General features: G+C 65.0%; 208 protein-coding genes, 1 tRNA gene, 1 pseudogene and 1 riboswitch (1 of these 211 running past the window's edge). Of the genes and pseudogenes, 64 read left to right on the forward strand and 146 right to left on the reverse strand.

Features of this window, described 5'->3' with window-relative positions:
- The first annotated feature begins 346 nt into the window (after positions 1–346).
- From ASD15_RS29950 to ASD15_RS29960, 3 genes are all read left to right on the forward strand, one after another.
- On the forward strand, positions 347–1,699 hold the full coding sequence (locus ASD15_RS29950) for a sensor histidine kinase (protein WP_057158737.1): 1,353 nt from the start codon (positions 347–349) through the stop codon (positions 1,697–1,699).
- A gap of 63 nt (positions 1,700–1,762) precedes the next feature.
- The gene (locus tag ASD15_RS29955) at positions 1,763–2,539 is read left to right on the forward strand and encodes a LytTR family DNA-binding domain-containing protein (RefSeq protein WP_057158738.1); all 777 of its coding nucleotides are present in this window, start codon (positions 1,763–1,765) and stop codon (positions 2,537–2,539) included.
- A gap of 90 nt (positions 2,540–2,629) precedes the next feature.
- On the forward strand, positions 2,630–3,403 hold the full coding sequence (locus ASD15_RS29960; RefSeq protein WP_057158739.1) for a sensor histidine kinase: 774 nt from the start codon (positions 2,630–2,632) through the stop codon (positions 3,401–3,403).
- A gap of 60 nt (positions 3,404–3,463) precedes the next feature.
- Here ASD15_RS29960 and ASD15_RS29965 read toward each other — a convergent pair whose 3' ends face one another.
- The 3 genes from ASD15_RS29965 to ASD15_RS29975 all read right to left on the reverse strand — a co-directional run bounded on the left by ASD15_RS29965 (position 3,464) and on the right by ASD15_RS29975 (position 6,249).
- Positions 3,464–4,432 carry a porin gene (locus ASD15_RS29965; protein ID WP_057158994.1) on the reverse strand — a complete coding sequence of 323 codons (969 nt, stop codon included), beginning with the start codon at positions 4,430–4,432 and terminating at the stop codon, positions 3,464–3,466.
- 219 nt (positions 4,433–4,651) lie between these two features.
- Complete coding sequence (locus tag ASD15_RS29970) at positions 4,652–5,302, reverse strand: class I SAM-dependent methyltransferase (RefSeq protein ID WP_057158740.1); 651 nt, start codon at positions 5,300–5,302, stop codon at positions 4,652–4,654.
- Between the two features lie 5 nt (positions 5,303–5,307).
- The gene (locus ASD15_RS29975) at positions 5,308–6,249 is read right to left on the reverse strand and encodes a CysB family HTH-type transcriptional regulator (protein WP_057158741.1); all 942 of its coding nucleotides are present in this window, start codon (positions 6,247–6,249) and stop codon (positions 5,308–5,310) included.
- A gap of 178 nt (positions 6,250–6,427) precedes the next feature.
- On the opposite strand from ASD15_RS29975, the gene ASD15_RS29980 reads away from it, so the two are divergent.
- From ASD15_RS29980 to ASD15_RS30015, 8 genes are all read left to right on the forward strand, one after another.
- Complete coding sequence (locus tag ASD15_RS29980) at positions 6,428–8,119, forward strand: nitrite/sulfite reductase (RefSeq protein WP_057158742.1); 1,692 nt, start codon at positions 6,428–6,430, stop codon at positions 8,117–8,119.
- On the forward strand, positions 8,112–8,687 hold the full coding sequence (locus ASD15_RS29985; RefSeq protein ID WP_057158743.1) for a DUF934 domain-containing protein: 576 nt from the start codon (positions 8,112–8,114) through the stop codon (positions 8,685–8,687). Before ASD15_RS29980 ends, ASD15_RS29985 begins: the two co-directional genes overlap by 8 nt.
- A 15-nt stretch (positions 8,688–8,702) precedes the next feature.
- On the forward strand, positions 8,703–9,419 hold the full coding sequence (locus ASD15_RS29990) for a phosphoadenylyl-sulfate reductase (protein WP_057158744.1): 717 nt from the start codon (positions 8,703–8,705) through the stop codon (positions 9,417–9,419).
- A gap of 38 nt (positions 9,420–9,457) precedes the next feature.
- Complete coding sequence (cysD, locus tag ASD15_RS29995) at positions 9,458–10,405, forward strand: sulfate adenylyltransferase subunit CysD (RefSeq protein ID WP_057158745.1); 948 nt, start codon at positions 9,458–9,460, stop codon at positions 10,403–10,405.
- The gene (locus tag ASD15_RS30000) at positions 10,405–11,712 is read left to right on the forward strand and encodes a sulfate adenylyltransferase subunit 1 (RefSeq protein WP_057158746.1); all 1,308 of its coding nucleotides are present in this window, start codon (positions 10,405–10,407) and stop codon (positions 11,710–11,712) included. The genes cysD and ASD15_RS30000 overlap by 1 nt, the downstream gene beginning before the upstream one ends.
- Before the next feature lie 2 nt (positions 11,713–11,714).
- Complete coding sequence (gene cobA, locus ASD15_RS30005) at positions 11,715–12,443, forward strand: uroporphyrinogen-III C-methyltransferase (RefSeq protein WP_057158747.1); 729 nt, start codon at positions 11,715–11,717, stop codon at positions 12,441–12,443.
- Positions 12,444–12,520: 77 nt separating this feature from the next.
- A complete protein-coding gene (locus ASD15_RS30010; protein WP_057158748.1) occupies positions 12,521–14,587 on the forward strand; it encodes a M13 family metallopeptidase in 2,067 nt (688 codons plus the stop codon).
- A gap of 64 nt (positions 14,588–14,651) precedes the next feature.
- Positions 14,652–15,392 carry a hypothetical protein gene (locus tag ASD15_RS30015; protein ID WP_057158749.1) on the forward strand — a complete coding sequence of 247 codons (741 nt, stop codon included), beginning with the start codon at positions 14,652–14,654 and terminating at the stop codon, positions 15,390–15,392.
- Between the two features lie 15 nt (positions 15,393–15,407).
- On the opposite strand, the gene ASD15_RS30020 is transcribed toward ASD15_RS30015, so the two are convergent.
- From ASD15_RS30020 to lptF, 3 genes are read right to left on the reverse strand one after another with little or no spacing between them, the layout of a single operon-like run.
- Positions 15,408–15,821: a sirohydrochlorin chelatase gene (locus ASD15_RS30020; protein ID WP_229418389.1), complete on the reverse strand. Its 414-nt coding sequence runs from the start codon at positions 15,819–15,821 to the stop codon at positions 15,408–15,410.
- Entirely contained in the window at positions 15,821–16,990 is a 1,170-nt protein-coding gene (gene lptG, locus ASD15_RS30025; protein ID WP_057158750.1) for an LPS export ABC transporter permease LptG, read from the reverse strand. The genes ASD15_RS30020 and lptG overlap by 1 nt, the downstream gene beginning before the upstream one ends.
- Positions 16,990–18,132, reverse strand: a complete 1,143-nt coding sequence (gene lptF, locus ASD15_RS30030) for an LPS export ABC transporter permease LptF (protein ID WP_057158751.1) — start codon at positions 18,130–18,132, stop codon at positions 16,990–16,992. The genes lptG and lptF overlap by 1 nt, the downstream gene beginning before the upstream one ends.
- 60 nt (positions 18,133–18,192) lie before the next feature.
- Between lptF and ASD15_RS30035 the strand changes: the two genes are divergently transcribed.
- Positions 18,193–19,686 (forward strand): leucyl aminopeptidase, encoded by a 1,494-nt coding sequence (locus ASD15_RS30035; protein ID WP_057158752.1) that lies wholly within the window; start codon positions 18,193–18,195, stop codon positions 19,684–19,686.
- A 32-nt stretch (positions 19,687–19,718) separates the two neighbouring features.
- On the opposite strand, the gene ASD15_RS30040 is transcribed toward ASD15_RS30035, so the two are convergent.
- The 3 genes from ASD15_RS30040 to ASD15_RS33935 all read right to left on the reverse strand — a co-directional run bounded on the left by ASD15_RS30040 (position 19,719) and on the right by ASD15_RS33935 (position 21,345).
- Positions 19,719–20,183 (reverse strand): hypothetical protein, encoded by a 465-nt coding sequence (locus ASD15_RS30040; RefSeq protein ID WP_229418390.1) that lies wholly within the window; start codon positions 20,181–20,183, stop codon positions 19,719–19,721.
- A gap of 79 nt (positions 20,184–20,262) precedes the next feature.
- On the reverse strand, positions 20,263–20,676 hold the full coding sequence (locus tag ASD15_RS30045) for a hypothetical protein (protein ID WP_057158754.1): 414 nt from the start codon (positions 20,674–20,676) through the stop codon (positions 20,263–20,265).
- 414 nt (positions 20,677–21,090) lie between these two features.
- Complete coding sequence (locus tag ASD15_RS33935; RefSeq protein ID WP_057158996.1) at positions 21,091–21,345, reverse strand: putative quinol monooxygenase; 255 nt, start codon at positions 21,343–21,345, stop codon at positions 21,091–21,093.
- Between ASD15_RS33935 and ASD15_RS32055 the strand changes: the two are divergent.
- Positions 21,253–21,588 (forward strand): annotated as a pseudogene (locus ASD15_RS32055) (LysR substrate-binding domain-containing protein); the annotation flags it as partial. The gene ASD15_RS33935 and the pseudogene ASD15_RS32055 sit on opposite strands and share 93 nt — an antisense overlap.
- Before the next feature lie 36 nt (positions 21,589–21,624).
- Positions 21,625–22,392, forward strand: coding sequence for an exodeoxyribonuclease III (gene xth, locus ASD15_RS30060; RefSeq protein WP_057158755.1), 768 nt, complete (start codon positions 21,625–21,627; stop codon positions 22,390–22,392).
- 9 nt (positions 22,393–22,401) lie between these two features.
- On the opposite strand, the gene ASD15_RS30065 is transcribed toward xth, so the two are convergent.
- The 7 genes from ASD15_RS30065 to prpB form a co-directional block, all read right to left on the reverse strand.
- Positions 22,402–25,677, reverse strand: a complete 3,276-nt coding sequence (locus tag ASD15_RS30065; RefSeq protein WP_057158756.1) for a bifunctional diguanylate cyclase/phosphodiesterase — start codon at positions 25,675–25,677, stop codon at positions 22,402–22,404.
- Positions 25,678–25,854: 177 nt separating this feature from the next.
- A complete protein-coding gene (locus ASD15_RS30070) occupies positions 25,855–27,528 on the reverse strand; it encodes a cation acetate symporter (protein ID WP_057158757.1) in 1,674 nt (557 codons plus the stop codon).
- Positions 27,525–27,833 carry a DUF485 domain-containing protein gene (locus tag ASD15_RS30075; protein ID WP_057158758.1) on the reverse strand — a complete coding sequence of 103 codons (309 nt, stop codon included), beginning with the start codon at positions 27,831–27,833 and terminating at the stop codon, positions 27,525–27,527. Before ASD15_RS30075 ends, ASD15_RS30070 begins: the two co-directional genes overlap by 4 nt.
- Positions 27,834–27,938: 105 nt before the next feature.
- Positions 27,939–29,141: a 2-methylaconitate cis-trans isomerase PrpF gene (prpF, locus tag ASD15_RS30080; RefSeq protein ID WP_057158997.1), complete on the reverse strand. Its 1,203-nt coding sequence runs from the start codon at positions 29,139–29,141 to the stop codon at positions 27,939–27,941.
- Positions 29,142–29,143: 2 nt separating this feature from the next.
- Positions 29,144–31,738, reverse strand: a complete 2,595-nt coding sequence (acnD, locus tag ASD15_RS30085) for a Fe/S-dependent 2-methylisocitrate dehydratase AcnD (protein WP_057158759.1) — start codon at positions 31,736–31,738, stop codon at positions 29,144–29,146.
- Positions 31,738–32,889: a 2-methylcitrate synthase gene (prpC, locus tag ASD15_RS30090; RefSeq protein WP_057158760.1), complete on the reverse strand. Its 1,152-nt coding sequence runs from the start codon at positions 32,887–32,889 to the stop codon at positions 31,738–31,740. The genes acnD and prpC overlap by 1 nt, the downstream gene beginning before the upstream one ends.
- Positions 32,890–32,904: 15 nt before the next feature.
- Complete coding sequence (gene prpB, locus ASD15_RS30095; RefSeq protein WP_057158761.1) at positions 32,905–33,795, reverse strand: methylisocitrate lyase; 891 nt, start codon at positions 33,793–33,795, stop codon at positions 32,905–32,907.
- 160 nt (positions 33,796–33,955) lie between these two features.
- Between prpB and prpR the strand changes: the two genes are divergently transcribed.
- Positions 33,956–35,632: a propionate catabolism operon regulatory protein PrpR gene (gene prpR / locus ASD15_RS30100; RefSeq protein ID WP_057158762.1), complete on the forward strand. Its 1,677-nt coding sequence runs from the start codon at positions 33,956–33,958 to the stop codon at positions 35,630–35,632.
- An 82-nt stretch (positions 35,633–35,714) separates the two neighbouring features.
- Here the strand turns inward: prpR and ASD15_RS30105 are convergent, their stop codons facing one another.
- On the reverse strand, positions 35,715–39,071 hold the full coding sequence (locus ASD15_RS30105; RefSeq protein WP_200954127.1) for a S41 family peptidase: 3,357 nt from the start codon (positions 39,069–39,071) through the stop codon (positions 35,715–35,717).
- A 169-nt stretch (positions 39,072–39,240) separates the two neighbouring features.
- Between ASD15_RS30105 and ASD15_RS30110 the strand changes: the two genes are divergently transcribed.
- Genes ASD15_RS30110 through ASD15_RS30125 form a run of 4 tightly spaced genes read left to right on the forward strand, consistent with a single transcriptional unit; the run spans position 39,241 to position 42,582 of the window.
- Positions 39,241–40,116 carry an alpha/beta fold hydrolase gene (locus ASD15_RS30110; protein WP_057158764.1) on the forward strand — a complete coding sequence of 292 codons (876 nt, stop codon included), beginning with the start codon at positions 39,241–39,243 and terminating at the stop codon, positions 40,114–40,116.
- Positions 40,117–40,172: 56 nt separating this feature from the next.
- Positions 40,173–41,153 carry a sensor histidine kinase gene (locus ASD15_RS30115; RefSeq protein ID WP_229418393.1) on the forward strand — a complete coding sequence of 327 codons (981 nt, stop codon included), beginning with the start codon at positions 40,173–40,175 and terminating at the stop codon, positions 41,151–41,153.
- Positions 41,153–41,896, forward strand: coding sequence for a LytTR family DNA-binding domain-containing protein (locus ASD15_RS30120; protein WP_057158766.1), 744 nt, complete (start codon positions 41,153–41,155; stop codon positions 41,894–41,896). The genes ASD15_RS30115 and ASD15_RS30120 overlap by 1 nt, the downstream gene beginning before the upstream one ends.
- Complete coding sequence (locus ASD15_RS30125) at positions 41,893–42,582, forward strand: alpha/beta fold hydrolase (RefSeq protein ID WP_057158767.1); 690 nt, start codon at positions 41,893–41,895, stop codon at positions 42,580–42,582. Before ASD15_RS30120 ends, ASD15_RS30125 begins: the two co-directional genes overlap by 4 nt.
- 52 nt (positions 42,583–42,634) lie before the next feature.
- On the opposite strand, the gene clpA is transcribed toward ASD15_RS30125, so the two are convergent.
- Positions 42,635–44,938, reverse strand: coding sequence for an ATP-dependent Clp protease ATP-binding subunit ClpA (gene clpA / locus ASD15_RS30130; RefSeq protein WP_057158768.1), 2,304 nt, complete (start codon positions 44,936–44,938; stop codon positions 42,635–42,637).
- Complete coding sequence (gene clpS, locus ASD15_RS30135; RefSeq protein WP_056402670.1) at positions 44,935–45,237, reverse strand: ATP-dependent Clp protease adapter ClpS; 303 nt, start codon at positions 45,235–45,237, stop codon at positions 44,935–44,937. The genes clpA and clpS overlap by 4 nt, the downstream gene beginning before the upstream one ends.
- Before the next feature lie 333 nt (positions 45,238–45,570).
- Here clpS and ASD15_RS30140 point away from each other — a divergent pair, with 333 nt between their 5' ends.
- A complete protein-coding gene (locus ASD15_RS30140) occupies positions 45,571–45,774 on the forward strand; it encodes a cold-shock protein (protein ID WP_056403455.1) in 204 nt (67 codons plus the stop codon).
- Positions 45,775–45,840: 66 nt separating this feature from the next.
- On the opposite strand, the gene ASD15_RS30145 is transcribed toward ASD15_RS30140, so the two are convergent.
- Positions 45,841–46,056 (reverse strand): type II toxin-antitoxin system MqsA family antitoxin, encoded by a 216-nt coding sequence (locus tag ASD15_RS30145; protein WP_057158769.1) that lies wholly within the window; start codon positions 46,054–46,056, stop codon positions 45,841–45,843.
- Between the two features lie 103 nt (positions 46,057–46,159).
- Positions 46,160–47,413, reverse strand: a complete 1,254-nt coding sequence (gene icd, locus ASD15_RS30150) for an NADP-dependent isocitrate dehydrogenase (protein ID WP_057158770.1) — start codon at positions 47,411–47,413, stop codon at positions 46,160–46,162.
- 113 nt (positions 47,414–47,526) lie between these two features.
- Here icd and ASD15_RS30155 point away from each other — a divergent pair, with 113 nt between their 5' ends.
- Together ASD15_RS30155 and ASD15_RS30160 are read left to right on the forward strand one after the other, a co-directional pair.
- A complete protein-coding gene (locus tag ASD15_RS30155; RefSeq protein WP_057158771.1) occupies positions 47,527–48,090 on the forward strand; it encodes a pseudouridine synthase in 564 nt (187 codons plus the stop codon).
- 8 nt (positions 48,091–48,098) lie between these two features.
- Positions 48,099–48,551 (forward strand): DUF192 domain-containing protein, encoded by a 453-nt coding sequence (locus ASD15_RS30160; protein WP_057158772.1) that lies wholly within the window; start codon positions 48,099–48,101, stop codon positions 48,549–48,551.
- A gap of 98 nt (positions 48,552–48,649) precedes the next feature.
- Here the strand turns inward: ASD15_RS30160 and rpsT are convergent, their stop codons facing one another.
- Entirely contained in the window at positions 48,650–48,916 is a 267-nt protein-coding gene (gene rpsT, locus ASD15_RS30165) for a 30S ribosomal protein S20 (protein ID WP_056402684.1), read from the reverse strand.
- Positions 48,917–49,179: 263 nt separating this feature from the next.
- Between rpsT and murJ the strand changes: the two genes are divergently transcribed.
- Positions 49,180–50,730 (forward strand): murein biosynthesis integral membrane protein MurJ, encoded by a 1,551-nt coding sequence (gene murJ, locus ASD15_RS30170; RefSeq protein ID WP_057158773.1) that lies wholly within the window; start codon positions 49,180–49,182, stop codon positions 50,728–50,730.
- 72 nt (positions 50,731–50,802) lie between these two features.
- Here the strand turns inward: murJ and ASD15_RS30175 are convergent, their stop codons facing one another.
- The 27 genes from ASD15_RS30175 to ASD15_RS30305 all read right to left on the reverse strand — a co-directional run bounded on the left by ASD15_RS30175 (position 50,803) and on the right by ASD15_RS30305 (position 80,748).
- Complete coding sequence (locus ASD15_RS30175) at positions 50,803–51,291, reverse strand: FxDxF family PEP-CTERM protein (RefSeq protein WP_057158774.1); 489 nt, start codon at positions 51,289–51,291, stop codon at positions 50,803–50,805.
- Between the two features lie 220 nt (positions 51,292–51,511).
- Positions 51,512–52,261, reverse strand: coding sequence for a type II secretion system protein (locus ASD15_RS30180; protein ID WP_229418394.1), 750 nt, complete (start codon positions 52,259–52,261; stop codon positions 51,512–51,514).
- Positions 52,227–52,613, reverse strand: a complete 387-nt coding sequence (locus ASD15_RS30185; RefSeq protein WP_057158775.1) for a type II secretion system protein — start codon at positions 52,611–52,613, stop codon at positions 52,227–52,229. Before ASD15_RS30185 ends, ASD15_RS30180 begins: the two co-directional genes overlap by 35 nt.
- Entirely contained in the window at positions 52,607–53,083 is a 477-nt protein-coding gene (locus tag ASD15_RS30190; protein ID WP_057158776.1) for a type II secretion system protein, read from the reverse strand. Before ASD15_RS30190 ends, ASD15_RS30185 begins: the two co-directional genes overlap by 7 nt.
- The gene (locus ASD15_RS30195) at positions 53,080–55,167 is read right to left on the reverse strand and encodes a secretin N-terminal domain-containing protein (protein ID WP_057158777.1); all 2,088 of its coding nucleotides are present in this window, start codon (positions 55,165–55,167) and stop codon (positions 53,080–53,082) included. Before ASD15_RS30195 ends, ASD15_RS30190 begins: the two co-directional genes overlap by 4 nt.
- Positions 55,167–55,718 carry a hypothetical protein gene (locus tag ASD15_RS32825; RefSeq protein WP_057158778.1) on the reverse strand — a complete coding sequence of 184 codons (552 nt, stop codon included), beginning with the start codon at positions 55,716–55,718 and terminating at the stop codon, positions 55,167–55,169. The genes ASD15_RS30195 and ASD15_RS32825 overlap by 1 nt, the downstream gene beginning before the upstream one ends.
- On the reverse strand, positions 55,715–56,329 hold the full coding sequence (locus ASD15_RS30205) for a hypothetical protein (RefSeq protein WP_057158779.1): 615 nt from the start codon (positions 56,327–56,329) through the stop codon (positions 55,715–55,717). The genes ASD15_RS32825 and ASD15_RS30205 overlap by 4 nt, the downstream gene beginning before the upstream one ends.
- Positions 56,326–56,928 (reverse strand): PilN domain-containing protein, encoded by a 603-nt coding sequence (locus ASD15_RS30210; protein ID WP_057158780.1) that lies wholly within the window; start codon positions 56,926–56,928, stop codon positions 56,326–56,328. Before ASD15_RS30210 ends, ASD15_RS30205 begins: the two co-directional genes overlap by 4 nt.
- Complete coding sequence (locus ASD15_RS30215; protein WP_057158781.1) at positions 56,925–57,773, reverse strand: hypothetical protein; 849 nt, start codon at positions 57,771–57,773, stop codon at positions 56,925–56,927. The genes ASD15_RS30210 and ASD15_RS30215 overlap by 4 nt, the downstream gene beginning before the upstream one ends.
- The gene (locus ASD15_RS30220) at positions 57,766–59,481 is read right to left on the reverse strand and encodes a GspE/PulE family protein (RefSeq protein WP_057158999.1); all 1,716 of its coding nucleotides are present in this window, start codon (positions 59,479–59,481) and stop codon (positions 57,766–57,768) included. Before ASD15_RS30220 ends, ASD15_RS30215 begins: the two co-directional genes overlap by 8 nt.
- Positions 59,481–60,677: a type II secretion system F family protein gene (locus ASD15_RS30225; RefSeq protein ID WP_057158782.1), complete on the reverse strand. Its 1,197-nt coding sequence runs from the start codon at positions 60,675–60,677 to the stop codon at positions 59,481–59,483. Before ASD15_RS30225 ends, ASD15_RS30220 begins: the two co-directional genes overlap by 1 nt.
- A gap of 53 nt (positions 60,678–60,730) precedes the next feature.
- A complete protein-coding gene (gene gspG / locus ASD15_RS30230) occupies positions 60,731–61,174 on the reverse strand; it encodes a type II secretion system major pseudopilin GspG (protein WP_057158783.1) in 444 nt (147 codons plus the stop codon).
- A gap of 142 nt (positions 61,175–61,316) precedes the next feature.
- On the reverse strand, positions 61,317–64,490 hold the full coding sequence (locus ASD15_RS30235; protein ID WP_057158784.1) for a S8 family serine peptidase: 3,174 nt from the start codon (positions 64,488–64,490) through the stop codon (positions 61,317–61,319).
- 41 nt (positions 64,491–64,531) lie between these two features.
- Positions 64,532–65,233: an NF038120 family PEP-CTERM protein gene (locus tag ASD15_RS30240; RefSeq protein ID WP_057158785.1), complete on the reverse strand. Its 702-nt coding sequence runs from the start codon at positions 65,231–65,233 to the stop codon at positions 64,532–64,534.
- Positions 65,234–65,513: 280 nt separating this feature from the next.
- Complete coding sequence (locus ASD15_RS30245; RefSeq protein WP_057158786.1) at positions 65,514–65,942, reverse strand: hypothetical protein; 429 nt, start codon at positions 65,940–65,942, stop codon at positions 65,514–65,516.
- 76 nt (positions 65,943–66,018) lie between these two features.
- Positions 66,019–66,846, reverse strand: coding sequence for a LuxR C-terminal-related transcriptional regulator (locus tag ASD15_RS30250; protein WP_057159000.1), 828 nt, complete (start codon positions 66,844–66,846; stop codon positions 66,019–66,021).
- Positions 66,847–66,862: 16 nt separating this feature from the next.
- Positions 66,863–67,666 (reverse strand): winged helix-turn-helix domain-containing protein, encoded by an 804-nt coding sequence (locus ASD15_RS30255; protein ID WP_057158787.1) that lies wholly within the window; start codon positions 67,664–67,666, stop codon positions 66,863–66,865.
- A gap of 208 nt (positions 67,667–67,874) precedes the next feature.
- Positions 67,875–68,525 carry an NF038129 family PEP-CTERM protein gene (locus ASD15_RS30260; protein WP_057158788.1) on the reverse strand — a complete coding sequence of 217 codons (651 nt, stop codon included), beginning with the start codon at positions 68,523–68,525 and terminating at the stop codon, positions 67,875–67,877.
- 12 nt (positions 68,526–68,537) lie between these two features.
- The gene (locus ASD15_RS30265; protein WP_057158789.1) at positions 68,538–71,540 is read right to left on the reverse strand and encodes an ExeM/NucH family extracellular endonuclease; all 3,003 of its coding nucleotides are present in this window, start codon (positions 71,538–71,540) and stop codon (positions 68,538–68,540) included.
- Between the two features lie 160 nt (positions 71,541–71,700).
- A complete protein-coding gene (locus ASD15_RS30270) occupies positions 71,701–72,636 on the reverse strand; it encodes a TIGR03790 family protein (protein WP_082552248.1) in 936 nt (311 codons plus the stop codon).
- Positions 72,637–72,845: 209 nt separating this feature from the next.
- Positions 72,846–73,382, reverse strand: a complete 537-nt coding sequence (locus ASD15_RS30275; RefSeq protein WP_057158791.1) for an FxDxF family PEP-CTERM protein — start codon at positions 73,380–73,382, stop codon at positions 72,846–72,848.
- A 315-nt stretch (positions 73,383–73,697) separates the two neighbouring features.
- Positions 73,698–75,128, reverse strand: a complete 1,431-nt coding sequence (locus tag ASD15_RS30280; protein WP_057158792.1) for a mannose-1-phosphate guanylyltransferase/mannose-6-phosphate isomerase — start codon at positions 75,126–75,128, stop codon at positions 73,698–73,700.
- A gap of 24 nt (positions 75,129–75,152) precedes the next feature.
- Entirely contained in the window at positions 75,153–76,295 is a 1,143-nt protein-coding gene (locus tag ASD15_RS30285; RefSeq protein WP_057158793.1) for a sugar phosphate nucleotidyltransferase, read from the reverse strand.
- Between the two features lie 49 nt (positions 76,296–76,344).
- On the reverse strand, positions 76,345–77,625 hold the full coding sequence (locus ASD15_RS30290) for a nucleotide sugar dehydrogenase (protein WP_057158794.1): 1,281 nt from the start codon (positions 77,623–77,625) through the stop codon (positions 76,345–76,347).
- Positions 77,626–77,655: 30 nt separating this feature from the next.
- On the reverse strand, positions 77,656–78,402 hold the full coding sequence (locus ASD15_RS30295) for a WecB/TagA/CpsF family glycosyltransferase (RefSeq protein WP_057158795.1): 747 nt from the start codon (positions 78,400–78,402) through the stop codon (positions 77,656–77,658).
- Positions 78,399–79,526: a non-hydrolyzing UDP-N-acetylglucosamine 2-epimerase gene (wecB, locus tag ASD15_RS30300; RefSeq protein WP_057158796.1), complete on the reverse strand. Its 1,128-nt coding sequence runs from the start codon at positions 79,524–79,526 to the stop codon at positions 78,399–78,401. Before wecB ends, ASD15_RS30295 begins: the two co-directional genes overlap by 4 nt.
- A 76-nt stretch (positions 79,527–79,602) precedes the next feature.
- The gene (locus ASD15_RS30305) at positions 79,603–80,748 is read right to left on the reverse strand and encodes a glycosyltransferase family 4 protein (protein ID WP_200954128.1); all 1,146 of its coding nucleotides are present in this window, start codon (positions 80,746–80,748) and stop codon (positions 79,603–79,605) included.
- A 135-nt stretch (positions 80,749–80,883) separates the two neighbouring features.
- Between ASD15_RS30305 and ASD15_RS30310 the strand changes: the two genes are divergently transcribed.
- Positions 80,884–81,807 (forward strand): glycosyltransferase family 2 protein, encoded by a 924-nt coding sequence (locus tag ASD15_RS30310; RefSeq protein WP_057158797.1) that lies wholly within the window; start codon positions 80,884–80,886, stop codon positions 81,805–81,807.
- Positions 81,808–81,861: 54 nt separating this feature from the next.
- The gene (locus ASD15_RS30315) at positions 81,862–82,950 is read left to right on the forward strand and encodes a DUF4351 domain-containing protein (RefSeq protein ID WP_057158798.1); all 1,089 of its coding nucleotides are present in this window, start codon (positions 81,862–81,864) and stop codon (positions 82,948–82,950) included.
- A 15-nt stretch (positions 82,951–82,965) separates the two neighbouring features.
- Here ASD15_RS30315 and ASD15_RS30320 read toward each other — a convergent pair whose 3' ends face one another.
- The 14 genes from ASD15_RS30320 to ASD15_RS30385 form a co-directional block, all read right to left on the reverse strand.
- Positions 82,966–84,558: a hypothetical protein gene (locus ASD15_RS30320; RefSeq protein ID WP_057158799.1), complete on the reverse strand. Its 1,593-nt coding sequence runs from the start codon at positions 84,556–84,558 to the stop codon at positions 82,966–82,968.
- A gap of 125 nt (positions 84,559–84,683) precedes the next feature.
- On the reverse strand, positions 84,684–85,559 hold the full coding sequence (locus ASD15_RS30325) for a polysaccharide lyase (RefSeq protein ID WP_057158800.1): 876 nt from the start codon (positions 85,557–85,559) through the stop codon (positions 84,684–84,686).
- Between the two features lie 20 nt (positions 85,560–85,579).
- Entirely contained in the window at positions 85,580–86,377 is a 798-nt protein-coding gene (locus tag ASD15_RS30330; protein ID WP_057158801.1) for a heparin lyase I family protein, read from the reverse strand.
- Between the two features lie 232 nt (positions 86,378–86,609).
- Positions 86,610–88,166, reverse strand: coding sequence for an oligosaccharide flippase family protein (locus ASD15_RS33600; protein ID WP_082552252.1), 1,557 nt, complete (start codon positions 88,164–88,166; stop codon positions 86,610–86,612).
- A gap of 9 nt (positions 88,167–88,175) precedes the next feature.
- The gene (gene epsI / locus ASD15_RS30340) at positions 88,176–88,868 is read right to left on the reverse strand and encodes an exosortase-associated protein EpsI, B-type (protein WP_057158803.1); all 693 of its coding nucleotides are present in this window, start codon (positions 88,866–88,868) and stop codon (positions 88,176–88,178) included.
- Positions 88,865–89,791, reverse strand: a complete 927-nt coding sequence (gene xrtB, locus ASD15_RS30345; protein ID WP_057158804.1) for an exosortase B — start codon at positions 89,789–89,791, stop codon at positions 88,865–88,867. The genes epsI and xrtB overlap by 4 nt, the downstream gene beginning before the upstream one ends.
- A complete protein-coding gene (gene epsG, locus ASD15_RS30350; protein WP_057159001.1) occupies positions 89,792–90,661 on the reverse strand; it encodes a chain length determinant protein tyrosine kinase EpsG in 870 nt (289 codons plus the stop codon).
- Positions 90,662–90,674: 13 nt separating this feature from the next.
- Complete coding sequence (gene epsF / locus ASD15_RS30355; RefSeq protein ID WP_057158805.1) at positions 90,675–92,078, reverse strand: chain length determinant protein EpsF; 1,404 nt, start codon at positions 92,076–92,078, stop codon at positions 90,675–90,677.
- A gap of 9 nt (positions 92,079–92,087) precedes the next feature.
- On the reverse strand, positions 92,088–92,885 hold the full coding sequence (gene epsE, locus ASD15_RS30360; protein WP_057158806.1) for a polysaccharide export protein EpsE: 798 nt from the start codon (positions 92,883–92,885) through the stop codon (positions 92,088–92,090).
- 38 nt (positions 92,886–92,923) lie between these two features.
- Positions 92,924–93,934, reverse strand: coding sequence for an EpsD family peptidyl-prolyl cis-trans isomerase (locus ASD15_RS30365; protein ID WP_057158807.1), 1,011 nt, complete (start codon positions 93,932–93,934; stop codon positions 92,924–92,926).
- 113 nt (positions 93,935–94,047) lie between these two features.
- Entirely contained in the window at positions 94,048–95,430 is a 1,383-nt protein-coding gene (locus ASD15_RS30370) for an undecaprenyl-phosphate glucose phosphotransferase (protein WP_057159002.1), read from the reverse strand.
- Between the two features lie 8 nt (positions 95,431–95,438).
- Positions 95,439–96,647, reverse strand: a complete 1,209-nt coding sequence (gene epsL / locus ASD15_RS30375) for an XrtB/PEP-CTERM-associated polysaccharide biosynthesis outer membrane protein EpsL (RefSeq protein WP_157201201.1) — start codon at positions 96,645–96,647, stop codon at positions 95,439–95,441.
- Positions 96,648–96,653: 6 nt separating this feature from the next.
- Positions 96,654–97,349 (reverse strand): CAAX prenyl protease-related protein, encoded by a 696-nt coding sequence (locus ASD15_RS30380; RefSeq protein WP_057158808.1) that lies wholly within the window; start codon positions 97,347–97,349, stop codon positions 96,654–96,656.
- A 124-nt stretch (positions 97,350–97,473) separates the two neighbouring features.
- A complete protein-coding gene (locus ASD15_RS30385) occupies positions 97,474–99,387 on the reverse strand; it encodes an ATP-binding cassette domain-containing protein (RefSeq protein WP_057158809.1) in 1,914 nt (637 codons plus the stop codon).
- Positions 99,388–99,519: 132 nt separating this feature from the next.
- Here ASD15_RS30385 and ASD15_RS30390 point away from each other — a divergent pair.
- From ASD15_RS30390 to ASD15_RS32060, 3 genes are all read left to right on the forward strand, one after another.
- Positions 99,520–99,594: transfer RNA gene (locus ASD15_RS30390), tRNA-Arg, on the forward strand.
- Positions 99,595–99,747: 153 nt separating this feature from the next.
- Complete coding sequence (locus tag ASD15_RS30395; protein WP_057158810.1) at positions 99,748–100,746, forward strand: site-specific integrase; 999 nt, start codon at positions 99,748–99,750, stop codon at positions 100,744–100,746.
- 27 nt (positions 100,747–100,773) lie between these two features.
- Positions 100,774–101,454, forward strand: coding sequence for a serine protease (locus ASD15_RS32060; protein WP_082552253.1), 681 nt, complete (start codon positions 100,774–100,776; stop codon positions 101,452–101,454).
- Between the two features lie 41 nt (positions 101,455–101,495).
- Here the strand turns inward: ASD15_RS32060 and ASD15_RS30400 are convergent, their stop codons facing one another.
- The 27 genes from ASD15_RS30400 to ASD15_RS32715 all read right to left on the reverse strand — a co-directional run bounded on the left by ASD15_RS30400 (position 101,496) and on the right by ASD15_RS32715 (position 123,481).
- Positions 101,496–101,729 (reverse strand): hypothetical protein, encoded by a 234-nt coding sequence (locus ASD15_RS30400; RefSeq protein WP_057158811.1) that lies wholly within the window; start codon positions 101,727–101,729, stop codon positions 101,496–101,498.
- Between the two features lie 85 nt (positions 101,730–101,814).
- A complete protein-coding gene (locus tag ASD15_RS30405; RefSeq protein WP_057158812.1) occupies positions 101,815–102,600 on the reverse strand; it encodes a DNA adenine methylase in 786 nt (261 codons plus the stop codon).
- A gap of 570 nt (positions 102,601–103,170) precedes the next feature.
- Positions 103,171–103,695 carry a hypothetical protein gene (locus ASD15_RS30410; protein WP_057158813.1) on the reverse strand — a complete coding sequence of 175 codons (525 nt, stop codon included), beginning with the start codon at positions 103,693–103,695 and terminating at the stop codon, positions 103,171–103,173.
- 11 nt (positions 103,696–103,706) lie between these two features.
- A complete protein-coding gene (locus tag ASD15_RS30415) occupies positions 103,707–104,315 on the reverse strand; it encodes a glycoside hydrolase family 19 protein (RefSeq protein WP_157201202.1) in 609 nt (202 codons plus the stop codon).
- A gap of 17 nt (positions 104,316–104,332) precedes the next feature.
- Positions 104,333–104,767 (reverse strand): hypothetical protein, encoded by a 435-nt coding sequence (locus ASD15_RS30420; RefSeq protein ID WP_057158815.1) that lies wholly within the window; start codon positions 104,765–104,767, stop codon positions 104,333–104,335.
- 84 nt (positions 104,768–104,851) lie between these two features.
- Positions 104,852–105,025: a hypothetical protein gene (locus tag ASD15_RS32710; protein ID WP_157201204.1), complete on the reverse strand. Its 174-nt coding sequence runs from the start codon at positions 105,023–105,025 to the stop codon at positions 104,852–104,854.
- A gap of 9 nt (positions 105,026–105,034) precedes the next feature.
- Positions 105,035–105,955, reverse strand: coding sequence for a hypothetical protein (locus tag ASD15_RS30425; protein WP_057158816.1), 921 nt, complete (start codon positions 105,953–105,955; stop codon positions 105,035–105,037).
- Positions 105,956–105,963: 8 nt separating this feature from the next.
- The gene (locus tag ASD15_RS30430; RefSeq protein ID WP_057158817.1) at positions 105,964–106,926 is read right to left on the reverse strand and encodes a hypothetical protein; all 963 of its coding nucleotides are present in this window, start codon (positions 106,924–106,926) and stop codon (positions 105,964–105,966) included.
- Positions 106,926–107,849 carry a hypothetical protein gene (locus ASD15_RS30435; RefSeq protein WP_057158818.1) on the reverse strand — a complete coding sequence of 308 codons (924 nt, stop codon included), beginning with the start codon at positions 107,847–107,849 and terminating at the stop codon, positions 106,926–106,928. The genes ASD15_RS30430 and ASD15_RS30435 overlap by 1 nt, the downstream gene beginning before the upstream one ends.
- Positions 107,849–113,014 (reverse strand): hypothetical protein, encoded by a 5,166-nt coding sequence (locus tag ASD15_RS30440; protein WP_157201205.1) that lies wholly within the window; start codon positions 113,012–113,014, stop codon positions 107,849–107,851. Before ASD15_RS30440 ends, ASD15_RS30435 begins: the two co-directional genes overlap by 1 nt.
- 49 nt (positions 113,015–113,063) lie before the next feature.
- Complete coding sequence (locus ASD15_RS30445) at positions 113,064–113,399, reverse strand: DUF1799 domain-containing protein (protein WP_057158820.1); 336 nt, start codon at positions 113,397–113,399, stop codon at positions 113,064–113,066.
- 44 nt (positions 113,400–113,443) lie between these two features.
- Positions 113,444–113,770, reverse strand: coding sequence for a hypothetical protein (locus tag ASD15_RS30450; RefSeq protein ID WP_057158821.1), 327 nt, complete (start codon positions 113,768–113,770; stop codon positions 113,444–113,446).
- Positions 113,771–113,836: 66 nt separating this feature from the next.
- Positions 113,837–114,769, reverse strand: a complete 933-nt coding sequence (locus ASD15_RS30455) for a phage tail tube protein (RefSeq protein WP_057158822.1) — start codon at positions 114,767–114,769, stop codon at positions 113,837–113,839.
- Positions 114,762–114,944, reverse strand: a complete 183-nt coding sequence (locus ASD15_RS30460) for a hypothetical protein (RefSeq protein ID WP_057158823.1) — start codon at positions 114,942–114,944, stop codon at positions 114,762–114,764. The genes ASD15_RS30455 and ASD15_RS30460 overlap by 8 nt, the downstream gene beginning before the upstream one ends.
- Positions 114,945–115,000: 56 nt before the next feature.
- A complete protein-coding gene (locus ASD15_RS30465) occupies positions 115,001–115,345 on the reverse strand; it encodes a hypothetical protein (RefSeq protein WP_057158824.1) in 345 nt (114 codons plus the stop codon).
- A complete protein-coding gene (locus ASD15_RS30470; RefSeq protein WP_057158825.1) occupies positions 115,342–115,857 on the reverse strand; it encodes an HK97-gp10 family putative phage morphogenesis protein in 516 nt (171 codons plus the stop codon). The genes ASD15_RS30465 and ASD15_RS30470 overlap by 4 nt, the downstream gene beginning before the upstream one ends.
- Complete coding sequence (locus ASD15_RS30475) at positions 115,854–116,162, reverse strand: phage head closure protein (RefSeq protein WP_162249959.1); 309 nt, start codon at positions 116,160–116,162, stop codon at positions 115,854–115,856. Before ASD15_RS30475 ends, ASD15_RS30470 begins: the two co-directional genes overlap by 4 nt.
- 29 nt (positions 116,163–116,191) lie before the next feature.
- Positions 116,192–116,536, reverse strand: coding sequence for a head-tail connector protein (locus tag ASD15_RS30480; RefSeq protein ID WP_057158827.1), 345 nt, complete (start codon positions 116,534–116,536; stop codon positions 116,192–116,194).
- Positions 116,523–116,945: a hypothetical protein gene (locus ASD15_RS30485; RefSeq protein ID WP_057158828.1), complete on the reverse strand. Its 423-nt coding sequence runs from the start codon at positions 116,943–116,945 to the stop codon at positions 116,523–116,525. The genes ASD15_RS30480 and ASD15_RS30485 overlap by 14 nt, the downstream gene beginning before the upstream one ends.
- A gap of 42 nt (positions 116,946–116,987) precedes the next feature.
- Complete coding sequence (locus ASD15_RS30490) at positions 116,988–118,205, reverse strand: phage major capsid protein (protein WP_229418396.1); 1,218 nt, start codon at positions 118,203–118,205, stop codon at positions 116,988–116,990.
- Between the two features lie 10 nt (positions 118,206–118,215).
- Entirely contained in the window at positions 118,216–118,902 is a 687-nt protein-coding gene (locus ASD15_RS30495) for an HK97 family phage prohead protease (protein WP_057158830.1), read from the reverse strand.
- Complete coding sequence (locus ASD15_RS30500; RefSeq protein WP_157201206.1) at positions 118,892–119,086, reverse strand: HK97 family phage prohead protease; 195 nt, start codon at positions 119,084–119,086, stop codon at positions 118,892–118,894. Before ASD15_RS30500 ends, ASD15_RS30495 begins: the two co-directional genes overlap by 11 nt.
- Positions 119,076–120,347, reverse strand: coding sequence for a phage portal protein (locus ASD15_RS30505; protein WP_229418397.1), 1,272 nt, complete (start codon positions 120,345–120,347; stop codon positions 119,076–119,078). The genes ASD15_RS30500 and ASD15_RS30505 overlap by 11 nt, the downstream gene beginning before the upstream one ends.
- Before the next feature lie 14 nt (positions 120,348–120,361).
- Positions 120,362–122,029: a terminase large subunit gene (locus ASD15_RS30510; protein ID WP_057158832.1), complete on the reverse strand. Its 1,668-nt coding sequence runs from the start codon at positions 122,027–122,029 to the stop codon at positions 120,362–120,364.
- Positions 122,030–122,073: 44 nt separating this feature from the next.
- On the reverse strand, positions 122,074–122,547 hold the full coding sequence (locus tag ASD15_RS30515; RefSeq protein ID WP_057158833.1) for a hypothetical protein: 474 nt from the start codon (positions 122,545–122,547) through the stop codon (positions 122,074–122,076).
- 58 nt (positions 122,548–122,605) lie between these two features.
- Positions 122,606–123,025: an HNH endonuclease gene (locus tag ASD15_RS33720; RefSeq protein WP_082552255.1), complete on the reverse strand. Its 420-nt coding sequence runs from the start codon at positions 123,023–123,025 to the stop codon at positions 122,606–122,608.
- A 99-nt stretch (positions 123,026–123,124) separates the two neighbouring features.
- Positions 123,125–123,481 carry a hypothetical protein gene (locus tag ASD15_RS32715; RefSeq protein ID WP_157201207.1) on the reverse strand — a complete coding sequence of 119 codons (357 nt, stop codon included), beginning with the start codon at positions 123,479–123,481 and terminating at the stop codon, positions 123,125–123,127.
- 312 nt (positions 123,482–123,793) lie between these two features.
- On the opposite strand from ASD15_RS32715, the gene ASD15_RS30520 reads away from it, so the two are divergent.
- Complete coding sequence (locus ASD15_RS30520) at positions 123,794–124,318, forward strand: hypothetical protein (protein ID WP_057158834.1); 525 nt, start codon at positions 123,794–123,796, stop codon at positions 124,316–124,318.
- 50 nt (positions 124,319–124,368) lie between these two features.
- Here ASD15_RS30520 and ASD15_RS30525 read toward each other — a convergent pair whose 3' ends face one another.
- The 4 genes from ASD15_RS30525 to ASD15_RS30540 all read right to left on the reverse strand — a co-directional run bounded on the left by ASD15_RS30525 (position 124,369) and on the right by ASD15_RS30540 (position 128,653).
- A complete protein-coding gene (locus ASD15_RS30525; protein ID WP_157201208.1) occupies positions 124,369–124,833 on the reverse strand; it encodes a hypothetical protein in 465 nt (154 codons plus the stop codon).
- A gap of 313 nt (positions 124,834–125,146) precedes the next feature.
- Entirely contained in the window at positions 125,147–127,705 is a 2,559-nt protein-coding gene (locus tag ASD15_RS30530; RefSeq protein WP_057158836.1) for a DUF5906 domain-containing protein, read from the reverse strand.
- A complete protein-coding gene (locus ASD15_RS30535; RefSeq protein WP_057158837.1) occupies positions 127,705–128,172 on the reverse strand; it encodes a hypothetical protein in 468 nt (155 codons plus the stop codon). Before ASD15_RS30535 ends, ASD15_RS30530 begins: the two co-directional genes overlap by 1 nt.
- A complete protein-coding gene (locus tag ASD15_RS30540) occupies positions 128,165–128,653 on the reverse strand; it encodes a YmfL family putative regulatory protein (protein WP_057158838.1) in 489 nt (162 codons plus the stop codon). Before ASD15_RS30540 ends, ASD15_RS30535 begins: the two co-directional genes overlap by 8 nt.
- A gap of 324 nt (positions 128,654–128,977) precedes the next feature.
- On the opposite strand from ASD15_RS30540, the gene ASD15_RS30545 reads away from it, so the two are divergent.
- Entirely contained in the window at positions 128,978–129,349 is a 372-nt protein-coding gene (locus ASD15_RS30545) for a helix-turn-helix domain-containing protein (protein WP_057158839.1), read from the forward strand.
- 33 nt (positions 129,350–129,382) lie between these two features.
- Here ASD15_RS30545 and ASD15_RS30550 read toward each other — a convergent pair whose 3' ends face one another.
- The gene (locus ASD15_RS30550) at positions 129,383–129,712 is read right to left on the reverse strand and encodes an Arc family DNA-binding protein (protein WP_057158840.1); all 330 of its coding nucleotides are present in this window, start codon (positions 129,710–129,712) and stop codon (positions 129,383–129,385) included.
- Positions 129,713–130,063: 351 nt separating this feature from the next.
- Between ASD15_RS30550 and ASD15_RS30555 the strand changes: the two genes are divergently transcribed.
- From ASD15_RS30555 to ASD15_RS30580, 6 genes are all read left to right on the forward strand, one after another.
- Entirely contained in the window at positions 130,064–130,246 is a 183-nt protein-coding gene (locus tag ASD15_RS30555; protein ID WP_057158841.1) for a hypothetical protein, read from the forward strand.
- 362 nt (positions 130,247–130,608) lie between these two features.
- A complete protein-coding gene (locus ASD15_RS32720) occupies positions 130,609–131,178 on the forward strand; it encodes a hypothetical protein (protein WP_157201209.1) in 570 nt (189 codons plus the stop codon).
- 13 nt (positions 131,179–131,191) lie between these two features.
- Positions 131,192–133,270 carry a ParB/RepB/Spo0J family partition protein gene (locus tag ASD15_RS30565; protein ID WP_162249960.1) on the forward strand — a complete coding sequence of 693 codons (2,079 nt, stop codon included), beginning with the start codon at positions 131,192–131,194 and terminating at the stop codon, positions 133,268–133,270.
- 57 nt (positions 133,271–133,327) lie between these two features.
- Positions 133,328–133,609 (forward strand): hypothetical protein, encoded by a 282-nt coding sequence (locus ASD15_RS30570; protein ID WP_057158844.1) that lies wholly within the window; start codon positions 133,328–133,330, stop codon positions 133,607–133,609.
- Positions 133,606–134,040 carry an AlpA family transcriptional regulator gene (locus ASD15_RS32075; RefSeq protein ID WP_082552257.1) on the forward strand — a complete coding sequence of 145 codons (435 nt, stop codon included), beginning with the start codon at positions 133,606–133,608 and terminating at the stop codon, positions 134,038–134,040. The genes ASD15_RS30570 and ASD15_RS32075 overlap by 4 nt, the downstream gene beginning before the upstream one ends.
- Positions 134,037–134,306: a hypothetical protein gene (locus tag ASD15_RS30580; protein WP_057158845.1), complete on the forward strand. Its 270-nt coding sequence runs from the start codon at positions 134,037–134,039 to the stop codon at positions 134,304–134,306. The genes ASD15_RS32075 and ASD15_RS30580 overlap by 4 nt, the downstream gene beginning before the upstream one ends.
- A gap of 386 nt (positions 134,307–134,692) precedes the next feature.
- On the opposite strand, the gene ASD15_RS30585 is transcribed toward ASD15_RS30580, so the two are convergent.
- On the reverse strand, positions 134,693–135,790 hold the full coding sequence (locus ASD15_RS30585; RefSeq protein WP_057158846.1) for a DUF3800 domain-containing protein: 1,098 nt from the start codon (positions 135,788–135,790) through the stop codon (positions 134,693–134,695).
- Between the two features lie 546 nt (positions 135,791–136,336).
- Here ASD15_RS30585 and ASD15_RS30590 point away from each other — a divergent pair.
- Complete coding sequence (locus ASD15_RS30590) at positions 136,337–136,753, forward strand: hypothetical protein (RefSeq protein ID WP_057158847.1); 417 nt, start codon at positions 136,337–136,339, stop codon at positions 136,751–136,753.
- 99 nt (positions 136,754–136,852) lie between these two features.
- Positions 136,853–138,322 carry an aldehyde dehydrogenase family protein gene (locus ASD15_RS30595; RefSeq protein WP_057158848.1) on the forward strand — a complete coding sequence of 490 codons (1,470 nt, stop codon included), beginning with the start codon at positions 136,853–136,855 and terminating at the stop codon, positions 138,320–138,322.
- Positions 138,323–138,341: 19 nt separating this feature from the next.
- Here ASD15_RS30595 and ASD15_RS30600 read toward each other — a convergent pair whose 3' ends face one another.
- Positions 138,342–138,788 (reverse strand): hypothetical protein, encoded by a 447-nt coding sequence (locus ASD15_RS30600; RefSeq protein WP_057158849.1) that lies wholly within the window; start codon positions 138,786–138,788, stop codon positions 138,342–138,344.
- Positions 138,789–138,886: 98 nt separating this feature from the next.
- Positions 138,887–139,666 (reverse strand): PEP_CTERM-anchored TLD domain-containing protein, encoded by a 780-nt coding sequence (locus tag ASD15_RS30605; RefSeq protein ID WP_082552270.1) that lies wholly within the window; start codon positions 139,664–139,666, stop codon positions 138,887–138,889.
- Between the two features lie 29 nt (positions 139,667–139,695).
- On the opposite strand from ASD15_RS30605, the gene ASD15_RS30610 reads away from it, so the two are divergent.
- The gene (locus tag ASD15_RS30610; RefSeq protein WP_057158851.1) at positions 139,696–140,571 is read left to right on the forward strand and encodes a heparin lyase I family protein; all 876 of its coding nucleotides are present in this window, start codon (positions 139,696–139,698) and stop codon (positions 140,569–140,571) included.
- A gap of 34 nt (positions 140,572–140,605) precedes the next feature.
- On the opposite strand, the gene ASD15_RS30615 is transcribed toward ASD15_RS30610, so the two are convergent.
- The 16 genes from ASD15_RS30615 to ASD15_RS30685 form a co-directional block, all read right to left on the reverse strand.
- A complete protein-coding gene (locus tag ASD15_RS30615) occupies positions 140,606–141,097 on the reverse strand; it encodes a MarR family winged helix-turn-helix transcriptional regulator (protein ID WP_057158852.1) in 492 nt (163 codons plus the stop codon).
- Between the two features lie 16 nt (positions 141,098–141,113).
- A complete protein-coding gene (locus tag ASD15_RS30620; protein WP_057158853.1) occupies positions 141,114–142,769 on the reverse strand; it encodes an AMP-binding protein in 1,656 nt (551 codons plus the stop codon).
- A 90-nt stretch (positions 142,770–142,859) separates the two neighbouring features.
- The gene (locus tag ASD15_RS30625; RefSeq protein WP_057158854.1) at positions 142,860–143,582 is read right to left on the reverse strand and encodes a response regulator; all 723 of its coding nucleotides are present in this window, start codon (positions 143,580–143,582) and stop codon (positions 142,860–142,862) included.
- Positions 143,583–143,684: 102 nt separating this feature from the next.
- Positions 143,685–148,697 (reverse strand): two-component regulator propeller domain-containing protein, encoded by a 5,013-nt coding sequence (locus tag ASD15_RS30630; RefSeq protein ID WP_229418398.1) that lies wholly within the window; start codon positions 148,695–148,697, stop codon positions 143,685–143,687.
- A 39-nt stretch (positions 148,698–148,736) separates the two neighbouring features.
- Positions 148,737–149,906 (reverse strand): patatin-like phospholipase family protein, encoded by a 1,170-nt coding sequence (locus ASD15_RS30635; protein ID WP_057158855.1) that lies wholly within the window; start codon positions 149,904–149,906, stop codon positions 148,737–148,739.
- Positions 149,907–149,924: 18 nt separating this feature from the next.
- Positions 149,925–151,688 carry a gamma-glutamyltransferase gene (gene ggt, locus ASD15_RS30640; protein ID WP_057158856.1) on the reverse strand — a complete coding sequence of 588 codons (1,764 nt, stop codon included), beginning with the start codon at positions 151,686–151,688 and terminating at the stop codon, positions 149,925–149,927.
- A 72-nt stretch (positions 151,689–151,760) separates the two neighbouring features.
- The gene (locus ASD15_RS30645; RefSeq protein ID WP_057158857.1) at positions 151,761–152,519 is read right to left on the reverse strand and encodes a 3-hydroxyacyl-CoA dehydrogenase; all 759 of its coding nucleotides are present in this window, start codon (positions 152,517–152,519) and stop codon (positions 151,761–151,763) included.
- 93 nt (positions 152,520–152,612) lie between these two features.
- Positions 152,613–153,089, reverse strand: coding sequence for a hypothetical protein (locus tag ASD15_RS30650; protein ID WP_057158858.1), 477 nt, complete (start codon positions 153,087–153,089; stop codon positions 152,613–152,615).
- Between the two features lie 157 nt (positions 153,090–153,246).
- Positions 153,247–155,430, reverse strand: a complete 2,184-nt coding sequence (locus tag ASD15_RS30655) for a sodium-translocating pyrophosphatase (protein ID WP_057158859.1) — start codon at positions 155,428–155,430, stop codon at positions 153,247–153,249.
- A gap of 217 nt (positions 155,431–155,647) precedes the next feature.
- The gene (locus tag ASD15_RS30660) at positions 155,648–157,465 is read right to left on the reverse strand and encodes a methyl-accepting chemotaxis protein (RefSeq protein ID WP_082552258.1); all 1,818 of its coding nucleotides are present in this window, start codon (positions 157,463–157,465) and stop codon (positions 155,648–155,650) included.
- Between the two features lie 157 nt (positions 157,466–157,622).
- Positions 157,623–158,279, reverse strand: a complete 657-nt coding sequence (gene adk / locus ASD15_RS30665) for an adenylate kinase (RefSeq protein WP_057158860.1) — start codon at positions 158,277–158,279, stop codon at positions 157,623–157,625.
- Between the two features lie 146 nt (positions 158,280–158,425).
- The gene (kdsB, locus tag ASD15_RS30670; protein ID WP_057158861.1) at positions 158,426–159,187 is read right to left on the reverse strand and encodes a 3-deoxy-manno-octulosonate cytidylyltransferase; all 762 of its coding nucleotides are present in this window, start codon (positions 159,185–159,187) and stop codon (positions 158,426–158,428) included.
- A gap of 11 nt (positions 159,188–159,198) precedes the next feature.
- Complete coding sequence (locus ASD15_RS32080; RefSeq protein ID WP_082219489.1) at positions 159,199–159,375, reverse strand: Trm112 family protein; 177 nt, start codon at positions 159,373–159,375, stop codon at positions 159,199–159,201.
- The gene (gene lpxK / locus ASD15_RS30675; RefSeq protein WP_057158862.1) at positions 159,356–160,435 is read right to left on the reverse strand and encodes a tetraacyldisaccharide 4'-kinase; all 1,080 of its coding nucleotides are present in this window, start codon (positions 160,433–160,435) and stop codon (positions 159,356–159,358) included. The genes ASD15_RS32080 and lpxK overlap by 20 nt, the downstream gene beginning before the upstream one ends.
- 130 nt (positions 160,436–160,565) lie before the next feature.
- Positions 160,566–161,000 (reverse strand): biopolymer transporter ExbD, encoded by a 435-nt coding sequence (locus tag ASD15_RS30680; protein ID WP_057159006.1) that lies wholly within the window; start codon positions 160,998–161,000, stop codon positions 160,566–160,568.
- Positions 161,001–161,008: 8 nt separating this feature from the next.
- Positions 161,009–161,617 carry a MotA/TolQ/ExbB proton channel family protein gene (locus tag ASD15_RS30685; RefSeq protein ID WP_056402834.1) on the reverse strand — a complete coding sequence of 203 codons (609 nt, stop codon included), beginning with the start codon at positions 161,615–161,617 and terminating at the stop codon, positions 161,009–161,011.
- Positions 161,618–162,730: 1,113 nt separating this feature from the next.
- Here ASD15_RS30685 and xseA point away from each other — a divergent pair.
- Entirely contained in the window at positions 162,731–164,092 is a 1,362-nt protein-coding gene (gene xseA / locus ASD15_RS30690; RefSeq protein ID WP_057158863.1) for an exodeoxyribonuclease VII large subunit, read from the forward strand.
- A 20-nt stretch (positions 164,093–164,112) separates the two neighbouring features.
- On the opposite strand, the gene ASD15_RS30695 is transcribed toward xseA, so the two are convergent.
- From ASD15_RS30695 to ASD15_RS30705, 3 genes are all read right to left on the reverse strand, one after another.
- On the reverse strand, positions 164,113–165,159 hold the full coding sequence (locus tag ASD15_RS30695) for a glucokinase (protein WP_082552259.1): 1,047 nt from the start codon (positions 165,157–165,159) through the stop codon (positions 164,113–164,115).
- A 75-nt stretch (positions 165,160–165,234) separates the two neighbouring features.
- The gene (locus ASD15_RS30700; RefSeq protein ID WP_057158864.1) at positions 165,235–167,703 is read right to left on the reverse strand and encodes a TonB-dependent receptor; all 2,469 of its coding nucleotides are present in this window, start codon (positions 167,701–167,703) and stop codon (positions 165,235–165,237) included.
- A 91-nt stretch (positions 167,704–167,794) separates the two neighbouring features.
- The gene (locus tag ASD15_RS30705; protein ID WP_057158865.1) at positions 167,795–169,129 is read right to left on the reverse strand and encodes a GH1 family beta-glucosidase; all 1,335 of its coding nucleotides are present in this window, start codon (positions 169,127–169,129) and stop codon (positions 167,795–167,797) included.
- A gap of 210 nt (positions 169,130–169,339) precedes the next feature.
- On the opposite strand from ASD15_RS30705, the gene ASD15_RS30710 reads away from it, so the two are divergent.
- From ASD15_RS30710 to ASD15_RS30720, 3 genes are all read left to right on the forward strand, one after another.
- Positions 169,340–170,353, forward strand: a complete 1,014-nt coding sequence (locus tag ASD15_RS30710; RefSeq protein WP_057158866.1) for a LacI family DNA-binding transcriptional regulator — start codon at positions 169,340–169,342, stop codon at positions 170,351–170,353.
- Positions 170,354–170,479: 126 nt separating this feature from the next.
- Positions 170,480–171,058: a superoxide dismutase [Fe] gene (sodB, locus tag ASD15_RS30715; RefSeq protein ID WP_057158867.1), complete on the forward strand. Its 579-nt coding sequence runs from the start codon at positions 170,480–170,482 to the stop codon at positions 171,056–171,058.
- 122 nt (positions 171,059–171,180) lie between these two features.
- On the forward strand, positions 171,181–171,807 hold the full coding sequence (locus tag ASD15_RS30720) for a penicillin-insensitive murein endopeptidase (RefSeq protein WP_229418399.1): 627 nt from the start codon (positions 171,181–171,183) through the stop codon (positions 171,805–171,807).
- Here the strand turns inward: ASD15_RS30720 and ASD15_RS30725 are convergent.
- Genes ASD15_RS30725 through ASD15_RS30735 form a run of 3 tightly spaced genes read right to left on the reverse strand, consistent with a single transcriptional unit; the run spans position 171,774 to position 174,713 of the window.
- Positions 171,774–172,805 carry an NADP-dependent oxidoreductase gene (locus ASD15_RS30725; protein WP_057158869.1) on the reverse strand — a complete coding sequence of 344 codons (1,032 nt, stop codon included), beginning with the start codon at positions 172,803–172,805 and terminating at the stop codon, positions 171,774–171,776. The genes ASD15_RS30720 and ASD15_RS30725 overlap by 34 nt on opposite strands.
- A 13-nt stretch (positions 172,806–172,818) precedes the next feature.
- Positions 172,819–173,895, reverse strand: coding sequence for an alkene reductase (locus ASD15_RS30730; protein ID WP_057158870.1), 1,077 nt, complete (start codon positions 173,893–173,895; stop codon positions 172,819–172,821).
- Between the two features lie 29 nt (positions 173,896–173,924).
- Positions 173,925–174,713, reverse strand: coding sequence for an SDR family oxidoreductase (locus ASD15_RS30735; RefSeq protein WP_057158871.1), 789 nt, complete (start codon positions 174,711–174,713; stop codon positions 173,925–173,927).
- A gap of 331 nt (positions 174,714–175,044) precedes the next feature.
- Between ASD15_RS30735 and ASD15_RS30740 the strand changes: the two genes are divergently transcribed.
- From ASD15_RS30740 to ASD15_RS30750, 3 genes are all read left to right on the forward strand, one after another.
- Positions 175,045–176,181, forward strand: a complete 1,137-nt coding sequence (locus ASD15_RS30740; RefSeq protein ID WP_057158872.1) for a TRAP transporter substrate-binding protein — start codon at positions 175,045–175,047, stop codon at positions 176,179–176,181.
- Between the two features lie 100 nt (positions 176,182–176,281).
- On the forward strand, positions 176,282–176,869 hold the full coding sequence (locus ASD15_RS30745; RefSeq protein WP_057158873.1) for a TRAP transporter small permease subunit: 588 nt from the start codon (positions 176,282–176,284) through the stop codon (positions 176,867–176,869).
- Positions 176,866–178,881, forward strand: coding sequence for a TRAP transporter large permease subunit (locus ASD15_RS30750; protein WP_057158874.1), 2,016 nt, complete (start codon positions 176,866–176,868; stop codon positions 178,879–178,881). Before ASD15_RS30745 ends, ASD15_RS30750 begins: the two co-directional genes overlap by 4 nt.
- A 20-nt stretch (positions 178,882–178,901) precedes the next feature.
- Here the strand turns inward: ASD15_RS30750 and ASD15_RS30755 are convergent, their stop codons facing one another.
- The 7 genes from ASD15_RS30755 to ASD15_RS30785 form a co-directional block, all read right to left on the reverse strand.
- Positions 178,902–179,669: a hypothetical protein gene (locus ASD15_RS30755; RefSeq protein ID WP_229418400.1), complete on the reverse strand. Its 768-nt coding sequence runs from the start codon at positions 179,667–179,669 to the stop codon at positions 178,902–178,904.
- Complete coding sequence (locus ASD15_RS30760; protein WP_057158875.1) at positions 179,666–180,355, reverse strand: ABC transporter ATP-binding protein; 690 nt, start codon at positions 180,353–180,355, stop codon at positions 179,666–179,668. Before ASD15_RS30760 ends, ASD15_RS30755 begins: the two co-directional genes overlap by 4 nt.
- A gap of 10 nt (positions 180,356–180,365) precedes the next feature.
- Positions 180,366–182,849 carry an ABC transporter permease gene (locus ASD15_RS30765; RefSeq protein WP_057158876.1) on the reverse strand — a complete coding sequence of 828 codons (2,484 nt, stop codon included), beginning with the start codon at positions 182,847–182,849 and terminating at the stop codon, positions 180,366–180,368.
- A 155-nt stretch (positions 182,850–183,004) separates the two neighbouring features.
- Positions 183,005–185,644 (reverse strand): ATP-binding protein, encoded by a 2,640-nt coding sequence (locus ASD15_RS30770; RefSeq protein WP_157201210.1) that lies wholly within the window; start codon positions 185,642–185,644, stop codon positions 183,005–183,007.
- 82 nt (positions 185,645–185,726) lie between these two features.
- Positions 185,727–186,092, reverse strand: a complete 366-nt coding sequence (locus ASD15_RS30775; RefSeq protein WP_057158877.1) for a hypothetical protein — start codon at positions 186,090–186,092, stop codon at positions 185,727–185,729.
- A gap of 25 nt (positions 186,093–186,117) precedes the next feature.
- Entirely contained in the window at positions 186,118–186,435 is a 318-nt protein-coding gene (locus ASD15_RS30780; protein WP_057158878.1) for a hypothetical protein, read from the reverse strand.
- A 66-nt stretch (positions 186,436–186,501) separates the two neighbouring features.
- Positions 186,502–187,248, reverse strand: coding sequence for a glucose 1-dehydrogenase (locus tag ASD15_RS30785; RefSeq protein WP_200954130.1), 747 nt, complete (start codon positions 187,246–187,248; stop codon positions 186,502–186,504).
- Between the two features lie 111 nt (positions 187,249–187,359).
- Between ASD15_RS30785 and ASD15_RS30790 the strand changes: the two genes are divergently transcribed.
- Complete coding sequence (locus ASD15_RS30790) at positions 187,360–188,256, forward strand: LysR family transcriptional regulator (protein ID WP_057158879.1); 897 nt, start codon at positions 187,360–187,362, stop codon at positions 188,254–188,256.
- Positions 188,257–188,269: 13 nt separating this feature from the next.
- Here ASD15_RS30790 and ASD15_RS30795 read toward each other — a convergent pair whose 3' ends face one another.
- Positions 188,270–188,593, reverse strand: coding sequence for a hypothetical protein (locus tag ASD15_RS30795; protein WP_057159011.1), 324 nt, complete (start codon positions 188,591–188,593; stop codon positions 188,270–188,272).
- A gap of 199 nt (positions 188,594–188,792) precedes the next feature.
- Between ASD15_RS30795 and ASD15_RS30800 the strand changes: the two genes are divergently transcribed.
- Genes ASD15_RS30800 through ASD15_RS30825 form a run of 6 tightly spaced genes read left to right on the forward strand, consistent with a single transcriptional unit; the run spans position 188,793 to position 194,369 of the window.
- Positions 188,793–189,035: a DUF4148 domain-containing protein gene (locus ASD15_RS30800; protein ID WP_057158880.1), complete on the forward strand. Its 243-nt coding sequence runs from the start codon at positions 188,793–188,795 to the stop codon at positions 189,033–189,035.
- Positions 189,036–189,054: 19 nt separating this feature from the next.
- The gene (locus ASD15_RS30805; RefSeq protein WP_057158881.1) at positions 189,055–190,506 is read left to right on the forward strand and encodes an efflux transporter outer membrane subunit; all 1,452 of its coding nucleotides are present in this window, start codon (positions 189,055–189,057) and stop codon (positions 190,504–190,506) included.
- Positions 190,507–190,554: 48 nt separating this feature from the next.
- Positions 190,555–191,052, forward strand: coding sequence for a MarR family winged helix-turn-helix transcriptional regulator (locus ASD15_RS30810; protein WP_057158882.1), 498 nt, complete (start codon positions 190,555–190,557; stop codon positions 191,050–191,052).
- A gap of 14 nt (positions 191,053–191,066) precedes the next feature.
- Entirely contained in the window at positions 191,067–193,307 is a 2,241-nt protein-coding gene (locus ASD15_RS30815; protein ID WP_057158883.1) for an FUSC family protein, read from the forward strand.
- On the forward strand, positions 193,297–193,497 hold the full coding sequence (locus ASD15_RS30820) for a DUF1656 domain-containing protein (RefSeq protein ID WP_057158884.1): 201 nt from the start codon (positions 193,297–193,299) through the stop codon (positions 193,495–193,497). Before ASD15_RS30815 ends, ASD15_RS30820 begins: the two co-directional genes overlap by 11 nt.
- A gap of 14 nt (positions 193,498–193,511) precedes the next feature.
- Positions 193,512–194,369 (forward strand): efflux RND transporter periplasmic adaptor subunit, encoded by an 858-nt coding sequence (locus ASD15_RS30825; RefSeq protein ID WP_057158885.1) that lies wholly within the window; start codon positions 193,512–193,514, stop codon positions 194,367–194,369.
- 31 nt (positions 194,370–194,400) lie between these two features.
- On the opposite strand, the gene ASD15_RS30830 is transcribed toward ASD15_RS30825, so the two are convergent.
- The 3 genes from ASD15_RS30830 to ASD15_RS30840 form a co-directional block, all read right to left on the reverse strand.
- Positions 194,401–194,706: a hypothetical protein gene (locus ASD15_RS30830; RefSeq protein WP_057158886.1), complete on the reverse strand. Its 306-nt coding sequence runs from the start codon at positions 194,704–194,706 to the stop codon at positions 194,401–194,403.
- Between the two features lie 12 nt (positions 194,707–194,718).
- Positions 194,719–195,369: a thiol:disulfide interchange protein DsbA/DsbL gene (locus tag ASD15_RS30835; protein ID WP_057158887.1), complete on the reverse strand. Its 651-nt coding sequence runs from the start codon at positions 195,367–195,369 to the stop codon at positions 194,719–194,721.
- Positions 195,370–195,506: 137 nt separating this feature from the next.
- Positions 195,507–197,480 carry a TonB-dependent receptor gene (locus ASD15_RS30840; RefSeq protein WP_057158888.1) on the reverse strand — a complete coding sequence of 658 codons (1,974 nt, stop codon included), beginning with the start codon at positions 197,478–197,480 and terminating at the stop codon, positions 195,507–195,509.
- A 63-nt stretch (positions 197,481–197,543) separates the two neighbouring features.
- A riboswitch (cobalamin riboswitch) is annotated at positions 197,544–197,799 on the reverse strand.
- Positions 197,800–197,860: 61 nt separating this feature from the next.
- On the opposite strand from ASD15_RS30840, the gene ASD15_RS30845 reads away from it, so the two are divergent.
- The 3 genes from ASD15_RS30845 (at position 197,861) to ASD15_RS30855 (ending at position 201,808) form a co-directional block, all read left to right on the forward strand.
- On the forward strand, positions 197,861–200,068 hold the full coding sequence (locus ASD15_RS30845; RefSeq protein WP_057158889.1) for a M1 family metallopeptidase: 2,208 nt from the start codon (positions 197,861–197,863) through the stop codon (positions 200,066–200,068).
- Complete coding sequence (locus ASD15_RS30850; RefSeq protein ID WP_057158890.1) at positions 200,065–200,922, forward strand: hypothetical protein; 858 nt, start codon at positions 200,065–200,067, stop codon at positions 200,920–200,922. Before ASD15_RS30845 ends, ASD15_RS30850 begins: the two co-directional genes overlap by 4 nt.
- Positions 200,923–201,001: 79 nt before the next feature.
- Positions 201,002–201,808 carry a class III extradiol ring-cleavage dioxygenase gene (locus tag ASD15_RS30855; protein WP_057158891.1) on the forward strand — a complete coding sequence of 269 codons (807 nt, stop codon included), beginning with the start codon at positions 201,002–201,004 and terminating at the stop codon, positions 201,806–201,808.
- A 101-nt stretch (positions 201,809–201,909) separates the two neighbouring features.
- Here ASD15_RS30855 and ylqF read toward each other — a convergent pair whose 3' ends face one another.
- Complete coding sequence (ylqF, locus tag ASD15_RS30860; RefSeq protein WP_082552262.1) at positions 201,910–202,860, reverse strand: ribosome biogenesis GTPase YlqF; 951 nt, start codon at positions 202,858–202,860, stop codon at positions 201,910–201,912.
- A 156-nt stretch (positions 202,861–203,016) separates the two neighbouring features.
- Between ylqF and ASD15_RS30865 the strand changes: the two genes are divergently transcribed.
- Both ASD15_RS30865 and ASD15_RS30870 read left to right on the forward strand, forming a co-directional pair.
- Positions 203,017–204,999: an OPT family oligopeptide transporter gene (locus ASD15_RS30865; protein ID WP_057158893.1), complete on the forward strand. Its 1,983-nt coding sequence runs from the start codon at positions 203,017–203,019 to the stop codon at positions 204,997–204,999.
- 180 nt (positions 205,000–205,179) lie between these two features.
- Positions 205,180–208,224, forward strand: coding sequence for a response regulator (locus tag ASD15_RS30870; RefSeq protein ID WP_057158894.1), 3,045 nt, complete (start codon positions 205,180–205,182; stop codon positions 208,222–208,224).
- Here ASD15_RS30870 and ASD15_RS30875 read toward each other — a convergent pair.
- Together ASD15_RS30875 and ASD15_RS30880 are read right to left on the reverse strand one after the other, a co-directional pair.
- On the reverse strand, positions 208,221–208,616 hold the full coding sequence (locus tag ASD15_RS30875) for a glyoxalase/bleomycin resistance/extradiol dioxygenase family protein (RefSeq protein ID WP_057159012.1): 396 nt from the start codon (positions 208,614–208,616) through the stop codon (positions 208,221–208,223). The genes ASD15_RS30870 and ASD15_RS30875 overlap by 4 nt on opposite strands.
- A 33-nt stretch (positions 208,617–208,649) precedes the next feature.
- Complete coding sequence (locus tag ASD15_RS30880; RefSeq protein ID WP_057158895.1) at positions 208,650–209,576, reverse strand: histone deacetylase family protein; 927 nt, start codon at positions 209,574–209,576, stop codon at positions 208,650–208,652.
- A 59-nt stretch (positions 209,577–209,635) separates the two neighbouring features.
- Between ASD15_RS30880 and ASD15_RS30885 the strand changes: the two genes are divergently transcribed.
- From ASD15_RS30885 to ASD15_RS30905, 5 genes are all read left to right on the forward strand, one after another.
- The gene (locus ASD15_RS30885; RefSeq protein WP_057158896.1) at positions 209,636–210,556 is read left to right on the forward strand and encodes a MoxR family ATPase; all 921 of its coding nucleotides are present in this window, start codon (positions 209,636–209,638) and stop codon (positions 210,554–210,556) included.
- A 2-nt stretch (positions 210,557–210,558) separates the two neighbouring features.
- A complete protein-coding gene (locus tag ASD15_RS30890; protein WP_373888211.1) occupies positions 210,559–211,608 on the forward strand; it encodes a DUF58 domain-containing protein in 1,050 nt (349 codons plus the stop codon).
- Positions 211,605–213,635 carry a DUF3488 and transglutaminase-like domain-containing protein gene (locus ASD15_RS30895; protein ID WP_082552263.1) on the forward strand — a complete coding sequence of 677 codons (2,031 nt, stop codon included), beginning with the start codon at positions 211,605–211,607 and terminating at the stop codon, positions 213,633–213,635. Before ASD15_RS30890 ends, ASD15_RS30895 begins: the two co-directional genes overlap by 4 nt.
- On the forward strand, positions 213,632–214,792 hold the full coding sequence (mltB, locus tag ASD15_RS30900; RefSeq protein WP_057158897.1) for a lytic murein transglycosylase B: 1,161 nt from the start codon (positions 213,632–213,634) through the stop codon (positions 214,790–214,792). The genes ASD15_RS30895 and mltB overlap by 4 nt, the downstream gene beginning before the upstream one ends.
- A 411-nt stretch (positions 214,793–215,203) precedes the next feature.
- Complete coding sequence (locus ASD15_RS30905; RefSeq protein WP_082552264.1) at positions 215,204–215,539, forward strand: hypothetical protein; 336 nt, start codon at positions 215,204–215,206, stop codon at positions 215,537–215,539.
- A gap of 62 nt (positions 215,540–215,601) precedes the next feature.
- On the opposite strand, the gene cysM is transcribed toward ASD15_RS30905, so the two are convergent.
- Complete coding sequence (gene cysM / locus ASD15_RS30910) at positions 215,602–216,504, reverse strand: cysteine synthase CysM (protein WP_057158898.1); 903 nt, start codon at positions 216,502–216,504, stop codon at positions 215,602–215,604.
- 90 nt (positions 216,505–216,594) lie between these two features.
- The gene (locus ASD15_RS30915) at positions 216,595–217,134 is read right to left on the reverse strand and encodes a GNAT family N-acetyltransferase (RefSeq protein WP_057158899.1); all 540 of its coding nucleotides are present in this window, start codon (positions 217,132–217,134) and stop codon (positions 216,595–216,597) included.
- A gap of 130 nt (positions 217,135–217,264) precedes the next feature.
- Here ASD15_RS30915 and ASD15_RS30920 point away from each other — a divergent pair, with 130 nt between their 5' ends.
- On the forward strand, positions 217,265–219,028 hold the full coding sequence (locus tag ASD15_RS30920) for a cyclic nucleotide-binding domain-containing thioredoxin-disulfide reductase (protein WP_057158900.1): 1,764 nt from the start codon (positions 217,265–217,267) through the stop codon (positions 219,026–219,028).
- 96 nt (positions 219,029–219,124) lie between these two features.
- Here ASD15_RS30920 and ASD15_RS30925 read toward each other — a convergent pair whose 3' ends face one another.
- The 10 genes from ASD15_RS30925 to aroA all read right to left on the reverse strand — a co-directional run.
- On the reverse strand, positions 219,125–220,480 hold the full coding sequence (locus ASD15_RS30925; protein WP_057158901.1) for a M28 family peptidase: 1,356 nt from the start codon (positions 220,478–220,480) through the stop codon (positions 219,125–219,127).
- Positions 220,481–220,607: 127 nt separating this feature from the next.
- A complete protein-coding gene (locus ASD15_RS30930) occupies positions 220,608–220,940 on the reverse strand; it encodes a helix-hairpin-helix domain-containing protein (RefSeq protein ID WP_057158902.1) in 333 nt (110 codons plus the stop codon).
- 99 nt (positions 220,941–221,039) lie between these two features.
- Entirely contained in the window at positions 221,040–221,942 is a 903-nt protein-coding gene (locus ASD15_RS30935) for an FAD:protein FMN transferase (protein ID WP_057158903.1), read from the reverse strand.
- Between the two features lie 13 nt (positions 221,943–221,955).
- The gene (gene rfaE1, locus ASD15_RS30940; RefSeq protein WP_057158904.1) at positions 221,956–222,900 is read right to left on the reverse strand and encodes a D-glycero-beta-D-manno-heptose-7-phosphate kinase; all 945 of its coding nucleotides are present in this window, start codon (positions 222,898–222,900) and stop codon (positions 221,956–221,958) included.
- A gap of 62 nt (positions 222,901–222,962) precedes the next feature.
- A complete protein-coding gene (lapB, locus tag ASD15_RS30945) occupies positions 222,963–224,138 on the reverse strand; it encodes a lipopolysaccharide assembly protein LapB (RefSeq protein ID WP_057158905.1) in 1,176 nt (391 codons plus the stop codon).
- Between the two features lie 27 nt (positions 224,139–224,165).
- Entirely contained in the window at positions 224,166–224,471 is a 306-nt protein-coding gene (locus ASD15_RS30950; protein ID WP_057158906.1) for a lipopolysaccharide assembly LapA domain-containing protein, read from the reverse strand.
- Between the two features lie 104 nt (positions 224,472–224,575).
- Positions 224,576–224,881: an integration host factor subunit beta gene (locus ASD15_RS30955; RefSeq protein WP_050408958.1), complete on the reverse strand. Its 306-nt coding sequence runs from the start codon at positions 224,879–224,881 to the stop codon at positions 224,576–224,578.
- Positions 224,882–224,899: 18 nt separating this feature from the next.
- A complete protein-coding gene (gene rpsA, locus ASD15_RS30960) occupies positions 224,900–226,579 on the reverse strand; it encodes a 30S ribosomal protein S1 (protein ID WP_056402965.1) in 1,680 nt (559 codons plus the stop codon).
- 107 nt (positions 226,580–226,686) lie between these two features.
- On the reverse strand, positions 226,687–227,355 hold the full coding sequence (gene cmk / locus ASD15_RS30965; RefSeq protein WP_057158907.1) for a (d)CMP kinase: 669 nt from the start codon (positions 227,353–227,355) through the stop codon (positions 226,687–226,689).
- A 2-nt stretch (positions 227,356–227,357) separates the two neighbouring features.
- On the reverse strand, positions 227,358–228,242 hold the 3' portion of the coding sequence (gene aroA, locus ASD15_RS30970; protein ID WP_057158908.1) for a 3-phosphoshikimate 1-carboxyvinyltransferase. 450 nt of this gene lie beyond the right edge of the window; 885 of the gene's 1,335 nt are visible here — the last part of the coding sequence; its start codon lies off the right edge, out of view; its stop codon occupies positions 227,358–227,360.

The following is a 228,242-nucleotide window of genomic DNA, read 5'->3' on the forward strand; positions in this document are numbered from 1 at the left end:
TTGCGCCTCCGGCATCATCATCAAACGCCCACACTTATCGATTGTAAATTTTTAAAGAATTCTGCGTTGTTGCTGAAGCGTTTTGTTCAGCAGCAGAGAAGGAAGATTATGGGGCTTTTCGTTAAATCCGTCAACCCCTGTTTTCCTACCTCTCCCTACGCTACAAGCAGTGCTCAGCAGCGCGGGGACAGAACTATAACTGAACGGCCTTGCATCCGCAAGCCCCCGCCGTCCGGATACGGCCCGCGCCCTTCCAGGCCTCGATTTTTGCAGACTGTCGCAATGCCGTGGCGCATCATGGCCACATTGCGTACAGTTGCACCATCCGAGAAATTGAAGGCATTACATGTTTCCCCAACCCAAAGTCCATGACACACTGAAGACTATCATTGCCTGGCTGCACAAAGGCTTCGACGCGACGGCAACCTGGGTTACCCAATTGTCTTGGTGGAAATTCTTCCTGTTTGCAGCGCTGGCCCTGATCGCCGGTTCCATTCTGCAGGACGAACTATTCTCCTCGCGGCCGGATGAGGAATATGTCACCAAGGAGCGCAAGCGCTCCCGCCCGGGTGGCGACACCAATATCCTGATCGACGACAGCGGCATCCACTTCAACCCGCGCGGCAGCAAGATCCGTAAGGAAGCTCCGCCGGCCGGCGGCGAAGACGGCAGCGAGCCGGCCGCCCCCGCCCTGCCCGAGCCGCCCGCACCTGCCGAAGCACCGGCCCCGGCTGCGCCGCCGGAGCCACCAGCCACCCCATCCAGCAAAGCCGAGACCGGCAGCAGAGCCGGCCGTGCCGCCCGCGCGCCTGCCGCGCCCGCTGCTCCGGCCTTGCCAGGCGAAGAAGTCCACATCGAACTGCCGCCACAAATTGGCGAAGAACTGTCCAACGCCATCGAAGAGGCAGTGGATGATGCCGCCGAGCAGAAGGTGTCGCGCTACCACAAGCAGGCATCGACCTGGTTCAAGAGCTTCGTCTCCCTGCTGGTGCTGGCCCTGTTCGCCACCAAGGCGCTCATGGGCGGAAAGAAGCGCGCCGAGGCCCAAACGCTGTCGGCCAACGCCGCCGCCGAGCGCGAATCCATGCAACGGCAGCTGAGCGAGGCGAAAATGCAGATGATGCAGGCGCAAGTGGAGCCGCACTTCCTGTTCAATACGCTGGCCTCGGTCGAACACCTGATCGAGACCGATCCGCCGCGCGCCTCGGCCATGCAGCGCAGCCTGATTAAATACCTGCGCGCCGTGCTGCCGCAAATGCGCGACAGCAACCTGATCACTAACCTGGGCCGCGAAGCCGACATGGTGGCCGCCTACCTGGCTTTGCTGAAAATGCGCATGGAAGAGCGCCTGACGATCGATTTCGACGTACCGGACGGTCTGCGCACCGCAGCCTTCCCGCCCATGATGCTGCAATCGATGGTGGAAAACGCCATCAAGCACGGCCTGGAAGGCAAGCCCGAAGGCGGCACCTTGCGGGTGCGCGCCGAGGTGGCGCACAACAAGCTGCGCGTAATCGTGGCCGACGACGGCCTGGGCTTCGGCGCCAAGCCCAGCGACGGCACCGGCCTGGGCCTGAGCAATATCCGCGAACGCCTGAAGCTGCTGCACGGCAGCCAGGGCGCGCTGAATATCGAGCCCAACCAGCCCAGCGGCGTCATCGCCACCATTGAAGTGCCCTATGCGCTGGCGGCCAAGTAATCGATTGCGCCAGCCGCCGATTCGTTGAATAATTAGCACTCACTTTTTAACACGCCTTCGACTATGCCAACTGCAATTCTTGCCGACGATGAAAGACTGATGCGCGACCAGCTGCGCTTGCGCCTGGGCCAGGTGTGGCCGGAGCTGGACATCATCGGCGAAGCGAAAAACGGCGAAGAAGCGATCGACCTGGTCGACCAGCTCAAGCCCGACTTCGCCTTCCTCGATATCCGCATGCCAGGCAAGAGCGGCATGGAAGCGGCCGCCGCCATCGGCAACAAGAGCAATGTGGTGTTTGTCACCGCCTACGATGTGCACGCGGTGGAAGCGTTCGAGCGCGGCGCCGTGGACTATGTCCTCAAGCCGGCCGAGCCGGAACGCCTGCAAATCACGGTGGAGCGCCTGAAGCACCGCATGAGCGCGCCGGCCGGCAGTACGGGCGGCGCCGACGTGAATGCCAGCGTGACAGCCATGCTGTCCCAGCTGGCCGAAAAGATCGCCGCGCCGAAGAAGACCTATCTGCAATGGATCCAGGCCAGCATCGGCCAGGACCTGCGCATGATACCGGTCGAGGAAATCCTGTTCTTCCGCTCCGATGAAAAATACACCTGCGTGCAGACCGCCAAATATGAGGCGCTGATCCGCAAGCCGGTGCGCGACCTGGCCGATGAACTCGATCCGGACCTGTTCTGGCAGATCCACCGCGCCACGCTGGTCAATGTCAACGCCATCGAGGGTGTCACGCGCGACATCCGCGGCCGCCACCTGGTGCTGATCAAAGACCGCTCCGACAAACTGGAAGTCTCGCGCAGCTTCCTGCACCTGTTCAAGCAGATGTAATGCGTGCCGCCCTGCGCCAGATCAAAGTCCGGCGCGGCGGCTATCCTATTGTGTACCCTAAGGCCGACTCCCGGCCACAGGGACGTGCACATGGACAAGCTCGGTAAACTGGCGCGGCGGCGGCCGAAAACGGCAGGCGAGCGCTCACGGCGCAACGGCCAGGCGCCCGGCCGGCGCGCGACCGACCGCGCCATCTCCTATGAACAACTGCGCGACCTGTCCGCCGCCCTGCAAACCATACGCGAAGAAGAGCGCGCCCATATCGCGCGCGAACTGCACGACGACCTCGGCCAACTGCTGGCCACGCTGCGCGTCGACCTGAGCCTGCTGCAACAGCCCGCTGCCAGTCCGCAAGCCACGCGCCAGATGCGCTCAATGGACAAGCTGCTACAGCGCGCCATCACCTCGCTGCGCCGCATCGCCACCAATCTGCGCCCGCACGCGCTGGACGAAGGCGGCCTGTACTACGCGCTGCAAACGCTGCGCCAGGAATTCGCCCAGCGCCACGGCATCGCCTGCCAGCTCGACGCCCACGAACACGAACTGATACTCGACGACCGCTACAGCACCGCCGCCTTCCGCATCGTGCAGGAGTCGCTGACCAATATTGCGCGCCACGCGCACGCCAGCCGGGTCCACATTTCGGTGCGGCGCCGTGACGGCCGCCTGCACCTGCAGATAGAAGACAACGGGCGCGGCATCTCGCCGGACGACCTGAACAAGGCGCACTCCTTCGGCCTGCTCGGCATGCGCGAGCGCGTGTGGGCGCTGGATGGCGAGATCGATATCCAGGGCGGCGCGGCGGGCGGCGATGGCAACGGCGGCGGCACCCGCATCACGGTGGAACTGCCGCTGCCGCCCTGAACGCAGAAAGGCGCCCCGCAGGGCGCCTTCGCTCAAGCCAGGCTCAATCCGTACTAAAGCTTAGAACTTGTGCGAGATGCCAACCTGGTAGGAGGTCAGCGATTTCACTTTTTCGCGGCCGGCGTAAGCGTACAGGTCGGTGCGCTTGGACAGGTGGTAGTCATAGCCGATACCCATTTCCTTGACCGTCTCTTCGCCGCTGATGGCCTTGCCCGACTTCACGTAGTCGCGTTCCTGCTTGCCGTACACAGCCTTGAAGTCGCCGTTGCCGACGGTGTAGACGCCACCGATCAGGAAGCTGTCGTATTCGCCGTTGGCGGCGTTGGTGACGACCTGGTCGGTATCGCCCTTGGTGTAGCCGGCGGTCAGCTTGAAGGCGCCGAATTTGTAGGCGCCGCCGATGCTCCACAGGGTAGGTTTGACGGCCGAGACGGCGGTCTGCACCGCGCGCTGGTAGCCGGCGTGCAGGCTGATCGGGCCATTGTCATAGGTGACCAGGCCGCTGAAGCCGCTGTCGGCGTCCTTGATTTCGCTCAGCACGGCTTGCGCGCTGAACACCAGGCCGTTGTAGCTCGGGCTCTGGTAAGTGACAGCGTTCGACACGCGGGACGCGCCCACGCCGCCGCGCATCATCGGTTCGTTGACTTTACCGATCACGCCATCGGCGCCGAAGGGTTCGATGCGGCCGATGGCGCCGTCGATGATGTCCTTGGTACGTCCCATGTAGACGGTACCGAAGGCGCCCTTCAAGCCTACCCAGGCCTGGCGGTCGAACAGATTGCCCTTCTGGGCGCCGGTGTCGGCGAGGATCTCGTTTTCCAGGTTGAAGATGGCCGACAGGCCGCCGCCCAGATCTTCGGTGCCGCGGAAGCCGAGGCGCGACGCGTGGTTTTCACGTTCGATGACCGACTGGCCGGAAGTCTTTGCCAGGCCCAGATCGACAACACCGTAGACCGTGACATTCGATTGCGCTTGCGCTGCGGATACGAAGCCGCCGATGAGCAGTGCTGCCAGAGTAAGTTTTTTCACTTGTTGATCCATGTTGTTTGTTGAGGAAAGCGTCGCTTGCAAACTTGACGGGACGAATCTTGCCTAACAAATGCTTCAACAATATGACATCGACAAGCTGTTGCGTATCCGCAACAAACTTTGTTTTTCTCAAAAGAAAAATGGGGTCAGGGTTAATTACACGAACCGTATACGAACCGTGTAATTAACCCTGACCCCATTTGTCGGTACGGAAACGGGTTATTTCAGGCGGCAGGTGGCAAGCCAGTAGTGTTCCAGGCGCTCGACGCGCACTTCCTTGGCGGCGCCGGACAGGCGCTTGCGCAGCCAGCTGTCGGACGGGTAGCTCTGCGCGACTTCGTAGCGCTCGCCCTTGGTGTCGGTCAGGATGTGGAAGCTGTTGCCGTCCAGGTCGGTGCGCGCGATGGGCTCGCTGTACCCTTCGACATAGTTGTTGTCGAGCAGTACCAGCAGCACGTCCTTGCCCAGTTTCAGCCGCAGGTGGGCCAGGTATTTGTCCTGGCTCGAGCGCGGCACTTGCGACCACAGGCCGGCCGCAAAACAGGCCGTGTATTCGCCCGGGACGATGTCGGCCGGCAGGTTGAAGGCGTCGCCTTCGGTGAACTGGACGAAGTCCTCGTCCAGGCCGCGCTCGGCGGCGGCGGCCAGCATCTGCGGGCTGTTGTCGATGGCGCGCACCGACTCGGCCACGTCGGCGATGATTTCGGTCCAGTAGCCGCTGCCGCAGGCCAGTTCCAGCACCTTGTGGCCGTTCAGCAGTTCGGACAGCGCCTCGTGCAGCTCTGCCAGGTCCTGTTCCACTTCGGGACGCTCGTATTGCAGGTCGTAGGTGGCGGCAACGGCCGCGTAGTATTCTTTTTGGGTCTTCATATAATTTACAACTCGTAGGTGTCTTTTTCACCGCTCATGGCCTGCTCGATCAACTTGCGGTTGAGCGTTGGGGCCAACAGTTCGATGAAGGTGTAGATGTAGCTGCGCAGGTAGGCGCCCTGCTTGACCGCCACCCGCGACACGTTCATGCCGAACAGGTGGCCGGCCGGCAGCGCGCGCAAGCTGCGGTCGCGCTCGGGATCGAAGGCCATGCCGGCAATCACGCCGATGCCCATGCCCAGCTCAACATAGGTTTTGATGACGTCCGCGTCGATGGCTTCCAGCAGCACGTCCGGCTTCAGGCCGCGCAGCGAGAACGCGTGGTCGATCTTGCTGCGGCCGGCGAAGGCGCCATCATAGGTGATGAGCGGGAATGCAGCAATCTCCTCCAGCGTCAGCGTCTTCGATTTGAGCAGCGGGTGGTCGGGGGGCACCACCACCACGTGCTCCCATTGATAACAAGGCAAGGTGATCAAATTATCAACACCGGCGATGGATTCGGTGGCGATGGCCAGGTCGGCCTGGTCGCGCTGCACCATTTCGGCGATCTGGCGCGGATTGCCTTGCAATAAAGACAAGCGCACCTTGGGGAATTTCAGCATGAAGGCTTGCACCACCTTGGGCAGCGTGTAGCGCGCCTGGGTGTGGGTGGTGGCGATGGTGAAGCTGCCGCTGTCCTGCGCCGCGTACTCCTTGCCGATGCGCTTTAGGCTGTCGATCTCCTGCATGATCAGTTCCACCGAGGACAGCACCAGCCGTCCCGGCTCGGTCAGCCCGCGGATGCGCTTGCCGTGCCGCGTGAAAATATCCACGCCCAGTTCCTCTTCCAGCTCGATAATAGCCTTGGACACCCCCGGCTGGGACGTAAACAGGGCCTTGGCGGCGTCTGTCAGGTTGTAGTTCTGGCGTACTGCTTCACGGACAAAGCGCAGTTGATGAAGATTCATTGTTCTCTCGTTGGGGCTGCTCTAGCTCTATTTTACGCTCATGCTTATACCCAATACGTATATAAGCAAATAAAGACTAAGTCGTTTGGAATAAAGATGAAGTTTATTACCATTGTCGCCAGTTTGGGATACTTTGAAAGAGCCAGCCCCGCCGGCAAGCGATTTTTTTAGGAATGACATGTATCAATACGATCAATACGACCACCTCATCGTCCGCGAACGCATCGCGCAATACCGCGACCAGGTGCGCCGCCGCCTGGCCGATGAGCTGACGGAAGCCGAATTCCTGCCCCTGCGTTTGCAGAATGGACTGTACTATCAGCGCCATGCCTACATGCTGCGCATCGCGGTGCCGTACGGGCTGCTGGCCTCCAAGCAAATGCGCATGTTCGCCCACATCGCGCGCAAGTACGACCGCGGCTACGGCCACTTCACCACGCGCCAGAACATCCAGTTCAACTGGATCGAGCTGGAACAGACCCCGGACATCCTGACCGACCTGGCCTCGGTGGAGATGCACGCGATCCAGACTTCGGGCAACTGCATCCGCAACACCACCACCGACGAATTCGCCGGCGTGGCGGCCGACGAGATCATCGATCCGCGCCCGTACTGCGAGATCCTGCGCCAGTGGTCGACCTTCCACCCTGAATTCATCGCCCTGCCGCGCAAGTTCAAGGTCGCCGTCAACGGCGCCGTGCAGGACCGCGCGGCCATCGCCGTGCACGACATCGGCCTGACCGTGGTGTACAACGACGCCGGCGAAATCGGCTTCAAGGTAATGGTTGGCGGCGGCATGGGCCGCACCCCCATCCTGGGCACGGTGATCCGCGAGTTCCTGCCGCGCGAACACCTGCTGACCTACATCGAAGCGGTGATGCGCGTGTATAACCAGTACGGCCGCCGCGACAACAAGTACAAGGCCCGCATCAAGATCCTGCTGAAGGCCATCGGCGCGGAGGAATTCACGCGCCAGGTCGAAGCGGAATGGGCTGACCTGAAGGGCAATGCCGAAACGCTGACACAGGAAGAGATCGACCGCGTGGTGGCCTACTTCGAGCCGCATCCGTACAAGGCGCTGGAAGCGATCGACCCGCAGGCCGCGCACGCCGACAACAAAGCCTTCGCCAACTGGCTCAAGCGCAACGTCAAGGCGCACAAGCAGCCCGGCTACGCGGCCGTGGTGCTGTCGCTGAAGAAGACCGGCGTGCCGCCGGGCGACGCCACCGCCGAGCAGATGGACTTCATGGCCGACTTGTCGGACCGCTACAGCTTCGGCGAACTGCGCGTGACGCACGAGCAGAACATCGTGCTGGCGGACGTGGAGCAAAGCCAGCTGTTCACCCTGTGGCAGGAAGTGAAGGCGCATGGCCTGGCCACGCCGAACATCGGCCTGCTGACCGACATGATCTGCTGCCCGGGCGGCGACTTCTGCTCGCTGGCCAACGCCAAGTCGCTGCCGATCGCCGCCGCCATCGCGGAGCGCTTCGACAACCTGGACTTCCAGCACGACATCGGCGAGATCGAACTGAACATCTCGGGCTGCATCAACGCCTGCGGCCACCACCACGTGGGCAACATCGGCGTGCTGGGCGTGGACAAGGACGGCAGCGAGTGGTACCAGGTGTCGATCGGCGGCGCGCAGGGCAACGATTCGGCCATCGGCAAGATTATCGGCCCGTCGTTCTCGGCGCTGCAGATGCCGGAAGTGATCGGCCGCCTGCTGCAGGTGTACGTCCGCGAGCGCTACGAAGCGGAACGCTTTGTCGATACCGTGCAGCGCCTGGGCGTCGCGCCGTTCAAGGAATTTGTATACGCCACGCCGATTGCCGACGTGGGCCGCCTGGTTGGAGAAGATGAATATGTCTGAGCAAAAACTGATTATCAAGGGCCGTGAAATCGTCGGCGACGACTGGACCGTGCTGCGCGCCGCCGAAGGCGAAGACGCGGCCGCACTGGCCGTCCCGGCCGGCAAGGTCATCGTGCCGCTGGCGACCTGGCAGGCGCAGGCTGCAGCCCTGGCGCCGCGCCGCGCCGCCGCGGAAATCGGCGTGTGGTTCGGCCCGGACGAGCGTCCTGAAACGCTGAAGGGCGAGCTGGATGCCTTCGCCGTGGTGGCGGTAGACTTCCCGAAATTCACCGACGGGCGCGGCTACTCCATCGCCTACAACCTGCGCACCCGCCTGGCCTACGCCGGCGAACTGCGCGCCATCGGCGACGTGCTGCGCGACCAGCTGTTCTCGATGCAGCGCGTGGGCTTCAACGCCTATGACGTGCGCGCCGACCGCAGCATCGAGGACGCGCTGAAAGGCTTGTCCGACTTCTCGGAGACCTACCAGGCTTCCGTGGACCAGAAAGTGCCGCTGTTCCGCCGCCATGCCCGCGCCACGCCCGCCGCCAACGTTGCCAGCAGCGGCGACGCCGGCTACGGCATCTGAAGCGCGGAGCCAGCCATGAGCGAGCTGAATACCCTGACCCAGTCCACGCAGCAAACCCTGGAGCGCATCGTCCGTGATTTCACGCCGGCGGTGTTCGCCTCCAGCCTTGCCGCCGAAGACATGGTGCTGACCGATCTGATTTTGAAGGCCAAACTGCCGATCACCATCTTCTCGCTGGAGACCGGCCGCTTGCATGCTGAAACGCTGGCCATGCTGGACAAGGTGAAGGAGACCTACGGCTACCAGATCACGCTGTACCGCCCGCAGCCGGAAGCGGTGGAAGCCTATGTGGCGCAGAACGGGCTGAACGCCTTCTACGACAGCGTGGACATGCGCAAGGAATGCTGCCGCATCCGCAAGGTGGAGCCGCTGGGCCGCGCCCTGGCCGGCAACCAGGCCTGGATCACCGGCCAGCGCCGCGCGCAGTCGGCCACCCGCACCTCGCTTATGATAGAGGAAGACGATCCGGCGCACCTGATGACCAAGTTCAATCCGCTGGCCGACTGGTCGGAGGAAGACGTGTGGAACTACCTGCGCGAAAACAAGGTGCCTTACAATGCACTGCATGACAAGGGCTACCCGTCGATCGGCTGCGAACCCTGCACCCGGGCCATCGAGCCGGGCGAGGATGTGCGCGCCGGCCGCTGGTGGTGGGAAAACCCGGAGTCGAAGGAATGCGGCCTGCACGTGGTAGACGGCAAGCTGATACGCATCAAATCCGTGGCGGCGTAATGACGCGCCGGCCACCAACACAAGAATAGGCAAGCACCATGAACACTGTAGTTGACCGTTACGCCTCCACCATAGGCTTGAGCGACGTAAACGCCCGCCACCTGGACGCGCTGGAATCGGAAGCCATCCACATCCTGCGCGAAGTGGCCGCCGAATGCAGCAACCCCGCCCTGCTCTTCTCGGGCGGCAAGGACTCCGTGGTGCTGCTGCGCCTGGCCGAGAAGGCGTTCCGCCCCGGGAAGTTCCCCTTCCCGCTGGTGCACATCGACACCGGCCACAACTTCGAGGAAGTGATCACCTTCCGCGACCAGCGCGTGGCCGAACTGGGCGAGCGCCTGATCGTCGGCTCGGTGGAGGACTCGATCAAGAAAGGCACCGTGCGCCTGCGTAATCCGCAGACCGATTCGCGCAACGCCGCACAGGCGGTGACGCTGCTGGAAACCATCGCCGAACACAAGTTCGACGCCTGCATCGGCGGCGCCCGCCGCGACGAAGAGAAGGCCCGCGCGAAAGAGCGCATCTTCTCCTTCCGCGACGAATTCGGCCAGTGGGACCCGAAAGCCCAGCGCCCGGAACTGTGGGACCTGTATAACACCCGCGTGCACCCAGGCGAAAACATGCGCGTGTTCCCGATCTCTAACTGGACCGAGCTGGATGTGTGGCAGTACATCGCCCGCGAAAAACTGGCGCTGCCGCCGATCTACTTCGCGCACCAACGCCAGGTGATCCCGCGCAACGGCCTGCTGGTGCCGCTGACCGACCTGACCCCGGCGCGCGACGGCGAAGCGGTGGAAACGCAAGTGGTGCGCTTCCGCACCGTGGGCGACATCTCCTGCACCTGCCCGGTGTCGTCGGACGCGGAAACGGTGGAGGCGATCATCGCCGAAACCGCCGTCACCCAGATTACTGAACGGGGCGCGACCCGGATGGACGACCAGACCTCCGAAGCCTCCATGGAAAAACGCAAGAAAGCAGGTTACTTCTGATGAACGCTCGCATTGAAAATACTGAAAACCAGGCAGGCCTGCTGCGCTTCATCACCGCCGGTTCCGTCGATGACGGCAAGAGCACGCTGATCGGCCGCCTGCTGTTCGACAGCAAGGGCATTTTCGCCGACCAGCTGGCCGCCGTGTCGCGCGCCAAGAACAAGCGCACCGTGGGCGACACCATCGACCTGTCGCTGCTGACCGACGGCCTGGAAGCGGAACGCGAACAGGGCATCACCATCGACGTGGCCTACCGCTATTTCGCCACGCCCAAGCGCAAGTTCATCATCGCCGACACGCCGGGCCACGAGCAGTACACCCGCAACATGGTCACCGGCGCTTCCACCGCCGACGCCGTGATCATCCTGATCGACGTGTCGAAAGTGAAGCTGCGCGAAGACGGCGGCGTGGACTTGCTGATCCAGACCAAGCGCCACTCCACCATCGCCCACCTGCTGCAAATCGAGCACGTGGTGGTGGCCGTCAACAAGATGGACCTGGTGAACTACGACCAGGCGATCTACGACCGTATCGTCAAGGCATACCAGGAATTCGCGCAGTCGCTGGGCCTGAAGGACATCACGCCTATCCCGCTGTCGGCCCTGAGCGGCGACAACGTGGTGGACGCCGGCGAGAACATGCCGTGGTATAAGGGCCCGACCTTGATCGAGCTGCTGGAATCGCTGTCCGTGTACGACGAGTCGCACAATGCGCCTTTCCGCTTTCCGGTGCAGCTGGTGGCGCGCCACAACGGCCACGAGGCAAACGACTTCCGCGGCTACATGGGCCGCATCGAAGCCGGCAACGTGAAGGTGGGCGACAAGCTGGTGGTGCAGCCTTCGGGCCAGGCCGCCACCGTCAAGGACATCCTGACGCTGGAAGGCTCGCACCAGTCGGCATCGGCCGGCCAGTCGGTCACCCTGCTGCTCAACGAGTACCTGGACATCTCGCGCGGCGACCTGCTGGCCAGCAGCGAGCAGCCGGCCACCCTGCTGAAGAACCTGAACGCGGATGTGTGCTGGCTGTCGGAAGACGCGCTGGACCTGCGCCGCAAGTACTGGATCAAGCACGGCACCAAGCAAACCGCCGCCAAGATCACCAGTATCGCGTCGCTGCTCGACATCAACACCCAGGAACGCCGCATCGCCGACGCGCTGAAGCTGAACGACGTGGCGCGCATTGCGCTGACCGTGCAGCAGCCGCTGGCCGCCGACGACTATACCGACAGCCGCGCGACGGGCGCCTTCATCCTGATCGATGAAGTCACCCACCAGACCGTGGCCGCAGGCATGATCCGCCTGGCTTGACCATGTCCGTGCCTGTGTTCGGGAAGGTTTTCCTCATCGGCGCCGGTCCCGGTGCGCAGGATCTGATCACCATGCGCGGCGCGCGCCTGCTGGCGCAAGCCGACGTGGTGCTGCACGACGCGCTGGTGACCGAAGAGATGCTGGAGCTGTGCCCGCAGGCCGAGAAAATCTCGGTCGGCAAGCGCTCGGGCCAGCGCTCCACCGCGCAGCATGCCATCAACGCGCAACTGGTCGAGCAGGCCGGCCGGCACAAGCTGGTGGTGCGCCTGAAAGGCGGCGACCCGATGCTGTTCGGCCGCGCCGACGAGGAGTTGCGGGCGCTGGAGGAAGCCGGCATCGAGGTCGAAGTCGTCCCCGGCATCACCACCGCCGTGGCGGCGGCGGCGGCCGCCAGGCAGCCGCTCACCAAGCGCGGCGTGGCGCGCAGCGTGGCCTTCTTCACCTCCAGCACCGCGCCCGAGCACCCGGCCGACGTCGACATGCCGGACAGCGACACGCTGGTACAGTACATGGGCGGACGCGAAGCCATCATCACTGCGCAGCGCCTGCTGGACCAGGGCCGGCTGGGCGCGACGCCGGTGGTGGTGATCGAAAACGTCAGCCGTCCCGACCAGCGCATCCTGCGCCTGACGCTGGACACGCTGGCGCACGGCCTGGAGCCGTCGCACGGTCCGGTGCTGGTGATGCTCGGCCACGCCATGGCGCGCCGCCCGCACCAGGCCGCCGACTGACATTCCCGGCGCCGCCGGTTGCCATTTCAACAATCCCCGCCGTAGAATAGCTGCTTCGACTCACCGGAGCACTATTCATGCGCAATCTCGTCCCCGTCCTGCTGGCCTTTGCCGTCAGCGCCGCTTATGGCCAAGCGCCGGCCCGGACCGCCGCCGCCAACGAGGCGCCGCTGGCCGCGCTGCCCTACACGCCCGGCCTGGACGTTACCGCCATGGACAAGAGCGCCGATCCCTGCGAGGACTTCTACCAGTACAGCTGCGGCGGCTGGATCAAGAACAACCCGATCCCGGCCGACCAGAGCGCCTGGAGCGTCTACGGCAAGGCCGCGCAGGACAACCAGCGCTTCCTGTGGGGCATCCTGTCCGCCCTGGCCGCGCAGCAGAGCGGCCGCAACCCGGCCCAGCAGAAGATCGGCGACTACTTCGCCGCCTGCATGGACGAGCAGACCGTCAACCAGCGCGGCGCGGCGCCGCTGCAGGAATACCTGGCGCTGATCGGCGGCATGGCAGGCAAACAGGATTTGCCGGGCGTGCTGGCCCGGCTGCACACCGACGTGGCCAACAGCATGCTGTTCGCTTTCTCGTCCAACCAGGACCTGGGCGACTCGGCCCAGGTGATCGCCTTCGCCGGCAACGCCGACGCCGGGCTGCCCGACCGCGACTACTACCTCAAGACCGACGCCAAGTCGAAAACCATCCGTGTCCAATACGTGGACCACATTGCCCGCTCGCTGGAACTGGCGGGCGATACGCCGGCCGAGGCCAGGCGCGCCGCGAGAGCCATCCTGCGCTTTGAAACCGCGCTGGCGAAAGCCTCGCTGTCGCGCGTGGAGCAGCGCGACCCCTACAAGATGTTCCACAAGACCGACCTGAAAGGCCTGCAGGCGATGACGCCCGCCTTCAACTGGAAGGACTACCTGCAGGCCGCCGGCGTGGCAGGCGTGAAGCGCTTCAACGCCAACGAACCGGCCTATCTGCGCGCGCTGAACCAGGGCCTGCAGCAACTGAGCCTGGCCGACATCAAGACCTATCTGCGCTGGCACACCACGCGCGCCATGTCGCCGTTCCTGTCGCAGGCCTTCGTGGACGAGAACTTCGCCTTCTACCACAAGACCCTGCTCGGCACGCCGGAGCAGAAGCCGCGCTGGAAACGCTGCGTGCAGCTGGTCGACCTGCAACTGGGCGAAGCGCTGGGCCAGGAGTTCGTCAGCCGCGCCTTCAGCCCGGAACTGAAGGAAAAGACGCTGCACATGACGCGCCAGATCGAGGCCGCCATGGAGCAGGACATCAACTCGCTGACGTGGATGAGCGAGCCGACCAAGGCCAAGGCGCGCGAGAAGCTGCACGCGGTGGCCAACAAGGTGGGCTACCCGTACAGCTGGCGCGACTACAGCGCCTACGGCGTCAAGCGCGACGACTTCGCCGGCAACGTGGTGCGCGGCACCGCCTTCGAAGTGCGGCGCCAGCTGGACAAGATCGGCAGGCCGCTGGACCGTTCCGAGTGGGGCATGACGCCGCCCACCGTGAACGCCTACTACAACCCGCAGATGAACGACATCAACTTCCCTGCGGGCGTGCTGCAGCCGCCGCTCTTCGACGGCAACATGGACGACGCGCCGAACTACGGCAACACCGGCGGCACCATCGGCCATGAGCTGATCCACGGTTTCGACGACGAAGGCCGCCAGTTCGACGCCAAGGGCAACCTGAAGGACTGGTGGGCCAGGCAGGATGCCAAGGCATTCAAGCAGCGCGCGCAGTGCATCGTGGACCAGTACGCGCAGTACACCGTGGTGGACGACATCAAGATCAACAGCAAGCTGACGCTGGGCGAGGACGCGGCCGACCTGGGCGGCCTGATACTGGCCTGGATGGCGTGGAAGACCGAAATCGCCGACAAGGTGCTGGAGAATCGCGAGGGATTGACGCCGGAGCAGCGCTTCTTCGTCGGTACCGCGCAGTGGACCTGCCAGAGCGAGCGGCCGGAAAGCCTGCGCCTGCACGCCATGACCGACCCGCACTCGCCAGGCAAGTACCGCATCAACGGCGTGGTGGTGAATATGCCGGAATTCGCCAAGGCCTTCGCCTGCAAGCCCGGCCAGGCCATGGTCAAGCCGAAGCAGAAGATTTGCCGGGTGTGGTAGGGGCCTGCGTGGGCGCTGCGGCGGCGCCTGTTAAAATGTCGCCTTCGATTTTCAAGGAGGTGACATGCAGCAGCCGAATGAAGTATTTGAACGCGCCCGCGAAGCCCGTCTGGCCGGCCGCTACCAGGACGCGCTGAAGGACCACCTCTGGCTGCATGAGCATGCGCTGGAGGTGTCGCCCGAATGGCGCGGCGTGCGCCTGTCGTTCGCCCTGCGCGACTGGATCTATCTGGCCGACGCCTTCCCGCCCGCCCGCGCCGCGCTGCAGAGCATCCGCGACCGCGAATCGTCGCGCATGCTGCTGGGCGCGGCCACCGTGGAGCGGTTCCGCGAAGTGGCCGCCATCAATGAAGCGCTGCGCGAAGTGGGCGCCACCCACGCGCTGTTCCTGAAGCTCGACGAGATCGACTCCGCGCTGGCCGAGCAGTGCGCCGAGCTGGCCATGACGGCGCTGGTGAAATGCGAAGACTTCCAGCTGGCGCGCCGTTTCCTGCCCTCGCCTTCCGGCCGCATCCAGGCCCTGGCCGCGCGCCTGAACGACGGCGCCGACGCGCTGGCCAGCCAGCCCGCCTCGGCCGCGCCGACGCTGCTGGCCTATGTGCTCAACTATGCCAAGGAAGTGCGCCTGGTGCTGGCCGTGCTGAACGGCCTGGAGGAAAAGGGCGAAGCGGACAACATGCAGAAACTGGCGCTGGACGAGGTCCGTTCGGATGGCCTGCGCGCCATCATCCAGCGCGAACTGGAACAGCCCGGCTCCACGCTGGCCGCCATGGCGGCCCAGTCCGAAGCGGACGGCGAAGCGTAAGGCCCAGCGGCCCGCTCAGGCGCCAGCGCCGCCGGCCGCCCCCTGCAGCGTGCCGACGCAATAGTCCGCGATAGCACTCAGCACGGCCGGGTTTTCGCCCGCCGCTTCGGCCACGCTGAAGCGCATGGCCGGATAGGCTGCGCGCAACTCATCCAGCATCAGCGGCAAGTCGCGCAGCACGTGGCCGCCCTGCCCCAGGAAGATCGGCACCACCGCCACTTCCGCCACGCCGGCGGCCGCCAGTTCGGCAACCCGCTCCGGCAGGCGCGGCGACATCAACTCCAGGAACGCGAGCGACACGTCCACATCGGGCAGCCGCGCCTGCGTGATGGCGCTCAGGCGTTCGAAGGGCGCGGCCCAGCTGGCGGCGCGCGCCCCGTGCGCGAACAGGATCAGTGCTTTTTTGCTTGTCATGGCTTCAGTCGTCATCAGTGTCTCTCCACCCACCACAATGCGCCGATGGCCAACATCAGATAAATCACGCTGGGCGCCGCAGCGGTGAGGAATGGCGGCCAGGTACTGAGCATGCCCACGTGCGAGAACAGGGTGTTCACCAGCAGGAAGCTCACCCCTATCATGATGCCAACGAACACTTTCAGGCTAACGCCGCCGCTGCGCGCGTGCAGATAGGCGAACGGCAGCGCCAGCGCCATCAGCACGAAGATGGCCAGCGGATCGAACAGCTTCTTCCAGAACGCCACCTTGAATACCTTGGTCTCCTGCTTGTTCTCCTGCAGGTGGCGGGTGTAGACCGCCAGCTCGTTGGCCGACATGCGCTCCGGATCACGGCGCGATACCGACAGGATCTTGGGCGTGATCTCCGACACCAGGTCGCGCGAGGCCAGCTTCACCACCTCGACCAGGCTGGTTTCCTGCGCGAAGTGGTTCTGCGCGGTGGCGGTGGCGCCCGCCACCAGCAGCGCCGGATTGCTGAAGCGGCTCTCGGTCACTTCCTCCAGCCGCCACACGCTCTTGCCCTGGAAGGTGGCGCGCTTGGCCTGGATCAGCGCGCGCAGGCGGAAGCTGTTGTCGAACTCGTAGAGCTTGACGTCGAGCAGCTGGCCGTCCGGGCGCACTTCGCGCACATTGAAGAAGCGCGAACCGAGCACGGTGCCGGTCAGTCCTTCGCTCTTGATGATGTCCTTGGTCCACAGGCCGGAGCGGAACTCGGCCGAGATGGCGGCGCCCTGCGCCGTCAGGCGCACCTTTTCGGCCAGCGGCGAGGTGCGCGGCACGATCAGTTCGCCGAACACGAAGGCGATCGCCACGATCACCACGCCGATCTTGAACAGCATGCCGATCGCCATGCGGGTCGACATGCTGGCCGCGCGCATGATGGTGAACTCGGACGACGAGGCCAGCTGCGCCATGGTGTAGATGGTGCCGATCAGCGTGGCCACCGGCAGCACGCGGTAAATCTGCTCGGGCACCATCATGGCCACATACAGCACCGCGTGCTGCAGCGTGTAGCCGTGCTTGCCCACCGACGGCAATTCGCCGGTCAGGTCCATGAAGGCCATCAGGCCCAGCAGCGCCAGCAGCACGAAGGACACCGCCTGCGCAATCGAGGTGGCGAAATAGCGTTGCAGGATACTCATTACTTCACTTCCTTGGGCACTGGCGAGGACACCTGCTTGCCGCGCTTGAACGCAGCCCACAGCACGCGCGGATGATAGCGGTGATTCACATTCAGGCGCCACACGAACAGCAGCGCCACCACGGTAGCCAGTGCCAGGTGCAGCGGCCACCAGGACAAGGCAAAACTCACGCGGCCCTCGCGCACGCTGGCCTCCAACACTTTGACCAGGTTGTTATAGCTGAAGAAGATCAGCAAGGCCACGATCAGGTTGGACGAGCTGCCCGCGCGCGGGTTGACGAAACCGAGCGGGATGGCCAGCAGCGGCAGCAGCAAGCAGGTGATCGGCAGCGCAATGCGCCACAGGATTTCGCCCTGGATGGCGGGCCCGCTGCCCTTGAACAGCTCCGCGCTCGGCATCGCGTCCACGCCTTGCGCAGCACCCAGCTCCTGCGACTTGCTGGCCACGCGCATGCTGTAGCGCTCGAACTCCATGGTCTGCACGTCGGCGCTGCCGGGCGCGCCCAGATAGCGGCGGCCGTTCTTCAGCACCAGGTAGCGGTCGCCCTCGGGCGTGGTGGTGATCACGCCTTCTTTGGCCACCACGGTGGCGGTGCCTTTCGCGTCCACCGTATTGACGAACACGTTGTGCACCACGGCGCTCTGGCCGGACACGCCTTCGACAAAGAAAATCCGGTTGGCCGACGCCGACTCGCGGAACTGGCCCGGCGACACCTGCTGCAGGTCTTCGCGCTTCTGGAAGCGCTGCGTGTACTCGCTGCTCTTCTGCTTGGCCCACGGCGTGGCGTAGAAGCTGAGCACCCCGGTCACCAGCACGATGGGCAGGATGAAGGTCAGCACCGGGCGGATCCAGCGCGCCAGGCTCAGGCCGGAAGCGAACCACACCACCATCTCGGAATCGCGGTAACTGCGGGTGACCACCATCAGCACTGAAATAAAGCTGGTGAGGATCAGGACAGTTGGCAGATAATTCAGGGCCGCGAACGCTATCAGCGCGACCACGTCGCTCGATGCGACCCTGCCGCCGGCGGCTCTGCCGAGGATGTTGATCAGGGCCCAGGTGACGATTAGGGAGAACAGCACCGTGAAGGTTGCCCCGGCAGCACTGGCCAACTCGCGTTGAAGGGCACGTTGAAAAATCATTCGAAGTTTATAATTCGGTCGTCAAGTTAAGTAAGAACCAAGCCTACACGGAGAAATCTAATGGACTTTAGCATAAAAGCATTCGACGCAAAAAACACCATTGCGTCCGCCAAGACCGGCTGCATCGCCGTCGCGGTATTCGAAAACAAGAAGCTTTCGCAAGCGGCCAAGGCCCTCGACAGTGCGGGTGAAATCACGGCTGCGCTGAAGTCCGGCGACATTACCGGCAAGCCGGGTACGGCCCTGCTGCTGCGCGGCCTGAAAGGCGCCGCCGCCGAGCGCGTGCTGCTGATCGGCCTGGGCGCCGACGAAGCCGTCGGCGAGAAAAGCTTCGCCTCCGGCGTACAGGCTGCGGTCAAGGCGTTTTCCTCCCTGGGCGCGGCGGACGCCATTATCGCACTACCGCTGGAAGAAGTGAAAGAGCGCGACGCGGCGTGGGCCATCCGCACCGTGGTGCAGGCCGGCCGCGAGAGCATCTACCGCACCGACAGCCAGAAGAGCAAGAAAGACCCGGCCCCGGCCGGCGTGAAGAAGGTGGCGCTGGCCGTGGCCAACACCGCCGCCAACAAGCTGGCGCTGGCGCAAGCGATCGCGATCGCCAACGGCATGGAGCTGACCAAGGACCTGGGCAACCTGTCGGCCAACGTCTGCACCCCGACCTACCTGGCCAACACCGCCAAGAAACTGGCCAAGGACCATGGCTTCGACGTCGAGATCCTGGACCGCAAGCAGCTCGAAGCACTGAAGATGGGCAGCTTCCTGTCCGTCACCAACGGCAGCGAGCAGCCGCCCAAGTTCATCGTCCTCAAGCACAAGGGCGGCAAGGCCAAGGACGCGCCTGTGGTGCTGGTCGGTAAAGGCATCACGTTCGACACCGGCGGCATTTCGATCAAGGCCGGTCCCGGCATGGACGAGATGAAGTACGACATGTGCGGCGCCGCCTCGGTACTGGGCACCTTCCGCGCCATCGGCGAGATGGGCCTGAAATCGAACGTGGTGGGCATTATCGCCGCCTGCGAGAACATGCCTTCCGGCCGCGCCACCAAGCCGGGTGACATTGTCAGCTCCATGAACGGCCTGACCATCGAAATCCTGAACACCGACGCCGAAGGCCGCCTGGTGCTGTGCGACGCGCTGACCTACGCCGAACGCTTCAACCCGGCCGCGGTGATCGACATCGCCACCCTGACCGGCGCCTGCATCGTGGCCCTGGGCCACCACAACAGCGGCCTGTTCACGCGCGACGACGACGCCCACAACGCGCTGGCAGCCGAGCTGATGGCTGCCGGCAAGGCCAGCGGCGACACCGCATGGCGCCTGCCGATCGGCGAGCAGTACAACGAACAGCTGAAGTCCAACTTCGCCGACCTGGCCAATATCGGCACCCCGGGCGGCGCCTCGTGCACCGCGGCGGCCTTCCTGGAAAACTTCACCCGCAAGTACAACTGGGCCCACCTGGACATCGCCGGCACCGCCTGGAAGTCGGGCGGCGCCAAGGGCGCCACCGGCCGTCCGGTGCCGCTGCTGGCGAACTTCCTGATTAACCGCGCATAAAAAACAAACGGGCCGCAAGGCCCGTTTCTTATTCAGTACACCGCGCGTCCCGCATCCGGCCCATTCTGACCGGGCGCCGGCTGGAAGCGCTTCATCTCCACCGTCAGCACATCCGGGTAATCGAAGCCCTGCCCCGTGTTGCGGTCGACCAGCACGCCGATACCGGCCGTCAGGACCACATTGCCCCACAGCGTACTGTTCTGTTTGGAATTGATTTTCTCGTCGGCCCAGGCCGCGTTGTCCAGGCGACAGTCCACGCGCAGCTGGCCCTTGCTCTTGCGGATGGCAAGCCGCGCCGGGGTGGTGACGAACCATTTGCCGGCGTCGTTCTGCAGGATGCAGCCGGCGCCGGCCACCTCGCGGTGGTCGAGCACGGTCTGCACCAGCACGCGCTGGCTGGGCGCTTCGGTCAGGGTGCCGCAGCCTGCCAGCATGGCCATGGCGGCTGAGCCGGCAAGAACGGCAACGACCGCTATCCGTGACATGTCAGTCCGCATGTCGCTCCTTTAGGCAAGGCGGCAGAGCCCCGAGGCAGCACCTGGCGGCGCTGCCCGTCCGTGGCCCGCCGCCGGCGTATCAGCGCTCGATAGCCTTGCTGTCCACTGCGCGCTCCATGGCTTTCGGCTTGGACGGCTGCTTCAGGCTTTGGATCACCTGGAGAATGTCTTCCATGCCCGACTCGCCATTCAGCCGCGAAAACGCGTCCAGTACTTCATTCAGCACCTGGTTGCGAACCACCGCTTCGTCCTGCCCCAAGGCCGGAACGCGCTGCAAGCCCGGTCCACGCGCAGCAGCGGCTTTCTCGGCGGCAGCTGCTTCCTTCTGCGCTGCCGTCTTTCGCCCCGCCGGCGTTTTGCCGTGCTCCAGCGCCGCCTGCCAGATCACCCAGCGGCGTTGCGTTTCGAATACCAGGTACTCTTCTGGTTTGTCCTCGCGGCGGCGCACGATGTGGCCATCGCGCTGCGCCCATGCTTCAAATGCAGATCGCATTTCAGTCCTTTACAAATGCTTCGCGCATATCTCACTGTTTAAACAACAACTATTTCCCAATAGTACCATTTCTTGACGCGTTCCAACACGATTCTAACTTTTTTTGCATCAAAAGTGTTGCTTCATGGAAAATTCAGTGTCATCCCGAGTTCTTTAAGTATATTTCTGTTTTCGGCTGCCGTTTATGGAATATTAGTACCAATTTGATAACAATGAAGCACTATCGGCAATTATTTTTCATATTGTTACATTTTGCAAACAGCTTGCTGATCAATAGTTCGATTCCACTGGCTTTTTTTTGCCAGCGCGTAGTTTGCCGCGTTGGGAAATTTCCGCCAACACAATAGGACTGCCTGGATGAAAAAGAAAAGCCCGCGCAAGCGGGCTGGGTGGGTTTCCTCGCTGTTTCGTTCATTACTGGCGGAAAATCTCCACCCGGCGGGCCTCGAGCAGCGGCAATACCGGCCCCACCACCAGCGCATGATAGTGGCCGGACTGCTTGTGCGCCTCCAGCGCCGCCTCGTCGCGGTAGCGCTCGATCAGCAGCAGGGAGCCGGGCGCCTCCACACCCCGGTACACTTCGTAGCCCAGGCAACCCGGCTCAGCTGGGTGGCGTATCCACCCACCCAGCGCTCGCTGACGGCGCGCGCCGGCGGACAGGAAGTGCAGATCCCCGTGCGCGGCGACGTGGTGACCGACAGCGCGGCGGCCCGGCTGGCCTTCGTGCTGGCTGGCGAAGGCGTGGCACGCCTGCCAGCCTACGACGCGGCCGCGCTGATCGCCTCGGGCGACCTGATCCATCTGCTGCCGGAAGTGCAAACCGCCCCGCTGGAGATCTACCTGGTGCACTCGCAGCGCATCGGTCCCAGCGCGCAGTTGCTGCGCGAATTCCTGCTCGGCGCATTCGGTTAGAATGCCGGATCTGATTTACGTGAAAAGACACTACACATGAAACTCGCCACCTGGAACGTCAACTCGCTCAACGTCCGCCTGCCCCACGTCCTGAAATGGCTGGATGAGAACCCGGTCGACGTGCTGTGCATCCAAGAGACCAAGCTGACGGATGACAAATTCCCGACGGCGGCAATCGAGGCGGCTGGCTACCACGTGATCTTCAGCGGCCAGAAGACCTACAACGGCGTAGCCATCCTGTCCAAGCTGCCGATGACGGACGTGGTGCACAACAACCCGCACTACGAGGACGCGCAGCAGCGCATCCTGGCCGCCACCATCGACGGCGTGCGCGTGGTGTGCGCCTACGTGCCGAACGGCCAGGCCGTGGGCACCGACAAGTACGAGTACAAGCTGGGCTGGCTGGCCTCCTTCCGCCACTGGCTGGAACTGGAAGCGGCGCTCCATCCGAACCTGGCGGTGCTGGGCGACTACAATATCGCCCCCGACGACCGCGACGTGCACGACCCGGTGCTGTGGGCCGGCCAGGTGCTGTGCTCGGAGCCGGAGCGCGCCGCGCTGCAGGCGCTGTTTGCGCTGGGCCTGGCGGACTCGTTCCGCATGTTCGAGCAGGCCGAGAAGACCTTCAGCTGGTGGGATTACCGCATGCTGGGCTTCCAGAAGAACAAGGGCGTGCGCATCGACCATATCCTGCTGTCGCCGCCGCTGGCCGCGCGCTGCACCGCCTGCGTAGTGGACCGCGCGCCGCGCAAGTGGGAGCAGCCGTCCGACCACGCGCCGGTGGTCGCCACGCTCAGCGACTAGGCCGTTTAGTCAGCTCAGCCGCTCCAGCATGTGCTGCGCGTTTTCGTGCGGCACCGGCTGCGAGAACAGATAGCCTTGCGCGTACTGGCAGCCCTGCTGCTGCAGCAGGGCGAACTGGGCTTCCGTCTCCACCCCTTCCGCCACCACCGGCATCTGCAGGCTGTCCGACAGCGCGATGATGGCCGCCACGATGGCGCGGTCTTCCGCGCTGTGCTCCAGGTCCTTGATGAAGGCGCGGTCGATCTTGATCTTCCTCACCGGGAAGCGCTTCAGGTAGGCCAGGCTGGAGTAGCCGGTGCCGAAATCGTCGATCGACAGGCGGATCCCCATCGCGTTGATCTGCCCCAGGATCTCCAGCGTATGCTCGCCGTGCTGCATCAGCGCCGTTTCCGTGATCTCGAACTCGATCATGGCCGGGTCGATGCCGGTTTCGTCCAGGATGCGGCGCACCGATTCCACCAGGCCGCGGTGCATGAACTGGCGCGCCGACAGGTTCACCGCCAGCGGCACCGGCTGCAGCCCCATTTTCAGCCATTCCATGCTCTGCTCGCAGGCGCGCCGCATCACCCATTCGCCGATCGGCACGATCATGCCGTTTTCCTCGATCAGCGGGATGAAGCTGTCCGGCATCACCAGGCCCAGGCCCGGCCTGCGCCAGCGCAGCAGCACCTCCATGGCGTGCACGCGGCGCGTGGCAATGTCCATGATGGGCTGGAAGTGCGGCTCGAACTGGCCCAGCGCCAGCGCGCTGCGCAGGCTGTTCTCCAGTTCGAAATGCTGGGCCGCCGACACGTTCATCTTCTGCGTGAAGAACTGGTAGTTGTTGCGGCCGGAAGCCTTGGCGTGGTACATGGCGCCGTCGGCGTGCCGCATCAGTGTCTCCACGTCCTCGCCGTCGTCCGGGAACACGCAAATGCCGATCGACGGCGTGATGTGCAGCATGCGCCCTTCCAGCGGGAAGGGCACGGCCAGCGCCTCGATGATCTTCTCGGCCACCCGGCTGGCTTCCTCGATGGAGCGGATGCCCGGCACCAGCACCACGAATTCGTCGCCGCCCAGGCGCGCCACGGTGTCGCTGGCGCGCACCGCGCGGCACAGCCTGCTGGCCACTTCCTTGAGCAGCTGGTCGCCGGTCAGATGGCCCAGCGAATCGTTGATGGTCTTGAAACGGTCCAGGTCCAGGAACATCACGGCCAGGCGCCGGTCCGAGCGCTGCGCGGCCAGCATGGCGCGGTCCAGGCGGTCGGCCAGCAGGGCACGGTTGGGCAGGCCGGTCAGGCTGTCGTGGTAGGCCATGTGGTGCACCCTTGCCTCGGCCTGGCGCCGCTCCACGATCTCGCCCTGCAGCTGCGCGTTGGCGCCGGCCAGTTCGGCGGTGCGTTCGAGCACCCGCACTTCCAGTTCGTCGCGCGCCTGGCGCACCGCTTCGGCGTCGGCGCGGCGCGCTGTGATGTCGTCCACCAGCCATACCGAGCGGCCGTTGGGCTGCGCCATGTCGAACGGGCGGCCGGACAGGCGCGCCCAGAAGCGGCTGCCGTCCTTGCGCACCAGCTGGTACTCGGAAGTGTTGACGTGGCCGGCCTGGAAATCGCGCGCGGTTTCCTTGCGCGCCGCGTCCCAGGCCTGCAGGTCGGGGTAGAAGGCCTGCACGCTCAGGTTGTTCATTTCGCCCGGCGCATAGCCGAACAGCTCTTCCATCTTGGCGTTGCAGCGCAGGTTGTAGCCGCCCTCGCACACCGAGATGCCCAGCACCGCGCTGTCCAGGATCGCCTGGTTTTCCAGCAGCGCGTTGCGCAGCGATTCCTCGGCCAGCTTTTGTTCGGTGCGATCCTCGGCGATCCAGATGGTGCCCTGGCTCGGGTCGTCCGGATTGACCACGTAGGCGATCAGCTGGGCCCAGAAGGTGGTGTTGTCCTTGCGCCGCATTTCCACTTCGGTCAGGAAGGGCTTGCCCACCATCAGGAAGGGGGTGGCGGCAGCGCCCAGGCGCTCGTAGGCGTCCTGCGTGGGGTAGAGCGACATGCCGGGCAAGCCCAGGCCCTCGTCGCCGTCGTAGCGGAACATCTCGGCGAAGCCGCGGTTGTAGCGCGTGATCACCCGGTTCTTGGTGAACAGGATGCTGATCGACGCGTTGGTCATGATGGCTTCGACTTCCATCTGCGTCTGGCGCGAGAGCGTGATGTCCTCCAGGATCCAGATGGTGCCGCCGTCGCCGCTTTCGTGGCTGATGGCCTGCGCGCGCACGCGGCACCACAGCAGGCTGCCGTCCTTGCGCTTGAACTGGAATTCCTTCTTTTCGAAAGGCAGGCCGCTGCCGAGCAGCGGGCCGGCTTCGCGGCCGAACTCCGCATACGCCTGCAGCGACGGGAACACCTCCACCGACGGCCGCCCATACATCTCGTCGCGCGTGTAGCCGAACATTTCGGCCATGCGCGGATTGCAGCTCAGCAGCGTCTGCGCCTTGGTGAACAGGATGCCGACCGAGGCGTTGTCCAGGATGGCGTTCTGTTCCATCAGCACCTTGCGCATGCTTTCCTCGGCCGCGCGCTGCTCGCTGATGTCCTCCACGATCCAGACCGTGCCCTCGGCGATGTCCGACGGGTCCAGCGAGCGCCCGTAGATGCGGCCCCAGAACAGCGCACCATCCTTGCGGCGCAGCTGCACTTCGGATTTGTAGGACTGGCCCTGCACCAGCAAGGGACGCGACTGCTCGGCCACGCGCAGGCGGATCTCGTCCGTGGCGTACAGCATGTTGCCGCTGGCCCCTTCCATCTCGTCGCGCGCGTAGCCGAACATTTCGGCCGCGCGGATATTGCATTCGATGATGAAGCCGGCCTTGCCGAAGATGATGCCAACCGCCGCGTTCTCGAGGATGGCCTGCTGTTCCAGCAGCGTCTTGCGCAGCGCGCGCTGGTCGCGCTGGAAGCTGCTGGTGTCGTGGAACACCAGGATGGCGCCGCCGGCCGCGCCTTCGCCCGGCAGCGGCTTGAGCGTGGCTTGCACCGGGATGTACTGGCCGTCCGCGTGCGCCAGGCAGCTGTCCCACTTCAGCAGCGCGCCGGCGCCCGCCTCCAGCGCCTGCTTCAGCCGCGCGGCGCTGTCGGCGCGCGCGTGGCGCGCGAACACGTCGGCCGCCGGATGGCCCTGGGCGGCAAAGCCGAGCAACTGGTCCAGCTCCGGGCTGGATGCGAGCACCAGCCCGTCGCCGCCGCACGCGCACGCGGGCAGGCCGATCAGCAGCAAAGCCTCGGCCACGGAATCCGGATGGGGCGGAATACGACTCATGTACACCTTGGCACCTTGTTAGAAACGATGCCTGTCTCCAGCGGCAGCGTAGTTGGCAGATCATAACCACAAACCGCCGTTATTGCCACCGGACTGCCCGACATCGCCCTCTAAAAGCGACTATGCCCGGTCTGGCCGGGCATAGTTACAACAATACGCCTGAAACTGCCCGGCGTGTCAGTGCGCGCTGGCTCCGGCAGCGCCGATGCCGGTCTCCGAGCGCATTTGCTGCGCCTCGTAGCCGGCGCGGTCGATGCGGGCGCGTGCGCTCTTGTCCAGCAGCGAGAACAGGCAGATGCCGAGGAAGCCGGCCGGCATCGAGAAGATGGCCGGCGAAGCGTACGGGAACACCTCGGCGGCATTGCCAAGCACGTCCACCCACACCGACTTCGACAGCACCGTCAGCACCACGGCGGAGATCAGGCCGATAAAGCCGCCGATGGTGGCGCCGCGGGTGGTGCAGTCCTTCCATAGGACCGACATGAACAGCACCGGGAAGTTGGCCGACGCGGCGATGGCAAAGGCCAGCGATACCATGAAGGCAATGTTCTGCTTCTCGAACACGATGCCCAGCACCACGGCGACCACGCCCAGCGCGATGGTGGTCAGGCGCGACACGCGCAGTTCGCTGGTGCTGCTGGCCTTGCCCTTCTTGAAGACAGTGGCGTACAGGTCATGCGACACGGCCGAAGCACCCGACAGCGTCAGGCCGGCCACCACCGCCAGGATGGTGGCAAAGGCCACTGCGGAGATGAAGCCCAGGAAGACGTCGCCGCCCACGGCCTTGGCCAGGTGGATAGCCGCCATGTTGTTCCCGCCCAGCAGTTTGCCGGCGGCGTCCTTGAACTCCGGATTGGTGCTCACCAGTACGATGGCGCCGAAGCCGATGATGAAGGTCAGCACGTAGAAGTAGGCGATCCAGGTGGTGGCCCAGAACACCGACTTGCGCGCTTCCTTCGCGCTTGGCACGGTGAAGAACCGCATCAGGATGTGCGGCAGCCCGGCGGTGCCGAACATCAGCGCCATGCCGAAGGAGATCGCGGAGACCGGGTCCTTGATAAAGGTGCCGGGCCCCATGATGGCGTCGCCCTTGGCATGCACTTCAACCGATTTGGCGAACAGCGCTTCGGGACTGAAGTTGAACTGCGCCAGCACCACGATGGCCATGAAGCTGGCGCCGCCGAGCAGCATCACCGCCTTGATGATCTGCACCCAGGTGGTGGCGGTCATGCCGCCGAACAGCACGTAGATCATCATCAGCGAGCCGACCAGCACCACCGCGATCCAGTATTCGAGACCGAACAGCAGCTTGATCAGCTGACCGGCGCCGACCATCTGCGCGATCAGGTAGAAGGCCACCACCACCAGCGTGCCGGAGGCCGAGAAAATGCGGATCGGCGCCTGCTTGAAGCGGTAGGCGGCAACGTCGGCAAAAGTGAAGCGGCCCAGGTTGCGCAAGCGCTCCGCCATCAGGAAGGTGATCACGGGCCAGCCCACCAGGAAGCCGATGGCGTAGATCAAGCCGTCGTAGCCGTTCAGGAACACTGCGGCGGAAATGCCGAGGAAGGAAGCGGCCGACATGTAGTCGCCGGCGATGGCCAGGCCATTCTGGAAACCGGTGATGCCGCCGCCGGCGGTGTAGAAGTCGGACGCCGACTTGGTCTTGGCCGCCGCCCACTTGGTGACGAACAGCGTGAACACGACGAAGGCGCCGAACATCACGATGGCGGTCCAGTTGGTGGGCTGGCGCTCGGCCTGGCCGAGGTCGGCCCCGGCCGCCAGCGCGGCGCCGCTGGCACCCAGCAGCGCCAGCGCGCCAAGCCAGCTCAGGCTGCGTTGCGCGGCGTTCATGCTTGCACCCGCTGCTGTATGGCCTGGGTCAGCTCGTCGAACTGGCCGTTGGCGCGGCGCACATAGACCGCCGTGACCAGCACCGTGAACACGATGACGAGCAAGCCGATCGGCATGCCCCAGGTCATCACGCCGGCGCCGGTTTTCGCGGCGAGGAATTCCTTGTTGAAGGCGATCAGCAAGATGTAGCCGTAGTAGACCAGCATCATGAGCGCGGTCAGCGCCCAGCCGTAGCGGGAGCGCGACTTGACCAGCTGATGGTAGCTGGGGTCGCGCTTGATTTGTTGAACGAGATCGTCATGCACGGCTTGTCTCCTTGGGTTTGATATGTGGACGGTGCTCTTTTCCCAGAGCTTGCGTCCACAATAAACCGCCAGACTTACCGGCCCCTTACGCGTCCTGAAAAAAATTCAGAACGCGTCACCGGGCACGCGCACCCAGCCTTCCATCAGCACCCGCGCGCTGCGGCTCATAATGGCCTTGGTGACGCTCCATTCAGCGCCAGCCTGGGTCGCTTCGGCGCCGACGCGCAAGGTGCCCGACGGATGGCCGAAGCGCACCGCGCTGCGCGCGCCGCCGCCCGCCGCCAAATTGACCAGCGTGCCCGGCACCGCAGCGGCCGTGCCGATGGCCACTGCGGCGGTGCCCATCATGGCGTGGTGCAGCTTGCCCATCGACAGCGCACGCACCAGCAAATCGATATCGCCCGCAGCCACTGGCTTGCCGCTGGAAGACAGGTAAGCAGACGGCGGCGCAACGAAGGCCACCTTCGGGGTGTGCTGCCGCTGCGCGGCTTCATCGATATGCTTGATGAGGCCCATGCGCAGCGCGCCGTAGGCGCGGATGGCTTCAAAGCGCGCCAGCGCCTTGCTGTCGCCGTTGATCACGTCCTGCAGTTCGGTACCGGTGTAGCCGATGTCTTCCGCGTTGACGAAGATGGTCGGAATGCCGGCGTTGATCATGGTCGCTTTGAAGGTGCCGACGTCCGGCACTTCCAGTTCATCGACCAGGTTCCCGGTCGGGAACATCGACTTGCTCGCCCCCTCGCCCGCGCCCTCCTCGTCCGCCGCCGGGTCCATGAATTCGAGCTGCACTTCGGCCGCCGGGAAGGTCACGCCGTCCAGTTCGAAGTCGCCGGTTTCCTGCACTTCGCCATTGTTCATGGGAACGTGGGCGATGATGGTCTTGCCGATGTTGGCCTGCCAGATGCGCACCACGGCCACACCGTCGCGCGGCACGCGGCCAGCATCCACCAGGCCTCCGCTGATGGCGAAGGCGCCGACGGCCGCCGACAGGTTGCCGCAGTTGCCGCTCCAGTCGACGAAGGCCTTGTCGATGGCGACCTGGCCGAACAGGTAGTCGACATCGTGCTCCGGCCTGGCGCTTTTCGACAGGATCACCGTTTTGCTGGTGCTCGATGTGGCGCCGCCCATGCCGTCGATCTGCTTGCCATACGGGTCCGGGCTGCCGATCACGCGCAGCAGCAAGGCGTCGCGCGCCTTGCCCGGAAGCTGCGCCGCTTGCGGCAGGTCCTGCAGGCGGAAGAACACGCCCTTGCTGGTGCCGCCACGCATATAGGTGGCGGCAATCTTGATTTGAGCCTGGTGTGCCATGGTCATGCAGCCTTTGCCGATTCGAGGAAATCCTGTGCGAAGCGCTGCAACACACCGCCCGCTTCGTAGATCGACACTTCCTCCGCCGTGTCCAGGCGGCAGATCACCGGTACCTCGACGGTGTCGCCGTTCCTGCGGTGGATCACCAGCGTGAGCACGGCGCGCGGCGTGCGCTCGCCTTTCACATCGAAGGTCTCGGTGCCGTCGATGCCCAGGGTCAGGCGGTTCACGCCCGGCGTAAACTCCAGCGGCAGCACGCCCATGCCCACCAGGTTGGTGCGGTGGATGCGCTCGAAGCCTTCGGCCGCGATCGCTTCCACGCCGGCCAGGCGCACGCCTTTGGCGGCCCAGTCGCGCGAAGAACCCTGGCCATAGTCCGCGCCGGCGATCACGATCAGCGGCTGCTTGCGCTCCATATAGGTTTCAATGGCTTCCCACATGCGCGTGACCTTGCCTTCCGGCTCGATGCGCGCCAGCGAACCGGCTTTCACCTTGCCGTCTTCCAGCACCATTTCGTTCTTCAGCGTCGGGTTGGCAAAGGTGGCGCGCTGCGCGGTCAGGTGGTCGCCGCGGTGGGTGGCGTAGGAATTGAAGTCCTCTTCCGGCAAGCCCATTTTCGCCAGGTATTCGCCGGCCGCGCTGTCGAGCATGATGGCGTTCGACGGCGACAGGTGGTCGGTGGTGATGTTGTCGCCCAGCACCGCCAGCGGACGCATGCCGGCCAGGCTGCGCGCGCCGGCCAGCGCGCCTTCCCAGTACGGCGGGCGGCGGATGTAGGTGGTCTGCGGACGCCAGTCGTACAGCGGGCTGACGTTCACGCCGTCGTCGGCCTGCTTGGCGAACATCGGGATGTAGACCTTGTGGAAGTGCTCGGGCTTGACGCTGGCCGCGACCAGGGCGTCGATGTCTTCGTCGCTCGGCCAGATGTCGGCCAGGCGGATCTCCTTGCCGTCGGCCGTCACGCCCAGCACATCCTTTTCGATGTCGAAGCGGATGGTGCCGGCGATGGCGTAGGCCACCACCAGCGGCGGCGAAGCCAGGAAGGCCTGCTTGGCGTAGGGATGGATGCGGCCGTCGAAGTTGCGGTTGCCGGACAGGACAGCGGTGGCGTACAAGTCGCGCTCGATGACTTCCTTCTGGATGACAGGGTCGAGCGCCCCCGACATGCCGTTGCAGGTGGTGCAGGCGTATGCCACCACGCCGAAGCCCAGCTGTTCCAGCTCGCGCATCAGGTGCGCCTCTTCCAGGTACAGCGTCACGGCCTTGGAACCGGGCGCCAGCGAGCTTTTCACCCAGGGCTTGCGGCTTAGGCCCAGCTTGTTGGCGTTGCGCGCCAGCAGGCCGGCAGCGATCATGTTGCGCGGGTTGTTGGTATTGGTGCAGCTGGTGATGGCGGCGATGATGACGGCGCCGTCCGGCATCAAGCCCGGCTCGCTTTCCACCACGCCGGAAATGCCGCGCGCGGCCAACTCGGAGGTCGGCACCCGCTTGTGGGGATTGGACGGGCCGGCGATATTGCGCACCACCGTCGAGAGATCGAAGCGGATCACGCGTTCGTACTTGGCGTGCTTGAGTTCATCGGCCCACAGGCCGGTCTCCTTGGCGTAGACCTCCACCAGGTCCACCAGCGCGGCGTCGCGGCCGGTCAGCTTCAGGTACTTGATGGTCTGGTCGTCGATGTAGAACATGGCGGCGGTGGAACCGAATTCCGGCGCCATGTTGGAGATCGTCGCGCGGTCGCCCAGTGTCAGGTGGGTAGCGCCCTCGCCGAAGAACTCCAGGTAGGACGACACCACTTTTTCCTTGCGCAGGAATTCGGTCAGCGCCAGCACCGTATCGGTGGCGGTGATGCCTTCGCCCGGCTTGCCGGTCAGCTCCACGCCGATGATATCCGGCAGGCGCATCCAGGAGGCGCGGCCCAGCATCACGCTCTCCGCTTCCAGGCCGCCCACGCCGATGGCGATCACGCCCAGCGCGTCCACCATCGGGGTATGCGAGTCGGTGCCCACCAGCGTGTCCGGATAGGCCACGCCGTTCTGCACCTGCACCACGGGCGACATGCGCTCCAGGTTGATCTGGTGCAGGATGCCGTTTCCGGGCGGGATCACATCGACATTCTTGAACGCCTTCTTGGTCCAGTTGATAAAGTCGAAGCGGTCTTCGTTGCGCCGGTCTTCAATGGCGCGATTCTTGTCGAAAGCGTCAGGATCGAAGCCGCCGCATTCCACCGCCAGCGAGTGGTCCACCACCAGCTGGGTCGGCACCACCGGGTTGACCAGGGCCGGATCGCCGCCCTGCAGGGCGATGGCGTCGCGCAGGCCGGCCAGGTCCACCAGCGCGGTCTGGCCCAGGATGTCGTGGCACACCACGCGGGCGGGGAACCACGGGAAGTCCAGGTCGCGCTTGCGTTCTATCAGCTGGGACAGCGACGCGTTCAGCGTGGCCGGGTCGCAGCGGCGCACCAAGTTCTCGGCCAGCACGCGCGAGGTGTACGGCAGCTTGTCGTACGCGCCTGGCTGGATGGCATCGACCGCGGCACGCGCGTCGAAGTAGTCTAGCTTGGTGCCCGGGAGGGGCTTGCGGTGAGCGGAGTTCATTATTTACGGTCCTTGATCGGCACGAAACTCAGGTCGTCCGGGCCGACGTAGTTCGCGCTCGGGCGGATGATCTTGTTGTCGATGCGCTGCTCAATGATGTGGGCGGCCCAGCCGGAGGTGCGCGAAATGACGAACAGCGGCGTGAACATGGCGGTCGGCACGCCCATCATGTGGTAGGACACGGCCGAGAACCAGTCCAGGTTGGGGAACATCTTCTTGATTTCCCACATCACCGACTCCAGACGCTCGGCGATGTCGAACATCTTGGTCGAACCGGCTTCCTCGGACAGCTTGCGCGCGACCTCCTTGATGACCACGTTGCGCGGGTCGGAGATGGTGTACACGGGATGGCCGAAGCCGATCACCACTTCCTTGTTTTCCACGCGCTTGCGGATGTCCGCTTCGGCTTCGTCGGCGTTCTCGTAGCGCTTCTGGATCTCGAACGCGAACTCGTTGGCGCCGCCGTGTTTCGGGCCGCGCAGCGCGCCGATGGCGCCGGTGATGGCCGAGTGGATGTCGGAACCGGTGCCGGCGATGACGCGGCTGGTGAAGGTGGATGCGTTGAACTCGTGTTCCGCGTACAGGATCAGCGACACGTGCATGGCTTTGACCCACGATGCGCTCGGCTTCTCGCCATGCAGCAGGTGCAGGAAGTGGCCGCCGATGGAGTCATCGTCGGTTTCCACTTCGATGCGTTTGCCGTTATGGCTGTAGTGGTACCAGTACAGCAGCATGGAGCCGAAGGACGCCATCAGGCGGTCGGCGATGTCGCGCGCACCCGGCACGTTGTGGTCATCCTTTTCCGGCAGCACGCAGCCCAGCACGGAGCAGCCGGTGCGCATCACGTCCATCGGGTGGGCCGACGCTGGCAGCGCTTCGAGCGCCGACTTGACCGCCTGCGGCAGGCCGCGCAGCGATTTCAGCCTGGCCTTGTAGCCGCGCAGTTCCGATTCGGTGGGCAGCTTGCCGTGCACCAGCAGGAAGGCGATTTCCTCGAACTCGCTGGTGGTGGCCACGTCCAGGATGTCGTAGCCGCGGTAGTGCAGGTCGTTGCCGGTTTTACCGACCGAGCACAATGCGGTATTGCCGGCGGTAACGCCGGACAGGGCAACGGATTTTTTAGGCTTGAAGGTAGGGGCTTGTTCGGTCATTTGGGGTCTCCTCGATTAGCTATTTTTTTTCGCAGCGAACAGGGCGTCCAGCTTCTGTTCGAAGTCGTGGTAGTTGATGCGCTCATACAGCTCCTGGCGGGTCTGCATGGTGTCCAGCACGCCCTGCTGGGTGCCGTCGCGGCGGATCGCGCCGTAGACGTTTTCCGCAGCCTTGTTCATGGCGCGGAAGGCGGACAGCGGGTACAGCACCAGGCCGACGTCGGCCGAGCGCAGCTCGTCCACCGTGAACAGCGGGGTGGCGCCGAACTCGGTGATGTTGGCCAGGATGGGCACGCCCACCGCCTTGGCGAACTGCTTGTACATGTCGAGCGAGATCATCGCTTCAGGGAAGATCATGTCGGCGCCGGCTTCCACGCAGGCCACGGCGCGCTCGATGGCGGCGTCCAGGCCTTCCACGGCCAGCGCGTCGGTGCGGGCCATGATGACGAAGTTCTCGTCGGTGCGCGCATCGACGGCGGCCTTGATGCGGTCCACCATCTCTGCCTTCGATACGATTTCCTTGCCCGGACGGTGGCCGCAGCGCTTGGCGCCCACCTGGTCTTCGATGTGCATGGCGGCGGCGCCGAACTTGATCATGGACTTGACGGTGCGCGCCACATTGAAGGCGGAAGCGCCAAAGCCAGTGTCCACGTCCACCAGCAGCGGCAGGTCGCACACGTCGGTGATGCGGCGCACGTCGGTCAGCACGTCGTCCAGGTTGGAGATGCCCAGGTCGGGCAGGCCCAGCGAACCGGCTGCGACGCCGCCGCCGGACAGGTAGATGGCCTTGAAGCCGGCGCGCTTGGCCAGCAGCGCGTGGTTGGCGTTGATGGCGCCGACGACCTGCAGCGGGGACTCTTCCTGGACGGCTTTGCGGAACGCGGCGCCTGCGGAGTATTGGCTCATGTGATGCCCTTTCAAGTTAGGTTGCAGCCACTATTGCAAATGCCGTGCCAGATGCTGAAGTACCGCAAAATCAAGCACTTGCCTCCATGGGCAACAGCGTCGCATGTTTCATATTGAAACACAATGAAACATTGAAACCAGAATGGACTACAATTGAAACATGCGCCATGCTTCTCCCCCGCCCTTCGATGCCGCCGACAAACCCGTAATCTGGACGGTGGCCGTGTCGCGCCTGTCCGAGCTGTTCCGTGACATCACGCTGGAATACGACGAGCTGGCCACGATAGAACCGATCAACCTCGGTTTCGACGAGGCGGCGCGCCACATCCGCGAACGCATGGCCACGGAGCGCTGCGACGCGGTGATCGCAGCCGGCTCCAACGCGGCCTACCTGAAGGGGCGGCTGTCGGTGCCGGTGGTGATCGCCAAGGCCAGCGGTTTCGACGTGATGCAGGCACTGGCGCGCGCGCGGCGGGTGTCCGAACGCATCGGCGTCATCACCTACCAGGACAAGATGACCGAGCTGGCCGAGTTTACCGCCACCTTCGGTTTCGACGTGGCGCAGCGCACCTACGCCACCGAAGAGGATGCAAGGGCCCAGATCAACGACCTGAAGGCGTCCGGCGTGCGCGCCATCGTCGGCGCGGGGCTGATCACCGACCTGGCCGAGGAAGCCGGACTGACGGCGGTGTTCATGTACTCCGCCGCATCGATCCGGCGCGCCTTCGACGACGCACTGGAAATGGCGCGCCTGACCCAGCTCGAGGCGAACCGCGCGCGCAGCCGCGTGGGCGTGGTGGCGGACACGCTGCGCGCACGCCATGGCCTGAACGATCTGCGCGGCGAATCGGCCGCGATGGAAAAGACGCGGCAGGCCGTGGTGCTGTACGCGAAGTCACCCGCCACGGTGCTGATCCAGGGCGAGACCGGCTGCGGCAAGGAACTGGTGGCGCAGGCCATCCACCGCGAAGCGCCGCGCGCGCTGGGGGCGAACCGGCCCTTCGTGGCGGTCAATTGCGGCGCCATCGCCGAGTCGCTGCTGGAGTCCGAACTGTTCGGGCATGAGGAAGGCGCGTTCACCGGCGCGCGGCGCGGCGGGCACGCGGGACTGTTCGAAGCGGCCAACCGGGGCACGCTGTTTTTGGACGAAATCGGCGAAATGCCGCTGGCGCTGCAAACGCGCCTGCTGCGGGTGCTGGAGGAGCGCGAAGTGGTGCGGGTCGGCGGCACGCGGCCGATCGCCATCAACGTGCGCATCATCAGCGCTACCCACTGCGACCTCGAGCAGCGTGTGCGCGAAGGCCGCTTCCGCGCCGACCTGTTCTACCGGCTGGCGGTGCTGCGCCTGGCGCTGCCGCCGCTGCGCGAGCGCGCGGACGATATCGTTCCGCTGGCGGAGTGGTCGCTGAAGAACGCGCTGGCGGCGCTGGGCGCGCGGCCGCATCCCAATCTGCACGCCGAAATCAGCGCCTGCGCCCCGCTGCTGCTGGGCTACGGCTGGCCGGGCAACGTGCGCGAACTGCGCAACCTGACCGAACGGCTGGCGCTGTTCCTGGCGGCCGAGCCGCTGCAGGCGCTCACTCCAGGTTTCGTGCTGGGCGTCGCGCCCGAGCTGCAGGGCAGCGCCAGCATGGCGGCGGCAGGCGCCGGAGCGGCCCTGGCAGCCGCCAGCGGCCCCTTCCCGTCGCCCGCCGCGTCGGCGGGCGGCACTGGCAGCCAGGAAAGTGCCAGCGCCGTTCTCGCACGTTTCGGCGGCCGCCGCGACGCCGCCGCCGACTACCTCGGCATCAGCCGCACCACCCTCTGGCGCCGCCTGCGCGCCGAGCAGGGTAGCTAACGCCTCCCCCAGGCGGCTTACGCGCCAGGCGCCAAGCCGCCCTACCGCCGCGCAACCCGCCAATCAGCACCGCAGCCGCCGGCTATTTACTCTTGTCCGGGAAGGCCGGACGCACCGGACGCACAGGAGGGTTCTTCACCAGTTCGGCCTTGATCACCTCGATCGCCTTCTCCAGCTGCGGATCGCGGCCCGCGATCACCAGTGCCGGGGTCTGCTCGACCTCGATATCCGGCGCCACGCCCTCGTTCTCCACGCCCCAGCCGCCGTCGCGCGTCCAGAACGCCAGGTTGGGCGCCATGATGAAACCGCCATCCATCAGCACCGGGAAGCCGAGAATGCCCACCAGCCCGCCCCAGGTGCGCTTGCCGATCAAAGGTCCCATCTGGTTTTTGCGGAACATCCACGGCAACAGGTCGCCGCCGGAACCGGCCGTCTCGTCGATCAGCATGGCGCGCGGGCCCTGGATGGAGGCCGACGGCGTCTTCATGTCGGCGCCGTAGCGCATGGTCCACCACGCGATCTCCTTCTTCTGCAGGATCTCGATGTAGTAGTCGGCCACGCTGCCGCCGCCGTTGAAGCGCTCGTCGATGATGACGGCGTCCTTGTCGGCCTGCGGGAAGAAGTAGCGCTTGAAGTAGGTGTGGCCCAGCCCCGCCGTATTCGGCACGTAGACGTAGGCCACGCGGCCGTTAGTGGCCGCGTGCACCTTGCGGATATTCCCTTCCACCCAGTCGCGGTTGCGCAGCGCGTCCTCGTTCGCCACCGGCACCACGGTGATGGTGCGCGACTTGCTGCCGTCCGGATTGGGGCCGACGGTGATGTCGATGGCCTTGTTGGCGGTGTTCTCGAACGCGCTGTACAGATTGGTCGGCGGCAGCAGCGGACGGCTTTCCACCGCCAGCAGGTACTCGCCGGCCTTCACGTTCAGGCCCGGCTCGGTGAGCGGCGCGCGCAGCGTGGGGTTCCAGTTCAAGCCGCCGTACACTTTCTTGAAGCGGTAGTGGCCATTGGCGATCTCGTAGTCCGCGCCCAGCAGGCCGCCCGGCACGGCGCGGCTTTCGACGAAGTTGTCGCCGCCGCCGCCGCGATGGTGGCCCACCGCCAGTTCACTGCACATCCACTGGATCAGGCGGTTCAGGTCCGCGCGGCTGGACAGGTCGGGCAGGAAGGCGGCGTACTTGTCGCGCATCTTGTTCCAGTCCACGCCGTGCATGCCGGGGTCGTAGAAGAAGTCGCGGTTGATGCGCCATGCTTCATTGAAGATCTGCACCCACTCGGCGCGCGGTTCGGCCTTCACTTCAATGTTGTCGACCTTGATGCGGCCTTCGCCGGCCGGCAGCATCTTTCCGGTGGCCGAACCCATCACCCAGTTTTCCTTGTGCTTGTAGAGCAGCTTCTTGCCGTCCGCCGAGATGTCGTAGCCATCCACTTCCGCCACCAGGGTTTCCGCCTTGCGGTCCTTCAGGTCGAAGCGCTGCACCGCCTTCTTGCCGTCCGCCTCGCGCATGAAGAAGATCTGCCCGGCGGCGCCGGCTTCCAGCTCGGAGATCTGCGCGGCGGGCACCGGCAGATCGATGATGCGGGTTTCGATACCGTCGAAATCGATGGAAATCGGGGCCACCACGGCCAGCGCCACCTTCGGGTCGTCGCGCCCGGTTTTCGGATCAACCTTGGGCGGCTCGGCCGCTTCGGCTTCGGCCTTGGCGGCCTTGGCCGCGTCCTTCGCCGTGTCTTTTTTCTCCGGCTCTTTCGGGGCCGATGGCGGCGCGCCCTTCTCCTCGTCGCTTTCCTTGATCAGCGGCGACGGCAGGTCGCGCCGCAGCACCGCCATCCAGATGGTGCGCGTGACCAGGTTGTCCTCGTTCTGCTGCGAGAACCAGTTGTTGCTTGGGCCGGCGTTGGTGGAGGCGAAGAAGTACAGGTATTTGCCGCTCTTGTCGAACACGGGATTGGCCACATCGGACAGGCCGTCGGTCACCGCGTACGATTTATTCTGTTCCAGCGAGTAGATGTAGGCGGAGCGCGTGTAGCTCATCGAATTGAGCGTGTAGGCGATCCAGCGCGAGTCGGGCGCCCAGGCTGCGCGCAGAGTCTTGTTCACGCCGTACAGCGGCTCGGCGGCCACCTTTTTTGTCGCGCCGGTGGCAACGTCCAGCACGTACATGGTCCAGGCGTTGTCGGTGTAGGCGATCTTCTTGCAGTCGGGCGACCACACCAGGTTGTCGTAATAGCCGGCGCCGGCGAGCTTGAATTTTCTCGCCGCGCCTTTGCCGTCCTGCTGGCGGATGTGCAGTTCATACTCGCCCGACGCGTCGGAGGTGTACGCCACCGAGCGGCCGTCTGGCGACCAGGCCGGGTTGCGTTCGTGCGCCGACGAGCTCTGCGTCAAGTTGCGCACGTCGCCCTTGTCGGCCGGAATGGTGACGATCTCGCCCCGGAACTCATACGCTACGCGCGCGCCGGACGGGGAAATGGAGGCGTTGCGGATGTATTTGGCGCCACGTACCCAGCGCTCGCGCGACAGTCCCAGGTCCGTGCTGACGCCGACGGTCAGCTTGTTCGCCTTGGCCCCGGCAAGGTCCAGCGTGTGCAGATAACCGGCCTGCTCGTACACCAGCGTGTTGCCCGAGGCAGCGATGTTCAGCACCGGGAAGTCGCGGTGGTTGGTGACCTGGCGCACGGCCTTGGTTTTCAGGTCGTAGGCGTGCAGGTTGAATTCGCCGCTGCGGTCGGAACGGAAGTAGACCGTATCGCCTAGCCACACCGGATCGACGTCGTTGGAATGGGTCGCGGGCTGCGGGATTTTTTCCACCGACTTGTCGCCGAAGCTGTACAGCCACAGGATGGAGTTGGTGCCGCCGCGATAGCGCTTCCACTGCGTGAACGCGGGCGAGAACGGGTTGTACGCCACGCGCTTGCCATCCGGCGAATAGGCAGCGCGCGCGGCGTTCGGGATCTCCAGTTCGGTCTCCACGCCGCCATTCACCGGCACCGTGAACAGCTTGCGGTAGCGGTTGTTGAATGCCGCGCGCGGGGAGGTGAACAGGACGGATTTGCCGTCCGGCGCGAAACCTTGCGCGACATCCGGGCCGGGGTGGTAGGTCAGGCGCCTGGGCACGCCGCCCTCCACCGGCAGCACGTACACGTCGGCATTGCCGTCCAGCTGCGCGGTGTAGGCCAGCAGTTTGCCGTCCGGCGAGAACACGGGATTGGATTTGTCGCCCACGTCCGAGGTCAGGCGGCGCGGCGCGCTGCCGTCCAGGTTGGCCAGCCACAGGTCGCCCGCGTACATGAAGGCGATGTGGCGCGCCGATACGGCCGGCTCGCTCAGCATGCGGGTGTCGCCGGTGTTGGGAAGCGCTGCGGCGGATTGTGCGATCAGCATGGCGCTGGCGGCGGCCAGCGGGGCAATGGCGGTTCTGAGACTGTGTCGTTTCAAGTGTGGCTCGCTCGGTGGTTGGGAACATGGCAATACCTGGTTGGCAAATATACACTACCCCGCCACGCCGTTCATCCTCAATTTTTACCGCTCATCCCAAGGCCGTGGCTGCCCCGGCGGGGCGCCGGTAGCATGGTCTCCATTGCCACCACTCACAAGGAACGACACCATGTTCAAACGCCTGATCTCCCGCACCCTGTTCACCTGCGCGGCGCTGCTGCCCGCCATAGGCGCCACAGCTGCCAGCCATCCCGCCTTCAACGTGAAGGTCACCGGCAGCGGCGCACCCGTGATCCTGATTCCGGGCCTGGCATCCCCTGGCGAGGTGTGGGATGGCACCGTGCAGCGCTTCTGCGCCAAGCGCCAGTGCCATGTGCTGACGCTGGCCGGCTTCGCGGGCACGCCCGCCATCGAGGCGCCGCTGCTGCCAGCGGCCGAGCAACAGCTGTCGGACTATATCGCCGAGCACAGGATGGAACAGCCGGTATTGATCGGGCACAGCATGGGCGCCTACCTGGCGCTGAAGCTCGCGGCTGACCACCCGGCGCAAGTGGGCCGCGTGGTGGTGGTGGACATGTTGCCAGCACTGGCTGCCACGCAGATGCCGAACATGACGCCGGAGCAGCTGGAGGCAGTGGCTGCGCAAGCGCGCGACCGCACCCTGCAGGCGGACGATGCTTCATTCGCAACGCAGCAGCGCCGCACGGCGGGCACCATGGCGAGTTCCGCCGCGGACGTCGAGCGCATCGTGGGCTGGGGCCAGAAGTCCGACCGCAAGGCCATGGCGACCTCGATGTACCAGATGCTGTCGCATGACCTGCGTCCGGACCTGGCGCGCGTGACTGCGCCGACGCTGGTGCTGGCCGGCTGGGCGGCCCACAAGGGCATGCTGCCGCGCAGCGCGATCGAAGCCATGTACCAAGGCCAGTACCGGCTGCTGCCCGACGTGAAATTCGAGCTGACCGACACTGCGCGCCACTTCATCATGTACGACGATCCAGAATGGATGTATGCTCGCATCGACCAATTTTTGAATCAAAAATAATGGACCACGCTACCCGCCCTTGGCCCACGCGCCTTAACTGGTATTGGACACTTCAGTTGATCGGCTGGCTGTGCATCCTGTTGTTTGTACTGGCCACTTATAGCTGGACGCTGCACATGAAGGGCGTGGTGCTGACCACCGTCTGGTCAGCCGCCAGCGGCCTGTTGCTCTCGCATGGCTGGCGCTGGTTTTTCAAGCGCCGAGGGTGGCACACGCCGCGCATTCGCTGGCAAATGTTCGCCTTGCCGGCGCTGGTGCTCTCGCCGCTGCAAGCGGCTAGCGTCACACTGGGCATCAGGCTGATTCAGAACTCGTCGCCGGCGAACTATGGCTTCCTGCCGATGGCGCTGACCTTCTGGGCGCTGGTCTTCATCAGCTGGACCGGTTTCTATCTGATGGTCAAAGCTATCGGCCGTGCGGCGCGCTTCGAGGCGGAGGCGCTGCGGCTGGAAGTAAGTGGCAAGGACGCGGAACTGCGCGCCTTGCAGGCGCAGGTCAATCCGCACTTCTTCTTCAATAGCCTGAACAGCGTGCGCGGCCTGATCTACGAGGATCGCGACGCGGCGGCGCGGATGATAGACCAGCTGGCGAGCCTGATGCGCTATGCGCTGCAATCCGGCCAGACCGGCACCGTCCCGCTGTCCGCGGAAATGGAGGCGGTGCAGGCTTACCTGGCGATCGAACAGATACGCTTCGAGGAGCGCCTGCGCGCCAGCGTGCACATCGACGCCGGCCTGGAGGCGGTGCAGGTGCCGCCGATGGCGCTGCAAACGCTGGTGGAGAACGCCGTGAAGTATGGCGTGGAGAGCAGCACCACGGGCAGCGACATTACCATCACCGCGCGCCGCGCGGGAGGCTGCATACTGATCGAGATCGCCAACACAGGCGCGCTGCGCCAGTTCAGCAATTCCACGCAAGTCGGGCTGAACAACGCGCGCAAGCGGCTGGCGCTGGCGGTGGGACAAGGCGCCAGCCTCGACTTGTCTGAAACCGGCGGCTGTGTGCGCGCCAGGCTGACACTGCCGGAGGCTGCCTGATGCGCGTACTGCTGGTGGACGACGAACGCCTGGCGCGCGCCGAACTGCGCCGCCTGCTGGCCGCGCATCCGGTGATGGAGATCGTAGGCGAGGCGGTCAGCGCGGCCGATGCCGTAACGCAGATCGCGGCGCTGCGGCCCGACCTGCTGCTGCTGGACGTGCAGATGCCCGGCGGCAGCGGTTTCGATCTGTTGGCCTCGCTGGACAATGTACCGGACGTGATCTTCACGACGGCATTCGACCGATTTGCGTTGCAGGCGTTCGAGGTGAATGCTTTGGACTATTTGCAAAAGCCCATCCAGCCGGCGCGCATGGCGGCTGCGCTGGCACGCGCGGCCCAGCGCAGGCAGGCTGCGGCGGCAGTGGCCGCAGCAGGGGCGGCGGCGATGCCTGCCGCCCCCACGGAACCGCCGGCGCCGCACAAGATCTTCATCAAGGACGGCGAGCGCTGCTGGTTCGTCGCGCTGCACGATATCCGTTTATTCGAGTCCGAAGGCAATTACACGCGCGTCTACTTCGATGGCCAGCAGCCGCTCATGCTGCGCACCCTGACGCAGCTGGAGGAGAAGCTCGATCCGCAGCGCTTCTTCCGCGCCAGCCGGCGCCACATCGTCAACCTGGACTGTGTGCGCAGCGTGGCCCCGAACGACGCAGGCGGGCTCGATCTGGTGCTGCAGGGCGGCCCGGCAGTGGAAGTATCCCGCCGCCGCGCAGCCCAGTTCAAACTCCTCTCAAGCTTATGACACCGCTGCTCCTGATCCCCGGCTACATGCTGGATGAAACCCTGTGGGACGACGTGCTGCCGCTGCTTGGCGTGGACCGGCCCATCATCCACGGCAGCCTGCGCGAAGGCGGCGCCGTGGAAGAAATGGCGCGCCGCATCCTGGCCGCCAGCCCGCCGCGCCTCGTGCTGGCCGGTTTTTCCATGGGCGGCTACATCGCCCGCGAGATCGCGCGGCTGGCGCCCGAACGGGTGCAGTCGCTGATTCTGGTCGCCACCTCCAGCCGGCCGGACTCGCAGGCCACGCGCGAACAACGCGCCAAGGCGGCCCGGAATACGCCGCAGGGGCCGTTCCGTGGGCTCAGCAAGGGCGCCATCGTCACGTCGCTGCACCCGGACCAGGCTGGCAACGCCGCGCTGGTCGAGCGCGTGCGCGCCATGGGCGCGCGGCTGGGACGCGACGTGTTCCTGCGCCAGTCGCTGCTGGAACGCGGCGACATGGAACGGCTGGGCGCCATCGCCTGCCCTACCCTGGTAATCGCGGCCGCGCAGGACCAGCTGCGCTCCCTGGCCGAGGCCGAGGAACTGCGCGACGGCATTCCCGCCGCCAGACTGCAAGTGGTCGAGCGCAGCGGGCACCTGATTCCGCTCGAGCAGCCCGCCGCGCTGGCGCAGCTGATGCTGGACTGGCTGCAATCCAGCCAATAAAGGCAAGGCAAGCCGGACGAAAAAAAACCCGCCACGGAGGCGGGTTCGGGTCTTATTCCACTTCGACGGTTTCCGGCGGCGGGCTTGGCGCGGCGTCCGATTCCGGGAACTCCAGCTTGACCTGGTCTTTCTCGTCCAGGTCCACCGTGACGCGGCCACCGGACACCAGGCGGCCGAACAGCAGCTCGTCGGCCAGCGCCTTGCGGATCATGTCCTGGATCAGGCGCGACATCGGGCGCGCGCCCATCAGCGGATCGAAGCCTTTCTTGCCCAGGAACTTGCGCAGCGCCTCGGTGAATACGGCTTCCACCTTCTTCTCGTGCAGCTGCTCTTCCAGCTGCATCAGGAACTTGTCCACCACGCGCAGGATGATTTCCTCGTCCAGCGCACGGAAGCTGATGGTGGCGTCGATGCGGTTGCGGAACTCCGGCGTGAACATGCGCTTGATGTCGGCCATCTCGTCGCCCGCCTGCTTGGTGGTGGTGAAGCCGATCGACGTCTTCTGCAAGCTCTCGGCGCCCGCATTCGTGGTCATGATGATGATCACGTTGCGGAAGTCGGCCTTGCGTCCGTTGTTGTCGGTCAGCGTGCCATGGTCCATCACCTGCAGCAGGATGTTGAAGATGTCCGGATGCGCCTTCTCGATCTCGTCCAGCAGCAGCACGGCGTGCGGCTTCTTGGTGATCGCCTCGGTCAGCAGGCCGCCCTGGTCGAAACCGACATAGCCCGGCGGCGCGCCGATCAGGCGCGACACGGCGTGGCGCTCCATGTACTCGGACATGTCGAAGCGGATCAGCTCGATGCCCAGGATGAAGGCCAGCTGCTTGGCCACCTCGGTCTTGCCGACGCCGGTCGGACCGGAGAACAGGAAGGAGCCGATCGGCTTGTCGGTCTTGCCCAGGCCGGCGCGCGCCATCTTGATGGCGGACGACAGCGCGTCGATGGCAGGGTCCTGGCCGAACACCACGTTGCGCAGGTCGCGGTCGATGGTCTGCAGCTTGCTGCGGTCGTCCTGGTTGACGGTTTGCGGCGGGATGCGCGCGATCTTGGAAATGATTTCCTCGATCTCGGCCTTGCCGATGGTCTTCTTCTGCTTGGACTTCGGCAGGATGCGCTGCGCGGCGCCGGCCTCGTCGATCACGTCGATGGCCTTGTCCGGCAGGTGGCGGTCATTGATGAAGCGGGCCGCCAGTTCGGCTGCGGTCGACAAGGCGGACGCGGAGTACTTCACGCCGTGGTGTTCCTCGAAGCGCGACTTCAGGCCGCGCAGGATCTGCACGGTCTGCTCGACGGTAGGCTCGTTGACGTCCACTTTCTGGAAGCGGCGGCTCAGCGCGTGGTCCTTCTCGAATACGCCACGGAACTCGGTGTAGGTGGTGGCGCCGACGCATTTCAGCTGGCCGTTGGCCAGGGCCGGCTTGAGCAGGTTGGACGCGTCCAGCGTGCCGCCCGACGCCGAACCGGCGCCGATGATGGTGTGGATCTCGTCGATGAACAGGATGCCGTTCGGGTTGTCCTTGAGCTGCTTGAGCACGGCCTTCAGGCGCTGCTCGAAGTCGCCGCGGTACTTGGTGCCGGCCAGCAGCGCGCCCATGTCCAGCGAGTAGACCACGGCGTTCTGCAGGATTTCCGGCACGTCGCTTTGCGTGATGCGGTAGGCCAGGCCTTCGGCGATGGCGGTCTTGCCCACGCCGGCTTCGCCCACCAGCAGCGGATTGTTCTTGCGGCGGCGGCACAGGATCTGGATCACGCGGTCCACTTCCTCTTCGCGGCCGATCAGCGGATCGATCTTGCCGTCGGCGGCGGCCTTATTCAGGTTCTGCGTGAACTGGTCGAGCGGGCTTTCCTTCTGCTGGCCCTCGGCGCCGGGGGCGCCCTCTTCCACGCCTTCCGAAGCCTTGGCGGCGTCGCTCTGCTGGTCCTTGCGCACGCCGTGCGAAATGAAGTTGACCACGTCCAGGCGGGTCACGCCCTGCTGGTGCAGGTAGTAGACCGCGTGCGAATCCTTCTCGCCGAAGATGGCCACCAGCACGTTTGCGCCGGTGACTTCCTTCTTGCCGTTGGAAGCGGACTGCACGTGCATGATGGCGCGCTGGATCACCCTCTGGAAGCCCAGCGTCGGCTGGGTATCCACCTCGCCCGTGCCCGGCACGGTCGGCGTGTTATCGCCGATGAAGTTGGTCAGGGTTTTCCGCAGGTCCTCGATGTTGACCGCGCACGCACGCAACACTTCGGCTGCCGACGGATTGTCCAGCAACGCCAGCAGCAGATGCTCTACCGTGATGAATTCATGCCGTGCCTGCCGTGCTTCGACAAACGCCATGTGCAAACTTACTTCCAGTTCCTGCGCAATCATACTTCCTCCATCACACACTGCAGGGGATGGCCTGCCTTGCGTGCATGCGTTAATACAAACTCCACTTTGGTACTCGCGATATCCTTCGAGAAGACGCCGCACACGCCCTTGCCGTAGCGGTGCACGCTCAGCATGATTTGGGTGGCCGTCTCACGGTCCTTGTTGAAGTACTCCTGAATGATGGCCACCACGAACTCCATCGGGGTGTAGTCGTCATTCAGCAACGCCACCTGATACAGGGGAGGCGGTTTTAGCGTCTGCCGTTCCAGCAGCTGTTCGGTATCATGCTTGGTTGCCATACGCTTATATTCTAATGCTTTCGGTGTTGTTGCAACGTGCTTTATGGATGTAAATCCATTTGTATTCCATCTTACGCGTTTTCCCGACTTGGCGCAGATGGCGACCGTCGCGGCAAAATCAAGAGTGGCTTTTTAGACGGGCTGTGCGGCTGTTGCAAGAAAAATACTAATAGCCCCTCGAAAGCGCTTGACATTAAAAATTGTTCCGCCAACAATGCGATATCGACTTGTGCAGAAATGTACATGTTGATAAGAAGTGAGGCGTCGAGGAGGGGGCAGGAAGCTTCTTGCTTTTATGGCTCGTGTGATTCGTTTTTATTGAAAGTTTTTTTTATGGCAACTGGTACCGTTAAGTGGTTCAATGACTCCAAAGGCTTTGGCTTCATCACTCCTGATGATGGCGGCGAGGATTTGTTCGCACACTTCTCCGCGATCAACATGAATGGCTTCAAGACCCTGAAAGAAGGTCAAAAAGTTCAGTTCGAAGTCACCCAAGGCCCTAAAGGCAAGCAAGCTTCCAACATCCAGTCGATGTAAGCAATAGCTTTTTTGGAAGTAAGAAACCCCGCAATCGTGGGGTTTTTTTTTGCCGTTGCGGGCCCGCTACGCCGCCGCGTTCCTCGCGTTCACGGCCTTGTTGAACGCCAGCATGGCATCGCCGATGCGCTTGCTTTCCCTGTCGGTGAATACGCACTCGCCGCAGGCGCCGCAGAAGTCGCCCGTCACATTGGGGATGACGGTCGATTCGCCGTCGTAGGTGTACGGCATGTCCCTGGTCTGGTGCACCAGCGAGCCTTCGCCGCAAAATGGACACTGCATGAATCGCTCCTGTATTCTGTTGTTCTGTAGCATCAGCATACACCAATGAAAAAGGCCCCGCACTCGCTGGGAGTGCGGGGCCCTGCCAACTGCACGGTTGGCGTTACATGTTTTCGATCATCACGTCGCCGAAGCCGGAGCACGACACCTGGGTCGCACCTTCCATCAGGCGCGCGAAGTCGTACGTGACTTTCTTCGAGGCGATGGCTTTCTCGGTGGAAGAAATGATCAGGTCGGCCGCCTCGGTCCAGCCCATGTGGCGCAGCATCATTTCAGCGGACAGGATCAGCGAACCCGGGTTCACGTAATCCTTGCCGGCGTATTTCGGCGCGGTGCCGTGGGTGGCTTCGAACATGGCCACCGAATCGGACAGGTTGGCGCCCGGCGCAATGCCGATGCCGCCCACTTGCGCGGCCAGCGCGTCCGAGATGTAGTCGCCGTTCAGGTTCAGGGTGGCGATCACGCTGTACTCGGCCGGGCGCAGCAGGATCTGCTGCAGGAAGGCGTCGGCGATCGAGTCCTTGACGATGATGTCGCGGCCGGTCTTCGGATTCTTGAACTTGCACCATGGACCGCCGTCGATCAGCTGGGCGCCGAACTCCTTCTGCGCCAGCGCGTAGGCCCAGTCGCGGAAGCCGCCTTCGGTGTACTTCATGATATTGCCCTTGTGGACAATGGTCACCGATGGCTTGTCGTTGTCGATCGCGTACTGGATGGCCTTGCGCACCAGGCGCTCGGTGCCTTCGCGCGACACCGGCTTGATGCCGATGCCCGAGGTGTCCGGGAAGCGGATCTTCTTGACGCCCATTTCCTTGACCAGGAAGTCGATCAGCTTTTTCACGCCTTCGCTGCCCTCCTGGTATTCGATGCCGGCATAAATGTCTTCCGAGTTTTCGCGGAAGATCACCATGTCGGTCTTCTCCGGCTCGCGCACCGGCGACGGCACGCCCTTGAAGTAGCGCACCGGGCGCAGGCAGACGTACAGGTCCAGCTCCTGGCGCAGCGCCACGTTGAGCGAACGGATGCCGCCGCCGACCGGCGTGGTCAGCGGGCCCTTGATCGAAACCACGTAGTCCTTCAGCACTTGCAGCGTCTCTTCCGGCAGCCACACGTCCGGACCGTACACGCTGGTCGACTTCTCGCCGGCGTAGATTTCCATCCAGCTGATCTTGCGCTTGCCGCCGTAGGCCTTGGCCACCGCCGCGTCCACCACCTTGATCATGACTGGGCTGATGTCCACGCCGGTGCCGTCGCCTTCGATGTAGGGGATGATGGGATTGTCGGGTACGGTCAGGGAAAAATCGGCGTTGACGGTGATTTTCTGGCCGTCAGCAGGAACTTTGATATGTTGAAACATCGTGATCTCCGAAATAGTGGGCAAGTCCAGGTAAGCAGGTCTTCTATAAGACATAAGACGTGTGTTTCACATTATGCACCAGTATTTCGCCGGGCGCACGGTACAATTCGTCTATGCCGCTAATCTTATTCAACAAACCATTCCAGGTATTGTGCCAGTTTTCCCCGCAGCCGGAGCGTGAAACGCTGGCGGACTACGTCAAGGTGCCCAATGTGTACCCGGCCGGCCGGCTGGACGCCGACAGCGAAGGCCTGCTGCTGCTCACCGACGACGGCAAGCTGCAGCACGAGATCGCCCACCCGGAGCGCAAGGAGGCCAAGGTCTACCTGGTGCAGGTGGAAGGCGTGCCGGACGCGGCCGCCTTGGCGCGCCTGCAGGCGCCGCTCGACCTGGGCGATTTCACCACCAAGCCGTGCCAGGCGGTGCGCATTGCCGAACCGGGCTGGCTATGGCCGCGCCATCCGCCCATCCGCAGCCGGGCCGACGCGCCGACGGCGTGGCTGGCGATTACACTGCAGGAAGGCAAGAACCGCCAGGTGCGGCGCATGACCGCGGCCATCGGCCACCCTACCCTGCGGCTGGTGCGCAGCGCCATAGGCGGCATTTCGCTGGCCAGCCACCCCTTGATGCCGGGCGAGTGGATGGAAGTGGCGCCGCGCGATTTGAAGCCACGCTGAGCGGCGGCATGCAGACCATCTTGCGATGCGCCGCCCTGCTGGCGGCAGCGGCCCCCGCGCCGGCATCCAGCCAGCAACCGGTCCAGCCGCCCGGCAGCGTCCAGCTGAGCGCGGGCGGGCACCGCATCAGCGCGGAACTGGCCGCCACCGAGGAACAGCGCCGGCAAGGCTTGATGCACCGCGACGCCATGCCGGCCAACAGCGGCATGCTGCTGGTGTTCGACCGGGCTGGCGCGCACTGCCTGTGGATGAAAAATACGCCGCTGCCGCTGTCGGTGGCGTTTATCGGCGCCGACGGGCGCATCGTCAATATCGAAAACATGCGCGCCAACACGCTGGACAGCCACTGCTCCGCGAGCGGCCAGCCGGTGCGCTATGCGCTGCAGATGAATGTGGGCTGGTTCCGCCAGCGCCACATCACGCCCGGCATGAAGGTGGAGCAGTTGCCGGCGCCGCGCTAAGGCGCGCACAAAACACAAAAACCCGCGATGGCTTGCGCCATGCGGGTTTCCTGCCTCATCCTGCCTGGTGCACAGCGGCGCGAACGCCGCCGGCGCAATTAGGCTGCCAGTGCCTTCAGAGCAGCGGCCAGACGGCTCTTGTGGCGAGCTGCCTTGTTTTTGTGGATGATTTTCTTGTCGGCGATGCTGTCGATGGTCGACACGGATGCCTGGAAGATTGCGGTAGCAGCAGCTTTGTCGCCGCCCTGGATCGCTTTACGCACTGCCTTGATTGCGGTGCGCAGGGTCGAACGCTGAGCCGAGTTGTGAGCGTTTTGCTTGACTGCTTGACGAGCGCGTTTGCGCGCTTGTGCGGTATTTGCCATGGTGGTTCCTAATCGTTGTCAAAGTTCGTTTGCAAACAATAGCGTTTGCCAAACAGGTGTTTGTTCAGTCTGTCTGCCTAACCATGTAAGCCAAGGGACGCTGGCAAAACATTAGTGTCTGCGATACTGAAATCTGTACAGCCTTAAATTATAGCGGGCTTTTGGCGGCAGGGCAATTCCCAAAATGGCAAATTGCTCTTTTTGCAGCAGTTTCACGGGGCCTTAAGCCTGCGCGGCGGACGCGCCCGCTATAATCGCCGCCCATGAACCTGCTCAAAACCCTCGCTGCCATCTCCAGCATGACCATGCTGTCCCGCGTCACCGGCCTGCTGCGCGAAAGCCTGTTCGCGCGCGCTTTCGGCGCCGGCGCCTACACGGACGCCTTCATCGTCGCCTTCCGCATTCCCAACCTGCTGCGCCGGCTGTTCGCCGAGGGCGCGTTCTCGCAGGCCTTCGTGCCCATCCTGGCCGAATACAAGAACCAGCACGGGCAGCAGGCCAGCAAGGACCTGGCCGACCATGTGGCCACCACGCTGGTGTGGGCCACGGTGCTGGTGAGCGCGCTCGGTATCATAGGCGCCCCGCTGTTCGTCTACCTGATTGCCACCGGCCTGCGCAGCACGCCGGACGCCTTCGACGCCTCGGTCTGGATGACGCGGCTGATGTTCCCCTATATTGCCTTCATGTCCTTCGTGGCGCTGTCCGGCGGCATATTGAACACCTGGCGCCAGTTCAAGATCCCCGCGTTCACGCCGGTACTGCTGAACCTGAGCTTCATCGCCGCCTCGCTGTTCCTGGCGCAGCACCTGGCGCAGCCGATCTACGCCATGGCCATCGCGGTGTTCGTCGGCGGCATCCTGCAGGTGGCCATCCAGGTACCGGCGCTGATCCGCATCGGCATGCTGCCGCGCCTCTATCTGAATCCCATGGTCGGCTTGCGCGACGGCGGCGTGCGGCGCGTGCTGAAAAAGATGGGGCCGGCCGTGTTCGCCGTGTCGGCGGCCCAGATCAGCCTGATGATCAACACCAGCATTGCTTCGCGCCTGGCCGAGGGCAGCATCTCCTGGCTGTCCTACGCGGACCGGCTGATGGAATTCCCCACCGCCATGCTGGGGGTGGCGCTGGGCACCATCTTGCTGCCAAGCCTGGCAAAGGCCAATGCCGACGCCGACCACGAGGAATACTCGGACTTGCTGGACTGGGGCCTGCGCCTGACCTTCCTGCTGGCCCTGCCGGCCGCGGTCGGCATGGCGACCCTGGCGGTGCCGCTGATCAGCACGCTATTCCACTACGGCAAATTCACCGCCGAGGCAGCCATCATGTCGGCCCAGCCCCTGATGGCCTACAGCGCCGGCCTGATCGGCATTATCCTGGTGAAGACACTGGCGCCGGCGTTTTACGCCAAGCAGGACATCCGCACGCCGGTGAAGATCGCCGTGGGCGTGCTGATTGCCACGCAGCTCATGAATCTGTTGTTTGTACCCTACATCGCCGTCTCCGGACTCGCGCTTTCCATCGGTTTGGGGGCCTGCATCAACGCCGCCTTCCTGTACCGGGGCTTGCGCCGGCGCGGCGTGTACCAGCCCAAAGCTGGCTGGGGGAAATTTTATTTGAAACTATTGGTTGCAGTCGGTTTCATGGGTGCCGCCGCATGGTTCGCTGCAGCAAAATTTGACTGGCTTGCAATGAGCCACCAACCTTTCCTGCGTGCAGGTATATTATTTCTTTTAATAACTATCTGTGCGGTAATTTATTTCCTGGTATTATTTATTATGGGCTTCCGTTTCCGCGACTTTAAAAGGCGCGCCAAGTAGCGCAGCCATCGCGCCAGTGCCCCGGATACAAAAAAACCCGCTTGCGCGGGTTTTTTTAAGCTTGATCCCGCCTCATGCGTCAGTATCTTTTTTGCGGCGAGCCAGGAAAGCCAGGATGCCCAGGCCACCCAACAGCATGCCGTAGGTAGCTGGTTCCGGAACTGCCGTTACGCTCACTTCGCCGCTGTACTTGGCGCCCACGCCGCCTACGCCGAACAGGTTCAGCACGAATGGCGCAGCGCCGCTGTGCTCAACGCCGAAGAAGCGCAGTTTGCCGTCGTTGAAGACGCTGCCGGTGGTGCCGTTCAGGTTCGACAGAGTGCCGTCGAAGGTCAGGTTCTGGCCGCTGATCGTCACAACGATCTCGTACAGGCCTGGTGCCAGGCCGCCAAAAGTGATCACGTCGGAGCCGCCCGACAGCACATCATCGACCGGGGATTTGACGGATTGGAAGAAGTTGTTCGCCAGCGGGTTGTCATCCAGAATGACCAGCTGATCAGCCGCCGAGGCGCCGAAGGATGCTGCGGCCAACAGGCTCGCAACAATAAGTTTCAATTTCATAGGTTATCCTTAAAAAGTTGATGTTATTGGTTGATGAGCCAACCAACGTTTAATCGGGACTGCGAAGGCAGCATAGCATAAATACATTAAAAGTCTTGTTCTTTTGATTATATTTAATTTCCGATAATAAAGTAATTTATGCAAGTAATTTAATTATGTTGCACAGCAATATTTGGATCAGTAAAAAGCCCGGCATGCGAGGGCATCCGGGCTTGTTGGATCACTTTTGCGGCTCAGGCGGCGGGTCGGGATCGGGCTTGGTCTCGTCCGCCTTGGCCTCCTCGGCCGGCGGCTCGGGCCGGGTGGCGGGCTCGGGCGGGGCCGGCGGTTCGGCCGGCTCGGCCGGCTCGGCGGGCGCGTCGGCCGGCGGCGCTCCGGCGCCAGCGACGGCGCCGGATGGCGGCTGGCCAGGCAGCGGCGGCTGGCCGGGACGGGGCTGGCTGGTGGGCGGCTGCCCCGGCAAAGGCTGGGCGTCGCCGGCGCTGACAAATTTCCAGTCCGCGATACGCTGCTTGCCTTCGAAACCCTGGAAGCGCGCCGGGAAGTTGCCGATCTTGACAGGCTTGGCGTCGGACAGGCTGTACACCGCTACCACGCCGGTGGTGCCGGCCGCGTAGCTGATGCCCCACTCGGCCTTGCCGGTCATGGGATCGACAAAAATCTTGCGCAAGTGGCGCCGCACGGCGGGAAAGCGCGGGTCCAGCAGCAGTTCCTTGAGCGAAGGCGGCTGGGTCGGCTGGCCGGGCGGCGTGGCCTTGGCATAGCTTTGCAGCGCGTCGCTGAACTGGGCGCCGATGTTGAGCAATTCACGCTCGGCGGCACTGCGCTGCATCACCGCGCCCAGCTTGACGGCGGTCGCGCCCACCAGGCCGATGATGGCCACCAGGATGATCAGGCTGATGTAGGTGAAACCGGCGCGGCGGCGCCCGGCCGGCCTACCAGTCCGCGTAGGGCTTGCCATGGCGGTCATTGCCGGGCGCTCCGCTCTTCAGGTCCGCCACGCCGCCCTTGCTGCCGTCTTCCGGCGGCACCAGCACCCAGGTGGTGCTGCTCTCGGTGATGGGATCGATGGGCGCGGCGCGCAGGTATTTTTTCTCCACCAGCTGTTCCAGCGTGTCGGGGTAGCGGCCGGTGTCGCCGTAGTACTGGTCGATGGTGGCGCGGGTGCTGCGCAGGTTGTCGGCCAGGATGGTTTCCCTGGCGCTGTCGACGCTGGGGAAATAGCGCGGCACGGCCAGCGTCAGCAGCAGCGCGATGATGCCCAGCACCACCAGCAGCTCGATCAGCGTGAATCCTCGTTGGGCTTTGTTCATCGTTACCATTTTTTATAGGGCACGCCGTTCAGGCCGGTCTTCTCGGACAGGGAAAAGACATCGTACACGTCCTCCCCTTCGCGCGGCTGGTCGGCGTCGCTGGCATAGCTGCGCAGCCCCCAGGTTTGCGCGTCGGAGGCGTCCGGCTCGGAACTGAAGGGGTCGCGCGGAATGCGGCGCAGGAAGTAGATCTTGCTGCGCTTGGGGTTTTTCTGGTCCTGCACGCCTTCCACCAGCAGCTCCAGGTTCTTCGGGTAGCCGGTGCTGAGGGTGCTCTTGGCCACGCGGCCGTCGTCGTAGGCTTGCTTGTAGGCGTCGATGGCCTGGCGGATCTCGTGCAGCGAGCGGCGCAGCTCCTGCTCGTTGCGGCGCTGTATGGTCACCTGGGCCACCGGCACCACGAGCGTGCCCAGCAGGCCCAGGATGGCCAGCGTCACCAGCAGTTCGATCAGCGTGAAGCCACGGCGCCGCGGGTTCATTTTGCGGGCGGCTGCGGCGGGGCCGGTATCGGCGCCGCAGGTTCGGGCTGGGCCACGCTGGTGGCGGGGCCGGGTTGCGAGGTGGACAGCGGCACGCCGGCCGGCGCACTGGCCGGCAGCGCGGGCGCCGTGCCGGAAGCATCGGCGCCGGAGACGGCCGGCGTGGCCGGCAGCGGCTGGCCGGGCGCCGGCACCGGCAGCGGCTGGGCGCCCTGGCCTTGCTGGCCCGGCGGCGGCAGCTGCGGCGCGCCGGGACGCACCGGGGCTGCCGGCGCGCTGGGCGCGCCCAGCGGCAGCGTCACGGTGGTGCGCACGGCGGGATCGGGACGGCGGCGGAAATTGCCCTCGGTGCCAGCCGAGAATTCGGCGGCCGCCGCTTCGGGACGCTGCACGTTGCGGATCAGGTGCGGCGTAATCGACAGCACGATTTCCGTTTTTTGCTTGTCGTCCGTGGTGCTGCCGAACAGGCGGCCGAGGATGGGCACGTCGCCGAACAGCGGCACCTTGCTGCCGTTACTGCGGTCTTCATTGTTGATCAGGCCGGCCAGCACCTGGTTCTCGCCGTCCTTCAGCTGCAGCATGGTGGTGGCCTGGCGGGTGCCGATCTGGTAAGCCTTGGTGCCGGACTTGGTCTCCACCTGGCTGACCAGGTTGCTGACCTCGAGCGCCACGCGGATCGCCACTTCGTTGTTCAGGTAGATGGTGGGCTCGGCGTTCAGCGTCAGGCCCACGTCCACGTAGCTGACCGACTCGCTGGCGAAGCCGCCGGTGCCGGGCGAGATGGTGGTGGTAATCACCGGCACCTTGTCGCCGATCAGGATCTTGGCCTTTTCCTTGTTGCGCACGCGGATGCGCGGATTGGCCAGCAGCTTGCTGTCGCCGTCGGTCTTGTTGGCGTTGGCGGTCAGGTTGACGGCCGACACGCCGATGCTGCGCTGGTTCAGGTGGTTCAGGTCGTTAATCGTCAGCACCGTGCCGCCGGAGGAGATCAGCGGACCGAAGGTGACGCTGGAGGGCCAGGCCACGCCCAGCTCCATCAGGCGCGTGCGCTTCACCTCCAAAATCTCCACTTCCAGCATCACTTCCGGCTCGGCCACATCCTGCAGCGCCACCAGGCGCTCGGCCAGGCGGATCGCCTCGGCATTGTCGCGCACGATCAGCAGATTCAGTTTTTCGTCCACCACCACGTCGCGCGACTTGAGGATGGTCTTCAGCGTGTTGGCCACCGACTTGGCCTCGGCGTTGGCCAGGAAGAAGGTCTTGACCACCATCTCCTGGTATTCCTTCAGCTTGGCCGCCACGTTGGGGTAGATCAGGATGGTGTTGCCGTCCAGGACCTGCTGCTCGAGCTGGTTGGTCATCAGCAGATAGTAGACCGCTGCTTCCACGGTGCTGTTCTTCAGGAAGATGGACGCTTTCTGGTCGGTCTTGACGTCCTTGTCGAACACGAAATTGAGGCCGGAGCGGCGCGCGATAATCTCGAACACCTGCTTTAGCGGCGCGTCGCGGAACTCGATGCTGATGGGCTGCCTGAAGGCCTTCGACAGGCCCGCCTCCGCAGTCGGCTGGGCGCCCTTCTCGTTTACGTCGCGCAGCATCAGGCGCGCCTGCTCGTAGGACGGTTTTTCGGCCAGCACGGCATTGAGCTTTTGCCGGGCGCCGTCGTAGTCCTTCCTGGCGGCCAGCTCGCCGGCCGAGGCCACCATTTTTTCCAGCCGCTCGGACGCTTCCACCGCGCGCAGGCCGGCGCGGGCGCGCTCGTTCATCGGGTCCAGCGCCAGCACGCGCTGGTAGCCCTGCTGGGCCGGGGCGCGGCGGCCATCGGCCAGTTCGCGGTCGGCCTGCTCCAGGTACTGCACGGCGGCGCGGTCGCGCGTCAGCAAGTAGGCGGAGCGGAACTGCGCGTTCTGCGGGTCCTTGGAAATGGCTTCCTGGAACTTGGCCAGGCCCGCTTCCGGATTGTTCTGCTCGACCAGGGCGCGGCCCTCGCGGAACGCCATCTCGCCGGCGCAGCCGGCCAAGGCCAGCGCCACCAGCGCGGCCATGGCCGTGGTTTTGAACATGCGGTGTGGGATGCGGGCCATTAGTCGGGAACTCCAATATTGAGCTGCTGGGATTGATTCAGCGGCAGATAGGTAAGCTTCAGCATGGGCGGCGCGATGGCGTCGACGCGGTAGACGCCGTCGATCACCGTTTGCGCGCGCACCACGTAGGTCTTGTCGGCGCGGGCCAGGAAGACTTCCCAGGCGCCGTCGCTGGCCGCCTTGCCGATGTAGGTGAACGGCAGCGGCGGCGCCTGGGGCGGCGGCGGCGGCGGCGGCGCCGGCGCAGGTGGCGGTGGCGGCGGCGCCCAGTTCTGGCTGCCGAACACGCCCCCCGCCCCGCCGAAGCTGCCTTCGCCGGACTCGCCTATCAGTTCGGCGCGCGGCAGCAGGCGCAGGATCTGCACCTCCGCCGGTGCGCCCTTGGCGGCAACCGGCGCAGTTACGGGGGGCGCGGCGGCCGGCGCACCGGCGGGCGCGCGGCGATCCACCGCTTCGGCGACCTCGCCGTCCGCAGGCGACTTGTCACCGAAGATCACCAGGCCGGCGGCGCCGGCCAGCGCGGCGGCCATCAGCATGTGGCGCGGCGTCATGGCTGCCCCGGCACGGCGCCGTCCTTCAAGTCCTTCAGGTACAGCGTGAAGCGCATGCGCGCCTCCACCTGCGTGTCGCCGATGTTCTCGCGGCGGAAGCCGATGTCGTCCAGCGCAGCGAACGGCAGTTCGCGCAAAGCTGTCAGCGCGAACTGCCAGATGGCCTGGTAGCTGCCTTTGACCGGCAGTGTGATCTGGTAGCTGGCGACGCGGCTGGCCTTGTCGTAGCCCAACTTGTACTCGCCCTGGTTCAGGCTCAGGCCCGCCTTCGTGGCCAGCCCGAACAGGACCTTCACGTGCTGCTCGGCGTAGCGCTTTTCACCCAGTGTTTCCTGGAACAGGGCCAGGTTTTCATTGGCCGACGGCGGCGGCGCGGCCACCACCAGCGCGCCCGGCGCCGGCAGCGGACGGGCCAGCGCCACGCGCTGCTCTGCGCGCTGCGGAATCAGCCAGGCCCACGCCGCGGCGCCCGCCACGCACAGTAAAGCCGCCACGCAGCCAGCGGCGCCGGCGCGCACAGCGGCCAGGCGCGCGCGCAGCAGCACGGCCGGCACGGACAGCTGCGCCGAGGCCGCCGGCTGCTTGCGCTGCTTGGTGCCTTGCGCCGTCATCGCGCCCCCCACTGCGCTTCGACCTGGAAGCGGATCGGCCGGTTTGGATCGGTGTCGTTGATTTCATGCCGCGACAAGGCCGCGCCAACGAAAAATTCCTGCTGCTTGAGCTGTTCGATGTAGGCGATCATGTCATCCGCGTTCCTGGCTTCGGCGCTGATCTTCAGCATCTGCTTGTTGGGGTCCGGCTCCAGCGCCAGCAAGGCCACGCTGGCCGGCGTGGCCGCGCCCACCGCTTCCTGCATGTCGCGCCACGGCAGGTTCAGCTGCAGCACGGCGGCGTTGATGGCTTTCGCCTGCGCGTCCGGTATCCGCACCTTGGCTGCCTGCACGGCGGCCGCGCCCTGTGCGCCCTGCCGCTGCTGCACCAGTTGCTGCTGTTGCTCCTGCAAGGCGCGCTGCTGCCGGCGCTCCAGCTCGCGCACCTGGGCCGCGCGGACGCGCTGCTGCTGCACCATCTGGTAGCCGTACAGGGCGGCGCCGGCGCACAGCGCCAGGCCCAGCACGCAGCCTGCCAGCGCAGCAGGATGTTCCCGGCCCAGCCGGTACAGCGCGCGGCGCCAGCCCGGCGCGGCGAAATCGATGCGCATTTTCCTCATGCGGCCAGCCCTCCGCACGCCAGCACGCTCGCCAGCGACCAGCTGTCCTCGCCCGGCGCGGCGGCGCCCAGCGTGCTGCAGGAAATCTGCCCGGCGTTGGCGGCGGGCTTGGCCAGCAGCGGCGGCACCTGGCCGCACAGCTGCAGCAGCTGCGGCGCGTCCACGCCGGCCAGCAGCGCTTCGCGTTGCAGCGTTTGCGCCAGCCAGTACTGGTCGGCGCCGCGCGGCACAGGCATTGCGCGGATCGCGTGCAGGCGCCGGCTGGCGATGATGGCCAGCGTCAGCAGATGGTCGTGCACCTGGCCGAACCACGCGCCGTCCTTGAGCGCGCCCTGCCAGCGGTTCCACGCGGTCACGAAATGCGGCAGCACTTCCACCACCGCCATGCCGTGATCGGCGGCGGCCTGCTCCAGCGTCGCCAGCAAGGGCTGCGGCATGGCTGCGGCAAAGAACGGCTGCCCGGTGTCCCAGTCGGCGACGATTTTCCAGCCGCCGGCCGGTTCGCCGTACAGGCTGTGAAAGCGCAGCGCGGCTGCCGCTTCCAGGTCGGCCAGGCGCGCAGCCTGGGCCGGCGGCGTGACGGACCACATGCGGGCCAGGTCGTCGGCCAGCACGAAGCCGGCCGGCCAGCCCTGCACGTCCTGTCCCGCCAGCAGCTCGCGCAGCGCCAGGCCAATGGCATGATGGGCGTGCAGCGCGCCGACGCCTTCCGGCGAAAACGGCTGCTCGGCCAGCAGCTCGGCGCGGGGGCCGAACCAGCGGCTGACCTTCAGCAGGCTCACGGCGAAACCCGACACGCCGATGCGCAGCGACTGCCCCGGCAGTCTGTTGAGCAGTCTAGGCATGCAGCGTCACCCGCTTGATTTCCGACAGCGTGGTGCCGCCGCGCTTGACCAGCTCGAGCGCGGCCAGGCGCAGGCTGCGGGTGCCGTTCTTGTAGGCGGCGGCCTTGATCTGGCGGATCGGTTTTTTGTCCACGATCAGTTCCCGTATTTCGTCGTTCAGCGTGAGTATCTCGGCAATCGAGCGGCGCCCCTTGTAGCCGGTGCCGCGGCAGTCGCCGCAGCCCTTGCCTTCCATGAAGCGGTAGTCGAAGGCGTCGGCGCGGGTCAGGTTGACGCTGGCCAGTTCCTGGTCCGAGGGCGTGTATTCGGCCGCGCAGTGCGGGCAATTGATGCGCACCAGGCGCTGCGCCCAGATGCCGTTCAGCGCCGACACGAAGGCGTATGGATCGATGCCCATGTGGGTGAAGCGGCCGAACACGTCGAACACATTGTTGGCGTGCACCGTGGTGAGCACCAGGTGGCCGGTGAGCGCGGACTGCACGGCGATTTCGGCGGTCTCGCGGTCGCGGATCTCGCCCACCATGATCTTGTCCGGGTCGTGGCGCAAAATCGAGCGCAGGCCCTTGGCAAAGGTCAGGCCCTTCTTCTCGTTGACCGGGATCTGCAGGATGCCGGGCAGCTGGTATTCCACCGGGTCTTCAATGGTGATGATCTTTTCACGGCCGTTGTGGATCTCGGTGAGCGCGGCGTACAAGGTGGTGGTCTTGCCCGAGCCGGTGGGGCCGGTCACCAGCAGCATGCCGTAGGCTTCCTGCGCCAGCACGCGCAACGTGGCCAGCGAGGGCGCGTCGAAGCCCAGCGCCTCCAGTGTAAGCGAGCCGTAGGCCTCGATCATGGCACGCTTGTCCAGAATACGGATTACCGCGTCTTCGCCGTGGATGCTGGGCATGATGGACACGCGCAGGTCGATCTCCCGCCCGCCCGCCTCGACACGGAAGCTGCCGTCCTGCGGAATGCGCCGTTCGGAAATGTCCAGTTCCGCCAGCACCTTCAGGCGCGAGATGATCTGCTCGGCCACTTCGATGCCGTTGACGGCGGTGGCGTGATCGAGCACGCCGTCCACCCTGTACTTGACGGCCAGCCCGCCGGCGGTGCTTTCCAGGTGGATGTCGGAGGCGCCGGCCTTGAGCGCGTCGTACAAGGTGGAATTCACCAGCCGCACGGCGGGGCTGGCAGCCTCGGACACGGAGGCGAAGGACAGCACGGCGGCAGTCTTGCCGTCGCGCCGGCCCTCGCTGGCGCCGGGCAGCAGGCTGTCCACCGCGCGCGCCGATTCCTCCTGCTTGGACAGGTAGGCCTGGATGTCGGCCTGCAGCGCCAGCCGCGTTTGCAGCGGCGTATGCGGTGTGGCGCGCGCCTGGGCGCCCAGCCAGGTCTGCAGGTCGAGGTCGAAGGGGTCGGCGATCACGCCCACCAGCAGGCCGTCGTGCGCGCGCAGCAGCACGCAGCGGCGCGCCATGGCCTGCGACAGCGGCAGCAGGTCGAAGGCCGGCGTAAAGCTGAGCATGTCCACCGTTTCCAGCACGGCCAGGCCGAAGGGCTGGGCCAGCGCGTGCACCGCCAGGCGCGGCTCGATGCCGGTCAGCGCTTCCAGCTCTTCCACCAGGCTGCGCTTGCTCTGTTGGGCGCGCGCGCGGGCGCGGATCAGCATGGCATGCTCGATTGCCGGGACCGCCGGGCTGGCCGCATCCCTGGCCGGGGTTGGCATCATGACATGTCTCCAGCGAGATCGAAAATTGGCATGTAGAGTAACACCACGATGGCGCCCACCACCAGGCCGATGCAGGCCATCAGCAGCGGCTCGAACGTGCGCGTGAAACGGTCGATCCAGCGGCTGATTTCGCCGTCGTAGAAAGCAGCCGACTGGGTCAGCATGGGGCCCATGTCGCCGGTGCGCTCGCCCACCCGCAGCATGCGCAGCGAGATCGGCGTGGTCAGGCCGTTCGCCTCGAAGGCGGACGACAGCGGCAAGCCCGATTCGACGTGCGCGCGCGCGGCCTGCAAGCCTTGCCGCACCGACGGCGAGACCATGCCTTGCACCGTGTCGATGGCGTGCAGGATGGTGATGCCGCCTTCGCTGAGCATGCCCAGCGTAAGGTACAGGCGCGACAACTCGTAGATGCGCACGCGCTCGCCGATGCCCGGCAGGCGCGACATGAGCCGCAGCAGGCCGCCGTTGGCCATCAGGCGGCGCAGGCCGAACACCAGGCTGCCCAGCAGCAGCGCCAGGCCGGCCAGCAAGGCGGTGGTGTGGGCGGCGGCGAACTGGCCCCAGCCGAGCATGAGCTGCGACATCCACGGCAGGTTGCGCCCGGCGCCCTGGTAGACCTCGGCGAAGCGCGGCACCACGTAGGTAATCAGGAACAGGCTGACGCCGCCGCCCACCAGCAGCAGGATGGAAGGATAGATGGCGGCGCTGACAATCTTGGCGCGCACCGTGTCGATGCGCTGCTGGTAATCGATAAAGCGCGACAGGGCGCGCGGCAAATCGCTGGTGCCTTCGGCGGCCTTGACGATGCCGACGTACAGCGGCGGGAACAATGCAGGCTGCTCGGCCAGCACGGCCGAGAAGCGCTGGCCTTCGCGCAGGCCGCCCAGCAGGCGTTCCAGCACGCCGCGCGTGGCGGGGCTGGCTTCCTTTTCCAGCAGCGCTTCCAGCGCCTCGACCACGCCCAGGCCGGCGGTGAGCAGCGCCAGCAATTCCTGGCTGAACAGCACCAGCGACAGCGACTTGCCCTGGCCCCTGCCTAGGGGCAGGCCGAGGCCGCCGCGCACCGGCGCGATGGCGCTGACGAACAGGCCGCGCGCCTCCACCTGGCGGCGCGCGTCCGCTTCGTCGCGGCCGTCGACCACCTGGCGGCCGATCACCATCTCCGGCGACAAGGTACGTACTTCGAACTGCATGGGGAGCCGGTTTGCTGAGGTTGCTGTGGTTGCTGTCGCTAAGCCGCGGAAGGTTATTGGGACGTGATGTCGGCGTCTTCGCCGGTGCCGCCGGGCTGGCCATCTTTGCCCAGGGACAAAATCTCATATTCGCCCTTGGTGCCGGGCGCGCGGTACTGGTAAGGCTTGCCCCACGGATCGGGCGGCACGCCTTTTTTCAGGTAGGGACCGTTCCATTTGGCGCCGGCCGATGCGGGCGCAGCCAGCAGCGCGCCCAGGCCTTCCTCGGCGCTGGGATAACGGCCCACGTCCAGGCGGTAGGTGTCGAGCGATTTTTCGAATGCTTCGATTTGCGCCTTGGCGATCGTCACTTCCGATTTGCCCAGCTGCGAGAAGTACTTGGGACCGACGTAGGCGGCCAGCAGGCCGATAATGACGATCACCACCAGCAGTTCCAGCAAGGTGAAACCGCGGGCGCGGCGTGGCGCTTTATTGCCTTGTAGCAGTGCTGCGTGCATCCGAACGACTCCTTTTTACGGCGGAAGGCTGAAACCGCCTAGCCTAACACGCTGTTTAAGCTTTCGACAACGTTTTCCGCAATAAAAACAGCCGCACAGGCCAAGCCTGTGCGGCTGCGGATACGGCCTTGCTAAACGACAATTAGTCGATCAGCTTGGCGCGGGTGCGATCCGATTCCGCCACCGGGATGGTGGCGCTGCCGGTGTTGACGTTGATGACGGTGGTGGTCTGCACGTTGCCGCTCAGGTCCTGGAACTGGAAACCGCCCAGATAGGAGGTATCGTTGGCCAGGCCGGACCAGGTGGCAGCCACACTGGCGGCCACGTTGGCCACCACCTTGCCGGGCAGCGCCACGGTGAGCTTGCCGCCCACGTCGGCGGTGGTCACCACGGTCGAGAGCAGTTTGTGCGACATGGTCTCGCCGCCGCCGTAGGCCAGCACGCAGACCTTGTAGTTGCCAGCGTCCGGCGCGGCAATCTGCACCGCCTCGTTGCTGGTGGCATTGCCCGAGTAGCCCCAGGCGCCGGACGGGGTCAGCACGCCCAGGTCGTTGTCGTCGCCCTCGCTGCTGGTGTCGAGGTCGCGCAGCGCGAAGCGGGCCGCCACGCTGCCGGCTGGAATGGCCACGTTGTACACCTTCACGTTCGGCAGGTCGGTGCCGGCGGCGCAAGCCAGTTTCAGGTTGGCCGAGCTCAGGCCACCCGGCGTCAGCGTCACCTGCTCACCCAGGGTCGGCGCCTTCAGGCCGCCCTTGATGGCCGTCATGCGGCCGTTGAAGGTGGCTTTCACCGGGAAGATGCGGGTGCCCGATGGCTTGTCGCCGGTCAGCAGCGCAGGCGAGGCGATCGACTTGCCGGTGCGGGCCTGGATCGGGCTGCGCACCACGTGGCTGCCGTCGGTCCAGCTCAGGCTGCCGAAGTTCCACACGCCGTTGGCCGCGCCAGCGGTGGTCAGCTTGACGGTGAAGGCGGCGGTTTCGCCCGGCGCCAGCGTCAGGCTGGACGGGGTGACCACGGTGGTGAAGCCCGGCACCGAGGCGGTGGCGCTGTAGGTGGCGCTGGCGCCGCCCACGTTGGTCACCGAGCGGCGCACCGTCACGCTGTTCTGCACGCCGCCGACGGTGATCGACGGCAGGTTCAGGTTGTAGGACTCGTCCAGCGTGCCATACACGGTGCAATCGCTTTGCGGCTGCACGGCGGCCTTGTTCACCTTGCACTGGTAGGCCACGTAGTCAGCCTTTTTCGCGTCGTACACCAGGCCCGGATCGGCGGCCTTGTTCGGGTCGACGTGACCGGCGCCCTGCGCCCACGGCAGCAGGCCGTTCTGCGCGCCTGCCAGGTTGTCGTTCAGCGTGGTGAAGGCGGTGGTCATCAGCGCCGACTTGATGGCCGCAGGCGACCAGTCAGGATGCAGCTGGCGCAGCAGCAGGCCGAGCCCGGCCACGTGCGGACTGGACATCGAGGTGCCCTGGTAGGACGCATAGGCGGGCGGCGGCACCAGGGTGCCGGCGGCAACCAGCGCGTGCTCGGCCGGGGTCAGCGCTGCGGTGACGCTGGCGATGACGTCCACGCCGGGCGCGGTCAGGTCGGGCTTCAGCATATTGCTGTCGCCGGCATTCGGGCCGCGCGACGAGAAGCCGGCCATGATGGGGGCCGGCACCGACTTGATGGCGAAGGCGCCGATGGCAGCGCTGGCGTTGCCCGCCTGCGCGTAGGCCTTGATGGCGGCGCCATCGGCAGCCGACACGTGCACCGACGGCACCGAATGCGCTTCCGATACCAGGCCGCCGCCGTTGTCGGACAGGACCATGCCGGCGCCGCCGGCCTGCAGCACGGCCAGGCTCTTGTCGACGCGTGCATTGTCGCCGCGGGTGCAGATGACCACTTTGCCGGCCACCTTGGCCGGGTCCAGCTTGACCTGGCCCAGCTGGGCGGCAGCGCCGGCGTCGCTGACGCACAGGCTGGCGGTGCCGCCGCCCAGGCCGGCGTCTTCCGCGCGGATCAGCGGCGCCGCCGACAGCGGATTGACGTTCAGCGAGGCGCCGCTGTACTTGGCGCCGTTGCCCAGGCTAACGTCCGCTTGCGTGCTGCGGTCGTGGGTGGACGCTGCCACCGTGGTCAGCCATGGGCTGACGTGGGCCACCGCTTGCGCAGGGCCGCTGTTGCCCGCCGACGCGGCGACGAACACGCCGGCCAGCGAGGCGCGGTAGAAGGCTTGCTCGACCGGGTCGTTGACCGAGGTCTGCGAACCGCTGATCGAGTAGTTGATGACGTTGACGCCATCCTTGACGGCGTCGTCGATTGCCAGCACCGAGTCGGAGTTGTAGCAGGTGTTGCTGGCGTTGGTGCCGTCTTCGGCGGTCGGATCGTCGAAGGTCCAGCACACCTTGTAGGCGGCGATGCGGGCGCGCGGCGCCATGCCGGTGCTGGCGCCCATCGGCACGCCGTTCACGGTGGCAAAGGCGCCGGAGTTGCCGGCGGCGGTGGAAGCGGTGTGGCTGCCGTGGCCGCCATGGCCGGTGGACACGCCGTTGCTGCCGATGTTGGAATCGCGCGGCGAGTAGAACTCGCTCCAGTTTTTCTTGGCGCCGTTCGGGGACGCGATGAAGCCGGCGTTGTAGTACTTGGCGCCGATCAGTTTGTTGTTGCAATGCAGCGCGGCGTCGAAGCCCTCGCCGCTCTGGCAGCCGCCCTTGAAGGTGGCCGGCGCGCTGGTGTAGGCCAGGGTGCCGGAGCCGTCGAAGGTCGGGTTGCCGTCGGCATCGACGCGGTCGGCGAAGGCTGGATTTTCAGGCCAGACACCGCTGTCGACCACGCCGATCACCATGTTCTCGCCCTTCACCAGCTGGCCGCCGGTGAATTTCGACCACAGCCCGCCGGCCGTGCTCAGGCCCAGGAAGCGCGCGCTGGAAATGGTATCGAGACGGCGCGCGGTATCGGCTTGCACGTCGGCCACGGCGGGATTGCTTTTCAGCGTCAGCACTTCGGCATCGGTCAGCTGCACGGCGAAGCCGTTCAGCACCACGTCGTAGTTGGCCACCACGGTCGGATTGCCGACGCTGGCCAGCACTTCGGTCTTGCGCTCGCCCAGGTAGCGGATGTATTCCTGCACGCTGGGCGCGCGGAAGTCGAATACCTGGCCGGGGGCTGGCTGGGTGGCAGCCAGGCCGCTGACGCCGCCGTTGTAGGTGGCGGCCGGTTGGTCTTGCAGCTGCACGATGTAGGTGCGGCGCTGTTCTTGCGCGGTGGCGGTGATCGCCAGGCTGGACATCAGTGCCAGCACGGCCAGCGAAATAGGACGCAGATTCAGGTTCATGATTTTTCCCGGAATAAATTAGAAAGAAACAGCAGGCAGACTCAAGCCGAACGGCGGCGGCGCGACAGCGCGCCCAAGCCGATCAGGCCCAGGCCGAACAGCGCCATGCTGGTGGGTTCCGGGATTGTGGTGATGTTATCGAGCGCGATATTGCCGATGCCACTGGTGCGGCTGCAATTGCCCGAGAAGTCGCAACCGTAGCCGTAGATGCGCACGAAATTGAACTCGTAGCCCGACAGCGGCGACAGGTCGTAGTTGGCGAAATTGAAGGCGCCGCCGGTTGGGCCTGGCAGGAAGATGGTCTGGGAGACGCCCACCGCCTGGCCGGCCGCATTGAAGCCCTGGATCAGCAGCGCGCCTGCGGTGCTGGGGAAGGTGGTGCCATCGGCGCCGATGTAGCTCGCTTGCAGCGAGCCCAGGCGGAAGTTATTGCCGTTGTTCAGGCCGAAGTACAGATAGCCGTCGTTCAGGCCGGCGTAGTAGTTGGTCGGGTTGTTGACCGGGCAGCCGCCCGAAATGCACAGGCCGTTGTCGGAGCCGTCGACGATGACGCCGACCAGATCGTCGGTCTGCGTATTGCCATAGGCGTAGGTCTCGATCCAGAAATCGCCGGTTTCCACGATGCCGCCCGCAGTCAGGATGGGGCTGGTAAAACCAGTTTCAAAATCAATCACACCCGCTTGCGCCACGCTGCTGGCCGCCAGCACTGCGGCACCAGCCGCCTTTTTGAACAGATTGCTCATACCGCTTTTTTTTGTCGAAATATTAGCCACGGAATCCCCTGGATTTAGATGGTCTTAATTTTTAGAAAGCTATCTTGTCTTGTGGATAGATCGCTTGCCCGCCTCAACCACTCCCCTAGTTGAGTCCGCTCTAATAAGCATTAAACGTGCCTATGAAAGATTTTCAAAAGAATCATGATGTTGCCCCTACATCATGATTGCAAGGAAGTTAAAGTGTAAAATTTTTCGACAGAAAAAGTTTCCTACGTGAAGCAACTTCACGCGGGCGGTACAGCAGCAATTAGTCAGCGCGGCCGGACGGCGCGTTAGATAGGGTGCGGCAAACACCACCGGTGCAGCCAACGGCCGGCTCCGGAATAACCTGGCAGGTGGAGACCCTGCCCTCTTGCGCGGCTGCTTCGTTGGCCGTCTTGCGCAGCGCGGTGTAGCGCTCGGCCAGCGGCGCTGCTGCGGCCATATGCGCGGCCGACATGGCCAGCCACGCCGACGGACCGCCGCACAGGCGGGCGCCCACCGGCACGGCGCGGCAATCGGCCGCCACGCTGCAAGTGGAGGCGCTTTCCAGCGCGCGCAGGCGCTGCAGCAGTTCCGGCGCACCTTGGCCGTCTGGGCTGCCCGCGCCGGCATTGGCGCCTTGCCCACAGGCGAGCGCGCTGCAGCCCAGCGCGGCGCTGGCGGCGGCAATGGCAAGTAGCAGAGTCAGTCGCATGGATGCAGGAGGCGGGTGCCGGGACAGTGAAAAAAGGAACAACAATGCGCCATCATGGGCTTGCGCAGCGGCCGAGTCAAGCGCGCGCTGCGCCGCCGTCCAGCAGCCGCAAGGCCATGCCGCGCGCTACCGCCTGGGTGCGGTTGCTGACCCCTAAGGTCTTGTAGATGCGCTGCAAATGGTTCTTCACCGTGAGGCCGCTGATGCCGAGGATCTGGCCGACTTCGACATTGCTCTTGCCTTCCTTAACCCAGTGCAGGATTTCCATTTCGCGCCGGCTGACCGGGCGCTCGGCCCAGGCGGCGGCCGAAGCCGCCGGCCAGGCAGCACCGGGCATGCGCTCCAGCCGCTGCAACGCAAAGTGCAAGTGCGGTAGCAGCAGTTCGATGAAGTAGGCCTGGCGCGGACCTGGCCGCTGCGGCATGCCGAACAGGGCAAAGCACGTGCCCCCGCCCGTTAGCGGGCCGGCGCCGTGCAGCAGCACATTGTCCAACCCCAGCCGCAGCAGTTCGGGCGCGAAGGCGGGCCAGGCGCCGGGCCCTGCGGCCGGCTGCGCGGCGGCCTCCAGCGCCAGCGGCGGCGCCTGCCAGCCGCCGGTTCCGGCACGCGCCTGGGCGTGCCGCGCCAGCCGGGGCGCCAGCCCGTGGACGGGATCGGACACTTGCTCCAGCACGGCGCTGTCGATCACTGTTCCGTGCAAGCAATCAATGTGCGCGAGGACGGAACCGCCCGGGCAGGCCGGACCGAACTGCATGCACACCATCAGCCGGTGCGGCAGCAGCGCCTGCAGCTGGCCCTGGGTCCACAAAAAATAGCTGCGCAGCTCGCGCACCGAGAGCGATGCCTCGATGGCGCCCAGCAGGTATTCCTGCTCCCGCTTGCTCAGGATGACGGCTTGCTCCATGGCCGAGTCCCGGGTCTCAGGCGACCGCAGCCGCAGCATATTGCAGTTTGGGCTGCGCTTGCGCGCTTGCGCGGCCGGCCTGATGTGCGCCGGCGTCAAGCGTGAAGCGGTAGCCGCTGCCGCGCACGGTTTCAATATGGTCCTGATGGCCGCTCGGCTGCAGCGCATTGCGCAAGCGGCCGACATGCGCGTCCACGGTGCGTTCATCGACGCAGGCGTCGGCGCCCCACACCAGGTCAAGCAACTGGCTGCGGCTGAAGACCCGCTCGGGGTGCCGCATCAGGAAATGCAGCAGGCGGAAATCGACCCGTCCCAAACTGAGCTGCCGCCCGCCCGCCAGCACGCGCTGGGAGGACGCGTCGAGCCGCAGCGCGGCCAGCTGTATCACGCCGCCCGCCCCCGTCATGGCAGGCGCCGGGGACAGCATGGCCGCGTGCGCAGCGGCGTGCGCCTGGCGGCGCAGCACTGCGTGCATGCGGGCCAGCGTTTCGCGCGGACTGAAAGGCTTGGTGATGTAGTCGTCGGCGCCGCTTTCCAGCGCCAGGATCTTGTCGGCCTCGGCGCCGCGCGCGGTGAGCATGATGATGGGCAGGCCGGCAGTGCGCGGCAGGGCGCGCAGGCGGCGCAGCAGCGCCAGCCCGGACTGGCCGGGCAAGTCCCATTCAAGCAGCAGCAGTTCCGGCGCCGCCGACTCCAGCATCAGCAGCGCGCTCTCGGCGTCCAGCGCGCACAGCGGCTGATGGCCGGCCTGGCGCAGGTTCAGCGCCAGCAGCTGCTGCACCTGCGGGTCGCAGTCGATGATGAGGATAGGGGGCGGCATAAACTTCACTATGCATCAGCCCGGATAGTGCACACTAATACAATTTAATTGCGCGATTGATAGTTTTTCCGACTAAATTCCGTCCCGCCCATGAAAATCGCGCCGCCTTGTCAGGGGCGGCGCGCGTGGCGGCAAGTGCGCGGAAACAACAGCGCGGCAAGCGGGCCGCCATGCGGCGGCCACCGCGCCAGCTAAGCGGCTGCGGCCATCAGGCAGCCAGCGCCTGCATCTGCGCGGGCGCGGCGCCGGTGGCGCGGCGGCGGCGCAGCACCAGCGCCATCAGCGCCAGGCCGGTGCCGGTCAGCAGCCAGTCGGACGGCTCAGGCACCGTGACGACGGCGCCCGGGTCGCCGGGACCGTTGCCGATCGAGCCGCTGCCGCCCGGCGTGGTGGGCGGCGTCCACAGGTACTGGGCGATGGCGCCGGTGACCGGGTCGTAGTTGCCGACCAGGTTGCCCAGGCTGTCGAAGGCGGTGATGCTGAAGTTGGAGATGTAGCCCGACACCGGATCGGCCGCGCCGGCAAAGCTCAGGTCGAAGGAGTACACGGAATTGAAATCGACCGCGAACGCCAGCTCATTGAACGCCAGGTTGCTGAACAGGTAGCCGCCGCCTTGCGGCGTGACATTGTCGTTCAAATCCACGACCGCATGGTCGAAGCCGACCAGGCTGGACATCAGCGCGGTCGCCTCGACGCCGTTGCCGGGCGAGCTGAACTGGAAGTCCAGGTAGCCGCCGGCCACGCCGAACGTGCGGGTGTCGATCGAGACCATCACACCGGCCGAAGCCAGGCCGCTGACAGCCGCCAGCACCAGGGTCAGCGCGGCGCGGCGCAGGGTTTTGCTGAAGAAGTTGCGCATAAGTTGTTTTCCTTAGAAGGTACCGGTGTAGAACTTGGGCGTGTAGGTCACGACCGCTTTATTCGGATTGCTGAAGGTCAGCGAGACCGTCATGGTGGCGCCGGGCGCCAGCGTGCCGCCCAGCGTGAGGTAAGGCGCGCCGCCGTAGATGCCGCTGGCGTTGTCCAGCACCAGGCCGCTGGCCAGGCCGTTCAGCTGCAGCTGGAACGGACCGCTCAGCGGCGTGCTGCCATTGTTGGTCAGGTACAGCACGCCGGACGACTTCTGCGTGAAGCGGTTGTACACCGTGCCCTGCTGCACGAACTTGATGCTGCCGCTGATGTCGGCAAACTTCGGCTGCAGGTTCAGGCTGACCACCACCGGATCATGGTCGGACGCGCGGTAGGCCAGCGCGTTGTACAGGTCCTGCGGCTTGCCGTCCTTGTTGTAGTCGATCACGGTCGGCTCGTCGGCGTTGACGTGCCATTCAGCGGCGCCGGCCACTTGCGGGCTCAGCGTGCTGCTGGCCAGCGCGTGGTCGAGGTAGCCGCTGTTGCTGCCGAATACGTAAGAGTACGGCGAACCGTGCGGACGCACATAGCGCTCCAGCTGGTTGACGAAGCCGGCGTTGGTCATCACGAACACCGGGTCTTCCATGCCGTAGGAGTTCATGTCGCCGATCAGCAGCACGTCCGGGTCGCCGGCGGCGGCGGCCACTTGCGGCACGAAGCTGTTGACCAGGCGCGCGGCCTGCTGCTTGCGGGTATTGTTCCAGCAGCCCTGGCTGTCGCCCTGGTCGGCGTCCAGGCCGCTGCCGGACGGGCAGCTGCCTTTCGATTTCAGGTGGTTCACCACCAGCGAGAATTTCTCGCCGTTGCCGGCCTGGAAGGTTTGCGCCATCGGCGGACGGTTGTTGATGGCGTCGGCGTCGGACAGCGCGCCGCCCACCAGCGTCAGCCTGGACGGCTTGTAGATCATGGCGACGCGGATGGCGTCGGTGCCGGTGGCGGCCGGGGCCGGCACCACGGCGTAGGCGCTGGAGCCGACCGCCTCGTTCAGCACATTGGTCAGGTAGGTGACCGCGTACTCGCCGTTGTTCTGGATCTCCATCAGGCCGTAGACGTCGGCATCGATGGCTTTCAGCTCGGCCACGATCTTGTCGCGCTGGCGCACGAACTCTTCCATGTTGTCGGCGCCGCGGCAGTTGCCGGCCGTGGTGGTGCTGCCGACCTTGCAGCCCTGCCCGCTCTGGCCTTCGACGTTGCGGCCGTTGGTGAAGGTGGTGAAGAAATTCAGCACGTTGGCGCTGGCCACTTTCACGTTGCCCGCCGCCAGCACGGGCGCGTCTTCGCGCGGATTGCTGCGCGAGAACACCGGCGCGGCGCTAGGCTGCAGCTTGAACGCGGTGGTGTTGCCGCCCACGGCGCCGAAGTCGATCACGCCCACCAGGTCGGTGACCGTGTCGCCCACGCGCACCGTGCCGTCCTGGCCGATGTAGGGAATGGTGGCCGGGGTGACGAACAGGCCGTCGTCCAGCACGATCATGCCGGCCGCGTTGGACGCTGCCAGCGCGTAGGCTTCCGGGGTGCGCGCCGGATGGCGGTTGGTCGGCACTTCCAGGCGGCCGTTGGCCAGGGTCAGCTCGCCGCGGTCGCCCAGGAATTCGGCCTGGTTGATGGTCAGCGCACGGGTGAAGCGCACCAGCATGCCTTCGTAGTGCGCCAGGTTGGCGCCCAGTTCGACATTGGCCGGCGTGATGGCCGGGCCGTCGCCCATCGGCACCACGGCCGTCACGTCCTTGAATTCGGTGTAGGAGCGCTTGGCGCCGCTCGGCGTATATTCGAACACCAGGCCGGTGACGCGGGCGACCTGGCCCACTTGCACGGTGGGCGCAGTGACGGTGTAGACGAAGATGCCATCGGAGCTGGTCGGGTCGTTGTCGCCGGCCGCGTCCTGCATGAAGAAGCCGTTCGACACTTTCAGGGTCACCACGCCTTCGGCGGTCTGCACGGTGTTGGCCACCGGGCTGGGCGTGTCGCCGGCGCTGGCGCCCTGGATCTGCGGAATCGTCATGGTAACGTTGGCCAGGCCGGTTACCTTCACGGTAACCGGGCAGGTGGCGAACTGGTTGCCGTCGTTGGCGAACTGGATGGTGACCGGGTAGCTGCCGACAGCCAGGCCGGCCGCCGCGCTCAGGTTGACGCTGGCGGTGCCGCCGACGGCGCCGGCGGCCGTGAAACCGTCCAGGCTGATGCCGGCCATGCCGCCAACGGAGATGGTGGCGGCGTTGACGATGCTGTCTTCATCGGTGGCCGTAAGCGGCACGCTGCCGCTGTAGCCCTGCGCCACCGACAAGGTCGATGGACAAGTGGCAACGATGGGCTTGACCACGGTGGCGCCGCAGGCCTGGGTAACGGCGCTGTTGCGCGGGTTCGGCGCCAGCACTTCGAAGTCGGCGCCGTTGTTGTCGGTGTCGACGCAGCCGTTGTTCTTGCGCAGCGCGGCGGTCAGGTTGCCCAGGGTGCCGGTGGGCGTGCCGCCTTCGGAGAAGTTGGCGGTGCTGCCATAGCCGACCAGGTCGACCAGCGATGCACCGCTCGGGTTGGCCACGGTGAAGGCAGTGGTGGTGCTGCTCAGGGCAACCTTGCCTGCGCCGCCAGCCATCGGGATGGTGCCGATCTTGTCGGCCGTGACGGTGGTGGCGGTGCCTCCGGCGCCGGCAGCCTGCTGCACCATGTAGAACTGGCCCGGCTGTAGCGTGACGCTGGTCAGCGGCGTGACCTGCCAGCTGCTGCCGGTGGCGGACGCATATTGCACACTCCAGCCGTTCAGCGACACCGGCGCGCTGCTGCGGTTGTACAGTTCGATGAAGTCGTGCTTCAGCGTTGCGCCGGTGGCGCCGGTGCCGTTGCCGCCCGCGCCGTAAACCTGGCTGATGACGACGGCCGAATCGGCCAAGGCGGGTGCGGACAGGCTGGCCAGCAAGGCGGCCAGGACGGTAAGGCGGCCTGGCACGGCCGGGGCGGATGGTTTCATATGCGGTCCTGATGTGGAGGGTGTTAACAATATGACTTTATAATTGCTATCCACATATTAATATAAGCACATGACAAATTGATGACTTGTCATTAGTCCAAACGGACTAAAGTTGTAATCGCCCAACAAGTGTCCTGAGGACCATGCCCCGGCATGCCGCTCAGGGTCGTCGATATGGCGCGGCCAGCGGCTCGCCGATGAAGACCCCCTGCGCCGGCCAGGAGACGCTTTTCCAATACGCTTCCAGCGCGCTGTCGCCGTTCAGGTAATGGCGCAGCAGGACCGCCGGATGGGGAAACTTCTGCCAGTAATTGCAAGGCTCGCTGACGGTGCCGTAGCTGGCGGTGGCGCCGGCTTCCAGCCAGCGCAGGCTGCTCATCTGCGTGGTGCCGTACAGGTCGCCGCCGAAGGAGGTCAGGTGGTCGGCCAGCGCGCCGGGCAGGAAGCCCAGCGTGTCGAGCTTGTCCACCTTGGCCATGCCGGTCTGGTAGACCATGATGTCGCGCACGCCTTCCAGCGCGTCCGCCTGGCGGTTGTGGATGGTGAGCTTGCGCTGCGCCAGCACGCCGGCGCGCGGGAAGAACTGCGCGCGGCTGTTGCGCTGCACTTCGCTGGTGGCCAGGTAGTAGGCACCGGCGGCCGGCATGCGGAAGCCGCTGGCCACGCCGCGCCCGATCAGCGTCTTGGCTTCCTGCACCGAGTCGGCCGGCAGCAGCATGGCCAGGCGCATGCCGAGCGCCGTGAACGGCAAGGGGGCGGTGGCGTTGAAGTAGGCGCTGGGCTTGGCCGGCTGGCAGGTCTTGGCGCACAGCGCGCTGTCCAGCCCCAGCGTGTAGGCGGCGGTGATGCCGTTGCACTCGACCGCATAGGGTGCGCTCCAGACCATCAGCACGGCCTGGATGTCCGGCCCCAGCTTGGCGTCGATATCGTCCTTGAGCTGGCGGAACTGCGCCGCGCTGAGCTTGCGCGGCTTGTCGGCGATCCGCACATGCACCATGTTCTGCTGCGGGATACCGCGCTGCTGGCGGTAGTACTCGGCCACCTGCACGCTGTTGGGATCGGCGTCGTTGACGACCACGGCCAGCTGGGCGGGCATGATGGCGGCTTGGGCTAAGGGAGCGGCGGCGAGGCACAGCGCGGCCAAAGCCGCGAGCAAGGAGGCGCGTGAAGCGGCGAGCGAAGCGGCGAGCGAAGTGGCGAGCAAGCGGATGAGGGTCTCCCTGACGAAAAAACGGAAGCCGCAGCTTCCGTTCCGATTATAGCGCCCTCCGGCGCCACATCATCCTTGTTGCATCAAGCCGATGCTCAAGCCTGGTTCTTGCGGCGGCGGGCCAGGAAGCCCAGCACGCCCAAGCCACCCAGCAGCATGCCGTAAGTGGCAGGCTCAGGGACGGGAGCCAGCGTCAGCATGCCGCCGTAGCTGGTGTTGGCGCCGCTCAGCACGGAACCGGTCACTTGCAGGTAGTAGCTGTCGGCGACCAGCGGGCCCAGGGCCTTGATGGTCCACACGTCGGCTACGCCGTTGCCGTGCTGAACGCCGCCGATCGACAGGCCAGCCGAGTTGAACAGGCGCAGATCGGTGATGGCGATATTGTCGAACAGGCCGGGCGACACAGCGATGACGCCGCCGACGAAGTTGACCGCGCCCGCAGTGGAGAAGTTCCAGCGGTCGCTGAAAATGTCACCGGCGCTGACCGAGGTCAGGTCGCGCCCGAAGTGGGCGGTATTGCCGGTCAGCGACACGGCGCTGCTCTGGCTGATGTCCGCAGCGTGTGCCAGGGTAGCGCCCGCACTGGCGCCCAGCAGGGCCAACGCGGCTACGATGGATTTGGTTTTGATCATGTTTACCCCCGGTAAAAAAGGATGAATAGCAGGAAAGCTGTCGTGTGCGCACAAGACTGCAAACCCATCCTAGCATGCTCTAAACGAAACATTAACAAGGAATCACTGAAAAATTTCCGTTCAAAAACAATGCCTTACGTAAATTTTAGGGCCAAGGTGACTAGCAAGCCCGGCAGTTACTGGCCTCGCGGGCGATCCGCTGAACGGGGTAGGATTGAGCCTACAAAAATGCAAGCCATCCAGGAAGGGGCGCGGGCATGAAAAAAGGGGGCCGCGGCCCCCTTCTTGCTTATCAGTATGTACGCTTGGTTATGGTCAGGTACGCTGATAGACGTCTTCGAAACGCACGATGTCGTCCTCGCCCAGATAGCTGCCGGACTGCACCTCGATCAGGTGCAGCGGCAGTTTGCCCGGATTTTCCAGGCGGTGGTTCATGCCGATAGGAATGTAGGTGGATTCGTTCTCCGTCAGCAGCGTGACCTTCTCGCCGCAGGTGACGCGCGCCGTGCCGCTCACCACGATCCAGTGCTCGGCGCGGTGGTGGTGCATCTGCAGCGACAGCTTGCCGCCCGGATTGACGGTAATGCGCTTGACCTGGAAGCGCTCGCCGATATCGATGCCCTCGTAGCAGCCCCAAGGACGGTAGACCTTGGTGTGGTGCAGGTGCTCGGTGCGGTCCTTGGTCTTCAGGTGCTCGACGATCTGCTTGACGCGCTGCACCTGGTCCTTGTGGGCCACCAGCACCGCGTCGTTGGTTTCCACCACCACCAGGTCCTTGACGCCGACCACCGCCACGATGCGGCTCTCGGCGCGCACCAGGGTGCCCTGCACATCGTCCAGGTAGACGTCGCCGCGGGTGACGTTGCCGGCCGCGTCCTTCGGCAGCACGTCGTGCAGCGCGGACCAGGAGCCCACGTCGTTCCAGCCGATGTCGGCCGGCACCACCACCGCGTGCTGGGTCTTTTCCATCACCGCATAGTCAATCGAGTCCGACGGGCAGGCCGTGAAGGCGGCTTCGTCCAGGCGGCAGAAGTCCAGGTCGCGGTAATCCTTCTGCACGGCCGCCTCGGCGGCGGCGGCGATCTCCGGCTGGAACTTGGCCAGCTCGGCGATGTAGGCGTCGGCGCGGAACAGGAACATGCCGCTGTTCCAGAAGTAATTGCCGGCGGCGACAAAGCCTTCGGCGGTGGCGCGGTCCGGCTTCTCGACAAAGCGGTCCACCTTGAAGCACTGCTCGGCGCCGGCGCCGGCGCCGCTCTGGATATAGCCGTAGCCGGTTTCCGGCGCGGTCGGCACGATGCCGAAGGTGGCCAGCGCACCGTCCTTGACCATGACCAGCGCGCGCTCGACCGCCTGGTGGAAGGCGGCCACGTCGCTGATGACATGGTCGGCCGGCAGCACCAGCATGACGGTATCGGGGTCGATGGCCTTCAGGTAGTGGGCGGCGGCGGCCACGGCCGGCGCCGTGTTGCGGCCGACCGGCTCGAGCAGGATGCCGAGCGGCTTGATGCCGATTTCACGCATCTGTTCGGCCACCAGGAAACGGTGCTCGTTGCCGCACACCACCAGCGGCGCCATCAGCTCGACCGTCGCCGTAGGCGCGCGGCCGGCCACGCGCAGCGCGGTTTCCTGCAGCATGGTCTTGTCGGCAACCAGCGGCAACAGCTGCTTTGGCAGCACAGCGCGCGACAGCGGCCACAAACGGGTGCCGGCGCCGCCGGACAGTATGACGGGATAGATTTTCATGCAGTATTGATCCGATCGATCCAATTATTTATAGAGTAGTTCTTCTTGCCTGCGGCGGCGGCGACGGTCGCGGGCATTGGCCCATTCGCCTGTTTCGTATTCCGAAACATGCTTCATTTCACCTGCGCGGTCGACACTATAATCCTTGAAGACAATTAATTCTTCCAAGGTAACATCCGGTAACACGCGAGTATATTCGAACAACACACTTCGCACCACCTCCGCGCCGCTGCAGACGTGGCTACCGTGGCCTATCCACGTCGGTCCGACGATGCGGGCGCCCGCTTCCACCCTGGCGCCGGAGCCGATGTACACCGGTCCCTCGATCCTGGTGCCACCGCTCCAGTCGATGCTGGTGTTAAGCCCGACCCACAGCCCCTCGTCGACCTGGATGCCGGGCACTTTCATGTTTTCCACCTCGCCCAGCAGCACGCTCTGCAGCACTTCCCAGTAATCCTTGACGCTGCCGATGTCGATCCAGTTGAACTTGCGCTGCTGGGCGTAGAACGGCAGGCCCTTCTCGGCCAGCAGCGGGAACAGTTCGGAACCGATGTCGAACGGACGGTCGGTGGGGATCAGGTCGATCACTTCCGGCTCGAAGATGTAGATGCCGGTGCTGGCAAAATTGGACAGCGCCTCTTCCTGCCTGGGCTTTTCCTGGAAGGCGCGGATGCGGCCGTCGGCGTCGGTGACCACCACGCCGTAGCTGGGCACCTTGTCCCACGGCACTTCGCGCGTGATGACCGAGGCCAGCGCGCCCTTGCGGCGGTGCTCGAACAGCGCCGACTTGATGTCCAGGTCGATGATGGCGTCGCCGCACAGCACGATGGTGGTGTCGTCGAAGAAGCCGCCGAACTCCTGGATTTTCTTGATGCCGCCGGCCGAGCCGAGCGGCTCGGGCACGACTTCGCCGTCGTTATTGGTGTAGCCCTCGAAGGAATAGCCGATCTGCACGCCGAACTGGTGCCCCTCGCCGAAATATTCCTCGATCTTCTCGTGCAGATAGCTGACGTTGACCATGATTTCCGTGATGCCGTAGCGGGCCAGGTGCTCGACCAGGTAAGCCATCACGGGCTTGCCCAGGATGGGAATCATCGGTTTCGGTAAATCGTAGGTCAGCGGACGCACGCGCGTCCCCTTGCCAGCTGCCAATATCATCGCTTTCATGCGTACACTCCTTGAATTAAAAAAGGGCCGCGAACGGCCCCTTGTGTTCTTACAGGCGCCAGACGCAAAGTCCGGCGTCCTTCAGTGCCGCCGTGTCGAACGCCGCCTTGACGTCGATGAAGCAGCCACCCTTGATCAGTTTTTTCTGGATGTCCTCGACCGGGCGCGCCAGCAGCTCGGCGTGCGACACCGCCGCCACCACCGCGTCGGCGCGCGGCAGGTCGTCCCAGCTGTACAGGCGCACGCCGTATTCGTGCATGGCCTCGTCGGCGTCGGCGTACGGGTCGTGCACAAACACTTCGATGCCGAAGTCGCGCAGCTCGTTGATGACGTCGCCCACCTTGGAATTGCGCAGGTCGGCGCAGTTTTCCTTGAAGGTCAGTCCCAGCACGTTGACGCGCGCGCCCTTGATGTAGCTGCCGGCGGCGATCATGTTCTTGACGGTCTGCTCGGCGATGTATTTGCCCATGCCGTCGTTGATGCGGCGGCCGGCCAGGATCACCTGCGGGTTGTAGCCGAGCTGCTCGGCCTTGTGGGTCAGGTAGTAAGGGTCGACGCCAATGCAGTGCCCGCCCACCAGGCCGGGGCTGAACTTGAGGAAGTTCCACTTGGTGCCGGCGGCCTGCAGCACTTCCGAGGTGTCGATGCCGATTTTGTCGAAGATGATGGCCAGCTCGTTCATCAGCGCGATGTTCAGGTCGCGCTGCGTGTTCTCGATGACCTTGCACGCTTCGGCGGCCTTGATGCTGGTGCAGCGGTGCACGCCCGGCACCACGATGCGCTCGTACAGCTGGGCCACTTTTTCCAGCGTGTCCGGGGTGTCGCCGGCCACCACCTTGAGGATGGTGGTCAGGGTGTGGTGCTTGTCGCCCGGGTTGATGCGCTCGGGCGAGTAGCCGACGTTGAAGCCTTCCTTCCATTTGCGGCCGGACGCCTGCTCCAGCACCGGGATACACACTTCCTCGGTGGCGCCCGGGTAGACGGTCGATTCGTAGACGACGATGGCGCCGTCCTTCATGTGCTTGCCCACGCTCTTGCTGGCGCCCACCAGCGGCGTGAAGTCGGGGTTGTGGGCGTTGTCGACCGGGGTCGGCACGGCCACCACGATGATGTCGGCCTCGGCCAGCATGGCCGGATCGGAGGTGTACTCGGCGTGCTCGGAGGCGGCCATCTGCTCGTCGCTCAGTTCGCGCGACGGGTCGGTGCCGTGGCGGCAGGCGTCCACTTTCGCTTGCGAAATATCGAAACCGATGGTGCGTCCATGCTTGCCGAACTCGATCACCAGGGGCAGGCCCACGTAGCCCAGGCCAATTACTGCAACTGTCGTCATTTTCTTCATCCTAGTGTTGGGGATTGCGTGTTAGCGGGGGCGGCTGCCAGCCGCCTCCTTGAGGAACAGCCAGACAAAGGCCATGTCCTCGATAAAATAGCGCCGGAACATGCGGCGCGGTTCCTGCAGAAAACGGTAGAACCATTCCAGCCCGGACTTTTGCATCCACAGCGGGGCGCGCTTGACGCGGCCGACCGCCACGTCGAACGTGCCGCCCACGCCCATGGCGAACGGGATCTTCATATGCTCCTGGTACTGGCCCAGGAAATGCTCCTTCTTCGGAGAGCTGATCGCGACAAACAACAGGTCGGCCTTGGCGGCGCGCACCTGCTCGACCACGCCGGCCTCCTCCTCCGGCTTCCAGTAGCCGTTGCGGTAGCCGCACACGGTCAGGCCGGGGTATTTGAGTTCGTACTGGCGCTTCACTTCGGACACCACTTCCTCGCGCGCGCCCAGCAGGAACACGCGCCAGCCGGTCTTGGACGAGCGCTGCATCAGCGCCTCGAACAGGTCGACGCCGGCCACGCGCTCCTTGAGCGGCTTGCCCAGCAGGCGCGAGGCCCACACCACCGGCATGCCGTCCACGTTGATCAGCGCGCACTCGTTGATGATGCGGCGCAATTCGGCGTCGTGGGCGGCCTTGACCAGCTTGTCCACGTTGACCACCACATGCTGGTGCGGCTTGCCGCTCTGGATGAAGCCGTCGATGGTCTGCAGGGTTTCTTCCATCGTCAGATTATCGACCTGGCAGCCCATCATGGTGATGCGTGCGTTCATGCTGTGCGCTCCTTGTTCAGTTCTTTGTCGAGCACGGCCACGATGCGCTCGGCGGCCTTGCCGTCCCACAGGTGCGGGCGGCGGCCCTGTTTGCCGGCGCCGCGCAGGATTTGCGCGGCCGCGCCGGTGATGGCCTGCGGCGAGGTGCCGGCCAGCACGTTGGTGCCCTCTTCCACCGTCACCGGGCGCTCGGTGTTTTCACGCAGCGTGACGCAGGGCACGCCCAGCGCCGTGGTTTCTTCCTGCAGGCCGCCGCTGTCGGTGAGTACCAGCGCGGCGTCCTTCCACAGGTCGAGGAAGGCCATGTAGCCTTGCGGGCCGACCAGGGTGATGTCCGGGCCCAGGCTGATGTCGAATTTCTCCAGGTTGGCGCGGGTGCGCGGATGGACCGGGAACACCAGCGGCAGTTCGCGCGCGATGTCGCGCAGCGCGCCGGCCAGCTGGGCCAGCATGGCCGGGTCGTCGACGTTGCTGGGGCGGTGCAAGGTGACCACGCCGTAACGCTTGCCGTCCGACAGGCCGAGGCCGGCCTTGATGGCGGCGCTGTCCAGACCGGCGCCGCCGCTCGCGGCCAGCTTGCTGGCCTGGAACAGCACGTTGTCCACCATCACATGGCCGACATAGTGCACGGCCGCCTCCGGCTTGCCCTCGCGGCGCAGGTGCTCGACCGCGCTCGGCTCGGTGACGAAGAACCAGTCGCTGATGCTGTCGGTGACCAGGCGGTTGATCTCTTCCGGCATGCTCATGTCGCCGCTGCGCAGTCCCGCTTCCACGTGGGCCACCGGGATGGTCAGCTTCTTGGCCACGATGGAGCAGGCCAGCGTGGAGTTGACGTCGCCCACCACCAGCACCGCGTCCGGACGCTGCGCGACGCACAGCTCCTCGAACGCCAGCATGATCTTGGCAGTCTGCTGCGCGTGGCTGCCGCCGCCGGCGGCCATGAACAGGTCGGGCTGGGGGATGCCGAGCTCTTCGAAGAAGACGTCGTTCATCTCGCGGTCGTAGTGCTGGCCGGTGTGGATGATCTTGAACGACAGCCCGCCGTGCGCCTGCAGCGCACGCACGATGGGGGCGATTTTCATGAAGTTCGGACGCGCACCGGCGACCAGATAAATCATAGCCATAACATTCCTAAGCATAAAAAAGATCAAAGAGACAACATGTTAATCGCAGTGCAGCATTTCCTGTCGCACGGCTGAGTCAGGCGGCGCGCGCCAGCGGCTTGGCCACGATGGCCGGGCTGAGCGGCACACCCAGCTCGGTATAGATGGCGCGCAGCTGGGCCAGCACGGCGTCGAACGAATAATCGCGCCCGACGCGCGCGAAGGCTTGCTCGCGCAGGCGGCCGCGCAGCGCCGGGTCTTGCAACACGGCCACGATGGCGTGCGCCAGCGCCGTGCCCGGACCGGGCGGCACCAGCAGCGCTTCCACGCCGTGGTCGATAAAATCGGGGATGCCGCCGACCGGCGTGGCCACCACGGGCACGCCGCAAGCCATCGCTTCGAGCAGCGCCACGCCGAGCGCTTCGAAATAGGTGGGCAGCACGAACAGGTCGGCCTGCTCCAGGTGCTGCTGCTTGGCGGCGCCGTCGACCCAGCCCGGCAGGCGCACCGCGTGCGCCACGCCCAGCTCGACGGCCAGCGCGCGCAGCGCGTCGATTTCGCCGTCGCCGGCGAACACGAACACGGTGCCGGGCAGCGCCGCCAGCACGTGGGGGATGGCGCGCATCAGGTCGAAAATGCCCTTCTTTTCATGCAGGCGGCCCAGGAACAGCACGGTGGACGGGGCGCCCGGCGGCGCGGCGCGCAACGGCGCCAGCAGCGGCGCCACCCGCACCGGGTTGCCGACCACGGCCACGCGCGCCGCCGGTTCGATGCGCAGCACGTCGGCGCGCCAGCGCGGCGCCACCACCACCACGCGCGCAGCACGGCGCAGCACCAGCCGCACCCAGGCGCGCGCGGCGGCGCCGCAGCTGTGCGCGTAAAAATCGGGAAACTCGCCGCTGTGGATATGGAACACATAAGGCACGCGGAACACGAATGCCAGCGCCGCCACCAGCGACTTGCGCCAGAAACTGCCGCGCGAGGCGCTGTGCACGTGCACCACGTCGATGCGGCGCGCGGCCAGCAGCCACACGATGCGCCACAGCGCCGAGGCCATGGTGCGCAACTGGGTGAATTTTCCGGCGCCTTCGTAGGTCGAGATATAGCGCACGCCCCATTGCTCAAACAGACCCACCTCCATGTAGGAGCGGATCACGGCGGTGATGCCGCCGTGGGCCTGCAGGCCGGTGCCGACCATCAAAATGCGGCGCGGGCCGGAAGCTGCTGTGCTGGCTGAACTCATGACTGATCAATGACTAAAATGAAAGTAAGCGAGACAATCATAGCAGTAATGCACGACGATTCTATCGTGCTCGGTGCGCACGATACGAGATATGTTTAGAGCAAGTTTGACAAAGTGCCATGCTAGAATCAGAGCATGAAAATCAGCATCGTCATCCCCGCCTACAACGCCGCCGCCTGCATTGAAACGGCGCTGCGGTCCGTGCAACGACAAAGCCACCGCGACTGGGAAGTCCTGGTGGTGGACGACTGCTCGCGTGACGACACGCGCGACGTGGTGCGGCGCTGGGCGCTGGCCGACGACCGCATCCGCCTGATCGAACAGCCGCAGAACGGCGGCCCGGCGGTGGCCCGCAACGCCGGTTTCGACGCCGCTTGCGGCGAGTGGATTGCGCTGCTGGACGCGGACGACGCCTGGGCCGCGGACCGCCTGGCCAGCTTCATGCCATATCTGGCGTCCGGGCGGCACGACCTGCTATGCGACCGCCTGGCGCTGTACAACGCGGCGCAGGACAAGGTGGTGGCGTCCAGTTGGCCGTGGGTGCGCAGGCCGCACTGCATCGGCATGCAGGAGTTGCTGCTGTGGGACTTGCCGGGCCAGCGCGCGCCGCTGGGCTGGAGCAAGCCGCTGTTCCGGCGCGCCTGGCTGAATCAGCACCGGCTGCGCTATCAGCCGGCGCTGCGTTTCGGCGAGGACTGGCGCTTGCTGGCCGACGCCGTGATGGCCGGTGCGCGCGCCGAGCTGTTGCCGTTTGCCGGCTACCGCTACACCATGCGGCTGGCCGAGAAGAACTTCAGCCAGACCAAGGTGGACACCGTGTCGCCGCTCAGGCTGCACCGCGAGATCGTGCGCCAGTATGGCGCCGGCTGGCCGCTGGCCGCGCGCCTGGCCGCGCGCCTGCGCGGCTGGCTGATCGGCGGCCTGGACGCCAAGGCGCGGCTCAAGCCCGCTGTGCACGGCAAGCGCTGGGCCGAGCTGGCCAAGCTGCTGCTGACCAGCCCGCGCTGCTGGGGCATCCTGCTGGTGCACCAGTACGAAAAACTGGTCTGGTACCGCTGAGCAAAGCTTGCGCCAAATCAATGCGGCGCCAGGTCGGCGCGCTACGCTGTGCCGATGCCCATGCCGCCGCCCCACCCCGACGACTACGATACGCCCTGGAAGCAGATCCTGGCGCATTATTTCGCGGACTTTCTGTCCTTCTACTTCCCTGACATCCACGCCGCCATAGACTGGACGCGGCCCTGGACGTTGCTCGACAAAGAACTGGCGCAAGCCACGCGGACGGCGGCAATCGGCCGCCGCGTGGCGGACAAGCTGGTGCAAGTGCACACGGCCGGCGGCCAGCAATGGGTGCTGATCCACGTTGAAGTACAAGCCAGCCGGGACGCCGACTTCGCCGAGCGCATGTTCGTTTACAACTACCGGATCTACGACCACTATCGGCAGCCGGTTGCCAGCCTGGCGGTGCTGGGCGGCACAGCCAGCGCGCAGCCGGCCAGTTTCGGCTACAGCTTGTTCGGCAGCCAGATGCGCCTGGATTTCCGGACTACCTCGCTGAACGCCTACGCAGGCGATATCGACCAGCTGCTGATGCAAGACCATCCGTTCGCCCTGGTGACCGCGGCGCATTTGCTCACGCAGCAAACGCATTTACAGCCCGCGCTGCGCTACGCGGCCAAATGGCGCTTGATGCATGTGCTGTACCAGCGCGACTGGGACAGGCAACGTATCATGGAGCTATTCCACGTCATCGACTGGATGATGCGCCTGCCGGCGGAGCTCGAAAGTGAACTCATGCTGGGTGTACATGCACTAAAAAGGAGGACTGCCATGACATACGTGCCACGTGGCATACGCGCCATTTATCGTGAAGCGCGCCGTGCGGCGCAACGGCGCGGCTTGCAGGAAGGCCGTGAACTGGGCTGGATGCAGGGACTCGAGCAGGGCTTGGAACGGGGTTTGGAACAGGGGCTGGAACGAGGACTGGAGCAAGGTCTGGAGCAAGGTCTGGAGCAAGGTCTGCAACAAGGCAGACAGGCTGGACAAGCCGTGCTGCTGGAAAATTTGCTGAGCAGGCGCTTCGGCCCGCTCCCCGAGCAAGTCCAGCAGCGCATCGCAGCGGCGCCCAGCGCGCAGATCGAGCGCTGGGCACTGGCAGCACTGGACGGCGCCAGCGTCGAAGAACTATTCCCGCAGCATTGAGGCCGGGGCCGTTCCTCAGGCGGCCCACGGCGTGACCGGCACGCCGGCCGGACGCGGCGCGTGGGCCGACAGGTCACTGCTGCGCTTGGCGCGCTCGGCCGCCTCCGCGCGGCGCAGCTGCAGCGAGTACGCGAAGGCCATGCCAAAGAACATGAAGGGGATCGCCACCGCGTTCGGGTCGCCGTAGATCGGCGCCGTCAGCGAGCCGGTAAACGCCAGGAAGTGGCCGACGAAGGCCAGACGCCACAGCATGCGCTCGCGCGGATGCTGCACGGTCCAGGCGCGCTGCAGCGCGAACAGGGTCATCAGGGCGCCGAACAGGAACACCACGCCGCCGCCTATCCAGCCGGTCTCGCCGAACAGGTTGGGCCAGTAGGTGTCGAGCAGGTACAAGTCCTGGCGGTACCACCAGTAGCGCGTGCTGTAGCCCAGCATCTCGTACACCGAGCGGTCGTACATGCGCGCGGCGTCGCCGCCGAATTTACCGAAGCCGGTGCCGAATGGGAAATAGGTATTTGCCAAATGGAAGCCATCCAGGTACAGCACCGTGCGCGGATTGGCCAGCGCCTGGTAGGACGGCAGCAAGCCCCACTGCAAGCCCAGTTCGGCGCGGTTGTGCGGTCCCAGCACCAGCAGCAAGGCGCCCAGCAACAGCACCACGGCCGCCAGCGCCAGCAACACGGCACTCAGCCTCGGCTTCATTTTCGATGCGAACAGCAAGATGGCGCAGGCGGCCAGCGCATCGAAGATTTCCTGGCGCTCGCCGGCCAGCAGCAGCACCAGCATGAACCCGCACAGCAGCACATAGTTGCCCGTGGTGCTGCCCTGCCCGCTCATGCGCCGCACGAACACGCAGCACAGGAACAGCGCGGCTACCGAGGCCAGCACGCCGGGGTGCACGAAGGGACCGGTTGCCAGGTGCAGGCCGGGCAGCAGCGGGTTGCCGTTTTGCCCGCCGCCCGCGTTGCGCGCGATCATGTGATGTACCGACGGCGCGGCAAACTCCAGCGCCAGCGCGCCCAGGCACAGCACCAGCACGATCTTGACCACCAGCCAGAAGCGCTGTTCGCTACGCTCGCCCAAGCTCACGCTAAATCCCAGCAGCAGCATGATGGGCAGCTTCAGGTCATAGGCGATCTGGTAAAAGAAGGGATGCCAGTGGATGCGGCCAGCGCTGATGGAGCCGGCCGCGCCCAGCACGAAGAACAGGCCGAACACCGCCACCATCAACTTGCCCAGCCAGGAATTGCCGGCAAAAACGAACAGGCCGCGCAGCGCGTAGATGGCCAGGGGAATCAGCACGATCGACATGACGCCGCGCGTGCGCACCGGCGAGACCGTGTCGGCCAGCGCGGTCAGCAGGGTCAGCGCCAGCATCAGCCAGAACACACCCTCGCCGCCGAAGCGGAAACTGGAAAAAGAGCCGGTGAACAGCAGCGCGCCGAAAATCAGGACGGGTGCGATCAGCATCAGCGCAAACAGGCCGGCGCCAAGGCCGACCAGGCCGCCGAACAGCAGCACGCTGAGCAGGCCGACCAGAACCAGGGGCAGCACGGACAGGCTGGAGCGCAGCTGGCCAGGCAGGCGCGGCGCGGTGGGGAACTTCATGATGGATACCGTGGAAATCTGTAGTCCGGGTAACTTATCATATCGTCAAAAAACCGCCCACGCGATTGCGCAAGCGGTCTTCGGATTGCAGCCCGTTACAGCGGTATTTCAGCGTTGTTTCAAGCTCACTTCGGCGCGCACGGGGTCTGCCCGTACATCAGGTCGTAGGTACTGGTGGGACCGCCCAGATGGATGAAGTCGGCATACAGGTTGCGCGACGGAACCATCATGGTGCCCGGCAGATACAGGCCGACCTTGGCATAGTTGCCCAGCCACGTTTCATAGCTGTTGTAGGTGTTCTTGGCGCTGAACACCTCGGTGCCGTTCATCCACACCTGGATCTGGCCCACGCCAGGCTTGTAGGACCAGTCCGCACGCACCACGAAGCAGTACCACTTGTTCAGCTCTACCGTGCCGAGGCGGATCGATTCGGCCACCGAATTGGCGCGGGTGGCCGGGTCGCTGCCGCCGCTGGTGCTGCGGTGGTTGTAGTTGAAGTCCAGCGCCAGCGTGCGGTCGGTCACCGTCAGCGAGGCCGGCGGCGACACCACGGCCGTGTTCTGGCTGGTGTGCAGCTGCGCCACCAGGGTCGGCGTGTTGTGGAATACCCAGTCGCCCGGGAAATACATGCTGAAGGTGTACCAGCGCAAGCCTTCCTTGACGTATTCGTTGCGCGGCGAGATTTCGGTGCGCGAGCCGCCCAGCACCAGCGGGTCGGTCTTCGCCACTTTCATGTGGAACACCTTCTTGCCGCTGCCGGCCGGGTCGTCCACCAGCGTGACGTTGTTGATCGAACTGCTGTTCAGCGTGTAGAAGTCCGGGAAATACCGGGTCGTCGCAGTGGCGTTGGCCGCCAGCAGCCAGGAAATGTACTGGTAGGTCTTGGGGTTGGTGGCCATGGTGGTGACCGGGCCGCCGCGCGCCGGGTCGATCTGGGCATGGGCGCCGGCCATGGCGCCGCACAGGGACGCCAATGCGATCAGTTTATTCGTCAATTGCATGCTTAACCTCTCTCGGGTACTTATTTCACCAGCGCCGTGGTCGCGCTGGTCGTTTTGCATGGCGTTTCCGCCAATAGTTTTTCCAGGGTGGTGTCCGGGCCGCCCAGGCGGATAAAGTCGGTGTACAGCACGCGCTCGGCCACGCCCAGCAAGCCAGGGAAGGACAGGCCGACCCGCGGCGTGTTGCCCGATACGCCAGGATAGGAATTGATGTCGCGCTGCGCGTCGAAGATCTTGTCGCGGTTCTGGTAAATCATCAGCGAGCCGCTGCCCAGGGTGGGCGACCACTCCGAGCGCACGGCGAAGCAATACCATTTGCCGGTCTGCAGCGTCCCCAGCTTGACCGCCTTGACCGCCGAGTTGGCCGCCGTGGCGATGTCGGTGGCGCCGCTCAGCGGCCGGTGGTTAAAGCCCAGGTTCAGTTCGATCGACGTGCCGCGCGCCACGATGGACATGGGCGGCGGCAGGCCTGCCAGCGGCACCGCCGGGCCCACCTGGGCCACGACGGCCGGATTCGGATGGGCCACCCAGGTGGTGGGGAAATACACGCTCAGGCCGTACCAGCGCGGCCCGGTCTTGCCGGCCTCGCCCAGCGGCAGGAAATCGGTGCGCAGCAGGCCGCCCACCTTGGCGTCGGTGCTGCGCACGCGGCTGCGCAACACCGTGCGGCCGCTGCCGGCCGGGTCCGTCGCATACGTCAGGTTGCCGCTCCAGGCGGAATACAGCGCATAGCGCTTGCTGAAATCGGCTTGCGGCACCGCGCCGCCCACGCTGGGATCGATCTGGCTCCAGGCCGAAGCGCTGGCTACTACACTCAAAATAATAAAACCAAGTTTCGGTAATTGCATAACGGCGTCCTCCGTGTTTCGTTATTTAATTACGATAGCATAAAACAGCCTAATTAAGCGTTGCCGTAGACCAACAGCCTTATGCTAAATTCGCTTATTAACTCCGCATGCACTTTTTGAATGAAATATCGCCAATTGATAAAGCCATCACGATTATTTATTTTCGTTAATATTAGTTCCGGAATAAGCGGATTCATTTATATTAACTTGAAACAGCCGGCCTCTGGCGCAACAGACGCAAGGCGCGCGCCGGCAGCAACGCCAGCTCGGCCGCCGACAGCGGGCGCAGCAGCAGGAGCACGCCCCAGCTCACGCCGGTCGCCGCGGCCAGGGCCAGCGCCAGGTGGAAGGCATCCCGGCCGGCCGGCAAGCCGGCCAGCACCATGGCCGCCAGCAGGCCCGCCACGCCGAACCTGGCCAGCCCGCCCCAGTGCGGGCGGTAGTGCCACTGCGGCGTGCGCAGCTGGCGCAGCACCAGCGCCGAATACACGGTCTCGGCCAGCACCAGCACGGCGAACAGCAGGCTCCAGCGCTGTTGCGGCGCGGCCAGCAGCAGCGCCAGCGGCGTCACCAGCAGCACGAAGTTGGCGCGCGTGGTGGCCGACGAGCGCCCCAGCGTGTGGGCCATCAGGTCGGTCAGGCGGCGGTGCGCCAGGATCACCAGCACGGCCAGCCAGCCTGTCAGCAGCCAGTGCGCATCCGGGTAGCGGCCGTTGCTGAGGAAGGCGCTCAGTTCGGCGCCCCGCACGGCGCACAGCACCAGCAGCGGCAGCAGGCACAGCAGGTTGGCCTTGTAGATCAGCCCGGCGCGCACGCCCAGCTTGCCCTTGTCCTGCTCGGCGGCATAGCGCACCACCAGCAAGGTGCGCACGATGCCGAGCAAGAATTCGCTGGGCAGGTATTTGCGCACTTGCTCGGCCAGGTTGCGGGCAAAGCCCAGCGGCGCGGCCGCGTCCGGTCCCAAGGTCCGGGTGGCCAGCAGGATCACGGCCTGCCAGCTCCAGGTCAGGTTGGCAATATTGCTCAGCCAGGCGTTGCGGCCCACGCGCAGCATGTCGCGCCACGCCGGCATGGACCAGTCCGCCTTAGCGGCGCCGCCCGCTCCCGCCGCAGCGCCTCGCACCTGCAGCAAGTGGCGCTGCAAGCACCAGGCGGCCACCAGCAGGCTGCAGCTGCTGGCGATCAGCTCGCCCACCGCCAAGGCGTGCGCGTTGCGCCATTCCTCGTGCGAAAACGCCAGCACCGCGTAGCCGGCCAGCGCCAGGTTGCGCAGCAGCTGGCTGGCCTGGCCGGCCTTCTGCAACAGCAAGCTCGACAGCAACTGGTCGCGGAACACCCGGCTCACGCCTTCGATCAGCATCACGCCCGCGTACAGGCGCAGCACGCCCTCCGCGTCGCGCAGGCCCAGCCAGCCGGTCAGCAGCGGCGCTGTAAAAAACAGTATCAAGGCGCCGCCCGCCAGCAGCAGCGCTTGCAGGCCCACGCTTTGCCATACAAAGCGGTACAGCGCTTTGCCGCTGGCGTGCATGCGGATTTGGGGAATATAAATACCGGTCACCCATTCCATACCAAAACCGGACAGGACGATGCCCATTTCGATAATCGAATAGGCCGCCACATAATTAATATATTGATTCTCGGGGAGCTGCCGCGCAATCCAGATAAGAATAAAAAAAGCGGCCAACGCATTTAAAAAACGGCCGCCTACGTAATAGCCTATGCTCTTATTAAAAGCACGGCCGGAGTAATTTTCTGACATGGTCTTCTTTTATGACTTCCTTGCTGGATTGCCCACCAGCTTGGCGGCGTCGGCCGGCGGCATGCTGCGCACCAGGTCGGCGATGAAACTATCTTGCAGCGCGTAGCCGGCGGCGCGGTCGGCGCCGATGTTGGAGACGCGGAACAGCAGCCCGTCGGGAATCTGGCCGTTCAGGCTAAAGCGCAGCTGGGTCAGGCGCTGGGCCAGCGCCCCGTCCACGGTTTCGTCGCCCACCCGCACCCAGTAGCTGATCGGCTCCTGGCGCGCCCCCAGCGCCGCGTACAGGCGGTTGACAGTGACGTTGGCGCCGCCGATCACTTCCTGCTGCTGCGCCACCTTGTCGACCCGGAAGCCCTGCGCGGAGTAGCATTTCTCGGGACGGTGCACGCGCAGCCGCCCGGTCTGGTCGCCGCCGTAGGCGATCGACAGCATCACGCGCTGGCCGCGCGCGTTGATATAGGTGCGCGCCAGCGTTTCATCGTACAGCTTGCCGATCACCTCTTCCACCTCGGGCGGCGGCTGCACCGGCACCACGCTGCGGTCGATGCGCCAGCCGGCGAATTCGGCCGGGATCAGGGTTTCCAGTCCCAGCTTTTCCATCTCCGGCGTATCGTGCTTTTTCGGCTTCAGCAGCGCGGCGGCGGCGCTGGTGCCGCCCATCAAGGTGGCCAGCAAGGCGCCGGCGGCAGTTCTGCGGTTCATGTTGCACTCCTGTTCTGCGCACGGCCGCTGCGGCTGCGCACCGCCCCGCGCAGCAGTGTATCGACACCGATGATCAGCAATAGCGCGCTAATAAATAGCACCATGCCGGCAAAGCCGTGCAGGAAACCCTGCCCGGCGGCATCGCCGAAATGGTAGGTAATCAAAGTCAGCGTAATGACGCGAATAATATTGGCGGTAAATGAAATCGGCACGATCAGCAGCGCCAGGCCCACATTGCGCAAAAAGGAGGCGTGCCGGACAATATTCAGGTATAGCAGGCCCAGCGCTTCCAGCGTAAACAGCGTGTGCAGGCCGGCGCACGCGTCAGCGACCAAAAGTTGATACTGGCCCACCTGCAGCACCACCCCGCTGCGCGCGATCGGGTAGCCGACGGCGAACAGGATGTGCTCGGCACACCAGGATACCGCCATCTTCATCGGCATGGTCACCGTGTCCACAAACGGGCCTGGCAGCGGCAGCATGAACAGCATGAAGAACAGCGGGAACCATTGCACCTTGAGCGCGGCCGGCCCCTGCAGCAGCAGCAGCACCGCCACCACCGTGCACGGGAAGGAAAACATTTCGATAACCTGGATGTTGAGCACCCGCCCCAGCAGATAGCTCAGCAAGCCCAGCGCCAGCACTGGCCAGCCCCAGACCGAGGCGGCGGCGCGCGCCTGGGCGCTGTCGCCGGGCGCGGCGGCCAGCATGGCCGGCCAGTTGCGGTACAGCAGCCACAGCGACACCCCCAGGATGATGGGGCCGTGGGCCTGCTCTTCCCGGCCCCACACTTCCTGCAGCGCGTCGTAGAAGGTGGGCAGGTACAGCGCCAGCAGGCCGGCCAGCGCCAGCAGCCAGGCGGCCGGCAGCGGCTTGGCGGCGGACTGGCGCGCCGGCGGCATCGGTGTGCTGGCGGAGAACATTTAGTGCTCCACCATCACCGAGCCGACCACCGCGATGCCGGCGTGCTGCAATTGGTCGACGCAGGCGCTGATGGCCGCCAGCGAGGTGCGGTTCTTGCGCGCCACCAGCAGCACCCCGCCCACGCGCGAGGCCAGCGCCAGCGTGTCCGAGCCCAGCACGCAGGCTGGCGCGTCGTACAGCACCACGTCGTAGCGCGATTCGAAATTGAGGTTCAGGCCGGCGAACGCGGCGCGCGCCAGCAGCTCTTGCGGATTGGGCGGCAAGGTGCCCGACACCAGCACCGACAGGTCGACCAGCTCGGCGATCTTTTCCACCACGCCCAGTTCGGCGCGCCCGGCCAGCACGTCGGACAGGCCGGCGCGCTGTTTCAGGCCGAAAATGTCCTGCTGGCGCGGGGTGCGCAGGTTGGCGTCCACCAGCAGGGTCTGTTCGCCCAGCTGCGAGAACACCACCGCCAGGTTGGCGGCAAACAGGCTGGCGCCGTCGCCCGGCTCCACCCCGGCCACGGCCAGCGCCTTGCGGCCGCGCCCGAACCAGCGCAGCATCAGCTGGCTGCGCACCGCGCGCAACACTTCGACCTGCGGCGAGAACGGATGGTAGGCCGCCACCAGCTGCGGCGACATGCCGCCGTCGCCCGGCGTCAGGTAGGGATAGTCGAACTGGCGCGCCAGCACTTGCTGGATGTCGGCCTCGGAAATCAGGCCCAGCCGCTGGGCCGCCTCGCCGAAGCGGATGCCCAGCTCCTGCTGCATGCGCAGCACGCGCTCGGCGTTTTCAGGGCTCAGCTTGCCGGAAGCCAGCAGCAGGCCCCCGATGCTGGAGTCGATGGCGGGCGGCAGCGCCGCCGGGGTCATGGCAGGGTGGTTCATAATCAGTCCCATATCAGGTCAGGCGCACACGGCGCGGCATCAGCGCCATGCCCAGCTTGGAGCGGGCACGGGCCGGGCCCCAGTGAATTTCGCCCAGCACAGGGATCTGCACCAGGTCGGCCAGATCGGTGCGCGAACGCACGCGGCGGTCCAGCATCTCGGCCAGCATGCCGAAGCCCACGCCCAGCAGGGTTCCCATGAACAGCGCCAGCGCGGTGTTGAGCAGCAGGCGCGGCGAGGATGGCTCGACCGGCGGCACGGCCGGGTTCAGCAGCGCGATGTCGGACTGGTCGGACTGCCCTTCCATGCGCGTTTGCGACAGGCGCAGCGAAGCCGCGTCCATGGCGCGCTGGGCCGCTTCGACGTCGCGCTGCAGCACGTTCAGTTCGTCGCGCGAGCGGTTGATCTCGAGGATCTTGGTCTTCTGCTCGGCCAGCGCCTGGCGCAGCTGCGACTCGCGCGCGCCCAGGATCTGGGCGTTGTTGCCCACGCTGTTGGAGGTCGACGAGACGGCCGAATTGAGGCTGGCGCGCAGCTGGTCCGCTTCCGCCTTGGCGCTCTGGTACTGCGGGTGGTTGCGGCCCAGGCGCTGGCCAACCTCGGCCAGCTTGGTGTCCGCCAGGCTCAGCTGGGCGCGCAGGTTCTGCACCAGCGGGCTGGCCGCCACATCCGGCGAATCGAGCGCGCGGCCGCTGGCCACGCTGCGCCGCGAACTGGCTTCCATCTGCTGCGCCTGCGCCACCACCAGCTGGGCCGACAGGTCGTTCAGGCGGTTCGACTCCACGTCCAGGCGGTTGTCCACGCTGACGATGCCGTTTTCCTGCTGGTATTTCGACAGCCGGCTCTGGGCCGCTTCCAGCTGGTCGCGCAGGCCCTTGATCTGCTCGGTGAAGTAGCCGGTGGCCTTCTTCATCGGGTCCGACTTCAGCTGCACGCTGAGCTTCTGGTACTCATCGGCGAAGGCGTTGGCCACCGCCGCCACGAAGGCCGGATCGGACCCCTTGAAATTGATTTCGATGACGCTGCTCTCGCGCGAGGGCACCACGTCCAGCTTCTTCAACAGCAGGTCGGCCAGCCAGTCGCGCACCGTGCCCTTGCCGCCGGTATCCTCGCGGAATTGCTGCTGCACCGCCGGATTGCTGGCCAGCTTGAGCTGGTCGACCACGCGCAGCGCCACGTTCTTGCTGGAGATCAGGTCGATCTGGGTGGCCACATAGCTCGGCATCAGCTGGCCCGGCATGGTCATGCCGGTCACCGGGTCGACGCCCTTGGTATTGAGCAGCACCGTGGAGGCGCCCTTGTAGGTGGCAGGCAGCAGCAGGCTGACCAGCACGGTGATGGCCACCGTGGCGATCAGCGTACCGAGCACGATTTTCTTCCGTGCCTGCAGTATCAGTAAAAATTGGGCGAAATTCATGGTATTTCCTTAGAACAGGCTTTCCTTGACGTACACAATGTCGTCAACCTGGATCGGGTCGTCGTGCTTGACGTTCAGGATCTGCAGCTGGCCGTTGGCGTCCTTGCGCTTGATGCGCATGCCGCGTTCGGTGCCGCGCGGGGTCAGGCCGCCGCCGGCGGACAGGCCCTGCAGCACGGTCATGCCGCGCTCCAGGCGCACCGGGCCGGGATGCTGCACTTCGCCGTAGATGTAGAAGCGCGGCGCGCGCTCGACGAAGATGATGTCGTTCGGCTGCAGCTGGTAGTCGCGGCCGAAGTCGGCCGCCTGCACCATCTGCAGCACGTCGATCACTTCGCGCGTGGTCTTGCCGTCGCGGGTGCGGATCAGGGTCACGCTGTCGCCGCCCTCGGGGCCGATGCCGCCGGCCTGGGCCAGCATGTCCATCAGGCTGCGCTTGCCGTCCACCGGGTAGCGGCCCGGGCGGTTCACCTGGCCCAGCACCGACACCTGCTGGCTCTGGATCTGGGTGACCAGGATGTTGACCTGGGCCCGCTTCACATAGCCGCCGCTTTCCAGCGCGCTGCCGATTTTCTTTTCGGCGGCCGGCACCGTCAGGCCGCCCAGCGCCACCTGGCCGATCAGCGGGAAGGTGATGCTGCCGCTGTCGCTGACGCGGGTTTCCAGCGCCAGGTCGGGACTGCCGTAGACCGAGATCTTCAGCACGTCGCCGGAACCGAGCACGATGTCTGCCGCCAGGGCGGGACGCACGGCCAGCGCCATGACCAGGGACACTGCCATGGCCAGCCACAGGATGAGTTTTTTCATGATGAGCTCACTTATTTTTCAGGTGGATGCGGAGGATGTCATTTCAGGCCGGCCACGCCGCGCGCGGCGGCATCGTCGGCCACCGACTGCGATGCGGCGGCCTGGGCCGGCGGCACCGGCGCGGCGGCGCTGGCAGGCGCGGCCGCTGGCGCCACGGCCGGTGCCGCGGCGGTGGCGGCGGCCGGACTGGCCGGCGCGCCGGTGGCGCCCGGGGCGCCGTCGGCCGGCTTGTTGAAGTACTCGATCTTGGCGGTCGAGCGCAGGCGCTTGATTTCCGCCTCGGCCGCTTCCTTGTTCTTCTTGTTGAACAGGAACTGCTCGATCTGGCTGGTGGCCGCGTCCAGGCTGAGCGGGCTTTCCTTGATCTCGGCGATCTGGATCAGCATGCTGCGCTCGCCCTCGCGGATGATGAACAGCTGGCCCTTGGGCATCGAGGCCAGGCGCGCGCCCAGTTCCGGCGGCAGGTCGGTGCTGGTGCGGGTCAGGCCGGCGCGCACGTATTTGACCTGGTGCTGGTCCAGCCAGGCGGCGGCGTCCTCCAGCGATTTCGCACTGTCGAGCTGGGCCTTGAGCGGTTCGCTGACATCCTTGGTGGCCAGCACCAGCTGGCGCATGTCGAACTGCTTGCGGTTGGCGAAGAACTCCGGATGCTGCGCGTAGTACTGCTCGACTTCGGCCTTGCCCGGGCGGGCCTGGCTGCCGATGCGTTTCTGCATATACGCCTGCGCCACGATCATGGCCTTGGCGCGCTCGATGGCCTGCATCACCTGCGGATCGCGTTCCAGCTTGTCCTTGGCGGCCTCGTTTTGCAGCAGCTGGCGGTCGATCAGGCCTTCCAGCAATTGCTTGCGGGCGGTTTCCTGCTGCGCCGCCTGCACGCCGGAGCGCTGCATTTCCTCGTTGAGTTGCAGCATGGTGATTTCTTCGCCGTTGACGCTGGCCAGCGCCTGGCCGTTTTTCTTGGCCTTCTCGCCGCATGCGGACAAGCTGAGCGCCGCCAGCAGCATCACGGCGGCGACCGAACGACTGGATGGGGAAGCATTTTTCATGATCGTTCCTTTGTGAAAGCTTTTCTGTGCAACATTGTCATTAGACAAACATCTTAGCGAAACAACGCCAACCGTGACGCACGAATGGCAGAGCAGACGGGGCGGTAAGGGATTTAATGGGCGTTTTCTCGCGCGGCCACCACTTTCACGGTGCGCACCACGATCCACAGGTCCATCCACAGCGACCAGTTGCGCAGGTAATCGAGGTCGTAGCGGATGCGCGCCTCCATCTTGTCCAGCGTTTCAGTCTCGCCACGCAAGCCGTTGACCTGGGCCCAGCCGGTGATGCCGGGCTTGACCTTGTGGCGCAGCATGTAGCCCTTGATCAGCTTGCGGTACTGCTCGTTGTGCGCCACCGCGTGCGGGCGCGGGCCGACGATGCTCATGCGCCCCTGCAGCACGTTGATAAACTGCGGCAATTCGTCCAGCGAGGACTTGCGCAGGAAGGCCCCGATGCGGGTCACGCGCTGGTCGTTCTTCTTGGCCTGCACCACTTGCGCGCCGTCCTCGGCCACCGTCATCGAGCGGAATTTGTAGACGATGATTTCCTCGCCGTACAAACCGTAGCGGCGCTGGCGGAAAATCACCGGGCCGGGAGAGCTGATGCGCACGGCGGCGGCGATCACCGCCATCACCGGCACCAGCGCCAGCGTGATCAGCGCGGCCAGCACGATGTCGCTGCTGCGCTTGACCAGGCTGTTGAAGCCGGTGAACGGGCTCTCGCAAATGGCGATCACCGGCATGCCGCCCACGTTGTCGAAGCGGGCCTGCATCAGGTCGAACACATAAATATCGGGCAGGAAATAGACCGAGGCCGTGGTGTCCTGCAGCTCATCCAGCAGGCGGCGGATGCGCGGCTGCGCCGAGATCGGCTGGCTGATGAAGATCATCTTGATCTGGTGCTGCCGCACGTAGGCGGCGATGTCGTCCATGGTACCCAGCACCGGGTGCCGCATATTGCGCGGCTGGCGCTCGTCGGTGCGGTCGTCGAAGAAGCCGCACACCTTCATGTACAGGTTGGGGAAACGGTCGATGGTATTGGCGAACTTCACGCCGACGTCGTTGGCGCCGATGATGAGCACCGAGCGCACTTCGCTGTCCTTGTTGGGATCCGAACCCAGCTTGCGCGCGGCCAAATGGCTGGCCAGCAGCACGAAGGGGGTGGCGGCGAACCACACCAGCACCACGTTCTCGTCGTAGTGGTAGGACAGGCCGCTGACCGAGCCGAGGAACACCAGGATCAGCGCGGTGACCACCCAGCCCACCACGATGTCGCGCGCGTAGGCCATCATGCGGCCGCTGCGCCAGGTGCGGTAGGGGTCGACGTACTGGTACACGGAAGACGAAATGAAGAAGGCCAGTATCATCAGCACCAGCGAATAGCCGGTGAACGGCTCGGCGAACAGCATGGAAAACAGGTACAGCGTACCCATGATGATGAGCGGATCCAGCACGCGCTGGAAGAAGGAGATCAGGGGTATGTCGTTAACCGTCATGGTCATTCTCAAAACTGTATGCTGGCACTGACGGCGGCGCCGTGAGTGCGGTAGTTGGTGGAGGCGTTTCCGCTGCGAACTTCATGAAACACATTAGCGGACAGCCGTACCGACTGCAGCGGCGCGTAATTCACGCCCAGGGACGCGTTGCGGCTCTTGTCGTGCAAGTTGGGCGGCGCGATCCGGCCCTCTAGCGTACTAAAATCCCGCTTTTCACGACGCACTGCAGCATTCACGTTCACCTTGGCGCTCACGTCCCAGGTGGTGCTGAAACTGGCGCCCTTGTTCAAACTGTTGTTGACGAAGTTGCTTTCCACGGGCGCGAACTCGCGCCACACCGACGCGTCCATGCGCAGCTTGCGCAGCATCGACCAGTTCATCTTGGCGCGGCCGTTCAAGCCGCTGCTGTCGCGTTCGCCAAAGAAGGTGTGCTTGCGCTCGGCCCAGCCGGCCAGCATGGTGAATTGCGACGTGGCGGAAAACAGCCAGTAGACATTGGCCTTCAGCTCGTTCTGCGTGTAGCCGTCGTCGATCGAGGTGCCGCCCAGGAAGCGGTGGTTGGGATATTTGCCCTTGAGCTGGCTGACCTGCAGGCCGAAGCGGCTGCCGCTGTGCGGCAGGTAGTCGAAGCCGAGGTCGACCTGGTCCTCGGTGCGGTTGTTGAACTGCTGCTGCGGCAAGTCGTAGGTGAACTTCTGGCTGCTGGCCGCCGCCCGCACGCGGTAGCTGGGGTGGAAGCGCCAGGCGCCGTCCACGTATTCGCGGCGCTGCTTGCGCAGGTTGCGCTGGTTGCTGTGGAAGTCGCTGAACGAGGTCAGCGTCTGCGCGTACAGACCGCCGATGTGGCCTTCCAGGTGGTTGCCGATGTGCCACTCGAGGTCGGCCAGGTAATCCTTGCCGCTGTAATCGAGTTCGCTGTAGTGGTCGAACTTCACGCGCGACTGCTTGAACTGCCCGGTCAGCTTCTGGCGGCTGATGGGCATGTCGAACAGCACGCCGTACTGCGTTTGCATCAGCGTGTCGCCGCGCGGGCCGCCGAAGCCGGGGCTGTTGTCGTCCAGCCGGAACAGGTTGGCGTCGTACGAGCGCGTGACGGCCAGATAGGGGTGGATGGTGTCGCTGACGCCGGCGCTGGCCGGGACGCACGCCGCGGCGCCGATAGCGCCGATAGCGCCGATGAGCAGCGCCAGTGGGTGGGGTTTGAATAGGAGTCGCATGAGAATTTACCAGTAATGCCAATTGCCTGTGACCACGATCCACGCGCCCAGCACACCATTGGTGACGCCGTGCGCCACGATGGCGGTCCAGAGATTGCCGCTGCGCATATACAGCAGGCCGTAAGCCAGGCCGGCAACCATGCCGGCCAGCCACAAGTTGTGCTCAAAACCGAACAGCACCACGGTGATGACCAACGCCTTCAGGGAGACGGCGGCGGCGCGGACGGCGAGGAAATCGGGGGAATGGAGCCAGCGCAGCAGGAAGGAGCGCCAGAACAGCTCCTCCATCACGGGCACCACCAGGGCGGCGCCGGCCATGCGCAGCGCCACCAGGGGCCAGTTCATGGCGCCGTTGGCGGCGCGCGGATCGAAGCCGGCGGCGCTGCCGATCTGCATCCAGCCGGCATCCAGGCTGATCCACAGAACGAACACGGCCACGCCGACGGCGGCGCTGGCGGCCAGCATGGACGCACGCATGCCCTGCCAGGCCAGTTCGGCATAGTGGCGCCAGTACAGCGCCAGCGCGGCGCTCACGGCGAGGATTTTTACGCCGTACAGCCAGCGCGTTTCCTGCGCGCCGTACCCCATGCGGGACAGCACGTCGGCGATGAAAATAAAGACCAGGTAAAGGGCGAACGGAACAATCCGCGCAAGGGCGGGAGCTGAACCTGCGGGTTCGGCGGTAGAGATGTAGGGTTTCACAGTCGTGCGCCTCGGCCAAATTGAAAGATCTGCATTGCTGCCGCAGCCCGATCGGGCCGCCCAGGCAACTTTGCAGATCTTACAATTTTCCGCTCAGCAGCAGCGCACGGCTGCGCAGCGGCTGCTAAGCCTTAGCGCGGGACTCGATCGCTTCCCATTTTTCCAGCGCTTCCAGCAGTTCGCCCTCGATTTGCTCAATACGCGCGTTGACGCGCTTCGCCTCGGCCGCGTTCTTCTTGTAAAAATCGGGGTCGGACAGCTGCAGATTGAGCGCGGTCTGCTCATCTTCCAGCGCGGCGATCAGTTTCGGCAGCTCGTCCAGCTCGCGCTGTTCTTTGTAAGAAAGTTTCTTCTTGACAGCTGCCGGCGCCGCCGTGCTGGCGGCGGCCGGCGCGGCTTCAACTTTGGGAGCCGCCTTGGCGGCGGCAGCCTTGGCGCTGGCGGTGGTATCGCGCACGCGCTCCCAGTCGGTGTAGCCGCCGACGAATTCGCGCCAGTGGCCCTCGCCTTCGGCCACGATCACCTGGGTCACCACGTTGTCCAGGAACATGCGGTCGTGGCTGACCAGGAACACGGTGCCCGGGTAGTCTTCCAGCAGCTCCTCCAGCAGCTCCAGCGTGTCGATGTCCAGATCGTTGGTCGGTTCGTCGAGCACCAGCACATTGGCCGGCTTGGCGAACAGGCGCGCCAGCAGCAGACGGTTGCGTTCGCCGCCCGACAGGGTCTTGACCGGCGAGCGGGCGCGTTCCGGCGCGAACAGGAAGTCGCTCAGGTAGCTCATGGCGTGCTTGCGCTGGCCGTTCACTTCCACCCAGTCGCTGCCCGGGGCGATGGTTTCCAGCAGGCTGGCTTCCTCGTTCAGCTGGGTGCGCATCTGGTCGAAGTACGCCACTTGCAGCTTGGTGCCCTGCTTGACGGTGCCGCTGTCCGGCTTTTCCTCGCCCAGGATCAGTTTCAGCAAGGTGGTCTTGCCGGCGCCGTTGGCGCCGATCAGGCCGACCTTGTCGCCGCGCAGGATGGTGGCGCTGAAGTTGCTGACGATGGGACGGCTATAGGACTTGGACACGTTCTCCAGTTCCGCCACGATCTTGCCGGAACGGTCGCCGGCCGATACCTGCAAGGTGACCTGGCCCTGCTGGTCGCGGCGCACGGCGCGCTGCTCGCGCAGGCGCTCGAGGCGGCGCACGCGGCCTTCGTCGCGGGTGCGGCGCGCCTTCACGCCCTTGCGTATCCACACTTCCTCCTGCGCCAGGAACTTGTCGAACTTGGCGTTCTCGATTTCCTCGATTTCCAGCTGTTCGGCCTTGCGTACCTGGTAGGTCGTGAAGTTGCCCGGGTAGGACAGCAAACGGCCACGGTCCAGTTCGATGATGCGGGTCGCCACATTGTCCAGGAAGGAGCGGTCGTGGGTGATGAACAACACGGACCCCTTGAAGTCCTTCAGCAAGCCTTCCAGCCACATGATGGAGGTGAAGTCCAGGTGGTTGGTCGGTTCGTCCAGCAGCAGCACGTCCGGCGCCGACACCAGCGCGCGCGCCAGCGCCACGCGCTTCTGCATGCCGCCGGACAGCGTCTTCATCAGCGCATCCGCGCCCAGGTTCAGGCGGTCCAGCGTGGCTTCCACCTTGTTCTTCAGGTTCCACGCGTCGGCCGCGTCCAGCTTGACCTGGATGTCGTGCATGCGCTCCATCAGCGCGTCGTCGTCGCCCTGGCCGAACTGGCCGGTCAGCGCATCGTACTCCTGCAGCAGGTCCTGCAGGTCGCCCATGCCGGAGGCCACCGCCTGGTACACGCTCATCTCCGGCTCAAACACCGGCTCCTGCTCCACATAGGCGATTTTCAGGCCCTGCTGCATCACCAGCAAGCCGTCGTCCAGCTTGAAGCGGCCCGAAATAATTTTCAGCAGGGACGACTTGCCCGTGCCGTTGCGGCCGATCAGGCCGACGCGTTCGCCCGTTTCCAGCGAAAATTCCGCATGGTCAAGGAGCGCAAAGTGGCCGAACGCCAGTTGCGCGGAAGAAAGAGAGATGACTGCCATAGTGAGTAAGCCTGCGCGCGGCGTGCTGAAAAAGCCGCTGAAAAGATGAATGAAGCCAGCATTGTACCGACATCGCGGAGGCGGGACTATTTTTTGCCCGGCCATCAGCTATAATTGCGCTCGCTTAGCGTCCTCCCCGTAGCACAATGGATAGTGCACATGCCTCCTAAGCGTGGGATACTGGTTCGATTCCAGTCGGGGGGACCAGAGCCCATCAACACATACCATCATAAATCGCCGTTTATCACGTAGAATCAGCAAGTTACGGCGACTCCACCAGCAAGACCAAACCTACAAAAACACACTAAAAACCGCTATTTTGTGCTAGCCTTTACGCAATTTTTACGCACAAATTACGCAATGGCGACGATCAAAAAAAATGGTAACGGATGGCGCGCACAGATTGCCATCAAAGGCACGCGCGAATCCAAGACGTTCTCCACAAAGGCCGAGGCAACCAGCTGGGCAGCCGAGCGCGAAACTGAAATACGCAAACAAGTCACAACCGGCATCGATGTGCGCAAAACTTGCGGCGATGCGTTCGACCGCTACGGCCGCGAAGTGTCCATTAGGAAAAAGAAGACTCAGTGGGAGCAGACCCGCCTTGCCTTTATCGGCAACCAGGCCGTCGGCGGCCAACTCCTCAAGGACGTACTCCTGAACTCGCTGACGTCCGATATGCTTGGGCAATGGCGCGACAAGCGACTCAACACAGACAAGGTCGCCGGTTCAACAATTAATCGAGACTTCAGCCTGCTCTCGAATGTATTCCAAGTAGCCAGGAAGGAGTGGAAGTGGATGCGCGCGAGTCCGTCCACCGACGTCCGCAGACCCAAAGATCCGCCGCCACGTGATCGTCGGATTCTCGATAACGAAGTCGATATGATTACCCTCGCCTCCGGGTTCTGTGAAGCCGAGGTTCGGAAGGTTGGTCAGCGCGTCGGCGTGGCATTTTTGTTCGCCATCGAAACCGCAATGCGGGCCGGCGAGATCTGCGGCCTTAGACCAGGCGACATTAGCGGTGCCGTTGCCACACTCGAAGATACAAAGAACGGGACGCGACGACAAGTGCCGCTATCGCCCAGGGCTCTCGAACTGTTGACATACCTCCCCAAGGTGCCCGGCGACTCACCTATATTTGGTATAAATGAAGCCTCACTTGATGCAAACTTTCGAAAAATGCGAGCAACAACCTCGATTGAAGACCTCGTCTTTCACGATACCCGACACGAGGCTATCACCAGGTTATCCAAGAAACTCAACGTTCTTGAGTTGGCACGCGCCGTAGGCCACAGAGACTTAAATATGCTACAAATCTATTACAATGAAACAGCTGCCAATTTAGCAAAGAAGCTGTAACTCCCCATCATATAAACAAGGATTAAAATGATCACTGCCAATGCACTTCAGCGCACACTCCATCTGAGTATCAATGGAAGCACGGGAACTGGTTTCCTTCTGGATCATGGGGGACGCCAGTATCTGATCACAGCCAAACACGTCATTGGCGCCGGCGCATCGGGGACGTTTGAATTGGGAATTATGAACAACAAAGCCTGGACGCCTGTGAAGGTTTCGCTAGTTGGACATGCCGCCCACGAGGCAGACATAAGTGTCCTCGCACTACCCAGTGCAATTGTTGCGCCGAGCTTAGCATTACCCGCAGCGAAGAAGTCCCATTTGACACAGGATGCTTATTTCTTAGGCTTTCCTTATGGAGATTTTGGAGATGTAGGTTTGCTTAATCAGAACTACCCCATGCCATTTGTAAAACGCTCTATAATTTCTTCGTTTAATAATGGTGGACGCCCATCAATCATCTACCTGGACGGCCACAACAATCCTGGATTTTCGGGCGGACCAGTGGTGATTTTCGATCCAGACACGAAACAACTTGAAGTGCTTTCCGTAGTATCAGCTTACCGATCCGAGCGTAAAGAGATTCAACACAACGGGTTGACACGCCGGGATCTTTCGGTAAAAGTTAATACTGGGATCGTATTAACATACAACGTTTTACACGCCATTGAGGTAATTGAGGCCAACCCAATTGGCCCGGCACATTAATTGACCCACCGCCGATCTATAACCAAGAAATTCGCAAGCGTCTACAGATCTTTGATGAGCCGATCACGTTCCGCCTCTTCAATACAAGGCTCACCGCTCAACTCCTGCCCCAATATGTCACGGATCAGCAGCGAGCCCGAGCCAGAATCCAGACAACGCAATAGCTGGTTCGCACGCAACACAAGCGCCCGCAGGCGCTTGATTTCCCAAAGCAAGAGCCTCACGTCCGATGAGTCGCTACGTTGCCGCACCTCACTGAGTTGCTTAGCGCTCATCTTACGATTTAAGTGCGGGTTGTTTGACATTGGCGATAGATAACTGTTTTTTTATACAGTATATCACGGCCAGTCGAAAGTCCAGTCAGAACAATCCTGATGGCTCGGAGGCTTTGTCCCAGCTGTAGATGATGAGTTCCCGACGCTGCACGCCTGCGCCACCACCAACCGTGTAACTGATCCCAGTTTCGTCCATCTGGAAGCAACCGAAGATGCGACGAATCTCCGGATGATCGTTGATGCTGAGGATAGCTTTGCCCTTGAGCTTTGTCATAAGATCAGCCATTCGCTCGTACTCGATCAGCGGGAAGTCAACTCCGTAACCGACCGTGTCCAAGTACGGCGGATCAAGGTAGAAAAGCGTATGCGGCCTGTCGTAGCGCTCCATGCACTTGTACCAGTCGATGTTCTCGATGTAGGCACCAGAGAGGCGGAGGTGTGCCGCAGACAGGTTCTCTTCAATGCGCAGCAGGTTCACCGGCGGCGCCGTCGTCGCCGTACCCCAGGTCTGCCCTTCAACCTTACCGCCAAACGCTTGCTGCTGGAGGTAGAAGAAGCGCGCGGCGCGCTGAATGTCGGTAAGCGTGTGGGGTGGCGTGTCCTGCAGCCATTTGAACACGTCGCGGCTAGACAGCGCGTACTTGAACTGGCGGACGAACTCCTCCAGGTGATTCTTGACGACCCTGTACAGGTTGACCAGCTCGCCGTTGATGTCGTTGAGGACTTCCACTTCTGCCGGCGGCCGCATGAAGTACAGCGCGGCGCCGCCGGCAAAAACTTCGACGTAGCATGTATGCGCGGGGAACTGAGGAATGATGCGGTCGGCGAGGCGTCGTTTGCCGCCGATCCAAGGAATAATAGGCATTGCCATAGGTAAACGTTTACATTTATGCTAGACTCTCGCCGCCTTCCGGAAGGTAGCAGAGTCTTGCTTGGTTTACTGGCCCAATCAGTGAACTGAGGCCCACAGCCGCTGTTAGCGCAGCTGCCGTGGGCGCTCTGTTTTTTGTGCAGTCATGCACAGCCGAATTTCGCAGGCGGCGCTCGGCCTCCCGCCATATCCGCTTGCCACAGAGTTCTGTCCAAGCGGTGCTGTCATTGCACAGCAAGGAAAGTAAGTTATGCTGTAGTGATGACCCACTTTGCTGTGCGGAGCGTTCATGGCCATCTTCAACGAAGGCGATATCGTGCGCTTGAAATGCGGCGGCCCGGAACTGGCTGTGCTCGCTACACTGCCTGCGTTTCAATATGAGGATGGGTTTGCGCTCGCCGTGTTATGTGTCTTGGAGGACCCATATCCCCGGCGTCTACAGGCGTACCCACCCTATGCTCTTGATCCGGTTCAGATAGCAACTGTGCCGTATGAGCGCCGTCGTTACGATCGGTAGAAAGTCCTCGAAGCGCGCTCTCTGTTTTTTGTGCAGACGTCTGCACTGGCGAATTACTCAGGCCGTGCCTGATCCGTCGCCAACTTCAAATTGCTGTAGAACTCCCTGAGGCCGATGACTTGCTCCCGCCAGACGCGGCAGGACGCGGCGTTGTGGGCGTCTGCTTCTGCGACGGCAGCGAGCGAAACTCCGGAGGGTTCTCGGTCAGCGCCTTCGGCAGCGCCGGCAGCGTCACCTGTCCAGGCGGCGTTGTATGCCCGCACGAAGCCAACATTGACGCTGCAAGCAGCGTTATCAGCCGCCGTGACATAAATCGGCACTTGTCGTTCACTCTCTTCTCCTTTGACGTAGATCTTCTGAATGCGGTCCCGATACTTGATTTCGGTGCGCACTACGACTTCGGCTTGCGCGCGCGCTATGGCCACCGTCTGCGCGGCCTGGCGCGTCACGTAGTCAATGTGACGCTCGCCAGCCCTGCGCTCGCCGCGCATGACGCCCAGGGCGAACACGGAGGCAGCGACTAGGCCTATCGCCAGCAAGCGTGCCCAGCCGGGCAGCACGAACTGCCCCAGCTTCATTACCAGGCCAATCACGCGAGCACCTGCAGGGCGTTCTGATACATCGCCAAGCGTTCCGCCCAGCCAATGGCGTCGCCAATCACCGCCGTCTTCTTGCCCCTGTTGACGACGTCGCATACGCCATCGAAGTCGCGGGCGTCGGCCCAGCTGTTCACGCGGTTCGCGGACCAGAACCAGCCGGCGCTGCGCAGCGCCCCTGCCGGCGTGCGCAACCAGGCGGCGACCTCGGCGCGCGCGATCCCGAAGTGCTTTGCGCATGCGGCGTGGTTGTTCTCGAACGTGAGCTGAATGGCGCCGGCACCACGGTTGCGCCAGCCGTCGCCGCTGGCCTCATCCCGGTTGCCCTCGCGGTTCGCATATGCGTGGTTTGCGATGCGCTCAGGCTGTCTCGCGTAGGCTGCGGCCACCGCAGGCGGGAAGCGCTGCGGCCAAGTGCGCATCAACGCCTCCGCCGAGTAGTTCAGGCTCTCCTCGAGCTTGGTCAGCTGCTTCGACTCGTGACCAACCGTCGCGAGGAAGGCTGCCTGGCGCACGACCGTTGTGATATCGAACTCCGCCATAGCCGCGTTCAGCGGCCCCAGGAGCGCGTCAATGCGGTTGGAGGCCAGTGGCATCATCATTGCCAGTTGCGCGGCATTCACAGGCCACCTCGCACGTCCTTGACGATCTGTGCCGCATCCTGCGCCAGTTCGCCGATGTCCTTGCCACGGCGGCGCTCCAGCCACAGCACGATGCCACCCAAGATCCACCACGCAGGCACGCCGGCCAACACCATGATGGGCGTGGCGACGGCCAGCATACCCAGGCCGGGATCGGCGCCGTTGGCCGCCGACATAAAGCGCGCGGAGTCAAACAAGGTCGGCCACCAGCTATGCAGCGCAGCCACCAGCAGCGGCCCCAACAGCGCCGAGGTGGCAATCGAACAGGTGAAGCGGATGAACGCTTCGCGGCGCGTACGCGGCCACATGAACATGAACGTGACGGCCGAAGCGGCTGCGCCGGCCAGGACAGGAACGCCGACGATCTTGTACAGTGCGCCGACGCCGGCAGTGGTGGTTTCGATTGCGGGCATGGTGTCTTTCATAGGAATAGAAAAAGCCCGCCAAGGCGGGCTGCAAGAGTTGGAATGGAAGGGCACGACGACTTAACAGGATGCTCACTCGGGGACCTCAACAGGCCCAACCAGCACCTCATCAACGTAGCGGTACTGGTCGATGCGCCCGGGGTCAAAGTCGGCCGGCGCAGTCAGCACTGCCTGCTCCGAGCCCGACGGCACATGCTCATCGGTGGCGGTCGCGAACACGCGGTTGTCGTTAATGATCAATTTCATATCGTTCCTTTAGGTCATGTCCACGTAGTTGACGCTCTGGGCGGCATTCACGCCTCCGTAACCAGTGCTACCAATGTCGAAGGCGCAGTTCTCAAACGAGCCCCATATCTGCATGGTCGAGGAGTTCGTCATGTTGGTGATGACAACGGTTGCACCGGAAATAACGGTGTTCGAACTACCAGCATTGCCGCCAATGAGCCGACCACTGTAGGTAAGCGAAATCGCCCCGAGGTTGTTGCCGATCATCTTGGTAGCAATGATCAGGATTTTTGATGGGAACGTTGGACCGAACGGCACATAGGTTCCTACAATGCCGTCCTCATTCGGCGTTTGCTTCGTTACCTGCTTATTTGCGATTAACCACGACTTGGCGCTTGCGCTCGCAACCAAGCGGGCAATGAAGTTCTCCGATACCGCAATCGCGCCTTTCGCCACTGAACTGCCGAACAGCGCGGCCAATGCTGTGTTGCTTGCGCATGCCGCACTCGCACACGTCGCGTCATTCACGAACACTGCCGGATTCGCCGCGATAGTAGCCATGTAGCCGGCCGAATTGACGAGCGTGGCCAGGAGTGGCGTGTTGGTGTACAGCGCTGTCAGGCCGGCGGCCGAGCTGAGCATCGCGCCCATGGCCACGGCGCTATTCAAGAGCGTTGCCTGCGTGGACGCGGAGTTGAGTAGCGCCGCCAGCAAACCGCCCGAGCTACTCGATGCAGCGGCGCAGATATCTGTCATCGCCAACGGCGAACCGGCAAAAACTGCTGCAGCCGTGACCGAGTCGACCACGCCCGCGTAACGCCCGGGCAGGCGCAGTGCTTTCTGGAAGCCAGCGCGGTTTTCCGCAATGGCAAGGTACGCTTGCAGCTCAGCCGCGGTCACATTCCCCAGCGCGGCCGCGCGCAGCAGCCTGAGGCCTTTTTGAACACTCATATTCCGTCCTATTGTTTAGTTACCTGCAAGCCCCAATACCCAGGGGTCAAGGCAATCGACGTCGAGGTAAACGAGTTTGACAGCCTCACCGATACCGTGCCGGGGGCGCTCACTACGCCGCTGACGCTCAGGCCCACGGGCAGCGCCACGACTGGGATCACCGCAACCAAGTCGCCAACGGCCACCCCGGGCGCTGGTACAGTGATGTCCACCGCAGCGTTGCCGGCGATGCTGGTGAGGGTCATATTGAAGCGCAGCCGTAACGGCAGTTCCGACAGCCAGCACTCGGCAGCGAAATCGGGATCGGCCGCAATCATGATCCAGGCGCCACCCACGGTACGGAACGACGTAGCGTCATCATCCGGCTCGACGCTGCCAGCCTGCCACTCGAACAGGCCAAGCCGCCGCACCAGGTAACGAGTCGCCACCAACCCGCCAGCGATGGCACGCAGGTCAGCGCGGTCCTCGTAGGCCTTCACGGCCGTAACGAACTCTGCCATTTCCAGCCCGCTCTCGTCCGCGTTGACGCGCACGCCTTTCAATCGCTGCCCAGCCAGCGTCGGCAAGCCAGCCAGAGCGGCATGGGCAAGCACCGAAGCGCCCATCTGTGCAATCGAGGTCGCATTGGCAAGCGCCGCCCCCGCGCTGCCGGCGGCGGCCGTGGCGGACAGACCAGCGGCAGAGGCACTGGCCGCTGCAGCATCAGCCCGGTCATGCGCGTCGCCGGCAGCTGCTCCCGCAGCGCTTGCGCTGGCCGATGCAGCGCCTTGGCTCATCGCCGCAGCCAGCGCCGAACCATAGGCCTCCGTGGCGTTGTGCCAGACGTTCTGACCGAGCGCCTTGAACTGAAGAACCGCAGCGATGAGCCATGTCACGAACGCGTCAACGAGCAGGGAAAAGGTTGCCCGGTTCCCCCGCTGCGGCGCCGCAGTGGCCAGCGGTGTTAATGGAGGTGGGTTCTCTACTGCCATCAGATCATTCCTTGTACGGTTAGGGTCAGGTTGACCTCTTTTGAGTTTTCATATGTGAGCTTGCCGACACCCAGGCCGAACGAGCGCAGCCCCGAGTAGTTGGGTAGGTTGGTGCCAATCCAAACGCACGGCACGCCCATCACCAAGTTCAGCGTACGCAGCACCCCGTTGGCCTCGGCGATGGGCAAGATCGCGCTGGCCGTCATGTCCTGCGCGCTCTTTCGCCGTTTGATTTTCGTCTTGCCAAACTCATCCGTTTTCACGTACGAGTAAGACTTCGGCTCGGCCGTAGCACCGAACTGTGTATCGCCAAGCGGCCTGAGATCGCCGACCGACAGAATCCCGCATTTCACTACGCCGCTCGCACGCGAGAGCACGAACTCAACCTGGCAGGAGAGATAAGGCTCCAGGCCTGTGACGAGAAAGTCGGTCACCGGTCTGTACGGCTCATAGAAATGCTCGAACCAGTCGTCAGGCGCGCTATCCTCCAAGCTGGCCTGATAGCGGCCGACTTCTTCGCCACCCGGCGGCGACGTCACGATGATGCTGAGCAGCTCCGCGTCCAAGCCGCCGCCGAAGATGCCGGTGACCGCGCCCGGCTTCAGCACGACACGCAACTGCTGATCCACCTCCGTCTGCGTGTTGACCTCACCGTCGAACATCGCGTACCGATTGGTTGGAGTCAGGTCGAGCCACCACGGGGCAGGGGCGGCCTGGTTCACGTCCAAGGCGGGATCTTTTCCCACATTGCCGGCACGCTGGCTCTCGAAGATCCGATGCGTACCAGTCCGTCGACAACGCACACCAACGGGATACGTTGCGTTCGGGTCCCATAGCACGTATTCGTTTTCCGGCACGTTGCTGCTAACCAGGTTGTCATCGGAGATCGCTGTGGGCACCAGCACGCTAAGCGAAGCCGCCATTACGCGCCCTCCTCTACCGTGCGCATCGCCACTGCGCCCTCCGTTACCTGGTCAAACTGCGTGGCAAGCTTGTCGGTGCTTACCGCCGTTGCCTTCGACGCGATCCGGATCGCCTCCAACTCGGTTCGCACCAGTGCCAGTTCGCGGGCCAGCTGCGCCACGTCTGCGCCGGCCAGGCCGGCCGTCGACGTCTCGCCGGCGGATGCACGCGTAGGCTGCACGAACTCGACGCGCGTGCTGTCTGCGTCTACGCCGCGTCCCGCCACCGTGGCGGTTCCCCCGGTGGCGGCTTGCCCTGCAGGCGTCTTCAAGCCTTCGATCAACGCCGCCATACGGACCTTGAAGTCCGCCAGGGAATCCACCACCGACACGGTGGCCACCGTGTTGCCCAGCGTCGCATCCAACTGCGCCTGCGCTGCAGCGAGCGTCTGATCCAGCTGCAGGATCTGCGCGTCGTAGGCATCCTGCGCGAGCTTGATCTCCCGATCAAACGCAGCGGACGCCGCAGCCTGGCCTTTCTGCAGTTGATCCAGCTGCTTCTCGGCCAGTTCAATAGCGGAGTCTGACTTCGTCAGCGCGTTGTCCGTCAGATCGTTCAAGTCCGCGATTTGGCCGGCAGTCACGTAGAAGTCCCGGGCATAATCTTCGAACGACTCGAACAGGCCTGCGCTCGGCTGCGACACCACGCCCAGTGCGTCCTTCAACGCGTCCGCGCTCGGCAGCACACCCGAGGCCTTCGCCACAGCCAGCGCCGCCGCGATCTGCGACTGGCCCACCCGGCGATCCATCCCTGCCGAGTCTTCCAGCCGCATACCGTCCAGCGTGGATTTGAGCGACTGCCCCAGCTGGCGCAACCGATCATTTTTGCCCTTCTCTGCGTCAATGCTGGCCGCCATCGAATCGGCTTCGAGCTTGGCCAGCTCTTCGGCCGACGTCTTGCGCGCCGTGAGGATGGCCAGCTGGGCATCGAGCGACGCCTTGGCACTGGCCTTCTCCGCCTCAATGCTCTTCGATACCACGGCCATCGCGGAGTTCGCGGCCGTCTTGAGCGTTTCAACCATCTTCTGCTCTCCCTGTAATGCCTTCAGCCGGTCATAAAGCGCCTTGGTAGACGCAGACATGCCAGCCGTCTCGAACTTACGCAGCTCACTTTCACTCATCCGCGACTTCAGGATGGCGTCGATCTGCTGCTGGTAGCTTTCATTGGTACGCGCTAGAGCCTCCGCTGCGGCCTTGTCCGCCACAGCTTTGGCATCTGCCGCCGCCTTCGCTTCGGCCGCCGCCTTGGCCTGCGCCTGCAGCACCTCACGCTGCTCGTATAGAGCCAGCGTGGACGCGGCCATGCCCTTCACTTCCAGCGCGCGCTGTTCGGCAAGCGGCAGCGCAGCCTTAACCAGCTCATCGATGTCGGCCTTGATAGCTGCATTCGTCTCCGCCAGTGCATCGGCGGCCGCACGCGCCTTCTCGGCCGCGATGGTCTGCTCGTAGAGCGCCAAGTTGCTCTTGTCCTTCGCGTCACGCTCGCGCTCCAGCAGCTGCACAGAGGTCAGCGTGGCCTGGTCGTAGCGCTCTTGCAGCAACCTGCGCTCTTCGGCGATGTCCTCTTGCGAACGGCTGAGGTCCACGATTGCCGCGTGCGTCTTGGCGAATGCATCGGACAGATCCATCAGCGCCGCGTACTGCTTGGCGCCGGCCTCCGTGGCAAGCGCCCCGGACGAAGCCAGGCCCAGGACAACGTCCCTGAACTGGTCCCGCGTGGTGATGCCGGCAAGTCCCATGGCGGCCAGCTGCTCGGTGACGTACTTCTGCACCGGAGCCAGTCGCTGCGCCTCCGTCAGGAAGTTGTCGTTGAATGAAGAGGTTTTGCTGGCCAGTTCGTTGATGCCACCGGTCAGTCCGATGAGGCGTTCGCGCGCGGCGATGCTGGCCAACCCGGTTTGCCCGAACGTGCTACCGCTCGAGGCCAAGATGGAATCGAGGTTCGCGTAATTGCTCGACACCCGCACCAGCGTCTCGAGGTAGCCCTCGCCGACTTGCTGGAACTGGTCAAGGCCAGCGACTCCGAACTTGGCCAGGTCGTCTCCGACCTTGGAGAACACCGTCTCAAGCTGCTTCTGGATTTCCTCACCGCTCAGCCCTTTCAGGCTGATCTTGCCCACGTCCACCACGAACGAGTTCAGGTGCTGCGTGAACTCGTAGCCGCCGACGCCCAGCAGATTGCCGGCCTCCGATACGCTGGTGGCCAGGTTGCGGATCACCTTCGTGAACTGGTCGTTCGCCTCGGTTCCCAGGCCCGACAGCGACGTGCTGAACTTGTCGCTGCGGAACAGGCCACCGTCCTTCTTCGTGTCCGTGTACTGACTGGCCACGACGCCACTGGACAACGCATTGCCCAGTGTGGACTTAGCGAGCGTCACCCCGGTATCGAGCGTGGTCACCTTGCCGCCGAACACCCCACCCAGGATTTTCCCGGTGATCTTGCCGACCAGGCCGCCAGTGAGCTTGTCCAGCACCAGGCCGACGCCGCCGCCCAGGACCGCCGTCATCAGCGTCGAGTTGCCCAGCTCGTACGCGCTACCCTTGCTGTCGGGCGCCATTTCCCCTGTCAGCCCAGCCGTCCTGACGAGCAGGTTGCCAAGGCCCGAGATCGAGCTCTCGATGTTGCGCAGAGAGGCCAGCATGCCGGCAGTGTGGGACAGCTCGATGTTCGAACTCTTCTCCAGCGCATCAAGGGAACGAGCGATCGAATCCGACTTGCCAGTCGGATCGCCAAGAATCGAGCCGGTGCCGGCCGCTTCTTGGCGTTCCTTGGACACGTTCGCGCCGCCCGAACCGCCGCCGCTGATCGCCACGCCCAGGCCTGCCAGCAGTGCGATGACGGCGGCGCCGGCGGCGACGTTTGCGGGGAACGGCAGCGAGGCCAGGGTTCTCGCTACAGCCGCCACACCGTCCGCTGCAGCCCGCACACCGGAATTGGCCACCGATGCCGTGGTGGCCGTGGTATCGACTGCAGTCTCCGTAGCCCGGCTGGCCACGAACAGGCTCGTGAAGGCCGTCAGCAGGCCGCTCTTGGCCACCATGCTCTCGATGGCCATCGCCATCTCGACCGCCCTGAAAGTCTTCTCCACGGCGTCCATGGCCCGATAGCCGGCCGTGTGTTCCTTGAAGAAGGCTTTGCCCGCCCCCGCGATGTCGCCATACGAGCGCACCTGCGCTTGCGCGCTCTGCGCTGCCGCCGCAGCATTGGCCTTGTGAATCTTTGCCTGGTCAGGCCCAGCCTCCTTCAGGGACACGGCCAACTGGGCCGCCACCGCCGCCTGTGCCTTGCCGTACCCTGACAAGGCCGTGGTGATGCCACCGATGGCACTGCCGACCTCGCCGAAGGACTTCGCCATGCCAGCCGCAGCCGACCTGGTCACTTCATCCAGCGACGACATTACGTCCAGCAGTTCCTTCGCCTCGGCAACACCACTCCCCTTTTCCAGCGCCGTTTTCTTGCCCTGCAACTCAGCTAAGCGTGTGTTGGCAATGATGAGCGCCTCTACGGTGGCAATCTCCGCCTGGCTGCCTTCATTGGCCTCCAGCGACGCTTTGCGCAGCTCCAGCTTGGCAATGGCGGCGCGCGTAATCTGTTCGGGCAGCTTGCCGTAGTTGTCGATCTCCGCCTGCAGCGCATTCACCGATTCAAAAGCGCCAGCCACACGCTTCTGATTAGCCTCCAACTCCTCCTTTTCCTGCCGCTCAGTCTCACCACGGCTCACCAACAGCCGCTGGTTCAAGCTAAGCTGCATCAAGCCTGTTTCAAGCAGTTGCTGCTCCTTGTCGGAAAGGTTCACGGTGCCTTCGGCGCGGCCACGAATGAGCGTGGCGATCTGCCGCTCGGCTTCAGTCAAGGGCCTGGCCAGTTCCAATTCTCTGGCCGACAAAGCGATCTTCTCCTGCAGGGCTTTGTTGAGCGCGTCATAGTCGCTCTTGGCCTCTTTCGCATCTTTGTCCGTTCCGGTGCTGTATGACAGCGTCTTCTTCTCCGCGCCTGCCGCCGGTGTCGGCTTATTAGCGCGCGCTGCGATGCGCGCCAACACCGCCTGCTCCATCAAGTTTGCAGGCTTGTTCCACAGTTCTTCATAGCGCCGGTTCGCGTCGTCCAACACGGCATTGCGTTCGGCGAGCGCCTTGCGCAGATCGTCCACCGGATTGCGCCCTTGCGCCAGCTTTGTCGCAAAAACAGTCGGGCTCAGGTTGTGCGCCGCCGTCGCCGCAAATTCGATGTCGGCGTACACAGCTTTGAAGCTGCCCTTAATCGCGGAGAAAATGCCCGGCAGCAGCTTAGCCACATCAATTACACGCGCAATGCCCACGGCCAGGTCGTCGGCCCACCCGCCCGCCGGCCCCTTAGCCAAATCCGCTTCCATCTTGCCAGTATCTGAAAACGCTCCCAGCAGGTCATTGAGAGCGGGCAGCGCCGCGATAGTGATCGTCGTCGCCATAGCCTGGTAATTCGCCTTGAGCATGCCCAGCTGGTCCTGGTATGTCGCTGCAGCGCTCGCCGCATCGGCGCTCACACCTGTGAACTTGTCGACGCTATCGGCCACGTCGTTCAGGTATGGCAGTAGTTCAGCACCGCTCTTCTTGAACACGTCCGTAATGAGCGCGGCCTTGCCTGCGCCATCTTCATACCCCTGCAGGCTCTTCGCCACTTCCACCAGCACTTCGGCCGGGTCGCGCAGATTGCCTGCTGCATCCTTTGCCGACACACCCAGCACGCCTAGCGCCTTTCGCGTCTTGCTGCTTTCTTCATCGACGCCAGCCATCCCCCTTGCGAGGATCGTCAACGCGCCGTCAACCTTCCCGAAATCGGTATCGAAGGCCACAGCGACTTGCTGCAGCCGCGACAGGTTCTCAACCGATGCGCCCGTCTTCTGCGTCAAGTCGTCCAGCGATGCCAGACTGTCGATGGAGCGGTTGAACTGCTCCAATACAGTGCTCACGCTGGCATATGCGGCGACAGCGCCAACGGCTGTACGAGCCAAGCCGGCAAAATATTCCTTGCCGGCGCTGCTCGCACGGTCGAAGTGCCGCTGTGCATTTTGCGCGAACTGCAGCGCGGCCTGGTCGGAGCGCTCCAGACCCCGCGTGTACTCGGCGTACTCCAGGGCCAGTTTCACCACCAGCGATCCAAGTGCTGACATAGACCTCCCAATTTCTCGACGCGTCTCAGCGCGCCTTTCGTTCATTCAGCAGCGGCAGCGCTGCCTGCTCCATTACGCGCAATCCACGAAACAGATCCGGCTGCAGCTCTTGGGCGATCCCCAGCATGCGCATCGTGGACTCGACTTTCTGATAGTCCAGGCCCCAATAGATCCGGCCTTCCATACCCGCTGACACGTTCCACTGCGTGGACACATCAAGGAACAGCAGCACCGTGGCCCAGTTCTCTTCCCACACGTGGCAATCCAGATCGACCGGCTGCAGCTTCTCGCGCGCCGCGTCGATGACGTGCGCCGGTGCGTGCATCGCCTCCAGCTGCGCGATCACGTCGTCATCAATCACGGCGGCGGCCGGCGTGTCGCCAGCCCAGTGCCGCGCCGCCGCAATTAGTTTTTTTCCTTGGCCTTGAAGATCGAGGCCCAGAAGCCTTCGGACAGGGCGGCAAACGCCTGAGGGATCGCCAGCACCACGTCGAAGTTCATCTGGTTGTACGGCACCGAGGTGTTGCTCTCGTCGAGCAGGCCACTCCAGCCCACCAACACTTTCTGCAGCACTTCCTTCTGCGGCAGAGTGCGCAGTTCGTCCAGCTCGTCCAGGGAGACGCGCTTGAACTCCGCCATAAAGTCGCTCTTCTCGTGCTTGCCGTGCATGTTCAGCAGTTCGACAACGATCTTTGCCATGTAGGTAGGGGTGACAGCGATTTTGAAAGCCATGATTAATTCCTTAGAAATGAAAAGTCCCGCACGAGGCGGGATCTGGGATGCGGGTTTAGAGGTCGGCTAGCGGACGGTCAGCGTCAGCTCGTCGTTGCCCTGCGCGGGCTGCAGGTCCAGTTTGCAAGTGAGCATGACAATGCCGTCGCTGTCGCTGAAGGATGGCTCCAGCACCTGCGCCTTAGGCGCGGCCAGTTCGACAATGTTGCCGGCCACCTTGCCGTGCACTACCAGCAGCGGACCCAGCACGCCGTCCTTGATGGTGGCGTACCAGTCCTTGGTGGCTACCGATTCCATTTCCATCGCGATGGAGCCGGTTGGCTGGCGGTCCGTGATCTCGATGGATTCCTTGCCGATCAAGTTGCGGTACACCAGCTGGTTGGCCATGTCGGCGCTGATGCTCTGCACCTTGCCAGCAAAGCCGTGCAGCGCGACGGTCGGGGTGTTGGCGGCGTTCACTGCCACCGGATCTTTGAAGCCGTCGTAGTTCACCACCGCTGGCAGCGGCTCGTCCTTCGGCGTGCTGTACAGGCCCAGGTATTTGTACTTCATCACCGGGATACCCTTGGCATTGAGCTCGAACGACACCGTGCCCTTCGCGTCCGTCATCTTGAACAGAACGCCGTCCAAGTTGTAGTAGAGCGTGGCGCACTCCAGGCCATTCGTCACCGGCTCGTAGACGACACTGGTGGCCGGCACGACGGTTTCGGAGAAAGCGCTGGAACGCAGCAGCACGCCAAATGCCGGCACGTCGCCAGCTTCGCCCGCGCCGGCCAACTCGACTTCAAAGCTGATCTCCGCATGGATGGCCACCGGCACACTGCCCATGTTGCCCATGTACGGCTTGATGTTGTTGCGCTTGGCGAACTCGGCGGAGACTGGCTGCGCCGAAATATTCATGGCCATCATGGCATTGGCCGCGCCGGTAGGCAGCGCAGCGACGCCTTCCGTCGCCTGCAGCATCGCCAGCAGCACCGCGTTGCGAATCTTTTTACTCATTGCCCAGCTCTCCTTCTGCGGTGTCCCGCTGCTTAGTTTGCGCCGGCTCACGCACTTTGCGCACCGGGTCGTAGATGTAGCTGCCGCCACGGCCGGTGTGGACGTCTCGCGGCAATGCCGGCGCTTCGGCCGGCTCGGCCTGCTGCGTCGCCGCAGCAATCGGTTTTTGCTTCATTCGCTCTTCCAAAAGAAAAGGCCCGCTAAGCGGGCCAGGTTGTAGGTGGTTCGTTGCTACCGGCGCGTACGCACAGTGAATGTCTGCACGTAGGCGTAGACATTCGCCTCGCCCTGGTAGTCGGCGTCGCCCGCGAAGTCATCCCCCATGAAGCCGTCCACTCCCTCAAGGGCCGAAAATATCTGCCCTCGAAGCGCGGTGAGCTGCAGCTTTGATTTCGACAGGGAGGTGACGGTGATGTCGTTCTTGTCGTAACCGCCGCCCATCACCCATCCCGACTCAGGCGTGCTTGTGACTTCAAAAACCAGCGCCGGCCAGGTCGGCGACTCCGGTAGTTCGACCGCGTGGGTATTGGCCAAGACGGTGCACAGCGCCGCGTACACTGCTTCCTCTACGCTCATCCTCCATTTGCCTTTCTGATCGCCGCAGCGAGCCTGTTGGCCATAGCCTCAATGGCGTCCGCCCGCTTGTTCTCCAGTGCCGGCGCGATGAAGGGAGTGGCCTCCACCTGGTTCTTCACGCCGCGCCGCCGCTTGCCATCGCCGTGGTACACGTTGCGGCCCTTCTCCAGGAATCTCCAGTAGAAGGGATCGTTCACGTAGACGCTCACCACGCGGCCGTTCTTGCCCACCACCAGTTGCTTGGCCGCCTTGCGCCCCATGTCGCGGCCATAACGCACGCCCAGGTTGTACTGCGTCACCCCGTCGGGCGTGCGTTCGCGCTTGATCGCGATATTCCTGACCAGGGCGCCGGTCAGCTTGAGCCCCTGTGCGAGCGCCAGGTTGCGGGCCTCCTTTCTCAAAATTCCGCCACCCGAGGCAACCATCAGCCGCGAGGTACGCGTGCGCATGTCGTCGGCCACGCCGGCAAATGCCCGCCGCAGTTCGCCCAGTCCTTCCAGGCGCCCGCTCACGGCCCCACTCCGCGCGGTTCCAGATCACACGTCAGCACCAATTCACGATTCGCCTCGCGGACATTGTTGACATGACGGATGTTGTAGACCGCATCGCCATGCAGCACGCGCATGCTCGCATCCACGTCACGGCGGTACAGGATCGTGATTTCCGTGCGCGTGCCGGCCTGCTCGCCACCGTATTTCGTCACGCGCTTCTCGTCGCCACTGAGGTGACGCATCCCCGCCCAAAGCGCCGTCACGTCGGTCCACGCCCGCAACGTCCCGCCCGCCTTGTCCTTCGATTGAATCAGCGCCTGCAACATGACGCGCTTGTTACGCCGTCCCGCCTGCATTACGCCCCCATGCCGACGCGATAGGAACTGAGCAGCGACTTCGCGCCCATTGGCAGTTCGGCCACGCTAACACCCACCACTGTGTCCTCCCGATTTGCGTACAGGTGGCCCAGCATTAGCAACGCGGCGGCCAGGACCGATGCCGTGGCCACCTTCGGCGCATCGCCGGCCGTGCCCGCCAGCATCGCAGCGTCCAGCTGCGCCTGGTCGGGATAGAACTGCCGCTCCGTGTAATCGCACACGGCCTGCACCGCCGCGTCGGCATATAGCCGGATCAGGATGTCTTCATCGCCCGATTCGGCGCGCAAGTGCGCCAGCGCCAGGTCCATGCTAATCAGCGGCATTGTCTGCCCCGTCCGGTGCTAGTCCGGCTGCATCACCCGCGCCCTGGTCCGGGCTGGCCACAATGGCGGCGCCCGCCGGTTCCTCGGGCTGGATGGCGCTGAGGGAGGGCGGCGGAGTTTGCACATCTTGTGCAGACGTCTGCACACGCGGCTTGCTGTCTGCGGCCTGGTTGCGCTTCGGCGCTGCGGCCTGGTTGCGCTTCGGCGCTGCGGCCTGGTTGCGATTCGGCGCTGCCGACTTTGCCGAGGCAGCGTCCGCCTCCCCATGCAGCTTGAGCGAAACCAGCGGACGCGCGAGGCCGTTGCGCATCAGGTCTGCCGCGCGCACCGGATCAACATCCAACTTGGAAGTGCCCGCGTGCACCCAGGCCCCGCCCTCCATATGGTCTTTCACGATCAGAATATCCATGTCTCATCCCTGGCAGGGGTTGCCTGCCAGGCTCCGTGTTGGTTAGGCGGCGCGCAGGTTGCCGTATACGAACGATTGCGGGCGATACACCGCCAGCGCCAGGCGCTCTTCTGCCAGGATGGTCACGCCGCCCTTGACGAAGTTGTCCTTGTCTTCGGTGGACACTTGCACACTAGCCTCTTCGCGGTCGAAGATCTGCGCGCCCAGCATGAACGCACCGACCATGAACTTGCCTTCTGGCATGGCGTTCGTATCGACCACCGGCAGACGCCACATCACTGGTTCCGAAGGCGTACCAACGTTGACCCAGATATAGCCGCCGGTATCGTCCTTCTGCAGCTCGATGTCCGCCCAGTCAGCCGGGTTCAGCACGATAGCGCTGGCGCGGAACTCGGCAATACGCACCTGCAGGATGCCCTTGCGCAGGATGTCGATTGGGGTATCGCCTGCCTTGCGGCGGGCCTCGTTGAAGATCGATGCCTGCGGAATCAGGCCCAGCAGGTTTTGGCCGGTGCCGTCGCCGCCCAGCAGCTTCTCTTCTTCTTTGTAGCGCAGGCCGTGAACCATGCGGCCGTCGATGTAGCTTTGCAGCTGCGGCGCATCGTTCAGAATTTCACGCGACGCGTGAATCCAGTGGCCGATGGTACGAACCGCCGCCGTCTTCAACTCGAACTTCAGGTCCGACTGCGCGCGCTGCGTCAGCTCGCCTGCGCTATCGGCCATGTTCTGGAAGCCCGTTTCCTGCACATACTCCACGGCGTTCGTGCCGGTGCGACCGGGCATGATCAGATCGCGGATCGTGAACTGACGCTCGGCCGGCGAGATGATGCCCGGCACGCGGTCCGGGCGGGTCGTCGCACCAGCGGCGCCAGTGCCGGCCGTCGCGCTGGTGATGCTGGTCACGGCCTTCAGTTCCATACGCGCCGTACCGCGCCCGCCCTTGGCCTGCATACCCTTGAAGTCGTCGGAATCGGTGAACTGCTCGCCTACCGATTTGACCACCTGGTCGTTGCCGCCAGCGCGGCGCGCCAGTTTCTGCTCCACTTCCAGCACCCGGGCTTGCATCTCGCTGCCGCTGTCGGACAGCTTCTGAAGTGCTTGCTGGGTCTCGCTAGACACGCGGCCCAGGTCTTTCAGCTCGGCCGCCGCCTTTTCGCAGAAGCCCTTAATCTCGGCATCGCGCTGCTTCAGCGCGTCGCCCAGCTGCTTCAGCTCCAGTTGCGATTCGTGGCGCTCACCTGCATTTTTACGTTCGTACATGGTCATTTCCTTACAAGATGGGGAGAGAAAAATTGCTGGTGTGCTGCAGCAGCGCCGCCAGCTCGGACGCGCTGTCGTTGTCAGGCTCGTTTTGCAGCAGCTGCTTCAGGCCACGGTTTGCGATCTGCGCAGCCTGGTGTTTGGAAAAGCCCGCCTCGTGCAGGAACTTCTCGAAGTCGGGCATGTCGGGCAGGCTGCCGTGGGCAATACGCGACTTGATCGAATCGATGCGGGCCTCGTCGTTGGCCGGCACCGTGACGATGCTGACCTCCACCAAGTCCAGTTCCTCCAAGGTGCGGATACCGGTCTTTTCGTTGTAGCTCGACTTGATCACGTAGTAGCCGATGGACAGGCCGGTGATTGATTTCGATTGCATGCCCTTGTAGGCGATGCGCGCATACTGGGCGTCATCGAGCCACAGCTCGCCGTCGCCCAGCAGGCCGTGCCCGTCTTCCTTGAGGCTGGTCCAAGCGCCAATCGGCTCGCCCGTGCGGTGCTGCCACAGGATCGGCAGCGAGCGCCCCTTGGCGGCCAGCTGCGCCAGGCTGTTTTTAAACGCGCCCGGCGCCACCACTTCGCTATAGCTATCGACCACGCCAAAGACCGAGCCGTAGCCAGTAAAAATCCCGCTCTCGGCGACGGACTTCACATCCAGTTCAAATGAGCGCGTTTTGTACAACGCTCCCTTACGATTCATTGCCTTCCCCTTTCTGTTCTTCCGGCACGCGCTGTCCCTCGTACAGCACGCCCTGTTCGTCTTCGTGGACTCGCGTCCACCGGCCAATCGAGCGGCCAGGATCGTGCCGCCACAGGATCGGCATCGGCCTACCCTGCGCCGCGACTTGGATGGTCTGCGTCCCTGCCATGCCCTTATGCTTCATCACTCCCTCCCAATACCGGCAACTCCAGCCAGCTCAAAATCGCGTTCTTCGCAGCTTTCGCCGCGTCCGATACCTTGCCGAGCAAGCGCAGCGGCGTCAGGTTGCTTTGGACCGTGAGCTCGTCGCCGCCTTCCAGCGGTTCCCTGTTCTCCAGCTCGCGGATCTCGTTGCGGGTCATCCAGCCGTTCTGCGCGGCAGACGCGTACAGCGCGGCGCGGCCAGCCGAATCGGCGCGCATGAGGCCTTCCAAGTTGAATTCAGCGGAGACACGCGCGCGCTCGGCCGGCGAGAGCAGGCTTTTCTTGATGGCCTGCTCGATGCGCGTGAGGTAAGGGCGCAGGGCGAAGGTGAGAAACCCGATCATCTGCTGCTCCAGGCCGGTGCCCCAGCTGGTGGACTTCTCGCTGTGGCCGACCATGAACGGCGGCACGCGGAACCAGCGGCAAATTTCCTCGACATTGAAGGCCCGCGTTTGCAGCATCTGGGCGTCGTCGGGATTCATGGTCAGCGGCTGATACGTACTGCCGCCTTCCAGCACCATGATCTTTCCCGCCTTTGCCGTGCCGGCCAGGTTCTCCACCATGTCCTCGCGAATCTCCTTGCGCTGCGTTTTGGTCAGCACCGCCGGGAAACTGATCGATCCGCCAGCACGCATGCCGTTGGCGAACAGCTTGCCGCTGGCCTCGTCAGCCGACATGGCCGCGCCCAGGCTGTTGCGCGCATACGAAATGGGCGACAGGCCGATCAGGCCCGTGATACCAAAACCCTTGATGTGGAAAATCTGGTCTTCGGTGTACGGCACCACACCAGTCTTGGTCTTGTACTTGTAGACCAGCTCGCCGCGCTCGTTGGTCTCCACCTTCATTTGATCCGGCTGCAGCGGATCGATGGACACCAGCCGGCCGCCCGAGTACGACTTCAGGCAGTAGCAGTTTCCCCACAGGCAGATCTGCGCCACCACTGCTTCCCAGAACTCCACGGCGGTCATGTTGGCGTTCGGCTGGTCATGCACCAGTGAGTAAAGCCAGTGATCGCGGATCGCCTTGCGCCGCCCGGCCTTGTCGCGTTCGAAGACTCCCACCGGCAGCGTGGCAATCGTCTCCGAGATCAGCCGAATGCAGGCCCATACGGTGGCGATTTGCATCGCAGATTGCGTGTTGACGTTCTGGCCTGACAGCGAATAGGTTCCCCCAACGGTCGGCTGTAGCGTCTGCACGGCGCCAGCGATGCTTTTCTTGAGCCACATCGCGGCCTTGTACACTTGATTTTTCAGTCTCATCCCACCACCACAGGGTTATTGATAAAGTCGTCGAGGTCGCCCTCTTCGCTCACTGCAGCGGCACGGCTGAGCGCCATGACGGTTGCGACGATGCCGTCGATACGCCCGTTCGCGTTCGACTTCTTTTTATCGGGTCGGAAATTGCCGTTCGTGTCGAACAACAGCGCAGTGTTGCCGGCGCACCAGCGCAAGACCGGGTTGCCGCCATGCTGCAGGCGCTTGCCGTAGACCAGCTCCTCCAGCTTCTTGCTGCCGGGGTACATGCCGCCCGTGTTCTGCGGAACCTCAACCAGGGGCACACCCTCTTCCATCAGCTCGTTAGCCAACTGCAGCGCATTCCACCGGTCGAAGCCGACCTCAACGACGTCGAAGTCACGCACCGCCTGCAGCACGCAGTCGCGCACCGGGCCGTAGTCGGTCACGTTGCCGGGCGTGGCCGAGAGCCACCCCGCCTTTTGCCACGCCTCATAGGGCGCAGCATCGTCGGCAGACTGCGTGTCCACCTTCTCTTGCGGACACCAGAACCAGAGCAGCACGTACCACTGGCCGCCCTCTTCGTCCGGCGGAAACACCAGTGAGAAGGCGGTAAGGTCACGGGTGGAACCCAAGTCCAGGCCGCCGTAGCAGCGCCGGCCTTTCAGAACGCCAGGGTCGAATTTCTTGCCGCCTTTGTCCCAGACCGCCAGGTCAAACCAGCCGTCAGCGCTGTTGCACCAGATGTTCAAGTCCTTCGTCAGAAAGTTCGCTTTCGCGCCCGGCATGGCAGCGGCTTTGCGCGCCTGGCCGCGCATGTACTCCACGGTCTTGGACCGCCCGAGGCCAGGATTGGCTTTCGCCCAGGTGCGCTCATCGAACGGATCGTCGTCGTTGTCCAGGGTGTAGACGTAGCCAAAATAGGCGTCGTCCACGCGTTTCTTTTCCAGCACTGATATCAGGTAACCCCGCTGCTCGGTGCAGATCCCGTCAAGAATGAAGCCGGCGGTAGTGATCGCGGAGAGCAGCGGCTGCTGCCTCGCACCCAATGCCGACTCCATGACGTCCCACACGTCGCGGTGCTTCTGCGCGTGCAGCTCATCGAACAGAATCGCCGAAGGGTTTAGGCCATCCAGGTTCTCGGCGTTCGCCGGCAACGGCAGGAAGACAGAGTTGTCGTCCAGTTCCACCTTCTCGTGGTTCATGCCGGCGTAGATCTTGAACGAACGGGCCACGCCCGGCGAGCGCCGCACCCAGCGCCGGATGTTGTCGAACGCCGGCTTGAATACCGTCATCGCCTGGTTGCGCGTGGTGGCCACCGCGTAGACTTCCGCGCCGGCCTCCCGGTCCATGGAGAATAGGTACGCGCCCTGCGGCCCCTTCCATGTGGACTTGCCGTTTTTTCGCGCCACTTCTTCATAGGCGCGGGCGAAGCGGCGCATGCCGTCGCGCTCGCGGCGCCAGCCATAGAGAAGCGCCGTCCAGAATTTTTGCCACGGGTCCAAGAGGATCGGCTTGCCGGCAAGCGGCCCCTTGACGTGGACGAAGAATTGCTCGATGTAGTTGATGATGTGCCAGCCGTGCGCCGGCACGAACTTCAGGCCCCGCGCCCGGCCGTGGATCAAGTCTTCGTAGTGCCGTAGCACCGCCAGGTAGACGTACCGGCCGGTGACGATCTCGCCGCGCAGCACGGGCAGGCCATACTCTTCATCCCACAGTTCGAGCTGAGCGGGGACTAGTGACGCGAGCTTTTTTGCGGTGAGCTGGTAGCGTGGTTTACGAGGCTTGCGAACAGATCGTCCTGCTGCCCCTGCGGCCCTGCGTCCTTGCGTACGCGCTGCAGGGAGGGAATCGTCAAACATAGTTTCGGTAGCCATTGGCCCAGCTCCATCTTGAGGCGCTGCTCGTCATTGGCCCAAGGGTAAGGAGTCGCGTAGCCGTTCTTCTTCGATATCTGCACACGCCCTTTTTCCAGGCACAGCTGAATCGATTCCTCCCAGGCGACATAGGTGCGCGCAACGATGACGACGGTCATGCCGGAAGTGAGGTGTTCGATGCCGGCCTCTCGCAGATGCCGGCAGATGTAGTCCCATATCTCCCGCTCAACCGGCGAAAGCTGCACGCCTGGCGGCGGATCTGGCGATTTAGTGGCGACACCGGAGCGTGCCGCGCCGGGTGAAACGCTCATCGGATAATCGTTCAAGCTCATTGCTGGCTCTCCAAGTTAATCCCCCGGGGGGTAGTTTTTGTTCCGCGAAAAAATTCGCCTAAGCTAACGGTTTCCGCGCGCGGCGCGCAAACTTTTGACCCACCCTCCCCTTGCTTGGAGCCGGGCTGCGATGCCAGCGACCGCGCGCCGACTCCGTCAAACTCTTGGCCTCATGGCATGGATCGCATAAGCCCTGTTCGTTCGTGTGATCATCCGCGCCGCCTTCTGCCAGCGGCACCACGTGATCGCGCTGAGTGGCCGCCGTAACACGTCCTTGCCGCTCGCACTCGGCGCACAACGGATAGCGCTGGAACAGTGATGCCCGCATCGCCTGCAACCGACGCCCGGTGATGCGAGGCGTTGCAGTCACCTGCTTCTGCCACTGCTCGCGGGGATGCTTGATACAACGCCCGCTGCCGCCCCTGACAAGCACGTGACAAGTTGGGAAGGAGCACGGACGCGGTGCTGATACGGGCATGAAATCTCCTAATCGATCATTGGTCTAACCACCTACCCGCTACTACATAAAAAAAGCCCGCAATTTGCGGGCTCGCTATTCGGCCACGACCGTGGCGGGCTAACACTCGTACAACTTACGCGGATCGTCCTCCAACGTCCAAAACGACCATTTCTGCGCATATACAATATTCTTCGGTATGGAACACCACTCACCACTTCTGGCGTCAATAGCAAATCGCTTCCCTTCGATTTTGACAATGATGTACGCGGCACCCTGAACACCGATGGCGAATGCAAGAGGAGCATCATCTGGAACAGACTGCGTCCATCCAGCAGCTTCGGTTGGAAGCTTGAGTTCGCAGTCCAGAATGGGAACCATTACATATTGGGGGACCGCATCCAGACTACCGGCGCTATTGCCACTCAAATGCAAGATCGAGTCACCGTCATCGTCAGATCCGATTTTTACTGCCACTGATGCCTCCCCAGCAGAAGGGACGAGAACGATAGTCCCACGGGCTACCTCGGTACTTTTCTCTAGAATATACGGTGACGACGGGACCATGCTTACCTCCAATTATTGTTGAATGGAAATACTATCACGGCAGGATTTTTTCAGGCAATGCAAGTATCGTTAGCAGCATCGGCTGAAAACTACATCGCACTGCGAGAGCTTGGATCTCTTGTGAGTGCAGACGTCTGCAGTCAAAAAAGCACCTGCGTCAAGTGATCGGGGTAAAATTCTCCGTTGCCAATTCGGCCAACCTTTTAGCCAAGGGACGCAAGCATGAGATACAACAAGTTGCAGTTAGCCGGCGAACTTCTCGTGGCTGCGGCTGAGGACTGCCGCAACGCTGCGTGTGATCAGGACTACGCGAAAAGCATATTGGTTGCTGGCGCGGTTACTGGAATTGTCGAACCTTTGCTAAAGGAGCTTGGTATCGTGCCACACCACATCGGGCTTGCGCGCGGTGCTGTTGAGTTCAAGGAGCTTGACGGCCCGTTATTCTCTCCGGAAGAGCGAGCGCAACTCATTCGCCAAGGAAGAACATACTATCAATTGGCATACTCAGCGCTAAAGCATGCTGGCTTTCCGGGGAAGAATATCAAAGCCAGTGAGAATCTTGAGTTTGAGACGAATCTCAAGGAAGAGGCATACTATTTAGTGGACAGTGCAATTAACGACTACATCAAAATTCCAGCACAGTATCTTCCTTCTGCACCATCCGAAGCCCTGCAAATATTGCTGGCCAAGCCATGGGAACTCCCGTTCTGTGAAGACGATGCCCTACATCGGGAGCAAAAAGCCTAGTCCGAGTTGGGCCAGGCTTCCAGGCCACTACTGACGAATCGATGCCTCCATCACGGAAGCGCCAATTCGGCAGTAGGCACGGGACACCCCGGCAGGCAAGTTGTAGATCGAATGGTATCCGCGCCGTCCAGCCTTTTCAAGATGGCTAGCAAATTATTCTTGGCGCGCGCAACCACCAAGCGCACGTGAGGCCCGCGCACTCCCTTCAACTTGACCCGCAGGCGGTCCTCCGGCAACTGGTGGATATACAGGTGCTTGAGGGCCGTACGGTCGTTGTAGTCGCCGAGCATGCGCCAGGCTGCTTCCACGATCCATCCGTCCAGTTGGTCCGCAGTCACCAGGCCGCCGAGCGGGCGGATTTTCGCCGCCAGGACGTCCGCTGCCGGCGGCGCTTCGGATGTGCGCAAGGCCACGTACCATTTCGCCCAACTGGCGCACGTAGCGTTCGCCGCGCTGCCGCTGCCTGCTTTAACCACGCGGCGCCAGTTGTCCATCCGTGCTTCAAACTCTTTCATCGCTATCCCATTCTGTTGTGTCACCACCGCCGCCACCCGGTCAGCGCGTGTTGTTACCGTTGTTCCTAACCATCCACACTGCCAACATTACCCTCCACATCGGAGAGCCTGATTTTTACTAGCTTTGTTGACTCTGTTGGCAGTGTTGATAGTTAAATCTAAATTGATATAAATAATTCCGTCCTTCCTGCTACTTTCTTACCCGTGGCTTACGTGCGCGTATGTGAGACAAAACCGCCAATACTGCCAACACTGCCAACACCCCTGTATCCATGCGGGTTTGCGATGTGGGCGGCTTGCCTGATGTGGACGGTCAGCCCTCAACATCAATAAAATTCCGGTTCTTGTACGACTTCAGCGCCGTCTCAAACAGACCGCACGCCGACTCGGCCCACTCTCGCAGCGTCTTTCCCTCCGGATGCTCGCCGATGAGGAACACAATCCGCTGCTTCACTACCTCACCGTACTCATACTTGATAGGCTGCTTCTTCAGCACCGCCCCCGCATACCGCTCGACGGAGGGGCTGAACATGGTCTGCGTCGTGTACCGAGACTCGCCTGAGCGGGCGCACCAAGTTTGGAACGCCTCGTATAGCTGGGTCACGCCTACGGTGATGAATGGAAGCGGCAACAGGCCACTGGACCATTCACGGTAGAAGCGCTCAGCTGGCGCCAGGCTCTTCTCGATCAGCTTGTCCTTCGCTTCGTTGTAGATCGGCTTCGTGTGCTCGTTGAAGTCGCCCATGTCCAGCTCGTGCATCAGGTAGTGGTAGAACGCCTCGATGCCGCCGGCTTTGATTTCTTCGGCCACGCCGATATAGAACTCCTTCGACAGTGCCGGCGGCGTCCACACAACCAGGTAACGGCGGTCGGTTTTGTCCAGCGCGAGCGGCTGCAGCTCATTCGACAGGAACACGAAGTTCATCTGGTTGCGCTCGCTGTGTTCCGGCAAACCCTTCGGGTTGATGATGATGGTGTCGCCCGAAACCAAGTACTTGAGCTTGCCCTTCATCTGCTTCAGCTCGGCCCGTGTCACCACCTCGTCCGCAACCATGAAGAGCTTCATCGACGCCCAATCGTTAAACGGCGCTTCGAGTTGCTGGTTGCCGATCACGTAGCCGTACTCGCCGTAGATCGCCTTGACCACCTTCTCGAAGAAGAAGTTCTTACCGGAGCCCTCGTCGCCGTGCATGATGATCGACGTCTCCATCTTGGCGCCAGGGTTGCGCAGCGGGTACGCCAGCCAGCGGGCGATCCAAGTGAACATATCGTCGTTGCCGTCCACTAGGTGCAGCAGCAGCGTCTTGATTTGGATGCAGTTACCTTCCTTCGGCGTCATCTTCCACCCGCTGAACAGGTTGACCGTGGCCGTGGGGCCGCGCTCGGCCGGGCTGGGTGTCTCCGTCGGATCGAACACGATGTTCTTCTTCAGGACCCACTTACGTCCTTCGCCACCCCAAAATTTCATGACGTCGTTGTTCTGCACCACCGTGCGCATGGCAGAGATCTTCATCAGCATGCGCTGCCGGCAATCCCATACCAGGTCTTCGCCGTAAATCAGGACAAAGTTTTCAAGCACGTCGTCCACGGCGTCCCAGTGCGCCTCGCCGTATTCCTTCTTGGACTTCTCTTTCTTGCGCGGCTTCACCGCGGCCCCCTCCCCCCCGGTGAAAAGCGGCGCGCTCTCGCCGAGCGGGATATCGTCCAGCTGCACAGCTTCCATGTCTTCCTGCAGCGGGTAGCCATAGTCTTCGGTCATGGCGTGCACGGCGGCCATGAATTGGTCAGCAGCCGCCTCGACTGCAACTTCCGATTCGGGGGCCTCCGCCCCCGCTTGAATTCCCTCCTCTCCTCGCTGGGCTTGCCCAGCGCTGATTACGCCGCCGTCGCTTCCGGCCGGGGGCGGGGGGGCGACGGGCAAGTCAGCGGCTTCGCTTCCGCTGGGGGGACGGGGGGACAAAGAACCGGGTTTGATGGGAGGTGGAAGAACGGAGCGCGGTGGTTTCCAACCGCCGTCCATAGCCATTTTGAAGATGGTGGCTTCCGTAATATTCACGCCACGCTTGCCGAACGACGCCCAGCGCTTCTGACACTCCTCCATCCCCGCGTACTTGTCGGAGCGAGAAGACCAGTAGTCCCATACGCGGAGGCCAGCGTCGCCCAGAGCGCTGTACAGCCCCATCCCTACCCGGAACCAGACGTCGTATTCATCCGGGCTGATATGGGCCAGCGCCGCGTCCAGGCGCGCGCGCAGGTCGGCTCCGCCGGGGGGAAGGGGGGCCGTCGCGCGGGCCGGCGAAGCAGCAGGACGCGCGCTCTGGACGAGGACGCGCAGCCGGTCAAGTTCCGCGTCCGATATCGGATTGATCGCCGAGGGCGAACCGCCGCACTGGATGCCAGTAAAGGTGAAGAACTGGCTGGAGCAAAACACCTCCAGCCCGATCTTGTCCGACTTGAACGTAGTTGTGGCGCCCGCGACAATGATGTGCAGGCCTTTGCCAGAAGGCGTGAATTCAGTGTAGGAGTTGCAGCCGGTAATTGCTGCCGTGGCCAAGTCGGAAAACTCCCCTGTCTCCTGGTCGAAGCAGTTGTCGATGTCGATACCGATCAGGCCATCACCTGCCAAGAATGCAAAACCGATGCCGCTATATGGGTTCGCCGTCTGCCGTTGAAGCGCCGCCATGGCGCGCTCGAACGTCACCAACTTCTTACGGTCGCCCGCAGTGCCTTGATCGCCGAAGCGCCGGCCACCACTCGCGTAGTACGGCATCTTTCGGGGCTTCTTCGCCGGATTGGGGTTCGGCTCAAATCGCCACAGGAGCCATTGCGCCCTCTCGCGCAGCTCTTGTGGAATTGCGTCAAAGTCGTGCATCAGCTGCGCTCGCTCCCAGCAGCAGCGTGCAGCGCGGCACCGGCAAAGCTGCCCGGCCCTCTGTACGCCAGGCGCTCGTCACCAATGCGCGACGGGTGATTCCGGAAATCGAAAGCGCCCTCGCGGATGACCATTGGGCTTCGGCTACGGCCGCGAGGCGCACGCGACAGCGGGGACGGTGCATAGCGCGGACCAGCCGGCACGCCAGGCTGTTCACCTTCGTGATCGCCTTTCAAGCCGAGGAACTTGAGGCCGGCATCCGTTACGATGTACTGGATATCGTTTACAACGACGAGGCCGGACAGCAGGAGCCGGTCAATGACGTTCGCATGGAACTGATAGCCGGTGCCCTTCCAGCCGGCAATGCGCTGCCATTTGACGGCCGGGGCAACCCCGCCCATACCGTGAAGTGTCACGAGGCCGTTCGCAGCGGCGCTGCCCTTGCGTGGGAGTTGGTGGTTAGCCATTGGCCACCTCTCGAACCGGCTCAAGCTTCAATGCCTTGCTGTGACGGCAGTAAACACTGAACATCAGGGCCAACAACGTTTCAGTCTTGCGGTGGAGTAGCTCGCCCTGTGCCTCCAGTTTGGCGCGCTCATCCTCGTCGATTTCGTCGTCGCCTATAGCTGCGGTGAAGGTGCTAAAGAGCACGCCCAGCTCGGCGTAATGCTGATTGAACATAGCTTGAATGGAATCATTTTCGATCTCATCAACACCAGGCAGTTTGACGAACGTTCCCCCACTCGCGACAGCAATGGCCTCCGCAAATAGGGTCGTCCCTGACAGCTCCTGCAGCGTGAGCTGATCGTGCGTGGAGAGGGCCTGTCCCTTCGTCTCGTATGCACGATTCCGCAGCGAGTTCTCGGTCATCCCAAGGTACGCCGCTGCCACAGTCCAGGAACCGTTCACAGTTCCAATCATCTTCAGTACCGCTTTTCGCACATCCATACTAAATCCTAAAAAGTGTGGTTTTTACATTGATCTTGAAGAACTACACTTCCATCCGCGTCGAACTTGGACGGAAAGACGGCTCTCAGGTACATCAGCCTCGCCTTGGGAATGCCGTTCGCTCGCCAGTAAGAGACACTGGGCGGCTCGATGTTGAACATCTTTGCCACCACGCCCGTACCGCCGAGGTCGTCAATCAACCGCGAATGATTCGTGTGCATGTGTTCACCCCATGAAAAAGTGTTTCGAATGTTAGATTAATCTAACTTTTTCATCAAGGAAAATTTTAGCTAAATCTAATTTTAGTTATATTAGGATGATCTAATGAAATGGTTCGAACGACTCAGCGTGGCCCGAGAGGCCAAAGGCTTCAAGAAAGCCCACTTTGCCAAAGCGATTGGCGTAAAGCCTCCTACGATCACCGAGTGGGAACGAGGGGACACAGCGGCCCCATCAGCCACCAACGTCATGAACATCTGCAAAGTCTTGAACATCACGCCCGAATGGCTGATGTCTGGAGCGTCGCAGGGAGCGGAGGGCATTCCACTGAAGACGTATTTCGGGAGTAATTCTGAGATTGCTGAGGCGGTTAGTTTGATGGAGCAAATGCCGGCGTACGAGCTGGCCCAAGCCCTTGGAATCATTAAGACCCTGGCGGGCACGAAGCGCCCTGAGCCTAGCCAACCGCAAAATTGAAAAGCCCGCGTAAAGCGGGCTTTTTTGTATTTGTCAGGCTTTAGGGGGTGTCAGCCGCCCAGTCAGTTCGAGCAGCATTTTCACACGCTCAGACTTCCGCTGTTCCTCAGGGAGTAGCGCCGCCAACTCCTCAACACCGATGGCCAGGAATTCGATGACACCTGCGTGCAGCCGCGCTTCGCTGGCCTGCAAGGCTTGGTCTTCCTCCACAGTCCTCGCCAGGCGCAGCAGGATCTCAGTATTTACCGACCGCCCTTGCCGCACGCTGCTCTCAAAAATCGCGTCATGGAGCCACTCGGTTAACCGTAACGTGAACTTATGGTCAGTGCGGTCAGCGACAGGATTCTCTTCTTTTTGTGTCATTCACCCAGCATACAAGGCTTGAACTGAGCGCGAAATAGCGTCACCGTGACGCTATCTGCTACAGTATACGTTTCCCAGCGTACAACAACATTTGCAAATGTGCAATGTTTGGAAATCGTTCGGTATTTTTCGAGGCCTCGAATTGGAGAGAAGGCTCGGGCTTAGGCCCTATCCCGCAGTAGCGCCTGAAGTAGAACCTGAAGCAATCTGAAAAGGATGTACGAAGTGAGAAACAAAAATCTTCCGACAGCACTCCCATTCGTCGGCCGCACCAAACACAAGCAATCCCTATCGTTTTGGACCACGCCCTGCAACGGGGACTATCTGCAAGGAACAAGGGACGGAGCAGATATGGCAAAGGCCTATGCTGAGTATGTAGCACAGGGTAACGACATGCCCCCGATCCTTGCCCAGGTCGCGCTGGACATGCTAACAACTGAACAACTCCCCGAAGCGCTGCAAGGCCAAGTAGTGGGCTTCTTCAGCGTGCTTGAGCGGCTACTTGCACAGAAGACCACAAAAAACGGTAGCTAAAACTAATAAAAGTACGAACAAAACAACAACTACTCGTGACAATTGGTGATAATTGGTGAGAATTGATGCCACCCTATGTAGCAAATATTAGATTTCTCTAATTTTTCTTGACCTAGATATTAGATTTATCTAATATCCACCCCGTTACTACAAAAACGCGGAGTGGATGATGATTTCACCGTGCCTCACCCAGCAGCACGTCCCTGTTCCCACCTACAAGGTGCGGGTCGTCAAGATCATTGACGACCCATATGCGGGCCTGAAAGGTCACGCATACATCGAAGCGCGCAATCTTAAGACGCTTGTCCAACGTGTGCAGACGTCTGCACACGTTCAAGTGAATGTGCCTAACGAGGCCTGCAATGGCCGCTAAACCGTCCTCCCCACTGACGATCTCCGGCGGCACGCTTAGCGATTTCGCCACAGCGCTGACCTCGAGCGGAGCCCGACTCGAAAGCGCAACCCATAGCGCGCTCGATCTGCTCAACATGTCCGGCCATGCCGGTGCAGCCGGCGACACTGCGGATGATCTCAGAGTGGCGCTGGCAATGCACGTGCACCTGGTGCGCGAGTTCAGCGTGCGCGTTCGCACTGCGGAATGCACCTGCGCCTATCACACTTGCGCGTCCAGCAGCTTTGGTGCGTACAGCCAGGCAGCCGATACGCAGGGGGACACGCCGTGCGCTATCTCCGTCACCCCATGCGAACCGGACCACGCCGCGCTTGCGCGCGCACACCGTCTACTGGCCATCCAAGGGTCGCTGGAAGACGCGCTGAAGGACAAGTCACTCGCTATCGCTATACGCCGCGTTGCCCGCAAACCCCACTACATGCCGGCGCCAGCAGGCAGGCCGTGGACGCCGCCGGCGCAAAGGCAACCTGCCAGCACATACCCCGATTTGAAACGCCAAGCGGCCAATGACCGCGATTAACGAAAGAGCCTCCATGTCCAAGCTTGTTGTACTACCCGCTCCCATCACACCCATGCCCGCAGGTGCCACCATTGACGTCGCGGAGCTGATGCTGCTCGATGGCTACCAAACCCTGCCGCTTTGCTTGCTGCGCATCTCTACGACCAATCGCAAGCGGTTTAATCTTGACGCGCTGGAGCGACTGGCTGCCAACGTGAAGGAGGTCGGGATACTGCAGCCGATCCTTATCCGCCCGGTGAAGCCAACGGACGAACATCCGCAGGCGTTTGAGATCGTCGCCGGCGAGCGCCGCTTCCGCTCCGCAGTGCTGGCGAACCTCGACCAGGTGCCGGTCATTGTTCGCCAGCTCAGCGACTTGCAAGCGGCCGAGATCCAGCTGCTGGAGAACATCCAGCGTGAAGACCCGCATCCGCTGGAGGAAGCCGAAGGCTACCAAATGCTGATGCAGAACCACGGCTACGACGCGGACCAGCTGGCGGAGCGCGTTAAGAAGTCTCGCGCCTACATCTACGGCCGCTTGAAGCTGTGCGCACTGGCCACTGACGTGCGCGAGGTATTCCTCGATGGCGACATTTCAGCATCGACTGCACTGCTGATCGCACGCATTCCGGTGCCTGCGCTGCAGAAGCGCGCGCTCAAGGAAATATTGAGTCCGACCACATGGCCAACGCACGAACCGATGTCGCACCGTCGCGCACGCGACTATATTCAGGACACGTACACGCTAGACCTCACCGGCGCGCCATTCGATATCAAAGACGGCAAGCTGCTGGCGACCGCCGGCAACTGCACGAAATGTCCTAAGCGTACTGGCAACCAGCCGGAGGTGTATCCAGATGCAAAAAGTGCACACGTCTGCACTGATCCGGACTGCTACGCCGAGAAGAAAGCTGCGCACTACCAGCGAATCATCGTCGTCGCCAACAAACGCGGCATCCCCATACTTGAAGGCCAAGAGGCGACTAACATCTCCTACAACACCTGGAGCAGCGAGAGCGAATTCGTCAGTGCCGGCACGCACCTGTCCAGCTTTGAGCGCGTGGCGCCGGCCACCGGCATGAGCGGTCACATCAAAGAGCTTCTACCGTCCGACGCTTTGCCATCCCCTGCCAGCTACTTAAAAAACAGCAAAGGTGAAGTGACGCCAGTCTTTAAGCGCAGCGACGTTCAAGCAGTACTGGAGAGGCAAGGCATTTGCGAGACGCCCGCAGTTCGCGAGGCTCGCCTCGCAGAGGAGGCTGCGGACCCGTCGAAAGCACCAGCCCTTTCCAAACAAGAGGAAGCGCAGCAGGCGCGCTACAAACAGCAGCAGAAAGCTGAGGAGCGCGCCGCGCGCATCACCCTGGAACGCACGGTAATTTACCGTAAGCTCCGGGAGCGAGCAAAGAGCGGGCTGACTCTTCCCATGCTCCGCGAACTGGCGAAGCTCCTCGTCCGCGATTACAACAGCTACAGCCTGCCGGACGACATCTTGGGCGACCTCTATAAATTCGACCGCAGTGACGACGACACTTGTGCCTACATCGACCAGGCGGACGAATCTGAGGTGCAGTTGCTCATAATGGACATGCTGCTCGGCGAAGCCCTGAGCGTCAGCGCGCACAGCTTGGACGACGACCCCGAACTCACCGACGAAGCACTGCTTGCACTGGCGAAGATCGAAGGCGTAAGCGCGAGCACCACCGAAATCGCCATCGAGCGGATCGACATCAGCGACATGAAGAACCCCAGCGACGTGCAAGAGGTTCTTGCTGCGAACATCGAGCATTTGGCCGACGTAGCGCGCCACATCATCGACAAAGCGCCGCACCTCACAGGCAACGTCGAAGCTGCCGCCAACAGGCTGGGCTACTTCTACAACAACGGCTGGAGCAAGGCCGAGGATGCTGACGGCGCTGCCCAGGTGCAGGCCGACGCAACTGCGCAGCAGAGTTCACGGCAACGTCCGAAGCTGCAAGCGAAAGCGAAGCTTGCGGCGGAAGCAGCGCCCAATGGCCCAGTCATTAAGACCAAGAAGAACCGCAGCGCCTCATTACCCTCAAACCCAGCGGTGGCATGGCCCTTCCCAACTGACTCGCTCCAAAAAATTTAATCGCTGGCTTGCCGCCAAGTTACTGCAAACAACCACTTCGAATTACGGAAAACATACATGAACCAAGCAAATCACAGCTTCCGCGAAGCCGCAAGCGCACTGGCAGCCAAGCTGCAGCACGCCGACCGTACTGCGGGAGAATTGACCGACGAGCTCCAACTGGCCCACGCGATTATCGGCGTCCTGGTGCGCGAACTAACGCTGGAGCAAAAGCAGTTGGTCGGATCGATCCTGCGTTCGCGCAAAATCACGGACGATGGCTTCACTCGCCACGTCGAGCGCGAGCAACTGATCGCCCAGGCAAAGTTCTTCGCTGAACAGAACTGGGGGGTGCAATGAGCAAAACGGAAGAAATCAACGCTAATGTGCGCCTCCTGCGGCTTCCCTCAGTTGTGGCACAAGTTGGACTGAAGAAAACGGCGATATACGATGGCGTTAAACGCGGTACGTTCCCAGCCCCATTAAAATTGGGGGAGCGCGCCGTTGCTTGGAAGGCCACCGATATTGAAGCCTGGGTTTCAACACTGGTTAGGGCTGAGGCAAAGGTCAGCATGAGAAAATCCAACGACTCCATTCGCTTAACCTGGGCACTTCCAATACTCACCGGCATTGATGACGCAACCACCAACAAGCGCACAGCCGCGTTGTCCAAGGCGTTGGCCCAAGGCCTTGATGGCATTGAAGCAATTGACGTGGCGATAGTCGCTACAACTCCCGAAATGCTGAACCAGCCTGAGGTGCAGGTCTCGCAGCAAGAAAGTTCAGAATGAGCGAAATGGATATGATGATCTCGAAGCTGGCCGAGGCAATGGCCCAGCACATCCGGCCGGCGATTCCACTGTCCATCGACCTGTGGGACATTGCCACCATCGCCGCATACCTCAAGCGAGAGCCACAGGTCGTACGCGAGCGTATGGCGTGTCTGCCGAGCTTCCCGAAGGCGATACGTCTGCCGACGAAGAACGGCCGGGCACAGCCCTTGTACAACGCTAAGGACGTAATCACCTGGGTTCAGAGTCACCAAGAACGGCACTGACTCCCGCAATGAAGAATAGCCGCCCAGAGCGGCCATTCTTTTATCTGCCGGGAAATGTTATGCTCAAGCTTCCACGACAAGGAGACAATTTTGGAAACTAACGCTAAAGAAATTTTCCGAGTATCAAGTGCAGAGAGTAGCAGCTGTGCGCTGTGTTCTGAGTCCATTGACGGACCTACTTGGTTCACCAGAGCCGTTAATCATTACATCCAAGATCACGGCTGCAAGCTGGTCCATGTCGGTCAAGAGTCCACCGGCTACGTTGAGGATAAGTACGAAACGACCGTTGCTATCCTTGCCCTGTAGCATTCACCGGAGCAGGCAAGCCCGAGCGCCCAAGTTTTATCCTCGAATTCGGCAGACCACAGACCAGCAACCTGCCGCCTCTATGGCTTTTTTTTCTCTGGTAGTGCCGCAGGTGGTGTGGGCAACCCCAAGCCCGCAGCATCCGTAGGCAAGGCTCGGGACGTAGGTGGCATACTCGGACCCGCGCCACCTGAATTACCCTTCGCGGCAGCACGTTGCGTAGCCTCAATCAATTTTTGCCCGATCACAGTCTGCATCGCTATCGGTGCTGCTTTTCGCTTCGCAGGCTTTAAGTTGATTGCCACAGCCACTGGCGTGGGAGCCACACCGCCAAGCGCCGCTTTTTTCGGCGCTACCGGTGGCACAACGAATATCTCCGCTGATGGCTTACCAGCGTTGAAGTCCGTTACGTGGAGACTCCAGTCCCCGTTCAAGCGGAATTGCAAATTTTTCAACCGCTTAGCATACCGTCGGCGAATTATCAGGTCACGTGCGTTCACATGCACACCAGTCAAGTGCCCGTACATGTACGCCGAGGTGGCCATGGGAAACAACATCGTGCTACACAGGACATCCGTCAGCTGGAGCCCCACATGATTGTTGCTAACTCCGAAGGTTGGCAGCTCAAGAATACGGCTGTACGGATCGCCCTTCGCGCGATACTTTTGAGTAAAGATCGAATGAGCAACCTGGTCATTAAGCTGAGTGGTTCGAAAATCAGCAATGATCAGCCCATGGGACTTCTTGTCTTCCAGGAAATCCTGAAATCGCTTGCAGGCCATCTGCACCGAACGAGTGTAAACTTCCCTGTGCTTGAATGGTTTTGCAATGCCCTTCACCCAAACAGCTCCCAAAATGCGACAACTGTAGTGCTCTAACAGGGCCAGCACTTCATCAGCAAATCGCAACTGCGTGGAGGCCTTAGTGCCGAGCTTACGGATACTGCCACGCACGTCTGAGCCTTTGATTTCTTGGCGAACGTCGTCCAAGAGATGCGCCGACTGAAATTGCCCAGGGAAGAACTTACGCTTCAGTTTGAGAAAATCAGTCGTGAGATCAGCCAGCGCTGCTTGCGGTACGATCAACCCACCAATAGCGAGGACGGGTTGGATGTCCGTTGTGGCGGAAGGAAGCGCGGTGGAGCAGCCCGCCTCGTCGATATAGCAGATGTATGACATTCGTTGCTCCAAAATGGAAACAGCCGCTAGAGCGGCTGTTTGGCGGATTAAACCGTATTTGTCGCCAGGGTTACCCCCATTCGACGGTCGGTAGACGTAAGTCAACCGTTCTCACATGATAACGACAACTAACTCCATTGTCAACAAGGGAGGCAGAGCAGACTACGTCGGCGCTCTACGTCCTCCGGGGAAGTGGCGAGCTCACCCTCATCATCCGTCATCATGCTGCGCCGCCCCACAGTTCCTCTGGACATATGCCGCGGACCGATTCACAATCACGCGCAACCTTTATTTCGGTTCTCAACCTGAATTCTTGATTCGGTTCCGGATCGCTGTAGCTTGCCATTTTTCAAAAGCTCAGCGACATTACGCATAAATTACGCATCGACGTCACAAGTCGTTGATTTTAAATGGGTGCTGATTCCAGTCGGGGGGACCAACAGCACCGTCCGCCATGCCCCACATTTCCGCCACCGTGCGCCGCCTTGCGCCATCCGCGCGGCTAGTCTACTCTTGCAAAATTCTCAACCTCAAGAGGGACCTATTTTGCTCGCCAAAGCTTTCAGCGTGTTCGCCCTGGCCATGATCGAACTGTGGGCCGCCGTGCCACTCGGAATCAAGCTGGACCTCGATCCCTACCTGGTCGGCGCCGTGACCATGGCCGGCGCCTTTGCCGGCGCGGCGCTGGCGACCTTTGCCGGCGGCGCCGTGCACAAGCTGCTGAACTGGCGCTCGCGCGGCAAAGACTTCAGCAAAGGCACCTCCGGCTGGCTGGCCAGCAAGGGCCCGTGGGCCATCGGCCTGCTCGGCCCCATCCTGCTGGGCGCCACGCTGTCGGCGGCGCTGGCCTCCAGCCTCGGCCTGGCCTGGCAAAGGTGGATGCCGCTGCTGGCCATCGGCATTTGCGCCACCACCGCGCTGGTCACCATATTGACGGTGCGCGGCTTCGCCATGATGCACTAGTGCGTTTCCCATTGCCTGTCTGCCCGATTAGAGGGTTTATGTAAAAAACGGCAACGGGACCGTGCTACGCTGACTGCTTCTTTCTTCACGTCTGCCGCCATGAGCGAAGCCCTGCACGCTGTCCCTGCCCTGCCCTCAGGTGAATCCGATCCCCTCGACATCCAGGCCGCGTTCGATGCGCAGCTGGCCACTGCGCTGGCGTGGCGCACCTCGACGGCCGAGGAGCGGCTGCGCCGCATCGGCCGCCTGCGCGACGCCATGCTGGCCCAGCGCGAGACCTTCTACGCCGCTTTCGCGCAGGATTACCGCAAGCCGCCGGCCGAAGTGGAGGCGTCCGAGTTCCTGCCGGTGATGGAAGAAATCCGCCAGGCGCTCGGCCGCCTGAAACGCTGGATGAAGCCACGCCCCATGTGGCCCACCACCACCATGCTCGGCACGCGCGCCTCGGTACGCTACCAGCCGCGCGGACGGGTGCTGATTGTCGCGCCGTGGAACTATCCGCTCAGCCTGTGCTTCGGGCCGCTGGTCTCGGCGCTGGCGGCCGGCAACACCGTCATCATCAAGCCGTCCGAGATGACGCCTGCCGTATCGGCGCTGATGGGCCGCATCATCGCCAGCGTGTTTCCGGCCCATGAAGTGGCCTTGTTCGAGGGCAGCCAGCCAACCGCGCGCGTCCTGCTGGACCTGCCCTTCGACCACATCTTCTTCACCGGCTCGCCTGCCGTCGGCAAACAGGTGATGGCGGCGGCGTCCAGGCACCTGGCCAGCGTGACGCTCGAGCTGGGCGGAAAATCGCCCACCATAATCGACGCCAGCGCCAACATCAAGCTGGCGGCGGAAACGCTAATGTGGGGAAAGTTCCTCAACAACGGCCAGACCTGCGTGGCGCCCGACCATGTGTATGTGCACGCGTCCGTGAAGGACGCTTTCGTAGATGCCTGCCGCGCGGTGCTGCAGCAACGCTACGGCGCCGGCGCCGCGGCGCAGCAAGCCAGTGCCGACCTGGCGCGGGTGGTGAACCGGCGCCATACGCAGCGCCTGGCGGCCTTGCTGGCCGATGCGCAGCGGCGCGGCGCGCGCCTGCTGGCGGGCGGCACAGTGGATGAGGAGCGCTGCTTTATCGCGCCCACCCTGCTGGACCAGATTCCAGCCGGCGCGGCGATATTGTCGGAGGAGATATTCGGGCCGCTGTTGCCCGTTATCGAATACACGGAACTGGAGGCGGTGATTGCTGCCATCAACGCGGCGCCCAAACCACTGGCGCTGTACGTGTGGAGCAGCGACCGGCGCGCGGTGCGCAAGGTGCTGGGGCAAACCAGTTCGGGCGGCGCTTGCGTCAACCATTGCGTGGCGCATTTCGCGCATGGCAATCTGCCGTTCGGCGGGGTCAATCATTCCGGCATGGGCAGCGCGCACGGAGTGCACGGCTTCAAGGCGTTCTCGCACCAGCGTGCGCTGCTGCGCGCCTCGCCGCTGATGCTGATCAAGCTGTTCTTCCCGCCCTACACCAGGCAGCGCACCTTCCTGATGCGCAAGATCGTCGACGCGCTGCGCCTGCCCATGCTGTGAACCGCAGGCGGACCCGCAATCAGGCCGGCTGCAGCGCGCGCTCCAGCACGTGCGACAGGGTGGCGGCCAGGTGCGGCTCGGCGCCGTCCGCCAGCGCCAGCTTGCCGCTGAAATAGCGCAGGCCGCCGCTGGCACGCTCGGCCACCAGCGAGGCGTCGCCGTCGCGTGGAATGCGCAGGCTGACGGTCAGCAAGCTGTCCGGCGCGCCGCGCGGGCGCACGTCCAAGGTCATGCCGGCGTGGGTGTCGAACAGCTTGCGGCTGGACTGGCATACCAGGCTGCCGCCGAATGCGCGCGCAATCACGGCGTTGCAGCTGCGCAGCGCCGCATCGGCACGGCGCGCCAGGCCGGCGCGCACGGCGCCGGCTTCGGCCAGCCCGGCCATACGCTGTTCTTCAGCGAGCATCAGCTCGTCCTCCATCTGCTCCAGCATCAGCAGGATGTCGTCTTTATTTAAGTTACTCATGGGAAATATATATTTCCAAATGACAATGACAGATGCAGTATATCACTTGGAACCCGCGCGTCCCCGCAAAATTTGCGCCGCGCGTTGTAAGTTGGTGTTCAGCGCGCCTTGCGACAGGCGTACGCCATCGCGCCCAAGCCCGCCACCAGCAGCGCCAGCGTGGCCGGCTCGGGCACTTCGCGCACCGCGTAGACCTCCATCGCCGAGTAGGTGAACTGGCCGGTGCCCGCCAGGCTGCCGCCGAACGGTTCGGCACCCGGTTCGAAGCTGTAGTAGGAAGTCAGATAGGAACTGCCGCCGGTGGTCAGGTCGTCGGTCACCAGCAAGTCGGCGCCGCTGCCGAAGGAGGGGCCGCACTGCTCGCAGTTGTAGGTCTGGTGCGAACCGTAGTCGGGCACGCCCTGGTCCGGCGGCGTGGGCACCTGGCGGTACACGTGGTTGGCCGTGGCGTTGAAGATGAAGGCGGTGCGCTCCGACTCCGGCAGTGTCACATGGTCGCCGTCGGTCGAGCTCCAGCTTTGCGGGTTGTAGCCGCCGATCAGCCAGCTATTGCCGGCGCTGTCGCGCGCCATCAGCAGGGTAAACGTGGCGCCCTTGCCGTCGGCCGCAGCGTGGAAATCCTTGGCCGTGTCGCCGTCCTTGCGCACGAACACCGAGTCCAGTTGCGCGTTGGGCTTGCCCAACCAGCCCAGAAGCTGGGTCTTCAATTCCGTCGTCATGATAGGCGTGGCATGCGCCGGCACCGCCCCCAGACACCAGAGCAGTCCCGCCAGAACGGCGGTCCTCACAGCGTTCAACATTCCAGCCTCCATCGATTCTTGCAAAAGATTTAACATTAGCACAACGGTGCGCGCCTGTCGCCACGATTGGCATATCATGCCGGGCCCATCCAAATGGAGACCCTCGCATGCGTTTTATCGCCGTAGCGCTGATGCTCAGCGCCGCCCTGCCCGCATCCGCCCAGCTCATAGCGGGCCTGGGCGGGGAGATCGACACCATGGAAGCCACCCCGCTGCCGCTGCCGCCCAAGGGCGGCGTGCAAGATGAAATCAACCGCAACGCCGGGGCCAGCCTGCGCCGCTTCGACCGCTTCTACACGCTCAACGCAGGCAATTTATCCAACGTCACCTTGGTGCCGGACCCGGCCAACGGCCGCCGCAACGTGTTCCATATGGTGCTGCGAAATACCGACCCCGACAGTGCCGGCGCCAAGCGCACCGAGGTTGTACCCACCTACGAGTATATGCGCCAGGGCGTGCGCTGGTACGCGGCCAGTGTGTATTTTCCAACGGATTGGGTCACAGAATCCGAGCCGGGCCGGCCGGTTGTGGTATTCCAGTTGAACAGCGCCAAAGGCGTGTTCGCCGGCCCGCCGCCCATGGCGCTGGAGGCGAGCGACGGGCTGCTGCGGCTGCACACCACGGCCAACCACCGCAATGCGACCGACACCACCGTCCCCACCCGGGCCAACGCCTCCGTCAAGACCGTGGTGCTGGACAAGCTGCGGCTGGGGCAGTGGTACTGCTTCGTGGTGCGTGCCGACTGGCAGCACAGACTGGGCACCGGCGCGCTGCAGTTGTGGATGAACGGCGAGCCAGCCTACGCCACCAACAACCTGAGCAGCCACTACGCCAACGAGCTGGGCAATTTCCCCAAGACCGGCCTCTACCAGCCGGGCACCATGCACGTCGCGTCGCGCCACGTGTACACGGACTTCGTCCACATCGGCGCGGCCGACAGTACCATGGAGGAGCTGTACGCGCGCACGCCGTGCGCCGGCTGATGCCAGCGCCGAAGCACCGGAAACGAGGCCGGCCCTAGGGCGCGTTCAGGTGGCGCTTCATCTGCGACAGCAGTTCGATCAACTGGCCCTTGTCGTCGGCGGACATCGGCTGCAGCAGTTCAGCCACCCAGCCTTCATGCACCGCGGCCATGTCGGCGAAGGCGCTGCGGCCCTCCGGCGTGAGCTTGACGCTGTAGGCGCGGCCGTCCTTCGGATCGGGCACGCGCACCACCAGCCTTTCCTGCTCCAGCTGGTCGGTGATGCCGGTGATATTGCCGCCGGTGACCATCATGCGCTTGGACAGTTCGCCCATGCGCATGCCATCCGGATGGCGCTCCAGCTGCGCCATCAAATCGAAGCGCGGCAGGGTGATGCCGAAGGTGGCGCGCAGGCGGCTGCGGATTTCGTTTTCGATCTTCACCGTGCATGAGAGCATGCGCAGCCACAGCTTGAGCGACTGGTGGTGGTCCTGCGTCAGGCGGCTGGCCAGGTCCAGGTCGTGGTCAGGGTGGTCCGATAGTGGCATAGGTATCCTTGTTCACTTACATTGCGCGCAGCTTGAAGCGCTGCAGCTTGCCCGTTTCAGTGCGCGGCAAGGCGGGCAGGAATTCGATGGCGCGCGGATATTTGTACGGCGCGATCTGCCCTTTCACGAACTCCTGCAGTTCGGCCGCCAGTTGCGGCGAGGCCTCGTGGCCGGGCTTGAGCACCACGTGCGCCTGCACGATCTGGCCGCGCTCCTGGTCCGGCTTGCCGACCACGCCGCATTCGGCCACCGCCGGGTGGCGCAGCAGCGCATCCTCCACCTCCGGCCCGGCGATGTTGTAGCCGGCCGAGATGATCATGTCGTCGGTGCGGGAGCGGTAGAAGAAATAGCCGTCCGCATCCATTTCATAGGCGTCGCCGGTAAGGTTCCAGCCCTGGTGGACATAGTCGCGCTGGCGTTCGTCGGCCAGGTAGCGGCAGCCGGTCGGCCCTTTCACTGCCAGGCGCCCGGTCACGCCGGGCCCCACTGGATTGCCGTCGCGGTCCAGGATGCAGGCCTGATAGCCCGGCACCGGCTTGCCGGTGGCGCCGGGACGGATGTCGTCGTCCGCCGCCGAAATGAAGATATGCAGCATCTCGGTGGCGCCGATGCCGTCTATCATGCGCAGGCCGGTGGCCTGCTGCCACGCTTCGCGCGTGGCCAGCGGCAGCGCCTCGCCGGCCGACACGGATTTCGCCAGGCTGGAGAGGTCGTAGCCGGCGGCCAGCGGCGCCATCTGGCGGTAGAAGGTCGGTGCGGTGAAGCACACGGTGGCGCGGTATTGCGCGATCGCCTGCAGCAGCGTTTCCGGCGTCAGCTTTTCGAGCAGCACGGTGGCCGCGCCGACCCGCAAAGGGAACAGCAGCAGGCCGCCCAGGCCGAAGGTAAAGGCCAGCGGCGGCGTGCCGATGAAGGTGTCGCCGCGCTGCGAGCGCAGCACCGAACGCGGAAAGCAGTCGCAAATGGCCAGCACATCGCGGTGGAAGTGCATGGTGCCCTTGGGGACGCCGGTGGTCCCGGAAGTAAAGCTGATCAGGCAGATGTCGTCGGCTGCCGTATCGCAGGCGTCGAAGCGGGCCGGCTGGCGCGCCATCAGCGCTTCCAGCGAGGCGGCATCGGCATCGGCATCGGCATCGGCATCGGCGTTGAACCACACCACGCTGGCTGGCAGGCCGGGCGCCGCTTCCAGTTCGGCGCGCAGGCCGTCGGCGCACAACACGGCGTTGACCGCCGCCTTGGCCATGATGGCGCCCAGTTCGCGCGCGCGCAGCAGCGGCATGGTGGGCACCGCCACCAGTCCGGCCTTCAGCACCGCCAGCACGGCAGCCGCCATCATCGGATTGTTCGCCCCGCGCAGCAGCACGCGGTTGCCGGTCTTCAGGCCCATGGGGCCGCGCAGCACGTGGGCGATGCGGTCCACCTGCTCCAGCAGATGGGCGTAACTCCAGCTCCCGCCGGCGAAGCGGACGGCGGTGCGCCCGCCCTCCCCGGCCGCCACGGCGCGGTCCAGCAGTTCGGCCACGCAGTTCAAGCGTTCAGGGTAAGCCAGTTCGGGAAGGTCGAAGCGCAGCTCGGGCCACAGCGCCGGCGCTGGCAGGTGGTCGCGCGCGAAAGTGTCTTCGTGTGCGCTGGCGTTAAGCCCCGCTGAGGGTGCGGCGTTGGGTCTGTTCATGGTCGCCCCGGATGGATGGTCGGTTCAAGTCAGCCTGTCAGGCTTACTTTAAACCTGAACTATCCTGGGAACAAGCGGATTCAAATGGATTCAGTTGCCGCCGCCGATGGACTTGCGCACCAGCGCCGACTGGTGGATGACGGCGCGGATCACGTCCGACAGCACGGCTTGCACCGCGTCGCTGGACAGGAAGCCGGGAGCGAAACTTTTCAGCGCTGCCGCCGCACCGTTCAGGCCCAGCGTGACGCAACCCGCGTGCAGGCGGTCGATACGGGTTTGCGCCTCCTGCTGCTCGCCGCGCGCGAACAGCGCGTCCAGTTCGCCGCTGGCCACGGTGAGCTGGTTCTGGAAGCCGGTCAGGTAGACCAGCAGGCGGTCGGCGTTGATGCCGAGCCGCAGCTGGGTGGCGGAAGGCGCTTCGGCCAGGTGCTCATAGCCGCTGGCGGCCTGGTCGAGGAAGGCGGTGAGGTGGATGCGCACCTGGTCGGCCTGGAAGGGCTTGACGATGTAGCCGGCCGCGCCGGCCTTGGTGGCCTGCTGTACGGTTTCCTTGTCGGTGGCCGAGGAGACCAGCACGAAAGGCACGGAAGTCAGTGCATGGTCGCCTTTGACGCGCTGCAGCAATTCCATGCCCGACAGGCGCGGCATGCGCAGGTCGCAAAAGACGATCGCGGGCCGCAGGCCGTTTTCCAGCTGCTGCCAGGCATCCGCCCCATCCTCCGCTTCCACGATGTCGAATTTTCCGCAGCTGTCGATCAGGTGCATCAGCACCATGCGCGACACCACGTCGTCGTCCACTACCAAAACTTTCATGTAACTCTCCAGTGCCCCGCCGCATCCGTTCCGATGCGCGCTGTCAGTCAGTGTGGCCGTTCTGTGGCACTGGCGTCAATATACCCGATAAGACCGCCCCTGTCAGTCCGGTTGTGTCAGTCCGGCAATACCGGCGATGCCGCTGGTTCCGGCCAGTCCCGCCAGCAGCGCGCGCAGTTGCGGCATCTGCCCGCCGACATCGTCCCACGCGGCGCGGTCGGCGCACTGTTCCAGTTCGCCGCACAGATCGCGCAGCTCCGGTTCGTCCAGGTAGGCCGCGCTGCCCTTCATGCCGTGGAACAGGCGCGCCGCGCCGTCGGCGTCGCCGGCCTGGATGGCGTCGTCCAGGTCCACCAGGCGCGCCGGCAAGTCCGCCAGGAAGGCCGCGCGCAGGCGCGCCTTCAAGGGATCGTCATCATGTCCGCGCGCCGCGCCCTGCAGGGCCGGCACCGACGGTGCGACCGGCGCCGCCGGCACGCCGAACATGGCGTCCAGTTCGTCCACGCTGGGCGCGCGCGGCGCCATGCGCGGCAGCGCGATGCCGCGCTGCAGCTGGCGCTCGATGGCGCGGCTAAGCTGGTAATGCAGCGCCGCCTCGTCGATCGGCTTGGTCAGGAAATCGTCCATGCCGGCCGCCAGGTAGCGGCTGCGGTCTTCCTCGCTGGCGTTGGCGGTGAGCGCGATGATCATCAGTTCCTGGTCGCGCACCGGCGCGCCGTCCGGGCCGCCCTCGCGGATCAGGCGCGTGGCCGTGGGGCCGTCCATCTCAGGCATGCGGCCGTCCATCAAAATCAGGTCGTAGCGCGTGCGCGCGCAGGCCGCCACCGCCAGCAGGCCGTTGGCGGCGATGTCGACCTTGTGGCCCAGTTCCTCCAGCATCATGCGGATGATGATCTGGTTGGTGGGGAAGTCTTCCGCGCACAGCACCCGCAGCTGGTGGCTGTGCGGCTCGCGCGGCATGTGCACCACCACCGGCGGCGCCACGCCGTCGGCCAACGGCAGCTCGAAGGTAAACACGCTGCCCACGCCGGGCGTGCTGGCCACGCGGATCTCGCCGCCCATCAGCTCCACCAGCTGGCGGCAGATCGCCAGTCCCAGGCCGGTGCCGCCGTAGCGGCGCGTGGTGGTGGTGTCGGCCTGCTCGAACTTCTGGAACAGGCGCGGCATGGCGTCGGCCGGGATGCCGATGCCGGTGTCCTCCACCGTGAAGCGGATCAGGTTGGCGCCGGCGGCCGTTAAGGCCGGGCCGGCGGATCGCTGCTCCCGCAACAGCTCCACCCGCAGCCGCACTTCGCCGCGCTGGGTGAACTTGAAGGCGTTGCCCACCAGGTTCACCAGCACCTGGCGCAAGCGGGTGGGATCGCCCAGCACGTACAGCGGCAAGTCGTCGTCCAGCTCCACCTCGAAGCCGACGCTGTAGGCGGCGGCCTGCTCGCCGAACAGCGCGGCCACATTCTGCACCATGGCGCCCAGCGCGAAGTCGATATTCTCGATGGTCAGCTTGCCCGCCTCGATCTTGGAGAAATCCAGCAGGTCGTTGATGATGCCCAGCAGCGCCTGGGCGTTCACCTGCGCCCGTTCGATCTGCTCGCGGGTGGCGTCCTGCAAGGTCGGATCGCGCAGCGCGAAGCCCTGCATGCCGATCACGCCGGCCAGCGGCGTGCGCATCTCGTGGCTCATATTGGCCAGGAATTCGGACTTCTGGCGCGTGGCGTCCTCCGCCTTCTGCTTGGCGTAGCGCAGGCGCTCCTCGTTGTCCTGCAAGGCGCGGTTGGCCAGCGCCAGTTCCTCGGTGTGCAGCCGCACCTTGGCCTGCTGCTGCATCAGTTCGCCCTGCGTTTCGCGCAGCTCCTGCAGCGTTTCCTCCAGGCGCTGGTAGGCCAGCGCATTATCCAGCGACACGGCCGCATGCGCGGCCAGCGTCTGCAGCATGTCCAGGTGCACCTGGCGGTAGGCGTTCTTTTCCTTGCTCTGCACCGACAGCACGCCCACCACGCGGTCATTGACGATCAGCGGCGTGTACAGCATGGACTGCGCGTAATCGGGCTCGGTGCCGTCGGCCAGCGGCACCGGCTTGAGCTTTTCCAGGCCGGCCGGCCCCATGTAGCGGCTGTACTCGGCGAAGAAGTCGTTGATGAAGATATCGTTGCGCTGGTACCAGCACCACACGGCCAGCTGGTCCGGGTCGTGCACGTCGCGGCTGTAAGGCAGGCTGCGCACCCCGCGCTCCATCGAGAACGGGAATTCCAGGATGCCCTCTTCCTCGCGGTAGAAGCCGACCCCGAACATGTGGGTATCCATCAGGTGGCGCACGTGGCGGTACAGCGTGCGCATGGCTTTCTCGATGTCCAGCGTGGCGCTCATCTCGCGCCCGATCTCGCTGAGCACCGAGATGTTGCGGTGCGCCTGCTCCACCGCCTCTTTCTGCAGCTCCACTTCCTGCTTCTGGCGTTCGGCGTCCATGCGGCGCTGCTCGGCCTCGGCGCGCTGCGCCTCCGCTTCCACTCGGCGCCGTTCCAGTTCCGTCTTCTGCTGCTGCAGCAGCTGGTTCTTCAGCTCCACTTCGGCCGTGCGCAGGCCCACCTGCTGCTCCAGGCGCGTCTTCTGGCCGCGCAGCTGGCGCATGCGCACGCGGTACACGCCGTAGGCGCTGCCCAGCAGCAGCAGCGCCACGCCGCCGCGGAACCACCAGGTTTTCCACGGCGGCGGCAGGATGGTGATTTCCAGCGTGGCCGCGTTGTCGTTCCAGATGCCGTCCTTGTTGGCAGCCTTCACGCGGAACACGTAGCGGCCCGGATCAAGGTTGGTGTAGGTGGCGAAGCGCTTGGCGGCGTCGGTCACCACCCAGTCCTGGTCGAAGCCCAGCAGCTGGTAGGCGTAGCGGTTGCGCTGCGGGGCGGCGTAGTGCAGCGCCGCGAACTCCAGCGAGAACACCGAGTCCTCTTCGCGCAGGGTCAGCGCGGCGGTGTGCTCGATGGCGCTTTTGAGCACGCTCGCTGCGCCGTCCTGGCCGGCCTTGACGGACTTGTTGAAGATCTGGAAATCGGTGATGGCCACCGTGGGTGCCACGCTGTTCTCGCGGATCTCGGACGGCGCGAACGCGGTCACGCCGTTGAAACCGCCGAAGTACATGGTGCCGTCCGGCGCGCGCAGCGCCGCGCCGTCGAAATAAGCGCCCTCGATGGTGCCGTCGGCGCCGGCGTAGTTGCGCATCTGGCCGGTCTGCACCGTCAGGCGTGTGATGCCGGTATTGGTGCTCAGCCACAGGTTGCCCTGCCCGTCGTCCAGGATGGCGGCCACCGCGTCGTCGGCCATGCCGTCCTTGCGCTGGTAGCGCTTGAAGCGCACCGTGCCGTCGGCGGCCTGCTCCATGCGGTTCAAGCCGCCCGCCGTGCCGACCCAGATCACGCCCTGCTTGTCCTCGTACAGGTAGTGCACCTCGTCGTGGCTGAGCGACGTGGGGTCTTTCGGGTTGTGATGGAAGTGGCGGAAGCGGCCGGTCTGCCGGTCCAGCAAATCCAGGCCGTTGAAGGTGCCCACCCACAGCGCGCCGCGCCGGTCCTCCAGCAGGGGCCGCACCACGTTGTCGGCCAGGCTGTTGCTGTCGGCCGGGTCGTGGCGGTAGGTTTTGGCGGCGCCGGTCTTCGGGTCGTAGCTATGCAGGCCGCCGCGCGTGGCCACCCACAGCACGCCGCTGCGGTCGCCCATGATGTTGCGCACGTTGTCGCCATCGGGGTCGCTGGGCCAGGCGCGCACCCGCTGGTAGCGGCGGGTCTCGGTGTCGAAGCGGCGCAGGCCGTTGCGTCCGCCCACCCACAGCGCGCTGCCGTTCCTGTCCTTCCACAGCGAGATCACCTGCGGATCGCGCACGTCGGCGAAATCGGGCGCCGGGTCGCGGAACACCTGGCCTTCGCCGCCGATCGGATCGTACAGCGTCAAGCCGTCGTTGTTGCCCAGCCAGAGCTTGCCGCCGCCGGCATCGACGATGGCGCGCACCTTGTTGTCGCTCAGCGAGCGGGGACGCTCGGCGTCGTGCACCAGGCGCGCGAAGCCGCCGCTGCCCAGGTCGACCCGGCTCACGCCGCTGTACCAGGTGCCCACCCACATGGTGCCCAGGCGGTCGCGGAACAGCGCCGACACATAGTTGTCGGCCAGGCTGTGCGGGTCCGTCACCTGGTGCCGGTACTGCACGAAGCGGCGCTCGGCCGGGCGCCAGCGGAACAGGCCCTCGGTCTGGCTGCCGGCCCACAGCGTGCCGTCGCGGTCCTGGTAGATGACCGTCACCACGCCCGGCTTGAGGCCCTCCTTCTCGCCCAGGCGGCGCCGCTGCGGCGTGTCGGCCCCGGCCGCCAGCTTCCATTGCTCGATGCCGGCCATGGTGCCTATCCACAGCGTGTGGTCCTTGTCCGCGAACAGCGACAGCACCGCCTCGAAGCGCGTGTCCGGCGCCGCCTCCACCTTGAAGTGGCGGAACGCCTGCGCGCCCGGCTCCAGCAGGTCCAGGCCGGCGGCCGTGCCGACCCACAGGCGGCCGTCGGCGTCGCGCGCCAGCGCGTTGACCTGGTCGCTGCCCAGGCTGCCCGGCAGCGCGGCGTCGTGGTGCCAATAGGTGTAGCGGCCGCTGGCCGGATCGAAATGCTGCAGCCCGTCCGAGGTGCCGATCCACAGGCCGCCCTTGCCGTCGTCGACGATGGCGCGCACGTGGCGGTTGCCGTTGCCGCGCTTGGCCGGCTCGCTGGGCGGAAAATGCGTGAAACTCTGCGTCAGCGGCTCGTAACGGTCCAGGCCGCCGTCGGTGCCGATCCACATGCGGCCGGTGCGGTCCATGTGCAGCACGCGCACCCAGTTGTCGGCCAGGCTGCGCGGATCGGACACCGAATTGCGGTAAGTGATGATGCGGGCGCCGTCGTAGCGGCTCAAGCCGGCCTGGCTGCCGAACCACATGAAGCCCTGCTGGTCCTGCGCCACCGCCAGCACCGATTCCTGCGCCAGGCCGTCCTCCACGTCCAGCTGCTCGAAGCGCAAGGTGCGCGGCGGCGCGGCGGCATCGGCCGGCACGGCCGGCAGCACGCCGCCGGCCAGCACGGCGGCAGGGAGCAGTGCCCGACAGAGCACTCGGCGGAGAAGACGGCGGAAAGACAGCACGGAACAGACCTAGCTATTGAAGAAGGCCAGCACATCGGCCTTGCGCGCATGCGTGTCGCGCTGGCCTAGCCGGATTAGCTCGCAAGTATACGTGGATTCGAACAGCAGGTAGGAAGCCAGCGAGGAGCCGCGTGTTTCGGTGGCGCCTATGCCCGACAGCATGGTGCGGATCGGCGCCGGCAAGCTGCCGATGTGGCGGCTGGCGATATCGTCCAGCCGCTCGGACGGGGCGATCACCAGCAGCTGCACCGGCTTGAGCGGCGTCTGCGCCAGGTACTCGGGCGGCAGCAGCGACAAGGTCTTGTTGATGCGCTCCAGGCGCTCGATGTCGACCGCCAGGCTGTCGAGGAAAATCGAGGACAGCGCGTGGCCGGCGATCTGCGCCAGGCTGGGATAGCGCGCCGTCTCGGTGCGCTGCGCGGCCGGCTCGTGCAGGCGGCCTGCGCCGATCACCAGCACCTTGTCGGCGCCCAGGTGGATGGCCGGCGAGATCGGCGCCAGCTGGCGCATCGAACCGTCGCCGCAATATTCGTGCTGGCCGCCCAGGTACAGCGGCGTGGCCGGGAAGATGAAGGGAATCGCCGACGACGCCAGCAGGTGTTCGACGCCGATCTGGTCCTGCATGGCCACGCGCTGGGTGCGCACCCACGGCGCGATCTCGGCGGCGGTCTGGAAAAAGGTGACGTGCTGGCCGCCGGTGTAGGACGAGGCGGTGACGGCCAGCGCGTGCAGCAGGCCCTCCTGCAGCACCATGTCCAGGCGCGGCAGGTCCAGCATGCGGTGCAGCAGGCTGACCAGCGGCGTGTTGTCGAGCAGGGAGCGCGGCGGCGCGGCGCGCCATTTGCGCAGCAGCCAGCCGAAGGACAGCAGCGACAGCCAGCGCGCGCCGGAACGGATCACGCCCAGCGAATCGGCGCGGTAGACCTGTTCGGCCGAAAAATTGAGCCACACGTCGAGCAGCTTTTGCACGCCTTCGCTGAAGTTGTCGGCGCGGCAGGCCAGCGCGGTGGCGTTGATGGCGCCGGCCGAGGTACCGCAGATGATGTTGAACGGATTGCGTGAAGGCGGCCAGCCTTCTTCCCACAGGATCGCGTTAATCGCTTGCAGCACTCCCACCTGGTAAGCGGCGCGCGCGCCGCCGCCGGAAAGGATCAGGCCTGTTTTCTTTTTCATTCCCATTTGTCAAGAGTAGCAGGGTCAGTCGCCGCGCACAACGCCTTCGCGGCGCGGGTCGGCGCCGCCGAACCACACTTCCTTGCCGTTGCGCGTGACGCGCATGATGCCCTGCAGGCCCGAATTCTGCTCATACTGGCGCACCTCGTGGCCGCGCGCCTTGAGCGCCGCCACCACGTCCGGCGACACCCGTGCCGCTTCCAGCTCGGTGGGGCCGTTGCGGCTGCCGAAGTTGGGCAGGCTGATGGCCTGCTGCACGTCCAGCTTCCAGTCCAGGGTGCCGACCAGCACCTTGGCCACGTAGTTGATGATGGCCGAGCCGCCCGGCGAACCGGTCGACAGCACCAGCTTCCCGGTGGCCTTGTCGAACACCAGCGTGGGCGACATGGCGCTGCGCGGGCGCTTGCCCGGCTGCACGCGGTTGGCGATGGGGCCGTTCTCGTCCACCGAATCGAAAGAGAAGTCGGTCAGCTGGTTGTTCAGGATGAAGCCATCCACCATCTGGCGCGAGCCGAAGGCGTCTTCCACCGAGGTGGTCATGGAAATCACGTTGCCGTAGGCGTCGGCCACCGACAAGTGCGAGGTGGCCGGGCTTTCAATGGCGGTGTCCGCGCCCCACGCCACTTTCACGCTGTCCGGCACGCCGAAGCTGGCGCGTCCCATGGAGCGCTCGCCGATCAGGGCGGCGCGCTGCTGCAGGTAATGCTTGTCCAGCAGCGCCGCCGCGCCGTTGCCCGGCAGCGGCACGAAGTCGGTGTCGGCCAGGTAGCGCGCGCGGTCGGCGTAGGCCAGGCGGCCCGCCTCGGTGAACAGGTGGATCGCATCCGCGCCCAGCTGGCCGTTCACCGGCGCGTAGCGCTCGATGCCCTTGGTCTCCAGCACACCCAGCATCTGGGCGATGGCAATGCCGCCCGAGGACGGCGGCGGCATGCCGCACACGGTCCATGCCTTGTAGTCGGCGCACACGGGATCGCGCTGCCTGGGTCGGTAATCGGCGATGTCGGCAGCCGTCAGCAGGCCGGGGTTGGTCGGGTGCGAGGCCACCTTGGCGGCGATGTCGGCGGCGATGCGGCCCTGGTAAAAGGCGTCCGCGCCGCCCTTGGCCACCTCGCGCAGGGTGCGCGCCAGCTCGGGGTTCCTCAGCACATGGCCCACCGGCCAGGGCTGCTTGTCCTTGTCGTAGAAATAGGCGGCGGCCACCGGGTCGCGCACGATGTATTTGTCCCAGGTCAGCAGGCCGTTCAGGCGCGGGCTGACGGCAAAGCCGTTCTCGGCCAGCTTGATGGCGGGGCCGAACAGCGTGGCCCACGGCAGTTTGCCGTGCTCCTTGTGCGCCATTTCCAGCATGCGCAGCACGCCGGGGGCGCCGGTGGAACGGCCACCCACCACGCCCGCTTCGCGCGAGAGCGGCTTGCCGTTCGCATCCTGGAACAGCTTTTCGGTGGCGGCGGACGGCGCGGTTTCGCGGCCGTCGTAAGCCTGCACGCGCTTGCCGTCGAAGTGCATCACGAAGGCGCCGCCGCCGATACCGGACGATTGCGGCTCCACCAGCGTCAGCACCAGCTGGGTTGCGATGGCGGCGTCGATCGCGCTGCCGCCCTGCCTCAGTATCTCGTAGCCGGCGTTGGTGGCGTGCGGGTTGGCTGCCGCCACCATGAATTTCCCGGCGGTGACGCCGGTTTTTTCACTGTAGCCGGTGGCGATTTCGGGCGCGCGGTCCTGCGCGTGGACGGAAGGCACCAGCAGTGCGGGAAAGGCGGCCAGGGCCAGCGCGTGCAACTTGATCATGTAAGCTCCAAAAATAAATCGGGCGCGCAACCAAGGCTGCGCGCCCGATGACTGGAGCATCGTACCTGAAGTTTATTTCGGTTGCATGCGAATAGCGCCGTCCAGGCGGATGGTTTCGCCGTTCAGCATGACGTTTTCGATGATGGACTTGGCCAGCATCGCGTACTCGGAGGGCTTGCCGAGGCGCGGCGGGAACGGCACCATCTTGCCCAGCGCGTCCTGCACTTCGGCCGGCATGCCCAGCAGCATGGGGGTTTCGAAGATGCCGGGGGCGATGGTCATGACGCGGATGCCGCTGCGCGACAGGTCGCGCGCCATCGGCAAGGTCAGGCCGACCACGGCGGCCTTCGAGGCGCCGTAGGCGGCCTGGCCGATCTGGCCGTCGTACGCGGCCACCGATGCGGTGTTGATGATGATGCCGCGCTCGCCGTGTTCAGCCGCCTCGGTCTTGCCCATGGCGTCCGCCGCCAGGCGGCACATATTGAAGGTGCCCACCAGGTTGATGTTCACGGTGCGCTGGAACACCTCCAGCGGATGCGGGCCGTCCTTGCCCACGGTTTTCACGGCCGGCGCCACGCCGGCGCAATTGATTAGGCCGCGCAGGGTGCCCAGTGCGGCGGCAGCTTCCACCACGGCCTTGCCGTCCGCTTCCGATGTGACGTCGCACTTGACGAACACGCCCTTCAGTTCAGCCGCCAGCGCCTGGCCGGCTTCCGCCTGCACGTCCGCCAGCACCACCTTGCCGCCCGCTTCCACGATCATGCGCGCGGTCGAAGCGCCCAGGCCCGACGCGCCGCCGGTGATGATGAATACGTTGTCCTTGATTTGCATGTCTTCCCCTAGTCTGAGTTCGGCTGGATGTTCGTTCGATTGCTGCGCTTGCGCTTACTTTACGCTTACGTAAACGTAAGACCCGATTGTAGCTCAACATTGCACCCAATGGCCATCGCTTCGGCAGGGGCGGCCCGACGGGTCGAGCAGCACCGGCCCGGTGCCCTGGTAGCGGGTACCGTTGGCGTCGCGGCAGCCGGCAGCGTCGCAAGTGCCCAGCGGGCGGCTGGCCGGCGGCGCGACAGGGGCCGGGAGCGGCGTGTAGGCGCTGGCGGGCGGACGCGGCAGCTGGGGCAGCGGCTGGGACGGCGGCATGCTCAGGATGGCCTGCGGCACCGAACGGCGCTGGGTGAAATTGCGCGACGGCGCGGGACGGCAGGGTTCGACCAGCAGTTTCGTGCCGCCCGGGGCCAGCGAGCAGACCGGCAGCTTGCGGAACGCTTCGGCAGCCGCTGCGCCGCCCGACGCGTCCGGCACCACGCGCGGCAGCGCGGAACCGGGCTGTTGGGCGTGGGCGGCCGGGAACATGAGCTGGCAAAGGAGCAGCCCGGTGAACAGCGGAGTTTTCATGGCGTCCTCCCGCAGCGCGGAGATGAGCGCATGATAACGCGGCCCGGCCGGGCCTGGCGCACGCGGCACCACCGGCGCGCCCCGCAGGGCGGGTAGGCGGGGCGCCAAGCGTTCGCGGCGGCTCGGGCGGGGGACGCTGAGCTGCCCGCCCTATGGACTATTTGGGTGCCGGCTCGGCGGGAGGCGAGGCCACGGCCGGCTCGGCGGGCGCCATCAACGGCGGCGGCGGCGCGACGGCCGGCGCATGCATCGGCGCAGCAGCATGCGCCGGCGCCTGCGGCGTGACGGCCAGCCAGCCGGCCGCAGGCAGCAGCGGCACCAGCAGCAAGGCGACGATGTTGATGATCTTGATCAGCGGATTGACCGCCGGGCCGGCCGTGTCCTTGTACGGATCGCCCACGGTGTCGCCGGTCACCGCCGCTTTGTGCGCGTCCGATCCCTTGCCGCCGAAATTGCCATCCTCGATGTACTTCTTGGCGTTGTCCCAGGCGCCGCCGCCGGTGGTCATGGAAATGGCCACGAACAGGCCGGTGACGATGGTGCCCATCAGCAGGCCGCCCAGCGCTGCGGGCCCCAGCAGCATGCCCACCAGGATAGGCACCAGCACCGGCAGCAGCGAGGGAACGATCATTTCCCTGATGGCCGACGCGGTCAGCATGTCGACCGCCTTGTCGTATTCCGGCTTGCCGCTGCCGTCCATGATGCCCTTGATGTCGCGGAACTGGCGCCGCACCTCCACCACCACCGCGCCCGCCGCGCGCCCCACCGCTTCCATCGCCATGGCGCCGAACAGGTAGGGAATCAGGCCGCCGATGATCAGGCCCACGATCACCATCGGGTTGGACAGGTCGAACGTGATGCTCTTGCCCACCGACTCCAGCGCGTGCGTGTAGTCGGCGAACAGCACCAGCGCGGCCAGGCCGGCCGAGCCGATGGCGTAGCCCTTGGTGACGGCCTTGGTGGTGTTGCCCACCGCGTCCAGCGGGTCGGTAATCGCGCGCACCGAGTCGGGCATGCCGGACATTTCGGCGATGCCGCCGGCGTTGTCGGTGATCGGGCCGTAGGCGTCCAGCGCCACGATGATGCCGGCCATCGACAGCATGGACGTGGCGGCGATGGCAATGCCGTACAGGCCGGACAGCTGGTACGACACCAGGATGGCCGCGCACACGGCCAATACCGGATAGGCGGTCGATTTCATCGACACGCCCAGGCCGGCGATGATGTTGGTGCCGTGGCCGGTGGTGGACGCCTCGGCGATATGGCGCACCGGGTGGAAGTCGGTGCCGGTGTAGTACTCGGTGATGTAGACCATCAGCCCGGTCAGCACGATGCCCACCACGGTCGAGCCCATCATCTTGTAGCGCATGGCGTCGTCCGGCCACACTTGCCAGGTGACGGCGGCAAAGCCCACCAGCGACAGGCCTGCCGCCCACCATAGCCCGGTGTACAGCGCCGACATGATTTTCTTGCCTGGCTTGGCCTTGACCATGGAGCAGCCGACGATGGACGCCAGGATGGACACCGCGCCCAGCAGCAGCGGATAGACGATGGCCTGGGTCGGCGCATTGACGATCATCAGGGCGCCCAGCAGCATGGTGGCGATCAGGGTCACCACATAGGTTTCGAACAGGTCGGCCGCCATGCCGGCGCAGTCGCCGACGTTGTCGCCCACGTTGTCGGCGATCACGGCCGGATTGCGCGGGTCATCCTCCGGAATGCCGGCCTCCACCTTGCCCACCAGGTCGGCGCCCACGTCCGCGCCCTTGGTGAAGATGCCGCCGCCCAGCCGGGCGAAAATGGAAATCAGCGAGGCGCCAAAGGCCAGGCCGATCAGCGGCTTGATCACATCGTGCGGGGTCAGCTGGGGATTGGGGTAGCCGTTGGAGGCGAGGCTGGTCAGCATGGCGTAGAACAGCACCACGCCCAGCAGGCCCAGGCCCACCACCAGCATGCCGGTGATGGCGCCGCCCTTGAAGGCCACGTCGAGCGCCTCGTTCATGCCCTTGGTGGCCGCTTGCGCGGTGCGCACATTGGCGCGCACCGACACGTTCATGCCGATGAAGCCGCAGGCGCCGGACAGCACGGCGCCGATCAGGAAGCCGAGCGCGGTCTTGATGTCGAGCAGCGCGCCGATGGCGATCAGCAGCACCACCCCCACCAGCGCGATGGTCTTGTATTGCCGGCCCAGGTAAGCGGCAGCACCCTCCTGGATCGCAGTTGCTATTTCCTGCATGCGGGCGTTGCCGGCGTCCTGCTTCAAGATCCAGCTTCGGGCCCATAAACCATACACCACGGCGATCACGCCGCACGCCACTGCGAACCATAGGCTTGCTGTCATATTGTCCCCTTCGTTTGTTATCAAGCTCGACCACTACGACTTCGAAAGCCGGTCTTTTGGACCCGCTGCCAAACTGCGTACTGCACTGCGCTGATGCACCCGCCGCAGGACGGCGGGCCGAAAACAGAAGTTGAGGTCGAGTCTACAACAAACGTGGAAAATTAAGCAATTCACCTTTGAATTGATTTTTGCTCAATGTGGGGAATTTGTGAACAGCTCAAAACTCCTCCCACTCATCGTTCACCACCGGAGCGGCCTTGCGCGGCTGGGACGGCGCCGCGGCGCGCTCGATCAGCGGCGCGCGGCCGGCGCCGGACGACGGCGTCGCGGGCTGGGCCGCCGGCCTGGCCGGCGCGCGCTTGGCCAGCGTGGCGCGCACCGGCGCCACGCTGGCGCCGGACCGACGGCGCGCTGCGGCCGCCGCCGCCGATGCCACGCCGGCGCCGGCATGGCCGCCGTGCCGCATGCCGTCCAGCTTGAACACGCTGACCGCCTGCGCCAGTTCGCCGGCCTGGTCCTGCATGGACTGCGCGGCGGCGGCGGCCTGCTCCACCAGGGCCGCGTTCTGCTGGGTGGCGTTGTCCATTTCCGTGATCGCGCCGTTGACCTGGTCGATGCCCGCGCTCTGCTCCTGGCTGGCATGCGTAATGTCGCCCATGATGGCCGTAACGCGCTCGATGCTGGCCACAACCTCCTGCATCGTGGCGCCGGCCTGCGCCACCTGGCGGGTCCCGGCGCCGACCTTGTCGACCGAATCGCCGATCAGCGTCTTGATGTCGCGCGCCGCGGCCGCCGAGCGCTGCGCCAGGTTGCGCACCTCGGACGCCACCACCGCGAAGCCCCTGCCCTGCTCGCCCGCGCGCGCCGCTTCCACCGCCGCGTTCAGCGCCAGGATATTGGTCTGGAAGGCGATGCCGTCGATCACGCCAATAATGTCGACGATCTTGCGCGAAGATTCGTCGATCGACTGCATCGTGCCCACCACGTCCGAGACCGCCTCGCCGCCCTTGCGGGCCACGTCGGAGGCGGCCAGCGCCATCTGGTTGGCCTCGCGCGCGTTGTCGGCGTTCTGGCGCACGGTGGAGGTCAGCTCCTCCATCGACGACGCGGTCTCCTCCAGCGCGCTGGCCTGCTGCTCGGTGCGCGACGACAGGTCCAGGTTGCCGCTGGCAATCTCGCTGGACGCCGAGGTGATGGCGTCGGTGCCGCTGCGCACCTGGCTCACGATGCGCACCAGGCTGTTGTGCATATCGTCCAGCGCGTGCAGCAACTGCCCGGTTTCGTCCCTGGCGTACGGGCCGGCGGCCGTCCTGCCCTGGCCGCCGCCCTGTTCGCCGGTCAGGTCGCCGTCCGCCACGCGGCGCGCCATGTCCACCGCCTGCCGCATCGGGCGCGTGATGCCGGTGGCCAGCCACCACGCGAACGCCACGCTGAAAGCCACCGTCAGCAGCGCCAGCACCAGCTGCAAGTTGCGGCTTTGCGCGGCAATCGCGTCGATCTCGCGCGCAGCGTCGTCGATTTTCTTGTTCTGATGCTCCAGCAGCTTCTGCAGCATGGCCTCGTAACCCTTGGCCGCCGGCTGGTAATCCTTCTCCATCAGCGCGGCGGCCACGTCCATATTGCCGGCCGCCTTGGCCTTGTTGATGCCGTCGCGCGAGTCCACGTACGCCTTGCGCACGCCGCCCAGTTCGGCCATCAGCCGCTTGTCCTCGTCGGTGGAGAGCGCCTCGATCTGCTTGATCAGTTCCTGTGCCCGCTTGGTGGAATTGGCGATATCTTCGGCGAAGAACGGCGCCAGCGACGTGTCGCTGCTTTTGGCGATGGCGGTGGTGCGGCGGATGCCGGCAAACACGATGCGGTACCACTCGGAGATCAGGCGTTCCTTGGCCAGCGGTACTTCCATCATGGCGCGCGTGGCGTCGGCGCTGCCTTGCAGGCGGTAGATGCCGAAGCCGGTGTTGAAGATCATGCCGGCCAGCAGCACCGTGAAACCCAGCGCCAGGCGGCGGCCTATGCTCCAGTCCCTGATATTCATTTTTTCTCCCCAAAAGTAATCGGGCGTAAGAATTCCCGTCGCCCAGTGTAATGGCGCGCAGGCAAATCGGGTGTTGTACTTTGGTGCAGTGGGGAGGCTGAAACGGCGAGGCGGACCGGTCGGTCCGCCTGCGAGGGTGCTGCTGAGATGGTGAAGCCTAGTTCGACAGGGCTGCGAACGCGCGGTCGCGGATTTCTTCCACGGCACCGATACCTTCGATCTTGCGGTACTTCGGCGCTGCCGCGTCGCCGGACTGGGCCCAGTTGTTGTAGTAGCCCAGCAGTACTTCGGTCTGGTTGTGGTACACGTCCAGGCGCTTCTTCACGGTCTCGGCCTTGTCGTCGTCGCGCTGCACCAGGTCTTCGCCGGTGACATCGTCCTTGCCGTCGACCTTGGGCGGATTGAATTTCACGTGGTACACGCGGCCCGAGGCAGGATGCGAGCGGCGGCCGCTCATGCGCTCGATGATGGCCTCGTCCGGCACGGCGATTTCCAGCACATAGTCCACCTTGACGCCGGCTTCCTTCATGGCGTCGGCCTGCGCGATGGTGCGCGGGAAGCCGTCGAACAGGTAGCCGTTCTCGCAGTCGCATTCCTTCAGGCGCTCCTTCACCAGGCCGATGATGATGTCGTCCGATACCAGCTGGCCAGCGTCCATGACCTTCTTGGCAGCCAGGCCCATTTCCGTGCCGGCCTTGATGGCCGCGCGCAGCATGTCGCCGGTGGAGATCTGCGGAATATTATATTTTTCCTTGATGAAATTCGCTTGGGTGCCCTTGCCGGCACCGGGTGCTCCTAACAGAATGAGACGCATGAAAAGTCCTAAAACGATTATAAGAATCTGGTGGTATGGTTGGAAATGCTGCCGCTTCGTCTACCTTCGTCACGAAACTTACCACAAAACGCCCGCCTGACGCCAGTTTGTGGACGATTTGGCATGGCTTTATGCTTGCTTAGTGGCTAATTGGCGAAATGCCGGCGCACGCGTTCCAGGTCTTCAGGCGTATCGACGCCGGCCGCCGGGGCCGAGTCGGTCACGTGGACGGCGATCGGATAGCCGTGCCACAGCACGCGCAACTGTTCCAGCGCCTCGATCGACTCCAGCGGCGACACCGCCAGCTGGGGATAGGCTTGCAGGAAATCGTTGCGGTATGCATACAGGCCGATGTGGCGCAGCGGCACATAGCCGGAACCGGCGCCCGGCAGCACGCTCGTGTCCAGGGCGAAAGCGTCGCGGTGCCAGGGGATGGTAGCGCGCGAGAAATACAGGGCGCGGCCGGCCTTGTCCAGCACCACCTTCACCACGTTGGGATTGAAAGCGTCGGCCGCATCGTGCAGCGGGTGGGCGCAGGTGGCCATCGGCACGTCGGCGCCGATGCGGGCGGCGGCGGCCGACAGCAGCGCCGGGTCGATCAGCGGCTCGTCGCCCTGCAGGTTCACCACCACCGCGTCCGGCGCCAGGTTCAGCGCGCGCGCCACTTCGGCGATGCGGTCGGTGCCCGACGGGTGGTCGGCGCGGGTCATGCACACTTCGACGCCGTGCTGCCGGCAGGCGGCGCCGATGTCCTCATGGTCGGTGGCGACGATGATGCGGGCCGCGCCGGCCAGCGCTGCGCGCTCGGCCACGCGCACCACCATGGGCTTGCCGCCCAGGTCGGCCAGCGGCTTGTTGGGCAGGCGGGTGGACGCCAGCCGCGCCGGGATGATGACGATGAAGCTCACTGGTCCGTCCCTTATTCCACCGCATCCTGCAGGGTGCGCGCCTCATCGGCCCACATGATGGGGATGCCATCGCGGATCGGGTAGGCCAGGCGGTCGCCGCGGCAAATCATTTCCTGGGCTTTTTTATCGTACTCCAGCGGGCCCTTGCAAACGGGGCAGACCAGGATATCAAGCAGACGAGCATCCACGACATTTCTCCACAATGTATTCGGCCAGCGCGGCATCGATGCGCGCTGTCACCGGAACCACCCACAAGCGCGGGTCATCCCTCAGTTCTTCAATTTGGGCACATTTTACTGCATCCTTCTCGGTCATCAAGACGATGTCGACGTCCAGGCCGTCGAAGGGGCGGTCGAGAAAATCATGATGGTCCGGCAAAGGCAGCTCGATCGGCTCCAGGCCGGCGCCGCGCAGCATGCCGAAAAAGCGCCCCGGATTGCCGATGCCGGCCGCCGCCGCGACGCGCAGCTTGCGCCCGGCCAGCTCGGCCAGGGATACGCGCTCGCTGCGGTCGGCCAGGCGCTCGGCGGTATCGCCGGCCAGTATCATCTGCACCGGCGCGGCGGCCCGGGCGTCGGCGCGGCCGCGCACCGCCCCGGGCGGCGCCACGCTGGCGGCCAGCGCGGCCGGCAGCGCCGGCGCGTTCACCACCGTCACATCGCGCCGGCGCGACGGCTGCTCGCGCAGCGGCCCGGCCGGCAGCAGCCAGCCATTGCCCACGCCCCGGCCATCGAACAGCACGATCTCCACATCGCGCTGCAGCTTGTAGTGCTGCAAGCCATCGTCGGCGACAAGGATGTTGACCGCCGGATCGGCCGCCAGCAGCGCCCTGCCCGCCGCAGCGCGGTCGCGCCCCACCATCACCGGACAGCCGGTGCGCATGGCGATCAGCAGCGGCTCGTCGCCCACCTGCTGCGGCGTGGACGCGGCGGTGACCAGGCGCGGCGCGCTGTCCTTGCTGCCGAAGCCGCGCGAAATCACGCCGGGATGAAAGCCGGCCTGCTGCAATGCCTGCACCAGCCAGATCGTCAGCGGCGTCTTGCCGGTGCCGCCGATAAAGATATTCCCCACCACCACCACCGGCACCGGCAGCCGCTCCGACTTCAGCACGCCCGCACGGAACAGTCCGCTGCGCAATCCCGCCAGCCCGCCAAACACCAGCGACAGCGGCCACAGCGCGCAAGCAAGCGCCCCCCTGCGCAGCCAATTGCGCGTCAGCGTCGATTCAAGCGAGGAAGTTCTGGTCATAACGACTGATTGAGCAGCCCCTGCCCCAACAAGCTGAGCCGCATCGCCCCAACTTCGGGGTCTGACCCCGAAGTTGGGGCGATGCGGCTCAGGCTGCTTGTAGGAAGGGGCTGAATCCTGGGGCGGTTTCTTATTTGGTGGTGCCGGTTTGGGCGGCGAAGGTGAGCTTGTCGTAGCCGGCCAGGCGTGCCGCTTCCATGACGTTGATGACCATCTGGTGCATGGCGAACTGGTCGGCGTTGATGATGATCACCGGCGATTTGCCGTCCTGGCCGTCGGCCTTGGCGGCGCTCTTCAGCGACTCGGCCAGGCCGGCCACGTTCTGGAACGATACCGGCACGTTGTTCACCGTGTAGTTGCCCTTGGCGTCGACCGTCACGTTGATCTCGTTGGGCCGCTCGTGCGCCTTTTCGGCCTCGGCGGTCGGCAGCGTGATCTGCAGCTCGGTAAACTTGCTGTAGGTGGTGGTCACCATGAGGAAGATCAAAATCACCAGCAGCACGTCGATGAACGGGATCAGGTTGATCTCCGGGTCTTCGCGGTGCTGGCCGCGGCGGAAGTTCATGCCCATGGTCAGGTCTTCCGCGAGCAGTGCACCACGTCGACAAATTTGATGGCCTGCTGCTCCATCTCGATGATGAAGCTGTCCACCAGCGCGCGGAAGTGGCGGTAGAACACCAGCGTCGGCATGGCGATGGCCAGGCCGAAACCGGTGTTGTATAGCGCCACCGAGATGCCGTGCGCCAGCTGGGCCGGATTGGTGCCGGTGGCGTTTTGCGCGCCGAAGATCTCGATCATGCCGACCACGGTGCCAAACAGGCCCATCAGCGGCGCCAGCGTGGCGATGGTGCCCAGCGTGGTCAGGAAGCGGTCCAGCATGTGGGCCACGCCGCTGCCGGCCTCCTCAATGGTTTCCTTCATCACGTCGCGCGGCGAGTCGATGTTGCGCAGCGCGGCCGACAGCACCACGCCCAGCGGCGAGCTCTGCTCGAGCTTCTGGATCACGTCCGGCGTGATATTGCCGCTGCGGTAGACGCCCACCACTTCATCCAGCAACTGGCGCGGGATGATCTTGGCGCGGCGCAGGAACAGCAGACGTTCGATGATGAGGGCGGTGGCAACGATGGAGGCGATCAGCAGAGGCCAGATGGGCCAGCCTGCGGCTTGGATGATGGCGAGCAAAACGAACTCCTGTGTTTGGGGACTGCGCAGGCAGGAATGCCTAGACGCGCAATGTATCTTGTTGAGGCCTGATCGGCAAGTAGTTCGCTGCAAGCGGGCTTATCCACCATTCTGCACACTTTCTGTGGACAAGATTGTTAGCAAGGCAGCTCGCAACACTTCAAGCACCTGATTTCAAAGGAAAATTAACCCATGCATAAAAATGACGCAGCGCGCTACGGGTGCACGCGCCCACGGATCTCCACAGTTCTCCCCATATTCTGTTGATAAGATTGTTAGCAAGGACATTGATGGATGGCAAAGTCCTTGATTCATAAGCACTTTCTTTCCATGCGTAAAAATTTCGCATACGGTCGAAACGGCTGGGTTTTGTATGGTTATTGACATGAAAACCCATGGTTCTAAAGGCCTTTGGGGACAAGTGCCTGATTCTGCACAAAAACTGTGGACAAAATTGTTAGCAAGGCCAATGAATAATGGCTAAGACCATGTTTTTAAAGGAAAATTATCCAGCGATCAAAAAACAGGCAGCAATATCCGGACCAGGTACCGCGAGTTACTTGCCGCGAGGCAGGTGTACAACTGTGCACTTCTGCACACAATATGTGGATAAGATTGTGTGCAAGGCTGCGAAGTGGCAGCTATGTCATTGATTCGTAACAATTAAGTTATGGTGCTTAAATTTTATACAGCGCGCGGCGCGCCCTCCCCGCCGCCCTGCGGCGCTGCTTCGGCAATTGGTATGCAGCAGGACCTATGCACATCTTCTGTGGATAAAATTGTGCGCAAGCGGGGCTGGGCGGGATCAAGTACTTGATTTATAAAGTAAATATTTCTATGCGTAAATTTTTAGCACAGTTGTTCTTGTCCACAGACGGGGCATTTGCCACCGAAAAGTTCCGCACATTTTTTGTGGATAACTTTGTGCGTAACCCCCGCCGCCCGCAGCAAAGTACTTGATCCATAAGGATTTTCCTGCAGTGCACGCTAATGTAGCATCCTGGTTTACCCTTTAAAATCAAGTGTTTACAAAAAATACTTGCCTTGAAAGATGATGTGTGACATAAGCATGACCTGCGCGCGATTTTGTGGACAGTTTCCCTTTCCTGAACGATGAATACCAGCATTCCAACCGACAGCAGTACCCCGCAAGCAGCCGTCATCACCGTCAGTGCACTCAACCAGGCGGTCAGCCGGCTGCTGGAGCGCAGTTTTCCGCTTACGTGGATATCTGGCGAAATTTCCAATTTCACGCGCGCCAGTTCCGGACATTGGTATTTCACGCTGAAGGATGATGCGGCCCAGGTGCGGGCCGTGATGTTCCGTGGCCGGGCCCAGTACGCCGGCTTCGTGCCGCGCGAGGGCGACAAGGTGGAAGTGCGGGCACTGGTCACCCTGTACGGGCCGCGCGGCGATTACCAGATCAATGTGGAAGCGATCCGCCGCGCCGGCGTGGGCGCCCTGTTCGAGGCGTTCTTGCGGATGAAGGAGCGCCTGGGCGCGGCCGGCCTGTTCGACCAGGACCGCAAGCGCGCCCTGCCCCTGTTCGCGCGCACCATCGGCGTGGTCACCAGCCCCACCGGCGCCGCCCTGCGCGACGTGCTGACCGCCCTGAAGCGCCGCGCGCCGCACGTGCGCGTGGTGCTCTACCCCACCCTGGTGCAGGGCCAGCAGGCGCCGGAGCAGATTGCGGCGGCCATCAATACCGCGTCGGCGCGGGCCGAGTGCGAGATCCTGATCGTGTGCCGGGGCGGCGGCAGTATCGAAGATTTGTGGGCGTTCAACGACGAGGCGGTGGCGTATGCGGTGGCCAACTGCAATGTGCCGGTGATTTCCGGCGTCGGCCACGAAACCGATTTCACCATCGCCGACTTCGCGGCCGACCTGCGCGCGGCCACGCCGACTGCAGCCGCCGAGCTGGCCGCCACGCCGCGCGCCGACTGGCTGGCGTCCCTGCGCGCCGACGCCACCGATTTGCGCCGCGCCATGCAGCGCGCGCTGGGCGACGCGGCGCAGACGCTGGACGGTTACACGCGCCGCCTGCTGAGTCCTTCCGCGCAGATCGCGCAGCAGCGCAGCAAGCTGCAGGCGCACGCCACGGCGCTGACGCACGCCAACCGCGCCCCGCTGGCTTACGCGCGCGTGGGCTTCGACAAATTGCAGTCGCGCTGGTCGGCGCTGCGGCCGGACGTGCGCGCGTTGCGGGCGCAGATGGAGGGTTTGCAGCGGCGCGCCGCCCTGAGCATCGCCAACCAGCAGGCGCAAAAGCGCGATGCGCTCAATGCGCTGGCGGCGCAGTTGGAGATGCTCAATCCACAGCGCACGCTGGAACGCGGCTACGCCATCGTCACCGGCCAGGACGGCGCCATCCTGCGCGCGCCATCGCAGCTGCTGCCACGCGACAGCGTGACGGTGCGGCTGGCCGAGGGCAGCGCCCGGATTGAGATCGCGGCCGTCAAGCCTGCCGCCGGCTGATCCGCCGGGTTACGGCTGCGTTACGCCAGCTCGGCCAGGATGACGGACATGCCGATCAGCGCCGGATAGTCGGCCGTAATGACGTAGGTGGGGATCTGGGCGTTGTAGCTGCTCAGCCGCCCCTTCTGTTCAAACCGGGCGCGGAAGCCGGAGCGCGCGAAAAATGCCCCCAGCCGCGGCACGATGCCGCCGCCGATGTAGATGCCGCCGCGCGCGCCCAGCGTGATGGCGACATTGCCGGCGATGGTGCCGAGCATCTCGCAAAACGTCTCCAGGGTCTCCACGCACACCAGGCATTCGCCGCGCAGGCCGCGCTCGATGATGGCGGGCGTGTCGATGGCCTGCGGCCCCGCGCCGGCCCGTTCGGCCAGCACTTCATAAATCAGCCGGATGCCGGGCCCGGACACCACGCGCTCGGCCGACACGTGGCCATAGCGCTCGCTGGCCTTGCGCAGGATGTGGATGTCGCGCTCGCTGACGGCGGCGAAGGTGCTGTGTCCTCCTTCGCTGTCCAGCGCGATCCATTGCTTGCCCGCCGGGACCAGGCCGGATACGCCCAGTCCCGTGCCCGCGCCCACCAGGCCGATCACGCCGCGCCCGCGCGCTTCGCCGCCGCCCACCTGCACGCGGTGCTGCGCCGACAGGAACGGCACGGCGCGCGCCAGCGCGGCGAAGTCGTTCACCACATGCAGCGAGGCCAGGCCGAATTGGGAGCAGATCGCTTCGATGGAAAACGACCAGTGGTGGTTGGTCATGCGCACCGCGTCGCCGTCGATGGGATTGGCGATGGCAATGCCTGCCTGGCGCGCCTGGTAGCCGCCGGCCGCCACCGTGGCGGGCTGCGACAGGTACTGCACGATGGCCGCACCCAGGGTGGGATAGGCGGCGCATTCGGCGACCCAGATGGCGTCGATGCGTCCGGCCGCGGTCTGCAGGCCGAAGCGGGCGTTGGTGCCGCCGATGTCGGCCAGCAGCCAGGGCCGCTCGTAGCGCGCGCCGCCGCCGTCCTCGTCTTCACCTTCGTCAAAGAACGCGAGGGAATGCTGGGGGATGTTCTCGATCTTCATGGTTGCCACCTTTGAACCCACGGCACAACCTGGGGCCGGTCCCGCTGGGACCGGCCCCGGCCTTACGGGGTTGGTTTAGAACTTCATCGACACGCGCGCGCCTATCGTACGGGGCGCATTATAGAACGCGCCGTAGATCTGCTGGGTAGGCTGGCATGGCATGCCGGTGTCGGTGCACAGCTCCACCACGTCCAGCTTGACTTCGCGGTCGGTGGCGTTCTGCACGAACAGCTCCGCCGTGTAGGCCTTGTTCAACGGCTGGAAGCGCAGGCTCAGGTCCAGCGTGGAGTAGGCTTTCTGCTTCTTCACGCCGGCATGGCCGGGCACGTCGTTGCTGAAGGCGCCGGCGCCGACGAAGGTTTCGCCTTCGTAGTGGGCCGAGATGCGTGGCGTGAACAAGCCTTTGCTGGTGGCGAAGTCATGTTCGTACTGCAGCGTGGTGGCGAACTTCGGCGCGTGCTTCATCACGCTGCCGCCCACGTCCACGTTCGGCGCGGTGGAACCGCAGGACAGGCCCTTGGCGCGCGCCGAGTCCACGTCGCAGGAGATGAAGCTGTCGTAGGTGGCGTCGAGCCAGGTGGCGTTGCCGGTCAGGCGGTCCACCTTGGTCGGGCGCCAGGTCCATTCCGCTTCCACGCCGTTTACCGTGGCGCCGGCCGCGTTGAAGTTGGCCAGCACGCTGTTCACCACCTGGGACTCCAGCTTGTCCTTGTACTTCATGTGGAAGGCAGCCACGTTCAACGTCAGCATGCGGTCCAGCAGGTCGGACTTCATGCCCAGCTCATAGCTGGTGAGCTTTTCCGGCTTGGTGGTGGCGCCGCCGTCGCCGATGGCCGGCGAGTGGAAGCCGGTGGTGACCGAACCGTACAGCAGGATCTCGGGACGCAGCTTGTATTCCACGCGGCCCAGCCAGGTGGCCTGACCGTAGCGCAGGTCGGCCGTGTTGTCGCCGTAGGTATTGCCGCAGGTGGCCGCGCTCACCACGCCGCCAGGGCCGATGTTGTGGGTGTTGATGGTGCCGGTGCCCGGCGTGACCAGCTGCTTGATCTGGTCCGGCGTCAGCACGGTAGTGCCCAGCGGGACGTTGGCAGGCCAGTTCGGGCAGGCCCAGTTCTGGCCGCCGATGTCAAACTTGTGGTCCTTGGTGTAGCGCGCGCCGACGGTGGCTTTCAGTTCGTCGTTTACCTGCAGGCTGCCCTGCGCGAACACGGCTTTCGATTTCAGCTGGCGGTCGCCCTGGATGAAGGACATGGCCGATGCGTACTGGCCCACGGTAGGACGCACGAAGATCACGTTGCCGGCGGCGATGTCCTGCTGCACGGTCGCTTGCGAAATCTGGCTGCGGTCGATGTCGAAGCGCACTTTGTTCTTCTCGCCGAACAGGAACAGGCCGCCGACCCACTGGAACGGCGCGTCGTTGTCGGAACGCGCCTGCAGTTCATGCGAGTAGCTGTCGAACTTGGCCCACTCGGTGCGGTTTTCGGACTTGAAGCCGGGGAACAGGCCGGCGTCGGCATCGTTCACGTTGGAACGCTTGTAGCGGCTCCAGCTGCCCAGGTAGGTCAGGTCCAGCGCGTCGCTCGGGTGGTAGTTCAGCTTGCCCTTGAAGGTGGTGATCGACTGGTCCAGGTTGCCCGGGCTGTCGATCAGCGCCGAACGCAGTTCGGTGCCGGCTGCCGGTTCGGCCGCCAGGTAGACGTTGCCGGCGCCCTGGTCCTTGTAGTAGTCGGCGATGACGGTGGCTTTCAGGTCCGGCGTGAAGCGCCACAGCAGCGAAGCACGCGCGCCCATCTTGTCTTCGGCGCCGTATTTTTTTGCGCCGGGCAGCACGTTGGAGCCCTTGCGGAAGTCCACGGTGCCGTCATGGCTGTCCTTGATGGCGGCGATGCGCAGCGCGATATCGTCGGACAGCGGAATGTTGATCATGCCCTGCGTCTGCAGGCGGTGGTAGTCGCCGATGGTGATGCCGGCCGAGCCGAACACCTTTTCGGTGCTGGGCGCGCCGGACACCAGGTTGACCGCGCCGGCGGTGGAGTTGCGGCCGTTCAGCGTGCCTTGCGGGCCGCGCGCCACTTCAACGTGGGACAGGTCGTACATCAGCGCGGTGGCGCCCTGTGGACGCGGCGAGTAGATGCCGTCGATGTAGAAGGCCACGGCCGGGTCGCCCAGCTCGGTGTGGTTGGCGGAACCGACGCCGCGCATGTAGACGTGCACGCCGCCCGAGTCGCCATGCTGTTCCACCACCAGGCTAGGCACCATGGTGGTGAGCGAGGCCAGGTCTTTCACCTGGTTGTTGGCCAGCGTGTCCTGGCTGTAGGCGGTGATCGCCAGCGGGGTTTCCTGCACAAAGGTGTTGCGGCGGGTAGCAGTAACGATGATCTTTTCCATCTCGCCGTTGCGCGCCGGGGCGGCCGCTTCCACGGGGGCGGCGGCGGGCGCCGGCATGGCCGCTGCCGCTGCAGCGCCTTCCTGCGCGAAGGCGTTGGCGGTCAGGAGGGCGAGTGGCGCGAGTTTCCACATCGCCTTGGTGTGCGAATTCTTCATTGTCTTTCCTCTATTAGTCCGTTGATATTAATGGTGTTGCATAGCTCTTTGGCTACTACCGCACTCCAGCTGAGCTCAGCTCGAATTCATGTCATTGCTCCTTGATGAAGTTGCGGTACCAGTGCGCACTGTCCTTCAGGGTGCGCTGCTGAGTCTCGTAGTCGACGTGGACCAGGCCGAAACGGCGCAGGTAGCCGGAGTTCCATTCGAAGTTGTCGAGCAGGCTCCAGTAGAAGTAGCCCTGCACGTCCACGCCCGCCGCCATGGCCTGGCGCAGCGCGGCCAGGTGCATCTTCAGGTAGTCGATGCGCGGCTGGTCGTGCACCGCCCCGTCCTCCAGCCGGTCCGCCACGGCCATGCCGTTCTCGGTGATGTAGACCGGCGGCAGCTGGTACTGGCCGTGCAGCTTGAGCAGCAGCTCGCTCAGGCCCTGCGGGTAAATCTCCCAGCCCATGTCGGTGGTGCCCAGCGCGCACGGCGGCGTGCGCGGCGGCGTCTCGGTGCTGACGTAGGCGCGGAAGTAGTAGTTCACGCCCAGGAAGTCGATCGGCTGGCGGATGTCGTTGAAATCGTTTTCATGAATAGACAGCAAAGAGCAGTCGATATTGTCCAGCGCCAGCTGCGGGTAGCTGCCCTTGAAGATCGGGTCCATGAACCATTCCACCGAGCGCGCCCACTCCACTTCCGCAGCCTTGAGGTCGGCGGCCGAATCGGTGGCGGGGCTGGCGGTCCACTGGTTCAGCACGATGCCCAGCTTGGCCGACACGTTCTGCGCGCGCATGGCCTGCATGGCCAGTCCGTGCGACAGCAGCAGCTGGTGCGAGGCGCTGACGGCGGCGGCCGGATCGGCGATGCCGGGCGCGAACTGGCCGATGCCGTAACCCAGGTTGGCGGTGCACCACGGCTCGTTGTGGGTGGCGATGGTGGCCACACGGTTGCCGAAGCGGCGCGCCACTTCGGCGGCGTAGGCGGCGAAGTGCCTGGCGGTGTCGCGGTTAAGCCAGCCGCCCTTGTCTTCCAGCGCTTGCGGCAAATCCCAGTGGTACAGCGTGACGTGGGCGGCGATGTCTTTCTCGGCCAGCTTGTCCAGCAGGCGGGCATAGAAATCGAAGCCGGCTTCATTCCAGGCGCCGCTGCCGTCCGGCTGCACGCGCGGCCAGGCGATCGAGAAGCGGTAGGCGTCCACGTTGAGCGACGCGATGATGTCCACGTCTTCGGCATAGCGGTGGTAATGGTCGCACGCGACGTCGCCGGTGCTGGCGTCGGTGATCTTGCCTGGCGTATGGGTGAAGGTGTCCCAGATGGATGGACCACGGCCGTCGTCGGCGGCGCCGCCTTCGATCTGGTAGGCGCTGGTTGCCACGCCCCAGGTGAAGGCCGGCGGGAAGGCCGGCACGGTGGTTGGAACTGCGTCGGGTTTGGTCATATGGATGTTCAGGGCTGTGAAAACGTTTTCAGAGAATGTGTGCATTTAACACCGGCGAAAAGGCGAAGTCAATCATAATATTTTGAACAACTATGCTTTTTTCGCGGTCCGATACGGCCTTGCCACGAGTGAAAATGCGGGCGGAAGCGCCAAAAAACTGTGGTATTCTGTACTTGAAAAGGATTTCAAAAAACAACGACAGGACCGACCTTGAGCGACACCGAACACACCTCCCCTTCGACTTTGCTGGACGTCGCGCGCGAAGCCGGGGTGTCGCCCAGCACCGTGTCGCGCATCCTGAACGGCACCGCCAAGGTGTCCGACGACAAGCGCCAGGCCGTCATGGCCGCCATCGCCCGCACCCAGTTCGCGCCCAACCTGATGGCGCAGGGCCTCAAGCGCGGCCGCTCGCAGACCATCGGCATCGTGGTGCAGGATATTTCCTCGCCCTACTTCGACGAAACCCTGCGCGGCGTGGACGACGGCCTGAAAGGCACCGGCTACGCCTCGGTGATCGTGTCCGGCCACTGGAACGCCGAGGAGGAAGCGGACCGCATCCGCCTGCTGCTGGCGCGCAAGGTGGACGGCATCATCCTGCTGTCGGGCCGCATGTCCGACGAGACCGTGCTGCAATTCTCGGCCCAGCGCCCCATCGTCTCCACCGGCCGCAGCCTGAACACGCGCAGCGCGCTGGGCTTCAAGCAGGACAATGAATACGGCGCCTGGATGGCGGTGCGCCATTTGATCGAGCTGGGCCACCGGCGCATCGCCTTCGTCTCCGGCCCGGCCGACAATATCGACGCCGAGGAGCGCGCCGCCGGCTACCGCCGCGCACTGAGCGAGTCCGGCATCGCGGTCGACCGGAAACTGATGGTCGAGGGCAATTTCCATGAAAACAGCGGCTTGCTGGCGGTCAACCACCTGTTCGACACCGGCCAGCAGTTCACCGCCGTGTTCGCCGCCAACGACCAGAGCGCCTACGGCGTGCGCCTGTGCCTGTACCGCAAGGGCATCCGGGTGCCGGACGACGTGTCGCTGGTCGGCTTCGATGACCTGCCCGGCTCGTCCTATACCACGCCGCCGCTAACGACCATACGCCAGCCGCTATACGACATGGGGCTGGTGGCCACCCACGCGCTGCTGCGCCTGATCAACGGCGAGCCGGTGCAGGCGCAGGTGCCGCCGCTGGAACTGGTGGTGCGCGAAACCACGCGGCGCCGCTGACGCCCGGCGGCACGCGCTTGCCCCCACACCATCCGGGGGCAATTCAGCGCCTTGGCCCGCTAAGGATTACAATGATGGTCGTTTCAGCAAAAATGACTTTTCAGACTTAACCAAAAGGATAGACACATGGAACATACCCTGCCACCTCTGCCGTATGCAATGGACGCCCTGGCGCCGCACATCTCGCAAGAAACGCTGGAATACCACTATGGTAAGCACCATCAAGCGTATGTCACCAACCTGAACAACCTGATCAAGGGCACCGAATTCGAAGCCCTGTCGCTGGAAGAGATCATCAAGAAGTCCTCCGGTGGCATCTTCAACAACTCGGCCCAGGTGTGGAACCACACCTTCTACTGGAACGGCCTGAAGCCAAACGGCGGCGGCGAGCCTACCGGCGCGCTGGCCGACGCGATCAACGCGAAATGGGGTTCGTTCGCCAAGTTCAAGGAAGAGTTCACCAAGTCCTGCATCGGCAACTTCGGTTCGAGCTGGACCTGGCTGGTGAAAAAGCCGGACGGCACCGTGGACATCGTCAACACCTCCAACGCCGCCACCCCGCTGACCACCGACAACAAAGCGCTGCTGACCTGCGACCTGTGGGAGCACGCCTACTACATCGACACCCGCAACCTGCGTCCGAAGTATGTTGAGAACTTCTTCAACCTGGTGAACTGGGACTTCGCGGCCGCCAACTTCGCTTAATCGCGAGGCGTCCGCTTCCCGAAAACCTGCGCTGCGGCGCAGGTTTTTTTTCGTCTCTGGATACCTGCCCGATGAAACTCTTCAGTTTGCTTGCCCTGTCCGCCCTCGCTGCTGGAAACGCCTTGGCGGCCCAAAGCCAATGCCACGGCCGCGTGGCCAGCGGACGGCTCGAAGGCGGCGTGCAATTGGCGGCCAAGGGCGTGAATTTTTCCTCCTACAGCGCGCTGGCGGCATCCGCCGGACGCACCTATGCGCATTCCCGGGTGGCGCGCATCGTGGAGGACGCCTACGCCGCGCTGGCGGCGTCGCGCCCGGAGACGCACTACGTCTACGGCGAGGTCGGGCTGAAGAACGGCGGGCCGTTCAAGCCGCACAAAACGCACCAGACCGGCACCTCGGTGGACTTCTTCATGCCGGTCCTGGGGGCGGACGGCCAATCGGCCATGCTGCCATCGAATCCGCTGAACCGCTTCGGCTATGACATCGAGTTCGACGCCCAGGGCCGCTACGGCGCATACCGCATCGACTTCGCGGCCCTGGCGGATCACCTGCACGCGCTGCGCCAGGCCGCGCTGGCGCAGGAGGCGGACCTGGCGCTGGTGATCGTCGATCCGCGCTACCTGCCGCAGCTGATGGCGACGCCGCGCGGCGCGTATCTGCGCCAGCACTTGCGCTTCATGAAATCCAGCCCCTGGGTGCGGCACGACGAGCACTATCACGTGGATTTCGCCGTCCCCTGCCAACCCTGAACCATCTGCACCACAACCTTGCCCCTGGCCCGGCCCTGCTCGAGATAGGCCAGCCCCTCTTGCACCTGTGCGAACGGAAACACCTTGTCGATCACCGGGCGCAGGCGCGCACGCTGCAGCAGCTCGCCGATCTCGGCCAGCTGGCGGCCGTCGGGACGCACGAACATGAAGGAGTAGCGCGCGTCGCGCCGCTGCACGAGGCGCCTGATCTTGCGGCTCAACAGGCCGAACACGAAGCGCATCAGCACATTCATGCCGCGTGCGCGCGCGAAGGCGGCATCCGGCGGGCCGACCAGCGAGACCAGCGCGCCATCGGGATTGAGTATGCCCACGGCCTTTTCCAGCCCTTCGCCCTTGACCGTTGCGAGCACGGCATCGTAGTTCTCCAGTACGCGCTCGAACTCTTCCTTCCTGTAGTCGACCACCTCGTCGGCGCCCAGGCTGCGCACCAGCTCCAGGTTCGCGGTGCTGGTGGTGGTGCCGACCCTGGCGCCGAGGTGCTTGGCCAGCTGGATGGCGAACGTGCCAATGCCGCCCGATCCGGCCGGGATGAACACCTTCTGCCCCGGGCGCAACTGGATGCGCTCTTGCAGCGCTTGCCAGCAGGTGAGCCCCACCATGGGAACCGAGGCCGCCTGCACGAAGTCCAGATTGGCCGGCTTGTGCGCTGCGGCGGATTCGGGCACGGCGACCAGTTCAGCCAGCGAGCCCACGCCCAGGTCGAACACGCTGGCGAACACCGCGTCACCCGCCTTGAAGCGGCTCACGCGGCTGCCCACCTGCAGCACCACGCCGGCCAGGTCGCTGCCCATGGTGGCGGGCAGCTTGAGCTTGATGATGGGCTTGAACATGCCCTTCGAAATCATGTTGTCGACCGGATTGAGGCCGGCAGCGTGCACCTGCACCAGGATTTCATCCGGTTTGACCAGTGGCCGGGGGACATCGGACAGCTCGAGATTGCCGGCGCCGCCGTAGCGTTTCAGGACGAGTGCTTTCATTTTTCACCTGTGCTCAAGCTGCCAGCGCCGGATAATCCGTGTAACCCTGCTCGCCCGGCGTGTAGAAGGTGCCCGGGTCGGGCGCGTTCAGTGGCTGGTCCAGGCGCATGCGCTCGACCAGGTCGGGATTGGCCAGGAAGGCGCGGCCCATCGCGATCAGGTCCGCCCGGCCCTCGGCCAGCGCGCGCTCCGCGCTCTCCTTGCCGAAGCCGCCCGCCAGGATGAACGGTCCCTTGAATGCCGCCCGCAGGCCGGCCTTGAGCTCGGCCGGGACCTGCGGCGCGCCCAGCGCCGAGTGGTCCAGCACGTGCACGTACATCAGGCCCAGTGCCGACAGTTCCTGCACCAGCGCGCGGTACTGCTGGTCCACGCCATCGTAGCCGCCAGTGGCGTTGAACACGCCATATGGCGAGAGGCGGATGCCGACGCGTTCGGCGCCGATCTCGTTCGCGGCGGCGCGTGCCACTTCCAGCACCAGCCGGTTGCGTCCCTCGGAAGAGCCGCCGTAGTTGTCGCTGCGGCGGTTCACGTTGGCGTTCAGGAATTGCTCCAGCAAATAGCCGTTGGCGGCGTGCAGTTCGATTCCGTCGAAGCCGGCGGCAAGCGCCAGGCGCGCGGCGGTGGCGAACTCCCTGACCGTGGCCGCGATGTCGGCGTCGGTCATCGCGCGCGGCGCGGTATGCGGCTGGCTGCCCTGGCTGTCGGTCCACATCTCGCCCGGGCAAGTCTGGCCCGACGGTCCCAGCACTTCAGCGCCGGCCGGCAGGTTGGCCTGGTGGCTCACGCGGCCGGTGTGCATCAGTTGCACCACGATCTTGCCGCCCTTGGCGTGCACCGCTTCGGTCACCAGCTTCCAGCCCTGCACCTGGCTGTCGTTGAACAGGCCGGGTATGCGCGCGTAGCCCAGCCCGTTCGGCGACGGCGAGGTGCCCTCGGTGATGATCAGGCCGGCGCCGGCGCGCTGGCCGTAGTAGGTGGCCATCAGGCTGTTCGAGGTGTTGTTGTGCACGGCGCGGCTGCGGGTGAGCGGCGACATCACGGCGCGGTTCTTCAGCACGGTGGCGCGCAGGGAGTAGGCGTCAAATAACATGGCAGTATCCTTGATCGGGTTCAGTTGAATCAGTGCGGCAGCAGGCGCGGAGCGACCTTGCCGGTTTGCGACGCATCGAACAGCGCCACGCGGGCAGTCTCGAAACGTTCGATCGCTTCCGCATCGGCCACGGAAGGCAGGGTGAGCTGCTCGCCCTGGTCGAGCGCGCGCAAGGCGGCGTCCACCATGTCGCCGGTCTGCATTACGGTGGCAGGGTCGAGCGCGGCCAGCGGCACGCCGGAGTTGTCCCAGACCTCAGTGGCCGTGGCGGCGGGCAGCACCACCTGCACCTTGACGCCGGTGTCGGCCAGTTCCTGCTGCAGGCCGCGGCTGAACGCCACCACGAAGGCCTTGGTGCCGCTGTAGACCGCGCTGAACGGCAGCGTGTGCAAGCCCAAGACCGAAGCGATGTTGATGATGACGCCTTCCTTGCGCGAGATCATTCCGGGCAGCGCCGCATGCGTCAGGCGGGTCAGCGCCGTGATGTTGAGGGCGATCTGGGACAGGGAGTCCTGCACCGGGCTGGCCTGCAGCGGAGCAAGGCGGGCCAGCCCGGCATTGTTGACCAGGATGCTGACCGCCGGGCCGCTGGCCAGGACTTGCTCGACGCGCGCCAGGCCCTGTTCCGTTTCCAGGTCGGCCACCAGCGTGTCGACCCGGACGCCGTGCGCGCCGGTGAGCCGGGCGGCCAGCGCTTGCAGGCGCTCGGCGCGGCGCGCCACCAGCACCAGGTCGTAACCGCGCCGGGCCAGGCGGTCCGCGTACACCTCGCCGATGCCAGACGACGCGCCGGTGATCACTGCAATTTGCTTACTCATGGCATTCCCTCTCAGATTTATGAATATGATGCTCATCATATTATTGTCGAAAAAAAAGTCTGGCTGGCTTACTTCGCAGATTAATTCTGATAAACCAACCAGATGATGGTCATCATATACTGATTTCCTGAAGCGTGCACAGCCTTCGTTGCGTGTAAGCCCGGTGTAAGCAATCTGTAAGCATGCTGGAACATTCTTGCAATTCAGTTATCAGTAACTTGACACACAGGAGGTACCCCGCCGCGTCGCCCCGTATCACTTCGCCTCAGATCTCATCGCATCAGGATTTATCGGCTTGTTCCATGTACAAAATTACAACAGGAGACACACGATGAAGAAGATCGACACCCCAGCCAAGCAGTCCCTCAGCACCCGCCGCAAGTTTCTGGGCAACGCCGCCGCCGGCACCGCAGGCGCAGCGCTCGCCCTGCCAATGATCGCCACCGCCCAAGCGCCCACCCAGCTGCGCTTCCAGAGCACCTGGCCGAGCAAGGATATCTTCCACGAATACGCGGGCGACTTCGCCAAGAAGGTCAACGACATGACCGGCGGCGAGCTGAAAATCGAAGTGCTGCCGGCCGGCTCGGTGGTGCCTGCCTTCGGCCTGCTGGACGCGGTGTCGAAAGGCACGCTGGACGGCGGCCACGGCGTGATGGGCTACAACTACGGCAAGCAGAGCGCCATCGCGCTGTGGACTTCCGGCCCGGTGTTCGGCATGGATGCGAACATGGTGCTGGCCTGGCATAAATATGGCGGCGGCAAGGAGCTGCTGGTCAAGCTGTATTCGTCGATCGGCGCCAACGTGGTGTCCTTCCTGACCGGCCCCATGCCTACCCAGCCGCTGGGCTGGTTCAAAAAACCGATCACCAAGAAGGACGACCTGAAGGGCCTGAAGTTCCGCACCAACGGCCTGGCCATCGACCTGTTCACCGCCATGGGCGCGGCGGTCAACGCACTGCCCGGCGGCGAGATCGTGCCCGCCATGGACCGTGGCCTGCTGGACGGCGCGGAGTTCAACAACGCCACGTCCGACCGCCTGCTGGGCTTCCCGGACGTCTCCAAGGTGTGCATGCTGCAAAGCTTCCACCAAAGCTCGGAGCAGTTCGAGATCACCTTCAACAAGACCAAGTACGATGCCCTGCCGGCCAAGATGAAGGCCATCATCGACAACGCCGTCGAGGCGGCGTCGGCCGACATGTCGTGGAAGGCGATCGACCGCTATTCCAAGGACTACGGCGAACTGCAGTCGAAAGACGGCGTGAAGTTCTACAAGACGCCGGACGCCCTGCTGCAGGAGCAGTTGAAAATATGGGACGAGGTGGTGGCCAAGAAAGGCGCCGACAATCCGCTGTTCCGCGAGGTTGAAAAGTCGCAGCGCGCATTTGCGGCGCGCGCCATGAAGTGGGACATGGACACCAACAATCCGCGCCGCATGGCGTACAACCACTACTTCGGCAGGAAGGCCTGACAGCGGGACCGGCAGCACCCGGCGCGCGCCATAGCCGGCCGCGCCGGCCCGCGCGCTGGCGCATGCCACGCGCGCCCACACCTTGTTCCGGAGTCCCTGCATGCAGAACGTTCTGTTTTTCATCGACCGGGTAAGCAGCTGGATCGGCCAGGCCTTTTCCTGGCTGATTGTCGTGCTCACCTTCCTCATCTCCTGGGAAGTGTTCGCGCGCTACGCGCTGAACCGCCCCAACCCCTGGGCTTTCGACCTGATGATCATGATGTACGGCGCCGCCTTCATGATGGCGGGCGCCTACACGCTGGCAAAGAACGGCCACGTGCGCGGCGACGTGCTGTACAGCTTCTTCCCGCCCCGGCTGCAGGCCGGACTGGACCTGGTGCTGTACATCGCCTTCTTCATTCCCGGCGTGGTGGCGCTGGTGTGGGCCGGCTACACCTACGCGGCCGAGTCGCTGGCCATCAACGAGCATTCCACGCTGACCGCGAACGGTCCGCCGCTGTATCCCTTCAAGATGGTGATCCCGCTGTCCGGCGCGCTGCTGCTGATGCAGGGCGCGGTGGAGATCGTGCGCTGCGTGCTGTGCCTGCGCGATGGCGCATGGCCTTCGCGCGAGCCGGATGTCGAGGAAGTGGACGTCGACAAGCTCAAGGAAATGGTGCACGCGGACGATCTTGGAGAACAAAAATGAGGAAAGAGATCTGGTTCGGCCTGTCGATGCTGATCGGCATCGTCATCGCCCTGTTCGCGCTGATGCCGGCGCCGGCCGACATGACCAACGGCCACGTCGGCCTGCTGATGCTCGCCCTGGTGGTGGTAGCCATCATGCTGGGCTTCCCCACTGCGTTCACGCTGATGGGCATGGGGGTGCTGTTCGCCTGGTACGCCTTTCATAGCCGCGATCCCAACCAGGCCATCCAGCTGACGCTGGACCTGATGGTGCAGCGCGCCTACTCCGTGATGGCGAACGACGTGCTCATCTCGATCCCGCTGTTCGTCTTCATGGGTTACCTGGTGGAGCGCGCCAACCTGATCGAGAAGCTGTTCAAGAGCCTGCACATCGCCATGGCGCGCGTGCCCGGTTCGCTGGCGGTGGCCACCATCGTCACCTGCGCCATCTTTGCCACCGCCACCGGCATCGTCGGCGCGGTGGTCACACTGATGGGCCTTCTGGCCCTGCCCGCCATGCTGAAGGCCGGCTACAGCACCCAGCTGTCGGCGGGCGCCATCACCGCCGGCGGCTGCCTGGGCATCCTGATCCCGCCATCGGTGCTGCTGATCGTGTACGGCGCCACCGCCGGGGTGTCGGTGGTCAAGCTGTACGCGGGCGCGCTGTTCCCCGGCGTCATGCTGGCCGTGCTGTATGTGGGCTACGTCATGCTGGTGGCCAAACTCAAGCCCAGCGCGGCGCCGCCGCTCACTGCCGAAGAACGCAGCGTGGCCCTGCCGCCGTTCGCGCAAGCCATCACCGCGTCCAGGCGGACGATGGCCGTGCCGGGACTGGCCGCAGCGCTGGCGCAGGCGGCTCCGGCGCCGGCGGGCGCGAGCAAGCGCACGCTGATGCAGCAGCTGTTTATCGCGCTGCTGCCCGCGCTGGCGTTCGCCGCCTTCATGGGGGTGAGCTATGGCATCGTCACCAAACCTGCCGCGCCGCCCAGCGAACTGGTGGAGATGGGCAGCGCGCAGGATCTGAGTTCGTCCGGCAGCGACGCAGGCGGCCTTGCGGAGCCGCCGCCGGAAGGCGGCCTGGAAGAACCGCCGGCAAACAACGACCTGGCCGAGCCGCCCGGCACGGAGGCGCCGCAGCCGGCAAGCGATACGGCGACCGGCACGGCAGGCGCTGCAGCCGGACCGGGCAGCTCCGCCGCCACGCCGCCAGCGGGAGCCGCAACGGCACGCAACGGCGCAGCGGCCACCGCCGCCGCCCCGGCGGACGCGCCGCAGCCCAAGCCGGCGCCGGCCGGCTACTGGATCGCGCTGGGAATCGGCACGGTGGCGCTGCTGCTGTTCTACGCCTACTTCTCCTTCGCCCGCCTGGAGATCCTGAAAATGCTGATGGGATCCCTGTTCCCGCTGGCGTTCATGATCCTGGCGGTATTGGGCAGCATCGTGTTCGGCTTCGCCACCCCCACCGAGGCGGCGGCCATGGGCGCGCTGGGCGGCATGGTGCTGGCGGTCGCCTACCGCCGTTTCAACATCGGCATGCTGCGCGAGTCGGCCCACCTCACCGCCAAGACCAGCGCCATGGTGTGCTGGCTGTTCGTCGGCTCGAGCATCTTCTCGGCCGCGTTCGCGCTGCTGGGCGGGCAGGAGCTGATCAACAGCTGGGTGCTGGGCATGGACCTGACGCCGGTGCAGTTCATGCTGCTGGCGCAGGTCATCATCTTCCTGCTCGGCTGGCCGCTGGAGTGGACCGAGATCATCGTGATCTTCATGCCCATCTTCATACCGCTGCTGGGCCACTTCAACATCGACCCGCTGTTCTTCGGCCTGCTGGTGGCGATGAACCTGCAGACCGCCTTCCTGTCCCCGCCGGTGGCGATGTCGGCCTTCTACCTGAAGGGCGTGGCGCCGCCGCACGTGACCCTGAACCAGATCTTCCTCGGCATGCTGCCCTTCATGGCGATCCAGGTGCTGGGCGTGTTCCTGCTGTACATGTTCCCCGCAATCGGGTTGTGGCTGCCGGGAGTGCTGTACAACTAGCTTGCGGCGGGGCTGGCGGTTCAGCCCTGCTGCAGCGTCTTGATGATGCGGTCCTCGGACCGCTCCCCGGCGCCCGCGTTGCTGGTCTTGCTCTCCTTGCGGGCGATCATCAGGCGGTCGCCCGCCAGCGCATACACGCTCTGCTCTTCCTGCTTGAATTCGAAGCTCACCACCACGAAGGCGCGCCCGGTGGCGTGCAGATTCAGGCTGCTGGCCATGGGCGTGCCGTCGGCGCCTATCCACACCTCCAGCGAACCGCTGAAGTCCTTGATGTATTTGCGGTCACGGTCGCTGAGCGTGGTCACGGGCACATTGAAGGTCAGCTGGCGCGCCGGCTTGCCGCCGTAGGCGGCGGCCTTCTCGCTCTTGAAGGTGCCGCGCTCCAGCTGGCGCGCCAGGCCTTCGGCGGCGGACACCATGGGCCGCAAATCGTCCGGCCCCAGCTCGCGCATGGCGTACAAGGTCGGCGTCCTGGCGTTGGGATTTTTGGCGACAGCCTGCTGCTCGCCGTCCATGCGGGACAGCAAGTCGCGGCTATATTGCAGGCGCATGCCCTGGCTGCCGTCTTCCAGCGCCACGGCGGCATGGCCCGAGAATTCCTCGGCATCCTTTCCCTCGCCGGTACGGCGCCAGGTCCTGGTCTCAAGCGTGGCCTTGAGCGGCGTTTGCGCCTGCAAGCGGGCCAGGGCGCCTTTCAGGTCGGCCAGGCCGTCGGCGCGGGCGGGGACAGCCGCCATGGTGGCCAGGGCGGCCATGCAGCAAGCGCCCAGGACAGCGCGGGACATCATGCGGCCTCCCGTGCCAGCTGCCCGGACAGCCGGCCGGCGGCCATGGTCACGGTGCGGCCGCAGCGCGCGGCGATCTTGCTGTCGTGCGTTACCAGCACCAGCGTCGAGCCGCGTTCCCGGTTCAGGGTAAACATCAGCTGCATCACGGCCTCGCCGGTGGCCGCATCCAGGCTGCCGGTAGGCTCGTCGGCGAACAGCAGCGGCGGCTCGGTGACGAACGCGCGCGCCAGCGCCACGCGCTGCTGCTCGCCGCCGGACAGGTATTTCGGATAGTGCCGCAGGCGGGTGGACAGCCCCACCCGCTCCAGCATCGCCTCCGCCTTCGCCCGCGCATGCCCTTCGCCGCGCAGCTCCATCGGCAGCATCACGTTCTCCACCGCAGTCAAGTGCGGCAGCAGCTGGAAGGACTGGAACACGAAGCCCAGCTTGGCCTGGCGGAACACGGCACGGCCGTCTTCGTCAAGCGCGAAGATGTCGCTGCCGTCCAGCCGCACGGTGCCGCTGCTGGGCGTATCGAGGCCGGCCAGGATGCCCAGCAGCGTGGACTTGCCGGAGCCCGACGCGCCGACAATGGCCAGCGTCTCGCCGGCCCGGGCGCTGAAGTTCACGTCGTCGAGTATGGTCAGCTCGCCGGTGGCGTCGGCTACGCGCTTGCCCAGGCCGCGCACTTCTATGATGGACTGCATTTGCATCTCCTTAAGCTTGCCGCAGCGTGAGCAGCGGCGGTTGATTCAATACGTTGCGCAGGCCCAGCCAGCCGCCGGCGACGGCGCTGGCCGATCCCGCCGCCAGGCCCGCCGCCCACAACAGCAGTGGCCAGCGCCAGGGCAGTTCGAATACGAAGCGCGCCAGCGCCCAGCTGCACAGCGTGGCGCATGCCGCCGCCAGCAGACCGGCCAGTGCACCGGTGAGCAGGTGCTCCATCCACTGCGCGCGCGCCAGCTGGCTGCGGGTGGCGCCCAGCGCGCGCAGCAAGGCTGCCTGGCGCTTGCGCTCATCTTGCGATCCGGCCAGTGCAGCGTACAGCACCAGCAGGCCGGACGCGAGCGTGAAGAGGAACAGGAATTCCACTGCCACGCTCACTTGCGCCAGCGCCGCCTGCATCTGGCGCACCAGGAAGCCAAAATCGAACACTGTGACATTGGGGAAGTCCTGTGCCAGGCGGTCGGCCACCTTGCGGTCATTGTCAGACACGTGGAAAGCCGCGCCGTAAGTGCGCGGCAGGCCTTGCGCCGCCACGCTGTTCAGCATGAACTCGAAACTGGGCGCGCGCGCGCGGCGGTCCGTGCTGCGCACGCTGCTCACCACGGTTTGCAGCGGCAGGCCGCCGGCATCGAAACTCAGGCTGTCGCCAGGCTGGATGCCGAATGCCTGCGCAATGCCCTCGTCGGGCGATGCTTCAGCCTTGTTCGACGTGGGATCGAACCAGCGGCCGGCGATGACCGTGTCGGCGGCAGGCAGCGCGGCGGCGGTGGACAGGTCCACGTCCGCGTGGCCGAGCGCTTCCTTGTTGTCCTTGCCACGCACCGGCTTGCCGTTGACCGCCAGCAGGCGCGCGCGGATGCTGGGGTGCAGTGCCGGGCTGCCGTAGTGCTGCAGCCGCGAGGCGACATCCTGCACCTGGTCCGGCTGCACGTTGACGATGAAGTGGTTGGGGGCATTGGCCGGGGTAGCGGCTTGCCATGCGTCCAGCAGATCGCCGCGCACCACAGTCAGCAACAGCGGCGCCGTCAAGCCGATGGCCAATGCGACGGTTTGCGCGACGCTGGCGCCGGGCCGGCGCTGCAACGCGGTGACGGCGAAGCGCCAGGCCGGGTTGCCGAATGCGCCGCGCAGGCGGCCCAGCGCTTTCAGGGCCAGCCAGGCTGCGGCGGCGAACAGCAGGGCCGCCAGCAGGAAGCCGGCCGCGCTGACGGCGCCGAGGGCGGCGTCGCCGGTAATCCACAGCATCAGGCCGCAGAACATGATGGCGCCCAAGGCGCATGCGGCCAGCGTGGCGCCGCGCGGCGCGTGCCGTTCGCGGCGCAGCAATTGCGCATGCGGCACGTCGCGCAACTGGAGCAGCGGCGGCAGCGCGAAGCCGGCCAGCAGGATCAAGCCTGCAGCCAGGCTTTGCAAGGCGGGCGCCCAGCCGGCGGCAGGCAAGCCGGCCGGCAGCAATGGCTCCAGCCATGCCAGCAACAGCAAGTGGCCGGCGTAGCCGGCCAGCACGCCGGCAGCGCTGCCGGCCAGGCCCAGCACCAGGAATTCGGTCAGGTAGAGCCGCAGTACCTGGGACTGGCGCAAGCCGAGGCAGCGCAGCATGGCGCAGGCGTCAATGTGGCGCAGCATGTAGCGCCGCGCGGCCATGGCGATGGCGGCTGCCGCCAGCATGGCTGTCAGCAGGCTGACCAGGGACAGGAAAGCGCTGGCGCGGTCCAGCGTCTGGCCCAGGGCGGCGCTGCTGTCCTTGACGGTCTGGATGCGCACATTGCTGCTGTCGGCGGCGGCGAGGCGGGCTTGCAGGGCGGCGCGGAAGGCTTCCACGGCGGCCGGCTCGCCAGCCAGCAGCAGGCCGTAGGTGGCGCGCACACCGGGCGCGAGCAGGCCGGTGGCGGGCAGGTCCCGCTCGGCCAGCATCACGCGCGGCGACAGGTTGACAGGGGAAAAGCGGCGGTCCGGCTCGACGGCAATCACGCGGGCGACGGCAAATTCCGCGTCGCCGACGCGCAGCTTGCCGCCGCTATGCAGCGCGAGCCGGCTGGCGAGGGCGGGATCGATCCAGGCCGTGCCGGGCGCCGGAGGCTCGGCCGCAGCGGCGGGCGCGCTGGCCGGGGCGAACGCCAGCGCGCCGCGCAAGGGGTAGCCATCGGACACGCCCTTGAGCGATACGAGCTGCGAACGCGCCTCATCGCCCTGCCCCGCCGTGGCCATGCTGACCATGGAGGTGGTGGCCGCAGCGCGCAGGCCGCGCGCCGCGGCGTCCGCGCGCAGGGCTGGATCGAGCGGCGCGTCGGAACTCACCAGCAGATCAGCCGCCAGCGCCTGCCTGGCGTCGCGCTGCATGCCGTTGCGGATGCGGTCGGCGAAGAAGCCCACCGCCGACAGGGCGGCAACCGACACCACCAGCGCCGCCAGCAGCAGATGCAGCTCCCCCGCGCGCCAGTCGCGCGCCGTCATTTTCAGTGTCAAACCAGGCATGGCGTTCCTTGGATCTCAGCAGGATGCCAGCTTATCAATATGCGCACTGCCACCGCAGCAGTTTGCGACGAAGCGGCAATAGCTGCGACGAACGGCAAAACAGCCGCCTTACACCGCCTTGAAGTGGCGCACGCGGGCGCGGCTGACCGGCCGCCTCAGCGCGCCTGCTCCGCGCACACCGACTCGATCATGCTGCACAGCTGCGGGTACTGGTGCTGCGCCAGCATGGCCTCCACCGCCAGCACGGTGTCGCCGTGGTCGGCGCGGAAGGCTTCCAGCAGCTGCAGTGCGCGCGCCGGATACAGCAGATGCAGCGCCTCGCGCATGGCCACCAGCACCTCGTATGGCAGCAGCGCCAGGCGCGCCTCGGTCAGCGGTGCGCGCTGGGCCGGCGGCAGCCGCTGGCGGCGCCGGAAGCGCACGCCCAGCTGCTGCTCGAGCACCTGGAACAGCCGATCCTGCTCGATGGGCTTGCACAGGAACTCGTCGGCGCCGGCCGCCAGCGCTTCGCGCCGCTCCTCCTCGAAAGCATGGGCGGTCATCATCACCACGCGCGGCTGCGCCAGCGCCGCCTCGGCGCGCAGCTGGCGTATCACCGCCAGCCCGTCCAGGCCCGGCATGCGCCAGTCCATGAACACCAGCGCCGGGGTTGCGCGCCGCAGCGCCGCCAGCCCGGCGGCGCCATCGTCCGCCAGCTCCACCTCGAAGCCCAACGGCGACAGCAGGCTGTCGATCAGGTGGCGGCTGTCCTCATTGTCGTCCACCACCAGGATGCGGCGCCCGCGCTGCGACGCTTCCAGCGCCTCCACCACGTTCAGCGCCTCGCCCGGCACATAATCCGCCCCCGACACGTCGATGGTGAAGCGGAACTCGGCGCCCCGGCCCAGTTCAGACTCCACCTCCAGCGCACCGCCCATCATGCGCACGAACTCGCGCGAAATGGTCAGTCCCAGGCCGGTGCCTTCCTGCGCGCCGGTGTTGTCGGTCTGGACGAAAGGCTCGAAGATGCGCTGCTGGTCCGCCTTGGCGATCCCCTTGCCGGTGTCGCGCACCGAGAACGACAGCCGGTGGCGCCCGCCCGCCAGCGGCTGCGCGCGCGCGATCAGCATCACGCTGCCCTGCTGCGCGAACTTCACCGCGTTCGACACCAGGTTGAGCAGCACCTGGCGCAGCCGCGCGCCGTCCATCTGCACCGCGGCGGGCAGGCCGTGGCAGTCCAGCGTCATGTGCAGGCCCGCCTGGCGCGCGCGCGCGCCCAGCATGTCCATCACCTCGCGCAGCACGCCCTCCACCGCCACCACGGTGGACTGCAGCGTGATGCGGCCGGCCTCGATCTTGGACAGCTCCAGCAAGTCGTTGATCAGGGTGAGCAGGTGCTGGCCCGAACGGTTGATCACGCCCAGGTTGCGCTTCTCTTCCTCCGTCATGGATTGCGAGTCCGCCAGCAGGCGCGAAAAGCCGATGACCGAATGCAGCGGCGTGCGCAACTCGTGGCTCATGGTGGCCAGGAACACGCTCTTGGCGCGGTTGGCCGCCTTCGCCTCCGTGACCGCCACCGACAGCGCCTCGGTGCGTTCGGCCACCAGTTCCTCCAGGTGGTTGCGGTGGCGCCGCAGCTCCTCCTCCGCCTGCTTGATGTCGGTGATGTCGTAATTCACGCCCACCAGGCGCCGCAGCGCGCCGCCGGCGTCGCGGAAGGCCTTGCCGGCCGCCTTGATGTGGCGCAGCTGGCCGTCCGGCCAGCGGATGCGAAACTCGACCGTGTAATGCCGCTCGCCGCGCTGCACCTCCGCCACCAGGCGGTTCACGCGCGCCAGGTCTTCCGGCAGCAGGCGCTGCTCCCACGCCGTCAGCGTGTTGTCGAACCCGCCCTGCGGCACGGCGTACTGGCGGTGCATCTCGCGGTCCCACAGCAGCTGGTTGGTGTCCACGTCCCAGTCCCAGATGCCGATATGGGCCGCGTCGGTGGCGATCGCCAGGCGCTCCTCGCTGGCCTGCATGGCGCTGTAGCGCTGGTCCAGCAGCGCCACCATTTCCAGGATCGATTCGTTCAGCGTTTTCAGTTCGCCCAGGAACAGCGACTGGTGCGGTCCCTTGCCGGCGCCATCGCCCGCCTTCACGCTGGCGGCGTACTCGCCCACCAGTTTCAGCGGTTTCAGCATCAGGTACCACAACAGCAGGTACACGCCCAGCACCAGCGTGACATCCAGCGCCACGATGGCGAAACCGAGCGCGATGCGGCGCTCGCGCAAGGTCTGCAGCACGTACTGCGGCGTGACATACATTTTCACCACGCCGATTTCGCGGCCCGCCATGCGGATCTGGCGTTCGGCCGTGCGCAGCGCAGGGATGTCCGGCGGCTGCGCCACCTGCTCCAGCACGCCCTGCGCATTGCGCAGGAAAACGAACTGCATCTTGTTGCTGAGGGTGACGGAGCAGCCGTACAGGTCGCGGTTATTCAGGCTGGCCCTGACGATGGCGACAATCTGCCTGTCGTCGAAGTTCCAGGCCGGCAGCGCGATGGCGGCGGTCAGCTGGTCGGCGCTGGCGTCGAGCTCCCGGTGCAGGCCGCGCCAGCGCTCGTCGCGCTCCTGGTTGTACGACAGCACCGCGAACGCCAGCAGCACCACCGTCACCAGGGCCGCCAGCGCCAGGCTGACGATCAGCGCGATGGACACGCGGCGGTTGGCGATGCGCTGCAACAGCGCGCGCGGCAAGCAGGTGTCCGCCAGGCGCGCGGCACAACGCCGCGCCGCCAGCGTGCAGCGATCCGCCAAGTTTGAAACTGTCCCCATGATCCCGCCCGGATTTTCCCTTGTGCCAGCGATGCTAGCGCTCCGGGGCCAGATTGTAACTTGTACCTTGGTACAGTACGCATCAGTCGGCCGTCCCGGCGTAGAACGCCGCGCCCTGCCGCAGATGCGCATCGAAGTCAAAGCCGCGCTTGAGCATCTCGTCGAAGTCGCTGCGCCGGATCGGCATGACATAACTATGGGTGGTGGCCACCAGGCGGCTGTCGGCATGGCCGGCGGGGTAAGTCCTGCCGCGCTGCGCCACTTGCCAGCCCCCGTCCAGCAGCACCCACAGATGGTCGGCCGCATCGAGCCGCTTGCTGATCTCCGTGCCCGGCTGCACCTCCCACTCTGTGGAATGGGCGATCACCCACTGTAGCTGGCTGCGTTCCAGCCGGGTGAAGAACAGCGTGTTGCGCAGCAGGTGCAGATGGGTGGTGGACTGCTTCATGGCCGGCGCGCCCTTGCCGCGCGCCTCATTGCAGGCCTGGCTGCAGCAAGTCCGCAATGCCGATGCGCTGCGCGAACTCGATGCGCGCCCGCTCGGCCACCTCCGTCACCGCCGCCGCGCCGTGGTCGATAAAATCCACCACCGAGCGCAACGGACGCGCGCCGTGCGGCAAGCCGACGATACGCGCTATCTCCGCGCCCACCTGGTCCGGCAGCCCGTCGTAGCGCGAGCAAGCCGCCACGGTGGCCGCGTCGGCCGGCCGTCCCGCCAGCGCCAGCGCCTTCACGGCCAGGTGTCCGATTCCGGCCGCCGCACCGGTCACCGGAACGATCGATTTCTTCATAGCTATTCTCCAAGGCAAAATGGGGGCAGGGTTAATTAGCGGTCAGGCCAATTCCAGGCGCGCAGGTCAGACCAGGCCGCCGTTGGCACGCAGGGTCTGGCCGTTGATCCAGGCGCCGTCCGGGCCTGCCAGGAAAGCGACGGCGGCGGCGATGTCGGCCGGCGTGCCCAGGCGCTCCAGCGGCGCCATGTTCGACATGCGCTGGATGGCCTCGTCCGACTTCCCGTTCAGGAACAGGTCGGTGGCGGTGGGGCCGGGGGCGATGGCGTTCACGCGGATGTTTTTGCCGCGCAGTTCCTTGGCCATAATGTTGCTCATCACCTCGACCGCGCCCTTGGTGGCGCCGTACACCGCATAGCCCGGCAAGCCGAGGCCGATCACGCTGGTGGAAAAGTTGACGATGCGCCCGCCCTGCTCCAGCCGCGTGGCCGCCTCGCGCAGCGTGTTGAACGTGCCTTTCACGTTGACGGCGAACAGGCGGTCGAAGGTCTGGTCGTCGGTGTCGGCCAGCGACGGCAGCGAGGGCGGCATGATGCCCGCGTTGTTCACCAGCACATCGACCCGGCCGAAGCGTTCGACGGCGCTGTCGAACATGGCTTTGACGGCGCCCGCGTCGGACACGTCGGCCTTCACGGCCAGCGCATCGCCGCCGTGCGCCTCGATGGCGCCGACGACATCCCGCGCCTCGGCCGCATTCCCGGCGTAATTGACGATCACGGCGTAGCCGTCCCGCGCCAGGCGCTGGGCGATGGCGGCGCCGATGCCGCGCGACGCGCCGGTGACGATGGCAACTTGTTTGTTCGTACTGTTCATGATGAGGCTCCTTGCTTGGGTTGTGTGCTGCAGTGAAGCCAGTATCACTTAACCACCATGGTCAATAAATGCACTAGAATCACTATCACAATTCAATACTCACCAATAATCATGGACAGACTGGACGCCATGCGCTTGTTCACGCGCATAGTGGAACTGGGCAGTTTCAGCCGCGCGGCGGACAAGCTGCAGTTGCCGGCCGCCACCGCCACCCACACCATCAAGCAGCTGGAAGCGCGCCTGGGCGTGCGCCTGCTGCAGCGCACCACCCGCCACGTGAGCGCCACGCTGGACGGCCAGGCCTACTACCAGCGCTGCGTACGCATCCTGGCGGACGTGGAGGAAACCGAGGCCGGCTTCGGCAACAGCGGTGTGCTGCCGCGCGGAAAGTTACGGGTGGATTTGCAGGGCACGCTGGCACGCCACTTCGTGCTGCCCCGGCTGTCCGAATTCTTCGCCCGCTACCCGGACATCGAACTGGAAATCGGCATGGGCGACCGGCTGGTGGACCTGGTGCGCGAAGGCGTGGACTGTGTGCTGCGCGGCGGCGAGTTGCGCGACTCGAGCATGGTGGCGCGGCGCGTGGCCAGCCTGCAGCAGGTCACCTGCGCCAGCGCGGGCTACCTGGAGCGGCACGGCACGCCGCGCACGCTCGACGAGCTGGCGCGGCACCGCGCGGTGAATTTCCATTCCATCGCCAGCGGCAAGACCTTCCCGTTCGATTTCATGGTGGACGGCGCGGCGCGCAGCGTGGCGCTGCCGGGCTCCGTGTCGGTCAGCAACGCGGAAGCGTACGTGCTGTGCTGCGCCGACGGCCTGGGCCTGATCCAGCTGCCGCGCTACCACGTTGCCGCGCAGCTGCGGGACGGCAGCTTCCTGGAGGTGTTGGACGACTGCCGGCCGCCGGCCATGCCGGTGTCGGTGATGTACCCGCACCAGCGCCAGCTGTCGCCGCGCGTGCGGGTGTTTGTGGACTGGCTGGCGGACATGATGTCCGCCGCCTCCTGACCGGGACTACCGCTCAGCGCCGGTCCCCGGCGCTGCTGTCCTCGTCGCCTTCCAGGTCCACCAGCGGGACCGTTTCAACGTGGTCGACATCGATATCGCTGCCGTCCTGCTCCACCGATTCGCGCCCCACTTCGGCGCGCTCGCCGGTGCCGCGCGAATCGGTGTCGCTGTCCAGGTCCGCGTCGCCCAGCTCCCGCGCCGCGGTGCCGCCGTTCACATCGCTGCCGGAGTCCGAACTGTCGCTCGGTCCCAGCGCGCCGGTGCCGTGGCCGCGTCCCAAGGTGCGGTCTGGTGCGGTGGGGAAATTATCGGGATCCAGTGTACTGCTGCCTGCCATGATTGCCTCCATAAGCCAGAATGCGTATGCATCGACTGTAGCAAAGCGGCAGCGCAAGCGGCGCGCATCACGGCATGGCGCGCCGCCTTGCCGGCCAGCCGGTTGCGCGACCGAACAGTGCAAGGCCTTGTGGTTTTCACTTATTTCACAAATGTACTATTCAGTGATATACTTGTTTCACTTCATCAGGAGAACCATCATGACCACCCTCATCAAGACCGCCATCGCCACGCTCGCCCTTGCCGCCGCAACCGCCGCCTCGGCCCAAGCCACCGCGCCGGCCTCGCCCCCCGCAGCGGACACCAGGCAGTCCCAGCCCAGCACCGGCCGCACCCGCGCCGAAGTCATCGCCGAAGTGATCGAGGCCCGCAAGAACGGCACCCTGATCGAAACCGAGGCCGACATGGACGTCGCCCAGACCCGCAAGCACATCGCCAAGTAAGCCCGCATCGACCGTGCCGATGAGCTTGCTGCGTCCCCTCGCCCTGCTGGCCCCCGCCCTGCTGCTGGCCGCCTGCGCCGGCATGGACAAGGTCGCGCCGCCGCAGGCGCGCAAGCTGGACCCGGTGCAGCTGAACGCAGGCGCCGCCATCGGAGAAGCCGCCGCGGCAGGCCGGGCCGCGCAGCAAGCGTGGCCGCGGCAGGCCTGGTGGCAGGCGCTGAACGATCCGCAGCTGGACCGCCTGCTGGCGCGCGCACTGGAGGGCAATCCCAGCCTGAAGGCCAGCCTGGCACGCGTGCGCCAGGCGCAGGCGCTGGCCGGCGCGGCCGAAGCGGCCGGCCTGCCCCGCGTGGACGGCAACGCCGTGATCGACCGCGAACGCTATTCCGCGCACAGCACGGTGCCGGCGCCGCTGGCCGGCAATTACGCCACCAAGGCCACGGTGAACATCACCGCGTCCTACGACCTGGACCTGTGGGGCCGCAACCGTGACGCGCTGGCCGCCGCGCTGCACGAGGCGCAGATGGCCGCCGCCGAATCGCAGATGGTGCGGCTGGCGCTGCAAACGGCCATCGTGCACAGCTATATCCAGCTGGCCAGCGCCTGGGCCATGCAGGACGCGGTGGCGGCCAGCCTGGAACAGCGCCGGCAGATCCTGGAGCTGACCAAGCGCCGCCGCAATGCCGGCCTGGCCAGCGACATCGACGTGGCCACTATAGAAACAACGCTGCCGGCCGGACGGCGCGAGCGGGAACAGGCGGCCGAAGCGGTCGCCCTGCTGCGCAACCAGCTGGCGGCCCTGATCGGCCAGGGACCGGGCGATGGCGACACCATCGCCCGGCCAGTGCTGACCCTGGACAGCGGTGCTCGCGGCGCGTTGCTGCCCAGCGCCCTGCCGGCTGAACTGGTGGCGCGCCGGCCCGACCTGGCGGCCCAGCGCTGGCGCGTGGAAGCGGCCGCCAAACGCATCGGCGTGGCGCGCGCCGACTTCTACCCCAACATCAACCTGGTGGCGTTCGCCGGCTTCCAGGCGCTGGGCTTCAGCCGCCTGCTGAGCGCCCAGTCGGCCACGCGCGGCGTGGCGCCCGCCATCGGCCTGCCCATCTTCGAAGGCGGCCGCCTGCGCGCCCAGCTGGGCAGCAGCAACGCGCTGTACGACATGGCCGTGGAACAATACAACGCCACGCTGGTGCAGGCCTTGGCCGAGGTGGCCAACGCGGTCACCCAGGCGCGCTCGGCTGACCAGCAGCGCCAGCTGGCCGAACAGGCGCTGGCCTCGGCCGGCAAAGCGCACGCGCTGGCCGACCGCGCCTTCCGGGCCGGCATGACCGATGCGCTCAGCGTATTGCAGGCGCGCCTGACACTGCTGGCCGAACAGCAGCAGATGGTGCAGGTGCAAAGCAAGCGTCTTGATAGCTACGCGGCGCTGATGGCCGCGCTGGGGGGAGGAATTAAACAGGATTTGCCCTGATACAACGATAGTACAATCAAGGCTTTCGTACAGGGAGAGGAGAGCGCAATGAGCAGTTTCGACGCGACCAACAAGCGCCTTAAAAACATCCACGCGCGCATACCGGAATTTCCGGAAGAGATGATGCGCCTGATGCGGCTGACGTACCACGTGCAGAAGCGCATGAAGGACTTGTCCAACGCGGCGCTGCGCAAGTACGACCTGGTGGACGCCAGCTACATGGTGCTGGCCGTGCTGTACGGCTCGGACGATGAAACGTCGACCGCGTCCACGCTGGGCGAGGCTTGCATGGAAAAGCCGGCCAACCTCACGCGCGTGTGCAACGACCTCGAAGCGCAAGGCCTGATCACGCGCGGCAACCGGCCCGGCGACCGCCGCTGCGTCATGATTTCGCTCACCGACAGCGGCCGCAAGCTGATCGAACAAGTCATGCCCGAAGTCTGGGCCCGCACCACCCGCGCCTACGACGGCTACAGCGCGGAAGACCGCAAGCTTTTGGAGCAGCTGTTCAAGCGACAGCTGGAAAACTTAGAGAACGTCAGTTGACCTGACCTGAAAACATGACCCTGGACCCGGCCCCCTGCAAAATCAAACACAATCTGGCGCGGCTGACCGGGGACTGGGCCGCCACCGAGGGCGAACGCTGGCTGTTCGTCGCCAAGACCCTGCTGGCCGCCTTCACCGCGCTGTGGCTGGCCTTCCGCCTCGGCCTCGATTCTCCCACCACGGCGATGACCACCACCTTCATCCTGGCCCTGCCCAGCAGCGGCATGGTGCTGGAGAAAGCCTTCTACCGCCTGCTCGGCACCGTGGTCGGCTGCGCCAGCGCGCTGCTGCTGGTGGCCGTGTGCCCGCAGCAGGCGCCGCTGCTGTTCCTCGGCCTGGCGCTGTGGATCGCGGCCTGCACCTGCGGCGCGGCCATGTACCGCAACCAGCAATCCTACAGCTTCGTGCTGGCCGGCTATACCGCCGCCATGATCGCCATCCCCGCGCTGGATCACCCGGCGGGCGCCTTCGCGCTGGCCGTCACGCGCGTGGTGGAGGTGAGCCTGGGGGTGATCTGCGCCACCGTCGTGCACGACGCGCTGCTGCCGCGCCACCAGAGCGCGCAAGTGATGCGCACCGTGCAGGCGCGCTACCTGCGCTTCCTCGGCTTCTGCCGCGACGTGCTGGAGCACAAGGCGCCGCCGGCCGAAACCGAGCTGGCGCACTTGCGCTTCGCCGCCGACATCGCCGCGCTTGAATCCGGCCGCGCCGCCGCCTTCTTTGAAGCCGCGCACGCGCGCGCCCACACCCGCCAGCTGCACGAATTCAACAACGCCTTCATGGCCGCGCTCACCACCTTTTATACCCTGCACCGCCTGACCCACCGCCTGCGCCAGGATGCGGCCTCGCCCGTGCCGGCGCTGATTGAACCGCTGCTGGCGCGGCTGGCTGCCGCCCTGGCGCGCGGAGACGCCCTGCAAGGCGCCGCACTGGACGACATGCAGAGCGCGCTGGCCGCCGCGATCGCCGCTGCCCGGGCCGAGGCCGCGGACGCAGGCGGCCCGGCGCAGCGCGATGCGCCCGCGCCCGGCTCCGCGCCCGGGTCCAGCAACGGGGCGCCAGCACCGCCGCACCGGATCGACTTTGAAACGGCCATCGAGCTGCTGGAACGCTTTGCGCGCCAGTTCGGCCAGTTCGCCGCCGTCTACCACGGCCTGGCCCGGCGCAAGCGCAGCCAGGCCAGCGAGCCCCAGGCCTACATGCCCAAGACGCCGCCCGCCATCGTGCTGGCCAGCGGCTTTCGCGCGGCAACCGCGCTGCTGGCCGTGGCCGGCGTCTGGTACTGGATGGCATGGCCCTACGCCATCAATGCGGTGCTGATGACGGCCATCTTCTGCGCACTGGCATCCTCGTCGCCGCGCCCCACCGCCATGATCAAGCAGGTGATGACCGGCTTCCTGATCGCCTGGCCGCTGTCCTTCCTGACCGAGTTCCTGCTCGTCATGCCGGGCGGCGGCTACCCGATGCTGGTGCTGGCCGCGGCGCCGCTGTTCGCGGCGGGCGCCTACCTGATCACCGATCCCAAGCGCGCCGGCATCGGCATCGGCGTCACCTTGTTCAGCGCGCAGGTGATCGCCCCGCTGAACCTGGCGCACTACGACGTGGCCGCCTTCCTCAACACCACGCTGGCCATGCCGCTGGGCGTGGCGCTGGCCTGGGCCATCTTCGCCGTGGTGCTGCCCGAGCACACCATGGGCCACAAGGACCATGTGGCCGCCGCGCTGTGGCGCGAAGCGCTGGCCACTTGCACCGCACCGCTGCGCGCCATGCCGCCGCTGCGATGGCGCGCCGGCGCGCCGCGCCTGGCTGCGATCCGCCACCGCTTCGACAGCCGCGTGCGCGACCTGCTCAGCCAGTTGAACGCCGCCTCCGGGCCGGCGCCTGGAGAGGGCGCGCGCGAAGTGGTGCGCCAAGGCCTGACCTTGCTGGAACTGGGGCATTCGGTGCTAGAGCTGCGCGCACTGGTCGGCGAAGCCGGCCGCAGCCAGGCCCGCAGCGCACTGCAGGACTGCGTGTCGGCACTGGCGGCCTACTTCAAGGCGCCGTCGCAGGAACGCTGCGCCACCGCCGTCGGCGCCGTGCTGCGCGCCGGCACAGCCGTGCGCACCGCGCTGCCGGATGCCGCGCCCGGCCGGAGCGCCCGCCTGCGCACCGCACTGACCGATCTGCACGCGATCTACACCTGCCTGCTGGACCAGCTGCAGCAACCCAGCGCTGGCGCCAGCCACAGCCACGGAGCCCGCCATGCCGCGTGAAATCGCCGTCTTCGGCATCCTGATTCCCACCCTGCTGCCGCTGTTCCTGGCCAGCCTGCTGCTGCAAGGCGCGCTTGACTGGGTGCTGGGTCACGCCGGCCTGTACCGCCGCGCGTGGCACCCGGCGCTGGTGCGCCTGTGCCTGCTTGTTTGCATCTTCAGCGCGCTGACGCTGGGCCTCTATTCCTGACTACACCATAGACCATGACCGCCAAGATCCTCCGCTTTCTCATTACCGCCCTGCTGCTGTGCAGCGCCCTGTGGCTGGGCAAATCCGCCTGGGACCGCTACATGGAATCGGCCTGGACGCGCGACGGCCGCATCAAGGCCGACGTGGTCAACATCGGCGCCGATGTGGCCGGCACCGTGACCGAGGTGCTGGTGAAGGACAACCAGCAGGTGCGGCAAGGCGAGGTGCTGTTCGTGATCGACCAGGCGCGCTACAGCGCCGCGCTGGCGCAGGCCAACGCAGCGCTGGCCGGCCAGCAGGTCGAGCGCGGCCGCCGCAACAGGGAAGCACAGCGCCGCGCCGCGCTGGACGACGGCGTGATCTCCGCAGAAAGCCGCGATAGCGCCGGATTCGCCGCCGACAGCGCCGGCGCCCAGCTGCGCGCCGTGCAGGCCGCACGCGCGCTGGCGCAGCTGAACCTGGAACGCACCGTGGTGCGGGCGCCGGTGTCCGGCTATGTGACCAACCTGAACGTGCACGCCGGCGACTTCGCCGCCGTGGGCGCGGCCAAGCTGGCCATCATCGACAGCGCGTCCTATTACGCGGTGGGCTATTTCGAGGAAACCAAGCTGCCGCTGCTGAAAGCCGGCGCGCCGGTGGAGCTGAGCCTGATGGGCGGCGGCGCCATCCTGCGCGGGCATATCGACAGCATCGCGCGCGGCATCACCGACCGCGACGCCGGCACCGGCCGCGAACTGCTGGCCGACGTCAATCCGACGTTCAACTGGGTGCGCCTGGCGCAGCGCGTGCCGGTGCGCATCAAGCTCGACGGGGTTCCCAAGGACCTGACGCTGGTGGCCGGCACCACCTGCACCGTCAGCATCCACGGCTGACGAAAAAAAACCCGCCGCGGCGGGTTGGCCTTTACGGCGAGGTGTGCGTGAGCGCGTAGCCCACATGCTCCCACCAGTGGTCGCGCGTGCGCACCGTTTTCATGCACTGCATGTCGGTCTCGCCCTTGAACATGCGGTCTTCGCACTTCTTGCCCGCGTAGGCGTTGCGCTGGTTCTCGGCGTTGGCCAGCGCTATCATCAGCCATACCGAAAAGGCGATAACGACCAGCAGCAAGCTCCATGCTACGTGGTTGACATGGCTGCGCCAGAACAGCTTGTTCTCGTCCGGCGCGGACTCGCGGTATATCGCCATCACTTCTTTTTCGGTATCGCTCATGGTGCTTTCAACTTACTTCTTGGCGGCCTTGGCAACCAGGTAATCCATCACTTGCAGCGTCGCCTGCTGGGACGCCATCTCCGACATGCCCGGACGGCCGGCCTGCGAAGGCGACGTGACGAAGCGGCCATCGATCACGATGGTCGGCGCGCTGTCGACCTTGTACGAGGCCACCACCTGGGCTGCACGCTTCATTTTAGTCTGCACGGCGAAGGAATTAAAGTATTCCAGGTATTTCGCCTTGTCGATACCGTTCTTGACCAGGAAATCGGTCATCGCATCGTCCTTGTTCAGGCGGTTGCGGTCGACGTGGATGGCGCGGAAGATCTTGCTGTGCATTTCTTCCAGCTTGCCCATCGCTTCCAGGGTCAGGTAGGCGTGCGCCTGCGCGTCGTTCGGGCCGCCGGCCGGGAAGTGCACGCGGCGGAAGGCAATCTTGTCGCCCTGCTTCTTCACCCAGTCGGCCATCATCGGCTCGATGGCGTTGCAGTGCGGGCAGGAATACATGAAGAATTCAATCACTTCCACTTTCTTGCCGGTGTCGGTGCGCACAGGCGAAGCCAGCGTCGTGAAGTCCACGCCTTCCTTCGGTTCGGCGGCGGAAGCGCCGGCAGCGGTGAACGACAGGGCGGCGGCAGCAATGATCAGACGCAGAAATCGCATAGTGGTCCTTCTAGAGTAAGAGTGGCAAACGCCGCGAGATTACCATTTTTTTGGGCCCGCCATCAGGCCGGATAACAAAAATCCCCGGCCAGCGGGGATTTTAAGCTTCATTTAATGAAGCCTGGGCCAGGCGCGCCTCAGAATTCGTAGCGCGCCGACAGCTTCAGCTGGCGGCCGTCCGAGGTGTAGATGCCGCCCTTGCACTGGAACGCCATGCCGTAGTAGTTCTTGTCTGTCAGGTTCAGGCCCGACAGCGCCACTTCCCAGGCACCGAACTTGCGCGCATAGCGGGCGTCCAGCGTGGTGTAGGACGGGATGCGCGCGGCGCAGCTATTGTCGAAATCGGAACCGAAACGCTGGCTGTCCACCCACTGCGCGCCGATGTCGGCGGTCTGGCCGTCGGCCGGGGTCCACGACAGGCGCGCGCTCAGCACGTTCTTCGGCACCAGCACCATTTCACGGCCGGCGACGGCGCCTTCGGTGAAGGTGGCTTTCACGCGCTGGTAGTGGCCGCTCAGGGTCCAGTCGCGCGCCAGCTCGACGCTCGCGTCCAGCTCGAAGCCCTGGCGCTTGGTCGGCGCCAGGTTGGTGTTGGCGCCGTAGCCGAACGCGCCCGCGGTCGGATCGTAGAAGATCTCGTTGCGCAGCTCGTGCCGGAACACGCGCGCCGACAGCTTGCTGCCGCCGTCGGTGTAGGCGGTGCCCAGTTCCAGGTCGTGCGACGTCTGCGGCTGCAGCACGCTGTCCGGCAGCGGGGTGTAGCCGTTTTCATCGGCGTTGGCGACGCGGTAGCTGTGGCCGATCTTGGCGTGCAGCGTGGCCTTCGGCGACAGCGCGTAGCTGCCCTGCACATCCCAGGCGTTCAGGCCCTGGATCACGTCGTAATTGGCCACCGACCACGGCGACGGATCGGTGTTGGCCTTGTCGAACAATTCGCGGCGCACGCCGGCGGCCAGGCGGAAGGCGTCCCACTTGACTTCATCGCGCAGGTACAGCGCCTTCGACTTCTGCGTCGCCCTGGACGGGCTGGCGCCCTTCGCGTCGCGGGTCCAGTCGATGAAGTCCACGCCCGCCACCGCCTCGTTCAGCACGCCGCCGAACTGGCTCAGCTTGCGCACGCGCGGCGAGAACTGGGTCTGCTTGCTTTCGTAGTCGACCTGGTAGGTCGAGGTGGGGAAAACATAAGTCGCTTCGAGCTCCTTGCGGCGGTGCGACAGCTCGGCGGCCAGGTCGTAGCCGGCCACCTTGGCTTCAATGAAGGCAGTGAAGCGGTCGCTGTCGAGCGAGCCGAAGTCATCCGGCGTGCTGGCCTGGCGCGGATTGGTGCCGAACTGGGCCTGGCTCAGCGAGCCGGCGAAGCGCGAGTCCTGGCGCGTGCTCGACAGGCGCACGCCGGCGCGGCCGTCGGTGAAGGCCAGCTGCGCCCCGGCATTCAGGCTGCGCGCTTTGAAGGCGTTGTTGTCGCGGTAGTTGTCAGTGTCGAGCGCGCCGCCGGACAGGTCGAAGGCCCAGTTGCCCACGCCGTGCGTGAGCGCCGCGCGGCCCTCGCGCAGGCCGAACTGGCCCACTTCGCCGAACACGCTGCCACGGCTGCCCGCCGTGCGTTCGCCGGGACGCTTGGTGACGATCTGGATCACGCCGCCGGTGGCGCCGTCGCCGAACAGCACGCTGCTGCCGCCGCGCGTGATCTCGATGCGTTCGACCGAGTCGACCGGGATGGTGGACAGGATGGCCGAGCTCAGCTCGTTCTCGGACAGGCGCACGCCGTCCAGCATCACCACCATGTTCTGGCTGCTGTTGGTGCCGAAGCCGCGCAGGTCCAGCGCAAAATCGGGGCTGCCGTCCAGGCTCTGGTGGCCCAGCACGCCGCCGACCTTGCGGATGGCCTGGTTGACGTCGCTGGCGCCGGAGCGGCGGATCTCGGCCGCGCTGATGACGGTGGCGCCGATGGGCAGCAGCGAAGGGTCGCTGTCGAAACGGGCGCCGGTGACCACCACCGGGGCCAGCACCTCGGCCGCGGCCTGGGCCCATGCGGCGGAAGGAGCGGAGAAGCACAGGGCGACGGCAAGCGCCAGCGGTGCCGGCGAACGGCGGGAATTCGAGTTGTTCATTGTGTCTTTACGCGTAGTGAGCATCCGCCTGCGTCCCCGCAAGCTGGATTCAACGGAAGCTGTCGCGCTTCCACCTGGATTGGCCGGTATCCGGGCTGGCAAGACGGGACGGGATCACCTTCCGGCGCAGACGCTGCTGCACAGTGGTTGTCGATCCAGCCTGCCGCGCGAACCGGAAATCCGGGCGCGGCGCTTGCGTACCGTTGCGGGGGCAGCACACCTTGGCCGCCGCGCTGCCGATGAGCGCTGGCTGCCTTGTGTTTCCCGTTTAACTGCATCCATGGACATGGACGCGGGCACCAAAACGCCGCCATTATACTCCTGCGCACAAAGTTGATAACGTTGGTAATTTATTACTGGCTTGGTTTATAGTGGCGGGCATGAACGCACACCCCTACCGCAAGCTCGCCGCCGTCATATGCACGGCAGCCGCAGCAGCCGCGCTGGCAGCGCTGGCCCTGGCGCAAGTCCAGGTCATCGCCATCCCCGAGCCCTACACCGACACCGGCATTCCCTTCGCCCCGGCGCAGGCCGGCGCGGTGACGGTGCCCAGCGCACCGGACGCCTGGGGCGGCCCGCGCACGGGCGGCGAGGCCACGCTGTCGGACCGCGTGGTGGACTACCGGATCGAAGCCACGCTGGACCCGGTCAGGCACACGGTGGACGGCAAGCAGCAGCTCACCTGGCGCAACCGCAGCGCGCACCCGGTGCGCACGGTCTACCTGCACCTCTACCTGAACGCCTTCGAGCACGCCGGCACCACCTTCTTCACCGAGCACCGCGCCATGGGCGGCGGCATGTTCAGCACCGATCCCAAGGACGGCGACTGGGGCCATATCGACCTGCGCAGCGTGACGCAGGGCGGGGCCAGGGTGGAGCAGTCCTTCGTGCAGCCGGACGACGGCCCCGCCAGCGACCGCACCGTGGTGCGCCTGGACCTGCCGCAGCCGGTGGAAGCGGGAGCCAGCACCACGCTCGCCATCGACTTCCACAGCCAGCTGCCACGGCTGCTGGCCCGCAGCGGCTACTTCGGCAGCTTCCACCTGGTGGCGCAGTGGTTCCCCAAGATCGGCGTGCTGGAGCTGCCGGGCGAACGGGGCGCCACCAGGCCGCGCTGGAACGTGCACGAATACCACGCCGAATCCGAGTTCTACGCCGACTTCGGCAGCTACGACGTGAAACTCACCGTGCCCAAGGAATACACGGTGGGCGCCACCGGCGAGCTGCAGGGCGCGCCGGTGGAGAAGGCCGGCATGCTCACCCACCACTACGTGCAAGGCGACGTGCACGATTTCGCCTGGACCGCCGACAAGCGCTACGCCCCGCCGCTGACCGGCAGCTGGAGCGGCGCCGGCAGCCCGCCCGTCAGCATCAAGGTACTGTACGCGCCGGAGTTCCAGGCCAGCGCCGCACCGTCGCTGAAGGCCGCGCAGGACGCGCTCACCTACTACTCGAAAACGCTGGGTCCCTACCCCTACAAGACACTGACCGTGGTGCTGCCGCCGCACAACGCCGGCGCGGCGGCGGGCATGGAATATCCCACTTTCTACACCGCCGACAGCTACACCAAAGTGGCGCCCAGGTCGCCGGAGGAGTTCGACCTGGACCTGGTCAACATCCACGAGTTCGGCCACGGCTACTTCTACGGCATCATCGCTTCCAACGAATTCGAGGAACCGCTGCTCGATGAAGGCCTGAACGAATACTGGAACATGCGCATGGTGCGCGAGCGCGGGCAGCAGCTGTACCCGGCACCCTGGTGGCTGCGCGCCGTGGGCATCTCGCCCGGCTTCGACGGCTTCCATTATGAACTGGGCGGCGCCGTGCGCGAAAACCCGGCCGACCCGGCCGGCCAGAACGCCTGGTCGCGCCTGCAGGGCATCGGCCCGGTGTACAACCGCGGCGCCCTCCTCTTCCACGACCTGGAAGCGCAGCTGGGCAAGGAGGCGACCGAACAGGCCTTCAAGGAATACTACAAGCGCTGGCGCTTCCGCCACCCCAGCATCGCCGACCTGCGCGAAACGCTGGCCGAGGCGAGCGGGCAGCGCGCGCTGGTGGAGCGCGTGTTCGCGCAGCAGGTCTACCGCACCGGCAAGGTGGACGACCGGGTGCAATCGATCCGCAGCGACGAAGTGCTGCCGCAGCCGGGCAGCAGCATCGTCAACGGCAAGCGCGCGGCGCTGACGCAGGAACAGGTCGACCAGCAGATCGAGGACGCGCGCGCAAAGTGGGAGCAGGCCCATCCGCAGGCCAAGCCCGGCACCGGCCCTTACCCCTTCCGCACCGAGGTTGTCGTGCGCCGGCGCGGCGACGCCGTGCCGCAGACGCTGCTGGTGCGCTTCGCCGACGGCAGCAGCGAAACCGTCAAATGGGACCCGCAGAACGGCGAGCGCTGGCAGCGCTTCGTGTGGCAGAAGCCGGCCAAGGCCGTGTCGGCCGAACTCGATCCCGAGCGCCGGCATCTGCTCGACATCAACAAGCTCGACGACAGCCGCACGCTGAAGGCCGACGGCGCCGCCGCGCGCCGCTGGACCTTCGACCTGGCCGCGCTGGCGCAAGCCTTCCTGACCCTGATCGCGACAATATGAAACTGATCACAAACTGCCTGCGCGCCGCGCGCGCCGCGCTGCAATGGCGCCTGCTGGCGCTGTGGACCATCGCCCTGCTGCTGCCCACGCTGGCGCTGGCGCTGCCGTTCTGGAGCCACTTCAGCGCTTCTTTCGACCACTCGGTGCACGCGGCCGCGCTGGCGCAGCGGCTCGACCTGTCCAACATCGCCGACCTGATGAGCGACCCGGGGCGCAATCCGCTGGCCATGAAGCTGGGCGCCGGCTGCGCGCTGCTGCTCACGCTGCTGCTCTCGCCGCTGCTCACCGGCGCCGTCGCCACCGCCGCGCGCTTCGGCGGTACGCCCGCCATGCGCGACTTGTTCGCCGGCGCCGTCGCCGAATACCCGCGCATGTGCCGCATGCTGCTGTGGGCCGTGGCGCCGCTGGGCGCCGCGCTCGGCCTGGGCGGCGCCTTGCAGCACCTGGCCGGCAGCGGCGCCGACAGCGCCATCACGCCGGACGAGGGCCAGGTGCTGCGCATCGCGGCCGACGCCATCGCCGCGCTGCTGTTCGCGCTGGCGCTGGCCACGCTGGACGTAGGCCGCGCAGTGCTGGCGGCCGACCGGCGCCGCCGCTCGGCCGTTATCGGCTGGTGGCATGGCTTGCGCCTGCTGGCGCGCCGGCCGGGCGCGATGCTGGGCAGCTATTTGGCCATCAGCCTGGCCGGCCTGGCGGCGGTGGCCGCGCTGGGCCTGGCACGCATCCACCTGCCGCACGTCGGCACCGCCGGTTTCCTGTGGGCTCTGCTGCTGACGCAGGCGATCGCCATGCTGCTGGCCTGGATGCGCGCCGCGCGCCTATTCGCGCTGATTGGTATCATTAACAAATCCTGAATGATCCATCCATAAAATCACGATTGATGAACATGGCGGCGAGGCCTATAGTCCGTGCATTGCAACCCAGGAGCGCTCCATGTCCAGCACTGCACTGCCCACCTATTTCCTGTCCCACGGCGGCGGCCCCTGGCCGTGGATGCTCGACCAGTACGGCGGCCGCTACGACGCGCTGAAAGCCTCGCTGGAAGACATCCCGCGCCAGCTCGGCGGCGTGCGTCCCAAGGCCGTGCTGGTGGTGACGGCGCACTGGGAAGCGCGCGAGCCGCTGATCTCTGCCAGTCCCAGGCCGCCGATGATCTACGACTACGGCGGCTTCCCCGCCTACACCTACGAAATCCAGTACAGCGCCCCCGGCTCGCCGGAGGTGGCCGCGCGCGTGCAGCAGTTGCTGAACGGCGCCGGCATCGCCGCCCAGCTCGACCCGCAGCGCGGCTTCGACCACGGCACCTTCTCGGCCATGCAGCCGATCTACCCGGCGGCGGACGTGCCGATCGTGCAGCTGTCGCTGAAACAGGGGCTGGACCCGGCCGAGCACATCGCCATCGGCCGCGCGCTGGCGCCGCTGCGCAAAGAGAGCGTGCTGATCGTGGGCAGCGGGCTGAGCTACCACAACCTGCGCCAGTTCGGCGCGGCGGGCGCGGCGGCCTCGCACCAGTTCGACGCCTGGCTGCGCGAATCGATGGCGCTGCCGCCGGCCGAGCGCGAAGCGCGGCTGCTGGCGTGGGCAAGCGCCCCGGCCGCCCGCGCCGCCCACCCGCGCGAAGAGCACCTGCTGCCGCTGATGGTCGCCCACGGCGCCGCCGGCGGCGAGCCCGCCAGCAACGTCTACCACGAAGACGCCTTCATGGGCAGCCTCGCCGTCTCCAGCTTCCGCTTTGCCTAAACGCAAATTGGGGTCAGGGTTAATTAATTTTGCAACAATTGCCAAATTAATTAACCCTGACCCCATTTTGGTGTACAGCAACTGAGTCAACACTGCGCCGCTCAGGTGCCGCGCTTGCCTTTCATGCGCTCGGCTTCCTTGGCGGCGGCCTTGGCGGCGGCGAGTTCGGCTTTGACGCGCTGCTCTTCGGCGAACACGGCCAGCGCGGCTTCGCGGGTGGCGGGCGTTTCGAGCGAGATGCGGCCCAGCGCGCCGGTGCGGTAGTCCTGCAGGAAGATGTGGGCGGCTTTTTCGTAGTCGTAGTCGCCGCCTTTCTGGCGGTAGCCGCGCTTGGCGGCGATGCCTTCGACCACCGCGATGGCGTCCATCTCTTCGACGTTCTTGTAGCCGTAGCGCGCCTCCAGCAGCCCGGGGTAGCGGCGCAGCATCTCGCCGGCCAGGTATTCGGCCACTTCTTCTTCGATCAGCGCGTTCGAGCCGATGGCGTGGCTGGCGGCCAGCATCAGGCCGTCGCTGGGCATGGCGATCTTGGGCCACAGCATGCCGGGCGTGTCGACCAGCACCGTGTTCTTGTCCAGGTAGAGCTTCTGCTGCACCTTGGTCACCGCCGGTTCGTCGCCCACCTTGGCCACGCGCTTTTTCAGCAGCGCGTTCATCAAGGTCGATTTGCCGACGTTGGGAATCCCCATGATCATGATGCGCAGCGGCTTGGTCGGCACGCCGCGGTGCGGCGCCAGCGATTTGGCGATGTCGGGAATGCGCGCCACGTCGCCCGGCTTCTTGGTCGTCATGGCGTAGGCGGTCACCCCCTCCTGGCGGTCGTAGTACTCCACCCAGGCGGCCGTGGCGGCGGGATCGGCCAGGTCGATCTTGTTGAGGATCTTCAGGCAGGGACGCTGGCGGAACAGGCGCAGCTCTTCCACCATGGGGTTGCAGCTGGCCTCGGGCAGGCGCGCGTCGACCACCTCGATCACCAGATCGGTGTTCTCCATCTGCTCGGCCGCCTTCTTTTTGGCGGCGTTCATGTGCCCCGGATACCATTGAATTGCCATGCTGTTGCCTTCTGCGCCTAAGGTGTAATCCGCTATTTTACCTGTTCCCCCGCCCGCGCCATCCGATTGGTTCCCGTTTACGTCAAGGTCGGCTATCATGGGGCACAAATTCTTATCCATTTTATAAACATTACTATATACATGGAGTCGTGAAACATGACTAAAGCTTCCCCGTCCACGCCCGGCGAAATCACAGCACGCGGCGTGATCCTGGGTATCCTGATTACGCTGGTGTTTACGGCGGCGCAGGTCTACCTTGGCCTCAAGGTGGGCCTGACTTTTGCCACGTCGATCCCGGCGGCCGTGATTTCGATGGCGCTTTTGAGCGCTTTCAAGAACGCCACCATCCAGGAAAACAACATCGTGCAAACCATCGCGTCGGCCGCCGGCACGCTGGCGTCGGTGATTTTCGTGCTGCCAGGCTTGCTGATGATAGGCTGGTGGGCCAACGTGCCGTTCTGGCCGACCTTCGGCGCCTGCGCCATCGGCGGCGTGCTGGGCGTGATGTACACGGTGCCGCTGCGGCGCGCGCTGGTGACCACCTCCGACCTGCCCTACCCTGAAGGCGTGGCCGCCGCCGAGGTGCTGAAAGTGGGCACCTCGTCGCGCGCCGGCGCGCTGGAAGGCAAAGCCGGCCTGATGGCCGTAATCCTGGGCAGCGTGGCCTCCGCGCTGTACGCCGCCGGCGCCGCCATGAAGATGCTGGCCGGCGAAATGGCGGTGTATTTCCGCGCCGGCAGCGGCGCCACCGGCCTCGGCGCAGCCAGTTCGCTGGCCCTGATCGGGGCCGGCCACCTGATGGGCATCACGGTCGGCATCGCGATGCTGGCCGGCCTGGTGATCGCCTGGGGCGTGCTGGTGCCTATCCTGACCGCAGCCCAGCCCATGGCCGACCTGTCGGCCGCCGACTGGGCGCTGAAGGTGTGGAAAACCGACGTGCGCATGATAGGCGCGGGCGCCATCGGCGCGGCCGCCATCGTGACCCTGGCCGGCCTGGCCAAGCCGGTCATCGGCGGCCTGAAGTCGGCCATGGAAGCGTCGCGCAAGGCCAAGGCGAATGGCGGCGTGCTGCCGCGCACCGAGCAGGACCTGCCGATCTTCGTGGTCGGCCTGGTGACCCTGCTCGCCATGGTGCCGGCAGGCTGGCTGCTGGCCACCTTCCTGCAAGGCGGCGTGCTGCAAAGCGTGGCGCCGGCGCTGATTGCCGTGGGCGTGGGCTACATCCTGGTGGCCGGCATCTTCGCCGCCGCCGTGTGCGGCTACATGGCCGGCCTGATCGGCTCTTCGAACTCGCCGGTATCCGGCATCGCCATCCTCACCGTGCTGGGCGCGGCCCTGTCGGTGGGCGCGGTGGGCAAACACATCATGGGTCCTGAAGTGGCGCACGCGCTGATCGCCTACGCGCTGTTCGTCACCACCGTGGTGCTGGCGGTGGCCGTGATCGGTAACGACAACCTGCAGGACCTGAAGACCGGCCAGCTGGTCGACGCCACGCCGTGGAAGCAGCAGGTCGCCCTGCTGATCGGCGTGTTCGCCGGCTCCTGCGTGGTGCCGCCGGTGCTGGAACTGCTGAATCGCGCCAACGGCTTTGCCGGCGCGCCTAACCTGCAGGCGATTTCCTCGCAACCGCTGGCCGCGCCGCAGGCGACGCTGATTTCCACCCTGGCCAAGGGCGTCATCGGCGGCAACCTGCCGTGGCACCTGATCGGCTGGGGCGCGGCCCTGGGCCTGGGCCTGGTGGTGGTCAATTTCCTGGTCAAGAAAGCCAGCAACAACAAGTACAGCCTGCCGCCGCTGGGCGTGGGCCTGGCGATCTACCTGCCTAGCGTGGTAACCGCGCCGGTGGTGGTGGGTGCGGTGGTCGGCTACCTGTTCGAACGTGCCGTGCACCACCAGACCTGGGGCGAAGTGGCCAAGCGCCTGGGCGTGCTGGTGATGTCCGGCTTCATCGTCGGCGAGAGCCTGTTCAACGTGGCGCTGGCCGGCCTGATCGTGCTGTCCGGCGAAGGCGAGCCGCTGGCCATCGCCAACTCGCTGGGCGAGCATGCCGCCATGCTGGTGTCGCTGGTGGTGGGTGCGGCCGTGGTCACGGGCTTGTACCGCTGGTCCAGCAGCAACGCCAAGCGCGTCGCCGCGTAAGCGCTGCCCCGGGCTGAACGCCCTTCTGCAACCGGCCGCCCTGTCTCCGACACGGCGGCCGGTTCGCTTGTGGCGCGGCTGCAAATCGGCCGGCATGCGCGGCATGCTGCGCCATGTTGCAATATACAGCCGCGCGCGGCGGTGTTAAGGTAGCAATGAACAGCTCCCGCCCGAACCTTCATGAAATCAGAAACCCTGCGAAAATTGCGCAAGCTGTTCGCTGTGCTGGTGGCGGCAGTGGCGGCGGCATTCCTGATCGTGACCGGCTTTGTGCTGCATACGCTGCACGAGAGCCGCCAGCGCTACTTCGCCAACGCGGAAGAAACGTCGCGCAACCTGGCCATCACGCTGGAGCACTTCCTGCGCGGCCATTTCTACGAAGTGGACCTGGCCATGCGGCGCGCCGCGCTGGAATTCCGCACCGCGCACGCGCAGGGCCGCTTCGACGACGCCGCCTTCAGCGCCTATCTGCGCTCGCTCAAGGAACGCATCCCCCACGCGCGCTCGGTGCGCGGTTCGGACCGCGACGGCCGCGTCATCTACGGCGAGGATATCGACTTGTCCAAGGTTCAGAACCTGGGCATCCGCGAGTTCTTCGAGCGTGTCAAAGCTGGACGCGAACTGGTGTTCGGCGTGCCGGTCAAGTCGCGCATCACGGGCGACTTCGTGCTGCCGCTGGTGTATCCGCTGACCTACGAGGACGGCAGCTTCGGCGGCACCGCCTATGTGAACATGACCACCGATACCGTCACGGCGGTGCTCAAGTCCCTCAACGTGGGACCGAACGGGGTGATCACGCTGATCGACCGGGAGCGCCGCCTGCTGCACCGCTACCCGGAAGTGGCGGACCTGCCGCTCGGCACGCAGGCGGCCATGTCGCCGCCCACCCTGGCGGTGCTGTCGAGCCAGCGCAAGCATGCCACCTACACCACCCTGAGCGCGCGCGACGGCCTGCAGCGCGTGGTCAGCATCGAGCGCATCGGCGAGTACCCGGTGTTCGTGCTGGTGGGCCTGTCCAGCGACGATTTCCTGGCCCCGTGGCGCAAGGAGGCGCTCAACGACGCCCTGTTCCTGGCGGTGCTGCTGATCATGGCCAGCACCTCCCTGCTCGGCGCGCACTACGCGCTGGGCCAATTGGGCCGCACGGTGGACAAGCTGAGCGAGGCCAAGGACCAGGCGCTGGAGGCCGGCCGCGCGAAGTCGGCCTTCGTGGCCAATATGAGCCATGAGATCCGCACGCCGATGAACGCGGTGCTGGGCATGCTGCAACTGCTGCAGCAAACGCAGCTGGACGGCCGCCAGCGCGACTACGCGGCCAAGGCCGAATCGGCGGCGCGCTCGCTGCTTGGCCTGCTCAACGACATCCTCGACTATTCCAAGGTGGAGGCGGGCAAGCTGGCGCTGGAGCCGCATCCGTTCAGCCTGGACCGGATGCTGCGCGACCTGTCGGTAATCCTGTCCGCTTACGTGGGCGGCAAGCCGGTGGAGGTGCTGTTCGAGGTCGATCCGGCGCTGCCGCCATGGCTGCTGGGCGATTCGCTGCGGCTGCAGCAGATCCTGCTGAACCTGACCGGCAACGCCATCAAGTTCACCGAACAGGGCGAGGTGGTGCTGTCGGTGCGGCGCAAGGGAAGCGCGGTCGCCTTCGCCATCCGCGACACCGGCATCGGCATCACGCCCGAGCAGCGCGCGCATATTTTCGACGGCTTCTCGCAGGGCGAAGCGTCCACTGCGCGCCGCTACGGCGGCACCGGGCTGGGGCTGGCCATCTCGCAGCGCCTAGCGCGCATGATGGGCGGCACGCTGGAAGTGGACAGCGCGCCGGGCCAGGGCAGCACCTTCCACTTTGAAGTGCAGCTGGCGCAAGCGGCGCCGCCCGCGCCGCAGGCAGCCGGCGCGGCGCCGCTGCGCGACCTGGACTGCCTGGTGGTGGACGACAACCCGAGCGCGCGCCAGGTCCTGGCGCGTATGGCGGCATCCTTCGGCTGGCGGGTGGACACGGCAGAGAACGGACTGGAGGCGCTGCGGCTGGTGATGGGACGCAGCGCCAGCCGGCCCTACGATGTGCTGCTGGTGGACTGGCGCATGCCGCTGATGGATGGCTGGGAAACCAGCATGCAAATCCGCGAACTGATGCCTTCGGCCGGCACGCCGCTGATCATCATGGTGACCGCGCACGACCGCGAGATGCTGGCGCGCAAACAGCTGCAGCAGGGCGGCGCGCCGGTCCTGGACGGCGTGCTGGTGAAGCCGGTCACGGCGTCGATGCTGTTCGACGCAGTGGCCGACGCGCGCACCGGCCAGCGTCCGGCCGCGCTGCACGAGCCGGTGCAGGCACAGCGCCTGCTGGACGGCATGCATATCCTGCTGGTGGAGGACAATCCGACCAACCAGCAGGTGGCGCGCGAACTGCTGGGCCATGAGGGCGCGCTGGTGGAAGTGGCGCCCTGCGGGCTGGACGCGATGGACGCGGTGCGCCGCGAAGGACCGCTGCCGGACGTGATCCTGATGGATATCCAGATGCCGGACATGGACGGCTACCAGGCCACGCGCGCCATCCTGGACCTGCTGGGCAGCCGCGCGCCGCCCATCATCGCCATGACGGCCAACGCCATGCAGTCGGACCGCGAACTGGCGCTGGCGGCCGGCATGGTGGACCACGTGGGCAAGCCGTTCGATTTGCGCCAGCTGATCGCCGTGATCCTGCTGCATGCCGTGCCGCGCGCTGCCGCGGCAGCGGCAGCGCCAGCCATGGCGCCCACGCCGGCAGCAGCGCCCGCGACCGCCGTGGCCGCCGCCGCCGCGCCCATCGCCGCCGCCACCGCTGCGCCCGCGCCGCCTCCCGCGCCTCGCTCCGCTCCGCCCGCCGTCCGCGCCACGCAGCTGGATAGCGCCGGCGCGCTGAAACGCATGGGCGGACTGAAGCAGGTCTACCACATTGCGCTGCGCAGCTTTGGCGCCGAGGCGGACGAGCTGGCCGGGCAAATGCGTGCCGCCATCGACACGCAGGACTTCACGTCCGCGCGCGCGGCGTTGCACATCCTGAAGGGATTGGCCGGCACCATAGGCGCCGACCAGCTGAGCCAGCTGGCCGCGCTGGCCGAGCAGACCATCCGGCAGGACCGGGGCGCGCAAGCCTGCGGCAATGGCGTCGCCATCGTGCTCGCGGCGCTGCCGGCGGTGGTGGAGGAAGTGGAGCTGCTGCTGCCGGAGTATGCCGGCTAGACCGCCTGCGCCTGGCGCGCGTAGCTCACCGTCAGCATTTCCCACTGGTGGCCGTCCGGCTCGTTCCAGTAGACCATGCGGCCGCCGTAGTCGGTGTTGATGCGGCCGTCGTTCGGCCCGCGCACGCTGCCGCGAAACGGGATGCCCCGCCCTTTCAGGCGCGCCAGGATGGCGTCGAACGCGCCCTGGTCCACGCGGAAGCAGTAGTGGTGCACCGGGAAGGCTTCCTCGGTGGTCTGGAAATCCAGCGTCAGGCCGTCGTTGATGAACACCGGCGAGAACGGTCCGAGCGCGGTCGGGGACCACGGCACGTCCAGCAGTTCCGCCAGCAACTGCGCGGCCGCCGCCTGGTCGCGGGTCGGTACGATGAAATGGTCCAGCTGTATCGCCATGCTGCCTCCCATGGTTGGACTGACAGGTCCGGTTTACAGTTCCGCCAGCGCCTTCACATGCGCCACCACGCTGCGGCCCAGCGCGGACAGGTTGTAGCCGCCCTCCAGGCAGCTGACGATGCGGCCCTTGGCGTATTCATCGGCCACCGCCATCACCTGCTGTGTCATCCAGGCGTAGTCCGCCTCCACCAGTCCCATGCCGCCAATGTCGTCCTCGCGGTGCGCGTCGAAACCGGCCGAGATGAAGATCATCTCCGGCTTGAAGGCGTGCAGCGCCGGCAGCCACTTGTCGATCACCAGCTGGCGCACCGTGTCGCCCTTGGAGTGCGCCGGCACCGGCACGTTGACCCGGTTCGGGCTGTCCGGCGCCACTTCGCTATAGGGATAGAAGGGATGCTGGTAGAAGCTCACCATCAGCGCGCGCGGCTCGTCGCGCAGCGCCTCCTCGGTGCCGTTGCCGTGGTGGACGTCGAAGTCGACCACCGCCACCCGCCGCAACCCGTGCACATCGAGCGCGTGCTTGGCCGCGATGGCGATGTTGTTGAACAGGCAGAAGCCCATCGGCTCGCTCGGCCGCGCATGGTGGCCGGGCGGGCGGATGGCGCAGAAGGCGTTGGCGATCTCGCCGGCGATCACCGCGTCGGTGGCCGCCACGGCCGCGCCGGCCGCGCGCAGGGCCGCTTTCCAGCTGTGCGCGTTGAGCGAGGTGTCGCCGTCGATCGGGTAATAGTCGCCCGCCGCCGGCACATTGTCGCGCACGATGCCGATGGCGTTGCGGCTGTGGTTGCGCTCGATGGCCGCCAGCTCCGCCAGCGGCGCCTCGCGGTGCTCCAGCAGATCGTCGATGTGCGAATTGATGAGCTGGTCCGCAATCGCTTGCAGCCGGGCGGGCGATTCCGGGTGCCATTCGCCCATTTCGTGGCGCTGGCAGTCGGGGTGACTGTAAATTGCTGTACTCATGTCTTATTTCTTTGCCGTAGAATCAAGTAGTAATCTACCACGGGATAATAACAGGAACCATGTATACCAAACTGCACGCGGTAGCCCGCCAGGTGAGCCAGGTCATAGTCGGCAAGGACCCGCAGCTGCGCCTGGCGCTCACCTGCATGCTGGCCGGCGGCCATTTGCTGGTGGAGGACGTACCGGGCGTGGGCAAGACCACGCTGGCCCACGCGCTGGCCATCTCGCTCGGCCTGCACTTCAACCGCATCCAGTTTACCAGCGACCTGCTGCCGGCCGACGTGTCCGGCATTTCCATCTACGAGCGGGAAAAGAACGGTTTCGTGTTCCATCCCGGCCCCATCTTCACGCAAGTGCTGCTGGCCGACGAGATCAACCGCGCCACGCCCAAGACCCAGTCCGGCTTGCTGGAGGCGATGGAGGAACGCCAGGTGTCGGCCGACGGCGTGACGCGCCCGCTGCCCGAGCCGTTCTTCGTGATCGCCACCCAGAACCCGCTGCACCAGGTGGGCACCTTCCCGCTGCCGGAATCGCAGCTGGACCGCTTCCTGATGTGCCTGTCGCTGGGCTACCCGGACGCCGCCGCCGAACGCGCGCTGCTGCTGGGCGACGACCGGCGCGCCATGCTCAAATCGCTGCCGCCGGCCATGACGTCGGCCGAGCTGCTGGAGGCCCAGCGCAGCCTGCGCCGCATCCACGTGTCGCCGGCGCTGGCGACCTATGTGCAGGCGCTGGCCCAGGCTTCGCGCCAGAACGGCGCGTTCGCCGAAGGCCTGAGCCCGCGCGCGGCGCTGGCGCTGCTGCAGGCCGCGCGCGCCTGGGCCGCGCTGGAGGGCCGCGACCATGTGCTGCCGGAGGACGTGCAGGCGGTGCTGGTGCCGGTTTGCGCGCACCGCTTGCGGCCGCTGAAGGCCGCGCACGGCGTGGCACTGGCCAGCCGCGACCTGGTGCTGCAGCTGCAGGCATCGGTGCCGGTCTAGGCATGGCCAGCAAGCCCGGCTCCATGGGAGACGCCGGCGCGGCCAGCGGCGATGACGGCCGCAGCCGTCCGCCCGCAGCGCTGCGCCGCTGGCTCAACAGCTGGCTGTTCCAGCTGCGCGGGCGCGAGCCCGGCGAGGTGCTGCTGGTGATGCGGCGCGTGTTCATCCTGCCGACACGGCCCGGCATGGCCTTCTGCGGCCTGCTGCTGATCATGCTGATCGGCTCCGTCAACTACACGCTGGGCCTGGGCTTCGCGCTGACCTTTTTCACCGGCGCCTGCGCCGTGGCCGACATGGTGATGACGGCCCGCAACCTGGCCATGCTGCGCCTGGCCCCGGGCCGCGCCCAGCCGGTGTTTTCCGGGCAGGAGGCGCAGTTCGAGCTGCTGGTGCGCAACGGCACGCCGCGCGACCGTTACGCCGTCTGGCTCGGCTTCCAGCACGACGGCGAGCCGCGCCACGCGGTGGACGTGCCGTCCGGCGCCAGCACGGCGCTGGCGCTGGCCGCCCCCACCGAAGGACGCGGCTGGCTGGCCGCCCCGCGCGTGCGGCTGGTGACGCGCTTTCCGCTCGGCCTGTTCCGCGCCTGGGCCTACTGGGAGCCGGATCTGCGGGTGCTGGTGTACCCGGCGCCGGAGCACAATGCGCCGCCGCTGCCGGTGCGCGGCGCCGCCAGCGAGGACGGCCACGGCCAGGTCGGGCTGGACAATTTCGCCGGCATCCGCAGCTACCAGCCCGGCGATCCGATGCGCCAGCTGGCCTGGCGCCACATCGCGCGCCACGACCCGGCGCTGGGCGGCCAGCTCAGCACCAAGCATTTCGAGGGCGGCGCGGTGGCCGAGATGGTGCTCGACTTCGCCCAGCTGCCGCTGACCATGGATCTGGAACAGAAACTGTCGCGCATGGCGCGCTGGGTGCTGGACGCCGAGCAGCTGGCCCTGCCCTACGGTTTCCGCCTCGGCCACCACGACCTGCCGCCGGGCCTGGGCGACGCGCACCGCGCCGCCTGCCTGCGCGCGCTGGCCCTGTACGGCCAGGAGGCGTACGGGTGAAGCCCGCGCCCGCAGCGGCCGGCCCGCTGGCGCGCTGGGCGCAGCGGCTCACGCGCGACAAGGCCGACACCCTGCTGCTGCTGGCCGCCGCGCTGCTGGTGCTGGCGCCGCATGTCGGCCACCTGCCGCCCTGGACCAGCGCGGTGATCTGCTGCGTGCTGCTGTGGCGCGGCGCCATCACGCTGCTGGGCCGCCGCATGCCGCCGCTGTGGCTGCTGCTGCCGGTGTCGCTGCTGGCCATGGGCGGCGTCTACCTGACCTTCCGCACCCTGCTGGGCCGCGACGCCGGGGTGGCCATGCTGGCCCTGCTGCTGGCCTTCAAGCTGCTGGAGATGCATGCCCGGCGCGACCTGTTCGTGGTCATCTTCCTCAGCTTCTTCCTGCTGCTGACCAATTTCTTCTATTCCCAGTCCATCCTCACCGGGCTGTCCATGGTCGCCACGGTGATCCTGCTGCTGGCCACGCTGATGACCTTCCAGTACACCGGCGCCGTGCCGCCGCTGCGCCGCCGGCTGCTGGCGGCAGCGCAGCTCTTCCTGGCCGCCGCCCCGCTGGCCGTGCTGCTGTTCTTCGCCTTCCCGCGCATCCAGGGCCCGCTGTGGGGCCTGCCGGGCGACGCCCGCAGCGCGCGCAGCGGCATCTCGGACACCATGTCGCCCGGCAGCATGACCAGCCTGGCGCTGTCGGACGAGGTGGCCTACCGGGTGCGCTTCTTCGGCCCGCTGCCGCCGCAACACCAGCTGTACTGGCGCGGCATCGTGCTGAGCAACTACGACGGCGCCACCTGGACCCGCACCGACCGCCCCCGTTTCCGGGCCGGCGAAGCCAACACCCGCGCCTCGGTCGGCGGCAGCGCGCTGCGCCATGAAGTGACCATGGAGCCGACCGGCAAGCGCTGGCTGTTCGCGCTGGAGCTGACCAATCCCAACGAGCCCATGCCGGGCCTGCGCACCAGCCTGAGCGACGAGTTCGAATTCATCAGCCGCGAGCCGGTGCAGCAGCGCCTGCGCTACCAGGCCAGCGCCTACCTCAGCTACCGCCTGCAGCCCAGCCTGGACCAGGCGCAGCTGGCGCGCGCGCTGCGCCTGCCGGACCGCTACAACCCGCGCAGCGTGGCGCTGGCGGCCACCTTGCGCCAAGCGGACGGCCCGGCCGCGTCGGCCCAGGCGGTGCTGCGCATGTTCCGCACCCAGCAGTTCAGCTACACGCTGGAGCCGCCGCTGCTGGGCCGGCATGCGGTGGACGATTTCCTGTTCGGCAGCAAGGCCGGCTTCTGCGAGCACTACGCGGGCGCCTTCGTGGTGCTGATGCGCGCCATGGGCGTGCCGGCGCGCGTGGTCACCGGCTACCAGGGCGGGGAACTGAACCCGGTGGACGGCTACCTCACCGTGCGCCAGTCCGACGCCCACGCCTGGGCCGAAATCTGGATCGCCGGCCAGGGCTGGCTGCGGGTCGACCCCACTGCCGCCGTGGCGCCGGACCGCGTCAGCCTCGGCCTGGGGCGCGCGCTGCCGCAGCAGGCGCCGTTCGGCCTGGACGGCCTGGGCCAGTTGATGAATTTCCGCAATGACAGCAATTCGTGGCTGGCGCAGCTCAGATTCCGCCTGCACGCGGTGAATAATGCGTGGAATCAATGGGTCCTGGATTACAATCCAGAACGGCAGAGCAGTTTCCTTGGGGAACTAACGGCCGCGCTCGGCAACTGGCGCAGCGGCGCCGCGCTGGCTGCGGTGGCCGCGCTGCTGGTGCTGTGGCGCAAACTGCGGGCGCGGGCGGCGCAGGAGCCGGTGGAGGCGGTGTACGCCGCCTTCTGCCGCCTGATGGCCAGGCGCGGCATGCCGCGTGCGCCGCACGAAGGACCGCACAGCTATGCTCGCCGTTTGCAGGCGATGCAGGCACCGGATGACAAGAAACAGGCCATGCAGGCCTTTTTGGAATTGTATGGCGCGCTGAAATACGCCGCGCCTGATGACGAGATAACGGCGCCCGCCAAACGGCTGGCCATTTTGCTGAAACGATCAACATGAAACTGTCTTTGCGCAACAACACCCTCTCGTCCGCCTTCCTGGCCCTGGCATTGGCCGCTAGCGGCCTAGCCCTGGCCGTGGCGCCATGCGCGGCATCCGCCCAAACCAGCCAGGGCGGCAAGGCCAAAGCCAAGGCCGCCGCGGCCAAGAAAGCCAAGGCCAAGACGGCCGCCAGGAAAACCGACTACGAAGGCGAATTCGTCAACTTCGGCCAGTGGAAGGAAGTGGGCGCCTTCCTGGACGACATGGCCGCCAGGCACGGCTTCGACCGCAAGGAACTGGACGCGACCATGATGCAGGTGCGCTACGTGGATTCGGCGGTGCAGCTGATGAAGCCCGCGCCGCCCGGCAAGCCGAAGAACTGGCAGGCGTACAGCAAGCTGTTCATCGAACCGGTGCGCGTCAACGGCGGCGTGAAATTCTGGAACGAGAACCGCGAGGCGCTGGCGCGCGCCGAGTCGCTGTACGGCGTGCCGGCCGAAATCATCGTCGGCATCATTGGCGTGGAGACCGTCTATGGCGGCAACACGGGCCGCTTCCGCGTCATGGACGCGCTCACCACCCTGGCCTTCGCCTACCCGCTGGCGCCCTCGCGCGACGCCCGCATGACCTTCTTCAAGGGCGAACTGGAAAGCACGCTGCTGTACGCGCGCCAGACCGGCATCGACCCGTTCTCGCTGCTGGGCTCCTATGCCGGCGCGGTGGGCTTGCCGCAGTTCATGCCGAGCAACATCGTGAAGTACGCGGTCGACTTCGACGGCGACGGCCGGGTCGACCTGCGCAACTCGCCCACCGACGCCATCGGCAGCGTGGCGGCCTTCCTGGTGGCGCACGGCTGGCGCCGCGACGATCCGGGTCCGCTGGTGTACCCGGCCACCGTGTCGCCCAGCCGCCAGTGGGAACGCTACATCAACCAGGGCCTGGAAGCGAAATTCCGCCAGCAGGACTTGATGTCGGCCGGGGTCGTCACCACATCGTCCTTGCCTGAAGGAATGTTGTTCGGCCTGGTGGACTTGCAGAACGGCTCCGAGCCGACCGAATTTTGGCTGGGCACCAATAATTTCTTCGCCATCACCCAATACAACCGCAGCTATTTCTACGCGATGTCGGTGCTGGAACTGGGCCGGGCTGTCAAATTGTCGCGGCGGGAGATGTAAGGAAGCGTAAAGCCCCTTGAAATCTTGCCTATTGGCAGCTATTGTATAATTGATAGTTGGAAACACGACAGGAATCATATCGTGCGGCAATGCAAGGTGGTTTTGCCCTATACTCAACTTTGTTCAAAAGACAAAGAATGCGTCGGCATCCGCAGAGGCATGGTAGCACACGCAACCAGCGTCAATTCTCACACATTGTTGCGGACCGACAACAAGAGCTACGCGGCAGAGGTATTTTTTATTGCTCGTAAGTATTACATTGCGTGATGTTGTACAATTGTGTATATATTATGAAACTTGTTATTTCGGAATTCCGTCCGTGTGGTGAATTCGTTCCCGAGTAAGGATGAACATGGCTAGGCTCCGAGTGTTTCACTTTGCAGGACAAACTTTACAAGGAACAGACGAATCATGACTAACCAAGTGGGTATTGATATGAACAGCGATTCGGAAGGCGACGACCTGCTGCAATACAATCCGAACCGACTGCTCGACACGCTGATCGAAAATCTGCGCCTGAAAAACGATGCCGCCCTGTCGCGCGCATTGGAAGTGGCGCCGCCGGTGATCAGCAAAATCCGCCACCACCGCCTGCCGGTGGGTGCTTCGCTGCTGATCCGCATGCACGAAGTGAGCGACCTGAGCATTCGCGACCTGCGCTACTTGATGGGCGACCGCCGCAACAAGTTCCGCATCAGCGACAAGCAGTTCAAGCCTAAAGAAGGCGAAACCCCGAACCAGGGCTGATTGCAGCCCGGTTCGCGATCCCTCCCCTCGCCAGGGAGGAGGGATAAAGTTTTCCTGAAACCTTAAGCGGGGAACACGCCGGTCGACAGGTAACGGTCGCCGCGGTCGCAGACGATGAACACGATGGTTGCGTTCTCCACGGTCTGCGAAATCCGCAATGCGATCTCGCAGGCGCCCGCCGCCGAAATGCCGCAGAATATCCCCTCTTCCGCCGCCAGCCGGCGCGCCATGCGTTCGGCCGCCGCCTGCGTCACGTATTCCACCTGGTCCACGCGCGCCTTGTCGTAGATTTTCGGCAGGTAGGCTTCCGGCCATTTGCGGATGCCGGCGATCTGCGAGCCCTCTTCCGGCTGCGCGCCGATGATGCGCACCGATGCGCTTTGCTCCTTCAGGTACTGCGACACGCCCATGATGGTGCCGGTGGTGCCCATGGCGCTGACGAAGTGGGTCACGCGGCCGCCGGTGTCGCGCCAGATTTCCGGGCCGGTGCCTTCGTAGTGCGCGCGCGGGTTGTCGCCGTTGCCGAACTGGTCCAGGATGGTGCCCTTGCCGTCCTTCTGCATCTGCTCGGCCATGTCGCGCGCGTATTCCATGCCGCCGGTCTTGGGCGTGAGCATGATCTGGGCGCCGTAGGCGGCCATGGCCTGCTTGCGTTCCTCGCTCTGGTTTTCCGGCATCAGCAGCAGCATCTTGTAGCCGCGGATGGCGGCCGCCATCGCCAGCGCGATGCCGGTGTTGCCCGAGGTCGCTTCGATCAGCGTGTCGCCCGGCTTGATGTCGCCGCGTTCTTCGGCGCGGCGCAGCATGGACATGGCGGCGCGGTCCTTGACGGAACCGGCCGGATTGTTGCCTTCAAGCTTGCCGAGGATGATGTTGCCGCGCGCGTCGGCGTCGGCGCCGGGGATGCGTTGCAGCTGCACCAGGGGCGTGTTGCCGATCGTATCGGCAATAGTCATGTAAGCCATCGTGTTCTGTTTTCGTTCAGCAAAAGAGATCATTTTAATCCGGGACGCAAAAGCGCGCCCGGCACAGGTCGGACCCGGGCTTCCAGAGCCTCACAGCTTCAGGCTCATCAGCGTGTAGGCCAGTTGTTCGCCGTCGATGCGGAACATGTCGTCGATTTCACCGGTCTGGCGGAAACCGCTGTCGCGGTACAGCGCACGCGCCGGTTCGTTGATGCTCAGCACTTCCAGGTCCACCCATTCCAGGCCCTGCTTGCGGGCCCAGTCCAGGGCGGACGCCAGCAGCACCCGGCCCAGTCCCTGGCGCCGCGCCAGGCGGTGCACGCCCATGCCCAGCATGGCGCGGTGGGCGCTGGCGTGCTCCGGCCGGGCGCGCAGGTCGATGTGGCCGAGGATGCCGTCGCGCCCGGTGGCCACCCAGGCCCGGCGCCAGCCCGGCTCGCCAACGGCAATGCGCATGCCCTTGACGAAAGCGGCGGCCTTCTCATCCGGGAACACCGAGCGGCTGCGCGGCATGGGTTGGAACAGCGGATGGCTGCCGGCGCCGTTGTCCTGCAAATGATCGTTCAGGTAGACGAAAAAATGGTCGGTCTCGCGCGGATCGAGCGCGCGGATGGCAGGAACAACGGACATGGGCGGGTTGTCAGAAAGAATAAGGAAGATTGTACCAGCCAAGCTCTCCAATAAGATGTTGGCATGAAAGCGATGCCATGCGCTAGACTGCTCGTGACGCCCTCCCCTCTTCCATTTAACGAATCCCGCCATGGCACACGACGACACCCCATTCCAGGCAGAAGCCAACGCGAACAACGCCATCGAAGGCGTGCCCAGCTCGCTCGAATCGCGCCGCCACCAGATGTTCCCGACGCTGACCGAGGCCGAAATAAAACGCATGGACCGCTTCGGCACGGTGCGCCATTTCCGCAACGGCGAGCGCCTGTTCGAAGCCGGCCGCACCACCTTCGGCATGCTGGTGATCCTGAAGGGCCGGGTGGCCATCAGCCGCTACGACGGGCTGGGCAACACGTCGCTGATCATCGAACACGGCGCCGGCCAGTTCTGCGCCGAAGTGGGCCAGCTGTCGGACCGGCCGTCGCTGGTCAACGGCGACGCGGTGGGCGACGTGGAAGTGCTGGTGATCCCGTCCGAATCGCTGCGCGCGCTGGTGGTGGCCGAGGCCGAACTGGGCGAGCGCATCGTGCGCGCGCTGATCCTGCGCCGCGTGGGGCTGATCGAGGCGCCGTCCGGCGGCCCGGTGCTGGTGGGCGCGCCCAGCCACCCGCGTCTGCACAACCTGCAGACCTGGCTGCAAAGCAACGGCCATCCCTACTCGGTGCTGGACCCGAAACACGACGCCCAGGCGCGGGCGCTGTGCGAGCACTACCAGCCCACGGCGGACGAGATGCCGCTGGTGGTGTGCCCGGACGGCAGCGTGAAGAAGAACCCGACCAATGTGGACCTGGGCCGCTGCCTGGGCATGCTGCCCGAGTTGGGCAGCGACAAGGTGTGGGACGTGATCGTGGTCGGCGCCGGTCCGGCCGGGCTGGCGACTGCGGTGTACGCCGCCTCGGAAGGCTTGTCGGTGCTGGCGCTGGAAACGCGCGCCTTCGGCGGCCAGGCGGCGGCCAGCGCGCGGATTGAAAACTATCTCGGCTTCCCGACCGGCATTTCCGGCGGCGCCCTGGCCGGGCGCGCCTACGTGCAGTCGCAGAAATTCGGCGTCGAGATCGCCATTCCGGCCCCGGCCGGGCGCCTGATCTGCGACACCTACCCGCTGCAAGTGGAAATGTGCGGCAGCCTGACGCGGCTGCAGGCCAAGACCGTGGTGCTGTCGTGCGGCGCGCGCTACCGCCGCCCGTCGCTGGCCAACCTGAAACAGTTCGAAGGGCGCGGCGTGTACTACTGGGCCTCGCCGATCGAAGCGAAGCTGTGCAAGACGGAAGAAATCGTGCTGGTGGGCGGCGGCAACTCGGCCGGCCAGGCGGCGGTATTCCTGTCCGGGCACGCCTCCAAGGTGCACATGCTGGTGCGCGGGCCCAGCCTGGCGGCCACCATGTCCAGCTACCTGATCGAGCGCATCCAGGCCACGCCCAACATCGTGCTGCACACGCACAGTGAAATCGTGGCGCTGGAAGGCGACGACGAGCAAGGCCTGCAGCAGGTGCGCATCCGCTGCAGCAAGAGCGACACCGAAACCGACTACGACGTGTGCCGCGTGTTCCTGTTCATCGGCGCCGACCCCAACACCGGCTGGCTGAGCGACTGCGGCGTCGATGTCGACAGCAAAGGCTTCATCCGCACCGGCTTCGACGTCACCAAGGCGCAATGCCGCGCCAACTTCGCCAAAGGCGTGTACCCGGCCGACCTGCCGGCGCGCGCCGCGCTGGAAACCAGCGTGCCGGGCGTGTTCGCCATTGGCGACGTGCGCGCCAACTCCACCAAGCGCGTCGCGGCGGCGGTCGGCGAAGGCGCCGCGGTCGTCTCCCAGATCCACGCCTTCCTCGCCAACCTCCCTCCCGAGCTGTAACTCCCCAGCCGAGCTGAGCCGCATTCCACCCACGTCGGGGTCTGACCCCGATGTGGGTGGAATGCGGCTCAGCTTGCCTGTTTTTATGGCAGATGTTTAGCGCAGGGGCACGGGATAGCTGGCGGGACTGGCGTTGCCGTCCTTGTCGATGGCTTGCACGCCGAAGTAGTAGTTGTCTTTCGACAGCGGCACGCGCGCTTCGGTGACGTTGCCGACGAATTTGCCGCCCTGCCAGCCTGCCGCGTCCGTCTCACGCCAGACGATGCGGTAGCCGGCCAAATCCGGCTCGCCGTTGGCCTGCCACACCAGCGCCGTGTCGTTCTCCAGCTGGGCGGTGCGCAGCTGCACCTGGCGCGGCGCGGCCGGCGCCAGCGCCAGCGTGGCCAGCGCGGCGGCGTTCACCCGCGTGACCTGGGCGATGTAGTTGTAGTCGTTGTACTCGGGCATGTCGCCGATCAGCACGCCGTTTTCAGTGCGCACGTTCTGGTGCTGGTGCTTGAAGTCTTCGGCCGGCTCGGTGAAGCGCAGCGCCGCGTAGCCGCGCTCGAGGAAGGGCATGTGGTCGCCGCCGCGCAGGTAGCGGTCGCGGCGCTGGATGACGTTGACCTTGAAGCCTTGCACGTAGCGCTCGCCTTGCTCTTTCACGTGCCGCGCCAGCTGGCGCGAGATGGAGTCGTTCTCGCCGCCGGTCTGGATCAGCGCGCGGTTCGCCTCGCTGGCTTCCTTCTCCACCGGCAAGCCTTCGGCGAACAGGCGCACGCTCTTGTGGTCCACCTTGCCGTGCTCGTCGCGCGAGCTGCCGATGATGTCGTTGGTAAACATGCCGGCAATGTTCAGTTTCTTTTGCCTGGCCTGCTCGGCCCAGTGCGCCGCGCCCAGCAAGCCCTGCTCTTCGGCCGCCACCGTCATGAAGACCAAGGTGGCGTCGAACTGGTACGTCGACATCACGCAAGCCATTTCCATCACGGCCGCCGTGCCGGAGGCGTCGTCGTTGGCGCCGGGCGCAGCGCCGGTGGCGTCCATCACGTCGGTGTTGCGCGAGTCGTAGTGGCCGCTGACAACGTAGATGCGTTCCTTCGATGCGTCCTGCGTGCCGGGCAAGGTGGCCACCACGTTGACGATCTCGGTCGGACGGCTGATGCGGCGCGACACGGGCGCGACGTGGCTGTCGAACGCCACTTGCAGGCGGCCGCCATTCTGCGCGTTGCAGCGCTCGAACTCGCGCTTGATCCAGCGCCTGGCTGCGCCTATGCCCACGGTGTCGGACCCGGTTTCGGACATGGTGTGGCGGGTCTGGAAGGAGACCAGCTTGCGCACCAGCGCCTCGATGCGCTGCGGCGAGATGTCGCGCACGATCTGGTCGATGCCGGGCTGGCGGCGGACGGTGTCGGGGCCGGCGGCGGCGCTGCCGGCGGCCAAAGCGGCCAGCAAAAGGAGGGAACGGTGAGCCATGCGGGCGCGTCCTGTGGTGGTAACAGGCTACGATCTTCTCATGAAGCCCGCGCGCGGCGGAACGGGATTTTTGTATCGGCAAGTTGCAGAACCCCGCCATGACGCGGCGGGGCTGGGTCAGGCGGAATTACTTTTTCGCGCCTGGGGCGGCGGCCATCTTGTCAGCCTTGGCCGGCTTGGCGGCGGCGCCGTCGCGCGATTTGCCGTTCACCTGCAGCCCGGCCTCGGACAGTTTGATGGCGTTCTTCTCGCCCACGCCTTTCACGCGCGTCTCGAAGTCGGCCCAGTCCTTGAACTCGCCCTTGGCGCGCTCATCCAGGATGGCTTTCGATTTGGCCGGGCCGATGCCCTTGACGGCGTCCAGCGCGGCCGCGTCGGCCTTGTTGACATCGACCTGTGCGAATGCGAAACCCATCGTCGCCACCAGCGCGGCGACTGCCATCATCAGTTTCTTCATCATGTCTCTCTCCATCAGGTGGGATAGCGACGGCGGGGTTCCGCCGCGCTTCCCATCAACGGCTACGGCTGAGCGCAGTTGACGTGGCAAGCTTGATGAAAGTCAAACACCCGAGCTGTGCAGTCCGCCGGCCGCGTCCTGCGCCAGCCAGGCATTGCCGCTGGCGGCCAGGAAGTCCAGCCCCTGCGGGCCCTTGAGCATGGCGATGGTGGCGCAGGCGCCTGCCGCCACCGTCAGCGGCGCCAGCACGCTGACCGAGCGCCAGGCCGTCACCGGATAGCCGCTGGCCGGATCGAGGATGTGGCAGTAGCGCCGCCCGTCCAGCTCGAAGTAGCGCTCGTAGTCGCCCGAGGTGGCCAGCGCGCCGCTGCTGACGTCGATGGACGCCATAGTCTGGTCGTGCTCGCCTTCCGGGCGCGGGTGCTGGATGCCGATGCGCCACGGGCTGCCGTCCGGCTGCGGCCCCAGCACGCGCAGGTCGCCGCCCAGGTTCACATAGCCCGATTGCACGCCCTGTGCCTGCAGGATGGCGGCGGCGCGGTCGGCCGCGTATTCCTTGCCAAAGCCGCCGAAGTCGAGCTCCATGCCGGCCTGCGGCAGGCGCACGCTGCCTGCGTCGCGTTCGACGCGGCGCCAGCCGGTCAAGGCCAGCAGCGGCGCCAGTTCATCCGGCGCGGGCACGCGCGGCACGCTGAAGTTCCAGGCCTTGCGCAGCACGCCGGTGGTGATGTCGAACAGGCCGCCGCTCAGCTCAAACAGCTGGCCAGCGTACTGCAGCAGGGCCAGGGTCTCCGGGTCCAGTTGCACCGGCCCGCGCCCCGCCCCGCCGTTGATGGCGCTAACCACGCTGTCGGCGCGGTAGCGCGAGTACTTGGTTTCGATGCGCAGCACTTCGGCGATGGCAGCTTGGGCCAGCGCGCGCGCCTCGGCTTCGCCGGCCGCCGCCAGCAGCACCTGGCAGGGGCTGGCCATGGCCTGGAACTCGACGTTGAACAGGGCGTTCATGGCGCGCCGGACCTTAGCCGAACAATTCCTCGCGCGTGACGGTGGCCGTGCCCAGCTTGCCGACCACGATGCCGCCGGCGCGGTTGGCGGTCTGCACGGCCTCGTTCCAGCCCGCGCCCGCGCCCAGCATGGCCGCCATGGTGGCGATCACGGTGTCGCCGGCGCCGGAGACGTCGAACACTTCGCGCGCGTCGGCCGGGATGTGGAACACTTCCTGTTCGGTAAACAGCGTCATGCCCTCTTCCGAGCGGGTCAGCAGCAGCGCGTCCAGGCGCAGCTCGCGGCGCAGGTTCTGGGCCTTGGCGGTGAGCTGCTCTTCGCTGCTCCAGCCGCCGGCGATGTGGCGGAATTCGGATTTGTTCGGCGTCAGCACGGTGGCGCCGGCGTAGCGCGTGAAGTCGTCGCCCTTCGGGTCCACCATCACGACCTTGCCGGCCGCGCGGCCCGCCGCCACCATGTCGGCCACGTTGACCAGGCTGCCCTTGGCGTAGTCGGACAGGATGATGACGTCGTAGTCGGCCAGCAGCGCCTTGTACTGCATCAGCTTGTTGCGCAGCACGGTGTCGCTGGGCGGCTCTTCGAAGTCGATGCGCAGCATCTGCTGCTGGCGGCCGATCACGCGCAGCTTGATGATGGTGGAGATGGCTTCGTCGCGCTTGAGGTAGCTGTGGATGCCGCCGCCGTGCAGCAACTGCTCGACCTGGTCGCCCGCCTCGTCGGCGCCGACCACGCCCAGCAGGCCGGCGTGCGCGCCCAGCGCGGCCGCGTTGCGCGCCACGTTGGCCGCGCCGCCCAGGCGCGCTTCGCGCTTGTCCACGCGCACGATGGGCACCGGGGCTTCGGGGGAGATGCGGCTGACATCGCCGAACCAGTAGCGGTCCAGCATCACGTCGCCCACGACGAGGATGCGTACCTGGTCGAGTGCAGGGGCTTGGTAGGTGGTCACGGAAGTGCTCATGGCGGTCTCTCAGGGTCGCGGCGCGCCCGGCGGGTTAGGCGCAGCCGTAACCCGCCGGCGCATCAATTCATTACGTTCAGTTCTTCCGTGCGGCGCGGCGGGTAGGATTCCCACTTGCTGCAGCCCGGGCAATGCCAATAATACTGGCGCGCCTTGAAGCCGCAATGGCCGCATTGGTAGCGCGCCAGCTTCTGGGTATAGCCGTGCACCAGGCCTTTGACCATCGACAGTTCCGACAGCAGCTCGGCCGGCGCGTCCATCATGCGCGCTTCCAGCAGCTTGTCCAGCCCCAGCAGGGTCGGCGTGCGGCGCAGCTCGTCGCTCACCAGCTGCTTGGCGGCGCCTACGCCGTCGAGCTCGATGACGGCCTTGAACACCACTTCCAGCAGGTCGATCGACGATGCCTGCTCCAAATAGGACTTGAGCACGGACACGCCTTCCTGCGGCCGGCCGACCTTCTTGTAGCCGTCCATCAGGCGCTGCGCCACCAGCGCCACGTGCGGCACGCTTTGCTGCTCCACGCGGCGCCAGGTGTTCAGCGCGGCTTCCACGTCGCCCTGCATCAGCTGCGCGTCGCCCACCAGGATGGTGGCGCGCACGCTGGTGCGGTCGGCCTGCAAGGCCTGCTCAAGCAGCTGCAGCGCTTCTTCGGGGTGGATGTGGACCAGCGCATCCTGCGCCATTTCGCAATAGAACTGCGAGATTTCCTTCTGGCGCGCGCCGGCGCCCGATTCCTGCAGGCCCAGCGCCGCTTCGATCGCGCGCGGCCACTCCTTTTCGCGCTGGAAGATCTCCAGCAGCGAGCGGCGCGCCTGCACGCCGTAGGAGGTATCGAGCAGGCGCTTGAAGGTTTCCTCGGCGCGGTCCAGCAGGCCGGCCTTCAGGTAGTCCATGCCCAGTTCATACTCGGCGTGCGCCTTTTGCTCGGGCGGCAGGTCCGGGCGCGACAGCAGGTTCTGGTGCACGCGGATGGCGCGCTCGGTTTCGCCGCGGCGGCGGAACAGGTTGCCCAGCGCGAAGTGCATGTCGGCCGTTTCCGGGTCCAGGCGCACGATCTCGATGAAGGCGTCGATGGCCTTGTCCGGCTGGTCGTTCAGCAGGAAGTTCAAGCCTTTGAAATAGCCGCGCGGCAAGGTGCGCGATTCGGACACCAGCTGGCGGATGTCCACCCGCGCGGCGACCCAGCCCAGGCCGAAGAAGATGGGCATGCCCAATAACCACCAGAGTTCGAATTCCATGCTTTTTTTATAGGACGATTGTTGGCATTACTGCTGAGTATTCACGCTGTCCGGCTGCGGCTGGGCATTGACCTGCAGGGCCGAGGTTTGCAGCGTCTGGATGGTGGATTTTTGTTTGGTCGCTTCGCGCCGGTGGCGGAACACGGTGGGGGTGAGCGCGAGCACGCCGAGGAAGGCGCCGGCGGCAAAGAAGCCGAGCAGCATCAGCACCAGGGGGCCGCGTAATTCGTAATTCAGGAACAGGACCAGATTCACTTCCTGGGTGTTTTTCAATGCGAAGCCGAAAAACAGCACGAACAGGATAAAACCAAAAACAGTGGAAACAATTTTCATTCGTCAGCTTCCCGTTTCAAAAAAAAACGGCATCCAGGGACGCCGCTCTTTTACATCAGCCGGAACAGGCTTGCACCCGCCCCGGCTACCGTCATGTAGACGCTTCAGTCCTCGATGATGGGCTGGCCCACCATCGCGTCGACACGCTCGCGCAACTGCTTGCCAGGCTTGAAGTGCGGCACCCGTTTTTCGGGCACCATCACCTTGTCGCCGGACTTCGGATTGCGGCCGATGCGGGGCGGCCTGCTATTCAAAGCAAAGCTGCCGAAGCCGCGGATCTCGATGCGCTGGCCGCTCGCAAGCGCGCCGGTCATCGCATCGAGTATCGTCTTGACGGCGTACTCCGCATCCTTGGCCACCAGCTGAGAATAACGCTCAGCCAGGCGGTTGATCAACTCGGACTTGGTCATCTACGTTGACTGATGCTATTAGTTCTTGTTGTCGAACTTGGCTTTCAGCAGTGCGCCCAGGCTGGTGGTGCCCGAAGCGGCGCTGCTGTCGACCGATGCCATCTTCTGCATGGCTTCTGCAGTTTCAGCATTGTCTTTAGCTTTGATCGACAGCTGGATCGAACGTGCTTTGCGGTCGATGTTGATGACCAGCGCTTCCACGGAATCGCCCACCTTCAGGTGCGTACCGGCATCTTCCACGCGATCGCGGGAGATTTCGGAAGCGCGCAGGTAGCCTTCGACTTCTTCGGACAGCTGGATCACGGCGCCTTTAGGCTCAACCGATTTAACGGTGCCGGTTACCAGTGCGCCCTTGTCGTTGATGGCTGCGAAGTTGTTGAACGGGTCGCCTTCCAGTTGCTTGACGCCCAGGGAAACGCGCTCGCGCTCAACGTCGATGGCCAGAACCACGGCTTCCAGTTCGTCACCCTTCTTGAACTTGCGCACGGCTTCTTCGCCGGACTCGGTCCACGACAGGTCGGACAGGTGCACCAGGCCGTCGATGTTGCCGGCCAGGCCGATGAACACGCCGAAGTCGGTGATCGACTTGATGGCGCCACGGACTTTATCGCCCTTCTTGTGGGTTACGCCGAAGTCGTCCCATGGGTTGGCTTTGCACTGCTTCATGCCCAGCGAAATACGACGACGCTCTTCGTCGATTTCCAGAACCATCACTTCTACTTCGTCGCCCAGCTGGACAACTTTGTTAGGAGCAACGTTCTTGTTGGTCCAGTCCATTTCGGAAACGTGTACCAGGCCTTCGATGCCCTGTTCCACTTCAACGAACGCGCCGTAGTCGGTCAGGTTCGTTACTTTGCCGAACAGGCGGGTGCCTTGTGGGTAACGACGGGACAGACCGGTCCAAGGATCGTCGCCCAGCTGTTTCACGCCCAGGGACACGCGGTTCTTTTCCTGATCGTACTTCAGCACTTTCGCGGTGATTTCTTGGCCAACGGTCAGCACTTCCGATGGGTGACGCACACGACGCCATGCCAGGTCGGTGATGTGCAGCAGGCCGTCGATGCCGCCCAGGTCCACGAACGCGCCGTAGTCGGTGATGTTTTTCACCACGCCGGTTACCACGGTGCCTTCTTTCAGCGTTTCCATCAGTTTCTGACGCTCTTCGCCCATCGAAGCTTCGATGACGGCGCGGCGGGACAGAACGACGTTGTTACGCTTGCGGTCCAGTTTGATAACCTTGAATTCGAGGGTCTTGCCTTCGAATGGGGTGGTGTCTTTGACAGGACGGGTGTCCACCAGCGAACCTGGCAGGAACGCGCGGATGCCGTTGGTCAGAACGGTCAGGCCGCCCTTGACTTTGCCATTGACGGTACCGACGACGATTTCGCCGGATTCCATTGCTTTTTCCAGAGCCAGCCACGAAGCCAGACGCTTGGCTTTGTCGCGCGACAGGATGGTATCGCCGAAACCGTTTTCCAGCGATTCGATGGCCACGGAAACGAAGTCGCCTACTTTGACTTCCAGTTCGCCTTGGTCATTCTTGAATTCTTCAACAGGGATGAAAGCTTCCGATTTCAGGCCGGCGTTTACGATCACGAAGTTGTGATCCAGACGAACGACTTCAGCGGAGATCACTTCGCCGGAACGCATGTCCTGACGGGACAGGGATTCCTCGAAGAGGGCTGCGAAACTTTCCATATTAGACATAGTACTTCCAGGTTAGCCAGTAAGACCCGCACCATGCGGCTTCAACTGGGTTAGGGTTAATAAACTGCCAAGGCACTCAGAGCTTGCCCGGCAACCAACTATTTCCCGATGGCCGCATACCACTGCAACACCTGCGAAACCGCCTCATCGACGGTCATCTGCGAGGTATCGAGGACATGCGCCCCCTCTGCGGGGACCAGCGGCGCGATGGCCCGGTTTGTATCCCGGTCATCCCTTGCCTTCAAATCCATCAGGAGGTCTTCCATATTAGCAGAAAATCCCTTAGCTATCAATTGCTTATATCGGCGTTCGGCGCGCGCTTCCACGCTGGCGGTCAAAAACACCTTCAATTGGGCGCTCGGGAAGATCACCGTGCCCATGTCGCGCCCGTCCGCCACCAGGCCCGGGGTCTTGCGGAAGCCCAGCTGCAGGCTGTACAGCGCCTGGCGCACAGCGGGCAACGCCGCGATTTTCGATGCCGTGTTGCCCACGTCTTCCTGCCGGATCGCATCGGTGACGTTTTCATGCGACAAAAACACCGCCTCACCGGTAAAACTGATGTGCAGGTGCTCGGCCAGCTTGGCCAGCGCATGTTCGTCGGTCAGGCTGGTGTCGCGGCGGATCGCCTGCAGCGCAGTCAAACGGTAGAGCGCGCCCGAGTCCAGCAGGTGGAAGCCGAGGTGGTCGGCGACCTTGTGTGCGACGGTGCCCTTGCCGGATGCGGTGGGGCCGTCGATGGTGATGACAGGGATATGGGTTGTCGGCATAGTTATTTGGCGATCGCCGCGAAGGCGGCGAAATAATCGGGGAAAGTCTTGGCCACGCACTTGGGATCGTTGATCCGCACATTGTTGCCTTTTCGCAACGCGCCATCCAGCGAGGCCAGCGAGAAGCACATGGCCATGCGGTGGTCGTCGTAGGTGTCGATGGCGGCCGTGCCGATGGCGGCCGGCGGCGTCACCTTCAGGTAGTCGGCGCCCTCTTCCACCTCGGCGCCCAGCTTGCGCAGCTCGGTGGCCATGGCGGCGATGCGGTCGGTTTCCTTTACGCGCCAGCTGGCGATGTTGCGCAAGGTGGTGGTGCCTTCGGCGTACAGCGCGGCCACGGCGATGGTCATGGCGGCGTCCGGGATGTGGTTGAAGTCCATGTCCACCGCCTTCAGCGGGCCGTTGCCCTTCGCCTCGATCCAGTTGTCGCCCATGGTGATCTGCACACCCATCTGCTCCAGCGCTTCGGCAAAGCGCACGTCGCCCTGGATCGAGTCGCGGCCCACGCCTTCCACGCGCACCGGACCGCCGCCGATGGCGCCGGCGGCCAGGAAGTAGGACGCCGACGAAGCGTCGCCTTCCACGTGGATCAGGCCCGGGCTCCGGTAGCGCTGGCCGGCCTGCACGGTGAACGCGGCCCAGCCGTCCTGCTCCACCGCCACGCCGAAGCGGCGCATCAGGTTCAGCGTGATCTGGATGTAGGGCTTGGAAATCAGCTCGCCCACCACGGCGATGGTGACGGCCTGGCCTTGCGCCATCAGCGGCGCCACCATCAGCAGCGCGGTCAGGAACTGGCTGGACACGTCGCCGCGCACCGACAGGCGCTGGGCCGCCAGCTTACCCTTGCGGATGTGCAGTGGCGGGAAGCCGGGGTTGCCGGTGTATTC

Origin of the sequence: Massilia sp. Root351, assembly GCF_001425045.1 — a bacterium.
GTDB lineage: Bacteria > Pseudomonadota > Gammaproteobacteria > Burkholderiales > Burkholderiaceae_D > Rugamonas.

Coding starts and splice junctions, on each gene's coding strand:
- ASD15_RS29950 (WP_057158737.1), top strand. CDS start 347: ATGTTTCCCCAACCCAAAGTCCATGACACACTGAAGACTATCATTGCC.
- ASD15_RS29955 (WP_057158738.1), top strand. CDS start 1,763: ATGCCAACTGCAATTCTTGCCGACGATGAAAGACTGATGCGCGACCAG.
- ASD15_RS29960 (WP_057158739.1), top strand. CDS start 2,630: ATGGACAAGCTCGGTAAACTGGCGCGGCGGCGGCCGAAAACGGCAGGC.
- ASD15_RS29970 (WP_057158740.1), bottom strand. CDS start 5,302: ATGAAGACCCAAAAAGAATACTACGCGGCCGTTGCCGCCACCTACGAC.
- ASD15_RS29975 (WP_057158741.1), bottom strand. CDS start 6,249: ATGAATCTTCATCAACTGCGCTTTGTCCGTGAAGCAGTACGCCAGAAC.
- ASD15_RS29980 (WP_057158742.1), top strand. CDS start 6,428: ATGTATCAATACGATCAATACGACCACCTCATCGTCCGCGAACGCATC.
- ASD15_RS29985 (WP_057158743.1), top strand. CDS start 8,112: ATGTCTGAGCAAAAACTGATTATCAAGGGCCGTGAAATCGTCGGCGAC.
- ASD15_RS29990 (WP_057158744.1), top strand. CDS start 8,703: ATGAGCGAGCTGAATACCCTGACCCAGTCCACGCAGCAAACCCTGGAG.
- cysD (WP_057158745.1), top strand. CDS start 9,458: ATGAACACTGTAGTTGACCGTTACGCCTCCACCATAGGCTTGAGCGAC.
- ASD15_RS30000 (WP_057158746.1), top strand. CDS start 10,405: ATGAACGCTCGCATTGAAAATACTGAAAACCAGGCAGGCCTGCTGCGC.
- cobA (WP_057158747.1), top strand. CDS start 11,715: ATGTCCGTGCCTGTGTTCGGGAAGGTTTTCCTCATCGGCGCCGGTCCC.
- ASD15_RS30010 (WP_057158748.1), top strand. CDS start 12,521: ATGCGCAATCTCGTCCCCGTCCTGCTGGCCTTTGCCGTCAGCGCCGCT.
- ASD15_RS30015 (WP_057158749.1), top strand. CDS start 14,652: ATGCAGCAGCCGAATGAAGTATTTGAACGCGCCCGCGAAGCCCGTCTG.
- ASD15_RS30020 (WP_229418389.1), bottom strand. CDS start 15,821: ATGACGACTGAAGCCATGACAAGCAAAAAAGCACTGATCCTGTTCGCG.
- lptG (WP_057158750.1), bottom strand. CDS start 16,990: ATGAGTATCCTGCAACGCTATTTCGCCACCTCGATTGCGCAGGCGGTG.
- lptF (WP_057158751.1), bottom strand. CDS start 18,132: ATGATTTTTCAACGTGCCCTTCAACGCGAGTTGGCCAGTGCTGCCGGG.
- ASD15_RS30035 (WP_057158752.1), top strand. CDS start 18,193: ATGGACTTTAGCATAAAAGCATTCGACGCAAAAAACACCATTGCGTCC.
- ASD15_RS30040 (WP_229418390.1), bottom strand. CDS start 20,183: ATGCGGACTGACATGTCACGGATAGCGGTCGTTGCCGTTCTTGCCGGC.
- ASD15_RS30045 (WP_057158754.1), bottom strand. CDS start 20,676: ATGCGATCTGCATTTGAAGCATGGGCGCAGCGCGATGGCCACATCGTG.
- xth (WP_057158755.1), top strand. CDS start 21,625: ATGAAACTCGCCACCTGGAACGTCAACTCGCTCAACGTCCGCCTGCCC.
- ASD15_RS30065 (WP_057158756.1), bottom strand. CDS start 25,677: ATGAGTCGTATTCCGCCCCATCCGGATTCCGTGGCCGAGGCTTTGCTG.
- ASD15_RS30070 (WP_057158757.1), bottom strand. CDS start 27,528: ATGAACGCCGCGCAACGCAGCCTGAGCTGGCTTGGCGCGCTGGCGCTG.
- prpF (WP_057158997.1), bottom strand. CDS start 29,141: ATGGCACACCAGGCTCAAATCAAGATTGCCGCCACCTATATGCGTGGC.
- acnD (WP_057158759.1), bottom strand. CDS start 31,738: ATGAACTCCGCTCACCGCAAGCCCCTCCCGGGCACCAAGCTAGACTAC.
- prpC (WP_057158760.1), bottom strand. CDS start 32,889: ATGACCGAACAAGCCCCTACCTTCAAGCCTAAAAAATCCGTTGCCCTG.
- prpB (WP_057158761.1), bottom strand. CDS start 33,795: ATGAGCCAATACTCCGCAGGCGCCGCGTTCCGCAAAGCCGTCCAGGAA.
- prpR (WP_057158762.1), top strand. CDS start 33,956: ATGCGCCATGCTTCTCCCCCGCCCTTCGATGCCGCCGACAAACCCGTA.
- ASD15_RS30110 (WP_057158764.1), top strand. CDS start 39,241: ATGTTCAAACGCCTGATCTCCCGCACCCTGTTCACCTGCGCGGCGCTG.
- ASD15_RS30120 (WP_057158766.1), top strand. CDS start 41,153: ATGCGCGTACTGCTGGTGGACGACGAACGCCTGGCGCGCGCCGAACTG.
- ASD15_RS30125 (WP_057158767.1), top strand. CDS start 41,893: ATGACACCGCTGCTCCTGATCCCCGGCTACATGCTGGATGAAACCCTG.
- clpA (WP_057158768.1), bottom strand. CDS start 44,938: ATGATTGCGCAGGAACTGGAAGTAAGTTTGCACATGGCGTTTGTCGAA.
- clpS (WP_056402670.1), bottom strand. CDS start 45,237: ATGGCAACCAAGCATGATACCGAACAGCTGCTGGAACGGCAGACGCTA.
- ASD15_RS30140 (WP_056403455.1), top strand. CDS start 45,571: ATGGCAACTGGTACCGTTAAGTGGTTCAATGACTCCAAAGGCTTTGGC.
- ASD15_RS30145 (WP_057158769.1), bottom strand. CDS start 46,056: ATGCAGTGTCCATTTTGCGGCGAAGGCTCGCTGGTGCACCAGACCAGG.
- icd (WP_057158770.1), bottom strand. CDS start 47,413: ATGTTTCAACATATCAAAGTTCCTGCTGACGGCCAGAAAATCACCGTC.
- ASD15_RS30155 (WP_057158771.1), top strand. CDS start 47,527: ATGCCGCTAATCTTATTCAACAAACCATTCCAGGTATTGTGCCAGTTT.
- ASD15_RS30160 (WP_057158772.1), top strand. CDS start 48,099: ATGCAGACCATCTTGCGATGCGCCGCCCTGCTGGCGGCAGCGGCCCCC.
- rpsT (WP_056402684.1), bottom strand. CDS start 48,916: ATGGCAAATACCGCACAAGCGCGCAAACGCGCTCGTCAAGCAGTCAAG.
- murJ (WP_057158773.1), top strand. CDS start 49,180: ATGAACCTGCTCAAAACCCTCGCTGCCATCTCCAGCATGACCATGCTG.
- ASD15_RS30175 (WP_057158774.1), bottom strand. CDS start 51,291: ATGAAATTGAAACTTATTGTTGCGAGCCTGTTGGCCGCAGCATCCTTC.
- ASD15_RS30180 (WP_229418394.1), bottom strand. CDS start 52,261: ATGACCGCCATGGCAAGCCCTACGCGGACTGGTAGGCCGGCCGGGCGC.
- ASD15_RS30185 (WP_057158775.1), bottom strand. CDS start 52,613: ATGGTAACGATGAACAAAGCCCAACGAGGATTCACGCTGATCGAGCTG.
- ASD15_RS30190 (WP_057158776.1), bottom strand. CDS start 53,083: ATGAACCCGCGGCGCCGTGGCTTCACGCTGATCGAACTGCTGGTGACG.
- ASD15_RS30195 (WP_057158777.1), bottom strand. CDS start 55,167: ATGGCCCGCATCCCACACCGCATGTTCAAAACCACGGCCATGGCCGCG.
- ASD15_RS32825 (WP_057158778.1), bottom strand. CDS start 55,718: ATGACGCCGCGCCACATGCTGATGGCCGCCGCGCTGGCCGGCGCCGCC.
- ASD15_RS30205 (WP_057158779.1), bottom strand. CDS start 56,329: ATGACGGCGCAAGGCACCAAGCAGCGCAAGCAGCCGGCGGCCTCGGCG.
- ASD15_RS30210 (WP_057158780.1), bottom strand. CDS start 56,928: ATGAGGAAAATGCGCATCGATTTCGCCGCGCCGGGCTGGCGCCGCGCG.
- ASD15_RS30215 (WP_057158781.1), bottom strand. CDS start 57,773: ATGCCTAGACTGCTCAACAGACTGCCGGGGCAGTCGCTGCGCATCGGC.
- ASD15_RS30220 (WP_057158999.1), bottom strand. CDS start 59,481: ATGCCAACCCCGGCCAGGGATGCGGCCAGCCCGGCGGTCCCGGCAATC.
- ASD15_RS30225 (WP_057158782.1), bottom strand. CDS start 60,677: ATGCAGTTCGAAGTACGTACCTTGTCGCCGGAGATGGTGATCGGCCGC.
- gspG (WP_057158783.1), bottom strand. CDS start 61,174: ATGCACGCAGCACTGCTACAAGGCAATAAAGCGCCACGCCGCGCCCGC.
- ASD15_RS30235 (WP_057158784.1), bottom strand. CDS start 64,490: ATGAACCTGAATCTGCGTCCTATTTCGCTGGCCGTGCTGGCACTGATG.
- ASD15_RS30240 (WP_057158785.1), bottom strand. CDS start 65,233: ATGAGCAATCTGTTCAAAAAGGCGGCTGGTGCCGCAGTGCTGGCGGCC.
- ASD15_RS30245 (WP_057158786.1), bottom strand. CDS start 65,942: ATGCGACTGACTCTGCTACTTGCCATTGCCGCCGCCAGCGCCGCGCTG.
- ASD15_RS30250 (WP_057159000.1), bottom strand. CDS start 66,846: ATGGAGCAAGCCGTCATCCTGAGCAAGCGGGAGCAGGAATACCTGCTG.
- ASD15_RS30255 (WP_057158787.1), bottom strand. CDS start 67,666: ATGCCGCCCCCTATCCTCATCATCGACTGCGACCCGCAGGTGCAGCAG.
- ASD15_RS30260 (WP_057158788.1), bottom strand. CDS start 68,525: ATGCGCAACTTCTTCAGCAAAACCCTGCGCCGCGCCGCGCTGACCCTG.
- ASD15_RS30265 (WP_057158789.1), bottom strand. CDS start 71,540: ATGAAACCATCCGCCCCGGCCGTGCCAGGCCGCCTTACCGTCCTGGCC.
- ASD15_RS30270 (WP_082552248.1), bottom strand. CDS start 72,636: ATGCCCGCCCAGCTGGCCGTGGTCGTCAACGACGCCGATCCCAACAGC.
- ASD15_RS30275 (WP_057158791.1), bottom strand. CDS start 73,382: ATGATCAAAACCAAATCCATCGTAGCCGCGTTGGCCCTGCTGGGCGCC.
- ASD15_RS30280 (WP_057158792.1), bottom strand. CDS start 75,128: ATGAAAATCTATCCCGTCATACTGTCCGGCGGCGCCGGCACCCGTTTG.
- ASD15_RS30285 (WP_057158793.1), bottom strand. CDS start 76,295: ATGAAAGCGATGATATTGGCAGCTGGCAAGGGGACGCGCGTGCGTCCG.
- ASD15_RS30290 (WP_057158794.1), bottom strand. CDS start 77,625: ATGACGACAGTTGCAGTAATTGGCCTGGGCTACGTGGGCCTGCCCCTG.
- ASD15_RS30295 (WP_057158795.1), bottom strand. CDS start 78,402: ATGAACGCACGCATCACCATGATGGGCTGCCAGGTCGATAATCTGACG.
- wecB (WP_057158796.1), bottom strand. CDS start 79,526: ATGGCTATGATTTATCTGGTCGCCGGTGCGCGTCCGAACTTCATGAAA.
- ASD15_RS30305 (WP_200954128.1), bottom strand. CDS start 80,748: ATGAGTTCAGCCAGCACAGCAGCTTCCGGCCCGCGCCGCATTTTGATG.
- ASD15_RS30310 (WP_057158797.1), top strand. CDS start 80,884: ATGAAAATCAGCATCGTCATCCCCGCCTACAACGCCGCCGCCTGCATT.
- ASD15_RS30315 (WP_057158798.1), top strand. CDS start 81,862: ATGCCCATGCCGCCGCCCCACCCCGACGACTACGATACGCCCTGGAAG.
- ASD15_RS30320 (WP_057158799.1), bottom strand. CDS start 84,558: ATGAAGTTCCCCACCGCGCCGCGCCTGCCTGGCCAGCTGCGCTCCAGC.
- ASD15_RS30325 (WP_057158800.1), bottom strand. CDS start 85,559: ATGCAATTGACGAATAAACTGATCGCATTGGCGTCCCTGTGCGGCGCC.
- ASD15_RS33600 (WP_082552252.1), bottom strand. CDS start 88,166: ATGTCAGAAAATTACTCCGGCCGTGCTTTTAATAAGAGCATAGGCTAT.
- epsI (WP_057158803.1), bottom strand. CDS start 88,868: ATGAACCGCAGAACTGCCGCCGGCGCCTTGCTGGCCACCTTGATGGGC.
- xrtB (WP_057158804.1), bottom strand. CDS start 89,791: ATGTTCTCCGCCAGCACACCGATGCCGCCGGCGCGCCAGTCCGCCGCC.
- epsG (WP_057159001.1), bottom strand. CDS start 90,661: ATGAACCACCCTGCCATGACCCCGGCGGCGCTGCCGCCCGCCATCGAC.
- epsF (WP_057158805.1), bottom strand. CDS start 92,078: ATGAATTTCGCCCAATTTTTACTGATACTGCAGGCACGGAAGAAAATC.
- epsE (WP_057158806.1), bottom strand. CDS start 92,885: ATGAAAAAACTCATCCTGTGGCTGGCCATGGCAGTGTCCCTGGTCATG.
- ASD15_RS30365 (WP_057158807.1), bottom strand. CDS start 93,934: ATGAAAAATGCTTCCCCATCCAGTCGTTCGGTCGCCGCCGTGATGCTG.
- ASD15_RS30370 (WP_057159002.1), bottom strand. CDS start 95,430: ATGACGGTTAACGACATACCCCTGATCTCCTTCTTCCAGCGCGTGCTG.
- epsL (WP_157201201.1), bottom strand. CDS start 96,647: ATGCGACTCCTATTCAAACCCCACCCACTGGCGCTGCTCATCGGCGCT.
- ASD15_RS30385 (WP_057158809.1), bottom strand. CDS start 99,387: ATGGCAGTCATCTCTCTTTCTTCCGCGCAACTGGCGTTCGGCCACTTT.
- ASD15_RS30395 (WP_057158810.1), top strand. CDS start 99,748: ATGGCGACGATCAAAAAAAATGGTAACGGATGGCGCGCACAGATTGCC.
- ASD15_RS32060 (WP_082552253.1), top strand. CDS start 100,774: ATGATCACTGCCAATGCACTTCAGCGCACACTCCATCTGAGTATCAAT.
- ASD15_RS30400 (WP_057158811.1), bottom strand. CDS start 101,729: ATGAGCGCTAAGCAACTCAGTGAGGTGCGGCAACGTAGCGACTCATCG.
- ASD15_RS30405 (WP_057158812.1), bottom strand. CDS start 102,600: ATGGCAATGCCTATTATTCCTTGGATCGGCGGCAAACGACGCCTCGCC.
- ASD15_RS30410 (WP_057158813.1), bottom strand. CDS start 103,695: ATGAAGCTGGGGCAGTTCGTGCTGCCCGGCTGGGCACGCTTGCTGGCG.
- ASD15_RS30415 (WP_157201202.1), bottom strand. CDS start 104,315: ATGATGATGCCACTGGCCTCCAACCGCATTGACGCGCTCCTGGGGCCG.
- ASD15_RS30420 (WP_057158815.1), bottom strand. CDS start 104,767: ATGCCCGCAATCGAAACCACCACTGCCGGCGTCGGCGCACTGTACAAG.
- ASD15_RS32710 (WP_157201204.1), bottom strand. CDS start 105,025: ATGAAATTGATCATTAACGACAACCGCGTGTTCGCGACCGCCACCGAT.
- ASD15_RS30425 (WP_057158816.1), bottom strand. CDS start 105,955: ATGAGTGTTCAAAAAGGCCTCAGGCTGCTGCGCGCGGCCGCGCTGGGG.
- ASD15_RS30430 (WP_057158817.1), bottom strand. CDS start 106,926: ATGGCAGTAGAGAACCCACCTCCATTAACACCGCTGGCCACTGCGGCG.
- ASD15_RS30435 (WP_057158818.1), bottom strand. CDS start 107,849: ATGGCGGCTTCGCTTAGCGTGCTGGTGCCCACAGCGATCTCCGATGAC.
- ASD15_RS30450 (WP_057158821.1), bottom strand. CDS start 113,770: ATGGCTTTCAAAATCGCTGTCACCCCTACCTACATGGCAAAGATCGTT.
- ASD15_RS30455 (WP_057158822.1), bottom strand. CDS start 114,769: ATGAGTAAAAAGATTCGCAACGCGGTGCTGCTGGCGATGCTGCAGGCG.
- ASD15_RS30460 (WP_057158823.1), bottom strand. CDS start 114,944: ATGAAGCAAAAACCGATTGCTGCGGCGACGCAGCAGGCCGAGCCGGCC.
- ASD15_RS30465 (WP_057158824.1), bottom strand. CDS start 115,345: ATGAGCGTAGAGGAAGCAGTGTACGCGGCGCTGTGCACCGTCTTGGCC.
- ASD15_RS30475 (WP_162249959.1), bottom strand. CDS start 116,162: ATGTTGCAGGCGCTGATTCAATCGAAGGACAAGGCGGGCGGGACGTTG.
- ASD15_RS30480 (WP_057158827.1), bottom strand. CDS start 116,536: ATGCCGCTGATTAGCATGGACCTGGCGCTGGCGCACTTGCGCGCCGAA.
- ASD15_RS30485 (WP_057158828.1), bottom strand. CDS start 116,945: ATGGATATTCTGATCGTGAAAGACCATATGGAGGGCGGGGCCTGGGTG.
- ASD15_RS30490 (WP_229418396.1), bottom strand. CDS start 118,205: ATGTACGAACGTAAAAATGCAGGTGAGCGCCACGAATCGCAACTGGAG.
- ASD15_RS30495 (WP_057158830.1), bottom strand. CDS start 118,902: ATGAATCGTAAGGGAGCGTTGTACAAAACGCGCTCATTTGAACTGGAT.
- ASD15_RS30500 (WP_157201206.1), bottom strand. CDS start 119,086: ATGAAGCATAAGGGCATGGCAGGGACGCAGACCATCCAAGTCGCGGCG.
- ASD15_RS30515 (WP_057158833.1), bottom strand. CDS start 122,547: ATGAGCTTGAACGATTATCCGATGAGCGTTTCACCCGGCGCGGCACGC.
- ASD15_RS33720 (WP_082552255.1), bottom strand. CDS start 123,025: ATGCCCGTATCAGCACCGCGTCCGTGCTCCTTCCCAACTTGTCACGTG.
- ASD15_RS30520 (WP_057158834.1), top strand. CDS start 123,794: ATGAGATACAACAAGTTGCAGTTAGCCGGCGAACTTCTCGTGGCTGCG.
- ASD15_RS30525 (WP_157201208.1), bottom strand. CDS start 124,833: ATGAAAGAGTTTGAAGCACGGATGGACAACTGGCGCCGCGTGGTTAAA.
- ASD15_RS30530 (WP_057158836.1), bottom strand. CDS start 127,705: ATGCACGACTTTGACGCAATTCCACAAGAGCTGCGCGAGAGGGCGCAA.
- ASD15_RS30535 (WP_057158837.1), bottom strand. CDS start 128,172: ATGGCTAACCACCAACTCCCACGCAAGGGCAGCGCCGCTGCGAACGGC.
- ASD15_RS30540 (WP_057158838.1), bottom strand. CDS start 128,653: ATGGATGTGCGAAAAGCGGTACTGAAGATGATTGGAACTGTGAACGGT.
- ASD15_RS30545 (WP_057158839.1), top strand. CDS start 128,978: ATGAAATGGTTCGAACGACTCAGCGTGGCCCGAGAGGCCAAAGGCTTC.
- ASD15_RS30550 (WP_057158840.1), bottom strand. CDS start 129,712: ATGACACAAAAAGAAGAGAATCCTGTCGCTGACCGCACTGACCATAAG.
- ASD15_RS30555 (WP_057158841.1), top strand. CDS start 130,064: ATGGCAAAGGCCTATGCTGAGTATGTAGCACAGGGTAACGACATGCCC.
- ASD15_RS32720 (WP_157201209.1), top strand. CDS start 130,609: ATGGCCGCTAAACCGTCCTCCCCACTGACGATCTCCGGCGGCACGCTT.
- ASD15_RS30565 (WP_162249960.1), top strand. CDS start 131,192: ATGTCCAAGCTTGTTGTACTACCCGCTCCCATCACACCCATGCCCGCA.
- ASD15_RS30570 (WP_057158844.1), top strand. CDS start 133,328: ATGAACCAAGCAAATCACAGCTTCCGCGAAGCCGCAAGCGCACTGGCA.
- ASD15_RS32075 (WP_082552257.1), top strand. CDS start 133,606: ATGAGCAAAACGGAAGAAATCAACGCTAATGTGCGCCTCCTGCGGCTT.
- ASD15_RS30580 (WP_057158845.1), top strand. CDS start 134,037: ATGAGCGAAATGGATATGATGATCTCGAAGCTGGCCGAGGCAATGGCC.
- ASD15_RS30585 (WP_057158846.1), bottom strand. CDS start 135,790: ATGTCATACATCTGCTATATCGACGAGGCGGGCTGCTCCACCGCGCTT.
- ASD15_RS30595 (WP_057158848.1), top strand. CDS start 136,853: ATGAGCGAAGCCCTGCACGCTGTCCCTGCCCTGCCCTCAGGTGAATCC.
- ASD15_RS30600 (WP_057158849.1), bottom strand. CDS start 138,788: ATGAGTAACTTAAATAAAGACGACATCCTGCTGATGCTGGAGCAGATG.
- ASD15_RS30605 (WP_082552270.1), bottom strand. CDS start 139,666: ATGATATGCCAATCGTGGCGACAGGCGCGCACCGTTGTGCTAATGTTA.
- ASD15_RS30610 (WP_057158851.1), top strand. CDS start 139,696: ATGCGTTTTATCGCCGTAGCGCTGATGCTCAGCGCCGCCCTGCCCGCA.
- ASD15_RS30615 (WP_057158852.1), bottom strand. CDS start 141,097: ATGCCACTATCGGACCACCCTGACCACGACCTGGACCTGGCCAGCCGC.
- ASD15_RS30620 (WP_057158853.1), bottom strand. CDS start 142,769: ATGAACAGACCCAACGCCGCACCCTCAGCGGGGCTTAACGCCAGCGCA.
- ASD15_RS30625 (WP_057158854.1), bottom strand. CDS start 143,582: ATGAAAGTTTTGGTAGTGGACGACGACGTGGTGTCGCGCATGGTGCTG.
- ASD15_RS30635 (WP_057158855.1), bottom strand. CDS start 149,906: ATGGGAATGAAAAAGAAAACAGGCCTGATCCTTTCCGGCGGCGGCGCG.
- ggt (WP_057158856.1), bottom strand. CDS start 151,688: ATGATCAAGTTGCACGCGCTGGCCCTGGCCGCCTTTCCCGCACTGCTG.
- ASD15_RS30645 (WP_057158857.1), bottom strand. CDS start 152,519: ATGCAAATCAAGGACAACGTATTCATCATCACCGGCGGCGCGTCGGGC.
- ASD15_RS30650 (WP_057158858.1), bottom strand. CDS start 153,089: ATGAAAACTCCGCTGTTCACCGGGCTGCTCCTTTGCCAGCTCATGTTC.
- ASD15_RS30655 (WP_057158859.1), bottom strand. CDS start 155,430: ATGACAGCAAGCCTATGGTTCGCAGTGGCGTGCGGCGTGATCGCCGTG.
- ASD15_RS30660 (WP_082552258.1), bottom strand. CDS start 157,465: ATGAATATCAGGGACTGGAGCATAGGCCGCCGCCTGGCGCTGGGTTTC.
- adk (WP_057158860.1), bottom strand. CDS start 158,279: ATGCGTCTCATTCTGTTAGGAGCACCCGGTGCCGGCAAGGGCACCCAA.
- lpxK (WP_057158862.1), bottom strand. CDS start 160,435: ATGACCAGAACTTCCTCGCTTGAATCGACGCTGACGCGCAATTGGCTG.
- ASD15_RS30680 (WP_057159006.1), bottom strand. CDS start 161,000: ATGAACTTCCGCCGCGGCCAGCACCGCGAAGACCCGGAGATCAACCTG.
- xseA (WP_057158863.1), top strand. CDS start 162,731: ATGAATACCAGCATTCCAACCGACAGCAGTACCCCGCAAGCAGCCGTC.
- ASD15_RS30695 (WP_082552259.1), bottom strand. CDS start 165,159: ATGAAGATCGAGAACATCCCCCAGCATTCCCTCGCGTTCTTTGACGAA.
- ASD15_RS30700 (WP_057158864.1), bottom strand. CDS start 167,703: ATGAAGAATTCGCACACCAAGGCGATGTGGAAACTCGCGCCACTCGCC.
- ASD15_RS30705 (WP_057158865.1), bottom strand. CDS start 169,129: ATGACCAAACCCGACGCAGTTCCAACCACCGTGCCGGCCTTCCCGCCG.
- sodB (WP_057158867.1), top strand. CDS start 170,480: ATGGAACATACCCTGCCACCTCTGCCGTATGCAATGGACGCCCTGGCG.
- ASD15_RS30725 (WP_057158869.1), bottom strand. CDS start 172,805: ATGAAAGCACTCGTCCTGAAACGCTACGGCGGCGCCGGCAATCTCGAG.
- ASD15_RS30730 (WP_057158870.1), bottom strand. CDS start 173,895: ATGTTATTTGACGCCTACTCCCTGCGCGCCACCGTGCTGAAGAACCGC.
- ASD15_RS30735 (WP_057158871.1), bottom strand. CDS start 174,713: ATGAGTAAGCAAATTGCAGTGATCACCGGCGCGTCGTCTGGCATCGGC.
- ASD15_RS30740 (WP_057158872.1), top strand. CDS start 175,045: ATGAAGAAGATCGACACCCCAGCCAAGCAGTCCCTCAGCACCCGCCGC.
- ASD15_RS30745 (WP_057158873.1), top strand. CDS start 176,282: ATGCAGAACGTTCTGTTTTTCATCGACCGGGTAAGCAGCTGGATCGGC.
- ASD15_RS30750 (WP_057158874.1), top strand. CDS start 176,866: ATGAGGAAAGAGATCTGGTTCGGCCTGTCGATGCTGATCGGCATCGTC.
- ASD15_RS30755 (WP_229418400.1), bottom strand. CDS start 179,669: ATGATGTCCCGCGCTGTCCTGGGCGCTTGCTGCATGGCCGCCCTGGCC.
- ASD15_RS30760 (WP_057158875.1), bottom strand. CDS start 180,355: ATGCAGTCCATCATAGAAGTGCGCGGCCTGGGCAAGCGCGTAGCCGAC.
- ASD15_RS30765 (WP_057158876.1), bottom strand. CDS start 182,849: ATGCCTGGTTTGACACTGAAAATGACGGCGCGCGACTGGCGCGCGGGG.
- ASD15_RS30770 (WP_157201210.1), bottom strand. CDS start 185,644: ATGGGGACAGTTTCAAACTTGGCGGATCGCTGCACGCTGGCGGCGCGG.
- ASD15_RS30775 (WP_057158877.1), bottom strand. CDS start 186,092: ATGAAGCAGTCCACCACCCATCTGCACCTGCTGCGCAACACGCTGTTC.
- ASD15_RS30780 (WP_057158878.1), bottom strand. CDS start 186,435: ATGAAGAAATCGATCGTTCCGGTGACCGGTGCGGCGGCCGGAATCGGA.
- ASD15_RS30785 (WP_200954130.1), bottom strand. CDS start 187,248: ATGAACAGTACGAACAAACAAGTTGCCATCGTCACCGGCGCGTCGCGC.
- ASD15_RS30790 (WP_057158879.1), top strand. CDS start 187,360: ATGGACAGACTGGACGCCATGCGCTTGTTCACGCGCATAGTGGAACTG.
- ASD15_RS30795 (WP_057159011.1), bottom strand. CDS start 188,593: ATGGCAGGCAGCAGTACACTGGATCCCGATAATTTCCCCACCGCACCA.
- ASD15_RS30800 (WP_057158880.1), top strand. CDS start 188,793: ATGACCACCCTCATCAAGACCGCCATCGCCACGCTCGCCCTTGCCGCC.
- ASD15_RS30805 (WP_057158881.1), top strand. CDS start 189,055: ATGAGCTTGCTGCGTCCCCTCGCCCTGCTGGCCCCCGCCCTGCTGCTG.
- ASD15_RS30810 (WP_057158882.1), top strand. CDS start 190,555: ATGAGCAGTTTCGACGCGACCAACAAGCGCCTTAAAAACATCCACGCG.
- ASD15_RS30815 (WP_057158883.1), top strand. CDS start 191,067: ATGACCCTGGACCCGGCCCCCTGCAAAATCAAACACAATCTGGCGCGG.
- ASD15_RS30820 (WP_057158884.1), top strand. CDS start 193,297: ATGCCGCGTGAAATCGCCGTCTTCGGCATCCTGATTCCCACCCTGCTG.
- ASD15_RS30825 (WP_057158885.1), top strand. CDS start 193,512: ATGACCGCCAAGATCCTCCGCTTTCTCATTACCGCCCTGCTGCTGTGC.
- ASD15_RS30830 (WP_057158886.1), bottom strand. CDS start 194,706: ATGAGCGATACCGAAAAAGAAGTGATGGCGATATACCGCGAGTCCGCG.
- ASD15_RS30835 (WP_057158887.1), bottom strand. CDS start 195,369: ATGCGATTTCTGCGTCTGATCATTGCTGCCGCCGCCCTGTCGTTCACC.
- ASD15_RS30840 (WP_057158888.1), bottom strand. CDS start 197,480: ATGAACAACTCGAATTCCCGCCGTTCGCCGGCACCGCTGGCGCTTGCC.
- ASD15_RS30845 (WP_057158889.1), top strand. CDS start 197,861: ATGAACGCACACCCCTACCGCAAGCTCGCCGCCGTCATATGCACGGCA.
- ASD15_RS30850 (WP_057158890.1), top strand. CDS start 200,065: ATGAAACTGATCACAAACTGCCTGCGCGCCGCGCGCGCCGCGCTGCAA.
- ASD15_RS30855 (WP_057158891.1), top strand. CDS start 201,002: ATGTCCAGCACTGCACTGCCCACCTATTTCCTGTCCCACGGCGGCGGC.
- ylqF (WP_082552262.1), bottom strand. CDS start 202,860: ATGGCAATTCAATGGTATCCGGGGCACATGAACGCCGCCAAAAAGAAG.
- ASD15_RS30865 (WP_057158893.1), top strand. CDS start 203,017: ATGACTAAAGCTTCCCCGTCCACGCCCGGCGAAATCACAGCACGCGGC.
- ASD15_RS30870 (WP_057158894.1), top strand. CDS start 205,180: ATGAAATCAGAAACCCTGCGAAAATTGCGCAAGCTGTTCGCTGTGCTG.
- ASD15_RS30875 (WP_057159012.1), bottom strand. CDS start 208,616: ATGGCGATACAGCTGGACCATTTCATCGTACCGACCCGCGACCAGGCG.
- ASD15_RS30880 (WP_057158895.1), bottom strand. CDS start 209,576: ATGAGTACAGCAATTTACAGTCACCCCGACTGCCAGCGCCACGAAATG.
- ASD15_RS30885 (WP_057158896.1), top strand. CDS start 209,636: ATGTATACCAAACTGCACGCGGTAGCCCGCCAGGTGAGCCAGGTCATA.
- ASD15_RS30890 (WP_373888211.1), top strand. CDS start 210,559: ATGGCCAGCAAGCCCGGCTCCATGGGAGACGCCGGCGCGGCCAGCGGC.
- mltB (WP_057158897.1), top strand. CDS start 213,632: ATGAAACTGTCTTTGCGCAACAACACCCTCTCGTCCGCCTTCCTGGCC.
- ASD15_RS30905 (WP_082552264.1), top strand. CDS start 215,204: ATGACTAACCAAGTGGGTATTGATATGAACAGCGATTCGGAAGGCGAC.
- cysM (WP_057158898.1), bottom strand. CDS start 216,504: ATGGCTTACATGACTATTGCCGATACGATCGGCAACACGCCCCTGGTG.
- ASD15_RS30915 (WP_057158899.1), bottom strand. CDS start 217,134: ATGTCCGTTGTTCCTGCCATCCGCGCGCTCGATCCGCGCGAGACCGAC.
- ASD15_RS30920 (WP_057158900.1), top strand. CDS start 217,265: ATGGCACACGACGACACCCCATTCCAGGCAGAAGCCAACGCGAACAAC.
- ASD15_RS30925 (WP_057158901.1), bottom strand. CDS start 220,480: ATGGCTCACCGTTCCCTCCTTTTGCTGGCCGCTTTGGCCGCCGGCAGC.
- ASD15_RS30930 (WP_057158902.1), bottom strand. CDS start 220,940: ATGATGAAGAAACTGATGATGGCAGTCGCCGCGCTGGTGGCGACGATG.
- ASD15_RS30935 (WP_057158903.1), bottom strand. CDS start 221,942: ATGAACGCCCTGTTCAACGTCGAGTTCCAGGCCATGGCCAGCCCCTGC.
- rfaE1 (WP_057158904.1), bottom strand. CDS start 222,900: ATGAGCACTTCCGTGACCACCTACCAAGCCCCTGCACTCGACCAGGTA.
- lapB (WP_057158905.1), bottom strand. CDS start 224,138: ATGGAATTCGAACTCTGGTGGTTATTGGGCATGCCCATCTTCTTCGGC.
- ASD15_RS30950 (WP_057158906.1), bottom strand. CDS start 224,471: ATGAAAATTGTTTCCACTGTTTTTGGTTTTATCCTGTTCGTGCTGTTT.
- ASD15_RS30955 (WP_050408958.1), bottom strand. CDS start 224,881: ATGACCAAGTCCGAGTTGATCAACCGCCTGGCTGAGCGTTATTCTCAG.
- rpsA (WP_056402965.1), bottom strand. CDS start 226,579: ATGGAAAGTTTCGCAGCCCTCTTCGAGGAATCCCTGTCCCGTCAGGAC.
- cmk (WP_057158907.1), bottom strand. CDS start 227,355: ATGCCGACAACCCATATCCCTGTCATCACCATCGACGGCCCCACCGCA.